Consider the following 230,686-nt stretch of genomic DNA (forward strand, 5'->3'; position numbering starts at 1 on the left):
TTAAAACAAGTTAATTTAAGGCAAGTAACTATTTCTCGAGAGTTGGAAAGTGGTTTAATCAATGATTTAATCAAAGCTGACTTATTGGAAATATTTAAAGATAAACATTATGAAAGAGCAATAGCCCAAGAAATATATAATATTACTGGTCAAGATAAGAAGGCAACTAATTCACCAAAGGTAGTTGCTTGTGCTAAAATTATTGATAAATGGCAAAATGCAGCGATAACTCGAGCTAACCGAGCTGGGGCAGATATCGAGCAGTTACCCGGTTATATCACTCGTCAGTCACATAATTCCTATGCCATTAGACAAGCTGGGTTTGCCAGCTGGCAAGAGTTTATTAGTCCGTTACTTGATTGGCAGATAATGGATAAGGATATTGATCTGCGGCAAGTCTTTAATAATCTTGCAACCGGTAAGCATTTATATCAATGTGACGAATATTTACCAAGCTCGTTTTATCTGACTAATATAGCCAAATATTTCAAGTCAGCAAGGAAGCTACATTTTAAATCAGTTGATAGCTGGCTTAAATATAATGAAATATTTGGTAAGCATAATTTATTCCATTCGATAGCGATTAATTTACAAAAACTTGGCAAAGCTACTGGGTTGTTAGAAAGTATGGGCAAAGATCCAAAAGCTACTTTAAATAAATTAAAAGAACATTATATAGAAGGACTGCAAGCAAAAGCGGCTAATAATGACAAACTTGCTTTAGCTGAATTAGAGTTTTTAGGTAGGAGGAAACTGGATGACATACTTGATTTAATGATTGGCATTACTCCTGATAATCAATTACTAGCTAGTATCGATAGAAATTTACGTAACATCAAGATATTATCTAGCCTTGGTAATATCACTTTGTCTTCAATACCCGATAGTGCCGTTTTTGTAGCAGAACAAATGTATCATGGTTTGCCAATGATTCAAGCATTTGCCAATATTGCTAAAGCTCTAACCTATAGTTTCAGTTCTAAAGAGAAGAAAGAATTTGCTAGACTGCTAGGTGTTGGTATTGAAAATCTGCTAGGTCACAGTTATTCAGAACTAAATGCTGAGCAGCCAATAGCTGGCATGCTAACTAAAGCTACTAATTTTTATTTTAAAATTAACCTAATGGATTGGTGGAATAATAGCTTTAAATCAACGCTTGGGTTAATATTATCCAATCATCTTGCTTATCACGTGCAAAGACCTTATGCCAAAGCCCCTAGACAATTAACAACAATATTAGAATGTTACGGCATCAATGAAAACAACTGGCATTTATATAGATTTTTAATACAAAAAGCAGCCGATAATAAAGAATATATTATTCCTACTAGGGAAATACCACATAATGTACTAAAAGAACATTTCATTAAATATGTTGCTAACAAAGAATTTACTACTGACGATGCATTAAAATTAGAAGATGCTATTAAAAATAATTTCCGAAGATATCTACAAGACAGAGTTGATACTGGTATTCCGGAAGCTCATGCGTCGGAAAGATACTTTACTACTCTTGGTACTAATGCTGGTACGCCGCTTGGGGCAGCTGTGAGAATGCTACTACAATTCAAGCAATATCCAATTACTTATATAGCAAGACCATTAAAAGATTATGTTGTAGGGCAACTACCATTAAATGAGCGAACTGGTAGCACCAAAGATATTATACGTGGTTTAACTAGTCCCAAAATAGTTGCTACCATGTTTAGTTTAGCTACTATTGGCGGCTATTTATCATTAGCAGCTAAAAACCTATCGCAAGGTGAAGAGCTGCCCAATCCTCTTGATCCTAAAATATTCCAAATAGCTATGTTAAAAGGAGGTGGTGGAGGATTTTTGAGTGATTTTACCCTTAGTCATTATAATCGATATGGTCATAGCTTTAGTCAAGCGATGCTTGGCCCCATTCTTGCTGACGTTAATGATGTAATGTCGATCTATAGCAATATTTGGGATGGTAATGAGGATAAGGCAAAAGACTTGGCTAAGAAATTGGTTTGTCGTAATATACCGGGACGAAATTTATTTTATTTACCAATAGCCCTAAATCTACTAACCATAAATCCCAATGCATTGAATTGTTATCAAAAAAAATAACTATAAATGTGATGTAAAAATATCACAAAATATGATGCAAAATGCAATTTTCCATGTTATAATAGACATCTTTTTTTTAACTAGCGATGGTAGAGAGATTTTGACCACAAAATTACCTATCAAAGTATCTATCAAAGCTAGTTTCTAGATAGTAGGAGGTTTATATGAGAACAATAGTCGTAACGCTTAACACGTTACAAAAGATCGAAAAGCTTAGAAAAATCATGGTTAATGTCCATACCAGCAATAGTAATGATTTGCCGGATATAGCAAAATTTAATTGGGACAAGGTTCTTATACCGAGTCAAGTAGAGAAAGCAGAATTGCATATAGGGACTCGCAGCAAAACTGACACTATAGAAATTCCAAGAAGCTCACTAAGCTTTCTCATTGGCAATCAACCTCCTTTCACCAAAGTATCCATGAATTCCGAGGATGAAGCTAAGTATATAGTTCTACCATGAAACTTAACTACCCAGGTTGGTAAAGACAATCTAAAGAACCTGATTGGCTGTATTCCTAGTAATGCTAGGACTCTAGAATATAAAATATCTGTTAAGAGTCAGAGTAATAGTCTTAATGACTCTACTAGCAACCTTGCTAGCACTAAAGATTTAAGTCAAAGTGTAACTTCCCTAGCTAGCTTGCATTTATCCGACGTTATGGCAGAAGATGAAATAGAAGTATTGCTAAATAAAATAGAGGATTTAGAACAACGTCTAAGTATGACCGCACAAACTTGGACTTTAGAGTGTCCAATTAATGTAATAGGGCGTGGTGATGGTTCGAACATCCTAAGTATGTCTAGATGTACTCTTACACTTGCTGGTAATTCTATAACTGCAACAAATGTGAAATCTTATGTCAGCGTTGATAATGTTGCAGGTAATGTTATCCTTGATATTGTTAATAAAAAATTGACTATTGGTGGTAGTCGTTGTGGTCCTATTGATATTCATTAAATGAAGGTGATAATTGTATGATAGCGATATTAAGTGCATTTCTAGGATTTTTCAGTAGTTTCATACCGGAGATTTTGAATTTCCTCAAGGATCAGAAAGATAAAAAGCATGAGTTGGCTTTAATGGATCGGCAAGCTAAATTTTCTAAGATAAATCATACTTCTCGGCTTGAAGAAATTCAAATTAAGGCTGATAGCGATGAAAGTAAGTCTTTGTATCAATATGCTGGGATGCAAATAGCAAGTAGCACAAACAACGGTAATTGGATCAATAGTTTGGCAGCTAGTGTTAGACCAGTGATTACTTATGTTTTCTTTTTGCTCTATGCGGTCTTAAAAATAGCCATCTTTCTAAAATATGGTGCATCGATTGCTACAATATGGACTAATGAGGATCAGGGAATATTTTGTGCAGTTATTGGCTTTTGGTTCGGTCATCGAGCCTTTGGTAGATACCGAGGTAATGGTTATGGTAAATTTTATGGATATTAATAATCAAGCAGAATATCTAATTAAGAGCTTTGAGGGGCTAAGGTTGCAGCCATATTACTGCCCGGCAGGATTAAAGACTATTGGTTGGGGACATGTTATCAAAGACGATAAACAACAACAGGAAGTTGAGAGTATTACTGAAGAACAAGCGGTATGCTTACTTAAGCAGGATATGGCACAAGCTAAATCTACCCTTTATCGTCATTGCCGCATACCATTAAGCTACTCACAAGAGGGAGCTTTGATATCATTTATCTTCAACTGTGGAGCTGCTGCCTTTCAAACTTCGACTTTAAGGCAAAAACTACTACGAGGTGAATATTTACTAGCGGCTGATGAATTTCCTAAATGGGTTCATGCTCGCGGTATTAGACTTCAAGGCTTGGTTAGAAGACGATTGCTAGAGAGAGAAGTATTTTTGCAAGGAATTAGTTAACAGTAATGATTGACAAAAATAACATATAACGAGGAGTAAAATGTTAACCCAAACTAATCAAGATATAGATAATAACCAACATGCTATTAGTCCAATCAAAAAGAAAGCAAATGGTACTATACAACATAGTATAGCGTTGCCCTCAGCGATGTACTCAAATAATTTGAAAAAAACGAAAAAAAATAATAAATTGCAAGATACTATTATTGATGAGCAGCTGCCAAATCCTACTATATAACAAACTCCTCTTCTTCCTTCTCTTTCACCTTCAGCAGTACCCCAAACTATTGAGCAGGCAAGAAAAGTCTATATGCTATTTCCAGTGACAATATTGCCAGCCAAAATATCATTGAAGCCAATGAGTCGATAGCCGAGAAAGTAGCAGAATTAAACAAGCTGGAAGAACTACAACAAACCCTACTTACCACGGAAAATACTTTGAAACTTGAAGTGATGAACTATATGCAACTGCACACTTACCTAAAAAAAGGTGATCATATTCTTGTTTCATGGAAAAGCACCACTCGCAAAACCTTTGAAATACCTAAGTTTAAAGAAGATTTTCCCGACCTGTATACTACATATGTCAAAGAAATCTCTACTCGAAATTTTAGGCTGTATTAAAATGAGAATACTTACCTTTGCGATACTCATTATAATATTGCTTATAGCAGTTAAGTTTATAGATTTTGTATAGTTACTGGATTAATAAAACCAGCTTGCTTCTCTAACTTTTCAAAGTGATAGATGGCAAAAGCAAACCCTAGGGTTATTGGAATCATAATAACTAATAACCCATAATTACCAAAATATTCTATTAGGTAAACAAGACCAAAAGAAGCAATAATGTGCATTAAAGTACGAGACAAAGCGAAAGACAAACTAACGTGAGTACATCGTCTAAAAATAGGAATATGTCGGAAAAAAATTGTATCAGCTGGCATGGAGTAGAAACCAAATACCACAGTAATGAATTGGATTAGCAATATGACAAAGGGGGTTTTATAATGGTCTAGTAAATAAGGACAACTAATAACAAAAATACAAAATATTACTAGTCTTATCTTAAGAATTCTTAATGGGTATATTTTATAACTTGAATAAGCAAAGATTGAATAGCCAACCAAAGATAACATCGAAAGAATAAAATTATGATGAATTACTGCCTCCGACGAATAACCAAAAGAGTTTTTTAAAATGCCACTACAATGGATATAGGCAAAATAGAAGCATATAGACCATCCACACTGTATCAAGAAGTAAGCTAACATTGTTGTCATATTAAATTTTGTAGGCTCAATAGAATTATCCACTACTGATCTTTGCCTTAGCAATTTTGGTGTTTCTTTCAGCATTGTCCTAGCCATTACTCCAACAGCAGCAATTAATGCACCTGCCCAAAAAGCCATACGCCAACTGATTCCAAATGACGTACTAAAAGATGCTATACCAAGTGCTGCCATTCCTCCGATGATCGTACAAACTGAAACTAATGCGACAACCGGATATTGAATGGGTGGCTTGGTCATTTCAGTCAGAAAAAGTTCTGTACCTACTATTTCTCCTAAGGATGATATGCCCTGCAGAATTCAACATATGATAATTATCCAAGTAGAGACAATACCTATTTGGTCATAAACAGGTAAATTAGCAATAATAATACATGAAATAGCCATTATAAAAGTTGTTGTAACAATTGTTGCTTTGTAACCAATATTATCTCCTATATAACCAAAAATCAAAGCACCAACAGGTCTGAATATATAGGTCAAACAAAAAGTTAAAGCAGCGAGGAGTGAAGCAGCCTGGGGGTCAGTCTTAGGAAAAAATAGATCATTTAACAGAATTGCTAAATGAATATACAGCATCAGATCAAAATACTCTAAAAATGTACCTATTAAAAGTAAACCTGTAGTATATTTTTGCTCTGTTGTTAGATGAGTCTGAGTAAGTAGTACTTTTGATTGAATCATTTCATCCATAGTTATACCCTTTACATACTATTTTAGTATATCTTAACATTATTAATATTAATTTAAAATGAATTTTTTACTAATAGTATGTTAATAAATAACAAATGTGTTATAAAAATAATTAGATAAAAAAATAGAACTATGCAAGTACTGCTCGAAAAAAGAATATTAAGCTGCTTTGATGTAGCTAATTACTTCCTTGTTTTAGTAGATAGAGAAGCTGGAGATACTATAACTCAACTAAAATTGCAGAAGTTAATTTATTTTGCTCAAGGGATAAGCCTTGCTTTATTAGATAGACCTTTGTTTAATGAAGAAATTGAAGCATGGGAACAGGGTGCTGTAGTTAGGGTATTGCAGAAAACATTTGGTAATTTTAAAGATGATGCTATTCCAGCCCCTAGTGAAATTGATTTTGAATTATATGATAAAGAAGAAAAAGAATTGATTTACAAAGTGTATTCTATTTATGGAGAGCATACAGCCTCTTACTTACGCCATCTAACTCACGAACATTCAATTTGGCATGATGCTATAGCCACAGATAACAAGATTATCAGTAAACAAAAGATGAGTGAATTTTCTAAAAAACTCATTAACCCTAAATTTTTCTTAATTTCAGAGGAAGATGACTTAAAAATAACAGTTGCCGAAGATCAATGGTGGATGAATTATGATAGTGGAGTTCCAGCTGAAGACGTGACTAATGAAATCTTGGAATCAATAGAAGAACTTAAAGCAGGAAAAGGCATTGAACACAAAAAAATTAACCATTATATAAAAATCTGAGATTCTACATCAAAATCACTAAATATATATATTCCTAAAATTCTGTTACTATTTAGACACATATTTCTAAACTTTTGTTTACTATTTTAATTATTGTTTAGTATTTATTAATTATAAACTGCTAAACTAACTTAAATAACCTAAATTATAAGATTATGATTATGTGTTATCCACTTTTTTCTTCTTGTTAATCTTTATTATTATGTACTGAAGGAGGTTATTATGAAATTGAAATTTATTGAAGTTATTAAATATCTACAATCAGGAAAAAATATTAAGGAAATAGATTTGAGGTATAACAAAATAGGAGCTGAAGGGGCTAAGTATCTAGCACAAGCCTTACAGCACAATAACTCTGTTACTTCAATAGATTTGGGGGATAACAACATAGGAGATGAATTACTAAAAGATATAGATGAACTGTTAGAGAAAAACAAATTACAAGCCATAGAAGCATTAAAGATCGACCAAACAATAGACTCTAGTTTTCATGATGATCTAGACAGTAAAAAAAATGAAGCATTGTCAGTAACATCCAATAAACCAACAGATTTTGGTGATACTCTGATGCATATAGCACATTCCCAAGGTAACAAAGAGGATATTAGATTATTACATAAATGTGGAGCTAAGATTAATGTTCAAAATATCCAAGGCAAAACGCCTCTACATTGTTTGTTAGAAAGCAAGGAAGTTAGCACAACAACTAAGCTAGGAATGATAAGAGAATTTCACCAGTTTATACAATGTGACACTTCAGGATCAAGACGGTAAAACAGTAAGAGATTATGCTATGGAATATTGCCAAGAATCACTGCCTTTACTTGGTATTAGTGAGTTGTAAGAGAATTATCAATACCTCTTCGCGGTAATTTAGTATATATATTATTACTCCTTTGACCTTGTTTACCTAGTTGAACACTCCCAGTAGTGGGGATATTAGTTATCATGATTACAGTAATTGTTGGGTTTTGCTTTGCTCTACTGTATGTTCTAGAGCTAGAGAGAGAAGCTGAAAACCATCCTCAAAAAAAATTTCTTTCTCTAGGGAAGATTGTTTAATATCTAAATGTTGATAGCATAGGTCAAGCATTTGTTGTGTTATTGTTGGTATTTCTAAATATACAGCTAAAGTTATAAAATAGGTCATAGTTTCTTCTATAATCTTTCTAGCTTTTTCCGGTGATTTAGCTCCTAGAGTTTGTAAGTTATGAATTCGATCAAAAATTTTAATCAATGCTACATCATATTTTTTTTGTTGAAATAATAAATCTAAAGTCTCTTTGGAGCTGATCTTGCCATAAGGCTTGACCCTTGTTAGATCTTCTACTGCAGTTGCCACTAGACTTCCAAAAATTTCAGCAATCATCTTTTCAGTAAGTTCTGTATCTTCGATGGTGTCGTGTAGTAATGCGGTTACTATCATGTCAGTTCTAAACAATATTGGCATATTTAAAGCTGTATAGTTAGCAAGCATATAAGCTACTTCAATCGGGTGTGAGTAATATGGTTCACCAGACTGTCTCATTTGGCTGCCGTGATATTTTCGAGCATAAAAAATCCCTTTTTTGACTTCGATAATATCCACTGGCTGCATTACTTTTTTGTTTAGCAGAATCACCTGATCCTCTAACTTCTTAGAATAACCGCAAGACTGGTATTCTGCCTGCCAATGGTTAATATTTTTCATAAAATGCCTATAATAATTTTTCATTATAAAACATATTAAACTAAAAATTAAGATATTTTTAACTCTGTTACATAAATGTTTATAAAAATAAAGACTAATTGAATATCTGAATTTCAATTACACCATATTACCCTTGCGTACGTTTAAGCTCTCTTAACTGTTGCTCTAATTCCTCTATCCTATTACATAGTGCTTCAGTATTATTGTTAGCTCTTTCTGTTTCTATTTAAAATAGTTACTTTATTTTCTTTTGAAGACATTAGGTTTTTCATGGCTTTCTCTCTAAATGTTCTAACTTGATCACTCTCTATAATATCATATATTTTTGTTGATTTTAGATCCTTATGACCTAACGCTTCACCTATTAACTCTCTATCAGCTCCAGCTTTACGCATCAAACAACCGTGCGTTCTTCTTAAATCATGAATCCTTAACTCATCAATATTAGCCAATTGACAAATTTTCTTCCACGCTCTCTTAGGTAATGGTATGGAACTACCCTATATACAGAATGAATAGCAGATGTTATTCTTCTAGATTTAATATTTAATGTATTAAAACAACAATAGGGAGTCCCAAAATGGAATATAACATAATAGGAATAGATTTAGCAAAAAATATTTTTCATTTGCATGCAGTAGATAAATATGGAAAAAATATTTTTAAGAAAAAATTAACAAGAGAAAAGTTTTTAGATTTTATGGCTAACCAACCAAAATCATTAGTGGGAATGGAAGCATGTGGTGGTTCTAATCATTGGGCTAGAGAGATAACAAAATTTGTTCATGATGTCAAGTTGATGACACCACAATTTGTTAAACCATATGTTAAGAGCAATAAAAATGATTTTAAAGATGCAGAAGCAATATGCAAAGCAGTAGGTCGTCCTACGATGAGATTTGTACCAATAAAGTCGGTAGAGCAACAGGATGTTTTGTCTATTCACCGGGTTCGAGAAAGATTGGTAAAAAATCGTACAGCTTTGGCAAATGAAATTAGGGGTTTATTGCATGAATTTGGCGTAACTATACGCAAGAGGAGTAAATAAAATAATTAGCCATGTAAATACAGCTATGGACGGCAATAAACTGAGTAATAAGAGTAAAGAAACATTTTGTTTATTACTGGAAGAATTTAGAGATAATAATAAGAGAATTATAGATTTAGAAAAACGATTAAATCAGATTGCTAAAAATAATGAGAACCATGCTAAATTAATGGCAATACCAGGGTTAGGTTTAATAACTGCAACGGCATTAACAGCCTCAATTGGCAATGCAGCAAATTTTGAAAATGGTAGACAATTATCAGCATGGCTTGGTTTAGTACCAAAGCAGCACTCAACTGGTGGGAAAGAAAGATTATTAGGAATTAGTAAAAGAGGCGACGTATATTTACGTAATTTATTAATCCATGGAGCCCGGTCTGTTTTTACCGTTAGGGTATTAAGAACTAAGAAACTGGATAAAGTAACAGGTGATAAGAGCAAATTCACTGATTGGATGTTTAGACTACAAGAGAGACGAGGTTATAATACTAGTGTAGTGGCGGTGGCAAATAAATTAGCAAGAGTAGTGTTTGCAGTACTAAGAAATGATCAGCCATATAGTGAAACAAAAGTATGTTACTAAAAGTTTAATATTAATTATTTTTATAAAGGTGGCTGATTTTTTAAAAATTTAAATAAATAAGGTTTAAATTTTAAAAAATCAGCGGTTGGAATAAAATAATTAAAGTAAGGAATTCCTACCAAGGAATATGCGAGAGATGATAATATTGATGATGAATAAGACAAACCTTAGCTTATGAAAAAACTGTTTAACTCACAGGCTCAAATGAAGTCGTTAAGGTGATAATGTTAAAGTTCATAAGTTAGCGAATTCCATCAGGGCTATGGCACTTTATTGAGCCTTAAGTCGAATACATGACTGCATTTGCTTTTTTTCTGTCAAGTATTATTTTTTTCTTGCATTTTTGGGTAGTTCCATACATGTTAAATGACCACAGCGACTCCTATCGCTAGGAAATATCCATATTGATCCAGTTTTATTCTCCTCTTTCCTTCTTGCCAACATTGTTATGGCATCTTCTACTAAATGAATTGGGAGTGCTTTGCGATTCTTAGTTTGAACAGCTGGTATATACCATATTCTATCTTCAAAATTAATATTATTCCATTTTATAGACAAAACATTACTTTTCCTTGCCCCAGTAAGTAATGATAGTAAAAATACATCTGCCATTTGCCTATTTGTACTTGTCTTAATTGCATCAATAAATCTTGACATTCCCTCTTTGGTGTTAATATATCTTTCCCTCGCTTGTTCTTCATGTTCTTCAATACCAATAGCCGGATTCTTCCCTAATAGCCCCAAGGCAATAGCTTTATTGAATACCGCCCTTAACAACTCAAAAAACCTGTTAGCACTATATTTGACCCTATTACTAATAACATTAAATATTTTCTGAATATCTTCCCTCGTTATAGCCGATATCTTTTTATCATACAAATCATCACCATCTCGATTCATTGTATCAATAGCATCTTCCCAATTCGTATTCTTACGCTTACAGTGTTCTTCAATATATTTATCAAAAAAACTGTTTAAAGGTTAGCTCAGTTGCCTTAGTTGGTTGATGATTTATTTCATTGTTTAAAATAGGTGACTTGTTAAAAGGGTGAATGCCTTTGTTGTTCTGACCCTTGATTTCAACTGATTTTTCTCTAGCTTCTACAAGAGAAATATCATTAGGTAACTTCTCTAATCTATCATTATGGAAGTTACCTAATCTAATAAATCTTGAAGTTTGAGTAAATGAAGAAATCTTATAAGTATTAGGGTTTTAATGACTAAAAAGGAGGTATTAAATTACAATGAAATTTGTGGTCGGAGCAGAGAGATTTGAACTCCCGACCCTTTGGTCCCAAACCAAATGCGCTACCAGGCTGCGCCATGCTCCGAAAAATAAATGATGAAGATTAACAATAAAGTGTTAGTGGATTCATATTGCCTAATTATATAAACTATAATATAAGTCAAATCAATTTTTTTATTTTAAAATTTCATCATATTTATTAAATGTCTTCATTACATGCATCAATATTAACCATATTTCCAGAAATGTTCCCTGGATTTTTGCAATATTCCCTTGCAGGGCAAGCCTTAGAAAAGGGTATATGGTCTTATAATGTGGTTAATATAAAAGATTTTGGATTAACTCGGCATAAAAATGTTGATGATGAGCCTTATGGTGGTGGTAACGGACTGATAATGCGTCCAGATGTGGTGGGTAGTTGTATAGATCATGTTTTGTCTTCAAATCCTAATGCCAAAATATATTATCCCTCACCAAGAGGAAAGCTATTTACCCAAAATATTGCTCGTGAAATTATACAAGAAAAGCAAATAATAATTTTATGTGGTCGCTTTGAAGGGGTTGACGAACGTGTAATTGAAGAGTATAATATGACGGAAATTAGTATAGGGGATTATATTTTATCTGGTGGTGAGGTGGCAGCTCTTGCTATTCTTGATTGCTTGATTAGATTACTTCCAAATGTATTACTGAATCAAGACACATTGCAATCAGAATCTTTTGAGGAAAATGGAGAGTTCGCTGGATTGCTTGAATGTCCTCTATATACGAGACCGGCAAAGTGGAAAAATAGAGAAGTTCCGAGTATTTTGTTGTCTGGTAATCATCAATTAATTAAAGATTGGAAAAGCAAGCAATCTTTAGAGATTACAAAAAAACGTAGACCGGATTTATTAAATATTTATAGGAGTTTAAGGTAATGAATATTATTGAAGAGTTTGAACAACAGCAAATTCTAAAACTAACGGAAAATAAAAAGATTCCTGACTTTAAAGCAGGGGATACTGTAAAGGTTACTGTAAAAATAATTGATCGAGCAGTTGAAAAAGATGGTAAGGAAAAATTACTGGAAAGATTTCAAATGTATGAAGGCGTAGTAATTGCTAGAAGAAATAGGGGTGTTGCATCTTCTTTTGTAGTTCGTAAGGTCAGTCATGGTGAAGGTGTGGAAAGACGATTTATGATTTGCTCACCAATTGTACATTCGATTGAAGTTGTTAAATATGGTGTAGTACGTCGTGCTAAACTATATTACTTAAGAAATCTAAGTGGTAAAGCAGCTAGAATTAAAGAAAAACTTCAAGTAAATCCTAATAAAGTAATTAAGAAAAAGGTGGTTGCTTAAGGGAAGGGCGGCTAAGGATGTAGAAGCTCTTTAGCTGCCTTCAAACTCGCATCGGTAATGGATTTACCTGAGATCATGCGAGCAAGTTCGACCTGCCTCTCTTGAAGATTTAGATTTTTTATAGTAATTTTAGTACTTTCATTCAATTGTAGCTTGTTAACGACAATATGCTGATCTGCCTTACCTGCCACTTGCGGTTGATGAGTAATTGTGATAACTTGAGCAATAGAGCTAAGCTTTTTTAGTTTTTCTCCTACTTTATCGGCTACGATACCACCAATTCCCGTATCTATTTCATCAAAAATAATAGTTTCCTTAATTAGTTTATCAAAAAGACAAATTTTTAGTGCTAACATAAATCTTGATAATTCACCACCAGAAGCAATTTTATCAATAGGAGCAAGTTGCATGCCAGGGTTAGTTGAGGCAACGAAACGCACATTATCGATACCATTATCTGATACCTTAGATAACATTACTTTAGAAGTATCCCTGCCTTCCAAAAAATGTTTATTGTCATTTTGGTTTGCAATATTATCCTTAGATACTATTTCTACTTTAAAAATCGCTTTTTCCATTTTAAGTTGTTCAAGCTCTTTTTGCATAGCTAATTCTAGGTTCTTGGCTATTTTAGAACGCTGATGCGATAAAGTTTCAGCTAGTTCAAAATATTTTTTATGACCAGCTAGCTTATTAATATCTAGGATTTTAACGTTATTAATTTTATCCTTCAGGGCATTTAGTTGTTGGTTAGAATTGTCAACAAATTCAGGTATTTTATCGCAAGAAATATTATATTTTCGTGCTATATCACGGATTTTAAACAGCCTTTCTTCTATTTCATCTAAGTTAAATTCATTTGTATCGAAGTTATTAATAATGTTTTGTAATTTTATACGTGCTTCTTCTAGACTATTATAACAATCATCTAAATTTAATGAAATAGAGGCAAATTCTTCATTTTCCTGTAAGTTACGGGCTATTAAACGTTGAACATTAGTAATGGACTTATTAATTTCAGGAGTTTCAAGATGTGATAATATATCTTGAGTTACTTGTATTTCTTTATCACGATTTTGTAAACTGCGTCTTATAGTGGTAAGTTTTTCTTCTTCTCCTACTTGATAGTCAAGAGTTTTTAATTCCTTGGTTACAAAATTTAAATAATCTATCTCTCGTTCTATAGTATCTTTATCTTTTGTGACTTTATTGATTTCTTTAGTAGTTGCTTGTAAAATATTGAAATGCTCGGATAATTCAGCTCTTAAACCTAGAAGGTTTCCATAATCGTCTAGAATATTAATATGGGAGGAGGGGGTAAGAAGGGTAGTAGGGCTATTTTGTCCATGAAGTTCAAATAAATAATCTGCTACTTGTTGTAAGGTATTTACTGTCACCGCTTGATCATTTATAAGAAATTTTTTGCGGTTACCAGATTTTTGGATACGTTTTATTAGTAATTCTTGGTCACACTCAATATTAAATTGTTCCAAAAGCTTTTTTAAATCATTATTGAGAGTAAATGTTGTAGCAACCGTACAATAATCGCATCCATGTTTTATTACATTATCAGAGAATTTGTTACCTAAAGAGAACAAAATTGCATCTAGCAAAATAGACTTACCAGCTCCAGTTTCACCGGTAATCACACATAGTCCTTTTTCAAACTCTATGTTCAATTCATCTATCAGAATAAAATTCTTTACCGAAAGACTTTGTAACATTCTGCCTCTTGTATAACTCTACTTCTGTTGGTGATTTGGGCATCTAGGTCACTCGATACCGTCTAATGCGGATTCAGGATAAGAATTAGTTAATTCTTATCCCGAATTCGCGTAAATAAGTTTTGCTTAATATATCCTTTATCTGCATACATAATTCCAGTTAAACCATTGGTTAACTCAGGTATACTCAGGTAGAACTTCAAGAATTGGCGTTCCCGCGACCAAAGATCGAAGCTGCCTAGTTACTCATGTACGCTACGCTGCTCGACTTTGCTACTGCCTAGCTCTTCTTGAAGTTCACCGAGTATATAATGAAACTGTTGCAATAAACCCATATATAGAACCTAAATAAGGTACTTATGCTAGAGAATTTGTAGAAGAGGCAAGAAAAGCAGAAAACCGTAAGCAGTATGAAAGTCTGCATTATAGATTTGAACCCAAGAGTGACATAAAATTTACCAGCAAAAGTAGAATTGTAAAAAAATTCTATTATTGCGATGGTGTTTTATTTGGTCCCTTTGGAAAGTTGTTAATAAACGGTTGACAATATTTATACCAGTTACTATCCGGATAGTTGTGACCAAGTACTGCAGCATATTTCTTTGCTTCAATGTTAAGTCCCAACATTAAATAACTTTCCACTAAACGATAAAGTGCTTCTGGTATATGTGATGTAGTTTGGTAATTATCCACAATAAGCTGAAATCTATTGATAGCAGCTATCGGGTTATTTCTACTGAGATAATAACGACCTACATCCATTTCCTTACCGGCTAAATGATCATTTACTAAATCAATTTTTAAAGATGCATCAATTGAATATTTTGTTTTAGGGAAAAGTTTTATAACATCTTCAAAACTTTCTTTAGCTAAAAGGGTTCTTGATTGATCAAGCTGTACATTTGAGATTTGCATATAATACGATAATGCCTTTAGGTAATACGCATATGCAATATCTTCATGCATTGGATGCAGCTTAATAAAAGTATCAAGTACATCTACCGCTTCCTCATACTGACATGCTAAAAATAAAGAATAGGCTTGCATTAACTCAGCTTGAGGAGTCATTTTATTACCAGGATCTTGATAGAAAATCCTAGAAAATTCTTCAGCAGCTTTCAAATATTTTTGTTTTTCCAGTAAAACAAGACCATCATTGTATAATTCAGGAGCTGGAACAATTAAATCTTCATCTATCTTCTTAGTTTTACAGCTAGATAAAGCTAAGCAGGTAGTGATGGTATAAAATAATAATTTTGTTAATTTCATATAGAGCTTACAAGTTTTTTTAAATTTAATCTCTTAATTATATAGGATTTTACTATATTATATCGAACTCATGTTACAATATTAAAAATGTGTAGAAAACTTTAGATGGAAAAGTTGCTTTTCATCATAAGGTTTCTTTTTAATTGGCCAAGCCCAATCCATTCTGATAGGGGCAAAGCGAGTAACCCATATAAAACCCACCCCAACAGAAGCACGAAGTGATTTATCATTATAAAAACTATCAGATTTATAAATACTTTTAGAATTTAATCCTACACCCCAAAGACTACCAGCATCCATAAAAACAGCTCCAGTTAAATTAAAATCTTCTGGTAAACCAGTTGGAAAGTTGAGTTCTGTTGAAAATGTATAATATTTTTCTCCGCCAAGACCTTCATTTGTTGTTTTTTCTCTAGGACCTATTCCACTAGCAGCAAATCCTCTAAGGCTATAATCACCCAAATTAAACCGATCAGAAATTCTTACAGTTTTACCTCCTACACCCATAATATCACCAACACTACTTGAAAGTTTTAAAGTGAATTTATTATTGATAAAAGATTTAAAATATTTACCTTCTAGTTCATGTTTTAAATATTTATTATTACCCCCAACACCAGCAAATTCCTGAGTGCCGCTAATAACATAACCATTTTTAGGAATAATCCTACTATCAAGCTGATCATAAGTGATAGTATGTCCGATGGCTGATGTGATGAATTTTCCCATCTGTTCAGTTAAGAATATAGAGCTTGAATTACCTGGAGAGCTTAATACATCTCTCTTAAGAGTATAGTCAATTTCATGACTTAAGTCTTCCGCAATATTATAACCAAGAGAAGGTTTGAGTCCTATAGATTTTAACGTATAATTTTGATCTCCTTGTGAAAGAAATGAAGTCCCACGACCGCTATAATTATTGAAAACATTAAAACCTAGCGATACATCTTTATCAAGAAAATGAGGTTCGGTTATGCCAGCATAGTAACTAACACTCTTTCTTCCTACTTGTACTCCAGCATGTAACACTTTTCCAGTACCAATTAAATTACGTTCCAAAAATGATATACGTCCAAATGGACCTCCCGCTGTGTTATAGCCAGCATCAAAACTAATTGAAGATGTTGATTTTTCCTCAACGTCAATATTAATATCATATTTGTCTTTTCGTGTTGTTGGTGTAACGCTAATAAGTACTTTTTCAAAATAATCCAAATTGCGTAGATTCTGATGACCTTTTTCTATATAAGAACGGTTAAATATATCTCCTTCAGAAATTTTAAATTCTCGTCTAATAACTTTATCTTCAGTTTTTAGATTATTCATAATATTAATTTGATTAATAAATACTTTTTCTGCCTTATCTATAACAAATTTAATATCAGCAGTATTATCAGGGTTTTTACTACTTATATCAGGGTAAACATTAATTCCTGGATAACCTTTACTTGCAAAATGTGAAGAGATTTTATTTGCTATTTTATTTAAACTATTAATATTAAATGTATCACCCGACTTAACATTAATATATTTTTTAATTTCATTTATATCAATATTAGGTAATTTATTGTCAATAGTAATGTTGCCAAAATTATATTTTGCCCCTTCTTCAATAGAGTAAGTGATAGTAAAATATTCTTTGGTTGTATTGAGTTCTGCTGTAACAGAAATAACACGAAAATCGGCAAATCCTACTGACTGATAGAATTCCTTTAACAATTCTTTATCATACTCTAGGCGGTCTGGATCGTAGGTATCATTTGTTTCTAAAAAGTTAAACCATTTTGACTGTTTTGTTAGGATAACAGATTGTAGTTCTGTACTACGGTAATTATTATTTCCACTGAAATAGATTTTTTTAACAGTTGTTTTAGGTCCTTCTGCAATATCAAAAGTAACTTTTACTCTGTCATTCTCAAGTCTCTCAATTTTTGGCGTTACGGTTGTAGAAAAACGACCTGAACGTTTGTATATCTCTTTAATTTTTTCCACATCTAGTTGGATTTTAGCTGGACTCATTGATTCACCAGACATGGTAAGCAATTCTTTTGATAATGAGGATGTTTTGATTTTAGAATTACCTGTAAACACTACTTTAGTAATAAACGGAGTTTCTGATACAGTAACTATCAAATTACCACCATTGCCTAGTGTAATACTTATATTGTCAAACAAAGACGTTGAGTAAAGGTTTTTGATTGCTTCATCTCCTTTGGATGTATTATATTCTTCTCCTACTTGAAGCTTTAAGTAATTTTCAATAGTCGATTTTTCGATTATTTTATTACCTTGAATAGTTATTTTTTTAATATACTCAGCCGATAAAGCTGATGTATTATATAAAACAGTTGTTGCCAAAATAGCTAGTTTAATAGTTGATTTGAAGTTTGTTTTCACAAGAACCTTCTTTTGTTTGGTTTTATAAGTCATACTAAAATTTAAAATACTAAGTTTTTTATATCATTTGACAAGGAAATTACAATAAGAAAAATAATTATCCCCATACCTAATCTTAGTATAGCATTTTTTATTGCCCCACTAAGTGTTTCTCCAAAAATTGTTTGATATATTATGAACATTAAATGTCCACCATCTAGAACTGGAATCGGTAGCAAATTAAGTAGACCTAGATTAATTGATATCATGGCAACAAATAGAGCAAAATTTGCTACCCCTTGTTCTAAAGATTTTCCTGATTCCTTGGCAATGGTAATTGGTCCACCAATTTCATTTAGCGATCTTGTTCCCATTAGCATTTGTCCAAAGTGTCTTAAAATTAAACCTGAGATATAAACAACATCTACAGAACCTTGATATATACTTTGGAAAATATTCATTTTAATGTAAATAGGTTCATTCTTAGCAATAACTCCTATATAAGGTCTTTTTATTTCAGGTTGATTATCCAGTTTTTGACTAATCTCTTTTGGAGTTATAACAATATCAATAATCTCATCATGCCTTTCAACTAAAAGATTGATGGGGTTAGTTCCGCTCATGAATATATTTCTCTGTAAATCGACAAAACTATCAATTTTATTAGTGCCAATCATAATAACTTTATCATTTTCTCTAAGCCCAGCTAATTCAGCAGGTGAATTGACCGCTACTTCACCAATTATAGGAGGTATTTCTACTTGACCATGAGAAAAATAAATAGTTGTGAATATGAGAATGGCTAACAAGTAATTAGCTATAGGTCCAGCAGCTATAATTAAGAATTGAACCCAAAGAGGCTTGCTAAGAAAAGCTATAGGTCTATTCACCTGTACATCTTTAAATATTGCAGGGTCAAATCCATAAATTTTAACGTAACCACCGAAGGGTAGGGTGCAAATTTTCCATTTTACGCCATCTTTGTCTATTTTAGAGAAGAGTTCCTTACCAAAACCTATCGAGAATTCCTCAACCTTTACTCCAAATATTTTAGCTATGTAATAATGCCCAAACTCATGAATAAAGACTAATAAGCTGATTGTTAGAATAAATCCGAATATTGATAACATACAACTCATTATTTTTTAAATAGGTTTACTAAATTATGCTTTTTTGCTATAGCTAATAGATTAAATATGTTACCAATACATCAAAGTTTTTATGACCACCAAAATTAGTACCAAAACAATAGCACGTATTGCTGCAGTACAAGCAATTTATCAGTATAAACCGGAGAGTCCTGATCAAAACATAGATCGGATCATGCAACAAATTGTTCAATTCTATCAAGATGAACGAGTAGCTAATGATTTAAACAAACCAATAAAAGTGAAGTTAAGTATAAGTTATTTTGAATTGTTAGTAAAGTCTGTAGTTCTAAATTTATCTCAAATTGATAAGATGATATCAAGGCATTTGACATCGGAATGGCAAATTACTAGCTTACCTGTTCTGCTTCTTGCTCTTTTGCGTGTGGCAATTTGTGAATTACAATTTTTTCCAAATGTTCCAAGTAAAGTGGTAATTAATGAATTCACCGATATTACAAGTGATATGTTGAATGAAAACGAAGTTGGCTTTGTTAATTCTGTATTGGATAGAATTGCTAAAAAAACTAGCGAGATCATGTGTCATGACATCTAATATATTAGGGTTTAGAGGTAAATTTGTTGCCATTAAAACTACAAAAAAGCGTAAAAATTCGTCAAAACAGTGGCTCACGCGCCAATTAAACGATCCATATGTTTCTAAAGCAAAGCTTGATGGTTATAGATCTAGATCAGCTTATAAGTTGCTGGAAATCCATGAAAAATTTAATCTGTTAAAACCAGGGATGAAATTAGTCGATTTAGGTGCTGCACCAGGTGGATGGAGTCAAGTGGCTAGCAGAATTATTAAATCTGATGAGTCACGTGGTAATAATAGCGTGATAATTGCAGTTGATTTACTTGACATCGAACCAATTATTGGTGTGCATTGTTTGCAAAAAGACTTTTATGCTGAAGATACAAAAGAGATTATTATAAAGATGCTCGATGGTAGTGCTGATGTGGTAATGAGTGATATGGCTGCGAATACGACGGGTCATGCAACAACTGACCATATTCGGACTCTTGACTTATGTGAGCATGCGATTGACTTTGCCTTAAAAATTTTAAGACCGGGTGGGCATTTTATTGCTAAAATTTTTCGAGGTGGTACGGAGAATAATGTGCTAAACAGAGTTAAACTTAATTTTCATAAGGTCAAGCATTTTAAACCATCTTCTAGTCGTAAAGAGTCAGTAGAGGTTTATTTAATTGCTTTAAATAAGAAATCTGAAGACAGTTAAGGAAAAACTTGATTATCGAGTAAAATGGATAAAATTTCATGACCATAAGTTTTTCATTTTATTAAAAAAACTAGCATCATCCTCATCTTTGTCGCTTGTAAATTCTTTATCCAGCAATTCTAGTAATTCTTTTTGTTTTTTATTAAGATTCTTTGGTATCTCAATATGTATGTGAGCAAACATATCACCTCTAATGCTTGATCTAACCTTAGACATACCTTTGCCTTTTAACCTAAGTTGTTCGCCATTTTGTGTGCCAGCGGGTATTTGTAATTTTACCTTACCGCCTTCTATATCGGGAACTTCTACTTCTCCACCTAAAACAGCTTTAATAAAGCTAATTGGTAGTCTACAATGCAAATTAATTCCATCAACTTTATAGAGGTCATGCGGTTTAATAGTAACAAAAATATACAAATCCCCGTTATTTCCTCCTCGCACTCCGGCATCTCCTTCACCGGTAAGCCTTATTCTAGTACCTTCTTCAATACCAGCTGGAATATTTACTAATAAATTTCTATGTTGTGAGTAACGCCCCTGACCATGACATTTTTTGCATGGATTTTTAATTATTTGTCCTGCACCTTGGCATTTTGCACAAGTTTGTTCTAATGTAAAGAAGCCTTGTTGTCTTCTAGTAACCCCTTGTCCTGCACAAGCGTCACATTTGGTCATTCCGGCATTACTTTCTGACCCGTTGCCGTTACATGTTTGGCATTTTACTTCACTGGTAAAACTAATATTTTTGTCGATACCACGAAATGCTTCTTGCAAAGTAACTGTGATATCATATTTTAGATCTGAACCTCTAATATTAGTTGATGGTCGTTGTCTTCTTGTCCCGCTGCCCATAAAATCATTAAAAAACTCACCAAATATATCATTTATATCAGGTCCACTATTGTTATGTCTTCCAGCTGACGATGCTCCACCTGAATTCTGAAAGGCATCATGTCCAAAACGATCATAGGCAGCTCTTTTTTGTTCATCTTTTAGGATATCATAAGCACTGCTTATTTCCTTGAACTTTTTTTCTGCTTGTTTATCCTGTGTATTACGGTCAGGATGATATTGCATCGCCAATTTATGATAAGCTTTTTTTAGCTCTTCCTGGGTAGCAGTTTTACTAACCCCAAGTATTTGGTAATAATCTTTTGTCGACATAATTAAGTATATCTTATTTTAAATTTTACTTTTAGCTAACTCGAATAGCGTTACTCGTCATTGCGAGGAGTCGCGAAAAAGCGGCTACGCGGCAATCCAGGGTACACGAAGCTTTACTCTAAAAAAACAGCTTCGCTGTTTACCTGGATCACCACGGCATCTAAAGAGCCTTGCAATGACGGAAGTATTTTCACCCATCGTCATTGCGAGGAGTCACTTTAGCGGCGACGAAGCAATCTACATTCATTAGTAATTACTTATTGCTTACATCCTCGTAATTAGCATCAACTACTTTATCGTCATTACTTGCTTCAGATTCCGCATTATTATCGTCGCCTGACGGAGATTTATACATAGCTTCTCCTATTTTCATACTACTAGCCATAAGAGCATCAGTTTTTGCTTTAATTTCTTCAAGATTATCTGACTCTAAAGCTGCTTTTAACTCTGTTATGCTATTTTCTACTTCTTGTTTATCACTAGCTGATATTTTACTATCGTGTTCTTTTAGAGTTTTTTCAGTTGAATAAATTAAGCTATCAGCACTATTTCTAGCCTCAATTAATTCACGACGCTTTTTATCATCCTCAGCGTTTTTTTCTGCATCTTTTACCATTTGTTCAATTTCTGTATCACTAAGACCTCCAGAAGCTTGAATAGTTACTTTTTGTTCCTTACCACTAGCTTTATCCTTGGCAGAAACATGAACTATACCATTAACGTCTATATCAAAAGTTACTTCAATTTGCGGTAATCCTCGTGGTGCAGGCGGAATGCCATCAAGATTAAATTGACCAAGTATCTTATTATCAGATGCCATTTCCCGTTCACCTTGGAATACCCTAATCGTTACAGCATGCTGGTTATCATCAGCAGTAGAGAATACCTGACTCTTTTTAGTCGGAATAGTAGTATTACGATCAATCAGCCTAGTAAATACCCCACCAAGAGTTTCAATACCTAAAGATAAAGGGGTGACATCTAGCAATAATATATCAGTAACTTCTTTATTTAACACTCCTCCCTGAATAGCAGCACCTAGAGCCACGACTTCATCAGGGTTAACTCCTCTATGTGGTTCACGACCAAAGAATTCCTTTACTTTCTCAATAACTTTTGGCATTCTAGTCATACCACCAACAAGTACTACTTCTTGAATATCCGAAGCTTTTAGCCCAGCATCTTTTAAAGCTTTCTTACATGGTTCTATTGTATCATCAATTAACGTTGCCACTAAGGATTCTAATTTCGCCCTAGTAAATTTTATATTTAAATGCTTAGGACCCGAGCTATCAGCCGTAATATATGGCAAATTAACATCAGTTTGAGCTACAGAGGATAATTCTTTTTTAGCTTTTTCCGCAGCTTCCTTCAGACGTTGTAAAGCTAAAGGATCTTTGCGTAAATCCATACCACTTTCTTTCTTAAACTCATCAATTAAATAATCTAGAATTCTCGAATCAAAATCTTCTCCGCCAAGGAAAGTATTACCGTTGGTAGATTTAACTTCAAATACACCATTACCTATTTCTAAAATTGATACATCGAACGTACCACCACCAAGATCATAAACTGCAATTATTTTGCTCTCAGCTTTATCAAAACCATATGCTAAAGCGGCTGCTGTTGGTTCATTGATTATCCTTAATACTTCCAAACCAGCAATTTTACCAGCATCTTTGGTTGCTTGACGTTGTGCATCATTAAAATATGCCGGTACAGTAATGACTGCTTGTGTTACCTTCTCGCCAAGATAATTCTCGGCTGTTTCTTTCATTTTTTGTAGAATATAAGCACTAATCTGACTAGGAGAATATTTTTCTCCTTTAACTTCAACCCAAGCATCGTTATTAGCAGCTTTTACTATCTTGTATGGTACAAGATCTTGGTCTTTTTTTACCATAGGATCAGAGAAACCTCTACCTATCAATCTTTTAATACCATATAAAGTATTTTGTGGATTGGTTACAGCTTGACGTTTTGCTGGATCGCCAATTAATTTTTCACCGTCATTACCAAATCCTACCATTGAAGGAGTAGTCCTAACTCCTTCAGCATTTGCTATAACTCTTGGTTCTTTTCCTTCCATTACCGCGACGCAAGAATTTGTTGTTCCTAAATCTATACCTATGATCTTTGCCATATACACTCCTAATCCCAATTTAATAAATCAACTTGATAAGTTTTGATATAATGTCTTCTCGTTTATTTTACAAGAGGTGGCGGTGAAAAAAATCATGGAAATATTCACTATATGACAACAGGGTAGGGCATTTGGACGAGTCACCTATTTCACTTTGTACATTTCTACGATTTTGAATACCCCTAATTCTCTCTTTATTAGAATTTTCTCTTACCTCGATTAATCCTTGTATAAGATATTTTAATCTAGAACTTTCAGTATAAAGGATCATATGTTTAAAAAACTTGGTATATTTACCTACTAGCTTATTACCACCATTCCAATACATATCCTCAATCATCGACATCTCGTTAGGTTTTAACTTATCCCAAGACTTGCCATAAATATTTTTTAGCTCTAGGCGATTAACAGCACTCTTACGATCATATATCATTCGAGATTGTTGTATTGTAATAGCTTTATCGCCATTATAAACTTTGTCAAATGATAAAGAACCTTGGAATATTGTCTGCCACACAATTTTTGCTCTTGGATTATCCATGTTAAAGCCTATCCCTATAGTGTTGTATCCCTTAATGTCTTTATATACTTGTAATATTTCATTTTCATTACCTTTAATAAAAATAAATACCATTTCTTGGTAAAATTGTAGATGTTTTGGGTCAGAAAGATTTAATCCATATAATTTATCCCGTAATTCAGCGGCAAATTTTATACTCACTACCATAAATTTAACTATTATTATCTTGAAAAGATTATTAATAACATGTTTTTAGCTAGCACTAAGTGTTCTAGTAAAAAAAATCATTGACGAGACAATTATATTAAAACATAATCATCTCGATGGTCGTGCAGTTGCGTAAAAATCTATACTAGAATTTACGAGGAAAGTCCGGACTCTACAGAGATATGGTGCTGGTTAACGTCCAGCGGAAGAGTAATCTTTTAGGGAAAGTGCCGCAGAAAATATACCGCCAAACTTTGTTATCAAATTTTGGTAAGGGTGAAATGGTGTGGTAAGAGCATACCGGTAGGTTGGTAACAAGCTACGCATGGTAAACCCCACCAAGAGCAAGATCAAATAGGCATTACAGAACTTACCTGTTCCTAGGCATCTCTGACTAGAAGTAATGTGGGTGGATCGCTTGAGATAAATGGTAATATTTATCCTAGATAAATAACTGCAGTAGATAATAGAAATATTATTTATACAAAATCCGGCTTATAGACCATCATATTTGAAACCTCAGTTTTGGATTAAAATTTTTAATTTTAATCCAAAACTGGCTGGAATATCAGAATAAATTGTGAACATGAATTGCTGTACAGAGTTTTTGCGTAAATATTACCCTGTCATTTTGTGTTTATTCTTAATGTCTTTACATTTTGCCTCTGCCTATCCTGGGGGTATGTCGTTTGATAGTTTTGATCAATATGGGCAGAGTATCAATAAAAACTATTTTTCACATCACCCACCGTTAATGTCAATGGTATGGTCCTTGTTTCATTATATTTACCAAGGTCCGCAGACGATGCTCTTGCTTAATTTAGGACTGTTGTGGGGTGGAGTATTGCTGCTTTTCTATGCTGATTCACAGAATAAATACAGATGGCTTTACTTATTAATACCATTTCTACCTAATATATTATCCCAATCTGGAACAATTTGGAAAGATGTAGCTTTTACCTTTGGTAGTTTCTTTGTAGTAGCTACTTGTATTTTTCATACTTACCGTCAAAACCCTGCCTCTCTTTGGGTGATTACAGGATTACTATTAATTGTTTTTTATGTTGTTGGTGTTAAATTTCAAGCACAATTTATAGCTCCAATTTTGATTTTGTTTGTATTGTCAATTTATCTTAAAACTAGCTTGTTAATAAGAATAATACTAACCTGCATAATTTCGCTATTAATAATATATGGTAATGCTAAACTTACTAAGCATTTTTCCACTGAAAGTCATGCAGAGCAATTACGTCAATTATTTGATATTGCTGGAGTAAGTGTTGCTATCAATAATGATAATTTAGTGCCAAAATATGTTAAAGAAGACCTAGATTTATATAGTTTTGAGAAGCTTAAAGTTCATTACACTCCTAGATGGGTTGATCCATTAATTTTTGGTGATACTAGGATTTATGCCTCTACAGCAGATCCTATAAAGTTACAAGAAATGGAATTTGCTTATAAACAAGCCATTACTCTCTATCCACTAGATTTTCTTAAACATCGTACAATGAATTTTGTTATGTTAATGAAAAACTGGGGATTCCATCATTACGCCTTTATTGAACTTAACGAAGCTCAAAAACATGGTATGGATATTAAAAAGAATTACTTAAAAAATTGGACAATTAAATATTTAAAATTATATCCAAAGATTTTAACAATAAATCTTATTAGTTTTATATTAATATTTGTGTATTTAATATCTATTCTAACAAATAAACAATCTAATAGTCCCGAGAAAGTTATTTTGGCATATATCGTAGCAATATCTATTGTTTTTTCAATAGTACTATTTTTTGCTACCATGGCATGTGATTACCGTTATTACTATGTTATAAGAATTTTAACATTATTTAGCCTGCCGATTTATTTGAAATTCAGGCAATCTAAAAAAAGATGTTATGTATAGCTAACCATAGTAAAATGGCGTCATTGCGAGGAGGCATGAGCCGACGAAGCAATCCAAAAGTGATTAAAAATGGATTGCTTGTCGGCTCATGCCTCCTCGCAATGACGTCTCGAGCTTTTAAACTTGTCCCTATCTATTTAATTCCTTTTTTTCCTCAACTGGGGAATCTGTTCTTCGGGTTATAGCTACACTTGGAAAAAAATAGCTTTTCCAGCTAGTCTACGCTCATTCAGCAATAGATTTTTTTCTGAATATGTAATATACTTAAACTATTCTAATATTACTTTAATAAATGTAGGTTCTAACTGTGACTAATTTAGATCGTCAAAACTTAATATCTATTAGCATTGAAGATGAGATGAAAGGCTCTTACTTAGATTATGCCATGAGTGTAATCGTCAGTAGAGCCATTCCAGATGTACGTGATGGTCTGAAGCCAGTGCATCGCAGAATCCTTTATGCAATGTATGAAGCATCTAATTACTTTAACAAACCTTATCGTAAGTCAGCAAGAACTGTCGGTGATGTGATGGGTAAATACCATCCGCATGGCGACGCTGCAATTTATGACTCATTAGTGAGAATGGCACAGGATTTCTCTTTAAGATTACCGCTCGTTGATGGGCAGGGTAATTTTGGTTCAAGAGATGGTGATGCTGCCGCTGCTATGAGGTATACAGAGTCAAGACTTGCTAAAGTTGCTCATACATTGCTTGAAGATATTGATAAAGAAACCATTGATTTTACGCCAAATTATGATGGTTCTGAAAAAGAACCATTGGTACTACCATCAATGTTTCCCAATCTCTTGGTGAACGGAACTAATGGTATTGCTGTTGGCATGGCTACCAATATTCCACCTCATAATCTTGGAGAAATAATAGATGCTTGTTGCCTATATGTTGATAATAATGATGTAGAAATATTAGAACTTATGTCAGTAGTTAAAGGCCCTGACTTTCCTACTGCTGGTATCGTACTTGGTACAAGCGGTATTAGGTCAGCTTATTTAACAGGTAGGGGTAGTATTCTAACTAGAGGACGTAGCGAAATTGAAGAGATTGCTAATAATAGACAGGCTATTATTATTACAGAAATACCATATATGGTTAATAAAGCTAAATTGGTTGAGAAAATTGCCGAACTGGTCAAGGAAAAACGTATTGAAGGTATCAGTGATCTTAGAGATGAATCAAATAAAGATGGTATTCGAGTAGTAATTGAAATAAAGAAAGATGTTGTAGCAGAAGTGGTGCTAAATCAAATATATTCCTATACTCAGCTGCAAACTAGTTTTGGTGTGATTATGTTAGCTCTAAGAGATGGGCTACCAGAAGTTATGAACTTAAAAGAAGTGATAGCTGCTTTTGTCAATTTTAGAGAAATAGTAATAACTCGCAGGACGATATATTTGTTAAATAAGGCTCGTGATAAGGCACATATTTTATTGGGACTAATGATTGCTGTTAGTAGTATTGATGAGGTTATTAGAATAATTAAATCTTCAAATGATCCGGCAAGTGCTAAAGAGCAACTAATGCAAAGAACTTGGGATGCGTCATCTATAATAGATCTAGTAAAACTTGTTGATGATAGAGCAATGATAGCAGATGATGGTAAATGTTATTTTACTGAAACACAAACAAAAGCAATTCTTGAAATGCGATTGCAACGTTTAACTGCTATGGAGAAAAATAAATTAGAAAATGATCTTGCAGAACTAGCTACGGAGATTAGGGGGTATACTGACATTCTAGCATCACGTGAGAAACTTCTAGATATCCTAAAAAATGAGTTAATTAGAATCAAAGATGAATTCGCTACTCCCCGCCTTACTAGCATTGAATTAGGTGACTTTGATCAAGATATTGAGGATCTTATCCAAAGAGAAGAAATGGTTGTGACCGTGACATTGGGCGGTTATATTAAACGTGTACCTCTTGCTACCTATAGAGCACAGAAACGAGGAGGAAAGGGGAGAGCAGGGCTGTCAATGAGGGATGAAGATATTACCACTCAAATATTTGTTGGCAGTACTCACACACCGATGTTGTTTTTCTCAAATACCGGGCAGGTATACAGCTTAAAATTATATAAACTGCCACTTGGTAATCCTCAGAGTAAAGGAAGACCAATAGTCAACATTTTACCTTTAAAAGAAGGAGAACGTATAAATAATATTATGCCATTGCCTGAAAATCAGGATGAGTGGGATAATTTGAATATTATTTTTGCTACAAGCCAAGGTAACATTAGAAGGAATGATTTATCAGACTTTAAACGTATTCAATCAAATGGTAAAATTGCTATTAGGCTTGATGATAATGACCATTTAATAGATGTTAAAGTTTGTAAGGATGAAGACCATGTTTTACTGGCAACCAAAGCTGGTAAAGCTATAAGATTCCCAGCTAGTTCAGTTAGGGTATTTAAAAGCCGTACTTCTGATGGTGTAAGAGGTATGAGGATTGCTGCTAGTGACTACGTTATTTCTATGACTATATTAAAAGGCATATCATGCACCATGGATGAAAGAGAAGCATACCGATCAATTCCTATAGAAGAAAGGTTGTTAATAGCTGATGGTAAAGAATTTACTCCGGAAGAATATGGCGTAAATTTAACTAAAGAACAGATTCTAGAAATGGCACTTTCTGAGGAATTTATTCTTACTGTTAGTGAAAATGGTTTTGGAAAAAGAAGTTCCGCATACGAATATAGGATTACTAACCGTGGTGGTAGTGGTATTGTTAATATGGATGTGTCTGATAAAACTGGATTAGTTGTTGGAGTAATGCCGGTTGATATGTCTGATGAGTTGATGTTAATTACTAATAATGGCAAACTAATTAGGTGTAAACTTGAATCTGTACGTATAACTGGTCGTAATACTAGTGGTGTAATATTATTCAAAACCGAACAAGGAGAAAAAGTAGTTTCTACCGCATTGATTGCTGATAGCCCTGAGGAAGAGGTGGATGTGGATATACTCGAATGATAATAGACTTACTGCATAAGTCAATCTAGTTGGTGATTTTGTCGTCGAAACTCGCCTCCGCTCCTCACGTACGCCTGTGTACGCTGCGGTACTCGACTTCGTTTCTCCTAAAAATCCCTCAACTATCTTTGATTTATGCAGCAAGTCTAATATACTCAGGTAGAACTTCAAGAATTGGCGTTCCCGCGACCAAAGATCGAAGCTGCCTAGTTACCTCATGTACGCTACGCTGCTCGACTTTGCTACTGCCTAGCTCTTCTTGAAGTTATACTATCGTCTACCAACTCTTCATTTACGAGCAGTATATATAATCTGAGTTTGGTTTAATAGTTGAGCCTAAAACGATAATTTTAATTTAAGTGAACCTTGATGGCTTGAATATTTATTATTAGACGCTAAATAGTTATATACTGCCATGATTTCTGTTGCTCCACGTTTTATAGTGATAGTTCCGCCAATTTTGTAGTTGTATTTAGCAGGTTTTTCAAGTAGCAATATTTCCTCTCTGCTGCTAGATGGATATGACATGACCTGCATATAAGACTTCTGCTGCTTATATATAACAAATCAAGTGATTTTTTTTAAAATTTACAAAAGGTTTATTTTCCATAATATATATTATAGAACATTTATGTATTTTAAGATAAGCAATTTACTATCACCGTATATTTTTTCTTTAATTAGCTGTAAAGAATCATTGCTAAAATCTTCATTTTTAGCAAGTTCGACTACAATAATGCTACCATCTTTTAACCATTGACCTTTTTTTAAAGCATTAACTGCCTTCGATACAAGATTATGACCGTATGGTGGATCAATAAAAATTAAATCAAAGCTGTTTTTACATTTTGGCAAAGCTATAGCATTGATATTTAAGAAAGTCATTTTATCCAGCTTACCTATTTTACTAGCAAACTCTTTTGCTGCCTGTAAATAATTAGCATTTATATCAACTAATGTAACTGCTCCAGCACCTCTAGAACAGCTCTCAAAAGCTAGACTACCAGTGCCGGCAAATAAATCGAGAACTTTAGATTCATTGTTAAATAACCTACAATCAATGAATTCTCCTGAAGTTAGTATACTAAAAATCGCCTCTCGGATTTTCCCTGTGGAAGGACGATAGTTAGAGTTTTTTAAGGTAGGTATGATCCGATTTTTATGTTTGCCTGCTATAATTCTAATCATAAAAATTTCTTAAATTTTTCGAATGGCTGTTCTTTATACTGATTTGGTTGCAAATTACCTAATAAAAAATCTCCATAGCTAATTCTAATTAACCGGTTAACAGTCAAGCCAAAATGTTCAAATATCTTCCTAATTTCACGATTTTTTCCTTCAGTCAAAACTACTTCAAACCAACAATTTGTTCTGCCTAATTTTATTAATTTAATTGATTTAGGATCATAACGTATTTGATCAATTTCTATATTTTTATAATTTTTTAGCAAAAGATTTGGGTTACCATATGCTCTGACTTTATATACACGTTCTATTTTACTTGATGGTAGCTCAAACTTTCTTGCTAAATCACCATTATTGGTTAGTAATAATAGCCCTTCACTATTGATATCCAATCGCCCTATTGAGATTACTCTAGGCAGGCTCAACTTTGCAAGACTGGCAAATACTGTTTCTCGACCACTTGTATCTTTATGCGAAGTAATGAGTCCAACAGGTTTGTAATATGCCCATAAACGCGGAATCTGTTGTTGATTTATTAGTTTTCCTGATACCTCAATAATACTAGTTTCATCAACATTGGTTGCTGGTGAATCAATAATAACACCATTTACTTTTACTTGATTATTTTTAATAAGCAGTTCTGCATCACGTCTTGAACATATCCCTGCATTACTAATCGCTTTTGCTAGTCTTTGCATACTATCCTGGGTCAAATAAACAATCCTATATTTTTTACTTACTAGACATGTCATTGCGAGGATGCCGTAAAGTGAGTCCTCGCAATGATGCTACAACTTTTAAATCACTCTGTTAATAATATGATTCTAAAAATTCTTTTATCTTATCATCAGGGATTTCAAAAATATCAATCATACCGTGTTCTTTAGGGTTAAAGTTTTCAGGAAATTTTGTAGCAGGGAATCCTCTAGAAAACATATATCGAGAACAAGAGGAGTTTAGTCTATTAATCAATTCCAGTTGTAAACCACTCATTGCCGTCAAAGGTTTAGAGTTATAATATGCCCCTTGTAAATTAAACTGATGAGTATGATGAAAAACTAACATTTTAGATAAATCAACTCCTATCAAATTTGTATTATTAAAAATTGCAGTACTATAAGAAGCATCAGTAAATTCTACTCCACACAAATTACTTCCTGAAAAATCAGCAGATTCTAATTCAGTTTCATTAGTAAATCTAGAAAGGGCAAAATCACATCCTAGCAACTTTGCTCCCCAAAAATCTACGTTAGAAAATTCACTTTTTTGGAAATTATTTAATGAAAGATTGGCGTTGAAAAATTTTATGTTATGAAAATAAGACTTACTAAAATCAGTATCATATTTATTCTTTCCTGTACCAAATAAAATAATACCACTTAGATCTAGATCTTTTAAATTTTGCTTTTTATTGGCAATCAAAAATCTTAACTCCTTGAAAATCTCAATATTCACTTGATTATATTTTGGATCAAATGATTTCCATACACTTAATGGTTGAAAGAGTATAGGTTCAACAGGAACAGTTTCTTTTTGTAAAGAAGGAATTCTTTCGAAAGCAAATTTAGGATCTTTTCCTTCAGATAAGGTAACTAGTCTAGTTACCTTATTATCTAAAGCTAGAACAGAAAATTGATATCTACCGAAAGCAACAGTATATAAAGCTAAGTATCCAGATAGTAATTTTATTATCGTATTTCTACAAAATACTACTTGTGGAAAAGAAAAAAACTTATTAAACTTATTTAAAATAATGGAACAAACTTGAATAATGCCGGAAACTGATCCTAAGAGAAGTTTATAAATTAGCCTAATGGCTATAATCCCATATAGGATAGTTTTAAGCAATATTCTCAAAGCAACTTTTACTTTTTGAGAGTAAAGTTTATATATTCGTTTCATAGCAATGTATAACTACAATAATAGTCTTAATTTTGATAATATAACATTTATGAGTATTTTGTCTAATGTAAGAATTTTAGTTGCTGTACGGGCTTTCCAATCCATAGATCGTACTTGATCGCATAATACTGCTCCCTTTATTTGTTCAAAGTTTATTATCACTTCAAAAGGATAGCCCTTAATTTGACTAGTGATAGGTACAAATAGAGCAAGACCACTCTTAAGGTTATATTTATAAGGAGTAAGAACTACCGCTGGTCGTGTTTTTTGAATCTCTTTGCCTTTTTGAGGTTCAAAATTAAGCCAAACTACATCACCTCTTTCAGGTATGAATGTTACCACGATTCATTGCCTACAGCAATGTCATCATTTAATATTTCATGATGACAGTTAGAATCTGTAATATTATCCAATAATATATCTAATTCTGATGTTTCTGTACTGATAATCAAATAGTTATCAGCTGTTTCTAAATTAACAAATGTACCTTGTTGAAAATGTAACTTATCAGCTAGATGTTTAGGAATTCTAATTCCCAAGCTATTTCCCCATTTTTGGATTTGAGTTTGCATAATATCATTAATATTGTTACTGTATAAACAAGTATATACAATAAACCTACATTATGCAAGTTAAGAATTCTTTTTAGTCATTAGACTTGCTGCATAAATCAAAGATAGTTGAGGGATTTTTAGGAGAAACGAAGCCGGCTACCTTCGCGTACACAGACGTACGTGAGGAGAGGAGGCGAGTTTCGACGACAAAATCACCAACTAGATTGACTTATGCAGTAAGTCTATTGCAAGGAGCTATATCACCCCCCTTCCCTATTTACTTCGTATTTGTAACATCCCCAAAAAGAGTAAAAAATAGGCAAACATCTGTATAAAAAATACCATGCCACTCAATTCTGGTAAAAATATAACGATAATAGGTTGTAATAAAATGGGCACTCCACTTGAAAATAATACTATCCTAGTGCATGTTTGCCAAGAGGATTTAGGACCAAAATAATTAGTTAACAGATATACTAATATGATAATAAAGCTTTTTTCGAATAAAATTGTTACAAAACGAAAGACTATCATTATCGGCATTAAAATGTAAATAAATACCTTCGGTGCTTGTGTAAGAATCCTAGAAAAATGCTTTTTAATGACTTCTTCAGTTAGAATCTTTTGATCAGAAGTAAATAATTTAGAATATCCAATACTAAATGCACTCTTTTTTTTATCAGTTATTTCAATCGTAGTAAGGGTTATATTATTGCTACTAAAGAGGATAGGAACTTTAATTTTCTCGCTATAAGGTAGTTGATTCTTTGAGTCTATAACAGCAATTTTATTACCATTTTCATCGAGTAAATATATAGCTTCATCTTGATCAACTAAAATTTTACTACCATCATAATAGATTTCCGGTAACTGTTTTAATATATATTCAATAGTTGTGGTGCTTTTTGTAGAGCGGTTTTCAGTAAAATAATCCGTCAAAGCCAACAAATAATTAAATATAAAAAGACAGAAAATCAATGATGATATAAAAGATACAGTAAATATGTATTTAATTCCATACCCTGTATATGATCTATAAACATCTTGGTAAAAATTTATTGAACTGATTGATAACCGTAATTGATGAAATAAAGTAGTAAACCACGAGAAAACGGATAATAGTTTTGTTGTCATAATATCTATTTTGATGTAGATTCATAAAAAATTTTTATCAATATATTCCAATTCTTAAAACTAGAAAAGTATATATCTTTTAACATAAAAGCGATATTTATCATAATGAAGTTTAATAAAATACCAAAATATTCAGAAGAATATTGTAAACTAAGTGACTGTATTAGAGTTTTAGCAAGTGATAGCATAGAACATGCCAAGTCAGGCCATCCAGGTATGGTACTTGGCATGGCAGATGTGATGACAGTTTTAGTGTTTGATTTTCTTAAATTCAATCCTAATGATCCAACTTGGTTTGACCGTGATCGCCTAGTTCTATCAGCTGGGCATGGATCTATGTTACTTTATAGTTTTTATTATTTAACAAATTATAAAAATTTTCACTTAGAAGATTTAAAACAATTTCGCAAATTACATTCAAAAACTCCTGGACATCCAGAATATGGAGCATATGAAGCTATTGAAGCTACTACAGGACCTTTAGGCCAGGGATTTGCCACTTCAGTGGGTATGGCTATTGGTCAAAAAAAATATCAACAAAAATTGGGCAAAAATCTTAGTGATCATAAAATTTACTGTATAATTGGAGATGGATGCCTAATGGAAGGTATCAGCTATGAGGCTGCTTCTTTAGCTGGGCATTTATGCCTTAATAACCTAATAGTTTTATTTGATGATAATAAAATTTCCATCGATGGCTCTACCAACCTTACTGTATCTGAAGACCATTTGCTTAAATTTACTGCCATGGGTTGGATTACCGAATCTATAGATGGGCATGATTTTGAGCAAATTAATGCCAGCTTAACTAGGGCAAAAAATTCTGATAAACCCTACTTCATTGCCTGTCGTACTTTAATTGCCAAAGGTTCTATTAACAAGGTAAATTCAAATGCAGCCCATGGTTCGCCCCTTGGCAAAGATGAAGTTAAATTGCTAAAAGAAAATTTAGGTTTTAAGGATGAAGAATTTGACCTACCAAAAGAATTAAAAGATATATGGGGCATCGCTTGGCTAAGAAATCAAGTGAGTTATAATAATTGGCAGGAAAACTTTGTTGATATAAGTCAAGAACAAAAAGCGTATTTTGCTAGACCTAATATCGATTGTTCTTTTCTTGATAATATACCTATCCCGGTAAAAGATGAAGCAACCCGTAGTTCATCCGGTAGAATTGTAGAAGAATTAAGCAAACTATCTGATAAAATTATTTTTGGGTCAGCTGATTTATCATTATCCAATAATATCAAAAATAATCATAGTAAAGTAATCAGTAAAGATGATTTTAGCGGCAACTACATCCATTATGGTGTTCGTGAGAATGCTATGGGTTCTATCATGAACGGACTGTCATTATCAGGATTTTTGCCTGTAGGTGCTACTTTTCTAGCCTTTTCTGATTATATGAAGCCAAGTATGCGACTTTCTGCTATTATGCAGCAACAAGTAATCTATATAATGACTCATGATTCAATCGGTGTAGGAGAAGACGGTCCTACTCACCAACCAGTTGAACATCTAGCATCCCTCCGAAGCTTACCAAATATGATGGTACTACGCCCTGCAGACTATATAGAAACAGCCGAGTCCTGGCGAATTGCACTATCTAATAAACAAGGTCCTTCTATTCTTGCTTTAACAAGACAAGCTGTCCCTCAAATTATTAAGATTCAAAATAGGGAAAATCAAATAGTTAGCCACATTAGTTCACAAGATTTATGCTCTAAAGGTGGTTATATATTGTCAGGGAATGATCAACAAACAGTAGATGTTGCTATCTTTGCTACAGGTTCTGAATTATCAATTGCCTTAGAGGTAAAAGATATACTAAGCAAAAATGGATTTAGTGTAAATGTTATTTCAATATTATGTTTTGAGTTATTTTTTAAACAGCCTCGTAGCTATACCCAAAATATCCTATCCAATGCCAAATTGAAAGTGGCTATAGAAGCTGCAAGTAGCTTTGGCTGGCATCGAATCATTGGAGAAAACGGACTGTTTTTTGGAGTCGACCAATTTGGTCTATCTAGTTGTTCTGAAGATGTATACTCATATTTTGGTCTTACTCCTTCAAATATCCTAGAAAATATTATTGCAAAAATTAAGGAGATGTAAAAAAGGCATCATTGCAAGTAGGCGAAGCAACTAAGCAATCCTTAAAAGTGATTAGAAATGGATTGCTTAGTCACTACTATAAACCTCAGTTTTGGATTAATTTCATTAGACTTACTGCATAAGTCAATCTAGTTGGTGATTTTGTCGTCGAAACTCGCCTCCGCTCCTCACGTACGTCTGTGTACGCGAAGGTAGCCGGCTTCGTTTCTCCTAAAAATCCCTCAACTATCTTTGATTTATGCAGCAAGTCTATTAATCCGAAATTGAGATTATATAAGTAGTTCCTCATAATGACGTTGAGATCGATTATTAAGAATTACATGCCTATTCAAAGTCAAAATCTATACTACTATACTCTCCCAGTAAGCTTTTGTATGCTGCCATGGGATCATCAAAATATTTAGAGCATGTCTCTGACAGTTCCAAAGCATCTAACAGATCCTCAAGTGCTACCTGAACTTGTTGTTTTTGCAATTTTGTTGCTTGTTCTTCTTGTTGATGTTTCATATCCACAATAAATTGTTTGTCTTGTTCAGTTAATTGCTCGGCACTATGCTGACTAGCATAATCTTTCGCATATTCGGTTTGTCGTAGTGCATTAATTATAATTTGGTATTCTGTCGCTAAAGGGCTACGGTCAGCATATTCAGGTAGATAGTTCCTAATATTGTCCAAAAATAACTTATTAATTTCAGCAAATACTTTTTGTTGCGCATGTGTGGTTTTACTAAAATCCATATCCATCTCACACGCTATAAATTCTAAAAGCTCCTTGGATAGACCTTTTTTTTCACATTTTACTATTAACTTATCAACAATGTGTTGAATAAAGTCTCCAATATTATTCTCAGTAATCTCCTCTTTTGTCTCAGCTTCCCGTAATGCAAAGTTATTTATAAATTGAGAGCTAACCTTTGGTAAAGTATGGATTACTTGAGTTAAGGTTCCTTGATTACAAGCAGAGTCATTAGGACCATACGTTGTCGCAGCTATATATAATTGCATAGCCAACTCCGACATTTTATTTACCTTCCATACCTCTTCTACAGAACAGTGGTTTAAATCTTGAAACAAGTCTTTTATTTGCTGCTGAGTAGCATTACAGTTAGTAAGTAAATTATGGCATGCCTCTTGACTTTTAAGTTCTTCTATTGTTAGTTCATCTTTATTAAGTAGTTGTTTAATTCTAGTTAGAATACTTAAAATTTTTGACTCATCTGTCTCTATAGTTAAATATTTAGATATAGAGCTAACATATAATTCTTGTATTTCTTGCTCATTAGGATCACTATCATCAATGAGTAGCATAACAGCTGCTATTGCTTTAGGTAACTGTAGATTCTTCCCATGCAGGTAATCATAACAATAACTATAATTAGCATAAGTTCCGTCATATTTACCATCAACATCAGTTTTTACATAAAGATTCTTTAAGACATCGACCGCTTTTGCTATTATTGCTTGCATAGCTTGCTTGTTATCTTGTAGATAATTTAGTTTATCTTCTTCTGGTATTTTATGAAAAATATCCTTTTTCCTATCTTCAGGTAAATTGGGCAACAGAAAAGGGGTATATTCTGGTTTGCTTGTAATATTTGACAAGTCTGCTATTCTTGTTATAGTTTGCTTTGCAGCTTGATCTAATTGTTCATCAGAAGCTTTCAATTGTTCTAACAAATCCTTGATGTAGGAGTTTGTTGCTCTTACTACTGTACTGTTATGTACAGATTGAGTAGCATGAATAATATCTTGTAGATCATGATAATGATTAGCAGGTAATTCGCGCGGAATATATCCATGAGCAAATAACAATTTTTGAATATCCGGTCTATTCATATAATAGTGAGTAATAGTCCGTCCTTGAATAGGTCCATTAATTGAAAACGAATAGGTCTCATCGGTATGTTTAAGTAAATATTCAACTATACTGTCATGACTATGACCTGCTACTACCATGCTTGTAAACCATTCATCTTTTGCTTTTTGGTCTAAATTAGAGGTCTTTTTAATGTTAATCTGTTTAATAAACATAAATAAGTAATTCCAGGCTTTGTTATTACATTCAACCTCAATAGGTCTTCCGTTAAGCTTAATATTTTCTGCAAAACTTTCAAATGCCTCATTGCTGATATTATTATGTTTATTTGCTAAATCAACATACCAAACTTTATCATTATACTTAAGGACTTCACCTAATTTTTTAACTTCTTCATCTTTTATATCATATTCCCTTAAGTCAAGAAGACCGCTACTAAGCGTATTATTTTTTATTTTTTCTAGTAACTCTTTAAAAGTCATAATTTTTACCTTTTTAAAACCGTTGTAAACGGATAATAGCGACTTTCTATAGCTTGTCAAGAAGATTATAAAAATTATTGCATAACACTTTCAGTTCCTGTTAAATTGACTTACCCTTACGCATGGCATCTAAAAATCATAAGGAAAATAGCCTAGAGTCTATTAGCGAGAAGCCATTTTGTGGGGATTGCCATTACACTTACGTGGTCTCGCTAATAGATGTATACTGCTCGTAAATGAAGAGTTGGTAGACGAAGTTCTACCTGAGTATATTGTACTTTTCTGCAATTTTTAAATTGCCATGGGGGTTATAAGTTGTCATTTCCACATAGGTGGGAATCTAAGATACCTGCTTTCGCAGGTTTGATAGTTTGCATATAAATCGGGAAATTATCTACTAATTTTTTAACTTGCTTGCGAGTTTCTTGCTCACAATCACTGTTATCTTGCGTAGCTTTCAACCCATCTAATACGTTGCAAATCATCTCGCCAACTTCTATAAACTCCTTTTCTTTGAAACCTCTAGTGGTGCATGCAGGAGTACCGAGCCTAATACCAGAAGTGATGAACGGTGAAGTTGTATCAAAAGGTATAGAATTTTTATTACAGGTTATCCCTGCTCTTTCAAGTGAATCTGCGGCCATCTTACCAGTTATACCATATTTTCGTAGGTCCACTAATACTATATGATTATCAGTACCATTAGTTAGAATATCATAGCCTCTTGCCATCAAACTGTTAGCGAGAGCTTTTGCATTACTCATAACCTGTTTTATATAAAGATGATAATCTGGTGTTAAGGCTTCCAAAAAGCCTACTGCTTTTGCTGCAATAATATGCATTAACGGTCCACCTTGCAGCCCAGGAAATAAAGCAGAATTTATCTTTTTACCCAATTCCTCATCATTTGACAGAATAAGACCACCACGTGGGCCACGCAGAGTTTTATGAGTAGTAGAGGTAACAGCATGAGCATAAGGTAAGGGACTTGGATGTTCGTTTGTAGCAACAAGTCCTGCAATATGAGCAATATCTGCTAGCAAATACGCCCCTACTCTATCAGCAATCTCCCTAAATTTAGCAAAATCTAATTGACGTGAATAAGCAGAATAGCCAGCTATAATCAATTTAGGTTTATGCTGCACGGCCATTTGCTCTATTTGTGAATAATCAATTAAGAAAGTTTCTTTATTCACCGAATAGGACACAGAGTTAAACCATTTACCAGACAAGTTAGGGGAAGCACCATGAGTCAAATGCCCCCCTGTATCTAGCGACATACCAAGTATGGTGTCATGTGGTTTTAATAGGGCTAAAAATACTGCCTGATTAGCCTGAGAGCCGGAATGAGGCTGAACGTTAGCATAGTTACAATTAAATAGTTTTTTTACTCGTTCTATCGCTAAAAACTCAGCTTTATCAACCTCTTCACAACCATTATAATAGCGTTTTCCCGGATATCCTTCAGCGTATTTATTGGTCAGAATTGAGCCTTGTGCTTCCAATACTGCCAGGCTTACAAAATTCTCAGAGGCAATCAATTCGATAAAATCGTGCTGACGCCTTTTTTCACCATTGATAATTTGGTGTATATCTTTATCTGTTTCAGATAATTTATTAGGACAAATAGTCATTGAGCTAACCTATAAGAAGTAACTAATTTTTATTCCGAATTGGCTTTAATATAAGGGAAATACATTCTTGAAGCGGTTTTGCGAGTGCATTTTATAAAATTATAGATATATATGTCTATTAGCGAGCGAACGTATGTGAGCGTGTCAATCCATGAAGCTTGTCATATAGATTGCTTCGTCGACCTACGGTCTTCTCGCTAATAGACGGTGTTTAGGCTAAAACTTTTTCGGTTTAGCTATAACTTAATTTATTTTAACGCTTTCAAGCCTTCCTCAAGACCTTTCGTAGAAAGTGGAAAATTTACTTGTTGACCAGCTGAATTCATTATTCCCACGCTAGGATTAGCATCTTTTGATAAAATATCTTTAAGATCTTTATCTGATATTTCAGCAACAGCCTGACAAGAATCTTTTGTACAAGTAACGTACTTACCTGGAGCAGCTAATTTTTGGGAACTAATAATTGACGTACCTGGAGCAACAGAAACATCAGCAGGAACTACTTGTATCATTTTTAAACTTCTTGCCTTACCACTACCCAAATAACCTATTTGATACACAGCTAACACTTGTTGTTTACCATCTTTATTAGTAGAGTTAATTGCTTGACTTAAAAAACAGACCTGTTTTTTTTCAGCATCTGTGGTGCAGTTAACTACCCAATCTGAAAATTTTTGCCCCTCTTTAACCGCAGCATCAACTCTACTAGGATTACCCAAAAATAGTCCCAAACCCATTACAGCAAGACCAGCTGTAACAAACAATGATTTTTTAATACAATTTGTCATAATTCTACTTATTTAATTATTTAATATTATTAGTGGACAATGACAGATTCGAACTGCCACCCTTTCGTGAGCAAGGATGTCGTAATTTTGACACCTAATTTCTCTTTTTCAGCCCTTAAAACCTAGTCCTTAATATTTCTTCGCCTACTAGAATTTAAGGACTAGAGGATATCTAAATTTAATATATTTGTCAATCTGTTAAAATCGTTTTCATGACTCAAATATTTTTAGGTTAGCTATAGCCCCTTGTATTATTATTAACCTTAATTATATAAAATACTTAGTGGGGTTAAATATTATGATATATTCTAATCATTAATTCGATAAATGTACTTTTGGAGCGGCTGACACGAGTACATTTTAACAATCAGGTTTGACCTAATTTACAATTTATAAGGTTATTGAAATGGACATGAATAAATTTACTACACATGCAAAATCTGTTATCTCTAATGCTCAAAGCTTAGCAGCAAAGAATGATCATCAGCAAATATTGCCATTACATATATTGGTAAGCTTATTAAACGATGATAGTGGTGTTATTACTAATCTCATTAATATTTTGGGTAGTAGCTTAGACGATTTAAATAGAGCTTTAACTATAGAATTAAACAAAATCCCAAAAGTACAAATTGAGGGAGGAGGACAGCTTTACCTATCATCAGAAGCACTAAAATTACTTGATAAAGCATCAGAACTTGCCAAGAATAATGCTGATAGTTTTGTGACTATTGAGCGAATTTTTGAAGGCTTATCATATGACAAAACCTCTGCTGGTAAAATTTTATCGGATAATTCAATAACTAATAAGAAAATAAATGCAGCAATTTTACAGTTAAGAAAAGGTAAAAAAGCAGATAGCGAATCTTCTGAAAGTAGTTACGATGCCCTAAAAAAATACGGTAGAGATGTAAGCGAGCTGGCAGAACTTGGTAAACTTGATCCAATAATTGGCAGAGATGAGGAAATTAGAAGAACAGTGCAAGTTTTGTCGAGAAGAATGAAGAATAATCCAGTGCTGATAGGAGAGCCAGGAGTTGGTAAAACAGCCATAATAGAAGGGTTAACCCAAAGAATATTTAGCCAAGATATTCCTGAAACTTTAGCAAATTGTCGTATCATTGAACTTGATATGGGAGCTTTAATTGCTGGGGCTAAATACCGTGGAGAATTTGAAGAACGACTAAAAGCTGTATTAAATGAGATTAAAAACTCTAGTGGAGAAATTATTTTATTTATTGATGAGCTACATCTTTTAGTAGGAACTGGTAAGACAGACGGAGCTATGGATGCATCAAACTTACTAAAGCCAATGCTTGCTAGAGGAGAACTCCATTGTATTGGTGCTACCACTTTAGATGAATATCGTAAATATATTGAGAAAGATGCAGCTCTTGCTAGAAGATTTCAACCAGTTTACGTTAGCCAGCCAACAGTAGAAGATACTATTTCAATTCTACGTGGCATTAAGGACAAATATGAATTACATCATGGTGTAAGAATTGCTGATAGTGCTATAGTTGCTGCTAGTACTTTATCTAACAGATATATTACTGATCGTTATTTACCAGATAAAGCCATTGACTTAATTGATGAAGCATGTAGTCGGTTAAAAATAGAATTATCTAGCAAACCAGAAGAATTGGATGAACTTGATCGCCGTATTATTCAAATAAAAATTGAACTAGCAGCTCTAAAAAAAGAAAATGATGAACATTCAAAAAAGAAAATTATCCTCTTAACCGATGAATTAGAAAAACTTGAATCTCTTTCTTATGATATGAGTGCTAGCTGGCAAGCTGAAAAATCCAAAATACATATTGAACAAAAATTAAAAGAAGAGCTAGAAAAAGCTAAAGCAGAACTTGAAAGAGCAGAAAGAAGTAGCGATCTTGCCCGAGCTAGTGAGCTGAAATATGGTATTATTCCTGATTTAACTAAGAAACTACAACAAGCAATGGAAGGTGGAGATAACAAACTATCAAAAGAAGTCGTATCGGAAAACGATATAGCTATAATCATATCTAGAATTACTGGTATACCGATTGATACAATGCTATCAAGCGAGCGTGAAAAGCTACTAGCGATGGAAGATAAACTACGCAGGTCGGTAATCGGTCAAGATGAAGCTATAAAAGGAGTCAGTGATGCTGTACGTCGTTCTCGTGCTGGTTTGCAAGATATTAACAGACCACTTGGGTCATTTTTATTCTTAGGTCCCACTGGTGTTGGTAAAACCGAACTAACCAAGGCTTTGGCACTTTTTTTATTTGATGATCGTAATGCCATACTCAGAATTGACATGTCTGAATATATGGAAAAACACTCTATATCACGTTTGATTGGAGCTCCTCCAGGGTATGTTGGTTATGAGCAGGGAGGTATCTTAACCGAAGCAGTACGTAGGAGACCTTATCAAGTCATTTTATTTGATGAAGTAGAAAAGGCTCATTCAGATATTTTTAACATCATGCTGCAGATTTTAGATGAAGGACGACTAACCGATAGTCAAGGGATAGTCGTTGATTTTAAAAATACCATTATTGTTCTTACTTCTAACCTTGGAGCTGAAATACTTATTAATCAACGAGAAGAAGATGACCAACATAAAATCAAAGAACAAGTAATGGAATATGTACGAGCCGTATTTAAACCTGAATTCTTAAATAGGCTAGATGAGATTATTCTATTCCATAAACTAACTCGTGCCAACATCCATGATATTGTTAAAATACAATTGGATAATCTGAAAAAAATTCTTTTGCAACAAAATATTATATTGCAATTTGATGAATCAGCTATAAATTACCTTGCTGATAAGGGCTATGACTCAATGTTTGGTGCTAGACCATTAAAAAGAGTTATTCAACGAGAACTACAGAATCATTTTGCCAAAATGATTCTTTCGAGTAGTATCATGAGCGGTGATACTGTAAACATAAAATCAATGAATAGCGAATTGGTTATTGATAAAGTGGTCTAAATAGAAAAGAATATGATAGATACTACTAAACCTAAAATTTGGGTACTGACTGATAGTAGCGTCGGTAATGCCAATCAAGCCATAGCTCTAGCAGAAAATATCAAGCTTGGTTATGAATTAAAACCTATTGAATATAATTTTTGGGGTAATTTACCAAATTTCTTACTCCGATTCAGCCCTATCCATGTAAAAAAGGAACTATTACAATCGTGGAAAATTATTACAGACAGGCAAGGATTCCCAGACTTAATAATTTCTGCCGGAAGAAGAACTGCTTCTTTAGCAAGTTATTTAAAACATAAGTCTAATGGTAGAATAAAAATTGTTCAAATTATGCACCCTAACCTGCCGTTTAAACAATTTGATCTAATTATTTTACCACACCATGATAAAGTTAGTAAGGAAGAACTAAATATGCACTCAAGTGATTTGAGTATATTGAGAATTACTGGGGCTTTAAACAATGTTCAAGAAAAAATACAGGATGGTGGCATTGAATTACGTAAAAATCATCCAAAACTTGGGAAATTTATCTCAGTAATTATCGGTGGTAATAGTAAAAATTATACTTTTACCGATGATAATGCTCACCAAATTGCAACAATATTATCTAATCTTATACAAAAAGGCAAAGAATATAACTTGTTTATTAGCTTTAGTAGACGCACCCCCAATTCAGCAAAAGAAATTATTAAAAACAATGTATCTTCCTCTGCTATTATTTACGATCCAACAGAGGAAAACACTAAACCTAACCCTTATTTTGGTATGTTATCACAGGCAGATTACATAATTTCCACTGCTGATTCGATTTCAATGTGTAGTGAGGCAGCTTCTACTGGCAAGCCTCTTTACATATTTTGCCCTAATAATTTTAAATTACCTAAACATCTATCATTTACACAAAATTTGGTAGAATTAGGAATAGCGAAAATATTAGACGAATCTGTAACTCAGCTTGAACAGTATAATTATGTCCCACTTAATGAAGTAGAAAAAATTGCTAATATAATAGTCTCAAAAAATTGGATACGCTCATGATATTAATTGACTCTCATTGCCATTTAAACATGTTGAAAGAAGATTTATCAACAATAATAACTCGGGCTAAGGATAATGGTGTTCAGTACATGCAGACTATCTGTACTACCCTTGAGGAATTACCAGCTATTTTAGAAATAACCGTAAAATACGGCAATATATTTGCCTCATGCGGCGTACATCCTAATGAAGTTAAAGAAATCACTATGTGTAAAACTATTGTGGATTATTCTAATCACCCCCAAATTATTGGTATTGGTGAAACTGGTCTTGATTATTATTACCAAACATCTGACAAAAATAAACAGATTGGCTCTTTTGAGCAACATATACAAGCATCTCAAAGTACCGGATTACCAATTATAGTACATACAAGAGAAGCAGAAGAAGACACCATTGATATTTTAAGCAGTGAAATGCAAAATGCACCATTTACCGGTCTTATTCATTGCTTTACCTCCTCAAAGCATTTGGCAAAGAAAATGCTTGACCTTGGTATGTATATCTCAATTGCTGGAATTATAACCTTTAAAAATGCAGCTAGTTTACAGGATATAGTACGTTATATTCCACTAGATAGATTATTAATTGAAACAGATTCTCCTTACTTAGCCCCCGTTCCAATGCGTGGAAAGCAAAATGAGCCAGCTTTTGTTAAATATGTAGCAGAAAAAATAGCTGAAATAAAGGAAACAAACCTAGAAACAGTAGCAAGTGGCACTTCTAAAAATTTTATGTCTTTATTTACTAAAACACATCTTATATATTCAACTACTGTTTGAAAGGAAATGGTCATATATTGCTAATAAAAATTTTAATTAATGAGTTAAATATGTTTGTCACCTTATTAAAGTTACTACCTCCTACTCTATTGGTTAATTCTGTTAAATCTTTTGCTATGGTTCTAATATTTATGTTACCAACGGTGTATGCTCAACCACAAGCTCAACCTGAAATACGAAAAATTGCTCCACTAAAACTAGAAGCTGTTAATCTTGGTCAAAAAATTATATGTTATCGCCCTACAAGGCATGGTATACCAAATATGACTGTTACTAAGCTAGGTGATAAAGTTATTGCCCATAATTATGGTCATAGTGGTAGTGGTTGGACATTAGCACCAGGAGCTATTGCTTATGTTAATGAATTATTGCAAAAATCAGAATATGCTACTGATTTAAAACCCGATACTCCCATTACTATTATCGGAGCTGGTGTTATGGGGTTATGGAGTGCTTATGATCTAATTGAAAGGGGATATAATAACATCACTATTATTGCTGACCAATTTGATGGACTACCTTCTAATAATGCTGGTGGATTGCTTAAGCCTTCTTTCATGGATTATCCACCAAATGCAAGACCTATGATGAATAAAATAGCTGTTAATGCTTATAAAGTTTATTCTGCTATTGCTAAAAAACAACAGAGTAATTTTATAGATGGAGCTGTTATAATGCCAGCTTACTTTCCAACTAGGGAAGAATCAGATTTAGAACCTTATGTAACTGCCGGGGTGATGCAACCAGCCAAAGATGTAGCACTTGATTTTGGTAATGGGACAACAAGGCTTATGGTAGCTTATGATGATGGAATTCTGATCAATGTACCAAAAATGATGATAAGTTTAACAACTTATTTAAAAAATAAGAAAGTACCTTTTATTAAAAATAAAATTCAAAATTTTGCAGAAATTAAAACTAAGTATATAGTAGATTGTACTGGTCTTGGTGCTAAAGAACTCGATAATGATAATGCAATGACTCCTGGTCAAGGACATTTAATTATGTTAAAAAACCAAGATCCTGAAGATGTGAAATATTTGATTTCAGTTAATTTAGGTAACGGTAAAACTAGTTTTGGGCAAGCAGTAAATTGGTATTTTTACATGCATCCAAAACATTTACCTAGCAGTAGTACTGATGATATAGGGGTTATTGGTGGAACATTTATTGAAGGAGCTACACCACAAACTCCCAATGAAGAACAATTTGATCTGATAGTTGAGAGAGCAAGGAGTTTTTATGGTATTGATGCTAGTAAAGCAAAAAAATAACCGAGTCTATAATATACTTTGTGTAAGTTATGAAGCCAGTTAAGAATAAAATTGGGAATGGAGCAATCATACTTACACAAAGAATCTAACAGACCCTGACAGACCCGAACTAGGATTTAAGCAGATTGTTGATCTCCTGAATAGATAAACCGGTAATACGAGAAATTTCAGGGATAGAGTAATTATTAGAGAACATATTTTTTGCTACTTCATATTTTCCCTCTTTTCTACCAATCTTCATACCTCTAAACTCACCTTCTTCGATATATTTTTGTGCAATAGTTCGCATAATATTACCTTTTTCTTCTTCAGATAAATGCTTAGACAAGACCTGCTCTAATTTTGGTTGCTGATCCTCTAGTAATTTGGTATCAGTATACCATAAAAATGATCGAAGGTAAATATATCCTTTTTCTTTATCCAGTATTATAACATGTTTAAACTTTATTAGAAACTCTTCCCAAAGCTTCAACATATCTCGTTGATGAATATGTTTTAGCATATACTCTAACATACCAATATGCTTCTTTTGGATAATTTCATCATCTGACATACTTCGCAAATCAACTAATTGATAATCTTCTGTCATTAATTGCTTAGCTATCACTGCATCGGTAAACAAATTCCACAAATTCCTAGGAGCATTATAAACCTCCTTACCATTATAGATCACTAAATTATACACTAATGGTAATTTAGCCCTCCTTTTCTTATGCCTTTCACACAATAATAATGTATATCTCCATAACCGTAGAGCTGTCCAATAATCAACACCTGATTGAGCTTCAATTAATATATAAACAAACGCCCTGCCATGCTTCTTGGTTGCAACTCCATACACTATATCACTATATTTTTTGTTTAACGATTCCTCTATATAACTTTCTTTCTCTACTGTTATTTTTGATAAATCTACTAAACTCTTAAAATCACTCGGTAAATAATATTCTAAAAATTCTTGTGCTGCTACAGGATCACTCATGATTGTTTTGGCCAATGAATCATGCTTTAACTTTTCTGTCATATAAAAATATTAATTTCTTTCTAACGAATATACTCAGGTAGAACTTCAAGAATTGGCGTTGTCGCGAGCAAAGATCGAAGCTGCCTAGTTACTAATAGACTTACTGCATAAGTCAATCTAGTTGGTGATTTTGTCGTCGAAACTCGCCTCCGCTCCTCACGTACGTCTGTGTACGCGAAGGTAGCCGGCTTCGTTTCTCCTAAAAATCCCGAAAGCTTCTTTGATTTATGCAGCAAGTCTAATGTACGCTACGCCGCTCGACTTTGCTACTGCCTAGCTCTTCTTGAAGTTATACTATCGTCTACCAACTCTTCATTTACGAGCAGTATACCAAGTGCAATAAAAAACGAAGCTAGAAAAATCTATAAAAGCTTTAACATCAAACGTTCAGACCATGCTGAAATATATTTAAAATAACAAAATAATGTTGTGCCTAAATTTTAAAAACCCCAGCACTATGAGCCTTCCAAGCTTATGCCTTATTAAAAAATGCGGTAGTCGGGAGGTCTAATATTTGAGGTTATATAGTCAATTGATGAGAATTTGGTGACGTCGTCTTCGATCGCTCGCCTATTATCTATAGTCTTTGCTCCATCATTCCTGCTATCCAATTCTCCTGACTTGACTAACTTAAAAATTGAACAACTTGTAAAGCTAGGTAATTACTGCGGTTTAGACTTGATTGCCTTGAGAGGCTACTATTGACTTAATCAGTTCAACTATTTTCTGCCTAATCTGTGGATTTTGAATCTCGGTAAATCCTTCAACAAGATAAGATACTTCTTTTTCTATATCGTATTTTAAAGGTACTAAATACTCTGCTTTATCTTCAGCAATAATATTATTTACAAGACTATTGTTGTCTTGCGTACCAAATAGGTAATCCTCTGATACCTCAGTAGGTTTAGTCATATCAAGAAAATATTCAATAGATACATTTAATATTTTTGCAAAAAAATACAATATACTGCCAGCTATTGGGGTAGTAGCATCTTCATATTTTTGTATCTGTTTTACACTAAGATTAATAGCTTCACTCAATTCTTGTTGGCTTATGCCGAGCATTATACGACGCTTTTTTAAACGCATACCTACAATTATATTTATTCTTTCTTTTGATTCATTATATTTATTCATTGTTATAATAATTTAATATTTCTCTACCTATTGCAACTAATGATAGTATAATATTCTAGCTTAATCAAGTAATTTTTTATTGATATTGATAAGATTTTTTATTAAAATATAGCTAATTAGGGTAAATATTATTGCTAATAAAGCACTTATATCCCCAAATTGGGAGTATAAAGTTTCATATTCTAGCTTATTTGGTAATAAACTATCTATATAACCTACTTCATTGAGAGCTCGTTGTTGAATAATTCTGCCTACTGGATCTATTACGGCAGATATACCATTATTAGCTGTTCTAAGCATAGGAAGACCATTCTCTATACTACGCATACGACTAATCTGTAAATGTTGGTATGGACCAGAGGAATTTCCATACCATGTATCGTTAGTGACATTAATAATCACATCTGAAAGTTTATTACTCGTTTGAACAAGGTTTGGAAAGATCGCTTCATAACAAATAAGCGGTTTTATGATTATATTAGGTTTATCAAGACTAACGAGTTGTCTGCTCCCTTCAGTATAATCTAACAACCCAGGGGTTAATTTCTTCAAGGGTAATATCCATTTAAGAGGCATATATTCACCAAATGGTACTAAATGAGACTTATGATATTCAAATAATTTATCCCCTTCTTTTGTTAAAGCGTATAAGCTCGTGTAAATCTCAAAATCATCCCCTTTTTTACCATTATTTGTTATACCACCAGTAATTAAAATTGCTTTTTTCCTTTCCAACATTTTTGATAGTTTCACTTTGATCGGTTTATAATCATACGGTACTACCATAGCGGCTTCTGACCATATAATTAGGTCTACGTCGCCCGGCTCTTTAGACAATGTGATATGAAGATTTAAATTTTTCCAAAATTCTTCAACATCCCATTTAGCAGTTTGTGGGATACTTGGCTGAATTAATCGAACTTTTACATTTGAGAAACTGGTAGGGTTGTTATGCAGCCTTAATAAACCATAGGAAGTTATCAGAGACATTATTAGCAATGAATTTGCTAATAGACTTACTGCATAAGTCAATCTAGTTGGTGATTTTGTCGTCGAAACTCGCCTCCGCTCCTCACGTACGTCTGTGTACGCTGCGGTGCTCGGCTTCGTTTCTCCTAAAAATCCCTCAACTATCTTTGATTTATGCAGCAAGTCTAATGATATTTTTAGTAGATTAGATTGTTTAGTAAATAGGTGATAAAAACTTGTTGATATATATACTACAATAAAACTTAAACCATATACTCCTATAATACTAGAAGGCTGGATAAGAGTATCAGAAAATGAAAAAGCGTATCCAAGCAAATTCCAAGGTAATCCGGTAAATATCCATGATCTTACCCATTCAAAAAATACCCAATAAAGGCAAAAGATAAACTGATACAAACCATGATTCTTTGCTAAAAACCCTAGACCGCAGGTTATAGAAATAAAACAAGCAAGAATAATTGGAAAGCCAAATAATGCCAGTGGTACTGCCCACCAAAATTCATCAATATATACAGTAACTCCTATACTAATCCAGTACATATTGACTAAAAAATGCCCAAAACCAAATATAAAGCCTAATATAGAGGCTTCTTTCCAGCTATTAGCAATTTGTACTTGATAACATAGCAGTGCCAAGGCAAATAATCCAGGTATAAAGAAAATTGGAGCAAAAACTAAACCACTAATCATACCTGAAATCAGGGTGAATATTTTGGATGAGAACATTAATGTTACTTTGATAAAAATTGTTTACAAAAATATACATCATGCTATTGTTTGGGCAAGGTTTTAATAAAAATAAGGAATATGTATGCAAGTTAAAGTCACTGCTTTGCTTGATGGTAAGAAAGGATTAATTACTGGTGTCGCTAATAATTTATCAATATCTTGGGCTATTGCTCAAATTGCCAAAGAACATGGTGCAAACTTAGCCCTTACCTATCAAGGAGAAGTGCTTGAGAAACGCGTTATACCACTTGCTGAAGAAATTAAGTGTGATTTCGTTGTTCCATGTGATGTAACAGATGAAGAATCACTTGATAATTTGTTTAAAATTATTGAGCAAAAGTGGGGCAAACTCGATTTTTTGGTTCATTCTATAGGTTTCTCTGACAGGAATGAATTAAAAGGCAGATATATAGATACCTCATTGTCTAACTTTCTTAATACCATGAATATATCATGTTATTCTCTAATTGCCTTGGCAAAACGTGCAGAACCTTTGATGAAAGACGGTGGTAGTATCCTTACCCTAACTTATTATGGCTCACAAAAAGTAGTTCCTAATTATAATGTCATGGGGCCTGCTAAAGCTGCGTTAGAATCTAGTGTAAAATATCTTGCAACTGATATGGGCTCAAATAACATCCGAGTAAATGCCATATCAGCTGGGCCTATAAAAACTCTAGCATCTAGTGGTATTAATGATTTCAAAACTATGTTAGCTCTCCATGAAGCTGCATCGCCGTTACGCAGAAACACTTCTCAGCGTGATGTTGCAGGGGCTGCATTATATTTACTGAGTAACTTAGCAGAAGGAGTTACTGGTGAAATACATTATGTAGATTGTGGCTATAACACTACAGTAGGGATGGGTACAGGTTCTAGTAATTGCCATTAACTATTAGACTTACTGCATAAGTCAATCTAGTTGGTGATTTTGTCGTCGAAACTCGCCTCCGCTCCTCACGTACGTCTGTGTACGCTGCGGTGCTCGGCTTCGTTTCTCCTAAAAATCCCTCAACTATCTTTGATTTATGCAGTAAGTCTATTGGTTGTGGGAACGGCAATTCTTGAAGTTCTACCTGAGTATATTCGGTTTCCTAAATCACTTTGATAAAGTTATCATCAGGAATCAATGGCTCTCCTCTGAAATTTACTGCATTGTTGAACTTGTTGCAACAAGTTGTAAATTTTTTATCACAACCAGCAATGAGCTGAACAGTCTTATTATGCTTCACACTATCAGGAATTAATTGATCCAATATAACCAAATTTTCAGAATTACTAAGGATTTTACTACAAAACCGTCCATTTATAAGCCCATTTAAAATAGCATCCCCGTAATTGAAATAACCATTTTCTTTATCAAGGTTTGAGATAACCATAGTTCTACCAAACATTTCCTTAATATTATATATCTGACTATAAACTGTTTTGTCTATTTTGCATTTTAAATCACCAAAATTAGCACGACAATTCTTACTAAAAGATTGCAGTAACGATTGATTATATACATCTATATTTGGCTCTAAACGTAAAGTAAAATCTAAATCTCTTTTAGTATAAGTGATGCAACGATAAGTAACAAAATGCCTACAAGAATTAGCAAAACAAACATATATCTTGACTATAGCTTGTGTTAAATCATAGTGTTGTTTTACTCCCCCATTCTCAAAAACTCCTTCTAAGATAATGTAATTTTGGGCAGAATCATTAAATCCTCCTTCCTTTAAAGTTACTCCAGAATTCGGAACAAATATTACATTATCAATTGATAAATATCTATCAGACTCGGTAAGATACAACTCAAAACCATCCTGTAACGTGATATGGAAACAATAAGTAAACCCTTGTAATTCAGCTATGGGATTATCAATATTTTCTGCTACTGTCATATAACCTCCAATAATTCTATGGGAGATAATTCTATTGACCCGTCAGAAGAATAAAAATATTCAAAACTATCACTAGCAAATCGCACAGCTACATCAAAAGTGAAATTACCTATTAAAATTTGCCCCTTATCTAATGGTCTTGGTAGGGTTATTAATCCGGTATTATAGTCAACTTCAACCTCTGTATTAATATTATTAACATAGAATTCTCCACTACCAAATACCGGTTTACTAATTGTCCTAGCATAGGGCAAAATTGGGTCTTCATATAGTTTAACCAGTTGGAATTGAGTTAATTCCCCATCACCTTTACCAATAATTTGCCTTGATACTTGATAATCGACATTATCTCTAAAGCGGAAGGCAAAATTCCCTCCTCTTCTTGCTCTAAAGAAAGAACTAAACTGTTCAAATTCGAGACTACTCAAACGACAATTTTTAATCAAATATTTTTGTTTAGCATATTCTCTATCTAAATTTCTTACTTCTCTGCCCGATAATGTCATAGCACAAGAAGTCGCAAATTCTGGTCTGCCAACAGCAAAAGTTTCAATAAATTTTGGCATACGTATATCATGAAAATTCATAATTTCTCCTATAAACCTCAATTTTGGATTAATTTTATTAATCCGAAATTGGAATGAGAATGTAAACAATCAGGCTTAAAGCGGTTTGACGCCTGATTGTTAAATATTTTATTTGCTAACGTAGAGGCTATCTAAAACCTTAACGGGTTAGCTATAGTTCTTAATTATCTCCATAATGACTCCACACGTAGTATCTTTATCCTCTTATCTACCATATCTACTTCATAAAATAATCTATGTTGCAAATTAATCCTTCTTGAATAAGCCCCCAAATACATACCTCTTAACTTTTTAAAGGGCGGAGGATTTTGAAATGGATCATTACCTACAATTTCTAATAACTTGTATATTTGCTTCTGCAAAGGTGATTTTTTAATCTTTTTAAAATCTTTACAAGCATCGCTAGTAAAATACAAACTATACATCTAGCTAATCCACCAGTTTTGTCTTACAATCTTTAAAATCAGTAGCAAGACCTTTAATTATGGATTGGCTTAATTCTTTATTTGTTGCTACAAATAATGTCTCTTGAATATCTTCCCAGTCCTGCTCTGAAATTAAAACTGCCGCATTTCTTTTACCTTTTATTATTGTTGGCTCATGATTCTCTGCTACCAAATCTATCAATTTATATAAGTTCTTTCTAGCTTCACTAGCTATTAAATATGTCATAATTGCTCCTTTTAAAATGTTAATTAATAGACTTACTGCATAAGTCAATCTAGTTGGTGATTTTGTCGTCGAAACTCGCCTCCGCTCCTCACGTACGTCTGTGTACGCGAAGGTAGCCGGCTTCGTTTCTCCTAAAAATCCCTCAACTATCTTTGATTTATGCAGCAAGTCTAATAGTACTATATACGGTACTGTTAATCAATATCTTTCATCCCTTTTACTACAGACTTCTTGCCAATTTTATTCCCCTTTAATAAGGCTTTATAATCTATCGTAAGCTTAGTAGTTATAAGGTCAGAACTACGCTGAAAATTTATATTACATGCTTTCATACTAGCAACAATATAATCTTGAAGAATACATGCATTAGCTGTTAATTTATTAGTAATTTTTTCAGCAAGTAAAGTCAATAGGCCTTGGTTTTTATCCCTAGCAAAAGCACTTATCTCAAATTCCACCTCGTAAATATTTTGATCTAATCTTGATATATTTTCAACTTTCAAAATATTTATTAGTAAGCACGGATATTTTGCATCTTGGACTACCGATATGTAAATTCGATCAACGCTAAGTCTAATATCTTGGTCATTAGATAATAATTTATATATTGTCATGTGAAAATCATGAATAAAATTAACAGACATATATCTCTAGCCCTACGATATTCAAGAATTTACTTTGTTCTGCCACGTTAATAATCCGTTTAATCTCAAATTGCCTATCTCTAAATGATATACGCATCTTGGTGGTAATTTCTTTGATAAATCTTATTTTAAACAGATAAAACCCTTCCGTCATAATATGACCAAAATTCACATGTTCTATCGATGTAAATCGATTATCACAAATAGGTTTTATTTCAGCATAAACAGATAATTTCTCTTGCCATTTTTCTTGCTCTATTTCACTTGTAGAAAAGTTTTCTAAAATTTTTACCTGATGCTGCAAACTACGTGCTACTGATTTTTTCATTTTTAACTATATTTTTAATTGTCTATATGCTAAATATAAATTTTTAACTTCCGTTGACAAAGAAGTAGCATTTTGCCTTTCCCTATCATACATTTCTGCTATATGCATTAATATTCCATGCCTTATTGAAGCTGGAATATTAATTTTATCATATCCAATAATATATTCAACTATTAATTGATAGTTTTCTAACTTTTTATTCAAACATAATAACGATCGATCATGATCTAGATAATATTGATCAGATCGCAGTTCAATCGATTCACTACTATTTGTTAGAGCAATCTTCACTATCTCTTTTATCGGTTGATATTTTAGCTGAAAATTTTGTTGATTTTTAATGTTACAAATAAACTCTACCCGCCTTGTTATTATCGTAAGTTTAGTAAAATTCTCAGCAGCCATAATTGCCGCATCTATTAAGCCACTAATTAACTCATCATCATAATTTCCTTCTATCCTCATATAGTTTTTAACTTCTACTAAAGTCCAAATAGTCTGAGGAATTAATTCAATAACTTTAAATATATTTTCTTTATGCATATACATTCTCATTCTAATTTCGGATTAATGAAATTAATCCGAAATTGAGATTAGGTTAACTAAATATCGCCAATTTAATAGCACTCTGATTTACTACATCGCCCCCTACTCTTTTGACTGCATAAAATTTTACAAATGGCTTATCGGTATAAGGGTCTCTCATGATATTAATACCACCACGATCTATAATTTTATATGCTGATTTAAAATCACCTATGGCAATTGCAATATTATCTTTCTTTATCGAGGGCATTTCAGAACAACAAACCACAGGCACTCCAAAAATTGTTTGCTTTAAAGAGTCCGAGAGCGACTGCTGCCAAATAAAACGACCATTATTATCTTGCAGTTTTTGAATGAATGACAAGGTAGTACGGTTCATTAAAAAACTAGCATTTGCCAAATATTCTTCATCAAGTAAATTGATAAAATCCAGTAATTTTTCTGCGGTAACTTGCTCACCCATATCAAAATGTTCTATTTTATCATGATATCCAGATAAAATACCCTGTGGTCTCTTCTTACCATCTCCATTAATAAACGCATCATTTTCGGCTTTTACAAAACTATCTCTTAAACGCTCTATCAGCCAGCTCTCTATCCTAATAGCTGAATCATCTATCAAAGTTTGACTGGCTTTTGGTTGAGCGTAAAGCTCATGTACAAAAATTCTCTGTTGCTTTAACTTAGGAGCCGTTGTTTCATCTCTTGCCTCTAGATCGCCAACCCAACCACTAGCAAAATTGCCATCTTCAATTACTATATCAAGGGCATTACTAGAAATCATTTCAATTGATGCTAATTGCCGCATAGGTGATCTAGCGTTAATTTCAGTGATTATACTATTATATAAAGCTGGCACTAATAATACCCCGCCTTCTTGCTCCCCACTATTTAAGGATTTTTCGATTAATTCACTTTGGCTACCTTTACGAATATAATTATTAAAAGCTGTTTTATATTCAATATCTTGCATCCCCCCTATTTCTGGACGAGATAGAAAATTTTCTAGATTATAAACTTTCTCCTGCAACTCATTGATTTTTACTTCATTACTATTTTGTTTGGTCATTAATTCTGTATCCATGTTATTCTCCATTAAAATTGTATCATTTGAGTATATATGTTTGGTTATATGCGAAATCTTGGCATGGTAATTGGCTGGGAAAGTCACTATACTAACCTCAATTAACTCAGCTTCAGTGATAACTCTTTGATTTAAGTTATTGTAATTTGATAGTTTTATATTAAAACCAACAGAAAGACTATCAACTGCCCCTTGACGGACAAGTTCTATAGCCTCTTTGCCTTTTTCAATTTTATTATTAATTACAGCTTCAATTTTTAAGCCGTAATCATCCTCTGTTAAAGACTTAATTACCCCTATTGGTTTTTGCCAATCATGTTGCCAAAGAAACTTGATATGCGAATGATTAGCTGAGGCAAAAGCTCCTTTAACAATTAGGTCATTATGCTGGTCAGAAATATTATAAACACTAGCATAACCTGAAATAACTACGCTATTATTTGTAACAGATTTTATGACTAAATTTTGAATCGTTTGACTTTGATGTAAGTTTTCAGTATACATATTACCCCATAATTGCAATAACTAATGGTAATATATATTATAAATCTCTAGCACTAAGTGTTTTGGAAAAAAAATTTATAAGAAAATAAAATGGGACAAACTACCATGTTGGCGGTACGGAGTATATACTCGATGAAAATCAAGAATTGCGTTGTCGTCTTCAGGGTTCTTAGGTGCTCACGTACTAAATGTACGCTCCGCTCCTCGACCCTTTGACTCCTAGCACTTCATGATTTTGATCTTCGTCTATCAACTCTTCATTTACGAGCAGTATATATATTAACTCATTATTTTTGGTTATAAACAAAACCGTCTTGATTTTTACGATAAAATAGTAATAATTAGTGCCAACTTAATATTTACGCTATAAAACTTGGGATGGAAAGATAAGTGAAGGTATGAGTAAGAATAATCTTAGGTTTATCGATCTGTTTGCTGGCATTGGTGGTACTAGAATTGGTTTTGAAGAAGCCTGCAACCAACAAGGATTCTCTACTTTATGTGTATTCAGTAGTGAAATTAAAGCACATGCAATACAAGCGTATAAAACAAATTTTCATGATAAAGAAATAGCAGGTGATATTCAAAAAATTGCAGAATATAATATCCCAAATTTTGATTACCTACTAGCTGGTTTTCCTTGTCAACCATTTAGCAGTGCAGGTAAAAGAAAAGGGTTTTTAGATGATAGAGGTAGTTTATTCTTTGATATAATTAGAATCTTAAAGGCAAAAAAACCAATTGGTTTTTTATTAGAAAATGTTGATGGTCTAGTTAATCATGACAATGGCAAAACATTTGACGAAATTATAAAGACACTTAAAAATTTAGGTTACAATATTAGTTGGAGTATTTTAAATGCTGCTGATTTTGGTGTGCCTCAAAACAGGAAAAGAGTATATATTGTTGGACATTTAAAGAAAAAAATACAACTTACAAACTTTGATAAAAAAACACGTTGTATACAAGACATATTAGAAGAAAATATACCTTTATATGATACTAAATTTAGCAAGCTGCTCTTAGAAAATTATACAATAGAGCAGCTTACTGGTAAATCAATTAAGGATAAAAGAGGCGGAAATGATAATATTCATAGCTGGGATATAAATCTTAAGGGGCAAATAAGTAAAGAACAAAAAGCTCTAATGAACATTCTTTTAAAGAAGCGTAGAATGAAGAAATGGGCGACATTAAAAGGTATTGTGTGGATGGATGGAATGCCTTTAACGGTCTCAGAAATTGAAACTTTTTATCAACATCCAAAACTACAAGGATTACTTGATGACCTAACAAAAAAAGGTTATTTAAAATTAGAACATCCTAAAAATATTTTTATTAAAAATGGAGGAATCAGAGTTCGTGAATACGATACCACTAAAGAAAAAGGCTATAATATAGTAGCTGGCAAACTTTCATTTCCAATCTCAAAGATTATTGATCCAAAAGGCTACGTCCCAACTATTGTTGCAACTGAAATTGGTAAGTTAGCAATTCCGGTAGGAAATGGAATTAGAGGGTTTACTGTTCGTGAAGGCTTAAGACTTTCAGGATATCCTGAAACTTACAATTTAGACAAATTAGATTATTATAAAGCATTTGATTTAATAGGAAATACTGTGATGCCACCAGTAATAAAAGAAATCGTTGTAAGAATGTTATCATGAGTGCAAAATTACTATTTGATAGCTTACAAAATATTGGAATTTGTGGAGCAAAAGGTAATGTATATTTTGAATTACATAATATTAAAACCATTGTTAGAGATAATAGTATTATTGGCAATGTAATACAAGAATGGCTAAAATACTTTATGAATGAACATAATATCACTTATCGTCTACCTGATAATAGCCAAGAGTTCCCTGATTTTTATATGGACGGGCATAGAAATGACATAAATCTATTGGAAGTTAAATGTTTTACAAAATCACCAAATTTTGATGTCGCAAACTTTGTTGCATATTGTAGATCAATAGCATTCTACCCATATAGACTTAATGCTGATTATTTGATTTTTGAATATGCAGCATTAAAGTCAGATATTATGATAAAGAATATTTGGTTAAAGAAAGTATGGGAAATTTGCTGCCCATCAGAAAGATCAGCTTTAAGAATCCAATGGAAACAAAATCAAACATTTAATATTAGACCAGCAACTTGGTATGCAAAAAATCCATCATATAAACCCTTTAATAGTCGTCTTGAATTTGTAACTGCACTAAAAAAAGTTCTTGATACTCACCCGGTAGGAGGTGAGTGGCGTAATAAATGGTTTCAGAATATTTGTAATTTGTACAAAAAGCAAACAGGGGATGATTTGTAAATATAGCCAACTAAAACCCCCGTATCCTCACTGTTGGTTTATTAGCTTGTTTCTTTATAAAATTCAAAAATTGGCTAACTGAATCAACTATATCATCATTTTTGCAATATGGAAAACTTAACAATTCGCTAAGTAATATAGTATTAAAAGCCGATTGTTTTGGTAAAACTACGGCTGCAGATTGGAATAAAGCTAAAACTGAAGAAAATCTAGTAACTTTATCAAGTTTGGGCTTTATGGCAACTATATTAACAACCCCATCTAATCTTAAATCTTGTATAACCTGCTGACCACTGGCTTTATCTTCAATTAATATATATCTAGGACAATATTTCTTGGCTAATTTCTCTACTTGCCCCTTTAACTCTGGGTAAGTAACCTTTTGCCTAAACATCGATACAAGATAATATTTCTTATCTAAAACGCCCCATGATGTACAAACACTATAATCAGCATTTTCTGAGATTTTAATGGCGGTATCCCAGCTTTGCACAAAATAATCAAATTTTTCTGGCAAGCTCTCATAAAAACTAAGATCCTCGATATTTAACAATATACAATTATTGGATATTGGTTCTTGCAAATATTGAGCAGCATAATTATGTACACCAATTTCCTGTTCTAATTTTATAAGATATTCAGGATTATCGCGAAATCCATGCAAAATATCTCCTGTAACATATTGATATTTATAGTTATTAATTGAGAATATTTGATCTCGTTTCGCCATAGCTGGAATTTTTAAATGATGCCAACAATTGGAATTAAGAAGCAAATGTCCGCTTAAATCTTCTTCATGTAATCTCTGCATAACTAATACTATTGCTCCGGTATTTTTGTTGTTAAGTCTGGTGACAAAAGTTTGTTCAAACCATTCAATTACCCTCTTTCGCATTTTGGGTGAGTTGATTTGAGTAGGGTTATGCGGGTCATCAATGATCAGTATATCACCCCCCTCGCCTGTTGCCGAACCGCCAACTGACGTAGCAAACCTGAAACCATTATTATTTGTCAGAAATTTACTTTTCTGATTATGTTTTTTACTTAAAATAGTCTTCGGAAAAATTTGGCTGTACCAGTCAGAAGTAAGTATCAAACGACAATCCAAAGAATGTTTTACACTTAATACTTGGGAATAGCTGGCAGACATAATCCTTTTTGACGGATCATGTCCTAATATCCAAGCTGGCCATGCTACCCCAATACACACCGATTTTAGAGACCTAGGCGGCATATTGATGATTAGCCTCTTAATATCCCCATTCTGTACAGCCTGCAAATATTCAGCAATTAGCTCAATATGCCAATTGGCTTGATATTCTGTGCCAGGATTAATGGTATTAAATACTTTATTGATAAAACTATTAAAATCTTGTCTCAATATTGCATGCAATAATTTCTTTGGATAAGTCATTGATATTTACTCAAAAATTCAGCTATAATCTCTTTATCCTCTTCTTTCATTATGGTGTTTTCATTTAAATACTCATCTTTACTGAGCTTATTTAGCTGGATAATTAAATTAACTAATTTATTCAGTGTTTCAGTAATATTCTTTTTAATTATTATCTCCCCCTTAGATTTTTTTGATTCTAGCTCGTCTAGTTCATTTTCAAGTAGAGAAATTATCTTAGTAACAAAACTATGTAATGTGGTAATTGTGTCATTTGTCATAATTTATCTCCACCATCTATAGGCTTAAGCCCAACAAGAGACCTTTTCTCGTTCAAAGTCATAAAACTAGCATTGGATATTTTAGCCCATAAATTCTCGCGTTTCTCGGTTAATGCTGAAATACTATCACGATCAAAATCAATAATAATCTCCTCCTGATACCAATGTGATAACCAATTACCTAAAGCATCTGATAATTTATCAAGCAACGGAATTAACGTCTCTTCCCACAGAGCTAACCTAGCTTCTTGCATATTACTATAGGTATTATCGCCATTAATACCTAGCAATTGAGGTGGAATGCCGAAAGCTAAAGCTATTTCCCTAGCTGCCGAATTTTTTGCCTCAATAAAATCCATATCTTTTGGATTAATGCTCATTTCTTGCCAATCAAGTCCTCCTTCCAAAAGAAGAGGTTTACCAGAATTATTACTACTGGTAAATTTTTCGGTAAGCTGTTCATGTAACCTGTCAAACTGTTCATCACTAAGATAACCATTACTCTCTTTGACTATCAACGCACCGCTTGGACGTACTCCATTCCTTAGTAAAGAGCTATTCCAGCTAGTAGCTTGTGAATGCAAATCAATTGACAAAGAAGCCGCATCAAGACAAGACAGCCCATAATAACAGTTGCTAGGATGATAATTTTTCAAATGTAACACCTTACTCATTCGATCAATTGGCGAAATAGGATAAATTCGTTCTCCACTGCTACTCATATATCTATAAGCTACTGGATAGTTCTTATCTAACACTAACTCAGTTGCATTGCTAGGCAGTAAGTACATTTCCCGGGGGCGATTATTCATTAACGTAGCTAAAATATAGGCATTCCCATATAACAGCTTACTTGCTATCACTTCACCGAAGAAATCTGCCCCCGCTTTTTCTGGATTAGGTTTTTTCAATAAATTATAAACAGGATGATTTGGTATTTTTTCCAAAGCTCCTCGATTATTTTTACTAACTATCCAAGGTACATGACTTGCTGACTGTGCTATTAAATTCACACATCGATAAACTATAACATTTTTACGATATGCCTCTATACCAACTTTTACATCCCTAAATTCCGAATTCCCTAAAGCAGTAAAATCAATAAATGTATGTGATTTACAGGACTTAGCTTTAAAGATTTTTTTTAAATATTTTGTTATCATATTCACCTAAAATAAATAATAATTGTCACTTATAACATATTTTGTACTTGCACTAAGTATTTTGGTGCATAAATAACTTCCAAATCTTTAAATTTTACAATAGAATATGTATAATCTTAAGTTCGATGCAAGACATTGGTTTAATAGCCTAGGGTAACACCCCTAACAGAGATGACACTGAGTCTAGTGTTAACTTGTTACATCGAATTCAGGGATATATAAGGAATTCAAACTAATAGAGTTATATTAATGTCTGCTCAAATAATAGAGTTGTTAATTTTTGCTGGAGTTGCTTTTATTATTATAAATAGGCTAATTGCTACTCTTGGCTCTACATCAGAGGACGATCCAGCTAAACGCAAATCTTCCTTTTTCGGTGAAACAGGAATCAAAGACGTTACTTATACAGCAAAAACTGCTGCTGGTAATATTTTTAAGAATAATTTGCCTCATAGCGTGGTAAAAACCCCTACTATTAACCCTATGGAGCTTGATGGGTTAATAGTTGAAGAGAATTCCACTGCTATAATAGCTGGTCTTGAAGCTGTATTGGCTAAACTTCCATCATTTAAAGCAAGAAAATTTCTACATAGTGCAAAAGCAGCCTTGGAACTGATTATTGAAGCCTCTAATGATGATGATATTGAAGATTTACTTACATTGGTGGATAAAAGATATATACAAGAATTCCATATTTTTTCTGAAACTTATGGAGAATTTGTCAATGGCAGCGTACTAGATGCTAAAATTTCTGAAGCTTATACATTCGCTAATAATATTTTCATAAAAGTATTATTCACAGGTGAAAAAATAACTAGTAGTATAAAATATATGCAAGAAGAATGGACGTTTTCTAGAAGCCTTATCTCTAAAAATACAGATTGGTTCTTAACTAAGGTTGATCGCTTGGAAGAGGAAAAACAGCCAGTTTCCTAACTTCTATTGATTCACCCCCCAATTTGTAGATCCAATGAAGTTTCAACAAGAGTCTATTATTTTAAACAATGAACAAGATTCTATATCGTTTGCACAAACTATTGCTAAAAATTTAGAATCTAGTGAAATTATAACTTTCTCCGGTGATTTAGGCTGCGGAAAAACATTTATATGTCGAGAGATCATAAAGTATTTTTGTGGCTCTGCTACTCATATTATTAGCCCTACTTTTAATTTGCTACAAATTTATACGACATCAAAATTCACGATTTATCATTTTGATCTTTATCGTTTAAACTACTTAGAAGAAATTTATGAACTAGGTATAGAAGAAGCCCTTCAGGGTAATCTTTGTCTAATTGAATGGCCAGAACTAATTGAAAAAATATTACCTAGACCTATAACCAAAATTCATTTACAAATACTCGAAGGTAACAAACGATCTTGTAGCATTGCTTGTTTCTGATATCCTTTGACAAAGTGATGTAAAGGTGTTACATTGCACTTATGCTAAACATTAATAAAGCTATACATCATGGCAACAAAAAACCCAAGAATCAATGTAACTTTTGAAGAAACAACTGCTGGTTTACTCTCACATTTAGCTCATCAGGAGCATAAGTCTGTTGCGAGTTTAGTGCGTGAATTAGCTCTTGAAGCTTTAGAAATGCGTGAGGACTTCTATCTATCTAAAGTAGCAGAGAAACTTGATAAGGACGCTGTCAAAACTTATAGCCATGATGATACATGGAAGTAAAATATCAAGTACGTTATTTAGAAGAAGTAATAAACAAACACATTCCTTCTCTCTCTACAAAAGCTAAGGCACTTATTAAAAAAGTTATTGAAGAGCGTTTGATGATCGACCCTATTGGTTTTGGAAAACCTTTACGTTATAGCCTGAAAGGTCATAGACGCCTCCGAGTTAGCGATTATCGTATTGTCTATAGAATTGAGCCGAAAATTAAAACGATTTTTATAGTCGCTATAAAACATAGAAAAGATATATATAAAGATAATTGCAGTTATTGAAAAAGTTTTTTTATATTATACTCTGCTCGTAAATGAAGAGTTGGTAGACGAAGGTCAACTTCAAGAAGAGCTAGGAGTGTCAAAGTCGAGCAGCGGAGCGTACATTAGTACGTGAGCAGCTTCGATCTTTAGACACGACAACGCCAATTCTTGAAGTTCTACCTGAGTATACTCTGTCGCTTTCAATAAAAATAATTAAATGACCCTTGATAATATTATTGTATTAGTATATTTGCTATCAATACTTATTGTTGGTACATACTACAGATCTAGACTTATAAGTTTTACAGATTATGCTACCGTTCAAGGTAAGACTAGCAATAGTAAACTATTGTTGGTTGCAACTATTTTTGCTTCATCTGTTGGTGGAGGTGCTACTTTTGGTATTGCTGAAAAAGCCTTTTCCGGTGATTTATCGTATAGCTACGGACTAATACTTACTCTACCAATCGATATACTCATAGCTATTTATCTTGTACCCCAAATAACTAAACATTATGGAGCAGAAAGTGTCGGCGATATAATGGTAAAATATTATAGTATATCAGGTCGTTTTATTGCTGGCACTGCATCTGTTATGGTATCTATAGGCTTTGTTGCTGCCCAAATTAGCGTTAGTGGTTATATTTTTCAATATATTTTAAAGATTAATTATTTAGAAGGAGTAATATTAAGCTATGGAATTGTTATCATCTACACAACTATTGGTGGATTACAATCGATTATGTTTACTAATTTATTACAATTCTTTGCAATGATAATGGCTATTCCAGTTATTGCCATATGTGGTCTCAATAAAGTTGGCATCAGTGAATTTATTCAACAACTACCTAATGAAAAAGTGTATTTTATCTATAATAATAATTTTGCCAGTGAGATATTTATTAATACGATAACTGTCATGCTAGGTTTTTGTGTAATGAATTTATATCCTAATTTTATTCAGAGGGCTCTAATTAATAATAATGCAAAAAAGACTAGTACCGCTATATATATAAAATCAGTTATATATGCTATATTCTTAATATTTATCACCTTAAATGGTCTGATTGCCTATAATCTTTATCCCAATTACTCCTCTAATCTTGCATTACCACACCTAATTGATCAAATAGTGCCCTCAGGGTTACAAGGCTTTGTGATAGTTGGCTTACTTGCAGCAGTTATGTCTACTGCTGATTCTGATTTAAATGTTACCTCAATAGCTTTAGTGAAGGACTTATTAAATCCTATTTTTAAAATACAAAATCAAAAGAAATTATTGTTAATTGCTAGAATTACTAATGTCGTAATCGGCAGCTTTGCAATAATTGTTGCCTTAAAATTTAATAATGTAATTGATTTAGTAATGTTTATTACTGGATTTTGGGGACCACTAATATTAGTCCCTCTAGTATTTGCTCTTTTCAACATTACTATAACACAAAAAATGATGGTTTTATGTGGATTAAGCGGGGTCACATCTTTTCTCATTTGGACATATTTTTTCACTCATAATTCTTGTCTAAAGGCTGTCTTTGTTGGTACTATGTGCAGTTTGTTAGTCTTCTGCATAGGATTAATTACCAAAAAGCTAGGTAATTTGAAAGTTGAGCTATAAGCCTTGATAAATAAGGAGTATACTCAGGTAGAACTTCAAGAATTGGCGTTCCCGCGACCAAAGATCGAAGCTGCCTAGTTACTCATGTACGCTACGCTGCTCGACTTTGCTACTGCCTAGCTCTTCTTGAAGTTATACTATCGTCTACCAACTCTTCATTTACGAGCAGTATACAGTCGTACGTACAGTTAATATTATGTCAAACTCAGGTTGTTTGGTAAATTATGTTACAAAAATCTAAACTTATAGGTAGTGAATTAATAAAATCTCATCTTGAGAATGCTCCTAATCTTCCTGGGGTTTATAAAATGCTGGGTGCTGATCAGCAAGTTATCTATGTGGGGAAAGCTAAGAATCTAAAAAAACGTCTTACTAACTATATTAAAACTGATCTTGACAATAAAACAATACGCATGGTATCTCTAACACATTATTTAGAGTATAATGTTACTAACTCCGAAATTGCAGCTTTATTACTTGAAGCACAATTAATAAAAAAGTTTCAGCCAAAATTTAACATATTACTTAAAGATGACAAATCTTTTCCCTATGTCAAATTACGTTTGGATACTGATTACCCACAATTAATTAAATATAGAGGAAAAAATTTATCTAGTGGTGAATTCTTTGGTCCGTTTGTTTCTTCAGAGCAAGTAGATACTACCCTAAAAGAATTACAAAAAATTTTTAAACTACGTTCTTGTAGTGATAATTATTTTAAGAACCGCAAGCGTCCTTGTTTACAATACCAAATTGGTAGATGCTCTGCCCCGTGCGTTGGCAAAATTACTAAAGAAGATTATAGTGAGCTGGTTAGCCAAGTAAGAGAGTTCTTAATTGGTAAAACTAAGGAACTACAAAAAACTCTATCTGACAAAATGGAACAATTAAGTCTACAATTACGTTTTGAAGCTGCTGCCGAAATACGAGACCGAATAAAAGCACTGAGTTATATCCAACTAAAATCAACCTTATCCAGTAGTTCTATAAAAAATGCTGATGTTATAGCTATTGTTGAAAAAAATAATTATTACTGTATCCAACTATTTGTATATAGATTCGGTCAATCTTACGGGAATATACCTTATTTCCCAATTCACACTGAAGAGAGCAACAAAGCTGAAATTCTAACACAATTTATCAATCAATTTTATCAAACTGCTCAGATTCCAGATGAGATAATTATAAATCATCCAATCATTGATCTAGAATTAGTAACTAAAGCTATTAAACAACTTAGTGCTAATAATAAATTGTCTATAATACACCCTATCCGCGGTAATAAAGTAAAATTATTAGAAAATGCTGAATTGAATGGCCAGCTAGCACTTGATCAGCATTTAAAACAATTTGCTAAAAATCAAATGATCTTTCAACAAATACAACAATTATTCAACCTACCACTACTACCAGATAGAATAGAAGTTTATGATAATAGTCACATTATGGGAACATTTGCCGTAGGTAGTATGATCGTTGCGACTAAATCCGGATTCGATAAAAAAGAATATAGGATTTTTAATATACCCGCTTCCAGTGGTGATGCCAAAGGAGGTGATGATTATGAAATGCTAAGAACAGTCCTAACAAGAAGATTTACAAGATTAAAAAAAGAACCTCTAAAGAGTATAGTTAGTTTGATGATTATTGATGGAGGAAAAGGACATCTATCAGTAGTACAAAAAACAATGGCAGAATTTGACCTTGCAATTCCATTTGTTTGTATGTCAAAAGGACCTGATAGAAATGCTGGATGCGAACAATTTCATATGCCTAGTAAAGAAGCTTTTACCATCAACAAAAACCTGCCAGTTATGAAATATTTACAGATTCTGCGTGATGAAGCCCATAATTTTGCTATAAAAAATCATAGGCTACGCCGTTCTAAAGCCATTAAAGTTTCTAGTCTAGATGACATAAATTCAGTTGGCCTTATCCGAAAAAAAGCCTTGTTACATTATTTTGGCTCATATAAAGCAATATGTGATGCTACTATTGAGGAATTATCTAAGGTAAAAGGTATAAGCAAAACTCTTGCCAAGCATATTTTCACATCATTACATAACAAATAACCTAAATTTGATTATAACTCTTCTAAATAGTTTTTATAAAATTTAGATAAAAGATAATTGCTCTTTCGAAACTCGCTTGTGCGCAAGGGTGTGAAGGAGACGCTTCACCTCGAACCGCAGCGTACTCTAATTACGTTACGGATTCGAGTACCGCATCATTGTCCAAATCACCAGCAGAAGTAGAGTTTCGAAAGAAGTCTATTATTAAGATTAGATAAGTCTAGAACTATACCACCCCGGTAAGCTACCTGTATCACGAGTAACAGGTAAAGCTTGTACTTTAACTACAAAAAAACATGTTAAAATTAAGATGATTGGTAAGATGATTCGAATAATCATTATTGTCTCATAGCATATTTTTAGCCAGTTTGTCTTTTAACTACGTTAGGTGAGGCTGGAGAATAATTTTCATCATGCTTAGTTAATAACTCACGAGCTATGAATATATTACCTGATAACTTACCTACAGCTACTATCCCTTGATTCTCACGAAATAAGGCGGGTAAAACTCCTTGGTAAAATATTTCTAGGTCTTTAATGTCATCTGTAATGACAAAATGCACTTTATCAGCAGTAATTTTTCTGATTGAACCTACTTTAACTAAGCCCCCTACTCTCAATTCTTTGCCAAGCTTTGATTCATTAATTTTTGACGGAGGGTAAAAAAATACTATACTATCTTCAAGATTGTATAATATCATATATATTCCCCCAGCACTGCATAAAAGGTAAAATAATATAAACTTTAATCTATTTTTTACCTTTTTTTGCATTACTTGATCTAACTTTAATTTTATTATAATCTAGCCAACTTGTTATTAACAATAATGCAAGAGCAGCAAAAGCAAACAGGTATGAGACTAGTAGATAATTAAACATCTTAATATCTTTTTTGATTTTGCTGCTTCACTCTAATAAAATCTATAATCTCTTGAGCAGAACTATTTAAGTAAAAATGCTTCATATATTTCCCTTGTTGATCCATTAAATAACTAAAAGAAGAATGATCAATCATATAATTTTCACCATCATTTGCTTTAGCATAATACACTTTAAACTTATCAGCAACCTCTTTAATTTGTTGTTCATTACCTGTTAAACCAATAAATTTAGAATTAAAATGCTTTAAATATTCTTTAAGCACTGCTGGAGTATCACGCTGAGGATCTACAGTAATAAAAACAAATTCAACATCAATTTTATATTTATCAAGAGTATTAATGACCTCTGTTAATTTTTGCAAAGAAGTAGGACAAATATCAGGGCAATAAGTAAAACCAAAATAAATTAAACTTAATTTTCCTTTCAAATTATCACTATTAAAAGTCTTGCCGTCTTGATCAGTTAGCTCAAAGTTTCCACCAATTTGCACGTCAATATTATCCTCTCCTCCCTTCCCAGCAAGGGGTTTTTGCGGTATATCAAAAGATAACCAAAAATACAATGACGTAATAGTTATCAATAAACCTACTACTAAGATAATTTTTATAACAATATTAGCCTGACAATTCGAATTAATATTACATTTTTTTTGCATTGTATTCTTCACCTTTGCGATACTATTTTTTTATAACAGACTGCTTATTCAATATTTGTGCTACTTCTAATGCAGCATAGCTAACAATGCCCTTTGCTCCAGCACGCTTAAAACATACCAATGATTCTATTATGCTTGCTTGCCAATTTAAGGCATTGGCATCTGCCGCAAATCTTAACATGGAATATTCACCACTTACCTGATAAGCAAATATAGTAGTATTAAAGTTATTGACCGCTTGTGCTATGATGTCTAGAAACATCATACCAGGTTTAATCATAATCATATCTGCACCTTCGGCAAGATCATGTTCTATCTCTAACATAGCTTCTCTGCTATTACGTACGTCCATTTGGTAGGTCGCTTTATTTAGATAAGCTGTCTTATTATTGTTCAATGCATCTCTGAATGGACCATAAAAACTTGAAGCATATTTTACCGCATAAGATAGTATATTAACGTTAATAAACCCTTCTGAATCTAGTATTTGACGTATGCCCATAATCCTACCATCCATCATATCAGATGGGGCTACAATATCTACCCCAGCTTTTGCTAAAACTAAAGCTTGATTGCACAAAGCTTTAACCGTTCTATCATTATCTACATCCCCATTATGTAGAATACCATCATGTGCATGGGTAGTGTAAGGATCTAGGGCAACATCACATATTATACCAATATCGATGTTGGCATTTTTTATACTTCGTATAGTTCTACACATTAAGTTGTCTAGATTATATGCTTCATCAGCATTATCGCTTTTTAATTTTGGATCTATACAAGGGAAGAGTATTATAGCATTTATGCCATTTTCATAAGCCTGCCTAGCCGTCAACACTACTTGATCAATAGATAATCTATATACGCCAGGCATAGTTTTGATCTCTTGACGCTGGTTCTCGCCCTCAACCACAAATAATGCTAGCACTAAATCATCCACGCCAAGCCTATTCTCCTCTACTAATTCTCTTAGCCACCGCGTTTTTCTATTTCTTCTTAATCTTATTGTTGGGTACATCACTTTTCCACGTTTTTTTGTTTAATAGCACTAGTCTATTATTTTTCATTCAAAGCCGCAAGTAGGCTTTTAATTAGCCTGTCTTAGTGTTTACTTCATAACTTCTAGTTACTACTTATATCACAATTAATGCACCCACTAAGCAATATTTAACATTTAATCGATAAAAATTATCATTTTCTTCACTTAACCTGATAATTCAATGATCTTTAGTCTTTAAAGACTCTCCTGTTCTTAATTACTTTGTTTTTATTAGACTTGCTGCATAAGTCAAATCACAGCACTTCTTTTCCATTAATCCTTTCCAAGCAAATTTTTTCCGTCACTGTTTTTAATTTTTTAACTCTATCAATAAGGTAAAGTAGCTGTTCTTTAGTTATTCTATAATCTTTATTATAGCGAGCCTCAACATAAGCCTGTTCAAGTAATCTAAAACATTGCCTTTGCTCAACGCTAGAATGAGGAAATATCTGGCATAATTCTTCATTGTAATTTCCGGCTATACTACCTAATTTTCTTATATCGTGTAGTTTCGGTTTATAACCGGAACAAACTAACAGGATAGCATTATAAAAACTTTCGGTAGTTTGGTGAAGGTAAAAAGCTGATAAAGCATAATCTTCCCTTTTTAATGGATATTTACAATCAATAAAAAAACCTTTGCCTCTTGCAAACCAGTATTCATAATCCTCTCTAGCTATTTGTCTTCTTTCTTCCCATGGTAAATTTTTAGCTTCTGCCAGCTGAAATTCACCGCTATCATATAAAAGAATTCCTTCTTTTTTTATATCAGAAAAGAAATAATGCCCCTTCTCTAACTGACTATTTACCGTCTTAATTGATTCTAGCACCAAAGTTACCCATAACTCAAAAGGACTTCTTAATGATTTTTTTTCCAACCTTTTTTCTATTTTATCTTCTATGGATAAACCGGCAAGACCGGCATGTTTGCCTTTCTTCATCACCAACATAAGATCGAGATCACTTTGATAACTATAAGTAATGTGTCCTTTTTTATATTCATCTTGTACCCAATCTCCTCTAGCGTAAGAGCCAAATAAAATAATCATCGCTATCTTATCTTTTCCAACTGCTAAGATTTCTTTTACAATCTCATCAAGCTTTTCTTGAATTATCATAGAACGGCTAGGCAAGGTAGTTTTCATATAGATTTATCGTTATATTTTGAGAATATATTATATAATTTTACTTATTTTGTTGGCAATTTAACTAGAAGACTCCTTAAAAATTTGCTTTATGCATAATTATCTCCAATCAGTATGTTTTAACATAAACTTGTTGATATATATCAAAGCCAGCTGGATTTAGCTTGTAATCAATTTCTGCTTGCTCTAAATGTTTCAATGTTTTAATGCAATTTTCTAAGTTAACCTTATTTAGAGCTTGCTTAAAATTTGGCACATATTTATAGAAAATTGGTGGAGATACTGATTTTATAGCCATATCTATATTAACACCCATTGCTAATTTATTCAATACAGTGTATAGATTTAGATAATACCTGATTAATGCTCTGATAATTAGCACTTCATTAATATTTTGTTGTTTTAGTTTGGTGAATTCTTGTAAAAAATTATCAAGATTTCCTGAGGAAAAATAAACGCATAAATTATCCCCATTCCCTGTAAAATCATCACTAACTACAGCTAGTGCGTCATCCAAGGTGATTTGATCTTTATCAAATGTAAAATATATTAACTTATTGATTTCATTAATTAGTGTTTGATGGTCACCTTTTAAACGATCTGTTAAATAGTTAACAGTATCTTCACTTATAACCTTACCAACACTGTTACATTTTTGTAAAATTATCTTAGTAATTTTGTGTTCATCATCGTGATAGCAAGCTAGAGAAGCTAGATAAGTTTCAGTTTCAAAAAACTTACGTATACTAGAAGCAGCTGATAATTCATCAGCAATAAAAACTAAGAAATGCAATGACTCTTTACTGAGAGCTAGTTTTAAAGATTTATCTATAGACTCACCAACTGACCTTACTATAATCAATTGTTTTTGCATAAAGAAATTTTGGGTATTAACTAAAGTCTCGAGAGATCGATTTTTAATTTCAGAATATTCTATAGAGGTTTTTAGTAAGTCAAATTTCTTCACTAAAGTCTTACAAACTTTATCAATGTACCCTTTATCTGGACCATAAAGCAACAGAGCCTTAATTTGTCCATTTTCTACCTTATCAAGTAGCTGAATGATTTGTGATAGGTAAAGCTTCATCTTTAATTCTATTTTGTTAAAACAAACTGATTCTTTTTGGTAATTTTGTCGTCAAAATTTGCTTCCGTTCCTCACGTACATTAGACTTGCTGCATAAATCAAAGATAGTTGAGGGATTTTTAGGAGAAACGAAGCCGAGCACCGCAGCGTACACAGACGTACGTGAGGAGCGGAGGCGAATTTCGACGACAAAATCACCAACTAGATTGACTTATGCAGTAAGTCTATTAAGTACGTTGCGGTACTCAGCTATATTTCTCCTAAAAATTCCTCAAAAATTATTCAGTTCGTAGGCACTCTCTTAAAATATAAAATTAATCTTGCTAGGATAGCATCTGCTCCTTGTTTTGTAAGGTCTTTCAATGCTACTTCTTCATCTATATAGCTATGATATGGTAAAGCAGCTGTACTATAAGAGGTTATATGACTAAATGTTCCTGTTGTCACTTCTCTATTAGTAACAATATCAACTAACCTATATTGAACAGTTTGACTGATTGCTTCTCTTAACACATCAGAATTCTTTTGAAGAATAAGTGGTAAACGTTTGTTGGTAAATTTTACCTTTAATAAATACTTTGTTGTGGTTGTTGTAGACCTTGGTAAAATACTCGATAAATAGTAACAAAATTCTGCACCTTCAATAGATGCTATTGGTTCAATTTCAATGCTACTTAATTGGCTTAATTCCTGCGTGCTATATTTATTACTATATACAGGTTTTAAACTACAAGAGGTAAATAAAAATAAGTAAGCAAGAGCTAATAATAAATTTAAACGTACCATATTATATTTACCATTTTCAACTATTAGCTACCTCCTGAGATTGTCCACTATCATTATTATTTACCTTACGTTTATTATAGTTACGTACTCTAGAGGGGCGAGAATAATTTGATTTTTTCTCAATATATTTACGGCTTGACTTATTGGTGTCAAGGTCATTATCTCCGTTATCCGATTCATTTACCACTACTGGCTTATTAGTTTCTTTAATAGAATCAATTACCTCTTTATCAATTTTTTCTATATCCTTATTTGATTCACTACTAGTTTCTAATTTATTAGATATTTTCCATTTTTGCTTCTTCTTGTTAGGAACAGGAGTCTCTTTAATACTCTTTTCTTCTTGATAATTAGAGGACTGATTCTGAATTAATGGCTTATTACCAGTTTCTGTATGGCTAGATTTCTTCGGCAATTTTATTTTTTCAATTGAATAATTATCAGAAGTGGCAGAAGGATCAACGTGGAATTTTAACTTTAAATTATATTTTTCTTCAATTAGAGATATTTCTGAACGTTTATTATTCAGTAAATAGATAACTGAATGAATATTAGCAAAAATATTTACTAAATCAATATTTTCATTAAAAATTTCATTTTCTACCGTACGTAGAATCAACATAGCATTTGATTCATCTGCCCTAACAAGACCCTTACCGTTACAATATGAACAAATCGATGAATTTGATTCCAAAAATGAGGGGCTTAATCTTTGACGAGACATCTCAAGCAAACCAAATTGACTAATATGAGCAGTTTGAATTCTTGCACGATCTCTACTTAGAAATTCCTTAAAAGACCTCTCGACAATCCTACGATTTCTAGCCTCATACATATCGATAAAATCAATAACCACTAAGCCTGATAAATCTCTTAATTTAATTTGCCTAGCAATTTCTCTAGCAGCTTCTAAGTTAGTCTTTAATGCCGTTTCTTCAATATTTTTTTCAGAAGTTGCTTTTCCTGAATTAACATCAATTGAAATAAGTGCTTCTGTTGGATTTATCACTATATAACCACCAGAAGGTAAAGCAAAAACTGGTTGGTATAGTTTTGCTAGTTGTTCCTCAACAGCAAATTTTGTAAAAATTGGCACCTTATTTTTGTATTCTTTGAGCTTAACCAAATCAATAGGTAATATATCCTTCATGAATTTCACAGCATTTTGATAAGCCCCACTACCTTGTATTATCAATTCTTTAACAGTAGGATCACACATATCTCTTATGACTTTTTGAATTAGACCATCTTCTTCATGTATAAAACAGGGAGCTACAGATTTAAGAGTATTCTCCCTAATTTTATTCCATAATCTTGCTAAATAATCATAATCTCTTTTTATGTCTAAAGTAGTACAGCCAGCACCAGCTGTACGAATTATGATACTTGACCCACTACTGTTATTATTTGCAGTTATTTTACTGACTATATTCTTAAGCCTTTTTCGCTCATCAGCATTGGATATCTTCCGCGATACACCATTCTGCAATGGAGTATTAGCCATCAGAACGCAATACTTTCCCGCAAGAGATATAAAGGTTGTAAATGATGCACCTTTATTAGCTCTTTCCTCTTTTGTAACTTGAACAAGCATAACTTGTCCTTTTTTTATTACTTCTTGAATTTTGTATTGCTTTTGTTTATTGTCTTCCTCTCTATCACTTTTGTCTACACTTATTGTTTCAATATCATTATCTAAGACATCCAAATTAAATTCTACCTGAATTTTTTCGTCCACTAATCTTTCTATGGCATTTAAATCAATTTCTTCACTATCTATTATCGGATTATAATCCCTCTTTGTTTCAGATTCTACAAAATCATCTTGGATAATATCTAAAAGAGAAATTTCTTGTAATTTATTTATAGAAGTCAAAGATTTAAGATCAGATACTGGTACATTATAATAATATGGATGAATTTCATTGAAAGGCAAGAATCCGCTTTTGTCCGGACCATAATCTATAAAGGCAGCCTGCAAAGCTGGTTCAACTCTTATAACTTTTGCAAGATATATATTACCTTTGATTTGTTGTTTTATGGCTGTTTCATATTCAATATCCTCGATATTGTTACTATGATTCAGTAAAACCACCCTTGTTTCATTAGGGAAGTTAGCATCAACTATAATTTTTTTACTCATTAATTTTTTACTCGTAAATTTCTAGGTATACTCTTCTGCTCCTACGAATTGTTTTTTGAAAATATCATGGATTTGCATGCGTAACTCCTAGCATACTCACCATTCATTTTCGAATCCAATTCTTCAAATCATTTGAGTATATATCTCTAAGCTCTGTAAATTTAGCAACATTAGAGAATATTATAACAAATTTAAAACTTAATATTAAGTTTTAATGAGAAAACATTTAACAAGTACATTAACCTAACAAATAACTAAAAAACTCTACTTAACCTAAATTCGATATAACATTACTATGCCATTGATCATTCCTAGCTAAAAGCAGAAATCCATGATACCTAACAGTTATTCAGGCTGTTTGGATTCTACAGTGAAGCGGGGATGACATCGAGAACTATTATACCTACTTGGTTATATAATATTTTATTAAGGTCAAAATAACAAATTAATTAGACAAATCATAATGAGTGATATAATGTACTTTTGGTTATATAAAAACCTCTGAAACGCCTCTCAACTAACAAAATTTATATACGATGTAATCTAGTTTAGCAAACAATTATTTATGACCCAAAATAATCATTTAAAAACAGTTTTGCTATTGTTTCTTAGCGTATTTCTTTTTGCATGTATCACTTACATCAATGCAATTATAATGCCAAGTTTTCTGCTAAGTAAAGGCTTATCTGGGGAGGAACTAAACCATATCGAATCAATCGAAATGTTAGGTTATATAATAGCTGGTTTATTCTTAACCCCATTAATTAACAAAATCAGTGATAACAAAACTACCATTATTAGTTTAGTTATACTTATAATAGGTATATTAAACATAATTATGATGCAGGACTACACACTCCTTAGAATCAATTTTATTGTAATGGCCTCTGCATACTACACTTATATAACCATAACTATCATAAAAATTATAGAATCTACCAATAATTACAAATATTTCTCTCTTATCATTTTTTCTTTGTTATGGATAGCTGGGTATTTTGCAGTTAATTCACTAACCGACTTTTTCGTATCAGCCATAAACGGGTTATTATTATGCATATTACTTTATAGTTTCATTATTATAACTTGCTTACAAAGAGAGAGTGTTAATAAAAATACAACTTTAGTTTCTAGGTTTTCATTCTTAATAGAAAATATAGAATTACAGATACTAACAGGCTTTATGGTATCTTACATTACTTTCGATATATTGTGGTATTATGAAGAATTTGCATTGGAAAAACATCTTCCTGTATCAAAGATAGAATCTATTACACATTCTACACTTATAAGCATATTTTTCTTGATATCACCTGTTATTCTATTATTAAAAATAATCAATAAATATCTTGCTAACTTAATATTGATAATTATCCTTTTAGTCAGCTTTATTCTTTTACCGAATTATGGGGTAACTTTAATAGGTAATATCTATCTCCTTTCTACAATTGGCGTATGTTTATGTGCTATTTTTATTTGTAACATATTAATATTATCCAATAAATTTGAGACACAAGATTTTAGAACCGCACTTGTAATATATTTAACTATGTGTGCTATTGGTGCGTATTCTGGAGCTTTATCTTCATATATATCTTATGGCCTTTCTGATGAACAAGGTTTTTTATTTTCTACATTTAGCGTTGTTGGAACTTTTGTACTTTATTATTCTTGGTATTTTTTTAAACGGAAATTGTACAGGTGGTAGGGGTATAATCTAAACAGTTTCCCAAGACTAAATTGCTACTCGGAGTACGAGTGTCAAGTACTGGAGCGTCACACTACTGGACAAAAGAGATGGTGTGGTTGCAAGAGCTAGTAAATAGAGTATTTTATAAAATGTTTATTTATAGCATATGCAATGGCAAGAAAAATAGGAGCAATTGGAGAGCAAGAGCAACCGATAAAAATGAAGAAAACGCTCGGATGTAGGAGTTATTCTGTACTACAGTTAGGTATAAGATCAATTAAACAAGCTTATAGTCGTCCTAAGCAATTTTTTGATTCCTTAATCATAAAATTGTTTAAGTTACACTTTGTGCAACCAACCTAACCTTTTTGTTCAGTAGTGTGACAACTAGTACATGAGGAGCAGAGATATTTGGTCGCGAGAACGCCAATTCTTGCAGTTCACCGAGTATACTAGTGATCCACACGGGTAAAGCCTGTACGGGGATGACATCAAACCTATTACATCGAACTCAGGTTTAAGTTGCTATGAAGATTTATGAAAAAAATAAGACTTGACCAACATTTGGTAGAATGCCAATTAGTTGATGATATTAACGTAGCACGAAGCTTAATAATACAAGGCAAAGTATATGTTAATCAGCAGCAAAATACTAAAGCAGGTACTGGCATATCAACTGATACTCGTGATATTATTATAAAACGCCCGATACATGATTATGTATCACGAGGGGCGTTAAAGTTAATTGCTGCTCTAGATCATTTCAATATTGACCCACAAGGGCTAGTTTGTCTAGATATAGGCTCTAGTACTGGTGGATTTACTGAGGTGTTGCTCCGTAGGAATGCTGAAAAGATTTTTGCAGTAGATGTAGGATATGGTGAACTACATCATAAGCTACGTAATAATCCTAGAATTTCAGTAATTGAAAGAACTAATGCCCGGTATTTAACAATTGAGCAAATTAGTTTACCACCAGACCTGATCGTTTGCGATGCTAGTTTCATTAGCCTTACCACCATATTACCCACTGCATTTAGCTTGGCAAAAGATAATTGTAGTTTAGTTGCTCTAATTAAGCCCCAATTTGAAGTGGCAAAGAACGAGGTAGGGGATGGTGGCATTGTTAGAAACCAACTCTTACACCAAAGAGTATGTGATAAAATTCAACAATGGCTAGAATCCAATTATAATTTTAACATATATGGGATAATACCCAGCCCTATTTTAGGGGCAAAAGGCAACCAGGAGTTTTTAATTTATGGACAACGTAACAAAAAACTATAATTAACCCGAGTTGCCAATTCTTGAAGTTCACCGAGTATAATCTGTGTTTATATTGCACGAGGCGGTAACTGAAATTTCTCTTGTTCATTAACAATAGTACTATTCACTCTATTATTAGTGTCGTTTTTACCAACTTTCCCATTAGGATCATTTACCTTTATATCATCATAATCTTCACTAAGAAATTTTCTTTTCATTTCTGATTTATTGAGCACACTCTTAGTTTTATTAGTTTCTAGCTTTTTAATTGTTTTATGACTATCTGTTTCTATTGGTAACATATCAGCACTTTGTGTTTTAACATTTTTCCCCGCAGGACAACTATACTTTTCTAAATCTTTTTTAGTTTCATGCAGCATAGCTTTAATTTGCTCTAGCTCTTTGTGCAACTTACTGTTTTCCTCATCACTATTTCGCTTTTTTACCCTATCACTTGCTAAGTTCAATGAAGGATAATCTTTATCTTGATTTAACTTCTGCCTTCTTTTGCGATCTGCATCCTGTTTTACCATCTTAAGATACATCTGACGATTTCTTAAAGTTGGATTAATTGTTTCCGTATCAGCTTCACTAAGTAAATCTTCCTCATCGTCATCAAAATTTTCTTCCGTGACGTTCCTTTTTGCCATTGATATATACTTCTTATTATAAAGAGGCGGTCGCTTACCACCTTCAAAACCTTTTGTATCTATAATTTTATTATTAGCAGATTTTTTAAAATATCCTCTAAAACCATCAGTACAACCTGAAAGTAGGAACAATCCCAAAACTGTAATAATAATTTTCCCTAACATAAAGCAATCCGATAATTTTTTAATAAGCCATAATTAATGACACAGAATTATTAAAGTTGCAAGAAGCAATTCCCTCAACTGAATTAAAAAGTCAGCTTATTATTTCTTCTACTGCATCAGCTAAAACCTTACTACCATCATTCTTCCTTTTTAATAACTCAATAGATGTTTTTTTTAGTATATCACGATTTTTTACCAGCACTAAGAGTTTATCGGCTAATTTTTTTGGAGTGATTTTATTTTGCTCGAAACACCACCCTGCCCCACTATCTTCTAGAGCTTTGGCATTATAGAATTGATGGTTTTCAGCTGCCGCAGGTAGCGGAATAAAAATTGCCGGCAAGCCAATATAGCTAAGCTCAGAAATAGTCGATGCCCCAGCTCTTGATATTACTAATTCTTGACTCGCATATTGCTGATCCATATCATAAAAAAAATCGGATACTTTATGCGGGATGTTTAATTCACTATAAATTTTAACAATATTATCATGATCTTCTAAGGGAGCTTGTTGGGTAATATGCAATTTAATATCAGGATTTGATTGCACTAATATCTGAATAGCTTCAGGTACTAAAGTAGAAAAAATCTTTGCTCCTTGGCTTCCTCCAAAAATAAATATTCGAAAAGTGTCATTATTAAAATTTTCCCTAACTTTCAAATTTTTAACATTTTCCCGTACTATATTTCCTATAACCAGTTTCTTACTTTTATCAAGAATATTATAATTTTTAGTTTCATCATATGTAAGAGCAACTTTCCTAGCATATTTTAAGAAAAATCTATTAGCTTTACCAATAAAGCAATTTTGTTCATAAACTATGATAGGAATACGTAAAAATACTGCAGCAAGCAATGGAGGAACAGTCGGATAGCCACCAAACCCAATTATAGCATATGGTTTAATCCTCACTAATAGCAATAACATCTTAAAAGTTACAAATAACAAAGAAATCAATAACTTAAACCTATTAATTAACCCTTTAGGTGCTAATCTAAAATTTATTATATGTGGTATAAGCTTTAAATCTTCAGTTAAATATTTTTGGCATCTAACATCGGTGATAAGGTGCAACTCATACCCACGCTTCATTAATTCTTCACCTAAAGCAATAGCGGGGAACAAATGACCAGCTGTACCACCACCAGCAACAATTATATTCTTCATATGTCAATATCTTGAATTTTATACTTACTAAGAGAGGTTTTATGTTTGGTAAAACCAAGCAGCATCCCTGTAGCAATGGCTATAGCAAGAGTTGAAGAACCACCATAACTAATAAAGGGTAACGTCATACCTTTGGTTGGTAATAAATTCAAGGTTACACCAATATTAATGATTGCTTGTAACCCTATTTGGGAAATAATACCACTTGCTGCTAATTGAATAAATTTATCTTCTTCATTAATAAGTTTAAGTAAACTACGAATAACTATAAAAGCAAATATCCCTATAATGATTAAGCAAATAATTGCCCCAAATTCTTCACCAGCAACAGCAAAGATAAAATCAGTATGCGAATCCGGCAATACTTGTTTTACCGCCCCTTCACCAGGACCACGACCGTATAAACCTCCATGCTCAAACGCCCTGATTGACTTACCAACTTGGTAATTACTACTACTATCAGGATCCAAGAAACTATTAATCCTTTTTGTTACATGAGGAAGGCAAAAGTAAGCTGCTGTAACCCCAAATACCAACATAAAAGCAGCAAGTATAATCCAAAATATCGGCATACCAGCAATAAAAAGTTGAATACCAAAAACAGCAGTCACCATCACTAACATACCAAAATCTGGCTGGATAATTAATAATAAAGCAACGATACTATAAAGACTTATGCAAATAGAAAAACTTGGAATTTCATCTTCAAATTTCAGCGATAATATCCAGCCTGCCACCACTGCAAAAAATGGTTTTACAAATTCTGAAGGTTGTACAGAGAGACCTAGAATATTAATCCAACGAGTAGCCCCCTTAACCTCATAACCATAAAATCTAACTAAAATTAATAATAATATACTACCAATAAACCCTAGAATTGAGAATCTCTTTAACCATTTTCTTGAGAAAAAAGAAAAAAAAATGATTAGTAACAAAGCACTAGCAAGGTAGAATAATTGTCTAGATGCAAAATAATACTCATTAAGTCCAATTCTATTTGCTACTGCTGATCCTGATGTAGTAACCAACATTATACTAAACACAAATAGGATTACTAAAGCAATAATCATTTGCTGGTCAATACTACGCCACCACCATTTTATATAGTTGTTAGACAATTCATTATTATGATTATCTTTGATCATGGGTAGCAATAATATTATATAATTTAATAAATAATTCTCCGCGTTCTTCAAAATTTTTAAATTGATCGTAGGAAGCACAAGCTGGGGCTAGCAGGATATTCTTTATACCCCCTATATCCTCCATTGCATCTCTAAAGGCAGAATTAAAAGCCTCCGTTAAATCTTGACAAATTTGGTAATCTACCTTGCCATTAAGGAATGATGCCAAAAGCTCTTTATCTTGACCAAAAAGATAAGCCTTATGAATTTTATTAAACCATGGCTCTAAATTTGTTATTCCTCCTTCTTTTGCTACCCCCCCAGCTAACCAATATATATTATCAAGCGATGAGATGGATTTAGAAGCAGCAATATCATTGGTAGCTTTGCTATCGTTATAAAAATTTATCTTACTCGAATGGTCTGAGTATATTGTACCAACATATTGCATTCTATGTGGTAACCCCTTAAATAGCCCGATAGCGGCAATTATTTGTTCTAGTCTTGCCCCTATAATTCGACAAGCTGCATAGCTAGCGGCGATATTTTCTTGGTTATGTATCCCTTGTAGATAGTTATTATTATGGAAATTAATAGTAATAGGTTCAAAAATATTGTCATAAATAATATTATTACAAATTGATACTCCTTTATTAAGAATTTCATAAGTAGAGATTGGTACTACATTTGTTCTATTTTCCTTTTGTAATTCTAGAGAAATATTCTTGGTAATTTCATTATCAACACTAATTATAGCAAATGAATCTTTATCTATTCGATCAAAGATCTTTTTTTTAGCAGCAATATAGCCTTGCATATTATTATGTCGGTCTAAATGATCTTGTGTGATATTAAGAAGCACCACAATTTTGGCTTTAAAACTGTTTAATAAATCTAATTGGAATGAGGATAGCTCCAATACATATCCTTTACTATCTAACCTCATAGCCAAAACAGGAAAACCTATATTTCCTCCAACTTGATAATCAAAACCACAAGATTGTAAAATATGACCGGTTAAAGCAGTGGTAGTACTCTTACCATTAGTACCAGTTATGCCAATGAAATTAGCTGCCTCAGCCTCTCTTAACCTAACTTCCTCAAATAACAGATCTATATCTGAAGTTATCGGTATATTATAAGAATTAGCCATTGTAACAATGTCATGAGACAAAGGAATACCTGGACTCAGTAGAATCTTATCAAGATTTTGCCACTGCAGATCAGATAAGCTAACAAGACTATCAGCCCCATAGATTTTGGTAAAAGCATCCCGACTGCTCTTTGCTTGATCATAGCAAATTACTTTAGCTACTTTATTCAGTACTTCCCAAGCAGCTATACCAGTCTTACCTAAACCAACTATACCTATATTCTTATGTTTTTGCGAAAGAAACGATGACATAATTTTTAGGCTTACCTTGTTTTACTTATGTTTACTATTTGCATTACCGAGCTGCATTTTGTCTAAAAATTACTTAAATAATTTAGTAAGATTGTATTTTTTCTAAACTCATCAAGGATTTTTTCTTTATCACATAATAAGAAACGAGAACTATATTAACTCCTTAAGATTTCAAGAATTTTGTTGCTGAATTTTCAGCAATCTCTGACTTATTATCAAGCTCATTACTTAAAGACCTTACATTACTTTTAAATTGTTTAAATTTTGCTAATTGCTTGCCAGCAAGTTCTATGCCTGGAGTAGATTTAACGTGCATAGGGTTTATGTTCTTACCACCTATTTTAACTTCATAATGTAAATGTGGTCCAGTAGTTCTACCAGTACTACCAACATACGCAATAACTTGACCTTGTTTAACTATACTTCCTAGCTTAAGATTTTTAGAAAAATTAGAAGCATGAGCATAAGCAGTTGATAGATTTTGACTATGTTTAATCTGTATAAATTTTCCGTAGCCAGATTTCCATCCTATTTCAGTTATCACCCCATTACCTGCAGCATAAATCGGCGTACCAGTTGGAGCAGCAAAATCAACACCTTTGTGCATTTTAGTATAGCCTAAAGTAGGATGATGTCTATTACCATAATGAGAAGAAACTCTAACTAATTTAACAGGTGTTCTAAGCAAACTTCTTTTGACACTTTTACCATCCTCAGAAAAGAAATCATGATTATTTTCTGCATTATTTGGAGAATATCGAAAAATATTATATTCCTTACCAGATAAATTAAGTGATACATATAAAACCTTACCATGATGAGAAAATTTACCATCCTCGGTAACAAATTTTTCGGTTATAACAGTTACAGTGTCACCACTCTTAATTTGACGTTGAAAATCAATTTGATAACTATATGAGTTGATCATTTCAATTATACTATTACTCGATAACCCTAACGATTTTAAAGCTGACATAAAGTTTGAATTAATAACTACCGACGATTTAGTTAATAGCTTATTGAAAACTTTGGTTACGTCTCTTGCAAGGAAATCTTCACCTTCTCTAATAATTTCTAAAGATTTGACTTTATCATACGCTATAGTCAGTTTATTTAATGTACGTGATTCAGCAGCAAGGTCTTCATCATCTTGTTCCGTAATGTTTATCTCATAATCAAAAACAAGTTGCTGTCCTATCTTCAGGGAAGATTCAATATTCTTGTCTTTTATTAGTTTTACGATTTGGTTTATTTCATTATTTGGAATTTGTTGCCGTAAAAGTATTGCCTTTAATGTATCACCTTTTTTGACTGTTATAATTTGGGAGATTTCATTTGATAGTTCTTCTGAAGATTCTAGTATCTCTGGCTCTGCTATGGTCATTGACATAGTATCACTAACGAACTTATTGATCGATAAAGATACAAAAGTGGCAAACCCCATAAAAAGGAATATAGAAAAGTATGAAAAACCAGTTCTAAATTTAGAGTTAATTTTTGGGTTTGTTAATATAAGGCGGATAATAGCTTGCATTAAGGCTTACTCTAGTGATATTGATTCATAAGAAAACAAATAACTAACCAAAAATTTAATATTTTTAGTTTTCATTTGATCTTTATGTAGTGATCCTACCAATATGGAGTATAGAAAAATAAATTACAATAGAAAAATTACTAAAATTTTACTTATTTTAAACTACTAGAGATGAATTACACTATCATAAAATTTTATATATACAATTTTGCTGCATGCTAGTATAATTCAGCACAGTCCAAATTCGATGAAATTATAGATTGCTTCGTCGACCAACTCTTCATTCACGAGCAGTATATATGTCTATTAGCGAGTGAACGTACGTGAGTGTGGCAATCCATAATATTAAAGCCCATTCGAGATAAGAATTAGTTAATTCTTATCTCGAATTGGGGCAAATTATAACTTAAAGAATTATTATTTTCGCATGTTGCAGAAATTGATGAAGCACCTTATATTTGCTAGTATAATGGGGTTTTTATGTATTCTTTCTTCTTATGGACAAGCTGAAGATACTACCCAAAATATGGAATTCCTTGATACTACAGATGAAAGTAATGAATTAAAAAATCATAATTTTACTGAGCATGTTGCTGATTCTAATAACTTACCTAATATACAAAATAATGTTGAACATTCAGAATTAAAAACTTACAGTATTGGTAAGGTTATTGCTTTAAATAAAATCACAGCAACATCAAAGGAGCTGGTATTAAAGCCTAATGAACCACAATATTTTGGTAATATTCAAATTAAACTTCATAAATGTATTAAAAATCTTGATCCTTACAATGAGGATAATTACATGCTATTAACCATTACAGAGCATAAGATTGATGAAGACCCTATGTTAATTTTTCAAGGATGGATTATCTCATCAAGCATTTCAGTTTCCACCTTTGAACATCCTATTTATGAAATCTTTGCTAAAAATTGTTTATAGGATATTTAAGAATGATACAATCCCTGTTTTACATTTTAGTAATGCTATTTCCAGTAGTTGGATTGATTTCTGGTTTTTCTGCTGCAGTAACAGTTCCTCTGTTGTTATTAACTATATTAATTGCTTTGCGAGATAAAATCTTTATTCATTTTAAATACGCCACTATTAAAGAATCTTTGTTATCCAATTGGAAACTGGAATTACTATTTTGTCTTTGGTGTCTTATAACAAATTTTTATTCACCTAATTACCCCTCCTCTTTATTTAACTATCTACAGGTTTGTTTAATTGTTCTAATAGGATTTATCGTAAATAGCAATATTGACAAATTATCCATAAATGTAACTAAAATAAAAATATATTTTATTATAGGAGTATTGGCTGCAATTGCTTTGTTTTTTATAGAATACGCATCTCATGGTATTATAACAAGAGCTTTCCGTACTGTTTTTCAGCCAAAATCTTCAAATCAATTCTTTTTATTCACTCTTGATCGTGGGTGTTCTTTATTATCAGTTCTTTCATGGGTAGCTATAGCTATAATTATATCATATCATAGATATTTATTAGCACTAATATATTACCTGATAATTTTTTATTTATTATCTATCTCTGATAGTTTGGCAAGCTTTTTAGCATTTACCGTAGGTGGGTTAGTATTTTTAACAAATAGATTGTTAGCATCCAAATCTCTACAATCTATTTTTTTGAAATTATTTACCTTGGCTATGCTTACCGGTTCAATAATGATGCCGATAATTGCCTATAAAATACAACCACATTATGCCTCAGATCACTATGCCAAGTTTCTACCAGACTCTGCTAAGCACCGTGTATTTATTTGGCACTTTGTTGCCAAGCAAATTATCAAGAAACCAATTTTAGGACATGGATTTGCTTCATCAAGAAATTTTAAAATTGATGAGAAACAAATGATTAGCTATAATCAGTGGACGTGGTCTCCCCTTCCTCTACACCCACATAATAATATAATGCAAATTTTATTTGAGACGGGCTTAATAGGTTTTATACTATTTTTATCTTTAATTTATAAATATATTCAAAAAATTAGTAATATATCCTTAGTGCAGTCTTCTAAAAGTGGTAAGATGAATCGAACGACTGAAAATAACAAAATAGATGTATTAAATTACAAGTCAGTTGCCTATGCTTGCTTTATAAATTATTACATAATAGGTATGATTTCATTTAATATTTGGCAAATATGGTGGGTTTGCAGCTCTTTTGGAGCGATGATTTTGTTTAAGTTACTTCTTTCAAAATCACAGGAGTACAATTACTAATGTTGGAAACATCTAATATTTTACAGGAATACTTGCCTATAGCTGTGTTTTTTGGTATAGCATCAGTTTTGTCATTGGTAATAGTTACATTGCCAAGGCTTTTAGCTCCTCAAAAATATAATAAGGCTAAGTTGGATAGTTATGAATGCGGATTTGAACCTTTTGGTGATGCTAGAAGTAAATTTGACGTACGTTTTTATCTAGTAGCTATTTTATTTATTATTTTTGATCTAGAAATAACTTTTTTGGTGCCATGGGCTATTACGCTTGGACAAATTGGTAAATTTGGTTTCTTCTCAATGATGTTTTTCTTATTGGTACTTACCATCGGTTTTGTATATGAATGGAAAAAAGGAGCTTTAGACTGGGAGTAATGACATGCAAGCAAAGATAGATCTATATGATCAAGATAAGCTCCTTGAAGAAGAAATTTCAAATCGAGGATTCCTTATAACTAAACTCGATGATTTGATAGGCTGGGCTAGATCTAATTCACTTTGGCCTATGAGTTTTGGTCTTGCATGTTGTGCGGTAGAAATGATGCAAGCTGCTGCTAGCCGCTATGATATGGATCGTTTTGGCATGTTGTTTAGACCAAGCCCTCGTCAATCTGATTTAATGATAGTTGCAGGGACATTAACAAATAAGATGGCTCCGGCTCTTAGAAAAGTTTATGACCAAATGACTGAACCTAAGTGGGTTCTGTCAATGGGAAGCTGTGCCAATGGCGGCGGCTATTACCATTATTCCTACTCGGTAGTGCGTGGCTGTGATCAGATTGTTCCAGTAGACGTATACGTGCCAGGCTGCCCTCCAACTGCTGAAGCTTTGATTTATGGTTTAATGCAGTTACAAAAGAAAATTAGAAGAACTACTAGATTTAGAGAAGGTGACAATGGAAAATATCATTGACGACTTAATAAAAAATCAGGAGCTTGAGATAACTGCTTTGCCTGTAAATGATTTGAATATGCATTTTATTAGCTATAAATCTACTATAGAAAGTTTGCTACCATTTTTATCGGCAATTAAGGAATCTGAGGATTTGCGTTTTACTGTGTTGACAGATTTGTTTGCTGCTGATTTCCTAAACCGCTCTAATCGGTTTGAGATAGTGTATAATTTACTGAGTCTTAAATTAAATAAACGTATATTAGTAAAAATTGAGGCTGGAGAACATGACATAATCCCCTCAGTTACCAAAATATTTAGTGCTGCTTGCTGGTATGAACGCGAAGCATATGATATGTTTGGAGTAATTTTTGCTGGGGGTCATGATAATCGTCGTATTCTAACAGATTATGATTTTGTCGGTCATCCTCTCAGAAAAGACTTCCCATTAACGGGTTACGTGCAGGTTAAATATGATGAGAATCTTGCAAAAGTAGTATATGAGCCAGTGAAACTCGACCAACCATATAGAGAATTTGATTTTTCATCAAGTTGGCAAGGACCAAGTTATGTATTACCTGGAGATGAAAAGGCTAAGTGAAATAACTGTCATATTTACCTTCTTGATTATGGTATACTGCTCGTAAATGAAGAGTTGGTAGACGATAGTATAACTTCAAGAAGAGCTAGGCAGTAGCAAAGTCGAGCGGCGTAGCGTACATGAGTAACTAGGCAGCTTCGATCTTTGGTCGCGGGAACGCCAATTCTTGAAGTTCTACCTGAGCATATATTCTAGGGAGATAATACTTGCAAAATTGCTTTTTACTAATTATGTTAATGGTGCAATTAGTTTTATAATTTTATTTTAAAAGATATCATGTTAACAATACTAGACTTAGAAAATTTTAAAACCAGTAAAAAAAATAATTCAAAGAAGTTGTTTTCAGCTGTTAGTGGTGATTTGCTGGATGCAATAAACGCAGGTAGTTTTTCTAGGTGTTACAGTCTTATCTTACGGTCTTGCGATGACTATAATTTAAAGCAAGTAAATGAAAATTTGCATGAATGTGCAGTATTTGAGTTGCTATTAAGTCTATTACAGCATAAAACATCTGATGACTGCAATAAATCCTTAAAACCCTAGGGCAAGCCATCAGTGATTCAGATGTTGACACAAGAGAGTGGTTATGTGCTTGTGCACAGGCAAATTCGTTTTCAATGTTATATGATTCTTTAAGAAATTTGAATGGTTTTGAGCTAAACTATAGTTTAGCTTGTCATGATGCTTCAAATCTCGTCAGTACTCCTGAAAATCTAAATACTAATGACAGACAAAACAGTAACGGCGATGTTGCTCTTGCAGGTGTAGAGGAGTCAATTAATCTATTGCTAGAATATAATAGTTAAATAGTCAATCCTTCAAAAGTCTAAAAACACAACATCTACTATATTTAAACGCAAGAGGTGTCATTCCTGCTTCGGTGCGGAATCTATAGTACCTCAGGGCTTTTTGGAAACCATTTTAGATTCCCGACTTTAGCTAGGAATAACAAGCATTGTTAGTGAGTAGACTTAAAAATTTTGAAAATCCATAAGGTTTTGAACAAAATAAGGTAAAAATCTTATGGATTTTGATATGATTTCTGACCACGAACATGTATTATCTCTTGTGTCTACAGCCTTTTTGACGGATCGACTATATAGGATTTTACTATAATTATCTTTTATCAAAAGGAATAAATTCTCTTTGTACATACCCAGTATATAATTGCCGAGGTCTGCTAATTTTTTGTTCAGGATCTTCATGCATCTCTTTCCATTGTCCCATCCAACCAACAGTTCTTGCTATAGCAAAAAGCACTGTAAACATCTGTGATGGTATCCCCATAGCTTGATAAATAATACCAGAATAAAAATCAACGTTTGGATAAAGCTTACGATCTATAAAATATTGGTCATTGAGAGCAATTTTTTCAAGCTCAGTAGCGATTTGGAGTAATGGGTTATTATTTTCTCCTAATTCATCTAATACTTCTTTGCAGGTCTCTCTAAGTACAACTGCTCTTGGATCATGATTTTTATAGACTCGGTGACCAAAGCCCATTAAGCGGAAAGAATCATTTTTATCTTTTGCTCTTGCAATATATTGTGGAATACGGTCTATTGTCCCAATCTCTTTCAGCATATTAATTACTGCCTCATTTGCTCCGCCATGTGCTGGTCCCCATAAAGATGCTATGCCAGTACTGATACAGGCAAACGGGTTAGCACCGGATGATCCGGCCAAACGTACTGTTGAAGTGGAGGCATTCTGCTCATGGTCAGCATGGAGAATAAATATTTTATCTAAGGCGTTCTTTACTACTTTGTTTACCTTATATTTTTCACAAGGCGTCGCAAACATCATATGGAGAAAATTTTCAGTAAAATCTAAACTATTATCAGGATATATAAAAGGCTGACCTATTGAATATTTATATGCCATTGCTGCAATAGTTGGCATTTTTGCAATCATTCTAATAGCAGCTAACTCGCGTTCATTTTCTTCTACATTTAAAAAACTTGGATAAAATGCAGATAAAGATCCTACCACAGCCAGCATAATTGCCATAGGATGAGCTGAGTGACGGAAAGCCATAAATAAGCTTCTAAGCTGTTCATTAACCAGCGAGTGATTAGTAATTTTCTGAGAAAAAGATTTATACTGATTAGTGGTTGGTAATTCACCATTTAACAGTAAATAGGCGACTTCTAAGAAATTACTTTTTTCTGCTAACGTTTTAATATCATATCCCCGATGTCTTAATATCCCTTGATCCCCATCTATGTACGTCATTGCAGATTTACAAGCTGCTGTAGACATAAAACCAGGGTCATAAGTGAAATAGCCTGTTAATGAATATATACCGCTAACATCAATAACATCTTGACCAATCGATGCTTTTTTTATTGGTAAATTAAAAGACTTATCACCTATTTTTAATTCAACATTTTCCAAAGTTTTAATTCCATTATTTGTCATATGTTCTCTTTTATCATATTTTATGTTGCCCACTAATACAAAAAATGTATTTTTTTATTAATTTTTAGCATCTTTTGATAAGCTAATATTTAGAATTACTCCTCTAATATCTTACTTAAAAATTCTTCTGTTTTCTTTTGTGTCAACATACCATTTTTCTTAGCTTGCTTAGCTTGTACTGCCCCGTAAAAATCTTCTAATTTACTAAGATACTCATATGCTTCATAAGACATCAATATCGAAAATGGCTTACCATATTTGTTAATAACTACTAGAACTTTTATTGCACTATTCATCAAATTATCAAAATTATTCTGTGCTTCTTTCGCATTAATAACTTTCATATAAACCTCATAACTAACTTAAATCAATAAATCAATATCTATATCTAACGCTTGAGATATTTTTTTATATAAATTTATATTCCCCTCGCGTTTTCTATTTTCGACCTGCGATAAGTATGCTGCACTTATATTTAACTTTTCAGCAAGTTGAGTTAGAGTATGTGTGCGGTACTCTCTAAATATTTTAATTTTTGATTCTTTACCTACAATTAATCTTTCTGCAATAGTAATAGGAAAATTTTCTTGTATATTACTTTTAACCTGCTGGTAAGCATTGATATCTTCTAATTCATCTAATCTTTCTTTAATTTCTTCATAAGCTTTTATAGACAAAATCACTGCCTTCTTCTTACCATGTGAATCTTCAATAAAACTTATATTATCCAAATTAACCATATACATTGCCTCTACTTTGAATTTTAATTATGTTAATTAATAATCTTTTATCATCTATTTCATAGATTACTCTGTAATCTCCTAAACGTAGCCTATACGCTCCTTCCACTCCTTTTAGTTTTTTTACATCTAATGTTGTATTATGCGAATTAATAGATAATTGTTTTACTTTCTTAAGTATAAGAACTGCATAACCTTGAGGAATCCTATGCAAATCTTTCATTGCTTGTTTAGTAAACTCAATATTATACATAATTACCTAAACCGAATTATATGTATCTTTATCTAGAGTACCTTCACTATTATCGATAATCAAGGTAATTGTTGCATCACCTGTAATATTAATGGTGGTACGTAACATATCTAATATCCTATCAATTCCAGCAATTATAGCAACACCTTCAATCGGTAAATGGATTGAAGATAGCACCATAGGCAGCATTATCAAAGAAGCCCCTGGAATACCAGCCCCACCTATAGAGCCAAGAGTTGAGGTGATAATAATGACTAAATAATCATGTAATGCTAAATCTACACCCATCATTTGGGCAAAAAATATGGTAGTAAGAGATAAATTTATTGCAAACCCATCCATATTTATCGATGCACCAAGTGGTAATACAAAAGAAGTGCTAGATTCAGAGATGCCTAGACGTTCACGACAAACTTGCATAGTTGTAGCAAGCGTTGCTTTACTACTAGAAGTAGAGAAGGCAAGTACTTGGTATTCCAAACTCTTTTTATAAAAAGGTAATGGTGACATTCGACAAAATACATAAATTAACGCACCAAAAATACCATATTGACATATCATGGCAATCACTACGGCAGCAACTAATTTTGATAAACTAATCATTACATCAAAACCTTGCGTACCGACTACCCAAGCCGTTAAAGCAAATGCACCATATGGAGAAAGTTGAATGATCATTGAGATCATTTTTAATACCATTTTTGATAATCTATGAAATAAATCTTTAACAGGTGCAGCACTAGTTCCCATTTTATTTAGTATAAGTCCAGAAAATATTGCAAAGAATACAATTTGTAAAACATTAGAATTGGCAAAAGCTCCTACGACATTATCAGGCACAATATTCACAAAAAAATCAATCATATTAAAGGATTTCTCTTGTGAAATATTTGAGGCAACATCAAAGTTAATATGAACACCATGACCTGGCTTTAATACAAGAGCAACTGTAAGACCAAAAACTACGGCAAAAAAAGTAGTTCCTAAAAAAGCAGTAACAGCCTTTATTCCTACTCTGCCAAGAGAAGTAGGGTCACTCATACTAGTTATGCCTGCTACTAAACTAAAAAATATTAAAGGAGCAATAATCATTTTGATCAAACGCAAAAAAATATCTCCTACCGGTTTTATATAAGATACATATTCAGGAAAATATATACCAAACATTATACCTAGGATTAATCCCAAGGTAACTTTTTTCCATAATTTCATTGTTTTACTTAATTAAATTAAAGAGTGTTTTGATCCGACATCATCCTGAAATAAATTCAAGATAATATCCACTTGTGTTCAGGATGACACCAACTTTGGAATTCTAGATATACTCAAATGATTTGAAGAATTGGATTTGAAAATGAATGGTAAGCATGCTAGGTGTACATATAGTATAATTACGCATGCGAATCCATGATATTTTCAAAAAACAATTCTTCAAAGCAGAAGAGTATAACATCGCTGACTTAAACTCAGGAAACATTGGACTATATAGTTTGAGTAAATCTTAGCTCTAATAAACACTCTCTTAAAATTAGATACTTTGAGTTACCCAATTTAAATAGCTAGACAGCCCATCTTGAATGTCGAGCTTTATTATTTGAGGAAGATCATAATTATGTATATCAGTAATCACCTTTTCTATTGTATTGTAGTTATCAGACTTAGCCTTTATCACAATACGATATTCTAGCACAGAAGATATCTTGCCTTCCCATTTAAAATAGCTGACTATATTATCTACTTGTATACAAGCAGCTAGATTTTCTTCCAATAAGCTAGTTGTTATTTTATCTACCACCTGCTGGTCATTGGTCGTAGTTAAGATCACACAACATCTTTGTACCACTTATACCTCAACAAAGCAATTAGGTGTTTCAAATAATTTGACTTTTGTAATAATAAAAGAATTATTAGTAAATAATTTTGGTAAAATATTTAATTTTAAGTGTAACGCTATATTTTCTGCAGTTGGATTTTCCTGCATATAATATATTTTTTGACCAGTCCATTCACATATTCTATCCCCCATTTCTCTATCATTTTGGTGTAATATAATATTATGATCAAAATTATCATCTATCCACTTTTGTATTATTGACTTCATGTAACCAAAATCTATAACCATACCAAGATTATCAGTAACATTTGATTCCACTGTAACTTCAAGGACATAACGATGACCATGTAGAAATTGACACTTATTCTCATGTCCAACAACTCTATGACCTGCATCAAATTCAATTTTACGAGTACACTTTATCATCATTAACCTCAAGTATAGATGTAAGACATCGGTTTAATAGCCTAGCGTATCATCCATGCATTTTTGATATCATCTCAGGCGGTAGGCGCGGCTGGTATCTAAGAAAATAGCCTAGAAGAATGTTATACTATCGTCTACCAACTCTTCATTTACGAGCAGTATATACTCGAATGCTTTGAAGAATTGTTTAATTCTTTAAATATGAGCTAGCAAAGATTCATATCTAGCAATATCCAATTTAATAATATCAATTTTTGTATCATCAATTTCTTCGTCTATTTCTTTTGTTAAAGAGTCTATTTTTCTAATTATGTCATGTAGTTGCAAACTACTAGTATCAACAGCAAACTCTGTTACTATATTTACATTTGTCCATGTGACCTCAGCTAACCCTGAGTAGATAAAATACTTAAATACAGAATTATCTACTGTAATTTTTGTCAATCCATCTTTTAAATTTGCAATCAATAACTCATGACCTGGTAAAACCTCAAATTCTCCTAATTCTCCCGGCATTGTTATCATCTGAGCTTCCATGTCAAACACAACATTCGCTGGCGTTACAATTTTAACTCTAATTGTTTTATTCATTATGCCACTTTTTCTTTAAGTGTTTCACCTTTCTCTACTGCTTCATCAATGCTACCAACCATATAAAAAGCAGCCTCTGGTAAATAGTCATATTTGCCAGAAACCAACCCATGAAACCCTTCAATAGTATCAGCTAAACTGACAAATTTTCCAGCTATACCTGTAAATACTTCGGCAACATGGAAAGGCTGAGATAAAAAGCGTTGAATTTTCCTTGCCCTAGTAACGGTTAATTTATCTGATTCCGATAACTCATCCATTCCTAGAATGGCAATTATATCTTGCAAAGACTTATATGTCTGCAAAACTTTTTGCACCTCACGAGCAACCGAATAATGTTTCTCTCCAACAATTGCCGGATTTAGTAATTGTGAACTACTATCAAGTGGATCTACTGCCGGGTAAATACCAAGCTCAGCAATTTGTCGACTAAGTACGGTAGTAGCATCCAAATGGGTAAAAGAGGCAGCAGGAGCAGGATCAGTTAGGTCATCTGCTGGCACATAAATAGCCTGCACAGAGGTAATTGATCCAAGCTTTGTTGAAGTAATACGCTCTTGTAGCTCTCCCATATCTGTTGCCAGTGTTGGTTGATAACCAACTGCTGAAGGTATTCTTCCTAAAAGGGCTGATACCTCAGAACCAGCTTGAGTAAAGCGAAAAATGTTATCGACAAAAAACAAGACATCCTGTCCTCCATCTAAATCCCTGAAACTTTCGGCTATAGTAAGACCACTTAAAGCAACTCTAGCTCTTGCACCGGGTGGTTCGTTCATTTGCCCATAAACAAGAGCTACTTTAGATTTTTTGGGATTTTTTAAATCAATTACCCCAGAGTCAATCATTTCATGATAAAGGTCGTTACCTTCTCTAGTCCGTTCCCCAACTCCTGCAAAAACCGTATATCCTCCATGTGCTTTTGCTATATTATTAATAAGTTCCATAATTAACACTGTCTTTCCTACCCCAGCACCACCAAATAACCCAATTTTTCCTCCTTTTGAATAAGGAGCTAAAAGATCAATGACCTTAATCCCTGTAACCAAAATGTTTCTTTCAGTTGATTGATCAACAAAACTTGGAGCTGGTTTGTAAATTGAAGCAAAGTCAGTTGAATCAATCTTACCTCTTTCATCAATTGGTACACCAACCACATTTATTATGCGTCCGAGTGTGCCAATACCGACAGGTATCTTAATAGTCTCTCCTGTATCTATTACTTCTTGCCCTCTTACTAACCCTTCTGTTGGTCCCATAGATATACATCTAGCAATATCGTCTCCTATATGCTGTGATACTTCTAGTATCACTTTCTCTCCATTATTATTGCACTCAAGTGCATTGAGAATTTTTGGCAATTTACCATCACTACTAAACTGCACATCAACTACAGCTGAAATAATCTGCACAATCTGGCCAATAGTTTTTGTCATATTTTACCTTAATTTATTTTTTATACGGCTTCTGCCCCTGCAATAATCTCTATCAAATCCTTAGTAATCAGATCTTGTCTAGATCTATTAAGTTTTAGTGTTAATTTATTAATAAGCTCCTTAGCATTTTTTGTTGCATTATCCATTGCTGTCATTCTAGCTCCTTCTTCGCTAGCTCTATTTTGTAGTAGAGCATAATTAATTTGAGCCGATACATAAAGATTAATCATATGCAAAATAAGTCCTTCACCTTCATATTCATAGCTCAAATATTTCTCATTTGAACATAGCTGTTTTTCAATTGGCAATATTTGCTTTTTAGTTGGAATCTGTACCATAGCATTTTTACAATTGTTAAAATATATTTGACAATTGCTAATTCTAGAATCCTCTACCATCTCCATCAGTTTTTCTTTGACCTGAAATGACAAATTATTATTATGAGCTTTTGGAAACTCATAATAATTATCAATATAATGGGAATATTGCCCCTTAAATGCATCATAACCCTTTTTGCCAATAATAATAAGCCTTACTTGTTTACCAGCATTTTCCAAATTTGCAATATCAGATTTTACCTGCTTGGACAGTAAAAAATTAAAAGCTCCGCACAAGCCTCGTTCGGAAGTGACTACTATTAGTAAATGTAACTTATTTATATTAGACCTATTGCATAATTCTACTTCTGCAAGAGATCTATTCACATCACCTTGGTCTAATAATCCTTCCGAAAAAAATTTTTTCTGTTCGAGAGGCATATCCTGTAAATTATTGCTAGATGCCACACTAGACATTATATCCTGTAGAATCCCAATATAATCCTCTGAGTCCTTAACTTGGTTTTTGGCTTTTGTAAACTTAGTAGCCGAAACTATCTGCATAGCCTTAGTAATTTTTTGCGTTGTTGTAATGCTCTTAATACGAGATCTTAACTGTTTTAAACCTGACATAGCTACCTAATTAATCTTAACCTGAAGTCGATTTAACTTACTGAACAAGCATTAAAGTTTTGCACAAAATTTTCTAAGAAAATTTTTAACTTTTGTTCCATTTCTTCAGTAACTCGTCCTTGCTCTCTAATAGATACTAAAATATCGTTTTCACTCAGTTTTATTTCTTGTAGCATTCTATGCTCAAATTCTTTTATTCGTTCAACAGGAATACTATCAAGATAATTTCTTACCCCAGCATAAAGACTAACCACTTGTTCCTCAACAGGGAAAGGGCTATATTGATCCTGCTTTAATATTTCGCTAAGCTTTGTACCATGTGAAATAAGTTGTTTAGTTGAAACGTCTAAGTCTGAACTAAACTGAGAAAAAGCTGCTAATTCCCTAAATTGTGCTAACTCAAGTTTCACACTTCCTGCCACTTGCTTCATAGATTTTACTTGTGCTGCTGATCCTACCCTACTCACGGATATACCAATATTTACCGCTGGTCTGATACCTTTATAGAACAACTCATTTTCTAAAAAAATCTGTCCATCAGTAATTGATATAATATTGGTTGGAATATATGCGGAAACATCACCTGCTTGGGTTTCAATAATTGGCAAAGCCGTAAGAGATCCACCACCAGATTCATCTGACATTTTTGCTGCTCGTTCAAGTAACCTAGAATGTAGATAAAATACATCTCCTGGATAAGCTTCACGTCCCGGCGGTCTTCTAAGTAATAGTGAGATTTGTCTATAAGCAACAGCATGTTTACTTAAATCATCGTAAATAACTAGTGCATGCATACCATTATCACGAAAATACTCACCAATACTACAACCAGTGTAAGGAGCAACATATTGTAATGCAACAGGATCAGAGGCAGTAGCTGCCACAACTGTGGTATATTCCATTGCTCCTGAGTCTTCTAATCTTTTTACTACCTGTGCAATAGTCGATCTTTTTTGACCAATAGCTACATAAATACAATAAATTTTATTTTTTTCATCACCGTCAAGATGAGCTTGTTTTTGGTTAATAATAGTATCGATAACAATAGCGGTTTTACCTATTTGCCTGTCACCAATAATTAACTCCCTCTGACCTCTACCAATAGGAATTAGGGCATCAATTACTTTAATGCCCGTTTGCACCGGCTCTGTAACACTTTTTCTAACAATTATCCCAGGAGCTTTTTCTTCTATATTCCTATATGTATCAGTTATAATCTCGCCTTTACCATCAATAGGATTTGCCATACCATCAACGACCCTACCAAGCAACGACTTACCAACTGGTACTTGTAAAATCTTTCCAGTTCTTTTTACCGCATCACCTTGTTTGACTTCTCGATCACTACCAATTAATACAATACTTACAGAGTCTGTTTCAAGATTAAGAGCTAGACCTTTTACTCCTGACGCAAACTCAACTACCTCGCCAGCTTCCACCTTATCGATACCATATACCCTAGCTATACCATCGCCAACTGTTACAACCTGCCCTACTTCTCGTAAATCGCTAAGCTGATCAATGTTAGCAATTTCTTTTTTTAATATTTCAGCAAGTTCGACAGCCTTTAATTGTTGGGTAGACCCCATAGTTATTCCTCATATAAAATTTATTTAACCTACCTTTGTAGCTTTCAAGGTTTTCGTTATTTTTTCTAACATTCCAACAATAGAATAGTCCCTAACTATGCTATCATATTGTACCACAATACCACCAATAATTGACTGATTTCGGTGGAAATTTATGACAACCTTCTGCTGAAACTCATCTGCTAAATATTTTGTTAACCATTCTTTCTCTCTAGTTTGCAAAGATTTAGAAGAAGTTACTTTTACCATTTTAATATTTCTGCTGTTATTAAGTAGTTGTTGGTATAATACTATTATGTTTGATAAAATAGGCATACGTGAATGCCTTAGTAATATTAACAAAAACCGCTTAACTATAGATTCGATATTAAAGGTTTCTGTAATTAACTCAATTATTTTACATTTGTCAATATCCTTTACTATCGGAGAAAATATAACAGCCTTGATTTGCGGATTATCCTCGATAAATTGATTAATAATGGTAATCTGCTGTAATATTTTATCTTCCAAGCTACTTGCCAATGCATTATCAAATAAAGCAGAAGTATAGTTACGTACTAATTTATTGTTAATCATTATGTTTTTATATCCATAAAATTCTATAATCTTAGCGTCTTATATACTCAAATGATTTAGAGAATGGAGACAATAGACTTACTGCATAAGTCAATCTAGTTGGTGATTTTGTCGTCGAAACTCGCCTCCGCTCCTCACGTACGTCTGTGTACGCTGCGGTGCTCGGCTTCGTTTCTCCTAAAAATCCCTCAACTATCTTTGATTTATGCAGCAAGTCTAATAAACAAGGAGTGAACGAACGCAAACAGTACATGAAGTACGTGAGCACACGAATCTCCCACAAGTATTTGCAAGAACCAATTCTTCAAAGCAGAAGAGTATATATGATCCGTTTTTATTATGCTAAAACTAAATCAAACAATAATAAACCACATACAGCCAAGAAAACAAGCCATGCACGATTGCCCATAATACAGAATGGTTTATATTAAATGAAATAGCCATAGCAAGTGCCGCACCAAATGACACGCCATGCTGCATAACAATGTTTATTCTCCTCCTTGGTGGATAAACTCCATAATCTTCACGGTTCATTTTACTCATTTTTTTTCCTCATATTAATTCTAGGACAATTTATAACATAATTTATGCTTACCACTAAGTAACAAAAAGAATTTTTTTAATTATATATGAATAGCTCTACCATAAGCCTGCAATACTGACTCACCCATCATTTCAGATAAAGTTGGATGAGGGAAAATAGTATTGATTAAATCAAGCTCTGTACCTTCCATAGTTCTAGCAATCACATAACCTTGAATTAGTTCAGTAACCTCTTCGCCTATCAAATGGGCTCCTAACAATTCACCAGTCTTCACATCAAAAATCGTTTTAATCATCCCTTCAGTACAACCATCAACCAAGGCTTTACCATTAGCGATAGATGGGAATTTACCAATTTTCACTTGGTAACCAGCTTTTTTCGCTTGTTCTTCAGTAAGTCCTACACTAGCAATCTGAGGTGAGGAATAAGTACAGCCTGGAATATTACGTTTTTCTATAGGATGAGCTTTAAGCCCCGCAATAGTTTCTACAGCAATAATACCTTCATGACTTGCTTTGTGGGCAAGCCATGGTGCTGATGTGACATCGCCTATTGCATAAATTCCCTGTTCATCAGTTTGCATAAACTGATTGGTAATAATATGACCTCTATCTATTTTGATATTAGTTTTTTCTAGATTAAGATTTTCCGTATTGCCAACTATACCAACTGCCATCAGCAAAGTTTCAGCTTGTATCTTGTGATTCTTGCCTTCTATCTCAACTTCAATCGTGATATGATCTTGTGTTTGGCTATGATTTAACAATTTGCTATTAGTATGAATTTTTATACCCTTTTTTTCAAAAGTTTTTCGTGCCATTAAAGAAATTTCTTCATCTTCAGCCTGTAATATCCTATTTTGCACTTCAATTACAGTGACATTTGTTCCTAAAGCATTATAAAATGAAGCAAATTCTATACCAATCGCTCCTGATCCAACGATAATCATAGATTTTGGTAATTTATCAAGAACCATAGCCTCTTTGGAGGTAATAACTTGCTTGCCATCCGGCTCAAATCCATCTAAGATTCTAGACCTTGCACCTGTGGCAATTATTATGTCCTTTGCTTTAATCAAAATTTTTTGACCATTATTATTGATCTCTACTACCTTGCCTGTTCCTAGGCTAGCCGTGCCATCAATTATCGTAACCTTATTTTTTTTTAGCAGAGATTTAATACCAGATGTTAACTGCGTCGATATATCTCTAGAACGCTGTACTATTTTTTTTAGGTCAAAACTTGCTTCACCTACTATAATACCATAATCTTTAGCATGTTTAATTTTTTGAAATAATTCAGCTGATTTAAGCAATGCTTTTGTTGGTATACAACCCCAATTTAAGCAAACTCCCCCTAAATGCTCCTTCTCAATCAACACAACTTTTTTATTTAGTTGTGCGGCCCTAATTGCAGCCACGTAACCACCTGGTCCACCACCAATAATCGCTAGATCATAATTTTCCATTAATATATCCACTCATTCTTTCTAGATTTCTTTTATAACTTAATTTAACGGAAGAGTCTATTATTGAAATTTATAACAAGTTTGATTTTTTATACCTTTATGGGTTAGGATACCTTCCTTAACCCCAAAGATTAGATCACGACTGGCCGACGCAGAAGAAATATCCTTATGTAACAGAATATAATCTTTCCTTGAAAACCAACTATTTGGTAATTTTATTTTAGCAAATTCTAACCTAGACTTAGGAGTTTTGATTTGCGATACTACATTATTAACATATAGTTGCAGAGCTTTTAGTATCTGTGTTGCCATAAATTCAATGAACAAGGTAGACTCCCCTACTTTATCACACTCAGCTAAAACGTCATAGTACTCACTTTGTTCGTTTTTTATTAGTACCTCTACCGAAATATATTTAAAAATTGGATTTGCTTTCATTAATAATAATTGTTGCCATAACCTACCCATTCGTCCATTACCATCTGAGAAAGGATGGATAAATTCTAGCTCATAATGAAATACACAAGCTTTAATTAGCCACGGAATATCCTTATTTTCTTTTATGAACTGAAATAATTTATTCATTAATAATGGGACACGATTAGCTTTAGGAGCTATATGAGCTATTTGATTGCCTTTAAATATGTCAACTCCGCTAGCTCGAAAATAGCCATTATCAACTATTAACTTTTGCATCAATAATCTATGTGCCTCTAATAAACAATCTATTGATAATGGATTTAATTTATGTAAATTATTGTATAATTTAATGGCATTGTTAACTTCAATAATATCATTTTTAGGACCTAGCACCGGTTTTCCGTCAATTATATCGGTTATTTGGTCTAAACTTAAACTATTGCCTTCAATTGCTAAAGAAGAATGGATAGTCTTTATTTGGTTACTTTTTCTAAGTTTTACTGCAGGCAAAGAAAGCTTAGCTCCGGATAGAATACCAAGCTCATATGCAATATCTTGCAATAATGTAAGTATTTTATTACTTACTTGAAAAGGTGGTTTTTTACTCATAAAATGATAGTATCATATGATACTATCATTGGCTATAAAATAATATTAGATTTTAAATACAGAGTAATTTGAACTTTGCAGCTATATAGGCTTAATAACGGCGTTGGGATGATAAGCGAGAGTCCTCTAGCCTCCGTAATTTCTACGATCCGTAAACAGAATACTATAAGCCATTTTCCTTTTTAATTTGATTTAATGAATAAGTTTTAAAACCATCGTTATAAAACTCATCTAAAGCTTGCCTGCCAATTGTAAGATCATTTTGATCGACTAAATATAACTCTACAGCTTTTCTTAGTATATAGGCTTTACTACGGTCATGCACTTTAGCAAAAGTTTCAATTTGTTCATTTAACTGATCATCTACGTTAAAAGATAAAGTATGCATAATTAAGTTACTCTTAATAAATTTAATTAACTAGAATTGTCAATATACTATATTAATAATAATTTTTAAATTAGATTTCAAACATGAAACATCAGCAGATTACTTTAGATAAACTAGGGTCTGATATTAACATTCCAGTAAGATATAGTACTAAAGCTAAACGAATTAGCATTAGAATAAACCACAAAGGAGCTGAATTAGTTTTACCTAATAAAAATTTTAATACAGGATATAAATTTTTGTTAGAAAAAGAATCTTGGGTTAGGCAAAAACTGCAAAAATTCTTAAACAAGCCCCCCTTTGATTATAACACAATAACAGTCTTTGACGAAGTATATTCGTTATTAAATATTGATGCAGATTATGAAAAAGTACAAATCACGGATGATGTTATTCAGATATATTCTTTACCCTCACAACACAAAAGTACTTTAGTAAGGTTTTTAAAAGATATGTTGTTACTAGAAACCACAAAACTGGCTACTCTTCTAGCGAAAGAACATAATATAAACTTTACTAAAATTAAAATTATGAATAATAAGGGCAAATGGGGAAGCTGCTCTAGTAAGGCTGTACTTGCTTTTAATTGGCGTCTTATTTTTGCTCCAAAAAAAATATTAAAATACTTAGTGACCCATGAAATATGTCATATAATTGAAATGAATCACAGTCCTCGTTTTTGGAATTTAGTAGCAAGACTTTATCCTGACTATAAGTTGGCTAGATTATGGCTTAAGGAACATGGCAATACTCTCCATCAATATTTAATGTCTTAGTAAGTCTATTTGTTTTTGATAATCTTTTGATTGGAAAATAAAATTACCTGATACTAAAATATCAGCTCCAGCTTTTATACAGTTCTTACCAGTAACATCATTTATTCCTCCATCTACAGAAAGCATTATAGGTTTACCAAAATTTTTGATTTTTTCTGAAATAATTTTGACTTTCTCTAGCTGATTCTCTATAAATTTTTGGCTAGAAAAACCGGGGTTTACGGTCATTGCTAGAATTAGATCTACTTTATCAATAATATAATCTATAGAATTTGGACTTGTAGAGGGAAGTAATGCCACACCAGCTTTTAACCCTAAATTTTGAATAGTACTTAAAGTTCTGTCAAGATGAATAGTGGTTTCAGGATGGATAGTGATAATATCTGCTCCACTACTAGCATAGTCTTTAATCGAATATTCTGGGTTATTAATCATTAAATGTACGTCAAATGGTAATGTAGTGTGAGGTCGTAAAGCTTTTATTATAGGAGGTCCAAATGTTAAGTTAGGTACAAAATGTCCATCCATAACGTCTATATGGATCATATCAGCGCCAGCTTCTTCCAAAGAACTGATTTCTTTTTGCAAATTAGCAAAATCTGCTGACAGTAACGAAGGTGCGATCTTAATTATTTTCACTTTTGTTTTTATCCTCAATATGAACTTTTTGGCTATTTTTTCTTCTTGCTATATTCTGTTTTAAAGCACTAGACAGTTTTTGAAATTTACTCTCACTATTTTGCAATTTCTGCTGCTTTTCCTTTGTTATAAAACCCTTCCTATAAACTTGTTTAAGTTTTTCACTGCATTCTATAAAATACATATCACTTATGTTATACCACCCAAAAACTATAGATATATACCCACAGTTAAAGTGTTTTTAAGCTTATAGCTATTCTATTTAAGGCATTCATAATTGAAATACAAATAGTAATATCTACAATTTCTCTCTCAGAAAAATACTGTAATATTTCATCTTTCATTGCGTCAATTTCCTCGAAGAAACCCCGCGTTATTAATTCACACCATCTTAGAGCTATAACTTCTTTTTCACTAAATACCTCTTTACTAGAGGACCAAATTGGTAATAAATCTAACTTCTTTTGAGGCACATTATTCTTTCTAGCATCTGTAAGATGTAAATTGCAACAATAAAAGCAGCTATTTATTTGTGATACCCTCAGTTCAATTAAGGATCTTAGTCCATTATCAAGAGGAGATTCATTAAGACTTTCATAAGATTTATATATACATGACATTGTGTTCTTAGAGATTTCGGCATAGTTCATTTTTTTCCTTTAGATTTAGTTATTTGTAAATATTATTCCTGAACTATGTCTATATCTAAACCATTTCATCTGTCAAGTAAAGAACTGACAAATTCAGTAGTAAGTTAAATTCTATAACTATTCAAATAAATTTCTACTATCTTTTCGACATTTTATTATTATACTACAGGTTATGATTTTATAATGAACTAGTATAGCCATAATGAATCAACATATTGTAAACTCTCCTGAATCACTTGATGAAAAACGTAATAATGCCCGTCAAGGTGGGGGAGGAGAGAGAATCGCCTTACAACATAAAAAAGGTAAGCTTACTGCAAGAGAAAGGATAGAAGTATTGCTAGATCCTGAGAGTTTTGAAGAAACAGGAATGTTTGTTGAACATAGATGCAGTAATTTTGGCATGAACGACAAAAAATTCCTTGGGGACGGTATAATAACTGGACATGGTACCATAAATGGTAGGTTGGTTTTTGTGTATAGCCAAGATTTTACCGTGTTAGGTGGATCCCTTGGTGAGTATCATGCTAAAAAAATATGTTCCCTACTCGATTCTGCTCTAGCGGTAGGAGCCCCAGTTATTGGCATAAATGATTCGGGGGGGGCAAGAATTCAGGAAGGGGTTGACGCCCTTGCTGGTTATGGTGAATTATTCCAACGCAATGTAATTGCTTCTGGTATCATTCCGCAAATCACCTTAATTATGGGACCTTGTGCTGGTGGTGCTGTTTATTCTCCTGCCTTAACAGATTTCATATTCATGGTTAAAAATACTTCTTATATGTTTGTAACAGGACCAGACGTAGTTAAAACTGTTACAGGTGAAGAAGTAAGCCAAGAACAACTTGGCGGGGCAAAAATGCATACTACAAAGAGTGGTGTTGCTGACCTTGCTTTTAAAAATGATATAGAGCTACTTCTAGAAACTAGAAGGTTTTTTAATTTTTTACCTCTATCAAATCGTAGTCCCCTACCACATCGTCGTACCGAAGACCCAGCTGATCGGGTTGATATGTCCCTAAACACCTTAGTCCCAAGCATTCCGAACAAAGCTTATGACATGAAAGAATTAATTGAGCGTATTGTTGATGAAGGAGAATTTTTTGAGCTGCAACCAGATTTTGCTAGAAACATTATAATCGGCTTTGGTTATATGGAAGGAAGACCTATAGGATTTGTTGCGAATCAACCATTACATTTAGCTGGCTGTTTGGATATTAACGCATCAAGAAAGGCAGCAAGGTTTGTTCGTTTTTGTGATGCGTTTAATATCCCAATAGTAACTTTAGTTGATGTACCAGGTTTTTTACCTGGCACTGATCAAGAGCATAACGGAATTATTAAACATGGAGCAAAATTGTTATATGCGTACGCTGAAGCAACTGTACCAAAAATTACCATAATTACTAGGAAAGCTTATGGTGGAGCTTATATAGTTATGAACTCAAAACATCTTCGTGGTGATGTGAATTACGCGTGGTTCAACTCAGAAATTGCAGTACTTGGAGCTGAAGGAGCTGCTGAAATAATATTTAAAGAAGAATGCAAAGATACAGAATCAAAAAAACGAAAAATCCAAGAGTATAAAGATACTGTTACTTCTCCTTTCACTGCAGCATCTAGAGGATACTTAGACGATATTATAAAGCCTCAAAATACTAGATGGCGTATATGTAAAGCACTAAACTTTCTTCAAAACAAAAAAATACAATTACCATGGAAGAAGCATGATAACTTACCACTTTAGTATACTTAAGCACGAGATTTTATGACTAAACCATTATTTGATAAAATTTTAATCGCCAATCGTGGTGAAATAGCTTTGAGAATAATGCAAACCCTAAAGAAGATGAGTATTAAATCAGTTGCCGTATATTCTGAAGCAGATACACATTCAATGCATGTACAATATGCTGATGAAGCTTATTATATCGGCAATTCTCCTGCCACTGAGAGCTATTTGTCAATTAAAAATATTGTAAATGCTATTAGAGCAAGTGGTGCTTCAGCAGTACATCCAGGATATGGATTTTTATCAGAAAATTCAAATTTTGCAAATATCTTAAAAAGGGAAGGAGTTACCTTAATAGGTCCCAATGCTTCTGCTATTAAGAAAATGGGTGATAAAATTGAAGCAAAAAAAATCGCTATGGAAGCAGGAGTCAGCACTGTCCCTGGCTATATTGGTACTATCAGCAACATAAATCAGGCCATAGAAATTGCAGAAAAAATAGGTTTCCCTGTTATAGTTAAGGCAACAGCTGGCGGTGGTGGTCGTGGAATGAGAGTAGTAAAAAACTCTGAAGAAATGGCTAATGCCTTTGAATCAGCTAAGCTTGAGGCAGTAAATAATTTTAGCGATGGTAGATTATTCATTGAAAAATTGATTCAGTCCCCTAGGCATATTGAAATACAATTATTAGCTGATCAGTATGGTAACAGTGTTTGTCTTGGTGAGCGAGAATGTTCAATTCAACGTTACCATCAAAAAGTAATTGAAGAAGCCCCAAGCTCCTTTATTACCGAGGAAATACGGCAAAAAATGTATAAAGAGACCATAGCTTTATCTAGCAAGGTAGGTTATTACTCAGCCGGGACAGTTGAATTTATAGTTGATTTAGATAAGAATTTTTATTTCCTTGAGATGAATACTAGGCTACAAGTTGAGCATCCAGTAACTGAATTGATCACTGGTATTGACATAGTAGAAGAGATGATAAAAATTGCTGCTGGTGAAAAATTATCATTTTCTCAAGAAGATATAAAATTAAAAGGGCATGCGTTTGAATCTAGAATTTGTGCAGAAAACCCCATGCGTGGATTTCTGTCGTCTAGCGGTAGAATTACTGAATATGTAGAACCACCAAAAAATGCTAACATACGTGTGGATACAGGTCTTGGACTTGGTGGAGAAGTCAGTATGTTTTATGATTCAATGATTGCAAAGCTTTGTACTTACGGAGAGACTAGAGAACAAGCTATTGAGGTTATGCGTTCTGCTTTAAGTGCTTACATAATACAAGGTATTTCTCATAATATTAGTTTCTTAGAAGCAGTAATATCACATCCTCGTTTTATAGCAGGTGATATAAATACCGCGTTTATAGAAGAAGAATATCCAGATGGTTTTTCTGGAGCAAGCTTAACTTCTGAAATCACTAAAATATTCCTAGCTACAGCCATTTTTGTTTATATTGCGGAGCAAAAACGTGCTTCGTTAATTTCTGGTCAAATAGTCGATCAAACTAATAAAATCGGTACTAGATGGGTTGTATCAATTGATGATAAACTATTTCCAGTTTTAATTAAATCAGTAGATTATGGTTATAATATAAGACAAGAAAATGATAGAATTTATATACGTAGTAACTGGAACTTAGGTAGTAGACTTTTTTCCTGTATTGTAAATGGTAGAAAAGCCAATGTAAAAATTGGCAATATCTTAACAGGTTATATGTTATCACATTCAGGTATTACTGTTAAAGCTTATGTCCGTTCTCCACGGATGTCTGAACTAGAAGCGTTGATGATTACAAAAAATATCCAAGAAGAGCAAACAGAGCTGCATGCCCCGCTTGCAGGACAAATTATTGCAATTAAGGTTCAAGAAGGTTGTAAGGTAGTTATTGGTCAAGAGATTATGGTTTTAACTGCTATGAAAATGGAAAATATACTTGTTGCTGAACGTAATGGGAAAATTGCTAAAATCTTAGTTAATGAGAAAGATCAGGTGGTTAGTGGGCAGGTGTTACTTGAATTTGCTTAGGTTTAAACTAGATATAATAATAGCTTGAAAATTAATTGTAACTAGCATACTCAAATGATTTTGAATAATAAAAATGTTGAATTACTTTTATCGATATCTTAAAAAATATTGTAGTAGCGGTAAATTAATATTTGTTCTAATAATTGTAGCCATTATATTGGCTTGCTCGACTTATTATGTGATTTCAATTGAGTCGAAATCTCTTGGTCCAGACCCAAGTAGAGTTATAGGGCTTATATTAGTAGATCTTGCTGTATTCTTACTTTTAGGCATTTTATTAGCTCGTAAATTTTTACGAGATTTTATTGATAAAGGTGAAAGGGAGACGTCTTCGAAATTACAAAATCGTATCATTATTGCCTTTAGTTTGATTGCTACAATCCCAACTATTATTGTTTCAGTGTTTTCAGCATATTTTTTTAATTTTGGCATTCAATCTTGGTTCGATAAAAAGATTTCTGCTGTGCTTGATCAGTCGATAATAGTCGCAGAATCTTATATAGACGAACATAAACTGCAGTTACGAGAAACAGCATTATCTGTCGCTGATGATTTAACTGAGATGTATTATAATCTAATACATAATCCCCTTTCATTTAATGAAGCATTAAATACTGAAGTTGAGATGCGTTCTCTTGATGAAGCTATAGTTTTTCATAGACCTACTAATACTGTTATTGCTAATACATTCTTAAGTTTTGCAATTTCATTTGCTACTATTCCAGCTCATTTAATGAAAAGAGCTGAGCTAGGAGAAATTGTTGAGATAAAATCTGATCCTAAAAAGATTCGAATGCTTACAAAACTTAAAGATCATAATGATATATATTTGTTGGTAGGTAGATTGATTGATGCTAAAATTATTGATCATATTGATAAAACTAACGGTGCAGCTGAAGAATATTATCGTCTTAAAAAACATATATCCAGTATGCAGATCAAATTTTCTATAGTATTTATTTTTATTGCTTTATTACTGCTATTAGCTGCAATAAGCTGGGGAATGATTTTTGCTACAAAGATAGTAAAGCCTATTCGGAAATTAGTGCTTGCTACTGAAAAGGTTAAAAATGGTGACTTAACTATTCAAGTACCAGAAGACCTTGTTAATAAAGATGAAATAAGCGTTTTATCCTCAGCTTTTAATAGGATGATTAAACAAATTGACCATCAACAAAGAGATCTAGTTATAGCTCAGCGTGCACTTGCTTGGTCTGACGTAGCAAGGAAAGTAGCTCACGAGATTAAGAATCCTTTGACACCTATTCATCTTGCCTCCGAAAGATTACTTAGGAAATTTAGTAATCAAGTTGAAGATAAGACAGAGTTCAACAAATACATACAGATGATTGTACGTCATACTGACGATATTAAAAAAATTGTCTCTGAATTTGTTAATTTTGCAAGACTACCAGCCCCAATATTTATGGATTGTGATCTAGTAATTCTTATAAAGAATATGGTTGAATCACGAAAATTAATTAATGATAAAATATCATATAAATTCATCACAACTGATGAACACATAGATTTTATCTGTGATACAACTCAAATTAATCAGATTATGGTTAATTTATTAAAAAATGCCGAAGAATCTATAGGACTTACTAGATTTCAACAAGGTGTTATTGCTGTTTCTATAACCAAGTCTAACCATCAGATTACTATTACAGTCAATGACAATGGAGTAGGATTCCAAGCAAATTTAATTGATAGGGCTACAGAAGCCTATATAACGACTAGATCCAAAGGAACTGGTTTAGGGCTAGCCATTATCAAAAAAATAGCACAAGATCATTGTGCAACACTAGAGTTAGCAAACAAGTACGAGGGGGGAGCGATTGTCAACATAACATTCAACCTTGATGAATTAAAATTAAAGATCAATAATTCGAAGTCGACAAATCACATTTTCACTTAATATTCTTTCCTTACTTTACCTCTTTCTTGGCGACTCTCTCATATTTAAAGTCATGCTTTATAACAATATACTTAATCTGTAATCGTGATTTTTATCACATATTAGTAAATCGTTCTTTAAAAATAAAATTATAAATACAGTTTTTACTTTCCCTCTCTATGACAATTGCATTAACATTAATTAATCTTTAATAAATAAATTAACTGATAGGTAATAAAATGGTTTTATTTAACAAGTTACAAAATAATTTTCTTATTAATAGATTTAATAGATATATATCTAATAGATATTTAGTAACAAGGTGCATAATTTTTCTTTTTTTGTTTATTCTGTTTTTTTTATTACAAGGGTTTGGTACATCTAATGTTTTGGCAGCAGGACTAAGAAATGAGCAAATAAATTTACATCATCCAAACCCAACTATTAATAGAGAATACTTTGAAAATGAAATAGAAACAACTTGGCAACTTATTGATGAAGCTCGTGATGAGTTGAAAAGACTAGAGCAAACACGTAATTCACAAATAATAGACAGATTTGGGGATTATGACAATGAGTTGAAAAAAGAATTTGGTTCACAAAACAATTATTATCTAGGAACACTTGAGTTACTAGAAGCAGATTATTTAACATTACTTAATTTACACAGAGATTATAGTTTAGAGAAAGAAATGATCGAAGAAAAAATATCAGATAACGAAACACGGAAAGGTATAAAGGAGAAAGGTTTAACCGCAATAAAGCAACTAATAAAGAGATATTCTAAAGAATATGATAAAGCTCAATCAGACGCTGAAAGAAAGGCTTTGGTAGAAAAGGAAGAATCTTTATCAAAAATAAAAAAAAAATTAGAAGAAACCTCATATCAAGATGCTGTATATTTGAAGAATGAGAACAACAAACAAGGAGGGAGCGAATATAACGTAGTAAACACAAACCCCGAAAGTATTTACGAAGACAATTTTTCAGATCATTCAAGTATAGTTAAAATTTTAAAAAAAATAGACATATCTCCACAAGACCTAAGGTACGATGATAACAAAAAAGAAACTCTCTATATTAATCTTAAGGAAGTAAATCAAAAGTTAGAAGATTTGGCACAGGATATGAGTAACATAGAACAGCAAGAGTCAATACTCAACCAAGAAAAAGATCATTACGACAAACTATCAAGTGCTATCAATATAAAAGAAGATAAAATCCGCAAATTAGAAGAAACAAAACAATACTTTGAATCTAAGTTAGATTGTAAAGAGGCTAATAATTCATTACCTACTTTACCAAAGAAGAAATTTAAGAATGTGGCAGCATGCATTATTTCTATTATCAAAGCACAACCTCAAGCTTCTAATAGTTTGATGTCAGTAAAATCACCTTATATACCTCTTAATGACCCACATCCAAATCCAAGCTTAAGTATGCAAACAGAGATATTACCATACCAAGTAGAGGATTCTGTTGTTATGCCTCTAATATCAGATACCACTCAGCCTAATAATGAAACGCTAACCGATAAAGCTATACCACTAGTAAACACTAAAAGTTTACACAACGAATTTCAAGAATTTGCAACAGAAAATGACGGTAATAATCAATGTAAGGAGATTATTACTCGCAGACATAGCGTTGAAACAGAACAACCTAAATATTATCAAGATAAGAAAACTATTACTCGTACGTTTAGCCTCGAACTCCCCCGACCCCAATCACTAGACAAAGGATTTTTTTCTTATAACAGCAGCATACCAGAATCTGAAGAGGAAGAGTGGAGCAACTCTGAAGATGAATCACTCATAGATACTCCCAAAAGGTTTTCACGGTCATCTTCATTAGCACCACTCGATCCACAATATTATTCAAGAAGATCATCAGATACCTCAAATCTTGATTCTAGTGATGAATCCTTAGATAGTAAACTAGATGACGAAGAATCTAAACCGCCAAGATTATATAGAAGATATTCTTCAACTCTTCCTATATTACAATCTCAAGCTCTAGAAATAGATAGAACTCAAAATGAAGCATCTGATCAAGATGTTGCATCCTCTCAAAATAGTACTGAAGTAGCAGTAGTAACATTTCCCCTACCAATAACTCAAGAACAATCTTCAACAATGCATGCAGTAGTTGAACAAGTTGTAGTATACAATGTGGACAACAAACAAGGGGTAAGCAAAAACAACTTAGAACTACATGAATATGAGAATCCACCGAAACCTTACAAAACTAAAAGGCAGAAAAGGAGTATAGCTGTACATGATAATGCAGATGTTGTTCAAAATGAAGTATTTGATAAAGATAATCTTGGGTTAGAAGAATTGTTTAAAGAAGAAGCTGTGCCAATAGTAGCTTATGAGCAACTTCTTGAGGCTGAACATGATGCAGATGAACATCTTGTAGCTGATCATCAACCTCTCGTAGCTGTACCTCAACCTCCTGCAGATGTAGTCCATGTAGAAAATCATCCTCCTGCAGTTCAACCTCTTGAGGCTGTACCTCAACCTCCTGCAAATGTAGTCCATGTAGAAAATAATCCTCCTGCAGTTCAACCTCTTGCAGCTGCACCTCAACCTCCTGCAGATGTAGTCCTCGTAGAAAATCATCCTCCTGCAGTTCAACCTCTTGCAGCTAATGAGCAGCATCTTATACCTAATGATCAACCTCAGAAGGATGAACATGATATATTTGATGAAAATAATCTTGGGTTAGAAGAATTGTTTAAAGAAAAGGATGTACCAATAGTAACTAATGATCAAGCCCAAGAGGCTGAACATGATGCAGATAAACGTCTTGTAGCTAATGAGCAACCTCAGAAGGATGAACATCTTGTAGCTAATGAGCAACTTCCTGAGCCTGAACATCCTGCAGATGAACAGCTTATATCTGATGTTCAACCTATTGCAACTGCAACTGAACCCCAAATTTCTGCAGAAACTACAATATTAGCTGAAAAAGAATCTTATATCTCACCTATTAATTTTGATATCGAACAAAATATAGCAAAATATACTACATATATAGAATTTGATTACTTGGATTTAACTTCAAACGCTTTAAGTACTCGAAATAATCTATTAAAACCTAATAGGGTAAATATGGTAGCGGCAGGGGATAATGATTATTATATTAAAAAAGGAGGGTGGATTCAAGTTATGAACTCTACTAGCAAACAAAAAGGAAATACTTTACCCTTTAAAAATAATCAGCAAGGCTTCGTTCTAGGTTTTGATGCACAGCCTCTTGATGAACTTATTATAGGAATCGCATATGCTAATGCAAATTCATATACTAAATTTCAAAGCATCTTTAATGACAAGCAAAATATTATTTTACATGTAGCTGCAGTTTACAGCAAATATACATTATCACAAAATATGTATCTGAGTTCTTATCTTAAATATGGTAAAGCCTTTATTAAAAATCTAGGGAAAAGAGATACTATATCAATTAATAGCAAGACTAACGGTTATGTAGGACGTGCGAAGCTTGAAACTCACTATAAAGTTGATTTAGATAAATTTTTGTTCAAACCAATGGTAGGAATAATATTTGATCGTTTTCTAATCAAAAATTTTACAGAATATAGGAAAGATTTTAATATTAATGTACCAACTAGGAAAGGAAAAAGAGTATCATTTGAAACTGGAATTGATTTCAGTAAACGCATTTTAGTAAGAAATATTTCAATTATTCCTAAGGTACACTTTAAACTAGATCAGACTGTTCTACTAAATAATTCAACCGACATCATTAATTTTACTAGCATAGAACACCATACTCAAACAGTAGCTATCACAAAATCTCTAAGACCATCTCCAAAGAATGTTATGTACACTTTAGGAGGTTGTATAAACATGCAATCTGTATCAGCACTTGAATTAGGTGCTGGTTACGATTATAGTTTAAAGAAAAGTTTTACTACCCACTCTTTCTATGTTAATGGATCAGTGAAATTTTAATACAAGTTGCTAATTATTACATAATTAGCAACTTTCGTTAAGGATTTCTACTACCACCTACATTTCGGTTAGTTCTTTTATTAGCAAGTCCTTTCATATCTAGAGAACCATCTAGAGCAGGGGTGGCATTAGCATCATGTAATAGCTGAGACGCATCCTTAAAAAGAGGGTCAGCTGTTACACGATCAGGTTGCAACCCGTGAACAGCAGCTGAATTTACCCTAATATTACCCTGGGCATTTTTAACTATTCCTACATATTCTCCTTTGTTTTTAAGGACTTCTTGCTCAAGTTGCTCAAGAGTGCTTTTATCTACTGGTAAAGTATAAGTTTTACCCTTACGTTTCAAATATAAAGGTGACTTATTGTCATCAGAACAAGAAAATATTTCTGTAGGTTTGGTCAGATGCACTAACTTGCCATTCTTATAGTGAGCAGTCAAATATACAGCATCTTCTTTACCAATATTACGTCCATTTGTATCTTGTACTGCAAAAGACATATGGCACGCCCCCTGCATATCTATAGATAACGGTATATTTACCATACGAGCATTTTTAATTTCTTCTCCCTCTCTAGTTTTATATTTAGCATTTTTGTCATCATGACTTACATCATAACTCAATGTTGTTTCATTTATTGTCACAACATCCTTACCGTTTTGCTTCAAGTTAAAGGTTTTACCTGATTCTGGGGATATAATATTTTCTTGCCATGCAATATCTTTATACTCAGCTGCAAATTTTTTATGAATATCTGTATAGCCTCTTTGTTCAATATTTTCTATCTCTCGTAGTACATTTGAGTCCCGAAATGCTTCGGATAATTTACCAACATTTTCTTGGGCAAATTGAGCAAAACTGCTTGTAGATTGCAAAGAAAATTTATTAACAATTGGCTGAACTTGCTCTCTTGACAATTCCTTAAAAGCTTGCAATATTTTATCATCGTCATAAACATTACCCTTAGTCTTATCCTGAACTAATACTTTATCTACAGACACGCCACTATCCATCACTGCTCTAAACTCTTTAGTAATAGTCTCTGTTTCCGTACCTATTGACTTACCAGCTATCTTATCCGTTTGAATCCCAACTTCGTATGCTTCTGGCTTAATTTGTAACTTTTCCAATTGACTTAGAAGCGCGGCATTTTGGCTTTCAAGAGCAGCTATCCTAATATCCTTATCTCTAAGCTCTGTTACCCTAGCCTGTTCATCTTCTTGGATTCTTTGGGCATGTTCCTGAGCAACCTTCAACCTCCCCCAAAGTTCATCTATATCCCCTTTTTGTTTTGTTACTAAAGCATTATACTTTAATTCTTCTGCTGCACTAAGTGTTTCTAGCTGATTTTTTGTATCTTTTTTTATTTTTTCTAACTGAAATTTTAACCCCTCATTCTCGTCGGTTACTTTATTTAGCTGAGTTTTAAAGTTTTTATTTTGGTCATCAGAAATAAGTTTATCCAACGTTAGGTCTTCTTGAACTTCGGTTAATTCTTTTTGAATTTTCTTTAGCTCTGCCTGTTGTTTTTCGTATTCTGCCTCTAAATAATTATACTCTAAATCTTTTTTTCCACTAAGTGTTTCTAACTGTTTTCTTTCATTTTCTATTTCTTCTAACTGAGTTTTTAAACTATTATTCTCATTGGTTAACCCACCTAGCTGATCTTGTAATTCTTTAGCCTGCTCACTTTCTTTTCCATGCAATTCTTCAGCTTTAATCAATCCTTCACGAGTATTGGTTAATTCTTCTTTTGTCTTTTGTAGCTCTATCTGTTTTTCTTGCTGCTCTAATCTTAGTTGAGATAATTTCTCGTTTATTGTTTGCAATTCTACTGCAGCTGCCTCTGATTGTTCTTTAAGCATTGCTTCATAGGCCAATCGTGCTGCCTGTAAGTCGAGAGTTGCTGATTCTTTTTCTTTAGTAAGTCCTGTTATTCGACTTTCTGCCCCTTCTCTTGTTTCTTGTAACTCAGTCATTAGTTGACTTTGAGCATTGCTTAATTCCTCTACCTGATCTTGTAAATTTTTAGCCTGCTCACTTTCTTTTCCATGCAATCTTTCAACTTCAAGCAATTTCTTACTAGTACCGGTTAATTTTTCTTTTGTTCTATCTAGCTCTGTCTGTTTTTCTTGCTGCTCTGATTTTAGTTTTGATAATTCCTCGTTTATTGTTTGCAATTCTACTGCAGCTGCCTCTGATTGTTCTTCAAGCATTGCTGCATATTTTTTTTCTGCTACCTGTAAATCCAAATTGGCAACTTCTTTTGCTTCAGTAAGAGCCTTTATCTGACTTTCCTTCTCCTCTCTTGTTTTTTTAAACTCAGTCGTTAATTGATGCTGAGCCTTGGTTAATTCCTCTACCTGTTCTTGTAATTCTTTAGCCTGCTTACTTTCTTGTCCATGCAATTCTTCAGCTTTAACCAATTCTTCACGAGTATTGGTTAATTCTTCTTTCGTCCTTTGTAGCTCTATCTGTTTTTCTTGCTGCTCTGATTTTAGTTTTGATAATTCCTCGTTTATTGTTTGCAATTTTGCTACAGCTGCCTCTGATTGTTCTTCAAGCATTGCTGCATATTTTTTTTCTGCTACCTGTAAATCCAAATTGGCAACTTCTTTTGCTTCAGTAAGAGCCTTTATCTGACTTTCCTTCTCCTCTCTTGTTTTTTTAAACTCAGTCGTTAATTGATGCTGAGCCTTGGTTAATTCCTCTACCTGTTCTTGTAATTCTTTAGCCTGCTTACTTTCTTGTCCATGCAATTCTTCAGCTTTAACCAATTCTTCACGAGTATTGGTTAATTCTTCTTTCGTCCTTTGTAGCTCTATCTGTTTTTCTTGCTGCTCTGATTTTAGTTTTGATAACTCCTCGTTTATTGTTTGCAATTTTACTGCAGCTGCCTCTGATTGTTCTTCAAGCATTGCTGCATATTTTTTTTCTGCTACCTGTAAATCCAAATTGGCAACTTCTTTTGCTTCAGTAAGAGCCTTTATCTGACTTTCCTTCTCCTCTCTTGTTTTTTTAAACTCAGTCGTTAATTGATGCTGAGCCTTGGTTAATTCCTCTACCTGTTCTTGTAATTCTTTAGCCTGCTTACTTTCTTGTCCATGCAATTCTTCAGCTTTAACCAATTCTTCACGAGTATTGGTTAATTCTTCTTTCGTCCTTTGTAGCTCTATCTGTTTTTCTTGCTGCTCTGATTTTAGTTTTGATAACTCCTCGTTTATTGTTTGCAATTTTACTGCAGCTGCCTCTGATTGTTCTTCAAGCATTGCTGCATATTTTTTTTCTGCTACCTGTAAATCCAAATTGGCAACTTCTTTTGCTTCAGTAAGAGCCTTTATCTGACTTTCCTTCTCCTCTCTTGTTTTTTTAAACTCAGTCGTTAATTGATGCTGAGCCTTGGTTAATTCCTCTACCTGTTCTTGTAATTCTTTAGCCTGCTTACTTTCTTGTCCATGCAATTCTTCAGCTTTAACCAATTCTTCACGAGTATTGGTTAATTCTTCTTTCGTCCTTTGTAGCTCTATCTGTTTTTCTTGCTGCTCTGATTTTAGTTTTGATAACTCCTCGTTTATTGTTTGCAATTTTACTGCAGCTGCCTCTGATTGTTCTTCAAGCATTGCTGCATATTTTTTTTCTGCTACCTGTAAATCCAAATTGGCAACTTCTTTTGCTTCAGTAAGAGCCTTTATCTGATTTTCCTTCTCCTCTTTTGTTTTTTCTAACTCAGTCGTTAATTGATGCTGAGTCTTGCTTAATTCCTCTACCTGTTCTTGTAATTCTTTAGCCTGCTTACTTTCTTGTCCATGCAATCTTTCAGCTTCAAACAATTTCTTACTAGTACCGGTTAATTCTTCTTTTGTTCTATCTAGCTCTGCCTGTTTTTCTTGCTGCTCTGATTTTAGTTTTGATACTTCCTTATTTATCTCTTGCAATTCTGCTGCATAATCTTCTTTTGCTTTATTATACTCTAATTCTTTTTCCCCACTAAGTTCTACTAGCTGTTCTTTTGCATTTTTCTCTGTCTCTTCTAACTTAGCTCTTAAATTATCATTTTCACTGGTTAACTTATCTATCTGATCTGACAAAGATCCATCTGATTCACTTAGCTCCTGTAGTTCATCTGCCCAATTTTTCTCATTAGTAGGCATACTAAATTGTTTCTGCTCTTTTTCTCCTTTCAGACCTATAATCTCGTCTTGGAGGTCATCTATTAATTTTTGATGTGCTTGTATTTCTTGCTTTGTAGACAATTGTAGCTGTATTAATTGCTGGTCTAAATTATCTGCTCTTGCTTTTTCAACACTAGTCAGTTCTTTTTGCTGTTTTATCAGTTCATTAATCTCAATTTGACGTTTCAGTGACGCTTCAACATCATTAGCTCTTTCTTGTAATATAGGATAATGACTGACGAAACCTTCTTGTTGTTTTGCACTGGATAGAGGGGGGTAAGATTTTTGTTCCAATTGCTTTAATTCTTCAAACAACTGCTCTTCTTTTTGCTTGCTTTGCTCAATGATTTGAGTTTTTTGCTCTATTTGACCTTGGATTTTCTTTATTTCTTCTTCTCGTAGTTTTACATTTTTATATTGCTCCACTATTGTAGAATTTTCTGCTAATATAACTTCTATTTCTTTTTCTATCTCCGCTTGCTGTTCCTTAAACAATTTTTGTAGTATTGCCTGAGCATCAACTGTTAAATTATCAGCTAAATCTTTCTTTTGTAACTCCTTTTTTTGCTCGATTAAATTTCTATCTCTTTTTTCTAAATTCTGCATACTGGCATTAAGCTCGGTCATAAGCTGCAAATTTTTCTCAAGTAACTCTTTTTTGTCATCTTCTTTAAGTAATTCACTTCCTTCAAGGAATTTAGCAAATGCCTCTTTGTGTTCAATGCTCCTATGAGAAGTATCTTGTCCATCTTCATGTAAAAACCGCTCAAACTCTCGGCATAGCTCAAGATTTGATACAATGTTTTCATATTGCTGCTTGATCAGTTCTAACTCTGAGTCTATAAATTCATTTTGTTCTTGAACTGCTTGTATTATTGCGTCTGCTGATTGAGCAGCTAGGTGTCCTTTTATTTTTTCCTGCTGTTTCCAAAGTTTTCCCAACAATTCTAATGCATCATTATCTTCTTGCTGCAAATTATCTTTTAGAGTATCTAATGCTTTTTGCTTGTCTTGAATATCTTTTTGTAAACCTTTAAGGTCTTTATCAGCTTCTTCAAATATACCCTGTTCAGTTTTCATCTTTTCTTGAAGTTGTTTTATTGCGGATAAAATTTCTTCTGATTCTGGTAATGACATTTTTTTACCCATAGTTTAAATTATCTAAATTAATATTATAAAATTATTTGAGTATAACTATAACTTCAAAAGTTGTTAAAAACAACTTTTAGAAGTAAAATCTTTAGATTATTGAAAATTCTCTATCAGGAGTTTCGCACTTTATATAATTAACCTAGGTTCTGAAACAGCTTTGATGTCATTCCTGCGTAGGTAGCGGAATCTAAAATGTTTAATAGTTTTTTAGACCCCCTACTTTCGCAGGGGTTGTAAGTTGTCATTCCTAGCCGCAGCGGGAATCTAGATACCTGCTTTCGCAGGTATGACACAAAGTTTGTATCACCTAATTCAATAGGTTTCACTATAGTAAGAGTAGGATGAAAGTATGGGACAGGTCTATTAGACTTACTGCATAAGTCAATCTAGTTGGTGATTTTGTCGTCGAAACTCGCCTCCGCTCCTCACGTACGTCTGTGTACGCGAAGGTAGCCGGCTTCGTTTCTCCTAAAAATCCCTCAACTATCTTTGATTTATGCAGCAAGTCTATTTAATAACCTTTGGGATAGTAACTGTACGAGTATGCCACAAAGTATATATCTCCTTAGCTATATTCTCACTAGCAGAATAATACTTAGCTCGCATATTATTAGGTAAATGAAGATGCATATTCTCATCAATAATTGACACTCTTCCTTCATTAAACTCGTTTTTTATATGTCTTTTATGGGTTTCGTTCATTGTGGAGTTATAATACACCGTAACAGTTTTAGCAGGTAACATATCTACGGTTTCCGAGACCATAGAAGTAGACTCACCTGGTACTATAATCAAACTATGCTTGTTATATAAAACGGCTCCAAGAATAGCCTTATACATACTTGGTTGTCCTTTCTTAAAGTCAAATAATTTAAAGGGTACTCGATTTTCTTGTAAAACCCTTTGGAAACTTGATGTCACCGTGTCCATTATACTATCTTTTTCATGTACACTAAGCTCTTTATTGTTTTGGCAATCATATTTTCCTGTACGCGGTCCATTGGATACTAATACGAAATAATTATTTTTTAATGCAAGATTACTAACATATTCGGCTAACTTCTCGGCTTCTTTATTTGTGTAGCAATGATATGTACCATTTTCCGGGACATCCCCTGCTAAAATCACCGCTAAATATTTATCAAAGGAAGAGAACATTGATTTAAATGCACCATATTCTGATTCAATATCAGAGACCTGCATATTATGAGCTACCCCATTAGTAGTAAGAAGTATAGTGTTCATGCCAGTAAGCTTAGTATTCTGCTTATCTAATGCATGGCTAGGCAATGCTATTATGTCTGCACCAAAAAAATTATCACGTTTTTCTTGGACAAGTTGCTTGTGTGATAAAGTGCCATTATTTAATAGTTGGTGAGAAAGATGTACTGCGATAATCTTTTTTGCCAGTTCAGGATCTGACTTTAATTTAGTTATTGATTCTATGCCGTAATAACCAACTGAAACTATAATGGCAAGATTTTTGTTACTGCTAATTTGATCCTTAACGGTTTCTAATTGAGCTTTATCATATTCCTCAACATTCAGCTTAACAGACTTGCTTTTAAAGTACTTCTCGCTTTCTCTTGCTACTCCTAGCAATTGACTACGATCCCCAACAAAAGCTTTATCGCTTATAATATATAAATTAGCACTCTTTGTTTCAGCTGCGTGAGTATGCATCATAAAAGATGATATTATTAAAACTATAAAAAAAATATAGCAAAAATATGTTCTAATAATCATAATATCTCAAATATTAGACTTGCTGCATAAATCAAAGATAGTTGAGGGATTTTTAGGAGAAACGAAGCCGGCTACCTTCGCGTACACAGACGTACGTGAGGAGCGGAGGCGAGTTTCGACGACAAAATCACCAACTAGATTGACTTATGCAGTAAGTCTATTAACATTGGACTTGCTTGCAGGAAAGAAACGATGTAACCACGGCAACACGATGTCATTCCCACGTAAATTACTAGTATACTCAGGTAGAACTTCAAGAATTGGCGTCGTCGTGTCTAAAGATCGAAGCTGCTCACGTACTAATGTACGCTCCGCTGCTCGACTTTGACACTCCTAGCTCTTCTTGAAGTTGACCTTCGTCTACCAACTCTTCATTTACGAGCAGTATACAACCCTTGCGTAGGCAGGGGGCTAAAAAATAAGAACCATCAGCCTTCCATTAGTTGTTTACGAGCAACTTTTCTTTTCCTTCTTTCTGTTTCTTGATCCTTACGGACACGTTTTACTGAAGGGGGTTCATAGAAACGCGACATTTTCATTGAACGGAACACAAGCTCTCTTTGCATTTTTCTTTTCAAATTTTTAATTGCTTGCTCACCATTCCCAGCATGAACGTTTACTAGTATCACTTTAATTACCCCCTTTTTAATATAAACTAGACTATTGAATGATAGTAACATTATCTATATACTAAGCTTATATGTCAAGATTAAAAGATGCATTTAATGACTACTTACGAAAAATATTATAGTTTGAAAGTACAATTTGTACAAGTTCTAGCAAAACTGCTAATCTTTGATGAGTGGAATAATAAATTATTGGCAGATACGGAAAAGGAATGTGGTTTTGTTAAGGGGTATTGTCATATAATTTTTCCAAATGGTCTAAGAGAAATAGTTGATTTCTTTGAAAATTGGCAAGACCAGAACATGCTTGATTTGCTATCTCAACAAGAAACTCCGATTAAAATAAGGGATAAAATTGATTTAGCTTTAAGAATTAGAATAAAAGATTGTACACCTAAACTTATACATTTGAAGAATCGCAGTTATTTTACCACACCATCAAACAGCATATTCGCAACAAAAATAGCTTTTCGTACATGTGACTCAATTTGGCGTTATGCAGGTGATAAGTCTATAGATTATAATTATTATACTAAGAGAGGTCTGTTACTCAGTGTTTATATAACTTCAATACTTTACTATATTCAAGATGAGTCAGAAAATAATGTAGATACTGATCAATATATTACTAAATCCTTATCCAATATTATAACTATGACCTCTAAATGTAAGAATATGTTAAAGTTACCAAACCCTGTCGATATACCAATTATTCGACTATTTTCATAATACTCAATATTATAAACATGACTAAAAAATACTACCCTGATATTCAATCTAATGTTGATTTTCCAGCAATTGAAAAAAAGATTCTAGCTTATTGGCAGAAGCACAATATTTTCCAAAAAACTATAGATGCTAGACCATCATTAGAAAGTAGACCTACTTCGAAACTCGCTTGTGCTGAGGGATTTGAAGGAGACGCGGAACGCAGAACCGCAGCGTACTCTAATGTACGTGAGGATTCGAGTACCGCATCGACGTACAAATCACCAGCAGAAGTAGAGTTTCGAAAGAGGTCTAATGGGCAAAATAATGAGTTTGTATTTTATGATGGCCCACCCTTTGCTAACGGATTACCACATTATGGACATTTGCTAACTGGTTTTATCAAAGATGTTTATGCACGCTATCAAACCAGTAAAGGCAAAAGAGTTGAGCGACGCTTTGGTTGGGATTGTCATGGACTACCTGCCGAGATGCAAGCAGAAAAGGAGTTGGGTATTTCTGGTAGAACTGCCATCATCAATTTTGGTATTGATAAATTTAACGAGCATTGTAGATCATCGGTCATGAAATATGCTGATCAGTGGCAGGAATATGTCAATAGGCAAGCAAGATGGGTAGATTTCAATAATTCCTATAAAACCATGGATAAAGCCTTTATGGAATCTGTTTTGTGGGCTTTTAAAGAGTTATACAAAAAAGGACTTCTCTATGAATCGATGAGGGTAATGCCTTATTCTTGGGCATGTGAGACACCTTTATCTAATTTTGAGACTAGGCTAGATAATTCATATAGGGAAAGAACTGATAAGGCGGTTACGGTAAGTTTTGTACTTAATGAGAAATTGCCAAGTTCTGTACCCTATAATGAGTATAGAATGCTGGCATGGACTACGACGCCATGGACTTTGCCGGCTAATTTAGCATTAGCCATTGGAGAAAATATTGAATATGCTTTAGTGCCAAATGGTCAGGTTTGTTATATTTTGGCTAAATTTGCTTTGGAAAAATATTCCAAAGAATTAGGGCTTAGTGCTGACACAAATTATGATATAATTGAAGGTAAGTGCCTATTAAACCTGAATCTTACTTACCGACCATTATTCGATTATTTTTCCAACCATCCTGGTAGCTTCAAAGTTCTTTCCGGAGATTTTGTAGTTGAAGGAGATGGCACCGGTATCGTACATATGGCTCCCGGCTTTGGTGAAGACGATCAGATTCTTTGTCAATCTCAAGGAATAGAACTCGTTTGTCCTGTAGATAATGCTGGAAAATACACCAAAGAAATTTATGATTTTGTTGGTTTACAAGTATTTGATGCTAATGATCAAATTATTATTAAGCTAAAAAATCAGGGTAATTGGCTTAAAACCGAGCAATATATTCATAATTATCCACATTGTTGGCGTACTGATACCCCTCTTATATACAAAGCAGTTCCTTCTTGGTATGTAAAAGTTACCGAATTTAAAGACAGGATGGTTGAATTAAACCAACAAATTAACTGGATACCCTTGCATATCAGGGATAATCTATTTGGCAAATGGTTAGAAAATGCTAGAGATTGGTCAATTAGTCGCAATAGATTTTGGGGGACGCCTCTACCAGTGTGGAAGTCGGATGATCCGGCTTATCCAAGAATTGATGTATATGGGTCAATAGAGGAGCTAGAGAAAGATTTTGGAGTGACAATCGTTGATTTACATAGACCTTTTATTGATCAGCTAACTAGAAAAAATCCAGACGATCCAACCGGTAAATCAATGATGGTTAGAGTAGAAGATGTTTTTGATTGTTGGTTTGAAAGCGGCTCTATGCCTTATGGACAAGCACATTACCCATTTGAAAATAAAGAGTGGTTTGAAGGACATTTTCCTGCTGACTTTATAGTAGAATATTCAGCACAAACACGCGGTTGGTTCTATACTTTAATGGTACTGTCAACAGCCCTTTTTGACCAACCACCTTTTTTAAATTGTATTTGCCATGGAGTTATATTAGATAGCACCGGACAAAAATTATCAAAGCGTCTTAATAATTATGCTGATCCATTAGAATTATTTGATAAATATGGTTCTGACGCTCTAAGAGTCACCATGCTCTCTACCAATATAGTTAAAGGTCAGGAATTATTGATCGATAAAGACGGAAAAATGGTTTATGAGAGCCTACGTTTATTTATCAAACCCATTTGGAATGCCTACCACTTCTTTACTTTGTATGCTAATAGCGATCAGATCAAAGCTGAGCTAGACTTTAATTCTCAAAATGTGCTAGATCGTTATATTTTATCAAAACTAAAAATATCAGTACAAAAAATTCAGCATGGGTTAGATAATTTTGACAGTCAAATAGCTTATAGTAGCATTGCCGATTTTTTTGAAGTATTAAATAATTGGTATATTAGAAGAAGTAGGAATCGTTTTTGGAAAAGTGAAAAAGATCAAGATAAGAAAAACGCTTATAATACCTTGTATAGTTGTCTTGAAATAATGTCTATTGCTCAATCCAGTTTATTGCCATTAATTTCTGAGGAAATTTATTTGGGACTCACAGGGCTAGAACAGAAAGATGATAGTAGACTTTCTGCAAAAGTCGCTTATGCTGAGGAATTTGAAGGAGACGCGGAACGCAGAACCACAGCGTACTCTAGTGTACGTGAGGATTCGAGTACCGCACCATTGTCCAAATTACCAGCAGAAGTAGAGTTTTGTAGGAAGTCTAGTATTCATTTAGCAGATTTTCCTAAACTTGATACGATAGAAGTTGATAATGATTTGGTCAGCACTATGGATCAAATATTAGATATTTGTAGTAATGCTTTATTCATTAGAAGTAGTGAAAATATTCGGACTCGACAACCACTGAGTAGTTTAACAATCATTAGCAACAATAATGAATTATTAATAAAATTTGAAGAATTGATTAAAGATGAGATCAATGTTAAAAAAGTAATTTATAGAGATGATGTAGAAAATTATGCCGATCATAAATTATCGATTAACTTTCCTAATTTAGGTAAGCGTCTACCTCATAAAGTCAAAGATATCATAATAGCCTCTAAAAAACATCAGTGGCAGCTTACCTCTGAGCATCTAATAATAGCAGGAGAGCAACTGAATAAAGACGAGTTCTCTCTAGTTTTACAACCTAAAAATGTTAAAGGTACAAAATCTTTAGCCAATAATCATGGACTAATATTGCTAGATTTAGACATAACAAAAGAATTATACGAAGAAGGTATAGCAAGAGATTTGGTACGCTTTATTCAACAAGCAAGAAAAGATGCCAATTTTGCTATAAGTGACAGAATCTTTCTAGAAATTATTGGCGAACTAGATTTTATGCTAATAGTCCAGCAGCACAGTCAATTTATTCTCGAACAAACCTTAAGTGAATTTGCTAGCGATTTCACGCCAGAATATATGACTAATATTGAATTAAATTCAGACATAATAACTATCAGGCTAGCAAGAGTGTCTAAGTAACCATAGTATACTCAGGTAGAACTTCAAGAATTGGCGTCGTCATGTCTAAAGATATCCGCTGCTCACGTACTAATTACGCCTAGCAGCTCGACTTTGCTACTGCCCTGCCTAGCTCTTCTTGAAGTTATACTATCGTCTACCAACTCTTCATTTACGAGAAGTATATTACTCATCTGTATTAAATATTTAATTGTTCATTACCAAATTTATAATGGTTTTTACAATAAGTAGCAGCCACGTATAAAAAATAATCATCCTCTATATTTACTTTTTTCAAGAGTACTTTTTTATAGAATCTTTCGTAAGTAGTAACGGTAATTAGACCGGCAGATGACAAAGTACCAAGTACAGACCAAAGTAGAGTGTTAATTGTTGTATGCCGTATATCTTCGTTAATGAGGATGGTGACAGGCTTATTATTGCAGCTCATTACTCGGCGGATTAACTTACCAAAAGTACTGTGGTCATAAGGTCCTTTAGATTCGATAATTTCAACTACTGTTAGTCCTTCTTGTTGGCTGGTAGTAGTGACATCATCTCTAAGTTTTATATCCTTAGGATGGTCATAAGCCGGATCAAAAAAGATGATTGCTTCAGAAGGTAAAGTTGTTGTATATGTCATAGCAGTATCCCCTTTATGATTAAACTTAAAGTTATTAAGTTTTAACCACCAAAGAACCTTGATAGATTACTTTGGCGATCGGGGAGTTAGAAAAACTGCCACTAAACAGCTACGATAGCCTTTAGACTTAAGGTTTGCACCTTAAGTCCTGAACATAGCTATCATCTCCCCGACCATAAAGTCGAGGATACATCATTTAATGGTTGATGCTTACCATTAGTGGATTACAGGTTTCTACACCCCAAAGTAACTTTGCAGTTACTTCATTTTTAATTCTAAACCATACTCCTATAAAGTCAATAATAGAAAAACTTATGCGAGGATAAAAAAGGTATTACACACAATTTACGCGAAACTCTTGAAATCATAGCAGTATACTTATATCTGAGATTAGGTAACTATTCTTTTATGAGCATATTTGCCGGGGGCAAGTTCGATGGATTTTAACCTATCATAATCTATCGATTTTATTAACTCACCACTATTATCTTCTAACCAAGTAAGCCAGTAAGACCACCATGATCCTTGATGCTCGTCAGCATTAATAAACCATGATTCACTAGTCAAGGTTAAGTCTTTATTAGTTTTATAATTATATTTAGACATTGCAGGAGGATTAACCACCCCTGCAACATGTCCAGAACTTGTAAGACAAAAAGTTTTGTTACCTTTTAATAGTTTTAATCCTTCATACACCGATCGCCACGGAGCTATATGATCGTCATTTGCAGCAAGGAAAAAAGAATTACAGTCAATCTTGCTCAAATCAATTGGCGTACCAAATAATGATAAGTTACTCGGTTCTTTTAATAAATTATTTAGATACATATTACGTAAGTAGTAGCTATACATATTAGTTGGTAAATTCGTTGGATCAGCATTCCAATATAATAAGTCAAATGGCATTGGAGTTTGACCAAGCAGATAGTTATTAACAAAAAACGACCATACTAAATCATTAGCTCTTAGCAAACTAAAGCTATTCGACAAATAACGACCATCAAAATATCCTTTAGAATTCATTTCTTGTTCGATCATGGCAATCGATGACTCATTGACAAAAATACTTACTTCCCCAGGATTTTTAAAGTCTAAAAGGGTAGTAATAAAGCTGACACTATTAATATAATTTAAATTATTTGCCTTCAGATAAGCAACAGCAGTTGCAAGAAAAGTTCCACCAATACAATAACCAATAGCATTAATATGGTTATATCCAAACCGCATTATATATTCACAAGCTTCTAAAACTCCTTCTTTTACATAGTCCTCAAAACTTTTATCAGATAGAGTTTCATCGGGATTAACCCAAGAGACCATATATACTTGAAAATTATGTTCGACAAGAAATGCTACCATTGAATTATGTTCAGATAGATCAAGTATATAGTATTTATTAATACAGGGTGGAATTATAAGTAATGGTATCGCCCGTGTTTTTTGCTTAGGTTCATAACATATTAACTGTATTAATTGATTCTGAAAAACAATTTTTCCTTTAGTAGTAGCTATATTTTTGCCAAGTAAAAAAGCATTATTATCGGTAGTTTTTATATTTAATATATCACTAGAATTTCTTATATCTGCAAGAAAGTTCTCTAAGCCTTGAACAAGATTCTGACCTCCTGTTTCCAAAATTTTACTAAGAACTATCGGGTTACCAAAAGCAAAATTTGACGGAGAGAAGGCATTAATAAATTGATGCGTCATAAATGCCAAATGTTGTTTAAGGTCAGGTGCTAGTTCATATTGTTCGATATTATCCTGTAACCATTCTGAAGACATTAAATAGAACTGCTTAACAAAATCAAAATACGCATTATCCTGCCAAGCTAAATCCTTAAACCTTCTATCTTTACTATTTGGTGAAAAAAGAGGAGTGGTTGATTTCCCTACAAATTTCTCTACTGAATTTATGACAAGATTCTGAAATTTCTCAACATACTGAATATTTAGTTGCCAAAATTTTTCAGGATTTTTTATAAATTGTTCACTTAAGCTTGATAATATAACTCTATTTTTATCCATATCAATAAGAGATGCAGGGATCATGTTCCCCCTGCCCTGCATAAGACAAAGTATTATCTCTTGGTATTTATCACTAACTTTTTTTATATTTTTGATTATTTCATCACTAGAAATATTATCCACTATATCCAATCCCAATTCTTCAAGTCATTTGAGTATATAATATATACTATAAATTTCTAACACTAAGTGTTTTAAGAAAAAATTATTTAATAACTCACGTTAAGATAGTATCAGAGTCCTTTTTTCAAGTAGATTATATATTAATTCTTGACTTTTGTTAAAATTTCAATAGTATTTCCTTATTTAAATTTATTTAAAATTATTATGTGTTGGTCAGGCGAGGCTTCTGCTGTTTTGGCAACTATTGGTATAATAACAACAATATATTCCGTCTATAAGAAAGAACCATTGCCTCTATGCTTTGCTTTAGGTTATTTTACACTAATGGAGGCTTTGCAAGCATTTACTTATACAGTAATTAATGAATGTAATAATCCAGCCAATCAAATTGCTACTTTATTAGGATATTTACATATTGCAATCCAACCATTTTTTGCTAATGCAGTATATTTATATTTTATAGACGAAAAAGTTAGAGATAAGATTGCTTATTTTGTATATTTTGCTTGTTCTTGTTGTAGTATCATAATGATAATACAACTATATCCTTTTGATTGGGCTGGTAGTTGTAATCCTAGTAGACCTTTATGTGGGCAAATATTGTGTTCTGTTTTTGGTAATTGGCATATTGCTTGGCTAGTGCCAACTAATGGTATTGGTAATAGTTTAGTTGATGGTCCTATGCTTTTTGGAACGCATGGATTTATCGTATATGATATGATAGTCTTTGTCATTCCAATACTTTATGGTTCGTGGAAAATGGTTATATATCATTTTCTTTTAGGTCCAACTTTAGCGAAATTAACAACTGATAATATCAATGAATGGCCAGCAGTATGGTGTCTTTTTTCTATTGGCTTATTATTAATTGTGATAAAAACTCCAATACGTAACCTATTATATGTTAAAAAATGGTTTTGGTGGAAGTTGATAAAGTAAAGTAATAGACATGTTGCGAAACAATGACGGTTTTTGGTCAAAACTTTTTCGGTTTAGCTATACCAAGCATATCCCAAATTTTGTCAATCTTTTCAACGACTTCACTAGTCATTTCTATTTTCTTACCCCAAACTCTATTAGTTTCTGGGACTATTTTATTAGTTGCATCTATTCCCATTTTACTACCAAGGCTAGACACAGGTGAGGCAAAATCAAGATAATCTATTGGTGAATTATCGATAAAAGTAGTATCCCTAGAAGGATCTACCCTAGTAGATATTGCCCAAACCACTTCCTTCCAGTCACGAATATCTATATCATCATCTACCACAATAATAAATTTTGTATACATGAATTGTCTTAAAAATGACCAAATCCCCATCATTATTCTTTTTGCATGACCTGCATAAGCCTTACGAATAGATACCACAGCAACTCTGTAAGAACAACCTTCAGGTGGTAACCAAAAATCAACGATCTCTGGAAATTGCTGTTGAATTATCGGAATAAACATTGCATTTAATGCTTCACCAAGTATAGATGGCTCATCTGGGGCTTTACCAGTATAAGTACTTAAATATATAGGTTGTCTTTTCATGGTAATAGTCTTAACATTAAATACTGGAAAATATTCAACGTCATTATAGTAACCTGTATGATCGCCAAATGGTCCTTCTGGTAGATACTCATCAAAACTTACATGCCCTTCAATAACAATTTCACTATGAGCTGGCACTTTCATATCTATACTGACGCAATTTACCAGTTCAATTGACTTACCTCTTAATAATCCAGCAAAATTATACTCAGACATATTATCGGGTAGCGGCATAACAGCAGCCATAGTCACGGCAGGACTTGCTCCAATAACCACTGCAGCAGGGAAAGGATCAATCTTTGCTGATTGCCAACGCTTATGTTGCTGAGCTCCACCTCGCATTTTAAGCCAGCGCATAATAAGTTTGTTACGCTCTACTACTTGCATTCGGTATATACCAAGGTTAAAATTATCTATTTTTTCTAAACTAGGTCCTTTTGTAACAACTATTGACCAAGTAAGTAGTGGCGAAATATCAAGAGGCCAGCAGGTTTGTATCGGCAATATATTAACATCAGGATCATTAATTATCACTTCTTGACAAGGAGCTTTTGACAAAATCTTGGGTGACATAGCCAATATTCTTTTGGCGAGTGGCCACATAGCAAAGGTTTCTTTAAAGGAAGAAGGTAGTTCTGGTGCTTTAAGAAAAGCTAGCAATTCACCAAATTTCCTCAACTCTTCTGTATTTTTTAAACCAAGTCCTAAGGCAATCCGCCGCGTGCTGGCATATAAATTAGTTAAAACTGGCATATCAGACTTAGTCCCATCATCTCTAATAACATTTTCAAACAAAAGAGCAGGACCATCTTTTTTTAAAACTCTTCTACTGATTTCTGTTATTTCAAGGTTGGATGATACGGGATAAGATATACGATTTAGGAGACCATTTTGCTCTAAAATTTTTAGGAATTGTGGTAAATCTTGAAAACTCATATAATTTTACGAAAATATAAATACAGGCTTAAAATAATAGCGATAATAATGTTAGCATAACAAGCAAAGATAAAATTTGAATCTTTAGAAGCAAGATTTTGTAATACAAAGTGTAAATATGTGATAATTATTGCAGAAAGTGCTGTAATTAGAATCTGCCTCAGACTAGATTTTTTATTATAAGGCTGTCTTAAAAAAACCGACAATGTTAGAAAAACAAGTACAAAATTATACATTGGCCAAATCAATCTTTGGTGTCCCTCAGCAACTAATTTAATCTGTCTCTGCTTTGATAAATTATTGTTGGGTTTTAATAATTCATGAATATAATATTCATTGATTTCTCGACTATACTCGTCCTTTACCAATCTTTTAGCATCATTACTGACTAACTCTACTGTTAGAACATCAAATGATAAATTAGTTAAATTACCATTATAGTCATATTCCTGCCTCGCTCCATCTTTTAGTTGGAAAAATGAAGAGTTATTATATATTTTAAATATCCCCAATCTAGAAAATAAAATTGCATGATTATCATGTTTACGATTATCAAAAAGGATTAAATCTTTCATAGTACCATCAGCCAATTTTTTATCAAAATAAACTGTGATATCTTTAGAAATTGTATTAAATGTCTTCTCATCTAGTAGGGTGGATGCATAATTATTTTTCATGAAATTAAGATCTGATTTAAGCTTTGCATAAGATAATGGCAATAAACTAATCGAAATATAATAAGCAAATAACGTAACTGTCAAAGCTACAATCAATGCTGGACTAGCTAGTTGTATATTACTTAATCCCAAATTTTGCAGAATAATTATCTGACGCCTCTCACTTAAAGCATTATAAGTATAAATAATAGTGATAATAGTTGCAAAAGGTAGCAAAATAAATAGCAAAGATGGAATAACTAAAATAATTAAATTTAAGAAATCCTGAGCTTTTATTCCTTTATCAATTAAGTACAAAAACTTTAATATCTGAGTAATCCATACAAGGCTAGTGATCGAGAAAATAATTATCACCAAGGATGGTACAATATTTCTTATTATATAACGTTTATATATTAACATTCTGTAATCATTTATAGTCTTTCAAATATGTATACTCAAATGAGTTATCACAGTACTATTATCTACCAAATCCATGTAGTATACTATAAAATTTCTATCCACTAAGTTAAAAAATACAATTATACCTTCTGCTTTAAAAAATTATTGTTTTATAACCCATTAAGGTTCTATATAACTCATTCGTTGCCACCTAAAATGCCTCCTCGCTAATAGCGGAGTAATGCTAGTCAGGGTAGCTTTGCAACTAAACCTTGACTTCTATATAAAAAAGCTATTTTATCAATTTAAATAGTTTATATTAACTATCTTGTTAAACTGAATATTAATCAATATTATTAAATAGGAAACAATTTTTTATGTCAAAAAATCATAGATATTCTAAACAAAAAAATTTACAGACAAATCCTTATCGTGACAACAACGGTGACCTTACCCCAAAGTATTTTGATGATACGAAAAATTTTGACCAATTAAATGATACAAATAAAAAGTTTCATCTGAGAGGAACTATAAAGAAATACGGTGAAGACTTACTATCAGAAAACATGAAAGACGCAGCTATAGAGCTTGGAGTCATCACTGCTCCTTCCCCTTCTTCTAATACAGGTAGTTGGCTTACTACTGCTGCTGATGTTCTTGCAACTATCCCCAAAGTGGTTGTCTTAACACTAGCCGCTAGTGAAGTATTAAAGGCTGTTGGTGCACTCCCTACTGGATATAACCATAACCACCCATCTGCAGAACCTACAGATAACTCCGATGTAGTTCATCATAGAGGTAAACGTGGTGTGGGGGATATATCAGAAGTACAATCCATTACTTTGTCAAATCAGAACTGTTTTGCAGTTGGAGTGAAAAGACATCCCGCTAACGGGCATATAGAATGGGGCGAGTTATATAAAAAGTGTTATGATGAACCTTGCCACAAAGATCAATCATTTTTTTCAAGCAATAAAGGAACCAGCATTAATTGGGGGTATGTATTAGACGATCTAGAGGTAATAAGTGTTAATAACGGACAAATGGCAGAGATAAAATTCTCACATCTAACTCCTTCTTGGATCCGCAAGGAGAGTTATCCAGTTTATCACACATGTAATTTGCCACTTTCACCACGTTATCAACATTTAAATGAGTGCAATGGATTGAGTTCTGCTGGTAAATATCAAGAAGCTCTAACAGAATGCAACAAGGCTCTTGAGGTAGATCCAGATTTTACACAAGCCCTTGAACAGAAAGCTGCTCTAGAAGAATTACTAGCAGCACTTACTACCATTGAGCCATCTCCTAGCTCTGCAGAAAATTCCACTCCTACAGCGAACTCTACCACTATAATGGAAGAAAACACACCTACCACTATAACGGAAGAAAATACATCCCACCTAAAACCTCATAATGCTCCATTTAATAGGGGTTCTGTTCCTACAGCAGCACCACACAAACAAACTACTGAAGGTCAAGGATTGTCGCTGAAAGATATATCGACAGCTGTAGTTTCAGGTGTGATTGCAGTAATTACTGTAGGTGGTATTGCTACTTATATTTACAAAAAAGGTACTGCTATTTGCCAGGAGTATTGTAGTAAAACAGAACAACCATACCCTACATTTGCTTTTTCAGTACCTAATGTAGAAGACACCGATTTAATGGGTAATGGGTCAGGAGATGCAGATTCATCAGAAGTGCCACTATAAGTTGCAAAAAGAACAGTAGAAATATTGTTAAAAAAGCAAAGCACCAATACTATAGCTAACCCGTTAAGGTTCTAGATAGCTACTCGCTAATAGACATTTAGGAGCTTATAACAATATACTCGATGAAAATCAACAATTGCGTTGTCGTTGTCCAAGACCTGCGGTACTCACGTACTAATGTACGCTGTACTCCTCGGCTTGGACACTTCTAGCACTTGTTGATTTTGATCTTAGTCTACCAACTCAGAACTAATTGATAAAATCAAAGTCTTTCCCTTGTTGAATATATTGTCTTATTCTTGACATTAATTCTTGGAAATACACCAAATTATGCCACGTCATAAGTACCGCCCCTAGAATCTCTTTTACCTTTACCAAATGATGTAAGTAAGCTTTATTATAATTTTTACATGCTGGGCATGGACAATCATATTCTAGCGGTTCATGATCGCTACTATATTTACTATTGCGAATATTTACTATACCATATTTGGTAAAAGCTTGACCATTCCGACCCGAGCGGGTTGGAATAACGCAATCAAACATATCTACTCCCCTTGCAACCGCACCAATAATATCATCTGGTTTACCAACCCCCATAAGATATCTTGGCTTATATTTAGGTAACAAATCCGGAGCATAGTCTAACACATTGAACATTAGTTCTTGCCCCTCACCTACTGCTAGACCTCCGATAGCATACCCTTCAAAATCTAATTCTACCAAATTTTGTGCTGACTGAACACGTAACTCCCGATATATACTCCCCTGTACAATACCAAATTGACCATAACCTTCTCTTTGAACAAAGGCTTTTCTTGACCTCTCTCCCCATCTAGATGTCAACTCCATAGATGATTTTGCTTGCTCAAATGTTGCAGGATATGGGGTACATTCATCAAACGCCATAGTAATAGTGCTATCAAGAAGATATTGTATCTCAGTTGCACGTTCGGGAGTTAACATATGCTTACTACCATCAATATGAGAGTTAAAAATTACACCTTCTTCGGTAATTTTACGTAATTTCGATAGGGACATGACCTGAAAACCACCTGAGTCAGTAAGTACAGGCTTTGACCAGTTCATAAATTTACGCAAGCCCCCAAGCTTAGCAATTCTTTCAGCAGCTGGTTGCAGCATTAAGTGATAAGTATTACCAAGTACTATATCAGCTCCGGTAGACTCTACGGCTTCGGGTAACATGGCTTTTACCGTACCTTTAGTACCGACTGGCATAAAAGCTGGGGTACGTATCTGACCGTGCCTAGTAGTAATAACACCAGCTCTTGCTTTTTTATGTTGAAACTTTAAGTCAAATGAAAATTTTTGCATTATTAATTTACCTTTTCAATACACATAGCTATCCCCATCCCCCCACCTATACAAAGTGTTGCTAGCCCTTTTTTCGCGTTAATTTTTTGCATTTGATGAATTAATGTTACCAAGATTCTTGCCCCACTTGCTCCTATTGGATGACCAAGAGCAATAGCCCCTCCGTTCATATTGACTTTATTAATATCCCAATTCATCTGTTGATTTACATAAATAGCTTGAGCGGCAAAAGCTTCATTAGCTTCTATTATGTCTAGATCTTCTAGCCTCCAACCAGCTTTTTCCAAAGCCTTCTTCGATGCTGGTACTGGACCTGTTCCCATAATATTTGGTTCTACCCCTACTTCAGCATATGATACAATTCTAACAAGAGGTTTTAGATTATATCTCTTTAATGCTTCTTCAGATACTACCATTAAACAAGCTGCTCCATCATTAATAGAAGAAGCATTACCAGCTGTTACAGTACCTTCTTTGTCAAAAGCTGGACGTAGTTTAGCTAGAACTTCTAATTTAATATCAGCTCTAATTCCCTCATCTTGATCAAATATTAATGTAGCTTTTTGCATCTTAACTTCTACTGGTAAGATCTCGTCTTTAAAACGACCTTCTGCTTGTGCTTCACGTGCTTTTTGGTGTGATTTTAGTGCAAACTCATCTTGCATTTCTCTAGTAATATTAAATCTTTTAGATATATTTTCGGCGGTAATTCCCATTAAATTATTAGAAAATACATCGGTCAAACCGTCATACTGCATCAAATCTACCATTTGTGTGCTACCTAACTTATGACCAGCACGAATATACGATCCATGTAAACCCAAAGACATATTTTCTTGCCCACCAGCTATCACAATATCATTATCACCTGCAATAATGCTACTTGCCGCTAAACATACCGTTTTTAACCCAGAACCACATACTTTATTAACTGTGAAGCCTGTAACTTCTTTAGGTAATCCAGCTTGGATTAGAACCTGCCTAGCAGGATTTTGTCCTACACCACCAGTGATTACCTGTCCCATTATTACTTCATTAATAATAGCTGGATCTAGTTTACTATCTTTTAAAATTGATTCTATAATGATAGCTGCAAGTTTAGTTGCTGGAATTGATCCTAAGCTTCCTAGCAGAGATCCTACTGCTGTTCTTTTTGCATGAGTTATATAAACTGCCTTTTTACTCACCGAGTATACTCCTTAAATAAGATATCTAAATTGTTATTAATCAAATAGCTAATATGACCACTTGGTACTTCGAAGATCATAGATTCTCTAAATAATTTGTGTAAGGATAACATAGATGATTTTGGTACTATTTTGTCATTACTTGCAATTATTTGATATACTGGTTTATTTATTAATGTCGGATCAATGGTGATATTGTTGACTTTCCATTGAAGTTTTGCAAGCATATTATTGCCTACTACATCATCCATAATTTGTATATATGTATTTCTAGACAAAGTAGTTCCAGACATCAACCAATTTTCTACTCTAAAAGATAAATCTCTTATTTTTGGTACAGTTATGGTAAAAAATTTATCAAGTTTTGTACTGAAATAATTTGGCATTAATAGGAAAAAAAGAATCTGAATATGTAGTTTAGGAATCATTGGCAAATTTCGTACATAATAATCTAGACCAAGATATTGGTATATATTCCTTGCTGTAGCAAAATGGGAGAAATCCCAAGGAGTTGAAAGTAATGTTAATGTTCTTATCATGTTTGGTATTATTATAGTGGCTGCCATTCCTATAATACCACCGATACAGTGTCCCACTAAGTCTATTTGATACTTTTTTTGTCTTAAATTGCTAATAATTTCAACTACCCTCTTTACGTAGTCTTCTAACAAATAATCAGCTTCATCAACTTCAAACCAATCAACTAGAAACACCTCACCACAATGTCTTAAGTTATCAACAAAGCTTTTTGATTTAGCTAAGAAGAGAATTTCCGGGGAGTTAAAGATCGAAGGAATAACTAAGAATATTCTTTTTTTACTAATAATGCAATCTTGCGATGCCAGTGTTTTATAATATAAAATTTGATAATATTTTGTTTTAGTTATTTTTTTACCCAAGGAACAATACTTATTACCCAATAAATATTTTGATGAATAATCATTATATTGATCAAAATATTTTTGATATTTATTATTATATATCAAATCTTATGCCAGCAATCACATTATGAGTTCTGTAAGAATTTTTAGTCATTTCAGCAGTGCTATATTTCTTTTCAGTATCATTATATTTATATTGCTTAGATGATACTTTTCCATAATCTCTCCAACTATATACAACATCAAAATTTACATGATCAAGCACATTGATAGATGTCCCAATAGTCAACTGATAGGCAAAATTATTAGCCTTCTTAGAAGACGCAGAAACTGCTACCATTGGGTTTGTGACTGTATCGCTGTGTTTCACAGTAGCTGTTATTGTTTCTTTTATTTGAGCCATTCCAACACCTGCTCCTATAAAGAACTTGGCAATACCTGCACCATACAAATCAATATAACTATTAAGTAACAATGACTCTACTTTGGCTTTATGTGCTACTTCTGCACGTGTTTGAGATATTTTCGGTAGTGTCTTATTGTCATTCCTAACAATATTTAGAATATTCTTATCAATCTTACTGCTTTCCAATTTTGGAACAAAATCGAGTGTTAAATCTACTCTAACATTATTCATTACATAATAGCCTACACCAAAACCAGAAATAGCCTTAATTGGATAGTGCTTCTTTCGTATATTAGAGTTAGCCTCACTTCCTTCACTTAATATTGTTGCACCAACTTCTGCTTTTACATAAAATTGATTTTCATCTGCTATTGATATGGTAGAAGTCAAAATAACAGAAGTTGCAACAGCGATTAATAACAATAGTTTTCTCATATACTCTCGTTAGATTTTCTATATAGACATAAAGAGTTATAGCATCTCCTATCTTGCTATACAAGCTAAATTAAAATATCTTGACATAGGGAGGCTAATAATATATAAGTTCCTAACTTTCTTTGGTTTTCATAATAGCCTTAAGCCATTATAGAGAAACTCTTGAACATGTCCTCAAGTTTTTTTTTTGTCTTAGGGAATCCTTATTATGACTAGTATACAGTCAAACTTATTTAAAAGCAAATTCAGAACTATATTTTGGCCTATCCATAATCATGAGCTTGGAAAATTCATACCTATGTGCGGTCTGATGTTCTGTGTCCTATTCAATCAAAACATATTAAGAATTTTAAAAGATAGTATTTTAATTTCAGAGATTAGTGCTGAAGTAGTAAGTTTTACTAAAGTTTATTGTGTAACACCTGCAGCAGCTTTATTCGTTATAATCTATGCTAAGATGCTTAATCATTTTAGTTTTGAAAAGATTTTTTGCTATTTAATCACTTTTTTTGTTGGATTCTTCATTCTTTTTGCTTTCATTATTTATCCAAATGTCAATATTTTCCATATTAGTCCAAATTCACTAGAACAAATTATGGGAACTTATCCTCATCTTAAATGGTATATAGCTTTAATTGGTAATTGGAGTTATATGGTTTTCTATACATTATCTGAACTTTGGCCAAATATCTTTTATGTTTTACTTTTTTGGCAGTTTGCTAATGAACTTACTACAACAGAAGAAGCAAAAAGGTTTTACACGCTTTTTTCATTATTTGGCAATTCTTCTTTAATATTTGTGGGCTTTTTGATGATGAACTTATCATCTGAGAACAGTATTGCTAAATATTTTTTAACCGTATCGGACAACAAAACTACACTTATAAAAATATCAACAAGTCTCGTGGTAGTTTCTGCTGTTATATCATGTTTACTTGTAAAATTTATTACCAAAAATGTTTTTACAAATCCAACATTTTATGCAAATGCTAAAAGTGGTAGATCTACTAAAGAAGGCATGGGTTTAATTGAAAGTTTTAAATATATAACAAGATCAAAATATTTATGGTTAATGCTAATTTGCTCTGCTGCCTTTGGTTTATCAATGAATTTGGTAGAAGCAGTATGGAAAGCAAAAATTAAGGAATTATACCCCACTGTTAATAGTTATGCAGAATTCAATAGTCTTTACATTCTTTGGACTGGAGTTGCTATTATGGTAATGACTATAATAGGCAATAATATAATGCGTAGCCATGGCTGGTTTGTTGCTGCAGTAATTCCGCCAATTGTCATGATGATTACTGGTATATTGTTTTTTATCTTAATCGTATTTGACCACCAAGTATTATCGATATTTGATAGTAGCATTCTCATGACACCCTTAGCTCTTGCGGTGTCAATTGGTGCTTTACAAAACATTCTAGTGAAAGGTAGTAAATATTCAATTTGGGATACCTCAAGAGAAATGTTATATATTCCTCTTGACCAAGAGCTAAAGACAAAAGGTAAGGCAGCTGTAGACGTCATTAGCTCGAAGGTTGGTAAATCTTCGAGCGGGTTAATACAGTCAATTATTTTCACATTAATACCAACAGCTACTTTTAGCTCTATATCACCATTTTTAATGGTGGTATTTACCATTGTTTGTATTGTATGGATTCACTCGGTAAGAAAAATATACTTTGAGTATAAGAAAATTGCCTAGCCCACTTCACTAGACTTACTGCATAAGTCAATCTAGTTGGTGATTTTGTCGTCGAAACTCGCCTCCGCTCCTCACGTACGTCTGTGTACGCGAAGGTAGCCGGCTTCGTTTCTCCTAAAAATCCCTCAACTATCTTTGATTTATGCAGCAAGTCTACTATGCATACTTAGGTAGGACTTCAAGAATTGGCGTTGTCGTGTCTAAAGATCTCCGCTGCTCACGTACTAATGTACGCTCCGCTGCTCGACTTTGACACTCCTAGCTCTTCTTGAAGTTATACTATCGTCTACCAACTCTTCATTTACGAGCAGTATACCTTATATAAAAGAAGATGATAACACTATTTTCCTGAAAACACTATTTCCAAGTAGAAAAGCAAGAAAGAAATTTTTAGGTTAAGGTTTATAGGTAAAATTATATTCAAACAAAATTAAATACTAAACTAATTAACCTCAAGTATCGATGTAATAAATTGATAATAAGCCCAGTACCATCCCCCTTAAAACATCGAGGACTATTACACCTACTTAAACGCACACTTGGCAATATTTATTTTTATATACTCTACCACAAAAAAATAATTGAAATTAATCACTTTTCTACTTAGTGGAAGATAATTTTAGAATATAATATTTAAAGACTTAAAGAATTACTTTATTAATTAGTGGGTTTTTTATATACTTCCATTATTCAGATTATTACGCTTACAAAAAGAATATATAAAATTAGCCTCTCAAAAATAGGAATTTATGCTCAATAACATTAACTTTATAAGTAAAGAATTATCAAATAATCAAGCAACTGTAGTTTTTATTAACGAACAACTAAAATTAGACAATGAGTTATTGCTACTTGACCAACAACATCATGGTTTAATTTCTAAAACTATTCAGAATAAATTAGTATTTGCTGGGAAATTTGGACAAATTAAAATTGTTAACTCTGTTGCTAAGGATGGGGAAATAAAATATTTAATCATAGTTGGCATTGGTGATGAAACAAAACTAAAGACCTCTTGTATTGAGGAGATCGGGGGAAGAATTTTATCCAGTAGTACTTGCTGTAAAATTAGAACTATTGGTATAAAAATCTCTCATAATATTGGACAATATGAGCCAACTGTTGTAGCGATGCTTATAGCTAGCGGCTGTTTGCTTGCTTCATATAGATTTGATAAATACAGAACTACCCAAAGTGAAGGAGAAAAATTTGTTGTAGATTCTCTGGAGATTTCTATAGATGACAAGTCTAAAGCAGAAGAATTATTTAATGATAAAAAATCATTGGCTGAGGCAGTATTCTTTGCTAGAGATATAATTAATGAACCAGCCAATATCAAAACTCCTTCATCTTACTCGGAAAAGATATTAGAGAATCTTGAACCATTAGGAGTTGAAATTACCGTTATCGGTGAAAGAGAAATGAAAAATCTTGGCATGGGGGCTTTACTTGGTGTTGGACAAGGTTCGCAAAATGAATCTAAACTTGTAGTAATGCAATATAATGGTTTGGATGATGATACCCCGCCTGTAGCTTTCGTTGGTAAAGGAGTTACTTTTGATAGTGGCGGGATTTCTCTTAAACCAGCAGCCAATATGGGAGATATGAAATATGATATGGCTGGCTCAGCCGCAGTAGTTGGAGCTATCATGGCTTTGGCTAGTCGTAACGCCCAAGTTAACGTGGTTGGGGTAGTTGGTCTTGTAGAAAATATGCCATCAGGTAATGCTCAACGACCAGGAGATGTGGTAACCACTATGTCCAAAAAAACAGTGGTGGTGGATAACACTGATGCAGAAGGTAGGTTAGTCCTGGCTGATGCAATTTGGTATACTCAAGAAAAATTTAAACCTCAATGTGTCATCGATCTTGCTACCCTTACTGGAGCTATCGTTGTTGCTCTTGGCAAAACTTATGCTGGATGCTTCGCTAATAATGATGAATTAGCTAATAAGCTAATAGAGGTTGGTAATAAAGTTAATGAAAAATTATGGCGTATGCCTCTGCATAAAGATTTTGATGAGATGATAAAGTCTGACATTGCTGATCTTGCCAATATTGGTAATGTCCCTGGAGCGGCTGGTAGTTGTACGGCAGCTCAATTTATAGGAAATTTTATTAAGGAAGGTATGGTTTGGGCTCATCTTGATATTGCTGGTGTTGCCTATAATAAAACAGGTAATCCTCTTGGTCCCAAAGGAGCAGTAGGTTATGGTGTAAGGCTTCTTAACCAATTTATCCAAGACAATTATGAAAAATAATCAACCAAATCGCATATTTGTAGTTGGTAATGAAAAAGGTGGAGCGGGTAAAACTACCTGCTCCATGCATCTAATTACTGGCTTATTGTATAATGGTCATACGGTAGCTAGTATTGATACTGATTCACGTCAGGGTTCTTTAACAAATTATTTAAAGAATAGGGATGACTATAATCTAAAGAATCCGGACAAAACGGTTGCTATTCCTCAGCATGTTCATTTGACCGAAAGTCAAGAACAAGTCATTAACCTTAAAGAAGAGGACGAGAAAACTAGGTTTGAACAAATAATTGAACAGACAAAAAATGCTGATTATGTAGTAATCGATACACCAGGAAGCTACTCTTTTTTATCAAGATTAGCTCACTCTTATGCTGATACTATAATTACCCCAATTAATGACAGTTTCCTTGATTTTGATGTACTAGGTAAAGTTAATGCTAACAATTTGTCAATTATTACTCCATCAATCTATAGCCAAATGGTTTGGGAACAAAAAATGCAGAAGGCTAACCGTAATGGCGAAACAATTAATTGGATTGTAATGCGTAATAGATTAAGCAACTTGGATGCAGTCAATAAAAGGAAGGTTGCTACTTCTCTTGAACAATTAGCAAAAAGAATTAGCTTTAAAATTGCCCCAGGCTTTAGTGAAAGAGTAATTTTTCGGGAATTATTTTTACAAGGATTAACATTACTCGACTTAACAACAGCTAATCATGGAAAAACACTTAGTATATCTCACGTAGCTGCTCGACAAGAATTACGAGATTTCTTAAACTTTCTTGAAATTATTTGAGTGTATAATCAATATAACCATTAGTTCGATATCGAACTGAAGCAAAAAAGTCCAAGAGGATAATATGACAACACCATTGATATCAAAATTTATCGGTTGGAATTATTTGGCAAAGAAGTCACTTGGAGCTAATGATGGTGGAGAATTAGGAGGAATATACAAAAGTTCTGATGACCTTCTATCCATGATTAAAAGCGAAGGGGATTCTCGAAAAAATATATCAGAGTTTCTAGGCTCACAAATTTTTCAAGCAACAAATACAAATCATGGAGCTAAAGTTTCTCTCACTGTACCTGATCATCTTACCGAAAAAGTACATCAGGAAGGAGGACTTCAAAGTGATGGCTCTGAGGTATATGTACGGTCTGAATTTTTTAAGAATTATAGTGGTGATATGTATGTAGATATGGATAAACACATGTCTACAAAAACTAAACCAAGTGGTTGGCTTCGAAAAGATGGGGGAAGACCGATTCTCATGGGAACAAGAGAATTATTATCTAATACTTTAAGCAAAGCTTTTGAAGAACTTAATTATAGTGGTTTTGATAAAATAGCTCCAACTAGCTTATTAATAGGCGACTTTGATATTCATACAGGTAACATAGGAGTTATAAGAGACCCGGAGGATTCTACCATTCCTCCTAAACTAGTTCGTATAGATTTTGCTGGAAGTCTTGACCAATTAGAGGATGACATCCATCCATATTCTTGGTCTAGACATCTACCATTACTAGGTCCAACTAACCATTTTAGGGAATTCCCAAGTAAATTAACACATAATGATTCATTTGTAAAAGGTTTACTTGATACTGCCCAAGTTGATTTAAATGATACTATTGATAATAGCTTTGCTGAATTATCAAAATATTATAGTGATAAAGCACTAGCAAATTGGGCAAAAATGGCAATGGGTCAGAAATTTAAGGATATAGCCCCAGAACACATAAAAATTGCTGATGTTAAAGATGCTCTTAAAGAGACTATGCAAAAGAGACAACAATCATTAAAAGAATATGGGTTGCAGATTAAGTTGGGTCTTTTAGTAACAAAAGGAAAAATTAACACTCCAAAATTACGAGAATTAGTCCAAGAACATCCCGATTATTTTAACAATATAATCAACCAAACCAAAAAATTAAAATTAAGAGAAGAAACTAAAATAAAGTATATTTTAGGCTATAAAGCCCGAGAAGTATTATTAATTAAAGAAATAGCAAAAATATTACAAGAAGAGAAACAGCTACTGACCAAAAAAATAAGCGATCTCGAACCATCTATGCAAATATCTAGAAAAGCTCTAGACGTTATGCTGACCCACGAAACAACAACTACTAATGTTCAATCCTCAGCCTCCAAAGTGGATTCTATAACATTAGCCTTTAGACAAGAAATTATTGCCAAACAACAAGCAATATTACAATACATCCTTGCTGAAGCAAATATTAAGACGGATAAAGGAGTTGCAATTGCAGGTCTTGCTACTAATTCTCAGGAATTTAAAGAGTTTGTAGAAAATAACAACGGATTAATACAAAAGGCTTGGGCTGCCCCCAGTGTAAAAGCAAATATAGCACAAGCCATGAATGATGAGGTGCAAAGTTATGCTAAAATCCTTCAGGCTAATCATTTTAAACCTTTAACTTGGAACGAACAAGAAACAGTAACAAACACAAGCTCTACTAGATCAAGGGCTATTAAAGTCAAAGATGAAGAATTATTTAAATTAATAGAAACTAATATAAAGACCTCTAAGAAAGTAATGTTAGAAGATGGTGTAACAGAGAGAGAGATTAGTAATTATCGAAATATTAATCTACCATTAACAATCAAGCCCTCTAGTACAGCTGTCCATCTTTCATTCCCGGTACAAAACGAGAAAGGTGAAAATATTGCAAGCTCGAAGGCACTTTATTTTACTGCTCATTATAACGAGCAAGGAAAACTAGTAGAAATAACCAACCCATTATCACTAAAGTTTGCTGGGGATGATAAAGATGCTATAGGATATATACAAAGAGGGAATAATATCTACACTATCCCTGTAACCAAAGGTCAATATGAAGCAATGGTACAAGAAGTAGCAAAAAATAAAGAATGTAATATCAATATGTCACAAGCTATTATTCCCCTTGAGGCAAGCGACTCTATAGGTGAATTAACGCAGATTCAGAGTAGCTTAAAACATCATGTGAACAACACTCCACCTGAAACAAACACAGCAGTATCAAAAGCACAAAACACATTATCCCGACAGCAACAACGTAATAGAACTCATGGTTACATTTAATATTTCATTTTTGCTTTTAATAGTGAGCTGATTTTTAGTAGCAGAAGTAGAGAAGGAATTGTGATTATAATAATAAATGTAAAAAAGCTTTTCCATCCAAATTGTACGACAATATATCCTGAAAGAGCTGGAAAAATCGATCTTGAAAATCCCATCATAGAAGAAAAAAATGAATACTGAGTGGCACGAAATTTGCCTGTGCATATTGAAGCTATAAAAGCAATGTAAGCTGTCATAGCCATCCCGCAAGTTATACCTTCACAGACTGTGGTAATAAAGAATAATGGTAGATTTTTGCCATAAATCTCATGCACAATAAGTGAGGTATGTGCGATTGCATGAATTACGCCAAATATCAGCAAGCTATCTAAGATATTCTTTTTTTTCATCACTAAGCTGGCTATTAGTCCGCCAATTATTGTAGATATTATGCCAAAGAATTTCCCTGCACTGGCTATTTCAAATTCGTTATAACCAAGATGTATTAAGAAGGGGTTCATCATCATAGTAATAAAATCATCTGGTAATCTATATAAAATAAGGAAAACTATTATTAAAAAGACCAAGGAAAAAGACCCTACAGGTCTTAAGATATTTTGTACAAAGTTTGAAATATTTATTTTATGATCTGGATAAGTTTTTGAGGCTAAGTCGTGTTCTAACCGCAAGATACTTGTAACCAAAATAGCAGAACAAACAAGTACAGAAATGGCAAAAATTTTATATATATTATTCCATCCTAAATAGCTTGACAGATAGATAGCTCCAGAACTTGAAATTAGCATACCAATGCGGTAGCCAAAAATATAAATTCCAGAAGCTGCTCCTTGAGATTCTTTTGCAATAATTTCGGTTCTGAAAGCCCCTAGGATACTATCTTTAGCTGAACTTAAAAATGATATTATCAAGCCTACTAGTGCAAACAATATTAGACTGTGGTGAGGATTCATGGTACTTAAAAGAAAAATAGTAAATGCCAACAAAATCTGGATTAGACAAATCCAAGATAATCTATGACCAAGCAGTTTACTTAATTGACCTAAATGTATAATGTCAAAAATAGGAGCCCATAAAAAGTTAATAGAATAGGGCATTATGATAAAAGCAAACATACCAATAGATTGTAAGTCAATATTTTCCTTAGCCAACCAATAGTTTAAAGTATTACCTGTAATCATTAAGGTAAACCCGCTAGTTAGTCCAAATAACCAAATAACGAATAATTTTAAAGGAGTTAACATAAAATTAATATTGGAAAAAAGTTAGAATACCGTAATAATTTTTTTATACAAGCTAGATTTCTCTACATCGCAGTACATCCCGACTTTTAAATTACTCTAAAGAAGTTTTTAGGTTGACTGAATTGATAAAAAATATTATTATTACTTTTTTAAACTTAAGCTAGTGAAAGTTTGAAGGTTGATTTATCACTTTCTAGGGTTTTGCAAGTAATACCAAGGATAGTTTTATATGAAAGTTGTAAGTTCGTTAAAATCTTTAAAGAAAAGAGATAAAGATTGTCAGGTTGTAAAAAGAAAAGGTAAAATCCTTGTAATAAACAAGAAAATCAAAAGATTTAAAGCTAAGCAAGGCTAAAATGTATATTTACAGGGAAATTTGCACAGCCAATAGTTAATATGTAGTAAGTATACTGCTCGTAAATGAAGAGTTGGTAGACGAGAGTATAACTTCAAGAAGAGCTAGGCAGTAGCAAAGTCGAGCTGCTAGGCGTACATGAGTAACGGAGCAGATTCGATCTTTAGACACGACAACGCCAATTCTTGAAGTTCTACCTGAGTATATTAACTACGAACGATGATATTAACGTTCAATAAGTTGTGTTTTTCTCTTTTCATCTCCTATTCTTTGTACAAATTTGGCAGTTGTAGTAGGAGTTTTCTTTTGTGTTTTTTCCTTAACTTCTTTAGTCTTAAGTGTAATAGGTTTGCTGTCCACGTGTTCTGAAAGGCCATATTGCCCAACATTCTTGTCGGTTAATACATAAGTCACATAATCTATCATATGTTTTATAAAATTGCTAAGCCCTCCTATAGAATGAGCTTCTAGCTGAAACCATGTTTTTCCGTCTTTCGTTTTTCCAACTAAAAATTCCCTAAATATTTCTCCAGCTTGCACTGATGCATCTGGCTCAGCTTTATTACCTCTATGATGTGAAGAGATTCGTTCTTTAACTAATCCTAAATCTTTTAAGGTATCATACATATCTCCATTGTCCTCAACCATTACATGAGCTCCTTTTAGAAAATCACCCGCATGCTGCAATACAACTTTTTCCATTATATCTATTATTACACCAGCTTTTTCAAGGCTACCCTTTGGATCTATAGATTTTTCAGGTGTTTTGATTATATTATGTATAAGTTTTTCTTTACTGTCTGCTGGATTTATGTTAAGACCCTTAACACGATCAACTAAAAGATTTTTTAAATCTTCAACATTTAATTCCGAATATCTAGTAAAAAATTCTTTTATAGTCATAAATATTCCATGTAAAAATATTAAATTGTGCTATTTAATAATATTTGGTTTTGTAGCTTGAATAGATCAGAGGAAGCAAACCTCGCCAATTTTAGCATATCATAAAATTGCTCTTCGGAAAAGGGGGTTTTTTCTGCTGTGCTTTGAATTTCTATTATATTTCCATTGCCTGAGAAAACAAAATTGGCATCTACTTCCGCGTTGCTATCCTCTAAATAATCAAGATCAACTATGGGCTGTCCTTTATATATACCACATGAAATAGCGGCTACTTGGCTAATTAAAGGATTAGTTTTAAGTATTTTTCTAGCAATTAATGATCTAATCGCTAAATGAAGTGCAATATAGCTACCAGTAATTGCCGCTGTTCTAGTTCCACCATCGGCATTAATTACATCACAATCAATGATAATTTGTTTTTCTCCTAAGGCTTTTAGATCAATTGCAGCACGCATCGATCTGCCAATTAGCCTTTGAATTTCTTGCGTCCTACCTGACTGTTTTCCTTGCGTTGATTCACGCTTCATACGTTGGTGGGTTGAGCGAGGTAACATACCATACTCAGCACTTATCCAACCTTGATTTTGCCCTCGTAGGAATGGCGGAACATTTGTTTCATATGTTGCACTACATATTACATGGGTATTGCCGAACTTAACAAGACACGAACCATCAGCGTTAAGCAGAACTGAAGGTTCAATTGAAATATTGCGTAATTGATTATTCTTTCTATTAAAAGCTCTCATGGATTATTACTTAATTAAAATTGACTTGAAAATACAAAGATTTACACTATATGTTAAGAAAATAGATTTTTGCAAGAAAAAAGGCTGTAAATATGGAAAAACAACAAGATAATAATAGTAATAATCAGGAAATTGACACTGACGCTCAACTGCTAAATGCAGTAGAAAACCAACCTTCCGATTCTCTAACATTACAAGATAATTTGGAAGAGATTGTCAGTTTGAAAAGTCAAATTGAGAATTTACAAGATAAATTGCTAAGGACAATAGCCGAATCTGATAATACTAGGAAACGTTTAGAAAAATCAATTGACGAGGCAAAAAATTATGCCATTTTTTCTTTTGCTAAAGATTTACTCAGTGTTAACGACAATCTTGCTAGAGCTTTGGAGCATAAGCCACAAAATACGGAAGGTGATCTAGCTAGTATTATTACCGGGGTAGAAATGACTAAAAGTGAATTGACTAGCATACTAAAAAAGCACGGTTTAGAATCAATAGAGCCATTATTAGGGGAAAAGTTTGATTACAATATACATCATGCAATTTCACAAGTAGTATCAGATGAATATGATCAAGATAGTATTATAGGTATTATGCAATCAGGCTACAAGATAAAAGATAGGTTAGTTAGACCTGCTATAGTGCAAGTATCGAAAAAAACATGAATAAAGAAAAGGCATAATCTTGGATAAAGTTATTTTTTGGGTTATTGTTATTGGGACTGTTATAGTAACTTTGACTTTGATCTCTGATATATTGATGCCATTTCTTATAGCTGGGATAATATCATATATATTACATCCTATAATTGATAATCTCTCATTACGATATAAACTATCTAGAACTATAATAGTTTCGGTAATTTCTTTGCTGTTTTTCAGTATTTTTACTATAGTGGTTGTGGTAGTGTTGCCTATCATATATCAACAAACAACTCTACTTATTAGTAAGATTCCTGCTTATAAAGATTACTTACAAACTGAATTAATACCGGTTATTACGGCAAAAGTTTATTCAATAGATCCAAATATTGCCGATAAGATAAAAGATTCTATTAGTAATTTTGTTAATGGCATATTTTTGCTTATCACAGGTCTTGTTAATAATATTTGGCATGTGACGAAGGTAACAATCAATTTATTTGTGTTAATTTTATTAATACCGCTTATATTGTTTTATTTTTTACGGGATTGGCTAACAATGGCAAAGAATATAGACCTCTTGCTACCTTTAAAAGGTAAAAAGAAAATTCAAGAAATATTATCAGCAATTAATTGTTCCTTATCTGCTTATATAAGAGGGCAACTAAATGTTTGTTTGTTATTATCAGTTTACTATGGAATCTCTTTATCGATTCTTGGCGTAGATCTAGGTGTATTATTAGGGATATTATCTGGTTTCTCAATAATTATACCATTCGTTGGAGTTTTTATATCCTTTTCTCTTACCATGATTGTTAGTTATTTTACTTTTGGTATGGTCAATAAATTATTTTATATAATAATTATCTATTTGATTGGTCTAATAGTTGAGGGGTATATTTTATCACCGAAAATCATAGGTGATAAAATAGGATTACATCCTCTTTGGATAATATTTGCGGTTCTAGCACTGGGTAACCTATTTGGCTTTATTGGTATATTTTTTGCTGTGCCAATTGCTAGTATAATAAAAGTTTTGTTTTTAGCCGCTATCGACTTTTATAAATCCAGTAAGTTTTATAAGACTTAAACATTAATTATGCCAAACTCCCAACAATATATATTACCATTATTTAGTAATAATCTATATGCTCTAGATAATTTTATTAATTCACTTTCTAATCAAGTTGCATACAATTCAATCAAAAACTGGTCTGTATCTTGGGGAAGTAAACCGTATGAGTTTACAGTTTTGATTTACGGACCACCATCCTCTGGTAAGACCTATCTTAGTAAAATATGGCAAAATTTGTCGAATGCATTTTTTATAAAAAAAGATTTAGATATACTTAGTGCAGAAGATATAATGCAGTATAATGCTTTTATTATGGAAGATATAGAATTTTGGGATGAAAGAAAAGTTCTCCATTGCTTTAATTTAATAAGTGAGTGTCGTAAATATTTGTTGATGACTACAGGAAGTTTAGCTAGTAATTTTGCGTTACAGGATTTATCCTCAAGAATTAATGCTGTTGTAAGATTAGAAATAAACCAGCCTGATGATGAATTAATGACCAAGTTAATCTTTAAGTATTTTTCTGATCAATCGCTTAAAGTATCTGACTGTGTAATTGAATATTTATTAATTAATTTGCCGAGACAATTTGAACAAATGATAAAATTATTAGGGGTAATAACGCATTTTGCATTAGTTCATAAACGAGCTATTACTGTTCCTCTTATAAAACAAGTTCTTAAATAGTATAGTCTTATCACGAATTCGCGTGCCTTGGTGTGGGCTTAATATGTATAATTTTGATTATGTGGTAAAAATGTTATAAAAATTAGTTGATTTCTTTTATGTAAGCTATTAACGTATAATTTCAATAATTAGTTTTAGGAAAAATCAATGTCTATAGATGTTCTTGTTGTTGATGATGAAGCAGATATTAGAGATTTAGTCTCAGATATTTTAAAAGAGGAAGGATTTACTACCAAGACCGCTGCTAATAGTATTCAAACTTTTAAAATACTCCAGGAAAGAACCCCCTCGGCAATTATTCTAGATATTTGGCTCCAGGGTAGTGAACTTGATGGACTTGGGATTTTGGAAATAGTAAAAAAACGTTATCCACTAATGCCTGTGATAGTTATTAGTGGACATGGTACTATTGAAACTGCAGTAAATGCTATCAAAATGGGTGCATATGACTATCTAGAAAAGCCATTTAGTCATGATAAGTTAGTGATTTTATTAAAAAGAGCCTGTGAAGCAGCTAAGTTAAAGCGTGAAAATCTTGATCTGAAATCAAAGGTTATTGATAAAACTGAGCTTATAGGTAACTCTCACATTACAGCTAAGCTTAAGTCTGATATTGAAAAAGCTGCTTTAGCTACTAGTAGAGTATTGATTCAAGGTAAAATTGGTAGTGGTAAAGAACTAGCTGCTCGGTTAATTCATAAAAAATCAAAAAGGGCTAATGCTCCTTTCGTAATCTTTAGTCCAGTATGCATGAATCCTGACCGAGTCCATCAAGAATTATTTGAAGGAATAGAGAACCAAGGCGTTATACGTCCTTCGATATTAGAAATAGTAAATAATGGTACTTTATACATAGATGAAATTAGTGGTTTGCCAGTTTCGGTACAAGTAAAATTGCTTAAATTTGTGCAAGATCAAATGTTTCATAAGGGGGGAAGCAAAGCAATAAAATTAGATATAAGGATTATTGCTGCAACTTCTAAGGTTATACAAGAAGAAATAAGTAAAGGTGAACTATTGGAAGATTTATATCATCGCCTAAATGTTATTTCCTTAAAAGTACCATCTTTATATGATAGAAAAGATGACATGTCTGTATTAGTCAAATATTTTGTTAAGCAACTTGCTAAGTTTTCTGGTTTAAAAGCACGTGAATTTTCTGATGAAACTATTGCAGCTCTGCAAGTTTATAATTGGCCAAGTAATATAAGGCAATTACGCAATGTGATAGAATGGACTTTAATTATGAATCCACTATCTTCAAATAATAATGAAGTAATAAAACCATCTATGATACCACCAGAAATTCTAGTTAATAGTGCTAGTTCTGCAAAGCAGGAAGATAATGTTGATATGATGACCATGCCACTTCGAGAGGCAAGAGAGATTTTTGAAAGGCAATATTTAGCCGCTCAAATGTATAGGTTTAATAATAATATTTCTAAGACCTCATCCTTTGTAGGTATGGAACGTTCGGCTTTACATCGTAAATTGAAATTGCTCAATTTACATATTCCTAATAATAAATTTAACGAAGAGGAAATTTATGACAGTTACGAATAAGAAAACTCTAGCAAATTTTATAGCTAATAAGTATGCTGTAGTTGTTATTAAAGTGATGATGGGGGTAATAACTCTCTTTGCTGGAGCTCAGATTATTATTCCTACCCAGCCAGTACCAGTATCTATGCAAACTGTGGTGGTTAGTATTATTGCTTTTACTTATAGCCCTCGACTTAGTTTTGCTACGATTTTAACTTATCTTACAGCCGGAATAGTAGGGCTGCCAATGTTTACAAAATTATCCAGTGGTTTATATTTTCTTCTTGGTACAACAGGTGGTTATCTTATAGGAATGTTATTGGCAGCTCCTGTTATGGGTATAATTAATAGTAGGTTGTCTGAAAAATTCACTAAGAGATTTTTAGCAGGGTTTTTTAGCTGTCTTATTGGTCACGTTATAATTTACTTTTTGGGAGTTAGCTGGTTGACAACAATTATAGGAATTAAACAAGCTATTTATAGTGGGTTTATAGTATTTATACCAACTGGTTTAGTGAAGATATTAATATTTTCTTCTTTATATCATTATATAACAGGTGTAAACAGAAAGAATGCTCTGTAATATCTTTAAGCAGCCTCGGTGTCATTCGAGCTACGGCGGAAATGACGTTAAAGGAAGCAAGATTAACATCTCTTTTGTTGGCGAGTATTTTAAACTAAAATTCTTTATTCTAGCTTTACTTTTATTCCTTACCGGATGTTCGGATTCTCCGAGAGATGCAGATGGTTTATTATCTAATAGTCAAAGTCTTGTTATTAGGAATTATATAATAGAGCAGAATAAAAATAAGGTACGAGTAAATATTAAAAGTAAATTTGGTTCAAATTTAAGGGGATTAAAATTATTAGGTGTTAAACTAACAGATGAAGACCTTTCTAGTGTTGATTTAAGTTTCTGTGAAATATCACGTGTGGATTTCTCAGGAGCAAATTTTGAGAATGCAGTTCTAACAAAATCTGTAATTCAAGAAAGTGATCTCTCTAATACTAGATTAAAAAATATATCAGCTTATGGCTCAGATTTTCAAGCATCTATATTTGAAAATGCCAATTTGGAAAATAGTAATTTTATTCAATCAAATTTTGAGGACACTGATTTTATCAAAGCTAATTTAGAAAATGTTAATTTTGAAAATGCCAATCTTATTAAAGTTGTATTTGATGGTAGTATTATAAGTAAATCTAATTTTCAGAAAAGCAATTTAGGAAAAAGTAGTTTCAAAAATGCAGTTATATCAAACTCTATTTTTTATGGTACAGATTTGCGGCAAATATTAGCTAATTACGCTAGTATCACTAATTGTTATTGTGAATCTGTAGATCTAACAGGGGTGGATTTTACTGGAGCGATTATTAATAATTCAGATTTTACTCATGGTATTATTAATCAGGCTCAATTAAAAAATATAAAGCTTACTAACTCGTTATTCTCTTTTTCTTCTTTTCAGTCTGTGAATTTTACCAATGCAATTATTGAAAGTTGTAATTTTGAAAATACCAATTTTAATAATGCACAATTGCAGCAAGTGCAAATTCAAAAGAGTATTATGGATAATACTCACTTTAATAACACTAGCATAAAGGATCTATCAATAAAGAATTGCAGTAGCATTTTGCTTAAGTTAAATAAAATTAACATTGTTAATAGCGATATTGAGAATAGTAATCTTACTGGTATATTACTGAATAATAGCTATGTCAAACAAGCAACTATTATTAATTCTGATTTGACTAATAGTGAGTTAATAAACTCTAATTTCTCTAGTACTCAATTTAATAAGGTGAATTTTACTAAAGTGCTTATGCAGAATACTGTTTTAAATAGTACCAAATTTGTTGATAGTAATTTTTATCAAATGGCTATCATAAATTCAGAGTTGTCAGAAGTAACCTTTGATAATTCATCAATTATAAATTCTCAACTAAATAATGTGAGATATAAAGATAGTAATTTTATTAATTCAGATTTTAATAGAAATATTGTATTAAATAGTCAAGACTTTGATAAGCTTAAGTCAACAAATATTATATATTCTGTAAAAGATTTAGAGCAGGTAAAAGACTTATCAAATATGAATTTACAAGATTTAAATTTACTAGATCTTGTATTTAATCAAACTATTTTTTCAGGTTCTGTTCTTAAAAGGGTAGATTTATCTAATTCTAAGCTTCAGAGTTGTATATTACAAAATACTGACTTAACTATGGCAAATCTAAATAACACAGATTTTAGTAAATCATCGCTTATCGGTAGCAAATTAGAATCTGCCAAACTTTATAATACAAATTTTAATGATACTGATTTAACAAATGTTAATTTCATTAAAGCCTTTGTTAGTAAAATATCTTTAGTTAATGCAAAGCTGGATGGAACTAAAGGTCTTGATGGTCAGGGCAATAAAAATATAGAATAATATAACCTGAATTCTCTTGATAACGAAATATACTTTTCTGCTCCTACGAATTGTTTTTTGAAAATATCATGGATTCGCATGCTCACCATTCATTTTCAAATCTAATTCCTCAAATCACTTGAGTATATGTATTTTATAGTGTATACAAAATTAAGTCTTAACTTTTATAAATTAATTAAATATTCTTAGGTTATTATGAAAAATGTCATGATATTCTTACTTATATTAGTAGTATTTACTGCTTGTACTCCTAGAAAACAGGTGCAATATAGCAAAAAGGACTCTCCTGTAATTTCTGCCAACTCATGTCCTTTAGTAACAAAAAATATATCTATTCTTAAAAATAAAAAGAAAGCTGTTAGAATACTATCAATAGATGGCGGTGGGGTTAAGGGTATTATACCAGCACGTATTGTTGCAGAGTTTGAAAATCGAAGTGGTAAACCTGCCTGTGAATTATTCGACCTTATGGTAGGTACTTCTACAGGTGGACTTGTGGTATTAGCTCTCGCTACACCTAATGAATCAGGACAGCCAAAATATAAAGCTTCTGACATTTTAGATCTATATATGCAAAAGTCTAAAGATATTTTTTACGCTTCCATGTTTAGAAAAATATATACTGGTTTTGGTCTTTGGGGACCAAAATACGATCGGAGTCAATATGACAAGATATTAATAGGGCTTTTTGGTAATACTAGGATGAGCCAACTAATAAACCCTACGGCTGTTACTTCCTATAATTTGGATACTAATTTACCACAGGTGTGGACTAGAAAGCAGGCACTTAAAGACCCTAATAATGATTTTTTGATAAGTAATATTGCAGCAGCTAGCAGTGCTGCCCCTATATTCTTTGCACCAAAGCTTCTAACTAATGCGTATAATAACAGCAGTTATCAAGTAGATGGGGGTATGTTTGCCAGTAATCCTGAGTTGACAGCTGCTAATTTAGCTTATGAACTAGATGATACACTAACTCAAAAAGATATCGTACTCATATCACTTGGTACAGGATTGACAAAACTAGGCATAGAGTCGAAAGATTTATGTAAATCAGGGGTTATTGGTTGGATACTAAAAGCTAATTTGATTAGCGGAATGATGCAAGCTCAAGGTTTGTATAATGCTGAATTAGGGGAAATTTATGGTAATTCCTGCCGCCTACAATTTGAACTTGATAAAAAGACAAGTGCTATGGATAATGCTTCTAAAGCCAATCTGCTTGCGTTATTAAAGTTAACTGAAGACTACATTAATGCTAACTCTGATCTTATCGACCAAATTATTAGTATATTACTAAATACATCACCAAACTATTAAATGGCAGAAAGATGCCATTCCTAGCTAAAAGCGGGAATCCAAAAAATAGCCTGCAAAGGCTATTAGATATTATGGATTTCCGCCTACGAGGGAATAACATACTAGTGATCCACACGGGAATGATATCGGTAGTGGTTAAACTGACGACCTTAATTCTTGAAGTCTAGCTAGTATAACACACTTTCTTCACAGCACTAATAACATCTTCTATAGTTGGCAGTGCTAATTTCTCTAGATTAATAGCATATGGTAGAGGAACATCCTTACCCGAGATAATCTCTATAGGAGCATCTAGATAATCAAATGCTTGGTTCATTACCATACTAGCTATAGTTGCACCAACACCTGCAAAAAACCAGCCTTCCTCTATAACAACCAACCGATTAGTTTTTTTAACCGACTCTAATATAGTTTCTATATCTAAGGGCTTGATAGTTCTTAGGTCGATTACCTCACAGTTAATACCACTATCATACAAGCTATTTGCTGCATCTAAAGCCAACTTAACTTGCAAAGAAAATGTTACTATTGTGACATCATCACCTTCAATAAGTTTCTTAGCCTGACCAAATGGAATTGGTTCTATTATTTCTGGGACTTCAAAACTATGACCATAGAGAATTTCATTTTCTAGAAAAACAACCGGGTTATCGTCACGAATAGCAGTCATTAGAAGCCCTTTGTGATCTTCTGCACTATAGGGAGCTACTACCTTAAGCCCCGGAATATGACTATAACAAGCTGTATAATTGTGACTATGTTGGGCAGCAACTCGACTTGCTGCCCCATTTGGTCCACGAAATACTATTGGACATTTAATAGTTCCACCAGACATATAATGAGTTTTAGCTGCAGAGTTAACTATTTGATCCATTGCTTGCATAGCAAAATTAAATGTCATGAATTCAACAATGGGACGAAGCCCCGCAAATGCCGCTCCAATAGCCACACCAGTAAAACCATGTTCTGTTATTGGCGTATCAATTACCCTTTTTGAACCAAACTGCTCTAATAACCCTTGGGTTATCTTATACGCTCCTTGGTACTGAGCAACTTCTTCTCCCATAATAAAGATTCTATCATCTCTTAACATTTCTTCTTGCATTGCTGCACGTAAGGCTTCCCGTACTGTCGTTTGTAACATGTTTCTACTCATTCAACGTAAATATTCGTATATAGCTCTTCTTCATCCGGTAATGCCGATCTTTCTGAGAACTCAACTGCTTCTGCAATGACCTCTTTAACCTCTTTCTCAATTTCTTTTAACTGCTCTTCACTAGCATATTTATTAGCCAGAATTATATTTTTCACTTGTGATAATGGGTCCTGTTCTTTATAGTTTTCCACTTCTTCCTTACTACGGTATTTACCTGGATCAGACATTGAATGTCCTCTGTAACGATAAGCATCCATTTCTAATATTATTGGTCCACCATCATTTCTAACAAACTCCGCAGCCTGCCGAACATAATCATAAACTGACTCTAACGACATACCATTTAGTCTAAATCCCGTAATACCACATGACTCCCCTTTCTTGTAAAGGTCAGTCATAAAGGTAGAACGAGCTACTGAAGTACCCATTGAATATTGATTATTTTCAATAATATAAACTACAGGTAAGTGCCATAATGCTGCTAGATTAAAAGCTTCATATACTTGACCTTGATTAACTGCCCCATCTCCCAAGAAAGTAAAACATATATTATTAGTATTTCGATATTTTTCAGCAAAAGCCAGACCAGTACCTATAGGTACTTGAGCCCCTACAATACCATGTCCACCGTAAAATTTGTTTTCTACGTCAAACAGATGCATTGAACCACCCTTACCTTTCGAGCAACCAGTCTCTTTACCCATCAGTTCTGCTAATACGTATTTTGCTTCAGTCCCTGCTGAAATAATATGAGCATGATCCCTGTAACTGGTAATAGTACTATCACCAAGCTGTTTTACTAAATCCACACCAGTAATTATCGCTTCTTGTCCAATATATAAGTGACAAAACCCACCTATTAGACCCATACCATAAAACTGCCCACATTTTTCTTCGAATCTTCTAAGCAACAACATCTTCCTATAAGACTCAAGATACTGAGGACTATTTAATTTATATTTCCCAAAAACAATCATGTATACTCCTATAAAAGCTTGAAGAATTGGTTTTCCAATTTGGGAATACACTATAATACAAAAATCATCAAGGGTTAACTGCCAATTTATGTTTTAGATTTACTAATTTAATATGACAATTAACGCTACATTTAGGATTGGCTACTTTCTTTTTTGCAATACAATTTTCCTTAGGCTTTAAAGCAATATTATTCAAAAATTCTTTAGTCTCCTTATGCATATATTGTACTCTAACCTTTGCTGTACCTTGTTTTTTAAATCCTAAAATTTCAGCAGATTTTTCCGAAACATCTATAATACGGTTCTTTTTAAAAGGACCGCGATCATTAACCATAAGAATAAGAGATTTATTATTACTTAAGTTAGTCACTTTAACCAAACTAGGTAATGGCAAACTAGGATGGGCTGCACTTAGCATATGTTTATTATATGTATCACCATTTGCTGTTTTTTTTCCATGAAATTTATGCTTAGAACCATACCAAGATGCTATACCTACTTGGTTGCAATTAATATCTTCCTTAGGTTTATAAGTCTTACCTTTGATAGTATATTTTTTACCTATCTTATAATGCCCCTTATAATGAACATTTTTAGGATCTTCCTGCGATAATTTACGATATAGACTAGGCTTAGTAGAGCAAGAGCTAAGCCCTATACAATAAACTAGCAACAAAAGAATATATCTAAGTTTCACTTTCATTTATATCATATTTAACCTGAATTTGATATGACAAGTTATATCGAATTGAGATTATTTATTATCATTTTCTTCAGTTTCTTTTATTTTAACATGACAGACAACCCTTGCCACACCATTAATCTGGGAAGCAATAGAAGTAACTTTTTCTAATTCTTCCTCAGACCTTGCTATACCAAATATATATACTATATCATTCACTGTAACAATGGTATAATTTACCCATTTTATATCTCGGTTAACAAAAGTTCTAGCCTTGATCTGACTAGTAATCATAGCATCTTTAGTATATTGCACTAAGTCAAAATGATCACTTTTTTTATCTATTATTAGTTCATTAATAACTTCACAAACTCCTTTTTCACCCCACACAATTTCTACAGCTTTTAATGCATCTTCTTTTTTGTCTATGATTCCAGTCAGTAGTACCCTACCCTGATTTACCTCAACCTTAATCTTAGTATATAATTCCCTGAAATTATTTTTTATAAAAGAAGCTTTGATTTTTGTAGCTATTTTTACGTCATCAATTGTCTCCGCAATTGATTGATCTTTTGCAACTGCAAGAGTAGAGGTAGTTGCTGCAGTAAAAACAGCTGGCAGACAACCTGTAAGCATGAAAGATAAGATTATAATAATAAAGTTTCTATACATAACCGTCCTTAAATCTACTAATTTAATCTCAAATATCGATGTAAGACATCGGTTTAATAGCCTAGGCCTAGGGTGTCATTCCACGTAGTCACGCGAATTCGGGATAAGAATTAGACTTACTGCATAAGTCAATCTAGTTGGTGATTTTGTCGTCGAAACTCGCCTCCGCTCCTCACGTACGTCTGTGTACGCTGCGGTGCTCGGCTTCGTTTCTCCTAAAAATCCCTCAACTATCTTTGATTTATGCAGCAAGTCTATTAGTTAATTCTTATCCCGAATTGGAGTAGGTTAATTTAAAGTCAGTAATATTCGTGCCTTAAGATAACCCCAGGTTAAAATAAAGCCTCTAAATAGTTTATTATAATACAATTCATAATAAACACAACTGATTTCCATTGTTTTAAGTTAGATTTGGGGAGTATACCCATAATGATTTGAAGAATGGAAACAACAAACAAGAGGCGGGCAAACGCAAGTATTACCATTTAATACGTGAATCCATGATATTAAAAAAATAATTATTTAAAGCAGCAGAGTATTACGAAAAAACTCACAAGACTGATCAAACTACAGCTAAAGTAACATGATTCATTCCTGTAATCACATAATTCTTCCCACATACCATTCAGAAGCTACAGTTAAGCCCATGCTTTTAAGGAAATTACGTTTGGGTTCGTCATATGCACCACAAACGACAAGAAACTGAGTAGCATTTTTAGTTTTTGCGAGTTTCTTGATTTCCTTAATCAATTTCTGACCAATAGAATTCCAATCGTGTTTACTTTCCACACAAAAATCATCGATCATAAGCGTTAGTCCACCCGGGTTATAGACTTTTGGTGCTGACATTAATCTACCGATGATGAAACCTAATATTTTTTCTTTGTAAACTGCAGCTAGCATAATGTGATCGTCTAACCTCAATAACTCTTCGAACCATTGCTTTTGAGATTTCTCAGCTTCAGGACCGGCATATTTCCAAAACTGTGGCTGAACTTTTTCATAAGCACGACGCTTTTTATATGACAGAGCGACAAATGATGAGATGTCAGTAGTTTCAGCAAGCCGGATTAAAATATTTTCCTGAAACTTTACTGTATTCTTTATTTTGGTATTAATTTGTACCATTGATTACAATCGCTTTACTAAAAAATGTGTTTTGCGTCCAGCAAATACACCATCTCCTTCCATAATAAAATCATCGATATATTTAAATCCTGCCTTTTCATAAACATGTCTAGCCCTTGGATTTGTGACATCTGGATCGATAAAAAAAGTATCAACTTGGCTATCATAACTACTTCTAATAAAATCAATAAATACTTCTAAAGTCTTTGCCCCTAATCCTTTGCCAAAATAGGCTATATTACCAATGGTATAATCCATGCTATAGGTGTGACCATGCTTTGAAAGATAAGCTTTTTTGAGTAGTGGTATAGAATATTCCTGCTTTTCTTGTAGTGTCATGACCAAGCAATAAGGTTCGTTATAGATACACCCAATCCAATATGTGTATAGACCATCTGCGTAACTTGAAGGTTTTATACGACCGTTGATGAAATTTAAAATATCATCTTTATGTTCTTGGCTATTATCCCAAAATTCCTGAACATGGGGTTCTTTTAACCAGTTAAAAATAGTGTCTTTATGACTTAAGTTAGCTTTTTCAAAATGAATATTCATAACATATCCTGTAACAAGGTTTATCTTATTTTTTCTTGGCTATAACTTCATAATAATGATCAATTTTTCTATCCTCTGAAGACCTATACCCAAGTTGTTCCATGAGAGGCAACATGCAAGAGAGGTCCTCCATTGCACAGTAACGAATTTTGATATTACTCATAAATCTCCTCCTCACAACTAACCTGAGGTTAACTTAGTTCACATATAGACCATAATTGACTTTGTCCGATTGGTGGACTGTGAAAAATAGCAGAACAATTTTTAAGATGTATAATTGGCCATCCTAAAAGTCTTTGGATAGCATAATAAACTCCACTATGTGCAACAATTAAAACGGGGTCTTGAAAGCTGAGCGTACTATTTAAAGCACACAAAACTCTCTTGTCAAAATCATTTACATATTCTGCTCCTTGGTGAGTATTGCCATCTCGCCATCTTTTCCCAATATTATCATCAACGGACTTGCCTTCATATTCACCCCAACAACATTCTGCTAACTCCGGGACAATTGTAATATCAACCTTTAGCTTTTCATTGACGATCTCAGCAGTCCTGTATGCTCTCATAAGCGGGCTTGTAACAATATGCTTTATACCCTTTTTTCCAAGAATATCAGAGGCTTCCCGTGCTTGGTTTTCTCCAGTTTGATTAAGAGGAATATCCTGCGAACCCATGTAAATATGGTGTCGATTCCAATCTGTTTCACCATGACGTAAAAAATAAAAAGGTTTTAAGGGAAGCGTCATAACTGTAATCTCTCATGCATAGTTATAAAACCTTGTGGTGCAGGATTCTCCTCTACAAAAATCAGAATTTGCTTGGCAATCTCAAAAGGTGACTTGCTCGTAGTATCAACTGTTAAATCATATTCTCGCAGGCTACCTACGTGGACTCTATCTATTTGGTCATTAGATAAACCTATAGCACGATCACAGCGTAAAATTTCTCGCTCCTGCATCACTGAAAGATCACAAAAAACTCCAACAAAATAGACAATATAGCCATTCAAGCTTTTTATATAAGATTTGAGGCAATCATCTTCAAATAAGACTTCATCAATGATAAGGTTATTGTTACGACTTGCAAGTAGATTGGCAAAATCTGGCATGATACCAAAGAGCTGTTCACCTTTTGGATTAGTTTCAACACGCATGGTTGGTCCACGATCATTTGTCCCCGGAATGAAGGAAAAGTATCTAACATTCGGTTTATCATCAGATGAGCATGGTAATGGTGTCATACTAATAAAAGTATCTATGCCAAAAGTAAGCCAAGAATCCTTACTTAAATACTGTATTGCTCTTGCGATAGATGTTTTACCAGCAGAGCCACATCCATTTAAAAATATAATCTTACTCATATGGTATCTTGCTGTTCTTTCTCATTGCTACTAATACTGTGTCCTCCTAGGGTTAACTATATATAATAAATATAACAGATTTTTATGTTCCACTAATAACAATTTTCATTATTTTTGCAAGGTTGCTTATTTTTTTTCATTCCTCAATACATTACTCTTGCCCACATTTTTTTAAAGAGTTATCATTATCTAGAGCTGAAGTTATAGTAATTAAGTTAGGTAATCAATAAATTAATAGAAATACCATGGATAAAAATATTATAACTACAGAATATAAAGAGTTTTTAGAACAGTTAAAAGTCCGTGTAGCTACAAGTCGCTATCAAGCAGCACGATCTGTTAATAAAGAGCTGATAATTTTATATCACCATATTGGTAGCGAGATTTTGACTCGTCAAGAGCAACATGCCTGGGGAACTAAAATAATTGACAAACTTAGTCGTGATTTAATATCTGCTTTTCCTGAAATGAAAGGATTTAGCACTAGAAACCTTAAATATATGCGACAATTTGCTAAAGAATATCCTGAACCTACATTTGTGCAAGAGGTACTTGCACAATTAACATGGTATCATAATATTACTTTACTAGATAAGGTAATAGATAAAGAGATTCGTCTTTTTTATATTAAGCACTCTATTACATATGGTTGGTCAAGAAATGTAATGGTTATGCAAATTGAATTAGCTCTACATAAACGTCAGAGTCAAGCTATAACAAATTTTAAAAATAAATTACCATCTCCGCAGTCAGATTTAGCCCATCATACTCTAAAAGATCCATATATTTTTGACTTCCTTAGCATAGGCAATGAAGCACATGAAAGAGAAGTTGAAAAAGCGTTAGTTTCTCATATGGAAAAATTTCTTCTTGAACTTGGAGTAGGCTTTGCCTTTGTGGGACGACAATATAAATTATCAATAGGAAATGAAGATTATTATATTGATCTGTTATTCTATCATTTGCATCTTAGAGCCTTTATAATTATTGAGCTCAAGGCAGGTAAATTTTCTCCTCGTGATGTAGGACAATTAAATTTTTACTTATCAGCTGTTGATGAACAATTAAAACATTCAACTGATAATCCATCTATAGGCTTAATTCTTTGTAAGGATAAAGGAGAACAAATCAAAGCCGAATATGCACTACGGGACATTACTAAGCCAATTGGTCTTGCTGAATATAAGTTGACTGAAAGCTTGCCAGAAAATATAAAAACTGCCCTACCAACCATTGAAGAGCTGGAAGTTGGATTGTCCGAGTATTTTGATTATGAGACTCTTGAGCGGACAACTGCTAAATTACAATCATTACCTAACTTACTAGCCCAAGAAAGAAAATCATTGCACAAACTTGCTGAGCTATATCCTGATCTAGCAAGTCAGTTTGTAGGAAAACATTATGATACCCATGCAACAGAATATCAACGAGAGAAAACAGCAGATGCAAGTAGTACAGCATTAGAAGAGTTGGAGAACATTGTGAGAATATGTGGTGGTTATGAGAAATTAGGTTTAACTCCAGTACAGCCACAATTACCTGAATTGGGCAAAACACGACAACACTCTACCATAATAATCAAAAAAGTAACCAAGTAATGACCAAGTTATAGCTAACCCGTTTAGGTTCTAGGAGTACAACTGTCAAAAGTGACTCCTCGCAATAACAAAATAGTTATCTGTAACGCCAAGGTGGAACAACCAAAGAAACGGTTAAGTTTTTTACAGTAATAACTGTGTTTTGCGATACATGATAGTCGTCCACTCTAATTAAAGCTATTGCCATGTTCTGATAAATCGAACATATTGTACCAATTTTTGTATTATTTGCCATAATTTCATTATCTTTTGAGATATCTAAACTGTCTGTAGTAGCAGATATACTCTCCTTCCCCTTCGAATTGGAACGTAAAACAAGGGGTGAGTGAGCGGAGCGTACATCTAGTACGTGAGCACGCGAATCCCCCACAGTTTTACGGAGCCAATTCGAAGGGGAAGGAGAGTATAATTTAAATATTTTTTTCCTTACTACTCCTTGGTATTTTGTTCTAGAAATAACTTCCTGTCCAATATAGCAACCCTTAGTGTAACTTACAGCGTTTAATTCCTCACAGCCATATTCGACCGGAATGGATCTGTTGAAAATTAGATCCTCATACCCATCAACTATGGCAAAATTATATTTATCTTGCAGGTATAGTCCTGCTGTTCCTGTAGTTATTGGTACATCTTTACTAACAATGGAACGAAAACCGAGTTGATCATAACGAGGGTCTTTGTATCCATTAAATTCCAACTGTTGTTTTGAGTAAATAACCTGATAGATGTTAGTTAAGTCGTTCACTTCAATTTTAGCACGTAATTTATACTGCACTAAGTGATTTTTAAATAAATCAGACTGATTAACATTTATATCAATAAAAAACCTTGTTGCTGATAGTTTTAATACAAAAAAATCAAATAAATACCTTCCTTGATTATTTAGAGCATAACTGTAACAATAATCATTATTTTTTATATCATTAGTTGTCAAATTATGCAAAAAATTCATCGCATCATCACCCACAACTTCAATAATTGCTCTATTTGTTAATATTTCATACATAATTACCAACTATGATATTTTAATTGACTTTAATAAGTTTTATAATACTATATTATACTGATGCAATAGTTGTTTGCTATAAATTATTTATTATATGAGATGTGCTTCCTACTGTACGACTTCTGAATATAAGATGAATGACTTAGTAATAAATCTCAATAAGATTGGTCTTGAACCTAAACACTTTGATGATGTACTATATATTCAAAAAGAACAAGTAAAAAACTTAGACCCTATAGATGTTTTCTTTTTCCCATTTGGCTGTGTTACTATATGGGGAGCTGAAGAAAGCCAAGAGAAAATGATTCTAGACGATATAGTAGCTCTGCAAGCTAATCAAACTGACGAGATAATGTCTGACTTTATTTATTTTGATTATGATAAAACTACAGGTAAAACCTTTATAGATGAAGAAAAAAACCAAATCATTCTAGCAGATAAATCAACTTTTATAAAATTATCTATATCGCATGCTTTAGCTCAGTCAGTTAAGCTTAGTGTACTAGAAAAATCAGTAAGTAATTTAATTGTAAAAACAACGCCAATTCAACAAGAACTAGCCAGCACTGGCAGTGTATCACTTTCAAAAAAGGAAATATCTCAACAAATTGGCATATTATTTAACGAACGATATTCCATTAATTTACACAGCGATATACTAGATACTCCTGAATTTTTTTGGCGTCGTCCTAGTTATAAACCTTTATACTTAATGACTGCAGAGTTTCAAGATATTCAAATTCGTCAGAATATTCTTAACCATCGACTGAACATGATCCATGAACTCTATAACATTTTGTCAAATGACTTAAACTATAAACACTCAACTAGACTTGAATGGATCATTATAATATTAATTACCATAGAAGTAGTACTATCCCTTATTCATGATAAACTCTTTTTCAAAATAATTGGTTATCTTCTGAATAAAATTTAATTGACTCTACTTACATTAGACCTATGACTTTACATATGGATTCTCAGTTTTAGTATAAGTAAATCTTATTGGCACACCGGGTAAATTAAAAGCTTCCCGCAAGTTGTTTACAAGGTATCTAGTATAACTATCCGTAATTTTCTCAGGATTATTAGAGAATAATTTAAAAGTTGGTGGGCGAGTTTTTGTTTGGGTCATATATTTAATTCTAACACGTCTACCACCTTTTTGTAAGGGCAGAGGATGTTGCTCGAGTGCAAAACCTAACCAATTATTCAGTTTACTAGTAGCAATTTTTTTATTCCATAAAGTATAAACTTTTATAGCCTCATCTAATACCATATTAATATTCTGCTTTTTTAAGGCTGATATGAATATTATCGATACTCCCTTAACTTGTGGTAGATTGGTTTCCATCTTATAAAGAAATTCTTCCTTAAATTTATCTCTATTTTTCCCTTCAATTAAATCCCACTTATTAACTACTATAAGCAGGCTTCTGCCTTGCTCTATAACATAACTAGCAATATTTAGATCTTGTTGCTCCAAATTCATTTGTGCATCAACCATCAGAATAACAGTATTAGCAAACTTAATACTATTAATAGTATCAGAAGCTGATAATTTTTCTAAGGACTTGTTAATAGCTCCCTTTTTTCTTAGACCAGCCGTATCAATTAATTTAAATTTATTATCATTATATAGCCAATCAATTTCTATAGATTCCCTTGTTATACCGGCTTCAGGTCCTGTTAACAATCTTTCATTATTAATAATACTATTAATAAAAGTAGATTTTCCTGCATTTGGTCTACCACTCACCACTATTTGTATATAGTCAGCCTTTATTGGGTCGATTAATTCTTCCTCTAGTTCCTCATCTCCTAATTTTTCAGTTATTGCATCGTGTAAATCTGCCATACCAACACCATGTTCTGCAGAAATTGGCACTACATTATCAAAACCAAGCTTGTAGTATTCTTTAGCAAAATCAAACCGTCCTTCACATTTATTGACAATCAACACAGATTTTTTATCATATTTTCTGATAAAATTAGCAAAAAACTTATCTTCCGGTAATACACCATTTTTGCCATCCACCATAAGGCATAGTAAATCTGCTTCTAGAATGGCTTCTACAGTCTGCTGCATCATTCTATATTCTAATTTCGCACCTTCCACTTCTTCTAAACCAGGAGTATCAATTACCGTAAAATCGAATGGTCCAATTTGAGCATCAGCATATTTTCGATCACGTGTTACCCCCGGGAGATCATGTACGATAGCCTTTTTCCTGATAGCCAAACGATTAAAGAGCGTAGACTTCCCTACATTGGGTCTACCAATAATCGCCACAATTTTTTTATGCATCACCTTTATATTATCATAATAATTCATTAGCACTAATATACTTAGGTAGAACTTCAAGAATTGGCGTTCCCGCGACCAAAGATCTCCGCTGCTCACGTACTAATGTACGCTCCGCTGCTCGACTTTGACACTCCTAGCTCTTCTTGAAGTTGACCTTCGTCTACCAACTCTTCATTTACGAGCAGTATACTCAAATACGCAAATTCGGGATAAGAATTTATCAATTCTTATCCCAAATTGGGGTAAATCATTTGAATATTGCAGTATTTGAGTATATTATTAACACTTAATTATATAAAATTAAAGCATAAACAGACTTCTAAAGGACAAATATTATGCATAATGGCAGTTCTAATAATCTTTATTATGCACTAGAAGGCTTTAAAACTATGCTTATTCCAATGCGAGCAAACATAGAAATTTTAGAGCAGTGGTTTAAAAATAGTAATAATCCTGTAAAAGATAGCGGCTATACTCACGTTATGTTAGCATATTTGACACTTGCTGAAAGGATGACTAGAACATACAAGAAGCCAGAATTTAACATTAATGAATGTATTATTGATGGTACGTCTTATGTTGTTAAAGAAAAAACAGTTGCTACTAAAACATTTTGTCAATTAAAGCATTTTAGCAAAATTGGTATTAAGCAAGAAATGCCAAAGTTATTAATAATTGCTCCAATGTCAGGACACCATGCTACCTTACTTAGGGACACTGTAACTGAAATGCTCCCCTATGCAGATGTATATATTACAGATTGGCTTGATGCAAGCACTATACCTAATCAACTTGGTAAATTTAACTTAGATGATTTTATAGACTACTTAATTGAGTTTATGACGTTTCTAGGACCAAATCTGCACACTATGGCAGTATGCCAACCAACAGTCCCCCTTCTAGCTGCCATTAGTATAATGTCTGCAAATAATGATGTAAATGTGCCGCGGTCAATGATTCTGATAGGTGGACCTATTGATGCAAGGCTTAATCCTACAGATGTTGACTTGTTTGCAATCCATAAAAGCATGCAATGGTTTTGCCAAATGATGATTACATCCGTCCCCTTTAACTATCCTGGTTACGGAAGAAATGTCTATCTAGGGTTTTTACAACTTATGGGTTTTATCAGTTTAAATATTACTCGGCATATTAATTCGCATTTGGATTTACTACAAAATTTGCTAGATGGCAACCTTGAAAAAGCTAATCATACCATAAAATTTTATGATGAATATTTAGCCACTATGGATATAACATCAGAATTCTATCTCCAAACAATACAAGAAGTATTTAAAGATTTTGCTCTTGCCAAAGATGAATTTGTCTCAAAAAATCGTAAAGTTCATTTAAAAAATATAACAAATTGTGCTTTACTAGGTATCGAAGGCGAGAATGACGATATAGCTGCGGTTGGACAAACTAAAGCTGCATTAGATTTGTGTTCCGGTATTCCTATGACAATGAAAAAATATCATTTACAAAAGGGAGTTGGGCATTACGGCTTATTTAGTGGTAGCAAATTCAAACAGTTTATTGTACCGATAATTAAGGATTTTATATATAGTTGTCAAAATTAGACTTCTAATGCAAAAAAGTTATTGCATTAATTATTAATCCGTTTATAACGGATTAATAATTAACTAATTAGATGCAAATTATATGAGCAAAAAAAAATTTCAGCTTTTACCACAAAGAGAAATTCAAATAAATCTTAATTCACTTAAATCACTTCCAACAAGACAAAGTGATAAAGAGTTTATAGAAAATATTTGTTCTAATGCTCATCCTGACGTGTTAATGGCACTAATTAAGAAAGGAATGTTGGGAACTGTGGGAACTGTGGAAACTAATATAAAAGAACTAACAACAGAAGCTTTGCTTGTTAATTTATGTTCTTATCAAGAGAAGAAGGGAGGGGGGCAGTATACATACAACAAACCATTTGCCAAATTTATTAGAGACTATGGCAATATTGAAATTGGTAAAATTCATCCAACTGATCCAAGGATCACATTTAAGAAGCCAAATGATAATATAGTAAAAGTAATCTCTACCAAAAATAGTTTAAATATAGGTCAAAGTGAAAATGTATGGACGTCTTATGCCGAAGCATTACTAAACTTACACAACTATAAATCAGAAGACAAATATAAATCAGAAGACAAAGTAACACCTAAGGATATACAGTGTATAAAAGAGTCTTTCCTATTAATTATAGGTTTTATAGATAAGAGCACAACACTATTGATTGAATTGTTTCTTGATTTTACCAAAGTTATTGGATCAATGGATCAAGATACTTTACAAGTAATTCGTAATAAGCAACTCTTTAAAGAATCAATAATACTTTCCCAAAACTTAACACAATATTTTATTAATATTCATAATATAGAAGAGGCAAAATATTTTTTAAACATTGCAGATCAACTAATACGCTCTTTTCTAATAGGCCCTTCTCAACTTCATGAGATTGATAAACAACAAGATTTTGCAGTATTACAAGCCAATCATTACTGGAATAACGGGATGATACTAATTGCTGAGAATAAACACTTAGAAGCTATAAATTATTTTGAAAAATATTGTCGACATAATCCTGATCAAGCTGCTGTCACTATTTTATATAGTCTATACATTAGAACAGGAAAGTATAAAAAAGCAGATGATCTATTTAATAAACATCCAGATGCGTTACCTTGTATAAAGATGATTAAAGATGTTTTAAATAACCAGAAATATACTGATTTGCAATTAATAAAAGATTTTTGTTATACAGATAAGCACAATATAGTTATTACCAATCTTAAATTGGCTATATCATTAAATGATGAAAAATACATAGAATATTATAGGTCAATATTAAAAAATGAGGTAATAGCGAAAAAAGCAGAGTTTAACAAAATCTCACTTGAATTTCAGGCAGAAGCTAGATTGTTATTAGATAATCGTGTTGAGAATGTCAGTGCAATTATAAAAAAGCTTGATTCTGATATAACATCAGCACTGTTTTATAAGCTATCAGTATTATATTCTAGTGGTTGCAATTATGACATTGCCTTAAAATATATAGATCTAGCTATATCCTATAAATCAAACGATCCTTTATACTTATTTCACAAACACATTTTAGAAGCTTATAAGGAACTTTTAGATAATCCTCAGGAATCGTATCCAGAAAAACAAGCGGAAATTGAAGATAAAGAACTGGATGAAATAACTCTAAGTAATGACGAAGAGTTACAGATAGAAAAAAGAGTCCCAAAAGAAAAAACTAGACCACCACAAACTTTGCCTTCGTATGATGATATAATTGATAGCTATGACCCTCAAGAAATAGACAAATATTTCAAATTAAGTAAAAAAATTCTTTTAGAACAATCGATAAATCCAGTTAATAAAGATCAAGATGCTGGGTGGGTAATCAATGCAGAGACTAAAATTAAGTTATTAGATGCAATTAATATATTTCCTAATTTATACGCTGCTATTGATCCTAGTTTAAAATTAGATGATCTTAGTAAGTGGGAGAACATTCTAGGAAAAGGTTTGACTTCAAGAAAAAATGCTGAAAATGGCATTAAGCAATTAAAACCTGGTATTTATGAAGCAAAAGATTGTAGAAATGATGTCAGATTAGTTGCTTATAAAACTTATATAAACGAAGATCTCAAAAAATTAATATTATTTGATGAACAAATGAATCATACAGGAGTAAAAAAATATATAGGGAATACTACTTGCGAAGAGATTTATTGTCCTAATTATAATGATGAACTGCCACTAATAGGAGCATTGTCAATGGAATAGAGTCAAGACTCAGTACAATGTCATTCCCCGCGTAAGCGGGAATCCATAACATCTAATAACCTTTTAAACTATTTTCTTACTAAGATTTTTGCTCTATCGGTGATAATTTCATCAACTAGTCCAAATGATTTAGCTACTTCGGGATCCATGAAATTATCACGTTCCATGCTTTTTTCAATAGAATCTAGTTCTTGTCCTGTATGTTTGACATACAAGTTATTGAGCATTCTTTTTAATTTCATGGTTTCTTTAGCATGAATTTCTATATCTGTCGCCTGCCCTTGGTAACCACCTGACGGTTGATGGATCATTATACGACTATGCGGCAGAGCATAACGCATACCTTTCTCTCCAGCAGTGAGTAACATAGAACCCATTGAACAAGCCTGTCCTATACAAAGCGTAGAAATCTTAGGTTTAATATATTGCATAGTATCGTAAATTGCCAAACCAGAAGTTACAACACCACCAGGAGAATTAATATACATGAAAATATCTTTTTCTGGATTTTCTGCCTCTAAGAACAGTAATTGTGCAACCACTACATTGGCCATATAATCTTCAATTTGACCACAAACAAAAACGATACGTTCTTTTAACAACCTAGAATATATATCATAGGATCTTTCCCCTCTAGGGGTTTGTTCAACTACTATAGGCACGTATGTCATTAAATTTTCTCCTAAATTTATTGTAACCTGAGTTCGATATAACTTGTTATCAATATAGTCCCTGTTAGGGTTGACATTCGAAAATGCTTAGAATAATAATTATTTTTATGTCGAATTCAAGTTAAATAAGTAATTACTCACTAGCACTAGTTTGTTTCTTCATAGAAGATTCCTTAGACAATTTTTTATTGCTCACTGATTTTAGCTGATCAAAAATGCTTAAAGCTTGAGTTATAAAACTTCCTGGTTCAGAAAGATTTGCCGGAAGAATTACTGTATTACTATCTTTGGCTAACTCACCAAAAGCATTTATATATTGTTCAGCAATTTTTAAAGATACTGCGTCATTACCCCCAGACTTTTGAATAGATGCGGCAATAACTTCAATACTTTTAGCAGTAGCCATTGCTACTAATCCTATTGCCTCAGCTTCACCTTTAGCTCTATTTACTTGGTCAGTATAGGAAGCTTCAGAATTTAATACAACTTGAGCCTTCTCACCTTCTGCATGGTTTATTTTTGCTTGTCTATTGCCTTCTGAATCCAAAATTTGAGCTCGTTTCTGACGTTCTGCTGCAACTTGTAATTCCATCGCTTTAAGTATTGTTTGTGGTGGCTGAATATCTTTAATTTCATAACGCATACATTGTATCCCCCAATTCATTGCAGCTTGGTTAATAGCAGACACAATAGCGATGTTTAACGTTTCCCGTTCTTCAAAAGTCCTATCTAATGGTAATTTTCCTATTTCTGAACGCATGGTGGTCTGTGCAAGCTGTGTGATAGCATAATATGGACTATTAACACCATAAGATGCAGCGACTGGATCAACAATTTTTACATATAAAACACCATCTATTAATAACGTAACATTATCATTTGAAATGGCTGTTTGAGCAGTAACATCAATAGCTTCTTCCTTCAGGGTGTGTTTATAGGCTACTCTCTGAATCACTGGAATCAAAATATTCAATCCTGGCTGCAGAACCTTATCAAATTTTCCAAACTTTTCTACAACCCATGCTTGTTGTTGTGGTACAACCTTAACCATCTGTACAATAATAAGAATTGCCACGATACTACAAACTAATAATATATATTCCATTTTAATCCTCTGTTAATTTAATCTTAGTTCGGTGACATCGTTCGCGGTTGATGCTTAACAATGTAACCTGTTATATGAATTCAGGTTAATCTAACAATTTGACGACGCTACCATCATAAATCTTAGTAATCCCTTCCAATACCACCATATCTCCTTCCTTAATTTCACTTGAGATAATCTCTGTTAAACCATTTAAACTAGTGCCAAGTTTAACATAAAGTTGTTGTACCTTATTGTCATTGACTTTATATACAAAATACTCACCTTTATTATTACTCTGTACCGATTGATTAGGCACAGCTAAATTCCTATGTTTGTTAAGAATTAGATCTATATTTACATAGCTTCCATGCACAATATTACTATTAGAATCAATAATAACTTTAGCACTTATAGTACCATTATCTGAAACATATTGTGAGATTTCAGCAATTTTTCCATTAATTAATCCACCCTTATTATCGGTTATCACTAAATTAGTGGATTCTGACACCTGATTATAAAGCCCCTCAGGTAGCTCCATTAAAATATTATCAGTAGTAGAGTTTTGAGCAATAATGCTAAAAAGATAATCTCCTTGTTTTATCTTATCCCCTATTTTGGATTTTATTATACCAATATATCCATCAAATGGAGCTATAAGAACCATATCGTTGTAACTATTCATTGCTTTAGCAAAAGCAAGCCTAGCTTCTTCTAACTCGCTATTAGATTTTTCTAGCACATCACTACTAATATATTTTTTGGCAAATAATTCCTTGTTACGGTTATAAGAAGCCATAGCTTTTCTTAAAGAGACTTCCGCTTGTGACTTAATTGACACAGCTAAATCTTGGTCAATAATAAGCAAAACATCACCTTGATGGATCTTACCTCCTTGGGAAGTAGATACTAAATCAAGTCTACCAGAAACATTTGCATAATAATCACGGCTCATACCACTCTTACATTGTCCTATAACACTGAAAACATTATATAAATCAGCCATTTGTACTTTAGTAGCTTTTACCCCAATACTCTCTTGTTCTTCAGCTATAGCATAGCAAGAAGTAATGCATATACACAAAAAAATAATTATAGTTTTAAATCTGGTATCCAACGATGTTCCTTCTCCAAAATCTCAAAACGAATTTTTTCACTTTTTTTATCTAGTTCTGCTTCCGGGATCAGAGAAGCTCCGTCAAATTCAAAACCATAAAAATTAATCTGTAATTTGCTACATATTTTTGCCACTGACTCAATATTTTCTAAAAGATCATCAACAAACATTATTGTTTTAGGATAGTAGTTTTTTCTATGTAAAATATTCTCTAATACTGCACCTTTATCAACATCGGCTGTAAAAATCACACCTTCTTTCATCGTTGGTATACCACCCCCAATATCTAATTCATCAACTAATATTTCCTCTTTTATCGGAGTAGATTTCATAAAATCTATATTTACCCCTTTAAGCTCTTTAAGACGCCAATTGATAAAATCCTCAATAACACCAAATTTCCCTGTATATAATTTGGTCAGAGCAATAGTTGGGATTTGCCTCTTCCATAATCTATCTAGTATATCAATTATATTATAGTCCACTAAGCGAATAGTACGATTTTTTAAAATAATACTGTATAAAAGATGTCTTTCTTCTCTCGTAAGACGGTTTTTGCTTTCAGCAAGCCATTGCCGTCTATAAGGATGAGTTAAGCGATATTCATCTTGATCCATGATAAGTACGTCATCTACATCAAAAATCACCAAGCTATCTTGATCTAGCGTATCTATTACTTCCGATATTTTTAAAAAATCGGAAACTTTAATTATTTTAGCAAATATATGTTTATTTATAGTTCTAATTATAAGTTTATTATTTCTTCCAAAGAATTAGCTATTATAGCTAAATCTGATTCTCGTACAAGAGTATGAACTCCGTCTTTTATCAATTTTATCACTACCATATCACTAGTAATTTTTTCTGCAAGGTTATTTGAGATGGTATAAGGTATGTCCTCATCTAGCATTCCGTGAATTAAATGTATAGCTCCCGGAAGATTAATACTATTTGAGTTTAGTAACAAGTGATTTCTAGCTTCGAGTATTAATTGATAACTTATTGGATATTCATCGTTGCAATTACGCCCACTAACCTCAAGGTATTTTTCTTGTTGCATTTGTGTTTTTTGCATTTCAGTTAAGTTCTGCCAAATAGTTTCTGTAAAATCTAGGGCAGGAGCAATACAAACAAGACCACAAACTTTACTAGGAAATTTTATAGCAGCAAGAATGGCTAACCAACCACCCATACTTGAGCCTATGATAATAGCTGGTTGCACTACAAGTTTATTTAAAACTAATTCAACCCCTGTAAGCCAAGATCCAATCGTTTCATCTAGAAATCTACCTGATGATTCTCCATGACCAAAATTATCAAATGTGATAAAATTATAATCACGTTTTTTACAGTAATTCTCAAGAAATATAGCCTTTTTACCATTCATACCCGACATCAAGCCATGCAAAAAAATTACCGATGGCATATTTTTTTTGCTACTTTTGTGATGATTGTAAGTGATAAATCTTTTCTTTTCTGTATTATATATTTTATGCATTTAAATTAATTATGTAAAAAATTAATGATTTCATCAGATTCACCCAAACGATATCATAAACCCACCATTTTGCAAGTAGTTCCAGCTTTATTCTCTGGTGGAGTAGAGAGAGGAACAATTGAAGTGGCTAAAATGTTAAAAAAAGTTGATTATAATGTTATTGTAGTCTCATCTGGTGGTTCATTGGTTGAAGAATTAGTGGCAGCAGGAGTGCCGCATATTTCTATGAATAGTGCGACTAAAAATCCTTTGACAATATGGCAAAACGCAAGAATTCTGTCAGAAATAATTAAGGAATATAATGTAGATATAGTGCATGCAAGATCTAGAGCTCCAGCTTGGAGTTGTTATATGGCGGCAAAGGCTACGGGCGCTAAATTCTTAACAACATTCCACGGAATTTATAACATCTCAAATCCTTTCAAACATTTTTATAATAGCGTCATGGTCAAAGGCGAAAAGATCATAGCTGTGTCTAATTTTGTAAAACACCATATATTAATTAATTATCAAATCCTAGAAGATCAAATTGTTGTAATATATCGAGGGGTAGATTATAGTTATTTTGATCCAAAAAATGTTACCGAAGAAAAGTTACTAAAACATAAAAAGAAATACGGTATATCTAACAATACTCCTATAATATTGTTACCATCAAGAATGACCAGTTGGAAGGGGCATCTTACCCTTGTTGAAGCACTTGGCAAATTAAAACATCTAGATTTCTACTGTCTAATGGTTGGAGATTTATCCAAACATCCCAATTTTACCAATCGAGTAAAATCTCTTATAAACTTATTGAAGCTACAAAGTAAAATTCAAATTTTTGGTAATGAAGCTGATATGCTCAGCCTTTACGGTGTTTCAGATATAGTAATATCTACTTCAATTGAGCCAGAAGCATTTGGTCGCACTATAACTGAAGGACAATCAATGGAAAAGCTAGTAATTGCTACAAATATAGGTGGAGCTATTGAAACAATATTAGATAAAAAAACTGGATTTCATGTCAAACCAAACGATGCTGTTGATTTAGCAGAAAAAATCGAACATTGCTTATCTATACTCAAAACTAATGAAGGTAACAAAATACAACAAGCAGCAAGAAAAGCAGTCATCGATAATTTTTCCCTTGATTTAATGCTTAGTAAAACCTTAGATCTATATAAAGAAATGCTCAAAAAAACATAATATTTTCCCCAATTCTTTGTAGTGTCCTTACATCTTTCCACCTGTATCTATGATTTTTAAACTACCCTAGAGAGGCAATGAAAATTCTATTCTTGAAATCTACTAATTATACTTTATACTGATCCGTTATTGTATATATATCTTATAAAATTAAAAAGAGAGTATTATGGCTAGGATAACGATTGAAGATTGTATTGGAAAAATTCACGATAGATTTAAGCTTGTAGCTTTAGCTGCTCAAAGAGCAAATGATATAAATTCTGGTAGTAAAATGACTATTAATAACGTGAAAGGCGATAAGGCAACTGTACTGGCATTACGTGAAATAGCTGCTGGCCATATAACGATTCCAGCCCTAAAGGCACAATTATTAAAACGTCTTCGAACAAAAAGCAGAATCGATCCTATTGATGAAGAAAATACTGATGCTTCCCTTGATACTGCTGTAGAAGAGTTTGATTATTTACCAAACGGCTCAGATCTTTGTGTTACTGAAGACTACTCTGATTTAGATGATCAAATATTTGATGATAATGCTAGTGATGATGAACAAAAATGATTATTGGTGTTGGTACAGATATAGTACAAATTCCAAGAATAGAAAGGATATTAAACCTATATGACCAGCGTTTTGTAAACATAATTCTTTCTAAAACGGAAATACAAAAGCTAACTTCTCTAAGTAAAGACCAATATGGTTGTTTTTTAGCAAAAAGGTTTGCTGCGAAAGAGGCAGTTAGCAAAGCCCTTGGTATCGGAATTGGGCGGGGTTTACGATTTAAAGACATCTCTATACTAAATGATGCCTTAGGAAAGCCCTTTGTCCAAATTTGTCATCCTGAAAATCCAAACAAATTTGGACAAATCAAAATTCACTTGTCCATTTCAGACGATTACCCAATTTCTGTAGCTTTTGCAGTTATTACCTCTAAGGTTTAGAGCTTCTTTAATAGTTCAAACATAGTTTTACCAATATCAGCTGGCGATCTAGTGATAGTAACACCTGCACTTTGCAATGCCTCCAACTTATCTTCAGCTGAACCCTGTCCATTAGAAATAATTGCACCAGCATGCCCCATTCTTTTACCTTCAGGAGCAGTAACACCAGCAATGAAAGTAACTATTGGTTTTTTAATCTTTGAGCTTTTTATTAATTCAGCAGCCTTTTCCTCAGCATCCCCTCCTATTTCACCAATCATAATAATCGATTCTGTTTCATCATCTTGTAAAAACATTTCAATACAATCAACAAAATCGGTTCCATTAACTGGATCTCCACCAATACCAATACAGGTAGATTGACCAAGACCAACAGCTGTAGTCTGTGCTACTGCTTCATAAGTCAAAGTACCGGACCGGGATATAATTCCTACCCTACCTCTCTTATGAATATAACCAGGCATTATGCCGATTTTGCATTCATCAGGAGTAATAATGCCAGGACAATTTGGCCCAATTAATCTAGTTTTTGATCCGATTAATGCCCTTTTGACCTTTATCATATCAAGTATCGGTATTCCCTCTGTAATACACACTACCAAACTAATTCCTGCATCTATAGCTTCCAAAATTGAATCAGCAGCAAAAGGTGGTGGAACATAAATAACGCTGGCAGTAGCCTTAGTTTTTGCAACTGCCTCATGTACTGTATTATATACAGGTAGATCTAGATGAGTATTTCCACCTTTTCCAGGAGTTACCCCTCCTACCATTTTAGTACCATAACTGATTGCCTGCTCAGAATGAAAAGTCCCTTGAGAGCCAGTAAAACCTTGGCAAATTACTTTTGTATTTTTATCAACTAATATTGACATATATGCATTTTCCGTATTTTTATATGAATTATTTTACTGCATCAACGATCTTAACAGCAGCATCACCTAAATCATTTGCAGCAATTATTTTTAAACCAGAATTTGCTAAAATATTTTTACCTAATTCAAAATTGGTCCCAGCTAAACGTACAACCAGTGGAACTGTAATGCCAATCTCTTTCACTGCAGCAATAATGCCTTCGGCTATTATATCACAACGCATTATACCACCAAAAATATTAACTAAAACCCCTTGTACATGTGAATCTGATAAAATTATTTTTAGTGCTTCCGTTACTTTCTCACGATCAGCCCCACCACCAACATCTAAAAAGTTTGCCGGTTCAGCACCATAAAGCTTGATAATATCCATTGTAGCCATAGCTAGCCCAGCCCCATTCACCATACAACCAATAGTACCATCCATCTTAACATAACTAAGACCAAGGCTAGCTGCTTTTATTTCAAGAGCATCTTCTTCATCATCATCCCGCATATTTAAAATATCAGGATGTTTAAATAATCCATTATCATCAAAGTTAATCTTGGCATCAAGTGCCAATAAACTACCATCAGCTTTTGTTATTAATGGATTAATTTCAATTTGGTTAGCATCAGTTGCTATAAAAGCTCGATAGGTTGATTCAACAATTTTCATCATTTGTTTTGCCTGCTCATTCTTAAAACCAAGCTTGTATGCCATTCTACGACAATGAAATGGCTGTATGCCTGTTGCAGGATCAACTGATACTTTAATAATTTTCTCTGGAGTATTATGAGCAACTTCTTCTATATCTACCCCACCTTCAGTAGAAGCTATAAAAGTTACCTTGCTATTACTACGATCAAAAACGACACTAAAATAATATTCTTTTAAAATATCACACCCAGATTCAACATAGAGATAGCGAACCTTTTGCCCAATAGCTGACGTCTGATGAGTTACTAAGTTAATGCCAAACATTGCGTGTGCTGCTTTCTTTGCCTCTTCTTTAGTTCTTACAACTTTTACACCCCCAGCTTTTCCCCTACCACCTGCGTGGATTTGGGCTTTAACCACATATATTTCTGCTTCTAAACCATCAATTAGCCTATCGATATCTTCTTTTTGCAATATTACAACTCCTGTAGAAGTAGGTATACCATATTGCCTCAAAATCATCTTTGCTTGGTATTCATGAATATTCATTTTTATAATTCTTTAAATAATTTAATCCTAGGCTCTTATACTACAAATGTTGCCAATTTGTAAAGCTTCATTTACTACTTGTTAGACGTTAGTAGTCTTGAGGATATCTAAAATTCACCAATGTTATCCCTGCAAAAGCATAAACTAATAGATATATTCATCTTACTCTACTTTTTGTTTACGATTTTTGTCTCCTAGATATATATACTCCACTTAAGATTATTATTATTGCCCCAATAATCGAAAAATTATCTGGTATTTCCTGCCATATAACTACACTTAAAATTAAAGAAAATACAACGCTACTATAAGCTAGTATACTCATTTCAGTAGCTAAACCAATTTCTAATCCCTTATTTAATAATATTTGGTGTAAAAGCATCAACAGAGCGTTGATTAATAGCAATATCCAATCCTTTGAAGAAACTTGTGTTATATTAAAATCCACTAAAAATGGTAACATAATAAGAGAGGAAATCCAAAAATAATATACTAATACTCTATCTGAGGTCTCTGTTTTTAGTAAGTTGTGTAATGATATAATAGTTAATGCCATAAATATTCCGCTAAGTAATCCAAAAATGATTCCTGAAGTTATAATTTCTACTGATGGCTTCAGTATTAATAAACAGCCAATAAAGCCAATTATTGCTAAAAATAATAGATCATTTTTGATAGATTTATTAGTAAAAATACCCGTTATTAGCAGTACCCAAATTGGAGACAGATTCGTAAGTGTACTAACATTGAAAAGAGACAAGTAATTTACTGCTGAAAACATGCAATACCAATATGCTGTCCCCAATAATCCCCTTGTAATTAACGCACAATATCGCTGTGATACTATTAATTGACCACGAGACCTAATAACTTTTGGTAAAAAAAAGATAGCACAAAGAAAGAATTGTAAAAATACAACTAGAGAAATAGGTATACTACTATTAAGAGATTTTACTATACTAGCTTTCATTGCTCCAAGTCCAAATGAACTTAAGATATATAATGTTGCTTTCATAGTGGTTCTACTTCATCACTCCTATTTAATTGACAACTGGGGTTATACAAATAATCCTACTTCAATTGGAGCATAAAACAATCCATAATGGGTAACTCGCAATCAATAACTTAATCAATAAATTGTCCTGCCACTACCTTTAAAATTCTGATGAGCCTTATCTAATTTTTTGATAAATTCTGGAGAATAAGATTTAAGATCATTTTTCGATCCACCCTCATATTTTTTAGCTAGATATATCCCCCCTCTAATCATATTATAAGCAAAATTTTCTTCCTTTGTTTCTCCAGCTATTCTTTTAGGGTTCATGAACTTATAAACTTGGTATAAAGCAAAATTTTTCACTAAACGTTTTGCTTCCAATCTAGATTGATTACTTATGCCTTGTAGCTTATCTTTTGATTTTATCAAACCTCGGTTAGCTTCTTTTACCAATTGTAAATGTTGTTGCATTAAGTAACTACTTACTTCAGCAACATTCTTACTAACAAGGTTCTCATCAATTTTAACACCTAATTTTCCTAATTTCTTGTGTGCAATTTTACCTAAATATTTTTTTATTAATAGGATGATCTGTGTCTGTAATTTTGTTAGATCCATTGTTTGCTCGTTAAGACAAGCCAATATTTGTTCTATTTCCTGTTCGAAAGCATCGTTTTTACTTAACTCATTGAAAATTTCCATCGCCTCATCAGATCCAAGTTCATTATCAGTGATGCCTACTAATGCATCTTTAATTTGGTCTGCCAATTTTCTAGAGTCCCTTGGTTTTTTGTCATCTGTTTCCATTTATTAGTCCTCTGTTTACAAAGTCTATTCTTGAGTAGTAAAATGTCCTCTATAAGTTCGGTGCAACGTGACTCCCCGATGTTTTTCAATTATACTTCGGCACAGTAAGGCTGAGTCAATAGATTTTTGTTTTTTAGTAAATTTATGTTCTTTTTCAAGACATAACTCACTTATATTAATATTTTGCCAAACAAGTCCATCAAAAATTTTTGCTTTAATATAACCACTTGACTTTAAGTTATCATAATCTCCTTTGTTAAGACTCAATGCATCATCATTTAATAAAAGCTTAACATCCCCAACATTTGGGACTGGTATAGGATCAACATATTTAATATAGACTTTACCAGTTAATTCTATCTTGCTAGGTATCATAATTCTCTATCTATATTAAATTAAGCTTCTGTTATACTGCTCGTAAATGAAGAGTTGATAGACGATAGAATCAAAATCATACTCCTTTATTTTATATCACGACTCTTTGTTATCTTCTACCTCTGATTCTAGAGAAGGTTCAATAACTTCTCCTTGAAAATGATGCAATAGTGATTCTTGTTCATCATATTCTTTCAACATATAGCCACGCCCCCATACTGTATCAATATAATTTGTACCACCAGCAGCATCAGCTAATTTCTTACGTAATTTGCATACAAATACGTCTATAATTTTAATTTCCGGCTCATCAACACTACTATAAAGATGGTCTAAGAACATCTCCTTATTCAGTACTGTTCCCCTACGTAAGACTAATAATTCTAAAATAGCATATTCCTTATTCGTTAAATGAACCCTTGTTCCATCAACTTCTACAATTCTAGTATCAAGATGAATACTTACCTTGTCAAATCTAACAACTGACTCAGAATGTCCTTTAGAACGACGAACAATTGCATAAATACGAGCAATTAACTCTTCGCGGTTAAATGGTTTTGTGATATAATCATCTGCCCCACACGTAAGTCCTTTAATTTTTTGATCAACTGTAGTAATACCTGATAAAATCAGTATAGGTGTTTTTACTTTAGCAGAACGTAATCTCAGTAGGACTTCGAACCCACTAATATCTGGCAGCATCAGGTCTAAAATAATTAAATCATAATTATAAATTTTAGCTATTTCTATTCCTTCTATACCAAACTCCACCACCTCACAAATAATTCCTTCTGAAGCTAACGTTAATTCAATAGAACTAACTATATCACTATTATCTTCTACTAACAGTACCCTCATGATATTTCTCCCATTAACTTTTTTATAATTATTAATTTATTATTCTTTATTACACATCTATGTTCTCACTTTATCTCTATAAGAGCAAGTAATTTTATCAAAATAATATCCAAGTAACGCGAATTTGGGATAAGAATTTGTCAATTCTTATCCCAAATTCAGTGAAATTATCGAAACAATCAGATGAAGAACTGTCTCAAATCTGATTGTTTCTATATATTTTATAGTTAACTTACCTTACACATAACCCCCATGGCAATTTAAAAGTCATAGGAAAAACAGCCTAGCACCTATTAGCGAAGAGCTGCTTTGCGACGACGAAGCAATTGTAAGTAAAAAGTATGATATAATAGATATTAAAGTCAATATAAATCATTATTTATATTGACTTATAAGGGGGTGTTACAGCGATAGTCTAATGAATGTGGATTGCCACGACACTCATGTGGTCTTGCTAATAGACGTCTTGTACTTTTCTACAATTTTTAAATGCTATATGTAAGGTGAATGGTTAATTATCATTTTCTTGCATTTTTTTATGATATAAAGCACCAAAATCAATCGGGTCAATCATCAATGGTTGGAAACCACCATCCTGAGTGACATCAGCAATAATTTTTCTAGCAAATGGGAAAATCATTGCTGGACAATGAATTGCTAGTATTATTTGGTGTTGATCTTCCTCTATATTAATTAAATTAAAAACCCCTGCATATTTTAAGTCCACTATAAATAGTCTATGATTTTCACTCATTGCTTTAGCTTCTATACTTAATTCTACCTCATAAAAATTCTCTTCAGGTAAATTAGAAATATTGAGGTCTAGGAATAAGTCAATTTGTGGATTACGTTCCAAAGATACTAAAGATCTCGGAGCGTCTGGATTTTCAAAAGATAAATCCTTTATGTATTGTGCATTAACAGCGATATGAGGCATTTCTTTTTGGTTAGTATCTTTCATAATAATATAGTCCTTTACATTTTAAATTTTAAGTTATTGGAAGGGTAACACCTTTTTGTTTCATATATTTCCCATAACGATCGGCATAAGATATATTACAAGTTTGATCACCTTTTAAAAACAAAAATTGACATGCTCCTTCATTAGCATAAATTCTTGCTGGCAGTGGGGTAGTATTGGAAAACTCTAATGTTACATGCCCTTCCCATTCCGGTTCTAACGGCGTTACGTTAACAATTATACCACATCTTGCATAGGTTGATTTACCAACACAGATAACTAGCACATCTCTTGGAATTTTAAAATACTCAATTGTTCTTGCTAAGGCAAAACTGTTTGGCGGAATAATACAAACATCAACCTCTCTGTCTACTAAACTATATTCATCAAAATTTTTTGGATCAACTATTGCCGAATTAATATTAGTAAATATTTTAAATTCCTTCGAGACTCTTGCATCATAACCGTATGAAGATAAACCATAAGAAATAATTCTCTCTGAATTATTCAATCTAACCTGCGTATCAGTAAAAGGTGCAATCATATCGTGTTCTATACACATTTTTCTTATCCAATTATCAGACATAATGGTCATATATAATTACACATACTATGTTTAAATTACCGAATATAAATGATATAGTTAAAAATTAAAAGTACTAAAACTTTAATTAGCAGGGCAGCCTCATTAAAATATTTATATATTCTTCTACTTTAACCTCAGTGCGATATAAGAATTATTAATTCTTATATCGATACTTGCTTTGTTATAAGGAAAAATGCACTCTTGAAGCGGTTCTACACCTGATTGTTTCTATATATAATACTGAATTCGATGTAACTTGTTACATCGAATTCAGGTTAATTTAAATAATTAGTTTCGCAAAACTGTAGGAGTTCACGTATATACTCAAATGATTTGAAGAATTGGATTTGAAAATGAATGATGAGCATGCGAATCCATGATATTTTCAAAAAACAATTCGTAGGAGCAAAAGAGTATACTCGGATGATCTAAAGAATGGGAACAACAAACAAGGAAAGCTTTGCCAGCATAGGATGACATCTAGACTACCGATACTAGAGTTAACAATAGCTGGCATATAAGGCAAATATCCATTCATTATAAGAACGACTAACTACTTTGTTTTTACTTCTACTTGAACAACTTTCTGAAGACCATTATCGAAATATAAGGATAAATCAAAATTATCACCAACTTTTAATATAGTTCTTAGATCCAAGAGCATAATATGCATACCACCCGGTTGTAAAATAGCACTACTTTTAGCTGGGATGACTAGCTTATCGAGTTTTACCATTTTACTAACCCCTTTTTCATCAACAAAACTTTTATGTAATTCAACCTTGTTAGCTATATCTGAAGAAACATTTACCAAATTGTAATCGAGGTCAGAGTCATTAAAAATCTCAAAATATATTGCAGAATTATTATTTTTGCTAACAGTAGCAGAAGGTCTTGCCCAAGCATTTAGTATTGTAACAGATGCAGTTAATGCAGTAGGAGCTGATGCTTCTAATGATGCTGCTGGATTGTTATTACTTGGCATGGTAGTTGCAAAACATATTGATAGACTAAAATATAAAGTAACAGCAATGAAGGTTACTATGTTCTTAAGTAGCATATTATTACCATAAATTAATTACACAATCGATTCACTTAATTATATAACATATTATACATACACTAAGTATATTTTGCAAAAAAATAATATATTTATAGTGTATAATGCTAACTTTGGCTTACTTTAACAAATTTTTGTTTAAAAGAATCCCAATGATAGTGAACATTTACTGTTTTAATTTCTGTAACTGTAATATCTCCATTAGGTAACTGTGCAACATCAAAGCCTTTTTGTATAGATTCAGTAATTAGAGTCGTTGATTGACAAATATACCTAACATTAAAAAAGGGATTATTATCAGTATCTAATGAGTTTGTAGTTTTCTTAGTTGGGGTATTCAAAATAGGTGCGTTTTTTTCTTTCATTCTAAACAACTTCAGATATTCTGTACGTTTTTATAACAGTTTAGTAATAAGGTGGCAAGAGTTTGTTGTTAGATTAATTTAGGTTATTTAGTCTAATTAGTTTTTTTTGTAATGAGGTGTGTGCTGTGTTAGAAGGTTTTGATTTTTCAAAGTCTGCAATAAGGTTATTTTTCTATTTTTTAAAGAAAAGAAGAATTAAACTAACTATTTTAGGGGTGTTATGCATAATACGGGGAATGGTACCAGCTATTGATAGTGTGTTGCTACAAAAAGTTATAAATTTGATTGAGTCTTTTTCTAATGAAACAGTTAAAGACCTACCTTCCTCCATGTTGTTTTGGGCAATAATATATGCATTTTGGTGGGTATGTGTAAATACTATGTGGCGAATTTATGATTATATTTATCTAAAAACCATGCCATATATCAAAGCTCAGATATTAGACGAAATGTATAATTACACTCAGTACCATAATCATAGATTTTTTCAAGAAAACCTTGCTGGTCATATTACCAATCGTATTACTGAAGGGGCTAGATCTTTTGAAATTGTTTTGTCTTTATTTGGAGAGAAAATTCTATACAAACTAGCTATAATTGTTTTTGCTCTTGGAACAATGTACTGGATACATCAAATATTTGCTACTATATTCCTTATACATATTTGTGTTTTTGTAGGGACTAGTGTTATCTGTTCAAGTACAATAAACAAATATTCAGTAAATTATGCACGAAGCAAATCAATAGTTGCCGGCAGTATTGTTGATGCAATTGCAAATATTGGTGCAATACGGATGTTTACTTCTCATAAATTTGAACGTCAGAATCTAGAAGTAAGGATAGATGATGCTGTAGTTAATGAACAAATTATGCAACTCTTTATGTTTAAGCTACGTATTGTACTAGGCATAGCTTGTTCTATAATGATTTTTATAATGGTTTATTATCTAGCTCAACTTCGTAGTCAAATGCAAATAACTATAGGAGATTGCGTGTTGATACTTACTTTATCTATAACGGTTAGTAGTGAAATTTGGGATCTAACTCAGGAAATAGGAGATATGTTTGAAGAATTTGGTTCTTTTAACCAAAGTGTATCATTAATGAAACCTCATATTATAGAAGATATTGAGAATGCCCATCTTCTAAAGGTTACAAAAGGTGAGATAATATTTAAAAATGTTAGTTTTAAATATTACCATAATAATAATTTATTTGAGAATAAATCCGTTACAATTTTGAGTCAACAAAGGGTTGGATTAGTAGGATTTTCTGGTTCAGGAAAAACAACTTTTATTAATCTTATTACACGGTTGCACGATATAGACCAAGGAGAAATTCTAATTGATGGGCAAAATATTAGATATGTAACTCAAGACTCTTTACGAGAAAATATTAGTATAATACCGCAAGAACCAATCCTATTTCATAGGACAGTCATGGATAATATTAGATATGGAAAAAAAGATGCTAGCTTAGAAGAGATAATAGAGGCAGCAAAACTAGCTCATATACATGAATTTATTGAGAGCCTAACAGAAGGATACCAAAGCTTATGTGGTGAAAGGGGTAATAACTTGTCAGGTGGTCAGAGGCAGAGAATAATAATAGCACGGGCAATATTAAAGAATGCTCCAATATTAATTCTTGATGAAGCAACAAGTAGTCTAGATAGTGAGACTGAGGAGTTGATACAAGATTCTCTATATTACTTAATGCAAAATAAAACTGTATTAGTTATAGCTCATAGATTATCAACTTTGTTGAATATGGATAGAATTTTGGTTTTTAATGAAGGTAGCATAGTTGAAGATGGACAACATGAGGAATTACTAAAAAACAGTAAATTGTACAAAAAACTATGGAAATCACAAGTAAAAGGCTTAATAATTTAAAGAAATTGCTGATTATTTCACCTTATATACTCAGGTAGAACTTCAAGAATTGGCGTTCCCGCGACCAAAGATCGAAGCTGCCTAGTTACTCATGTACGCTACGCCGCTCGACTTTGCTACTGCCTAGCTCTTCTTGAAGTTATACTATCGTCTACCAACTCTTCATTTACGAGCAATATACGTAAGGTGAGTGATTATTTATTACATGACTTATAGTTCTCGTACCATTTCCGATTATGACATACACTCAACTATTGATTACAATTTTTAAATTACTCTGCTAATTCATTTAAGATTTGGTATTGTAATACATTATTATTTTGTGTATCATAACTTGAGTTCGATGTAAGACATCGGTTTAATAGCCTAGGGTGACATCACCCCTAATGAGGATAATTACTTGAGCCTAGTATTAATTTGCTACATCGATACTTAAGGTTATCATAAGAAATATTTTTAATCACTTGAAACTGAAGGAATTTAAAATGCAAGTATTCGTTGGAAAAGCTGCACCGGATTTTACAGCTAAAGCTATTATGCCTGATAATAGTATAGAATCTGAATTTAATCTTAAAAATTATGCTAAGGGTCATAAAGTTGTATTGTTTTTTTATCCCCTAGATTTTACTTTTGTTTGTCCATCAGAAATTATAGCCTTTAATAATAGATTAGGAGAATTTACTGAAAGAAATACAAAGTTAATAGCAATAAGCGTTGACTCGCATTTTTCTCATTTGGCTTGGAAGAATACTCCTTACAATAAAGGTGGTGTTGGCAATATCCAAATTCCTATGGTGGCAGATCTTAATAAAAATGCCTCACATAGTTATAATGTACTTCATGATGATGGAATATCACTGCGTGGTACTTTTGTTATTGATGAAGAATTCATAGTACGCCATTTGTCAGTTAATGATTTGCCAATTGGTAGAAATATTGATGAAGTAATAAGACTGATAGATGCCCTAGACTATAATGCAAAGCATGGTGAAGTATGTCCAGCTGGGTGGCATAAAGGTGATGAAGGTATTACCCCATCACATAAAGGAGTAGCAGATTACTTAGCTTCCAATGCAGAAAAATTATAGTATATAGAGTAGGTTTGCCGGATCAGTAGATGTCATTGCTAGCTACGAACACCAATGTACCGTATACCGTAGCTAGAGATGACATCGAGATTACCATATATGACACGCATAGGTTTATGCAGGTTTTTACCGCTAGTTGTAGCTTTTAAACTTCTCTAGTTAGAAATTAATTGTTTTTTTACTTAGTGGGGGAAAATTTTGTTATATACTGCAAATATCATCTAAGAGACTCCAATTTGGGATAAGAATTGACAAATTCTTATCTCGAATTCGCGTAAGGGATAATTTATGTCAAAGTAAGCTTAAAGCCAAAGAAAGAGATTTGATGCTTAAGGAGCTATTTTTGGATACTAACCGAGTATCTTATACAAAAGAAACAATTGATATTCTAAGACTAATTAGGAGTGAAAATGTTGGTCCAAGGACTTTTTGGAGTTTAATAAAGATATTTGGTAGTAGTAGTACTGCAATTGAAAATATACAAGAATTCTCACTGCGAGGTGGACGCTCTAAACCAGTAAAGGTATTTTCACAAAGTGAGGCAAGTAAAGAACTTGAGCTTTTGGAAAAGAATAACGCCAAAATTATTACCTATAAGTCTTTAGAATATTCAAGGTTATTGTTAGAGATTTTTGATTGCCCGCCTATACTAAGTTATAAGGGCAATATCGGGTTATTATCACACGAAAGATGTTTAGCAATTGTTGGAGCAAGAAATGCTTCAGTAAATGGTCGTGCTTTTGCAGCTAGAATCGCTAAGGAATTGACAGACGCAGATTATATAATGGTTTCTGGACTTGCAAGAGGTATTGATACGGCAGTGCATCAAGTTAATATCTCTAAAACAATAGGAGTTATCGCTGGAGGAATTGATCATGTCTATCCCCTAGAAAATGTTAAATTATTCGAGCAAATTCAGCAAGAGGGGTTAATAATTGCTGAATTACCAATAGGTTCAAAACCTCTTGGACAACATTTCCCACAACGTAATCGATTGATTTCTGGTATATCTCTTGGAACGGTAGTAATTGAGGCAAGCCTAAAATCTGGATCATTAATAACAGCAAGGTTTGCTTTAGAACAGAATAGAGAAGTATTCGCAGTGCCGGGATTTCCGTTAGATCCTAGGTGTCAGGGTACTAATAAACTTATCAAGGAAGGAGCATATATGGTGGAATCTACCCAAGATATAGTAACTAATCTACCACATTTTTCTAAGGTTGTCAGCAAATCTAAGGATGTGGCGAATGATTCAGCTGAGAATAACCAGTTTAAAGCGTTAGATATAAAATATGCTAATCCAATTACCAACGATATGCGTATGAAAGTTAAGGAGCTTTTATCTTCAACTCCTATAGATTTTGATTGTTTGCATCAAACGCAGCTACCTTTGCAGGTTATATATATGATAATACTGGAGCTAGAACTGGCTGGAAAAATAACTAGATATCCTGGCAACAAGATATCTTTAATTTATAAATAAATATGAAATTAGTAATAGTAGAATCGCCAGCAAAGGCGAAAACGATAAATAAATATCTAGATAATGGTTTTAAAGTTATTGCTTCGTTTGGGCATATTAGAGATTTACCATCTAAAAATGGTTCAGTTCTGCCAGATGAAGATTTTGCTATGAAATATATTATATCAGATAAAGCAGAAAAATATGTTGAAGCAATAACTAAAGATGCTGCCAAGGCTGAAATGGTTTATCTAGCAACAGATCGAGACCGAGAAGGAGAATCAATTGCTTGGCATGTTGCAGAAATAATAAAAGAAAGAAACTTGGTTAAATCTAGTGATTTCTTTAAAAGAGTAGCATTTGATGAAGTTACAAAAAAAGCTATTTTACATGCAATTGAAAACCCAAGAAAGATTGATATTGATTTGGTTAATGCTCAGCAAGCAAGGAGGGCTTTAGACTATTTGGTAGGATTTACTTTATCGCCGATATTATGGCGTAAATTGCCAGGATGTAGATCAGCCGGAAGAGTCCAGTCTGTAGCACTGAGACTTATTTGCGAACGAGAAGACGAAATTGAACGTTTTAAATCGCAAGAATATTGGGATATTAGTCTTAATATTCTTAATAGTAATAATGAACCGTTTTTAGCAAGATTAACTCATGTTAATGGTAAAAAATTAGAGAAATTCTCAATTACTAATGCACTAGCTGCCAATGATCTAGTCGAGAAAATAAAACTAAAGAATTTTCATGTTGCTTCTATAGAAAAAAAACAGCAAAAACGTCAACCGCAACCACCTTTTATTACCTCTTCGCTGCAGCAAGAAGCTGCAAGAAAATTAGGGTTTACTGCTAAGAAGACTATGCAAATTGCCCAAAAACTTTACGAAGGTATGGATATAGGTAATGAAACTATAGGTTTGATCACTTATATGAGAACGGACGGGACAACTCTTGCTAGTGAAGCTGTTGAGCAAATACGTCAGTTGATAGATAAGAATTTTGGGGGTAAATATCTGCCAGCTAGCCAGCGAGTTTATAAATCTAAAGCTAAAAATGCCCAAGAAGCTCACGAAGCGATTAGACCAACTGATATTACCCTGCTACCAGAAAAGTTAAAGGATAAACTAGATAAAGATTTTTACAAGCTTTATGACCTAATTTGGAAGAGGACGGTAGCTTGCCAAATGGAAAATGTTATTATTGATTTGGTAGTAGCTCAGCTTGATACAGAAGATAAAGAATTTACATGCAGAGCAAATGGCTCAATTATTGCGTTTGATGGTTTTTATAAAATTTATCAAGAAGGTCTAGATGATGAAACAGAAGAAGAAAACAGGCTTCTACCACCGCTAAAAGAAGGAGAGAAATTAATTACAGATTCAGTGAATCCAGCACAACATTTCACTGATCCGCCACCAAGATATTCTGAAGCTAGTTTAGTAAAGAGGCTTGAGGAACTTGGTATTGGTCGCCCGTCTACTTATGCTTCGATTATATCAGTGTTGCAAGATAGAAAATATGTAGTTGTTGAGAAAAAACGATTCTTTCCAGAGGAATTAGGGCGTTTAGTTACAACATTTTTAACAGGTTTTTTTAAGAAATATGTGGAATATGATTTCACAGCTGATCTTGAAAATGATTTAGATGAGGTGGCAGAAGGTAAAATAGAATGGAAGTCTTTACTAAAAAAATTCTGGGATGGGTTTAATAACAATGTAGAAGTAGTTAGTGGAAAGAAAATATCTGATATAATTATTTATGTTGAAGAAGCCTTAGATTATCACTTATTTGGAGAAAAGTCAGAAAGTAACAAGTCAAGAATTTGCCCATCCTGCTCTACAGGTCAATTAGATCTGAAGCTTGGTAAGTTTGGAGCATTCTTAGCTTGTAGTAATTACCCAGAATGTACTTTCAAAAAACAAATTACCTCTAAAAATAGTGATGATGTTGCTACTACTATGGAAGAGAACAAACTATTAGGAGTAAATAAGGATGGTTTTGATGTTTTTCTAAAGAAAGGCCCATATGGTTTATATGTACAGACTAGTGAGCAAGTTGCCAAGGGTGAAAAGCCAAAGCGTGCATCATTGCCACCTTCTATTGCCCAAAATGATGTCACTCTTGCTTTAGCTATGAGGTTGCTTGAGTTACCGGCTAAATTATGTTTGCATCCTGAATCTCAACAAGAGATTATACTTGGTATAGGTAGATATGGCCCGTATCTTAAATATCTTGATAGGTTTATTTCAATACCAAAAAGATACGATCCTTTTACCATAACAACAGAGATCGCTGTAGAAATAATTGAAGCTAGTAATAATAAGTTAAAGAATAAACAAGAGAAAGATAATGGCAAGCAGGTAATAGTTGCAAAAAAAACTTCTAAAAAGAATGCTACAGCAAAAAAAACAACAAAAAAGAAAAAAGTACAATAAGCGGTTAAGATAAAATTATGGGAAGGGTTATCACAAGATTCGCACCATCACCAACAGGTATGCTGCATATAGGTAATAGTAGAACAGCTCTTATAAATTGGTTATATACTAGAAAGCATAATGGCATATTCATTTTAAGGTTTGATGACACCGATCTTGAACGTAGCAAGCAACAATATAAAAATGCTATTGAACAGGATTTGAAATTTCTAGGACTTAACTGGGATCAAACTTTTTGTCAATCTAATAGGCTTGATAGGTATGAGGCGATAAAAACATTATTATTACAAAAAAATAAATTATATCCTTGTTTTGAGACTCAGGAAGAGCTTGAATTAAAGCGTAAATTACAATTATCTAGAGGACTCCCTCCTATATATGATCGTGCAGCTTTGAATTTAACTCAACAACAAATAAATGATTATATTAGTCAAGGAAGAAAGCCACATTATCGATTTTTGGTATCGCATACTCCAATTATATGGCAAGATATGATTAAGGGTGAAGTTAAATATGATGGGAAAAATCTTGGTGATCCGATAGTTATCAGAGAAGATAATAGTATGACTTATATGCTTTGTTCAGTTATTGATGATATTGATTATTCGATTACCCATATTATTAGGGGCGAGGATCATGTAACTAATACGGCGATTCAGCTACAAATGTTTGAAGCCCTACAGGAAGAACTATACTCAAATCAAAAGAGTATACCGAATTTTGCTCATCTTGGTCTAATTATTAGCCGAGATGACAAAATATCTAAAAGAATAGGAGGATTTGAGATCGCTGCTCTAAGGGATGAAATTGGATTAGAACCAATGGCAATTAACAGTTTTTTTAGTTTAATTGGTTCGTCATCAAGTATTGTATCGTTTAAGAATTTAGATCAGCTAATAAAAGAGTTTGACATTAATAATTTTTCTAAAAGTCCAACAACTTATTTGCCGGAAGAATTAGAACGTCTGAATCATAAATTACTAATCAACCTTAGCTTTGATGAAGTAAAGGATCGCTTAAAAGAGATTAAGGCTGAACAAGTAACTGAACCGTTTTGGTTGGCAGTGAGAGCTAATTTACAAAAATTATATGAAATAAAAGACTGGTGGAATATTTGTTACTCACCATCCAAAGTTGAAGGATTAGATAAAGATTTTTTAAAACAGGCAGCTATATTGTTACCAGACGAACCAATAACCCTCGATAGCTGGAGCATATGGACTAAAAAAATTATGGTCGTTACTGATAAAAAAGGCAAGGAGGTATTTCTGCCTTTAAGACTTGCTATAACGGGAATGGCATCCGGACCGGAAATGTCAGTAATATTACCATTACTTCGCAGAGAGGAAATTATAAAAAGATTAAGTTGATTTTTTTGTTGATCTAAAAAAATAACCTGAAAGGCTATTAATCCCCATTCGCGTCTCACCCTCGAGATAAATATGAGCAAAAATTATGCTTCAAAGTAGTATTATTATGCGATGTGTGGGATGAAAATTTACATTAGACTTCTTTCGAAACTCTACTTCTACTGGTGATTTGTACGTCAAGCCGGTACTCGAATCCTCATGTACATTCAAGTACGCTGCGGTTCAAGGTGAAGTGTCTCCTTCAAATCTTTCAGTATAAGCGAGTTCCGAAAGAAGTCTATTTTAGTTACTGGCTACATATTGTCATTTTGCAGATTTTGTCATTTGGGGCATAGTTAAATCAAATAAATTGAACAAACTTTACCCTAGACTATCAAACCGATGTCTTCTAACAAACTGTTATAATAGTTTGTTTATATTTTTACATAATGCATAGCATTTTGTTTGCTGCTTACATAAAACTGAAATTAAAGTAAATTAGGATAAACCATGACTCCTTGCATTCCGAGGTTTAAAAACAGGAGCTGGCTTTTGGGATTCTTGATTAATTTCAACAATTCTATTCTTTAGGAATGTTTGTAAATTTACATCATCTTTAACATTAACATGTTCTCCTTTCCGTTGGTATCCCATTTGAGGAGATCCATTTATACTTGTTATTCTCTCTTCTGTTCTCAATCTAACCTGGCCTACATTTGCTTCTCTCTCTCCTCCAAAACCAATTTCTTTAACTCTTCCTCCCCTTCCATCTGCTTCAACCTTTGCTAATTCCGTTAATAGTTTTATCTGTTCTTGAGGAGTTGATAATTTTTTTAATTCTTCATTGATATATTGTTTCTGCTTTTCAAGTTCACTTTTTTGCAAATTTTTATATATCTCTTCTGCTTGTGCAGTAATCTCAACATTGGTTTCTCGAGATGGAATCATCCGTGTTGTTAAGTTCTTCCTAAGGGATTGTGCTACCTCTTTTGCACTTTCCTCAACAGGCTTTGACTCTACTAATTTGCTAGCTGTACGAACATTATCAACTACTTTTGGTGTTAGAACGGGGGCGTTTCTAAGAGTGGGGTTAGGTTCATCTAGAATATTACCCCTTGGATTTACTTTCACATTTGTTTTTTCTGGTGTTAGAACGGGGGCATTTTTAAGAGTGGGGTTAGGTTCATCTAGAATATTGCCCCTTGGATTTACTTTCACATTTGTTTTTTCTGGTGTTAGAACGGGGGCATTTTTAAGAGTGGGATTAGGTTCATCTAGAATATTACCCCTTACATTTACTCCTTCCTCTTGAGTCGTGTCAGTAAGAGAAACCACAGCTTCTTTTGTTCTACCCAACTCTTCAGTCTTCTGATGAGAAGTCATAATACGATCCACAGATGGTGTATCGATAGATTGTGAAATATCCACGCCATGTCCCTTGTTTTTGGCTACTTCTTGCATCATTGCTTTATATTTTTCTTGCGTTACTGGCAAGGTATAGATCTGTCCAGCATGTTCTACATACCCAAAACCTTCATTAAACTTGACTGGCTTTGGTGAGCTGACCTCGATTAGCTTACCATCATCATCATAGTGAGCAGTAAAATATACAGCCTTACTTGCAGCAATATTTCTGCCATGCTGATCCTTTACCGCTAGCGATAAATGCATTGGACCGCCATCATTAAGTTCTATCGGAAAATCTATCGTCCTATAACTTTTAATTTCTACTGTAGTACCATCACTTTTTTGTACTGTTTGAGGAGGATTTATTTGATGTGTTGCTTCTGTTAATGTAGCAATCTCGTTACCACTTGCATCTCGTACTATCTGCGTTTTAATAGTAATACCATTGCCACTTTCTCCAACTCCATCCTTCCATTCCATAGTACTAAATCTATCTGCAAACTGGGTATGAACATTTTTGTAGCCGGCAATTTCTACTTGTTCTAAAGCTCTTTTTAACTCAGATTCTTTAAGAACTTCACTGATTTTCTCTTTGTTTTCTTCATTTTCACAGTACGCACGAAATTTAGTTATATCTCTAATTTCTTCTAGGTTTGCTATATTATTCTTTACTAGAGCTTCAACTATTAGCTCCCTCTGCTTGCTTAAGATTTGCTCTCTAATTGCTTTGGTTACAGGGTCAACATCTCGATCGGCAGCAGAAAAAGAAGAGGAACGGATAGTGTCAAAAGAATAGTCTTCTTCTAATGCTCTAAGATTTTCCTTAGCAGGATCTTGTAACACAAAGACGTCCTGAGCAAGTTCTTCTTGAGCAGGTTCTGCTATTTTAGCAAAAGCAATGATTGTCTGCAACTTATCTTTATATCCTTGCCAATTATCAGGCATTTCCCCGTTCTGTATGGATTGTGCCAATTTGTCAGCTAGTTTCTCAAACACTATAGCTTTCTTAAATGTTAACTCATCTTGTTCAGTATTTTTCCCTATCTTTTCACATTCATCAACATTAGTCTTGATTGTTTCAGCCAAGCCGTCTAATACATCATTTATTACAGCAACCTTGCTTTTTTGTGAAATCGAATGATCTAGCAAAACTCTATTTGGAATTTTAAGTAGATAGTCAAATAGAGAATTAATGACCTGATTTTCAACTAGACTATCTTCTCCTTTACTGTCTACTTTCTTTCCAGCTTCATCTATTTCAATCATCAAGTCTGTATAATAATCAAAAGACTCTCTAAAATTTTCTCCTTCACTCATTTTTACCACCCTATATCTTAAATTCTAGCTATATTTGATGCTAGATAATATTCTTCTTTAAAGCAACTAATTTGTTTTATTTTTAAGGCAACTTACTTAAAAAGTAGAGTCCATCATTTTAATTATATCATAAATAATATTAGCACTAAGCATATACGTAATTATATCTTGACATTTTCTTTGCCTAGAGGCAAACTAAGCTTTAACAGGCGAAAGTAATGGTAATTATGATCTTGATATTTATTTTAATGTTTTATGTTTTTACAATTAATAGGCATAGAGATAGTCAAAAGAGCTATAATTTCATCATACCATTATTTTATATTAATTTTTTAATAGCTAGTATCTATTTTTACTTACATGCTACTGACCACTTAAATATCTCTTTTTAATCTGTTATGAACCCAGTTTCAAGCCAACCTACAATTATATATATTGCTATTGCTATTTTATGTATAGTAACAAATGTCGTAGCCTTTATTTTCCAATTTTTTTATTATGAACTACCCTGCCCTTTATGTTTATTACAAAGATTCGGTTTTATTGCTATCGGACTTGGAGCACTACTTAGCATAATATATAATCCTTCTTGGAAATATGATATGATTATATTCACCTCTAGTATTTATACGTTGATGGTAGGGCTTAGGCAGGTTTTGCTGCATATTTTACCCCATGATTTAGGATATGGTAATACTTTCCTTGGGTTACATTTTTATACATGGTCAGCAATAATTTCTTTTTCTTTAATCCTATTAATGTCTATAATTCCTATAATTAGCCTTATTCTAAGTAAATTTAGTATACTACAATTTTATCCTAGTTTTGTACCTACATTAATTGAGATTAGTTTGATAATTATCACTCTTGTTAATGTGTTTGCAACTTATTTTGAATGTGGTTTTGGCATGTGTCCTAGCGATCCTACAACTTACTTAGAATGGAAAAATTTACAGCAATTATTTGGTAGTAGTTAAGTAATTTTAACTTATTAGATCTATGTTTAAAAAAGATAACTATTCAAGCAGTTTAATTATATTATTATAACAGAACATCATGAAAATTTTTAATAATAACCAATAAATGGAGGATAAAATGCCAAAAAGTTTTGTAGAACAATTAAAAAAAGGGGCAGCAAAATTAGCAGATAAGGCAGAGAAAAAAGTGGAGCAATTTGTTAATGCTGTACCAAATGATGATGAGATAATAGACAAACTCCGAGATGGATTAAAAAAAGTTAACTCTAAAGTTGCTCAAGTAAGCCCAGAAAGTGCAAAAATCTTGCGGAAGATAGAAGGAAAAATAGGGGTTAAGCCAAATCCACAAAATCTTGCTGAAATAGTTGATGACTTAAATAATATCAAAGATAATTTTATGAAAGATATGAAAACCCCAAAAGTTATCACTCAATTCGGTGATTTTTTAAAATCTACTATTGCTTTAATAGGATCTATTGGTAAATCTGCAACAGAACGTGGAAAAGCATATGATAACTTTACAAAATCAGCAGAAGCTCTAGGTAAAGCGATTAGTAAAACATTCGAGGGGTCAAGAACACGTTGAGGATAAAATAATATTACCCAGGCAGATATTGATTCCCTGCGTGGGTTCATTAGTGTTAGGAGCTATCTTTATAGTTAACCAAAGAAGATTTTTGCTATAATAAGAGAAGGGCTGTCACCCCTGCTTCAGTGCGGGGTCTAAAAAAGTCTAACAAACCATCTTGGTTTATTTTTTTAGATTCCCGCTTACGCGGGAATGACAGCTCTGTGTAGTAACTACAACTGTAGTAGCCTGAATTCAACGTAACAAGTTACATCAAATTCAGGTTATTAGGTCAGACTAGATTATTTTTTAGTCTCATTTGTTATTTGTGACTTCGGTAACATTATTTTGATATCAGCTTTACTTTCAAGATCAGCAACATACTTTAATATAGCATCTCTACTAAGTTGATTGGTTATACTAGCAATAGCTTCCTCCTTAGAAGGTATTTGTGCAGGTCTTTTATCAAGTACAGTAATTATATGCCAACCAAATTGGGTTTTAACTGGAGAAGAGATTTCATTTACTTTCATTGATAATGCTTTATCTTCAAATTCAGGCACTAGCTGTCCAGAAGTAATATAGCCTATTTCTCCACCATTTGCTTTAGACCCTTCATCTTTTGAGAAATCCTTAGCAAGCTTAGCAAATTTTTCCCCTTTTTTAAGTCTATTTTGTACATTTATTGCGTCTTTTTCATTTGCAACTAAAATATGACTTACTTTTACTTCCTCTTTTCCTTTTAGGCTAGCAACTAATTTATCATATTCAGCATTAATCATTTTCTCATCAACATGAGATTTTACATAACGCTCCATCAATTCTTGCTGAACCAATTGGTTTTTTACTATATTCAACTTAGATTGGAATTCTTTTGAAGATTCAATATTAGAATTCTTGGCTTCTTGCTCAAGCAATTTTGCATCGATATAGCCCTTTACTAACATTTCCTGTATATTCGCGTCAAAATCAGTAAACTTTTTTCCTTTAGCACTTGGTTGGGTATCTAAAGAAGGTTGGAATTGTTGCATAACCTGTGATTCTTTTACTTCACCACCTTTATAAGTAGCAACAATTTTATCTTCATCAGCAAAAGCACTACTCGCAAGTAAACTAGCAGCTAAAAAAATTATAGTTGTTCTTTTCATTTGTTATCCATTATTATATATTGTTTATGACAGCTGGATTTTATAAGGATAACCCTTCTACGTCAACAGCTATTTACAATTTGTTTGATAAATATCATAAAATATCATATTTTACAGGATATTTACTAACCTCAATTCGATATAAGAATTGTTAATTCTTATATCGAATTGGCTTGTTATAAGGAAAAATGCATTCTTGAAGCGATTCTACGAATGCATTTTAAACCTTTCTAAAGCTAAAAACATGATTTTAATCTTTTAAAATCATGTTTTTAGCAAAATATTAATTTAACAATCAGATGCAGAGCCGTCTCAAATCTGATTGTTTCGATAATTTCACCGAATTTGGGATAAGAATTGACAAATTCTTATCCCAAATTCGCGTTATTTAAATCTAGGATATAAATGCTTTCTTTACTTAAAAAATTATTCGGCACAGCAAATGATAGAAGTATAAAAAAACTATCTTTAGAAATTGAAAAAATTAATTTGCTCGAGCCTTCAATACAAAAATTTTCTGATGATGATTTGAGAAATAAAACAGAGCAATTTAGGCAAAGATTAAAAGATGGTGAGTCATTAGATGACTTAACTTATGAAGCTTTTGCTGTTGTACGGGAAGCTTCAAAAAGAGTCTATGGGATGAGGCATTTTGATGTTCAGCTAATTGGTGGATTGATATTGCACCGTGGTATGATTACTGAAATGCGTACAGGAGAAGGAAAAACTTTAGTTGCCACATTACCCACATATTTGAATGCTCTTACTGGTGAAGGGGTGCATGTTGTTACGGTAAATGATTATTTAGTAACACGTGATTCTGAGTGGGTGGGAAGAATTCATAATTTCCTAGGGTTATCTGTTGGTTGTATAGTTGCTAATATCAGTGATGATGATAGACGTAACGCTTATAGAGCAGATATTACTTATGCAACTAATAACGAGCTTGGATTTGACTTCCTCAGAGATAACATGAAATATAGTGAAGATTCTAAGGTACTTCGCCCTTTTAAATTCGCTATTATTGATGAAGTTGACTCAATTTTAATTGATGAAGCAAGAACTCCGCTAATTATATCAGGTCCAGTAGACGATCGCTCGGATTTATACAGCACAATTGATAAATTAGTTCGTCAGTTTAAAGATGAAGATTACGAAAAAGATGAGAAATTACGGACAGTTAATCTTACTGAGAATGGTATAACTCATGTAGAATCAATGCTTGTAGCTAATAGTCTTATTGAAAAAGATTCAAGCCTTTACGATTTTGAAAATTTAAGTTTAGTTCATTATATCAATCAATCATTAAGGGCTCATATCCTCTTCAATCGTGATGTTGATTATTTAGTACGCGATGGAAAAGTTATGATTATTGATGAATTTACTGGACGCGTTATGGAAGGTAGACGGTATTCTGAAGGGTTACACCAGTCACTAGAGGCAAAAGAGCATGTACAAATTCAAAATGAGAATCAAACCTTAGCTTCTATTACTTTCCAAAACTATTTTAGGAATTATCCCAAATTATCAGGTATGACTGGTACAGCAATGACCGAAGCTGCAGAGCTAAAAGACATATACAATCTTGATGTTCTTGCTGTTCCTACCCATAATCCAATTACTAGAGTTGATTATGATGACGAGATTTATGGCAGTAAACAAGATAAATATGAAGCTATCCTAAAATTAATAAAAGAATGTCATGATCGTGGTCAACCTGTTTTGGTTGGAACGGTTAGTATAGAGAAGTCTGAAGAAATTTCTAACTTACTTACCAAAAATAAAATAACTCATAATGTTTTAAATGCAAAATTTCATCAGCAGGAAGCATTTATTATAGCTCAAGCTGGACGATTTAAGGCTGTGACTATTGCCACAAATATGGCAGGTCGTGGTACAGATATTATGCTTGGCGGTAACCCAGAAATGCTAATAGAACAACTATCTCTAAAGAACCTAGCAAAAGAGCAATATGAATTAGAAATAGTAAAAATAAAAGAGCAGATAGCTGAAGAGAAGCAGCGTGTAATAGAGGCTGGAGGATTATTTGTTATAGGTACTGAAAGGCATGAGAGTCGTAGGATAGATAACCAGTTACGAGGAAGAGCTGGTAGACAAGGTGATCCAGGCAATACAAAATTTTTCTTATCTTTAGAAGATGATCTGATGCGTATTTTTGCCTCAGACCGTATCTCCGGAGTTTTAAGAACGTTAGGTTTAAAAGATGGTGAAGCAATCCATCACCCTATGATTAGTCGTTCACTTGAAAAAGCTCAACAGAAAGTTGAAGGACATAATTACGAAATACGTAAAAATTTATTACGTTTTGATGATGTTATGAATGATCAACGTAAGATAGTTTATGAACAGCGCAGTGACATCATTAAGTCAAAAGATGCACATGATTTTTTAACTAACATGACAAAAGAACTAGTGGGAAAAGTGGTATTAACTTTTATTCCACCTAGTTCTTATAGAGAAGACTGGGATATAAATGCTCTAACAGGAGAGTTGCAGCGTATTTTTGCTATAAAACTACAGCATGAATCTATAACAAAAGCTGATGTTACCGAAGTACAGGTGGTATCTAACGTTGTACAAATGGTAAATGATTTGTACCAAGCAAAAGAGGAAGCATATAGCGTTAACTTGATGAATGACGCAATTAAGTATATTTTACTAACAACTTTAGATCAAGTATGGAAAGATCACCTACATAATTTAGATCATTTACGACAAGGTATATCACTAAGGGCTTATGCCCAAAAAGATCCTCTTAACGAGTATAAAAGAGAAGCTTTCAATTTATTTGAACAAATGCTCGATAATTTGAAGGAATTATTTATCCAAAGAGTTTGTCATCTCCATATGGATACTAGCCATATTAAAAAAGAGTCAATGTCTTTGGAAAATAAAAAACTTCAAAAGACAATGCGAGAAACTAGGGAGGACCCAGCTTTTCATAAATATAATGCTGGTGTTAGTATTGAAACTCAACTTAAAACCATCAAAACTCAAGTCAATCCACAGGATAGAGTACAATCAGACCCATCAAGTTGGGGAAAAGTGGCTAGAAATGAGTTATGTCCCTGTGGTTCTAGCAAGAAATATAAATATTGTCACGGAAGTAATGAATAAGCAGTGCAATTTAATGATAGACAGTCAACTTGTGAGTTGCTTAGTAGCCACCCAGTTTCCACAATTTAGAGATTTGCCTGTTCAGCCGGTCGAACTCAGTGGTTGGGACAACAGAACATTTCGCTTGGGTAAGCACATGCTTGTACGCATGCCTAGTAGCGAGAGGTATGCAATACAGGTAGAAAAAGAGCAAAAGTGGTTGCCTAGATTGGCATCTTTGCTGCCACTTCCAATTCCACTGCCTGTAGCAATGGGAGAAGCTGGTGAGGGCTATCCATGGCGATGGTCCATTTACCGCTGGATTGAGGGCGAAACTGCTACATCTGCACACATAGCCGACCTAGGTGACTTCGCAACCAATCTCGCACAATTTCTTATCGCTCTGCAAAGCATTGATCCCACGGACGGACCTCTACCAGGCTTACATAACTTCTATCGTGGTGGACCTCTAACGATCTACGACACTGAGACACGACAAGCAATCTCTGCATTAAGTAACAAGATCGATATCAGCACTGCTACTAAAATTTGGGAAGAAGCTCTGACTACTACTTGGCAAGCTTCGCCAATATGGATTCATGGTGACATCAGCACCGGCAACCTGCTAGTACAAGAAGGAAAGTTGAGTGCTGTCATTGATTTTGGAGGGCTAGGGATCGGCGACCCAGCCTGTGATTTGGCGATTACTTGGACGTTATTTCAAGGAAGAAGTCGGGAAATCTTTCGGACAATGCTTCCATTAGACGCCGGCACTTGGACTCGCGGTCGTGCATGGACATTATGGAAGGCCTTAATTATCGCAGCAGACCTCCCGGGTACAAATACTGCAGAAGTCACACAATCATGGCGTGTTATTGATGAAGTACTTACAGATTACAGGCATAACTAAACAATGTTATGAATAGCAAAAATTAGGACATAGAAGTAATTTCTATATTAGCCCTCTTATGTAACCTAAAATAAATGATCATGATGATAAAAATAACCTTTATCAATAGAATATATGTAATTACAAGATTTTGGAGATAATGAGTTTTGTAGATTAACAGTAATAAAAAGATCTGCATTTGAGAAAATAGCTAGGTTCTATGAAGAAAGTAATAAAAATAGGTACAAGAAGAAGTCCTTTGGCTTTAATACAGACAAATTTAGTAGTAGACCAAATTAAAATTCATTATCCAAACATAATTTATGAAATAGTTCCAATAATTACCTCTGGTGATTTGATTAAGGATAAAAATCTGTATGATATAGGTGGCAAAGCTTTATTTTTAAAAGAAATAGAAAATGCTCTTATAAATGGCGAAATTGACTTAGCTGTACATTCCTTAAAAGACGTACCTTGCAAACTACCGTCAGAATTGATGATATGTGCTGTACTTGAGAGAGAAGATGCACGAGATGTATTTGTCTGCTTAGATTATAAATCAATAGAAGAACTGCCTTTTGCTAGTAAGGTAGGTACATCTTCAGTGCGGAGAAAAGTCCTAATACAAAGAAAAAGACCTGATTTAAAAATTGTTACTTTTAGAGGAAATGTTGATTCAAGAATAAAAAAATTAATGCAAGGTGATGTTGATGCAACCATTTTAGCTTATAGTGGTTTAAAAAGATTAGGACTATTTAATACACAATATTGCCACTTAATAGAGACAAAAGAGATGTTACCATCTGTAGGTCAGGGTGTTATAGCGATAGAGATAAGAAGAAATGATAATAAAATGCAAGAAATATGTAATAAAATTAACCATCTTGAAACATGGGAGCTAATGCAAGCTGGAAGGGCATTTTTGGAACATTTAGATGCAGATTGTAAAACTCCTATAGCTGCTTATTCAACATATATAGGTAATGATATTCATACAGAGTTTATGCTTTCTGATTTTGACGGTAGTAAAATAGTTTTTCATAGTGACATTTCTAATTCAAAAGATTGCAAAAATTCTGGCATACAGGCTGCAAAAACTTTGATGTTAGCTATAGTGAATTGAGGAGAATTTGGTAACGTCGTCTTCGATCCTTCGCCTATTACATATAGGTGTCGCTCCATCGCTCCTACTATACTAGACTTACTGCATAAGTCAATCTAGTTGGTGATTTTGTCGTCGAAACTCGCCTCCGCTCCTCACGTACGTCTTTGTACGCTGCGGTGCTCGGCTTCGTTTCTCCTAAAAATCCCTCAACTATCTTTGATTTATGCAGCAAGTCTAATGCTCGTAAATGAAGAGTTGGTAGACGATAGTATAACTTCAAGAAGAGCTAGGCAGTAGCAAAGTCGAGCAGCGTAGCGTACATGAGTAACGGAGCAGCGGAGATCTTTAGTCGCGGGAACGCCAATTCTTGAAGTTCACCGAGTATACTCAATTCTCTTCAATTGACTATAGGCAAAACCTTCTTGGGTTCACTTAGAATTATTCTTAATAGCATTTCATTATTAATTCGAACTGGTTATCATTAGAAGGAATAATTTTTGTACTAGTATTGTAAATAATTGGATCATTAATTTGCTCGTGACCAAACCTATTAGTCTTAAATACTGGAATTTTTAAGGTTGCTGCAAAATCAGTAAGAACAGTAATGATACTCTTACCATCACCTCCACAAGTCCCAAATATTATAGCATTTACATGATCTAGCAGCCTTGCTTGTTTTAAATGATATAAAATGCGATCTAGCTGATATGGTTTTATGTCAACATCTTCCAAAAAAAGAATCTTATCTGCTGTTTTTATTTGCCATGATGTACCTATAGATGTTTGTACAATGGTTAGATTACCGCCAGTAAGATTACCTGTAACAATTTTGCTAGATTTTGCAGCATGGTTGATTGCTGATAACCCTTTAATTTTAGCTAGAGTTTCTTTACCAGAAATTATTTTTGCTATTTTTATAAAATTCTGATGATCTCTTGTTGGATTAAATATTTCAATGATTCCGTTACCATGAATTGTCTTCCATCCCCATTCTTGAGAAAAGAAAATATGTAAAGCAGTCATATCACTAAACCCTATAAAAAACTTTTCCTTTATAGGTTTTTTCATGCGTTGTAAGTCAGGAATCAATTTTGCTGAACCATATCCCCCGCGAAGTGTCCATATTACGTCATTTGATTGATCCAGTAACGCGTTTTCTAAACACGATAACCTTGTTTTATCGTCGGTAGAATGGAATAAGCTTTTTCCTCCAAAGCAACTATTTGGAATATCTAGTTTCAATGAAGTAATATTTTTTAAATTAGATAATAATTCACTGCTTACCCCTGAGGCAGGAGCAACAACAGTAATTTTTGTATCTTTCAATAAGCTAATAAATTCCTTATTATTTTTGTTAAAGTCTAGATTCGAAAATGCTGATAATAACATAAAAACAACTGGTAGGAGTATTATACAAATATTACTTCTCATCGAGCATAGCCTATTTATGATATGGATGGTTTTCTATTATAGTCTGAATTTTATCATTGATTAATTAATTTGATTATACACGATAAAAGTTATGCACTAAGTAAAAATTAGTCAATGGCATTAATATTTTTTCTATTTACAATTAAGATATTAATAAGATTTAATCTATACTTTAAGCAATTATAGCAATATATTTGCTTGTTAATAAGATGTAAAATTAAGTTGAACATGGATTTTACAAAATGATCATTCATTTTTTATTCACAAACTTATCCACAATGCTTTTATATTATAGAGGACTATACATAGTTATATGCAGCAATTCCAAAAGTTGCCTAATTCTTTATATTTTCAATTATTTCTGTTATTGAACCACATTCTCTTCAATACATCATCTTTTCTTACAAAATGGTGATAAAAGGCAGCTAAAGTATGCAGAGCAATTAAAACACAGAGAATAAATGCTGAAAATTCATGCATTTTGTAAAATATTTTGGCAAATGATGCATTCTGAATGAATGAAGTGATAGTAAACAGTCCATATATATCAATGTTACGACCTGACAGAATGGTCATTAATACACCACTGATTGGCATTATAAACATTAAAAGATAGAGTATATTGATATTTAAGGTAGCAACATTTTTTTGCCATCTTGGTAAATCACTTGGTAAGATTACTCTGATATTAATTAAACGCCATAGCAATCTTATGGATACTAGTAATAATACCATCACGCCTGTAGCCTTGTGATAGGCGTAAATTTGCTGTTTTATAACAGGATATTCTATGTTTTGCATAGAAAAACCAACTATAATCATTGACACTATCATAACTCCAACTATCCAATGTAGAAGTTTTGTAACTAAACCATAGGAATTTTCAGTGTTTTTAATAGTCATATTCAAACCTACAACATAGCTAAATAATTTTAAGTATATTCAAGTTTCTATCGTAATGTTAATATTTTTTTAGTTAGCAACTGTAAAATTATTATTCACTAAAGCTAATTTTAGTACTTGATCTATATTTGACACTGATAAAATTTCCAAGCTATTCTTTATATTCGGTGGAATATCTTTTAAGTCCTTGATATTCTCTTCAGGTATTAATACTGTTTGTATACCACCTCGGCTAGCAGCCAATAATTTTTCTTTTAGTCCTCCAATTGGTAACACTGTACCCCTTAGGGTAATTTCTCCAGTCATTGCCACAGTTCTTTTGACTGGTATTTTGGTCATAAGTGAAACAATAGTGGTAAATATTGCACATCCAGCAGATGGTCCATCTTTTGGAATTGCACCAGCCGGTACATGCAAATGGATATCAAGGTCTTTGTAATCTTCGTACTTCAGTCCAAAATTATTAGCTCTAGAGCGGAAACAACTATAAGCTGCTTGAGCGGATTCTTTCATTACATCCCCAAGCTTGCCTGTAGTTTTAATATCTCCCTTTCCAGGGAATGACAATGCTTCAATGGTTAATAGTTCTCCGCCAACTTCTGTATAAGCAAGCCCTGTGGTACTGCCTATTTGGTCTTCTTTCTCAGCTAAACCAAAATTATGTTTTCTAGCACCTAAATATTCTTCAAGATTTTCAGATGATATTGATATGCTTTTTACTTCTTTGTTACTCAGAATCCTTTGCAATACTTTTCTTGTAACAGAGCTAATTTCTCTTTCAAGCGATCTTACCCCTGATTCTTTGGTATAATATCTGATTAACTCTAAGATTGCTCCATCATCAATAATTAGCTCATTTTTCTTCATTTGATGTAGTTTCAATTGCTTTGGTATTAAATAGTTTTTAGCAATTTGTGATTTTTCTTCTTCAACATAACCAGAAACATTAATGATCTCCATACGATCTAGTAAAGCTCTTGGCAAATTATAAGAATTGGCTGTTGCAATAAACATTACTTCTGATAAATCATATTCTACTTCTAAATAATGATCAACGAAATGGCTGTTTTGTTCAGGATCCAAAACTTCAAGTAAAGCAGATGCTGGATCGCCTCGGAAATCAGAACCCATTTTATCAATTTCATCTAATAACATAACAGGGTTATTAGTTTTAACTTTTTTAATTAAGTTTATGATTTTTCCTGGCATAGAACCAAGATATGTTTTTCTATGACCTCTAATTTCCGATTCATCTCTAATGCCGCCAAGAGCAAATTTAGTATATTTCCTACCCATTGCTTCAGCAATTGACTTGACCAGTGATGTTTTCCCCACTCCTGGAGGACCAATTAAGCATAGTATAGGTCCTTTAATTTTTTTAGAGCGTTGTAATACTGCTAAATATTCAATTATACGATCCTTGACTTTCTCAAGACCGAAATGATCCCGATCCAAAATTTCTCTAGTTTTGTTTATGTCAGTTTTACTATTATCAAATTTTCCCCATGGCATAGCTAATATTGTATCAAGATAGTTACGAACAACTGAGGATTCACCTGACATTTGATTCATAAGCTTTAGCTTTTTCAGTTCTGATTCAACTTTTTCTTTTGCTTCTTTTGAAAGTTTTAAGGTCTTAATCTTTTTTTCTATATCAGAAAAGTCAGATTTATCCTGCTCGAGTTCTTTTTGTATAGCTTTCATTTGTTCGTGCAAGTAATAATCACGCTGAGTTTTTTCAATTTGTTTTTTTACTCGTAGTTGTAAAGCTTGTTCTGCTTCCATTTGAGCCATACTAGATGTCAATGTATCTATTATAGTTTTAATTCGTGTTTGAGGTTTTGTTTCTTCTAATAAGGTTTGTTTTATTAGTAATGGTGCAGTCAGATAAGAGGCTAGCACATTAGTAATATAACTAAAATTAGTCGGATCTTTGGTTATTTCATCAGCTATTGTTTCTATTATTTCTGGATTAATTTTTTTATGATTCTTGGTATATTTCATAAATAACTCAATGACAATTGACGTAGAAACTTTTAAAGCTTCCACATCAATTACCTCTTCATCTTGTAGTATGCTATATTCAGCTTCAAACATTTCTTTATTAGTTATGTTATGAAGTTTAACCTTCTGCATTGCTTCAACAAGAATTTTTGCATTATTTTGTAATCTTACTGTTTGTATAATTTTAGCAATTACTCCTGTAGAATGAAGATCTTGAATATCTGGAGTGTCTTGATCTTGTTGTTTTTGTAACACCAATAATATATATCTATTAGTATCTGTAGATTTAGTATTCAGTAAGGCTTTTAGAGACTTTGTCCTACCGACAAATATGGGAGCAACCATGCCGGGAAATATCACCATGTCTTTTAATGCGAGTAGGGGTAATTTTTCTTTATTTGTCATACTAAAACCTTGAAAAATTTATATACTAAAGGGATTGTTAACTATATAATGTTGCCGTGCTGGGATTTCAAGCTACATTTATTTTGTATATGCATTTATCACCTCAATCTCCAAATATAATATCAATAGCAAGTAATAGGGTAAAACAATATCTTCATTTGACTCCAATAGTCCAGTCTGAAACTTTAAATGAAATGCTGGGGCATAAAATTTTCTTTAAAATAGAATCGTTGCAAAAAACTGGAGCATTCAAGGTTAGAGGGGTATTAAACCATTTATTAGAGTTACAAGAACGAAATCGTTTACTAGATAAAATTGTTGCATATAGTACAGGTAATCATGGAATTGGTCTTGCTTGGGTAGCAAAAATTCTTAATCTAAATGCAAGAATTTATTTGCCCAAAGATACTTCTCCAATTAAGCAACAAGCAGCAAGATATTACGGAGCAGAGGTTATACTGACCGATACTAGGCAAGTGGCAGAAGATAGGGCAAAAGGTGATATAGAAAATGGTTTCTACTATTTGCATCCTTCTGATAGCGATTCGAGTATAGCTGGGGCTGGTACTATGTGTTATGAAGCCTTGCAACAGCTAGGGTTTAGCCCAGATGCTATTTTTGCTTCTTGTGGAGGAGGTGGATTACTTTCTGGATCATATTTAGCAAAAAAATTACTGTCTCCATCCAGCTTGCTTATAGGTTCAGAGCCGGTTAATGCGAATGATGCTTTTTTATCTATTAAACAAGGTTCAATATATAGATTTACTGATTCACCAAATACTGTAGCCGATGGTTTACGTACTTTAGCAGTTTCACCACGTACATTTAATTATCTAAATAAACTTGATGATTTCTTTCTTGCTGATGAATATTCTATATATTACTGGACCGCTTGGTTAACGCATTTACTAAAAATTGCTTGTGAACCATCATGTGCTTTAAATATGGTTGGAGTAGTTGATTGGTTAAAGAGAGAATCAAAACCTAAGAGAGTTTTAGTACTTATATCAGGTGGAAACATTGATCCTGCTCTTTATCAGGAGCTTTGGAAGGGGAATTATCTATCTAATTTACCAAGCCCATTAATGTAACCTACCCCTATTCAGGATAAGAATTAGTTAATCCTTATCCCGAATTCGGTGAAATTTAGGACATTTTTACTTAATTGCAGTCCTCGTTAATGGTTGGATTTTCACCCGTTAAAGCACAGCTAGAGGCATTATAGCCAGCTGCTACATCAATAGGGGGATTGTCGTTTGTGCGAGAATCATTAATTGTTAGGTGGCTATCTAGCACTGCTGTTAGATAGTTTTCAAGCTCTTCAGGGTTAGATAAAGCTTCCCCTAGGTCTCGTGAAATTTCCTTTAAAACTTCATTTTCAGACTTTTCTGATAGTGTAGCTACGTGTTTTAAGTGCATTTGATTCATTTTATCCCAATTCTGATAGCTAACAGCACTAGACATTTCCTCCTGTTGTTGAGAAGAGTTTTCTTGTGTTTTATTAAGAAAATCTAGGACTCCAGCCCCAACTTTTAGGACTCCACCACCAACTTTATCGTCGGCTATTTGCTTCTCTAATACTGCTGCTTGAGACATATCTGGTTGCATTCTCTTTAGAAAACCTCCAAGGGCTTTGTCGTTGAATGTAGCCATTAATAATATTCCGTTTGGAACTTTACTGAGAACTTCATCTTCAGAAATCCCTAATCTCTGAGCTGCACCTTGTAAGAGTTCTTTATTACGTCCCGTAATTCTATCTTTACTCATTTTAATTTCTCCTTAAATAATTATTACTTTTTTTTAAGTTATTATACTTAATGCAAAAAGTCTATTTAACATCAAAATTAAAATACTGATCCTTATAAGGTTCGTCTTGCAAGGTATAATGCCACCACTCAACCGAATATTCCTTAAAATTATGTTTTTTCATTTTCTTACGTAGATAATTACGATTTTGTAAGTAAAGTTCATCAATTAGTTTACTATCATGGGAGGATACTATATCCATAAGATCTACAGAGCTATACATGTCAACCGTATTATCATCAAAATAAGGAATTAGACGACCATCTTTTAGAGGTCTTTTTATCATTTTAGGGTTTGGATTTAATTGTTTTCCAAGTTCGATAATAGTTAAATCTACAGTACTTCCACGACTATGAGGTGATCGTTTAGCAACATAACCTAATTGAAAAATTTCAGCCTTATTAATGTATGGATAATAAGAGTCTTTCATTTTTTGATCAGCAACATCTTCTCCCCATCTAACGAAATGTTGTACAGCTTTATTAGGTCTATAAGCATCATAAATTACCAAAGAGTAGTTATCATTTTTTATATCTTGCTGAAGATTTTTTAAGGCAGTAGCCGCTTCTTTAGTTAGTATAGCTCTATTAGCTTTATAGCCATCGATCTGCTTTCCTACAAAATTTCTAGTATCATAATACATCATCTGTTGAATTATAGTAGGATCTATTTGATCCAAATACACAAAACCTTCCGGTAAATTGACTGTTTCATTCAACATAATATATATCTCTCTCAATTAAACTAATATTCAATATTTAGTAACAAAATTATTGTTAATAAAAAATAATAATTTATTATACTTTTTTCTACAATACAATATCTTAATTTATTGAATTGTCCTTGTGATAATATAGCTAACCCGACTAACATTTATCCATTTGTTTCAACGAAAAGGATGTCATTCCCATGAAGGCGGGAATCTATAATATTTCAAGGTTCTTTGAACACTATTTTAGATCACCGCCTACGCGGGGATGACAACATTGCCCTAGATCAACTGTGGATAAATACTAATCGAGTTAGCTATATTGTATGTTATTTTAAGATTTTATAAAGAAACTTACAGAAAAAATTTAGCAGATAATTATGAATGAAATTCTAGAAGTACCAAATGGTGAAAGTAAAGTATTACTCCACTCCTGTTGTGCTCCATGTTCAGGAGAGCTGATGGAAAAAATGTTAATGTCTGGTATTAATTTAACTATTTTTTTCTATAACCCTAATATTCATCCTAAAAAAGAGTATGAAATTCGTAAAAATGAAAATATCCGTTTTGCTGAAAAAATGGGTATTAGCTTTATTGACGCAGATTATGACGTGCAGAATTGGTTTGCAAGAAGCAAAGGTATGGAATATGAACCAGAAAGAGGTAAACGCTGTTCTATGTGTTTTGATATGCGTTTTGAACGGACAGCTCTTTATGCCTATGAGAATGATTTTAAAGTTATTACCAGTTCTCTTGGTATTTCCCGCTGGAAAGATATGAATCAAATTAATGAATCGGGTATCAAAGCTGCTTCTCATTACGATGGAATAACTTACTGGACTTATAATTGGCGTAAAGATGGAGGTAGTAGTAGAATGTACGAAATAGCTAAACGTGAGAATTTTTATAAGCAAGAATATTGTGGCTGCATCTATTCACTTAGGGACACCAATAATTGGCGTAAGTTAAATAACCGCAGTGAAATTGAAATTGGAGAAGAATATTATAAGGGATAAGGATTTTTTTACACATGAATTGTAATAATTATCTTGATTATCAATAATAGTAAAGGTACTTTGGATAGGGAAAATGATTTATTAAATTTTAAGTCTTTAAGTATTAGTGGTCAATTATTTTTAGTGTATAGTGTTATTTATGAATAATTTCAGAGTTATATTGGTAGTTTTTTGCCTGTTTTTTACTAGTAATTGTGTTTTTGCTTCGCAAAGAACCGTGAAAATTGGGTCTGGTTCTATTTTAAAGGGGTATTACTCTATTGGGTTGGATTTGTGTAAAACCTTTACTTTAGCTGATAAAAGTGTGAATTGTGAAGTAGTACCTACCAGTGGAGGTGTTGAAAATTTAGCTTTGCTAAAAGAAGGTAAGATAGATTTAGCTTTAGTTCAATCTAATGTAGCACTTGAGGCATTTGAAGGTACTGGATATTACTCTAATACAGAAAAAATGCAAGAAATGCGTCAGGTACTTAATCTATATGATGAATTTTTTACTGTTGTTGTAAAAAATCAGGATGAGATAAAGACTTTTTCAGATATTGAGGGTAAGAGAATATCAAATGGCTTGCCATTCTCTAGTAATACTATTACCTATAATGCTATAAGGAAGTTATATAATTTTACTAAAGAACCAATAGATGGTGATGAAATTAATTATGAAGAGTCAATAAAAGAATTTTGCAGTGGTAAAATTGATGTGATAATGATGACGGTAGGTCATCCTAATGCCTTGATGGGATTTACTGCTAATAGCTGTAAAGTTGATTTTGTACCTATTGAAGATAATAAAATTGCACAATTAATTGCCACTAATAAAGCTTTTCATAAGGCATTACTGGATAAAAGATTATATCCTGGGATCACTCTCGATCAGAATACAGTAGCAGTAACAGCAATTTTAGTTACTAATAGTAATATGGATTCTAAACTATTGGATAAATTTATCGGGATGTTTCACAAAAACGTAAAACATTTTAAACATTCTAATTATATGTTATATAATATAGATATTGAGCATTTTGCTGATACTAATAATTTTGTTTTGCCAAAACATTCAGTAGTAAGAAATAGATAATAATATAAATGCACCGGAGTAGTGTTAATTGTGTTTAAAAATATAATAATACCAATAGATTTGTCGGATAAACAATCAGTTAAGGTGATATTACCAAAGGCTTTAAGTTTTGCTACTATCTTTAGTGCCAAATTACATTTTCTTTATATCATTTCAGATTTCGGTATGAAAATGGTTGAGGATTATTTGCCTAAAAGTTGGGCAAAAGATCAAAAAGAAAAATATCGGGTACAAGTAACAGAATTAATTAGACAATATGTGCCGGAGGAGATCGAAGTTGAATTGCATATTGGTCGAGGGGCAGTATATGATGAAATAATACAATATACTAATGAAGTGAAAGCTGACTTAATCATTATTTCAGCAGTCAGACCACAACTCAGAGATTATATGTTAGGTCCTAATGCTTCCAAGATTGTGCGGCACTCGGGTGTGTCTGTTTTGGTTGTCAGAGAATAAAACATTGGCTAGATATGAGAGAGGAATTTTTAGGAAGAACTATAAATTGATGACTACTGGAGGTTATCTTGATAAAATTTCTTGAAGACTTAATTAGTTTTCAATCAGTAACTCCTGAGAGTAGTGGTTGTATTGAATATATTAATGATTTATTAGAAGAAAATGGTTTTAAGACTGAAATCAAAATATTTGGAGAGGATAATTATAAAGTAACCAATCTTTATGCTGTTTATGGTAATGCAAGACCTAATATTTGTTTTGCTGGACATGTTGATGTCGTGCCAACAGGTGATAAGGCATTATGGCTTAACGACCCTTTTATAGCAACTACCGTAGGTGATAAAATTTATGGTAGGGGAGTTGTTGACATGAAGGGAGCGATAGCATGTTTCCTAGCTGCTAGCTTAGATTTTATTAAGTTAAATCCAACTCCGCATGGTTCAATTAGTTTTCTAATTACTAGCGATGAAGAAGGAAACGCCAAATATGGCACTGTGGAAATGTTAAAATATTTGCATAAGGGTGGTAATAATTTGATCGATCTTGCTATTGTAGGTGAACCAACAAATGAGCATCAAATAGGCGATACCATAAAAATTGGTCGGCGAGGAAGTATTAACTTTAACTTAGTTCTATATGGTACAATGGGGCATGTGGCATATCCATTACAAGCCAGTAATCCGATTACTCCTTTAGTTCAGATACTCAATGAGTTGGTTAATTACCGACTGGATGAAGGAAGTGAATTTTTTCAACAGTCAAATCTAGAAGTTACGTCTATTGATGTAGGTAATGATGTTACTAATGTAATTCCTTCAAAAATTACAACAAAGTTTAATATTCGTTTTAATGATCTTCATTCATCATCGAGCATAACAGATTTGATAGATCAGATAATTAATAAATATTGTGCGAAATATAACTTTAAATATGAATTAAGTAGTGTAACTTCAGCTAATTGTTTTATCCAAGAACCAGTAGGGTTAATTGCCGATTTTGTTCGGGTAGTATCTAATACAACAGAAGTATATACAAAATTATCTACTAGTGGTGGTACTTCTGATGCGAGGTTTATCCAAAATTATTGTCCTGTTGTGGAATTTGGTTTACAATCTAATACAGCTCATAAAATTAATGAATACACAGAAATTAACGATTTACAAAGTCTGTATCATGTGTATTATAATTCTCTGATAAAATTCCTAACTGAACCTATTTAATTCAAGTTGTTAAAACAATCTATGTTAAGGTTAGGGATGCAGCTATGCGGGTGTGACGAAATTGGGAGACGTACTAGATTTAGGTTCTAGCGCCGCAAGGCTTGGGGGTTCAAGTCCCTCCATCCGCACCACAAAATAATAATACAAAAACTGAAGAGCTTGATTTAATTTAGTAGCTCTTCAAGTTTTCGTAAGGTTTTAATATTGCTAATGAGTTTTTTAGTATGCAAGTCACAGAACTTAAAAATGAAGGTCTAGATTTTGAAGTTAAAGTAGTCCTTCCTTCTTCTAAAATTGCCAATGAAGTACAAAAAGAATTATCTAGTTTAGCAAAAAAAGTTAAGCTTGATGGATTTCGTGTTGGTAAAGTGCCAATCAGCATTGTTAATAAAAAATATAAGCAATCTGTTAGGTCTGATGTGGTAAACCATGAAATTAATCATGCAGTACAGCATGTTATTAAAGATCATAAACTAAAAACAATAGGTGATCCGCAGTTAGAAAATTTACGTAATGAAGAGAATGAGGATATAGAATTTACTCTAAAATTTGAATTATTACCTGATATTGAATTGCCAGATTTTAAAAAAATGAAAATTACTCATCCAAAGTTAGTAATTAAAGAAGATGATATTAATAAGCAAATAGATAAGCTTGCATCTATATCAAAAATTTATAATAAAGAAAGTAAAGGGAAAGTAAAAAAAGGGCAGGAAGTTACTATTGATGCGATTGGTTATGTCAATAATGAGGCTTTTGAAGGTGGTAAGGTTACAGATTATAAGCTAGTAATTGGTAGTGGAACTTTTATTGAGGGATTTGAAGATCAGCTTATTGGAACTAAGACTGGAGATGAGGTAGAAGTCAACGTTAAATTTCCTGAAGATTATAATATGGAGCAAGTCGCAGGTCAACCGGCTAAGTTTATTGTACAAGTAAAGGCAGTACATTCTGCTGATGAGGTAGTTATTGATGATGAGTTTGCTAAGAAATTTAATTGTGAAACACTAGAAGAGTTACGTGATAATATTTCTAAAAGCATAGAAAATGAATATAGTGAGCCTATACGCACTTTAATGAAAATGAGCTTATTTGATCAATTAGAAAAGCTATTAATGTTTAATGTTCCTAAATCTTTAATAGACCAAGAGATAAGTATTCTGAAATCTCAAATGGAGGGCAATAGTGACTCAAATTCGATATTTAAGGATAAATCAGAAGCAGAAATTAGTGAGTATTATAATAAGATAGTCTTACGTCGTGTTAGAATAGGTTTAATGTTATCCGAATATATGAAAATTAAGAATTTACATATCGAGCAGAAAGATCTTATAAGTGCTATTATGGCTCAAGCAAAGAAGTTTCCAGGTCAAGAAACAGCAATATTTGATTTTTATAAAAAAAATCCTAATGCTCTTGAACGCTTAAAAGGTCCGTTATTAGAAGAAAAAACAGTACAACATATTTTTGACAATGAAGTGATCTTAGAGGAAAAAAATTATACGAAAGAAAAGCTTGAAGAATTTTTAGCACAAGAAGAAGATCGTGTGGTATAGAGTCAAGTAGCAGGGCATTATCAGTAAGATATATTTGGAGGGTTTTATGCAAAATACTAATTTGATAATCGCTGTAGTAGGTTTATTTCTAGTGTTTGTCGCATTCTTTATTTATAAAAAGAGCAAGAAAACATCGGTTAGAACGCTTGTTGATGATCCTAATAATGCAGAACCATTTAATAAAGAAAATAATAAAAAGAACCTCTCACTCAATGATAGAGTCGAGCTATCTTGGAAGTTTTTATATGAAATTACAGAATTAATTATTAGTAAATTCTCTAAAAAGGATGTAGAGTTAGTAAATAAACTTGGTCATATCCTGCTAGATAATGGAATGAGATATGAGCATGTAGTAGATCTTGGTATCAAACAACAGGCTATATCAAGGGTTGCAAGCATTGAACAACAAGCATATTCCCAATCTCAGAAAACTTTGGGTAAATAAGTATATACTCAAATGATTTGAAGAATTGGAACGGAAAACAAGGGGTGAGCGAACGGAGCGTAGATGAGCTACGTGAGTACGCGAATTCCCCGCAGTTTTACGGAGACAATTCTTCAAAGCAGAAGAATATACTCCGGTAGAACTTCAAGAATTGGCATTCCCGCGACCCAAGATCGAAGCTGCCTAGTTACTCATGTACGCCTAGCAGCTCGACTTTGCTACTGCCTAGCTCTTCTTGAAGTTATACTATCGTCTACCCAACTCTTCATATACTCAAATGATTTAAAAAATTGGTTTCGATAGTTGAGAGCTATTAACCATAGTACCCTACATTTTTTATATAACCACTAGACCTCCTTCGAAACTCACTTATGCTGAGGGATTTGAAGGAGACGCTTCACCTCGAACCGCAGCGTACTCTAATTCCGTTACGGATTCGAGTACCGCATCATTGTCCAAATCACCAGCAGAAGTAGAGTTTCGAAGGAGGTCTACTATTAAAATAGCTGCTGATCGTCTATTAGTGAGGAGCCGCTGGAAGCGGCGACACGGCAATCCAGGATACGCGAAGCATTACTCTAAAAAAACAGCTTCGCTGTTTACCTAGATCGCCACGACATCTAAAGAGCCTTGCTATAACGATTATAGAAAAATGTAGGGTACTATTGTTTAAGCCTTACAACAGCACTTCGCTAATAGACGGTTTTTTAACTTTCAATGTAGTTGTGCTTTAGACACGACGACCTTAATTCTTGAAGTTCTACCTGAGTATATTAGAATGCTTTATTATTTCTAGCAGGACCAGCATAAGGTTTCCTATCATTATTATTACGAGGAAAATAACTTTTTTTGCCATTATGACCATTAAATGGTTTCCTGCGATTCTTACTTTCCCTCATATCTGCTCTTGAAGTAGTTTCACCTTGATTTATTAGGCGGTCAATAGCTTTCCATCTGATATTATCTTCTGGCGAAATGAATGATAATGCACAACCTGAGAGACCAGCTCTACCAGTTCTACCTATTCTATGCAAATAATCTTCTGGAGCCATTGGTAAGTCATAATTGATAACATGCTGTGTATGAGGTATATCTAAGCCACGAGCTGCAACATCTGTTGCCACCATGATCCTATGACGAGAAGAGCGAAATGATGAAATTACACGATCACGTCTACCTTGTGTTAAATCACCATGTATAGCTTCAGCTTTGTGATCTTCAAATTTCAACATTTTTGCAAGCTGATCAGCACCACGCTTAGTTTTTACAAAAATAATTATAGAACCATCACGTTCATTTAATTGCTTTATAAGCTCAGGAAATTTCTCTTTATCAGAAACACGCAAAGTTTCTTGTTTTATTTGAGATGCAGCCTTAGTAGTTGATCCAACAGTAATACGATGAGGATTAACCACGTATTTTTGCGATAATGCAATAATATGTTTTGGCATAGTAGCTGAAAACATTAAAACCTGGCGTTTTTCAGGTATATATTTATTTATCTCTTCTAATTGTTCTTTCATACCCATATCAAGCATTCTGTCCATTTCATCAAGTACTACCAGTTGGATAGTATTTAATTTTAAAGTACCACGAAGTAAATGATCTATGATACGACCTGGTGTGCCAATTATAACTTTAGGATTTACTTTTAGTTGTGTAAATTGTTTATGCATTGGTTCACCGCCTATCAAAACCGCACTAGGAAGTTTTATTTGAGTAGTTACCTTAGTTAAAGTATCACGCACTTGAGTAGCTAATTCCCGAGTTGGAACAAGTACCAAAGACATTGATTTAGTCTGTATAAAAGAATTGATTATTGGTAGCAAATAGGCAAGGGTCTTACCCGAACCAGTTTGACTAGAAGCTAGAACATCATTACCTTGCATAGCAACCGGTATGGCCTTTCTTTGAATTTCCGTTGGAGAGGTTATGTTCATGCGTTCAAGTGATATAATCACTTCATTTGGTAAATTAAAACTTTTCATTATATAAGTCCAATATTATTTATCTTAAATTAAAAATGCTCAAATGCTTTACCCCAATTCGGGATTTTAACCGTCTATTAGCGAGAAACCGCTGCAAGCAGCGACACGCAAATTCAGGATAAGAATTAACTAATTCTTATCCCGAATTGGGGTGCGATGTGGCAATCTTGTGAAGGAGACCTTATACTTCATGAAGATTGCCACAGTGCCTAACGGCACTTCGCTAATAGACGATTTTTTAATAAGAATTAGTTAATTCTTATCCAAAATTGAGACACCCTAGGCTATTAAACCAATGTCTTACATCGAATTCAGGTTAGTCAAAGCATTTGAGTAAACATATATTCTATACTTTAAAAGAATAAGTGTATGATTAAGTTCTTACGTTATAATGTGAGTTGTCAGTTAATTGTGTAGTAAAAAACTATTATATTATGATGTAACAAAATATACTCACATGACCCAACAAAATTATAACTTTAACTTACAGTGAAACACTGAATTACAAAAAATAATCCATGAAGTGTATAAAAAGATGATACTACCCAAAATTCACTAGTTTAATAACCACTCATAAATTTTGAGTAGTTGCTTGTAGTTTTAAATAAATATTATTTTATTTGTAGATTAACAGCAGAAATTTTCCCCTTATTATCTTCTAGATCAAAGCCAACACTTTGACCTTCATTAAGATTACGGATACCGGCACGCTCTACAGCCGAGATGTGAACAAAAACGTCACTACCCCCATCGTCTGGCTGGATGAAACCGAAACCTTTGGTTGTATTAAACCATTTAACCTTACCTACTTTAGTAGCCATAAAAACCTTTTAGTATAGAGTTACTTATTCGAACTTAATTCACAACTCTTCCGTAGAAATTAAACCAAATAAATTGACAGATACAAGGTTTTCATGCTATTAAAGAGTTAATTATTAAACTCAAGCAAGCATGTTACTCTTTTTCTTAATAATTGTCAACAAGGGATAAGACAATTATGTGTAGATTCTATATTTTTCTTTGAAACATAGATATTTTAGCACAGTTTATTAACTGATTTATCAATTCTGTAAGTAGAATTTGAAAAATAAAAATTGTAAAATTGCTAAATGTATAGCATAGATATATAAAGCATTATGGCTTATAATTCGCAAATTTATAGCAATTTTTTGCTCAAAATTTCTTGCAACCATAAATATATATTGCAAAACTCCAAATATAACTACTATAAGTACATAGATATACGACAAGGGAAAAACAGCAATGGTATGCAGTACAGTCAAAATCATAGATATTGCAAGGGCAAGCCTAAGATTACCTAGATCATGTTTAGCTATATAGCCAAGTAACATGATAGCTAAACCTATGGTACCATAATCAACCAAAAACCAAGTGCAGAACCAAAGAGTCCCAAGGAAGACAACGTGACAATAACCCTTATAGAAAAAATTATTTAGGCTATTTTGAAAACAATAAAGATAGCATTGACCTAGAAAAATAGGAATAAGTATGTTAGTTGTGGTGAACTTCTTAAATAATATGGTAGTAAAAATATGTAGTAGAACCCCGACTACAAGGATTTTAATTTTTGGTTTTTTATGAAAATTATAGCCAACAAAAAAGCAGAAAATCGGCATACTAATACGACCGATAACCCGCATTATTTCATATTCAGGGAAAAAGTATAACCCTAAATGATCTATCACCATGGTTATTATGGCTATAGTTTTCAAAAAATCTTGATAATTAGATTCAGTTTTCATCATTAATAAATTAACCTCAAATATCGATGTAACGAGTTAGTAGATTGAGCATAATTCTTGTATAGTTGGTGTTTTTGATCCACGTTTGCAAAGCCCCCCACTTTCGTAGGAATAACACCGAAGCGATTTAACCTATGTCTTACATAGAACTAAGGTTAAATTATTTTGGATAAAGTTTAAAATAATAAACCATTAGAAAAAACGTTATCGCTCCAGCTAAAATTGTGGCTGCAAGCATAAAAGTTTTTACTAATAATAATTCGGAATAATAATATTCAGAACAATAGTGCTTAATCACCAAAATTACTAGTACCATTATTACGCAGCTGAATAAAATCTTGCCACAAAAAGAGTATAATTTTGAATCAATGAAAGAATGACCATATTTCTTTGTATATATGTATAACAACCAAACATTATACCAAGCGGTAATAGAACAGCCAAGAGCGATACCAAGATGACCAAATGGTTTCATCAGAACGATATTTAATATAGTATTCACAGTAAGAGAATATAATGTTATTTTTAAAGGAGTTTTCGTATCACTATTAGCATAAAATATAGGCATCAAAATTTTGGCAAGTATAAAAGCTGGTAAACCAAGGGCAAAACCGGAAATAGCTTCAGCAGTTTTAATTGTATCAGCATAAGTAAAAGCTCCACGCTCATATATTACATGAATGATTGATTCTGATAAAGCGATAATACCGAACGCAGCTGGCAAAGATAATAAAAGTCCAACTTTAATAGCATTATTTTGAATCCTTGCCGCTTTTTCTAAATCATTCATTTGGTATGTTTTTGATAATTCTGGTAATAATATCGTACCAAAAGTTACCCCTATTATAGATAAAGGAAATTGGTATATTCTATCTGCATAGGATAATATTGAAATTGTCCCTTCGATGAAGCTAGCTATTGATTGCGAGATAAATAAGTTAAGTTGCTGAAATCCAGAGCTAATAGTCGCTGGACCCATACCAAACAAAAACTTTTTTACATCTTTATTACATGGGTCAAAAACTAGTGGGAATGATAAACCAACCCTAATTACACAAAAAAACATAAAGATAATTTGTAATAACCCAGCAATCAACAAAGATAAACTAATCGATATAGGAGTAGATATATGTTCTTGTAATATTACTGTTGTAATTATAACAGTAATACTTAAAATGATCGGAGAAAAAGCAAAAGCTGCAAATCTTTTTACTGAATTTAAAATTCCCCCTAGTAAAGCACTTACCGAGATAAAAATTAAATATGGCATGGTAATGCGACACAAAATAACTGTCAAATTAAACTTGTCTATATCTTCATGAAAACCAGGAGCAATGATGAACATTAATGATGGCATGAAAACCTGCATTAACACTACTACACTTACTAAAGTAATAAGTAAAATAGTAAAGATAATTCCAGTGAAATGGCGTGCTGCTTCTCGAGATTCTATGAGTTTTGTATTAAAAATAGGTACAAAAACGACTGAAAGCGCCCCTTCCCCAAAAATACGCCTAAATAGGTTGGGTAATTTAAAAGCAACATTAACACTATCAGCAATATTACCAGCACCAAATAATGAAGCAATGAATAATTCGCGAGCCAAACCAAATATACGGGAGATTAAAGTAAAGACAGATACTATAATTCCAGAACGAAATAATGTATATCCTTCGCCTTTCATTTAAGCTGCCTCGATATCATGTAAGCACTGTTCTTCACCTTATCGTTTTCGGTCATAAAGCAAATGCCAATTATTGATTTTCTATCTTAGTAGATACCCTTAATATACCTTCATTAATCAACTCCTTAGCTTTTTGAGCATTTTCCCAGCCAGTTACCTTCACCCACTTACCTTTTTCTAGATTTTTATAATGTTCAAAAAAATGTACTATACGTTGTTTCAACATCGGGCAAAGATCATCTAAATCTTTTATTGAATCAAAAGTAATATCTAGCTTAGAGCTAGGCACAGCGATAATTTTTTCATCCAATCCAGATTCATCTTCCATCATTAAAACACCAATAGGGCGTGACCTAATCACAGAGCTAGGTATGACAGGATAATGTGATACAACCAATACATCTACCGGGTCTCCATCCTCTGATAAGGTGTGCGGAATAAACCCATAATTACATGGGTAAAACATAGCGGTTTGCATAAACCTATCAACAAATATTGCTCCTGATTCCTTATCCATCTCATATTTTATAGGACTATCTTGCATTGGAATCTCGATAATCACATTTATCTCTTCATGACCGACTTTGGTCTTAATTTTTTCAACTAACATCACTTTACCCAATTAATAAATAATTCATTTTGCATTTTTGCAAGCAAATATCTACATAGTGACTAATAAATGGCTTTAAAAGGTTTTCGTCGCTTATCTTACCATTTTCATTAGATGCCACTAATACTCCAGCAGCAAATTTTTCAAATATTTTTTCTTCAATCTGTTGTATAGAGTTGTGTCCATCTAATAGTTCAATAATATGTTTTTCATGTAATTGCAATGGAACAACAGCATTAACTCGATTTGTCACAAACAAATTAGTTGAGTCTAATTTTTGGGCTTGATATCTTGCTAAATCGCTTACTTTTGGTTTGGACGAAATGTCATATATTGACTGAGGTCTTGTTGCAAATATTTGTACGTACCCTTGTAACACTAGTTTTATAATTACAGAATCTAATTCTTCTCTAATATCTTTAAGCTGTAATTTTTCTAATTTTTTCATAGCCAATTCACAAATTTGATCCAAAGTCAAAGGATTACCAATATTATCAGCATAAACATAGAAAACTGCCTTTATTATAGGAGAGGACGTCGAAATATTAGGGGATTCTGAATTATTATAATGAAATCCCAAACTTTCTACTGTATTATTCATATCCACTTCGTTTTCAGACATGACTGGTATAATATTAAAAGTAGTATAAAAATCACTTAACTTACTTGGTTCAATTGTCCTATTTATAGTGACATTATTGTGGCATAATAAAGTAGTCCTAAATTTACGATTAGTGATAAAATCCATATATTGTTCGGTTCTAACAATATCATTTATCGCTTGTAATTGCTCTGCAGCCTTGGCAGGTAAATTACCGACAAACATCGCAGAGAGTGTAGAATCCCCAAGGTAATTTAAATTATGTTTTCTAGCTGTACTTATAAATTCATTGAAATAAAAAGCTGTATTTTCTTCTCCAAGATATTCATGTAGTAAATATGAATCATTTGTAGTTTTAAGAAGTTTAGTTTCGTGTTGTAAGAATTTAGAATAAGAATTATCTGAACCTTCTAAAGAATCAGTAACAAAATCTAATAATAATTTAGCTTGTTGTATTTTACTATGGTTGTCAGTAAAGGTGCTACTGTGAAACATCATCATATCTCTGATAGTTTTTTGCATATTCCAGCCTGGTAGAGTATTATAACTAATAAAGACAATACCGTTAGGGTTTAATAATTTATTGCAAATTTCAAAAATCTTGTCCTTAACTATAGTAGACACCCACGAGATTACTCCATGGCAAATTATATAATCAAACTTACCAACTGACTCATCAAGATTTAGTATAGATAAGTGTTTTAGTTCAATATTTTTAAGACCTAAACTCTTAATTGTTTCCATGCCATTAACAATTTGGACCTTTGACAAATCAATTCCTAAAGAATAAGATTTTGGGTAACTTTCAGCAAAATCAATCATATTGCCACCTTCAGCACAACCAATATCAAGTATCCTAGCAGTATCTATAGCAGGAGGTTTCATGTTAAATAATAGACCAATAGTTCTTAAATGTTCCGGTCTTGTATAAATAAAAGGAAAACTTTCATAAGGGAAATCATCATAATTAATATTATTTATTTGCTTTTCTAGTAAAGTGTTATTAGGATTATTTTTTTGCCCCATATATTTGCTCCATGATAAAAGTAATAATTTCTAGTGGATTTAGTTATTTTAAGCAAGGATTTTCTACATTTCTATAGGATACCTAATTAAAAGTATCTACGATTAAAATTAAATTTCTTTTGATGTTATTTCTTCTTGATCTTTTTACAGTATTTCCTTATATTCATGAGTTGTTTTTATATAAGTGAGCCTTTTAAAAGCGGGTGTAGCTCAGGGGTAGAGCGCTACCTTGCCAAGGTCGAAGTCGAGGGTTCGAATCCCTTCACCCGCTCCAATATAAAAATGGTTCTAAGATAATACATATTCTCTCTACGGAGACGACCTAAATATGTCTGGAATAGAGTTAAATAAAATTGCCGCTTCTATTTTGTTAGCCAGTTTAATTGCAATGATGGTAGGGTTTATAACAAATATTTTGTATAAGCCTGTTTTACATCCTGAATCTCGAGGTTATAGTGTAGAAGTAACAGAAGATTCTCATAGTGACCTTGACTCTAAAGCTACTGTAGAAGCACCAGTGAATATAGAAGAATTGATGAAAACTGCTAATGCTGAAGCAGGAAGGGAGATAGCAAAAAAATGCCTAATGTGCCATTCTCTTGATAAGAATAAAGCTAATAAGGTTGGACCACATCTATGGAATATCGTTGGGGCAGAAAAAGCTAAAGCAGAGAATTATAAATATTCAAGTGCTTTATCCAGCAAAGGGGGAATTTGGGATGAAGAAAGTTTATTTCATTTTTTGCATAAACCTAGTCAATATATACCTGGTACAAAGATGACTTTTGCTGGTTTAAATAAACCTCAAGATATAGCTAATGTTATAATGTTTTTAAAGACATTTGTTCATGACTAAATTCTCCCTTGATACCTCAATTTCGGATTAATTTCATTAATCCGAAATTGGAATGAGAAAGTAAACAATCAGGCTTAAAGAGGTTTGACGCCTGATTGTTAAATATTTCATTTGCTAATAATCTTATTTTTATACCAATAAAAATAAGATTATTAGCGATAATAGATTAAAATGCATTCGTAGAAGCACTTCAAGAATGCATTTCTCTGATATTATAGCCAGTTTTGGATTAAAATTAAAAATTTTAATCCAAAATTGAGGTTTGATGTACGCGAATTCGGGATAAGAATTTGTCAATTCTTATTCCAAATTCGGTGAAATCATTTATCTATAGAAGGTATCCTATGATCCTATCTGAAATTTCAATAGTAGAATGGTGGCTGATCGCTGGCGTTATTTGTATAATTATAGAATTTGCTAACATTCCAAATGTTGGTTTTTTATTTTTAGGTCTAGGTGGAGTATCTACTGCAATAATATTAAACAATTACCCGGGTCTTTTAAAATACCAGTATATAATTTTTGGCTTTGCTTCTTTTATGTGGCTGATTACCTTATGGTATCCGCTAAAATTTTATGTTTACAAGAAATATGATAAGTACGAATATTCTGATATGGTTGGTAAGGAAGTAGTGGTATACAGCAATGAACTTCTAGTAGGGGAAACAGGACAGGTATTGTGGTCAGGAACTATTATGAATGCTAAACTCAGCAAAGATACTATAAAATCAGTACATAAAGGAGATATACTCCGCATAGTGCAAGTTGATGGTAATGTGCTTATATGTACTGCAAGAAATGGGAGTGTTACGAACTGATTTTTTTTGGTAATTTTGTTGTCAAAATTTGCTTTTGCTCTATAACAATTGTCTGTGTATGCGAAGCACAACTGTTGAAAGTTTACAAATACCTATACCACAGCGTCATATATGGACTTCGTCCATATATGACGTGTAGAGAAGGTGTATACTGCTCGTAAATGAAGAGTTGGTAGACGATATACTCGATGAAAATCAAGAATTGCGTCGTCATTATCCAATATCTGCAGTGCTCACGTACTATACTCAAATGATTTGAAGAATTGGATTTGAAAACAAAAGACAAGCAAGCGGAGCGTATATGTAGTCACACTACTGGACAAAAAGGTTAGGTTGGTTGCACAAAGTGTAACTTAAACAATTTTATGATTAAGGAATCAAAAAATTGCTTAGAACGACTATAAGCTTGTTTAATTGATCTTATACCTAACTGTAGTACAGAATAACTCCTACATCCTAGAGTTTTCTTCATTTTTATCGGTTGCTCTTGCTCTCCAATTGCCCCTATTTTTATTGCCATTGCATATATTATAAATAAACATTTTATAATATTCCCTATCTCCTAATATTTCCTCTATCTTTTCCTTACCAAATTCCTCTATAAATTTCGATATTACTGCAATTTGATCGTCTGCCGTACATGCTCCTTTATAAGGAATTATTTTATATATTAATGGCATAGCAATTTTATTATATGATACCGACAATACTAATATATTTCTTATCTCCTGTCCTAATTCCCAAGTGGTTCTATCTAAGTATTATTAATCACTTGAATTCTTGATTTTATTAACTATAGAATATATTTCTTTTTTGCTGTAGCTTCTTCCAAAATTTTCATTAGCTATATCTGTGACACTTTTTGCACTCCATCCTTTAGATAAGTATAAATCTATAAATTTTTTTAAGTCATCTGCAAGAAGAGCTTTATGAGGTTCAGAAGCACTAGAAATTAGCAGTACTATTTCGCCCTTGATAATATTCGAGTTATAGAAATTTAGCACATCTTCTATTAACCCAGACTTTACTTCTTGATAAAATTTAGTAAGTTCTCGTGCTACACATACCTCCCTATTACCAAAAACAGTAAAAGCTGTATGTAGCGATTGTTCTATTCTGCTAGCAGTTTCAAAAAAAATCAAAGTTGCTTTTATATTAGATAATTCTGTAAAAATCTTCTTTTTACCTTCTGTAGTTTTTGGTAAGAATCCAGCAAATAAAAAGCGATCTGATGGTAATCCAGAAATGGTTATAGAGGTAGTTAATGCCGAAACGCCCGGCACTACATCTATGTGATAATTCAGTTTCCTTAAATCTCTTACTAGTTTATAACCAGGATCAGCAATTAACGGTGTTCCAGCATCGGATATTAGGCTAACTATTGCTCCATTATCAATTAATGTGCGGATAAATTCTCTTTCTTGATAATCACTATGATCATTATATACTTGTAACTTAGTCTTTATATTATGTTTTGCTAGTAATTTTCTTGATATTCTAGTATCCTCACACAGTATAATTGTGGAATTTTTTAACGTTTCTAAAGCCCGGAGTGTTATATCATCTAGGTTACCAATAGGTGTTGAGACAATGTATAGCCCTGGTTTAAAGATCATAATTTAATCCTATAAGTAAGCATTATGAGCAGTATAAAAGACTTCCTGCATAAGTCAAAGAAGCTTTCGAGATTTCTAGGAGAAACGAAGCCAAGTCGAGCTGTGTACTCCAATGTATGTGAGGAACGAAGGCAAATTCCGACGACAACATCACCAACTAGATTGACTTATGCACAAAAATTTTTAAAGGCTACCTTATCATTCATATGTCTTGTCTCTTTATTTTCTTGCCAATCTAATAAGGAAGTTGTTGTTTCTAGACCAAAAGAAGTTGTTCAGGAAACTCTAGAAGTGGCTATTTTAATGCCCCTAACAGGAGAACATTCTACATTAGGTAAGCAATACAACCAATTAATTAAAATGGGTCTAGAAGATGGCTTAAAAACTTATGTTCATGTTACTTCTTATGATGGTTCTAATGAAAAGCAGGTACTTGCTGCAATGGATAAAATACTACTACGTAAAACAAAAATTATTCTCGGACCATTATATTCAAATCTTACTTCTATAATTGCCAATAAAGCTAAAGCACATGATATTATTATCATTACCATGTCTAATAATCCTGTATTGGCAGACAAAAAACTTTTTGTATTTGGTCATGCTCCGTCAAAGCAGCTCACAAAAATAATTAATTACTTTGCCGATAATGATTATAAAAATTTCATTGCACTTTTACCTTCAGGCAGTCATGCACAAGCTATAAACCAACTTATCCAAAATATACTAATTCAAAAAAATTCTACCTTAGTGCGGAGTGAATTTTATGCTAATATACCGGAATCAATAGAAAAGGCGGTTTTAACTGTCTCAAATAGTGTTGATAATTTAAATGAAATGGAGGATACGGCAACTAAACCTGTAATTTATCTGTCAGATGATGGTAAAAATTTAGATTTGCTTTTTGATAGTATTCATAAGCATAATTTAGATAAAAAAGCAATTATAATAGGTGATAACAGAATTGATATTGATCGTTCTGAACCGGTAGATATTATCTACACTGGTTCATTGAATATTGTTAATAATAATATAATAGAAAGGGCTAAGAATATAGGTATTAATCATTTGTCTTTCATGCATACTGTAGCTTATGATCTAGGAAGGATAACATCAAAATATATAGGTAGCAACTTTAGCGAAGAACGATTTTTAGCAGCTATTAATGGCAAAACTCCGTATACTGGTATATCAGGTAATGTCTACTTCATCGATTCAATAGCTCAAAGAGAGTATGACATAATTAAGAAAGAAGATGGCTTGTATAGTACCATGGCAAAAAGTGATAACAAATTCTGATTTAGATATAGTTAACTCAAAAATGTTTAATTCGATAATCAAGTTTTTTTCTGAAGGCTATACTGCTCGTAAATGAAGAGTTGGTAGACGATAGTATAACTTCAAGAAGAGCTAGGCAGTAGCAAAGTCGAGCTGCTAGGCGTACATTAGTACGTGAGCAGCTTCGATCTTTAGACACGACAACGCCAA

The 230,686-nt window shown here is 33.0% G+C and carries 219 protein-coding genes, 3 tRNA genes, 1 other RNA gene and 3 pseudogenes (1 of these 226 only partly in view); 93 read left to right on the forward strand and 133 right to left on the reverse strand.

Annotated elements, in window-relative coordinates; translation table 11 throughout:
- The 6 genes from AAGD36_RS02340 to AAGD36_RS02365 all read left to right on the forward strand — a co-directional run.
- Nucleotides 1-2,097, forward strand: partial view of a hypothetical protein gene (locus AAGD36_RS02340; protein ID WP_341755780.1) — the 3' portion only. 477 nt of this gene lie to the left of the window's left edge; 2,097 of the gene's 2,574 nt are visible here — the last part of the coding sequence; its start codon lies beyond the left edge, outside the window; the stop codon is at nt 2,095-2,097.
- 164 nt (nt 2,098-2,261) lie between these two features.
- On the forward strand, nt 2,262-2,561 hold the full coding sequence (locus tag AAGD36_RS02345) for a hypothetical protein (RefSeq protein ID WP_341755781.1): 300 nt from the start codon (nt 2,262-2,264) through the stop codon (nt 2,559-2,561).
- Nucleotides 2,562-2,759: 198 nt separating this feature from the next.
- A complete protein-coding gene (locus AAGD36_RS02350; RefSeq protein ID WP_341755782.1) occupies nt 2,760-3,059 on the forward strand; it encodes a hypothetical protein in 300 nt (99 codons plus the stop codon).
- Nucleotides 3,060-3,076: 17 nt separating this feature from the next.
- Nucleotides 3,077-3,550: a hypothetical protein gene (locus AAGD36_RS02355; RefSeq protein WP_341755783.1), complete on the forward strand. Its 474-nt coding sequence runs from the start codon at nt 3,077-3,079 to the stop codon at nt 3,548-3,550.
- Nucleotides 3,528-3,986 (forward strand): lysozyme, encoded by a 459-nt coding sequence (locus AAGD36_RS02360; RefSeq protein WP_341755784.1) that lies wholly within the window; start codon nt 3,528-3,530, stop codon nt 3,984-3,986. The genes AAGD36_RS02355 and AAGD36_RS02360 overlap by 23 nt, the downstream gene beginning before the upstream one ends.
- A gap of 40 nt (nt 3,987-4,026) precedes the next feature.
- Nucleotides 4,027-4,224, forward strand: a complete 198-nt coding sequence (locus AAGD36_RS02365; protein WP_341755785.1) for a hypothetical protein — start codon at nt 4,027-4,029, stop codon at nt 4,222-4,224.
- Between the two features lie 442 nt (nt 4,225-4,666).
- Here AAGD36_RS02365 and AAGD36_RS02370 read toward each other — a convergent pair whose 3' ends face one another.
- Together AAGD36_RS02370 and AAGD36_RS02375 are read right to left on the reverse strand one after the other, a co-directional pair.
- Nucleotides 4,667-5,515 (reverse strand): hypothetical protein, encoded by an 849-nt coding sequence (locus AAGD36_RS02370; protein WP_341755786.1) that lies wholly within the window; start codon nt 5,513-5,515, stop codon nt 4,667-4,669.
- Between the two features lie 60 nt (nt 5,516-5,575).
- On the reverse strand, nt 5,576-5,968 hold the full coding sequence (locus AAGD36_RS02375; protein WP_341755787.1) for an MFS transporter: 393 nt from the start codon (nt 5,966-5,968) through the stop codon (nt 5,576-5,578).
- A 132-nt stretch (nt 5,969-6,100) separates the two neighbouring features.
- Between AAGD36_RS02375 and AAGD36_RS02380 the strand changes: the two genes are divergently transcribed.
- Nucleotides 6,101-6,748: a Panacea domain-containing protein gene (locus AAGD36_RS02380; protein ID WP_341755788.1), complete on the forward strand. Its 648-nt coding sequence runs from the start codon at nt 6,101-6,103 to the stop codon at nt 6,746-6,748.
- 222 nt (nt 6,749-6,970) lie between these two features.
- Nucleotides 6,971-7,522: an ankyrin repeat domain-containing protein gene (locus AAGD36_RS02385; RefSeq protein ID WP_341755789.1), complete on the forward strand. Its 552-nt coding sequence runs from the start codon at nt 6,971-6,973 to the stop codon at nt 7,520-7,522.
- A 178-nt stretch (nt 7,523-7,700) separates the two neighbouring features.
- Here AAGD36_RS02385 and AAGD36_RS02390 read toward each other — a convergent pair whose 3' ends face one another.
- Nucleotides 7,701-8,438, reverse strand: a complete 738-nt coding sequence (locus AAGD36_RS02390) for an HD domain-containing protein (RefSeq protein ID WP_341755790.1) — start codon at nt 8,436-8,438, stop codon at nt 7,701-7,703.
- Between the two features lie 206 nt (nt 8,439-8,644).
- A complete protein-coding gene (locus AAGD36_RS02395) occupies nt 8,645-8,890 on the reverse strand; it encodes a tyrosine-type recombinase/integrase (RefSeq protein ID WP_341755791.1) in 246 nt (81 codons plus the stop codon).
- Between the two features lie 128 nt (nt 8,891-9,018).
- Here AAGD36_RS02395 and AAGD36_RS02400 point away from each other — a divergent pair.
- Nucleotides 9,019-10,069: pseudogene (locus AAGD36_RS02400) on the forward strand (IS110 family transposase).
- A gap of 324 nt (nt 10,070-10,393) precedes the next feature.
- Here AAGD36_RS02400 and AAGD36_RS02405 read toward each other — a convergent pair.
- Nucleotides 10,394-10,969 carry a tyrosine-type recombinase/integrase gene (locus tag AAGD36_RS02405; protein WP_341755792.1) on the reverse strand — a complete coding sequence of 192 codons (576 nt, stop codon included), beginning with the start codon at nt 10,967-10,969 and terminating at the stop codon, nt 10,394-10,396.
- A 354-nt stretch (nt 10,970-11,323) separates the two neighbouring features.
- Nucleotides 11,324-11,400, reverse strand: a tRNA-Pro gene (locus AAGD36_RS02410).
- Between the two features lie 118 nt (nt 11,401-11,518).
- Here AAGD36_RS02410 and trmD point away from each other — a divergent pair.
- Together trmD and rplS are read left to right on the forward strand one after the other, a co-directional pair.
- Nucleotides 11,519-12,235 carry a tRNA (guanosine(37)-N1)-methyltransferase TrmD gene (gene trmD, locus AAGD36_RS02415; protein WP_341755793.1) on the forward strand — a complete coding sequence of 239 codons (717 nt, stop codon included), beginning with the start codon at nt 11,519-11,521 and terminating at the stop codon, nt 12,233-12,235.
- Nucleotides 12,235-12,660 (forward strand): 50S ribosomal protein L19, encoded by a 426-nt coding sequence (gene rplS / locus AAGD36_RS02420; RefSeq protein ID WP_341755794.1) that lies wholly within the window; start codon nt 12,235-12,237, stop codon nt 12,658-12,660. Before trmD ends, rplS begins: the two co-directional genes overlap by 1 nt.
- Before the next feature lie 11 nt (nt 12,661-12,671).
- On the opposite strand, the gene recN is transcribed toward rplS, so the two are convergent.
- From recN to rseP, 4 genes are all read right to left on the reverse strand, one after another.
- Nucleotides 12,672-14,384 carry a DNA repair protein RecN gene (recN, locus tag AAGD36_RS02425; RefSeq protein WP_341755795.1) on the reverse strand — a complete coding sequence of 571 codons (1,713 nt, stop codon included), beginning with the start codon at nt 14,382-14,384 and terminating at the stop codon, nt 12,672-12,674.
- Nucleotides 14,385-14,873: 489 nt separating this feature from the next.
- Nucleotides 14,874-15,653, reverse strand: a complete 780-nt coding sequence (locus AAGD36_RS02430; RefSeq protein WP_341755796.1) for an outer membrane protein assembly factor BamD — start codon at nt 15,651-15,653, stop codon at nt 14,874-14,876.
- Nucleotides 15,654-15,734: 81 nt separating this feature from the next.
- Nucleotides 15,735-18,050 (reverse strand): outer membrane protein assembly factor BamA, encoded by a 2,316-nt coding sequence (bamA, locus tag AAGD36_RS02435; RefSeq protein ID WP_410521241.1) that lies wholly within the window; start codon nt 18,048-18,050, stop codon nt 15,735-15,737.
- A 41-nt stretch (nt 18,051-18,091) separates the two neighbouring features.
- The gene (rseP, locus tag AAGD36_RS02440; protein ID WP_341755797.1) at nt 18,092-19,159 is read right to left on the reverse strand and encodes an RIP metalloprotease RseP; all 1,068 of its coding nucleotides are present in this window, start codon (nt 19,157-19,159) and stop codon (nt 18,092-18,094) included.
- A 91-nt stretch (nt 19,160-19,250) separates the two neighbouring features.
- Here rseP and nusB point away from each other — a divergent pair, with 91 nt between their 5' ends.
- Nucleotides 19,251-19,733 carry a transcription antitermination factor NusB gene (gene nusB / locus AAGD36_RS02445; protein WP_341755798.1) on the forward strand — a complete coding sequence of 161 codons (483 nt, stop codon included), beginning with the start codon at nt 19,251-19,253 and terminating at the stop codon, nt 19,731-19,733.
- The gene (locus AAGD36_RS02450) at nt 19,723-20,421 is read left to right on the forward strand and encodes an RlmE family RNA methyltransferase (protein ID WP_341755799.1); all 699 of its coding nucleotides are present in this window, start codon (nt 19,723-19,725) and stop codon (nt 20,419-20,421) included. Before nusB ends, AAGD36_RS02450 begins: the two co-directional genes overlap by 11 nt.
- 36 nt (nt 20,422-20,457) lie before the next feature.
- Here the strand turns inward: AAGD36_RS02450 and dnaJ are convergent, their stop codons facing one another.
- The 3 genes from dnaJ to AAGD36_RS02465 all read right to left on the reverse strand — a co-directional run bounded on the left by dnaJ (nt 20,458) and on the right by AAGD36_RS02465 (nt 24,455).
- Complete coding sequence (gene dnaJ, locus AAGD36_RS02455; protein WP_341751849.1) at nt 20,458-21,585, reverse strand: molecular chaperone DnaJ; 1,128 nt, start codon at nt 21,583-21,585, stop codon at nt 20,458-20,460.
- 253 nt (nt 21,586-21,838) lie between these two features.
- A complete protein-coding gene (gene dnaK / locus AAGD36_RS02460) occupies nt 21,839-23,728 on the reverse strand; it encodes a molecular chaperone DnaK (protein ID WP_341755800.1) in 1,890 nt (629 codons plus the stop codon).
- Between the two features lie 67 nt (nt 23,729-23,795).
- Nucleotides 23,796-24,455, reverse strand: coding sequence for a hypothetical protein (locus tag AAGD36_RS02465; protein ID WP_341755801.1), 660 nt, complete (start codon nt 24,453-24,455; stop codon nt 23,796-23,798).
- Nucleotides 24,456-24,567: 112 nt separating this feature from the next.
- Between AAGD36_RS02465 and rnpB the strand changes: the two genes are divergently transcribed.
- The 3 genes from rnpB to gyrA all read left to right on the forward strand — a co-directional run bounded on the left by rnpB (nt 24,568) and on the right by gyrA (nt 29,365).
- Nucleotides 24,568-24,969, forward strand: an RNA gene (gene rnpB, locus AAGD36_RS02470) — RNase P RNA component class A.
- 132 nt (nt 24,970-25,101) lie between these two features.
- Nucleotides 25,102-26,367, forward strand: a complete 1,266-nt coding sequence (locus tag AAGD36_RS02475; RefSeq protein ID WP_341755802.1) for a hypothetical protein — start codon at nt 25,102-25,104, stop codon at nt 26,365-26,367.
- 358 nt (nt 26,368-26,725) lie between these two features.
- Nucleotides 26,726-29,365, forward strand: a complete 2,640-nt coding sequence (gyrA, locus tag AAGD36_RS02480) for a DNA topoisomerase (ATP-hydrolyzing) subunit A (RefSeq protein WP_410521248.1) — start codon at nt 26,726-26,728, stop codon at nt 29,363-29,365.
- Here gyrA and AAGD36_RS02485 read toward each other — a convergent pair.
- The 7 genes from AAGD36_RS02485 to AAGD36_RS02515 form a co-directional block, all read right to left on the reverse strand.
- Nucleotides 29,273-29,509, reverse strand: coding sequence for a hypothetical protein (locus AAGD36_RS02485; protein WP_341755804.1), 237 nt, complete (start codon nt 29,507-29,509; stop codon nt 29,273-29,275). The two genes, gyrA and AAGD36_RS02485, sit on opposite strands and share 93 nt — an antisense overlap.
- A gap of 192 nt (nt 29,510-29,701) precedes the next feature.
- Nucleotides 29,702-29,893: a hypothetical protein gene (locus tag AAGD36_RS02490; RefSeq protein ID WP_341755805.1), complete on the reverse strand. Its 192-nt coding sequence runs from the start codon at nt 29,891-29,893 to the stop codon at nt 29,702-29,704.
- Nucleotides 29,894-29,983: 90 nt separating this feature from the next.
- Complete coding sequence (rsmD, locus tag AAGD36_RS02495; RefSeq protein ID WP_341755806.1) at nt 29,984-30,553, reverse strand: 16S rRNA (guanine(966)-N(2))-methyltransferase RsmD; 570 nt, start codon at nt 30,551-30,553, stop codon at nt 29,984-29,986.
- A complete protein-coding gene (locus AAGD36_RS02500; protein WP_341755807.1) occupies nt 30,550-31,248 on the reverse strand; it encodes a pseudouridine synthase in 699 nt (232 codons plus the stop codon). Before AAGD36_RS02500 ends, rsmD begins: the two co-directional genes overlap by 4 nt.
- A 112-nt stretch (nt 31,249-31,360) precedes the next feature.
- A complete protein-coding gene (locus tag AAGD36_RS02505; RefSeq protein WP_341755808.1) occupies nt 31,361-32,452 on the reverse strand; it encodes a pentapeptide repeat-containing protein in 1,092 nt (363 codons plus the stop codon).
- Between the two features lie 12 nt (nt 32,453-32,464).
- Nucleotides 32,465-32,794, reverse strand: coding sequence for an endoribonuclease MazF (gene mazF / locus AAGD36_RS02510; RefSeq protein WP_341755809.1), 330 nt, complete (start codon nt 32,792-32,794; stop codon nt 32,465-32,467).
- Nucleotides 32,788-33,024: an AbrB/MazE/SpoVT family DNA-binding domain-containing protein gene (locus AAGD36_RS02515; protein WP_341747556.1), complete on the reverse strand. Its 237-nt coding sequence runs from the start codon at nt 33,022-33,024 to the stop codon at nt 32,788-32,790. The genes mazF and AAGD36_RS02515 overlap by 7 nt, the downstream gene beginning before the upstream one ends.
- Nucleotides 33,025-33,110: 86 nt before the next feature.
- Here AAGD36_RS02515 and AAGD36_RS02520 point away from each other — a divergent pair, with 86 nt between their 5' ends.
- Nucleotides 33,111-33,341 carry a hypothetical protein gene (locus AAGD36_RS02520; RefSeq protein WP_341755810.1) on the forward strand — a complete coding sequence of 77 codons (231 nt, stop codon included), beginning with the start codon at nt 33,111-33,113 and terminating at the stop codon, nt 33,339-33,341.
- Here AAGD36_RS02520 and AAGD36_RS02525 read toward each other — a convergent pair.
- The gene (locus AAGD36_RS02525; protein WP_341755811.1) at nt 33,280-34,140 is read right to left on the reverse strand and encodes a DUF1189 family protein; all 861 of its coding nucleotides are present in this window, start codon (nt 34,138-34,140) and stop codon (nt 33,280-33,282) included. The genes AAGD36_RS02520 and AAGD36_RS02525 overlap by 62 nt on opposite strands.
- A gap of 105 nt (nt 34,141-34,245) precedes the next feature.
- On the opposite strand from AAGD36_RS02525, the gene tkt reads away from it, so the two are divergent.
- The gene (gene tkt / locus AAGD36_RS02530) at nt 34,246-36,255 is read left to right on the forward strand and encodes a transketolase (RefSeq protein ID WP_341755812.1); all 2,010 of its coding nucleotides are present in this window, start codon (nt 34,246-34,248) and stop codon (nt 36,253-36,255) included.
- 85 nt (nt 36,256-36,340) lie between these two features.
- On the opposite strand, the gene AAGD36_RS02535 is transcribed toward tkt, so the two are convergent.
- From AAGD36_RS02535 to AAGD36_RS02550, 4 genes are all read right to left on the reverse strand, one after another.
- Entirely contained in the window at nt 36,341-36,502 is a 162-nt protein-coding gene (locus AAGD36_RS02535) for a hypothetical protein (protein ID WP_341755813.1), read from the reverse strand.
- A gap of 77 nt (nt 36,503-36,579) precedes the next feature.
- Nucleotides 36,580-38,553 (reverse strand): hypothetical protein, encoded by a 1,974-nt coding sequence (locus AAGD36_RS02540; RefSeq protein WP_341755814.1) that lies wholly within the window; start codon nt 38,551-38,553, stop codon nt 36,580-36,582.
- Between the two features lie 308 nt (nt 38,554-38,861).
- A complete protein-coding gene (glyA, locus tag AAGD36_RS02545) occupies nt 38,862-40,187 on the reverse strand; it encodes a serine hydroxymethyltransferase (RefSeq protein WP_341755815.1) in 1,326 nt (441 codons plus the stop codon).
- 248 nt (nt 40,188-40,435) lie between these two features.
- Nucleotides 40,436-40,975, reverse strand: a complete 540-nt coding sequence (locus tag AAGD36_RS02550; RefSeq protein WP_341755816.1) for an invasion associated locus B family protein — start codon at nt 40,973-40,975, stop codon at nt 40,436-40,438.
- Nucleotides 40,976-41,381: 406 nt separating this feature from the next.
- Between AAGD36_RS02550 and clpB the strand changes: the two genes are divergently transcribed.
- From clpB to AAGD36_RS02570, 4 genes are read left to right on the forward strand one after another with little or no spacing between them, the layout of a single operon-like run.
- Nucleotides 41,382-43,958 (forward strand): ATP-dependent chaperone ClpB, encoded by a 2,577-nt coding sequence (gene clpB, locus AAGD36_RS02555; RefSeq protein ID WP_341755817.1) that lies wholly within the window; start codon nt 41,382-41,384, stop codon nt 43,956-43,958.
- 12 nt (nt 43,959-43,970) lie between these two features.
- Complete coding sequence (locus AAGD36_RS02560) at nt 43,971-44,999, forward strand: mitochondrial fission ELM1 family protein (RefSeq protein ID WP_341755818.1); 1,029 nt, start codon at nt 43,971-43,973, stop codon at nt 44,997-44,999.
- Nucleotides 44,996-45,781: a TatD family hydrolase gene (locus AAGD36_RS02565; RefSeq protein ID WP_410521242.1), complete on the forward strand. Its 786-nt coding sequence runs from the start codon at nt 44,996-44,998 to the stop codon at nt 45,779-45,781. Before AAGD36_RS02560 ends, AAGD36_RS02565 begins: the two co-directional genes overlap by 4 nt.
- Nucleotides 45,782-45,831: 50 nt before the next feature.
- Complete coding sequence (locus tag AAGD36_RS02570) at nt 45,832-47,055, forward strand: FAD-dependent oxidoreductase (RefSeq protein ID WP_341755819.1); 1,224 nt, start codon at nt 45,832-45,834, stop codon at nt 47,053-47,055.
- Nucleotides 47,056-47,164: 109 nt separating this feature from the next.
- Here AAGD36_RS02570 and AAGD36_RS02575 read toward each other — a convergent pair whose 3' ends face one another.
- The 4 genes from AAGD36_RS02575 to lnt form a co-directional block, all read right to left on the reverse strand.
- On the reverse strand, nt 47,165-48,079 hold the full coding sequence (locus tag AAGD36_RS02575; RefSeq protein WP_341755820.1) for an Rpn family recombination-promoting nuclease/putative transposase: 915 nt from the start codon (nt 48,077-48,079) through the stop codon (nt 47,165-47,167).
- Between the two features lie 20 nt (nt 48,080-48,099).
- Nucleotides 48,100-48,315 carry a hypothetical protein gene (locus AAGD36_RS02580; protein ID WP_341755821.1) on the reverse strand — a complete coding sequence of 72 codons (216 nt, stop codon included), beginning with the start codon at nt 48,313-48,315 and terminating at the stop codon, nt 48,100-48,102.
- A gap of 436 nt (nt 48,316-48,751) precedes the next feature.
- Nucleotides 48,752-49,216 (reverse strand): helix-turn-helix transcriptional regulator, encoded by a 465-nt coding sequence (locus AAGD36_RS02585; protein WP_341755822.1) that lies wholly within the window; start codon nt 49,214-49,216, stop codon nt 48,752-48,754.
- Nucleotides 49,217-49,276: 60 nt separating this feature from the next.
- Nucleotides 49,277-50,932, reverse strand: coding sequence for an apolipoprotein N-acyltransferase (gene lnt, locus AAGD36_RS02590; RefSeq protein ID WP_341755823.1), 1,656 nt, complete (start codon nt 50,930-50,932; stop codon nt 49,277-49,279).
- Nucleotides 50,933-51,017: 85 nt separating this feature from the next.
- Here lnt and AAGD36_RS02595 point away from each other — a divergent pair, with 85 nt between their 5' ends.
- The gene (locus AAGD36_RS02595; protein WP_341755824.1) at nt 51,018-51,827 is read left to right on the forward strand and encodes an enoyl-ACP reductase; all 810 of its coding nucleotides are present in this window, start codon (nt 51,018-51,020) and stop codon (nt 51,825-51,827) included.
- Here AAGD36_RS02595 and AAGD36_RS02600 read toward each other — a convergent pair.
- From AAGD36_RS02600 to AAGD36_RS02640, 9 genes are all read right to left on the reverse strand, one after another.
- Nucleotides 51,811-51,996: a hypothetical protein gene (locus AAGD36_RS02600; protein ID WP_341755825.1), complete on the reverse strand. Its 186-nt coding sequence runs from the start codon at nt 51,994-51,996 to the stop codon at nt 51,811-51,813. The two genes, AAGD36_RS02595 and AAGD36_RS02600, sit on opposite strands and share 17 nt — an antisense overlap.
- Nucleotides 51,997-52,029: 33 nt before the next feature.
- Nucleotides 52,030-52,824 (reverse strand): DUF2163 domain-containing protein, encoded by a 795-nt coding sequence (locus AAGD36_RS02605; RefSeq protein ID WP_341755826.1) that lies wholly within the window; start codon nt 52,822-52,824, stop codon nt 52,030-52,032.
- Nucleotides 52,821-53,411: a TIGR02217 family protein gene (locus AAGD36_RS02610; RefSeq protein ID WP_341751827.1), complete on the reverse strand. Its 591-nt coding sequence runs from the start codon at nt 53,409-53,411 to the stop codon at nt 52,821-52,823. The genes AAGD36_RS02605 and AAGD36_RS02610 overlap by 4 nt, the downstream gene beginning before the upstream one ends.
- 164 nt (nt 53,412-53,575) lie before the next feature.
- Complete coding sequence (locus AAGD36_RS02615; RefSeq protein ID WP_341755827.1) at nt 53,576-53,836, reverse strand: Txe/YoeB family addiction module toxin; 261 nt, start codon at nt 53,834-53,836, stop codon at nt 53,576-53,578.
- Nucleotides 53,837-53,840: 4 nt separating this feature from the next.
- The gene (locus tag AAGD36_RS02620) at nt 53,841-54,251 is read right to left on the reverse strand and encodes a type II toxin-antitoxin system Phd/YefM family antitoxin (protein ID WP_341755828.1); all 411 of its coding nucleotides are present in this window, start codon (nt 54,249-54,251) and stop codon (nt 53,841-53,843) included.
- Nucleotides 54,252-54,277: 26 nt separating this feature from the next.
- The gene (locus AAGD36_RS02625; protein ID WP_341755829.1) at nt 54,278-54,697 is read right to left on the reverse strand and encodes a hypothetical protein; all 420 of its coding nucleotides are present in this window, start codon (nt 54,695-54,697) and stop codon (nt 54,278-54,280) included.
- 19 nt (nt 54,698-54,716) lie between these two features.
- Entirely contained in the window at nt 54,717-55,055 is a 339-nt protein-coding gene (locus tag AAGD36_RS02630) for a phage head closure protein (RefSeq protein ID WP_341751821.1), read from the reverse strand.
- A gap of 6 nt (nt 55,056-55,061) precedes the next feature.
- Entirely contained in the window at nt 55,062-55,598 is a 537-nt protein-coding gene (locus tag AAGD36_RS02635; protein WP_341755830.1) for a head-tail connector protein, read from the reverse strand.
- A 55-nt stretch (nt 55,599-55,653) separates the two neighbouring features.
- Nucleotides 55,654-57,189: a phage major capsid protein gene (locus AAGD36_RS02640; protein WP_341755831.1), complete on the reverse strand. Its 1,536-nt coding sequence runs from the start codon at nt 57,187-57,189 to the stop codon at nt 55,654-55,656.
- 398 nt (nt 57,190-57,587) lie between these two features.
- On the opposite strand from AAGD36_RS02640, the gene dcm reads away from it, so the two are divergent.
- Both dcm and AAGD36_RS02650 read left to right on the forward strand, forming a co-directional pair.
- Nucleotides 57,588-58,856 (forward strand): DNA (cytosine-5-)-methyltransferase, encoded by a 1,269-nt coding sequence (dcm, locus tag AAGD36_RS02645; protein ID WP_341755832.1) that lies wholly within the window; start codon nt 57,588-57,590, stop codon nt 58,854-58,856.
- Nucleotides 58,853-59,515, forward strand: coding sequence for an NgoBV family restriction endonuclease (locus tag AAGD36_RS02650; RefSeq protein WP_341755833.1), 663 nt, complete (start codon nt 58,853-58,855; stop codon nt 59,513-59,515). Before dcm ends, AAGD36_RS02650 begins: the two co-directional genes overlap by 4 nt.
- Nucleotides 59,516-59,525: 10 nt before the next feature.
- Here AAGD36_RS02650 and terL read toward each other — a convergent pair whose 3' ends face one another.
- The 3 genes from terL to AAGD36_RS02665 are packed head-to-tail and all read right to left on the reverse strand — an operon-like array spanning nt 59,526 to nt 62,352.
- The gene (terL, locus tag AAGD36_RS02655) at nt 59,526-60,929 is read right to left on the reverse strand and encodes a phage terminase large subunit (protein WP_341755834.1); all 1,404 of its coding nucleotides are present in this window, start codon (nt 60,927-60,929) and stop codon (nt 59,526-59,528) included.
- Nucleotides 60,926-61,189 (reverse strand): hypothetical protein, encoded by a 264-nt coding sequence (locus tag AAGD36_RS02660; protein ID WP_341755835.1) that lies wholly within the window; start codon nt 61,187-61,189, stop codon nt 60,926-60,928. The genes terL and AAGD36_RS02660 overlap by 4 nt, the downstream gene beginning before the upstream one ends.
- A complete protein-coding gene (locus tag AAGD36_RS02665; RefSeq protein WP_341755836.1) occupies nt 61,186-62,352 on the reverse strand; it encodes a phage portal protein in 1,167 nt (388 codons plus the stop codon). Before AAGD36_RS02665 ends, AAGD36_RS02660 begins: the two co-directional genes overlap by 4 nt.
- A gap of 249 nt (nt 62,353-62,601) precedes the next feature.
- Between AAGD36_RS02665 and AAGD36_RS02670 the strand changes: the two genes are divergently transcribed.
- The 6 genes from AAGD36_RS02670 to uvrC all read left to right on the forward strand — a co-directional run bounded on the left by AAGD36_RS02670 (nt 62,602) and on the right by uvrC (nt 67,992).
- Nucleotides 62,602-63,288, forward strand: a complete 687-nt coding sequence (locus AAGD36_RS02670; protein WP_341755837.1) for a hypothetical protein — start codon at nt 62,602-62,604, stop codon at nt 63,286-63,288.
- A 34-nt stretch (nt 63,289-63,322) separates the two neighbouring features.
- A complete protein-coding gene (gene tsaE / locus AAGD36_RS02675; protein WP_341751814.1) occupies nt 63,323-63,754 on the forward strand; it encodes a tRNA (adenosine(37)-N6)-threonylcarbamoyltransferase complex ATPase subunit type 1 TsaE in 432 nt (143 codons plus the stop codon).
- A gap of 69 nt (nt 63,755-63,823) precedes the next feature.
- A complete protein-coding gene (locus tag AAGD36_RS02680) occupies nt 63,824-64,045 on the forward strand; it encodes a DUF6290 family protein (protein ID WP_341751813.1) in 222 nt (73 codons plus the stop codon).
- The gene (locus AAGD36_RS02685; protein ID WP_341747784.1) at nt 64,036-64,320 is read left to right on the forward strand and encodes a type II toxin-antitoxin system RelE/ParE family toxin; all 285 of its coding nucleotides are present in this window, start codon (nt 64,036-64,038) and stop codon (nt 64,318-64,320) included. Before AAGD36_RS02680 ends, AAGD36_RS02685 begins: the two co-directional genes overlap by 10 nt.
- Before the next feature lie 199 nt (nt 64,321-64,519).
- Nucleotides 64,520-65,920: a sodium:solute symporter gene (locus AAGD36_RS02690; protein ID WP_341755838.1), complete on the forward strand. Its 1,401-nt coding sequence runs from the start codon at nt 64,520-64,522 to the stop codon at nt 65,918-65,920.
- A 224-nt stretch (nt 65,921-66,144) separates the two neighbouring features.
- Nucleotides 66,145-67,992, forward strand: a complete 1,848-nt coding sequence (uvrC, locus tag AAGD36_RS02695) for an excinuclease ABC subunit UvrC (RefSeq protein ID WP_341755839.1) — start codon at nt 66,145-66,147, stop codon at nt 67,990-67,992.
- Nucleotides 67,993-68,351: 359 nt separating this feature from the next.
- Here the strand turns inward: uvrC and ccmE are convergent, their stop codons facing one another.
- From ccmE to holA, 6 genes are all read right to left on the reverse strand, one after another.
- Entirely contained in the window at nt 68,352-68,765 is a 414-nt protein-coding gene (gene ccmE, locus AAGD36_RS02705; RefSeq protein ID WP_341755840.1) for a cytochrome c maturation protein CcmE, read from the reverse strand.
- Complete coding sequence (locus tag AAGD36_RS02710) at nt 68,743-68,871, reverse strand: hypothetical protein (protein WP_341751808.1); 129 nt, start codon at nt 68,869-68,871, stop codon at nt 68,743-68,745. Before AAGD36_RS02710 ends, ccmE begins: the two co-directional genes overlap by 23 nt.
- Before the next feature lies 1 nt (nt 68,872).
- Complete coding sequence (locus tag AAGD36_RS02715) at nt 68,873-69,529, reverse strand: SCO family protein (RefSeq protein ID WP_341755841.1); 657 nt, start codon at nt 69,527-69,529, stop codon at nt 68,873-68,875.
- A gap of 22 nt (nt 69,530-69,551) precedes the next feature.
- Nucleotides 69,552-70,550 (reverse strand): porphobilinogen synthase, encoded by a 999-nt coding sequence (hemB, locus tag AAGD36_RS02720; RefSeq protein WP_341755842.1) that lies wholly within the window; start codon nt 70,548-70,550, stop codon nt 69,552-69,554.
- 275 nt (nt 70,551-70,825) lie between these two features.
- The gene (locus AAGD36_RS02725; protein ID WP_341755843.1) at nt 70,826-71,716 is read right to left on the reverse strand and encodes a HEPN domain-containing protein; all 891 of its coding nucleotides are present in this window, start codon (nt 71,714-71,716) and stop codon (nt 70,826-70,828) included.
- A 109-nt stretch (nt 71,717-71,825) separates the two neighbouring features.
- Nucleotides 71,826-72,803: a DNA polymerase III subunit delta gene (gene holA / locus AAGD36_RS02730; protein ID WP_341755844.1), complete on the reverse strand. Its 978-nt coding sequence runs from the start codon at nt 72,801-72,803 to the stop codon at nt 71,826-71,828.
- An 86-nt stretch (nt 72,804-72,889) separates the two neighbouring features.
- On the opposite strand from holA, the gene AAGD36_RS02735 reads away from it, so the two are divergent.
- Complete coding sequence (locus AAGD36_RS02735; protein WP_341755845.1) at nt 72,890-73,096, forward strand: hypothetical protein; 207 nt, start codon at nt 72,890-72,892, stop codon at nt 73,094-73,096.
- Here the strand turns inward: AAGD36_RS02735 and AAGD36_RS02740 are convergent.
- Together AAGD36_RS02740 and AAGD36_RS02745 are read right to left on the reverse strand one after the other, a co-directional pair.
- Entirely contained in the window at nt 73,086-73,589 is a 504-nt protein-coding gene (locus AAGD36_RS02740; protein ID WP_341755846.1) for a hypothetical protein, read from the reverse strand. The two genes, AAGD36_RS02735 and AAGD36_RS02740, sit on opposite strands and share 11 nt — an antisense overlap.
- A gap of 16 nt (nt 73,590-73,605) precedes the next feature.
- Complete coding sequence (locus tag AAGD36_RS02745) at nt 73,606-75,732, reverse strand: Rne/Rng family ribonuclease (protein ID WP_341755847.1); 2,127 nt, start codon at nt 75,730-75,732, stop codon at nt 73,606-73,608.
- A 565-nt stretch (nt 75,733-76,297) separates the two neighbouring features.
- Here AAGD36_RS02745 and AAGD36_RS02750 point away from each other — a divergent pair.
- From AAGD36_RS02750 to AAGD36_RS02760, 3 genes are all read left to right on the forward strand, one after another.
- On the forward strand, nt 76,298-77,440 hold the full coding sequence (locus AAGD36_RS02750) for an MFS transporter (RefSeq protein WP_341751801.1): 1,143 nt from the start codon (nt 76,298-76,300) through the stop codon (nt 77,438-77,440).
- Between the two features lie 153 nt (nt 77,441-77,593).
- On the forward strand, nt 77,594-77,785 hold the full coding sequence (locus tag AAGD36_RS02755) for a hypothetical protein (protein WP_341755848.1): 192 nt from the start codon (nt 77,594-77,596) through the stop codon (nt 77,783-77,785).
- A gap of 174 nt (nt 77,786-77,959) precedes the next feature.
- A complete protein-coding gene (locus AAGD36_RS02760) occupies nt 77,960-78,709 on the forward strand; it encodes a TlyA family RNA methyltransferase (RefSeq protein ID WP_341755849.1) in 750 nt (249 codons plus the stop codon).
- A 47-nt stretch (nt 78,710-78,756) separates the two neighbouring features.
- Here AAGD36_RS02760 and AAGD36_RS02765 read toward each other — a convergent pair whose 3' ends face one another.
- The 5 genes from AAGD36_RS02765 to AAGD36_RS02785 all read right to left on the reverse strand — a co-directional run bounded on the left by AAGD36_RS02765 (nt 78,757) and on the right by AAGD36_RS02785 (nt 84,734).
- Nucleotides 78,757-79,503: a hypothetical protein gene (locus AAGD36_RS02765; RefSeq protein ID WP_341755850.1), complete on the reverse strand. Its 747-nt coding sequence runs from the start codon at nt 79,501-79,503 to the stop codon at nt 78,757-78,759.
- A gap of 91 nt (nt 79,504-79,594) precedes the next feature.
- Nucleotides 79,595-80,671 (reverse strand): undecaprenyldiphospho-muramoylpentapeptide beta-N-acetylglucosaminyltransferase, encoded by a 1,077-nt coding sequence (gene murG, locus AAGD36_RS02770; protein WP_341755851.1) that lies wholly within the window; start codon nt 80,669-80,671, stop codon nt 79,595-79,597.
- The gene (gene ftsW / locus AAGD36_RS02775) at nt 80,668-81,816 is read right to left on the reverse strand and encodes a putative lipid II flippase FtsW (RefSeq protein WP_341755852.1); all 1,149 of its coding nucleotides are present in this window, start codon (nt 81,814-81,816) and stop codon (nt 80,668-80,670) included. Before ftsW ends, murG begins: the two co-directional genes overlap by 4 nt.
- Nucleotides 81,803-83,200: a UDP-N-acetylmuramoyl-L-alanine--D-glutamate ligase gene (gene murD, locus AAGD36_RS02780; protein ID WP_341755853.1), complete on the reverse strand. Its 1,398-nt coding sequence runs from the start codon at nt 83,198-83,200 to the stop codon at nt 81,803-81,805. The genes ftsW and murD overlap by 14 nt, the downstream gene beginning before the upstream one ends.
- A 163-nt stretch (nt 83,201-83,363) precedes the next feature.
- Complete coding sequence (locus AAGD36_RS02785) at nt 83,364-84,734, reverse strand: M23 family metallopeptidase (RefSeq protein WP_341755854.1); 1,371 nt, start codon at nt 84,732-84,734, stop codon at nt 83,364-83,366.
- A gap of 442 nt (nt 84,735-85,176) precedes the next feature.
- Here AAGD36_RS02785 and AAGD36_RS02790 point away from each other — a divergent pair, with 442 nt between their 5' ends.
- The 7 genes from AAGD36_RS02790 to AAGD36_RS02820 all read left to right on the forward strand — a co-directional run bounded on the left by AAGD36_RS02790 (nt 85,177) and on the right by AAGD36_RS02820 (nt 89,279).
- Nucleotides 85,177-85,677: a DUF2155 domain-containing protein gene (locus AAGD36_RS02790; RefSeq protein ID WP_341755855.1), complete on the forward strand. Its 501-nt coding sequence runs from the start codon at nt 85,177-85,179 to the stop codon at nt 85,675-85,677.
- Nucleotides 85,678-85,688: 11 nt separating this feature from the next.
- The gene (locus AAGD36_RS02795) at nt 85,689-86,981 is read left to right on the forward strand and encodes an O-antigen ligase family protein (RefSeq protein WP_341755856.1); all 1,293 of its coding nucleotides are present in this window, start codon (nt 85,689-85,691) and stop codon (nt 86,979-86,981) included.
- Nucleotides 86,981-87,355 carry an NADH-quinone oxidoreductase subunit A gene (locus AAGD36_RS02800; RefSeq protein ID WP_341747807.1) on the forward strand — a complete coding sequence of 125 codons (375 nt, stop codon included), beginning with the start codon at nt 86,981-86,983 and terminating at the stop codon, nt 87,353-87,355. Before AAGD36_RS02795 ends, AAGD36_RS02800 begins: the two co-directional genes overlap by 1 nt.
- 4 nt (nt 87,356-87,359) lie before the next feature.
- A complete protein-coding gene (locus AAGD36_RS02805; protein ID WP_341747808.1) occupies nt 87,360-87,893 on the forward strand; it encodes an NADH-quinone oxidoreductase subunit B family protein in 534 nt (177 codons plus the stop codon).
- A complete protein-coding gene (locus tag AAGD36_RS02810; RefSeq protein ID WP_410521243.1) occupies nt 87,871-88,473 on the forward strand; it encodes an NADH-quinone oxidoreductase subunit C in 603 nt (200 codons plus the stop codon). Before AAGD36_RS02805 ends, AAGD36_RS02810 begins: the two co-directional genes overlap by 23 nt.
- Nucleotides 88,474-88,749: 276 nt before the next feature.
- The gene (locus AAGD36_RS02815) at nt 88,750-89,016 is read left to right on the forward strand and encodes a hypothetical protein (protein WP_341755857.1); all 267 of its coding nucleotides are present in this window, start codon (nt 88,750-88,752) and stop codon (nt 89,014-89,016) included.
- 74 nt (nt 89,017-89,090) lie between these two features.
- A complete protein-coding gene (locus tag AAGD36_RS02820) occupies nt 89,091-89,279 on the forward strand; it encodes a hypothetical protein (RefSeq protein ID WP_341755858.1) in 189 nt (62 codons plus the stop codon).
- Between the two features lie 310 nt (nt 89,280-89,589).
- On the opposite strand, the gene AAGD36_RS02825 is transcribed toward AAGD36_RS02820, so the two are convergent.
- The 17 genes from AAGD36_RS02825 to AAGD36_RS02905 form a co-directional block, all read right to left on the reverse strand.
- Nucleotides 89,590-90,894: a citrate synthase gene (locus AAGD36_RS02825; protein ID WP_341755859.1), complete on the reverse strand. Its 1,305-nt coding sequence runs from the start codon at nt 90,892-90,894 to the stop codon at nt 89,590-89,592.
- A gap of 95 nt (nt 90,895-90,989) precedes the next feature.
- Nucleotides 90,990-91,238 carry a type II toxin-antitoxin system prevent-host-death family antitoxin gene (locus tag AAGD36_RS02830; protein WP_341755860.1) on the reverse strand — a complete coding sequence of 83 codons (249 nt, stop codon included), beginning with the start codon at nt 91,236-91,238 and terminating at the stop codon, nt 90,990-90,992.
- 18 nt (nt 91,239-91,256) lie between these two features.
- Entirely contained in the window at nt 91,257-91,634 is a 378-nt protein-coding gene (locus AAGD36_RS02835; RefSeq protein WP_341755861.1) for a helix-turn-helix transcriptional regulator, read from the reverse strand.
- Nucleotides 91,627-91,887, reverse strand: a complete 261-nt coding sequence (locus tag AAGD36_RS02840) for a type II toxin-antitoxin system RelE/ParE family toxin (protein ID WP_341755862.1) — start codon at nt 91,885-91,887, stop codon at nt 91,627-91,629. Before AAGD36_RS02840 ends, AAGD36_RS02835 begins: the two co-directional genes overlap by 8 nt.
- A 6-nt stretch (nt 91,888-91,893) precedes the next feature.
- Nucleotides 91,894-93,099, reverse strand: coding sequence for a dicarboxylate/amino acid:cation symporter (locus AAGD36_RS02845; protein ID WP_341755863.1), 1,206 nt, complete (start codon nt 93,097-93,099; stop codon nt 91,894-91,896).
- A gap of 316 nt (nt 93,100-93,415) precedes the next feature.
- Nucleotides 93,416-93,712: a divalent-cation tolerance protein CutA gene (gene cutA / locus AAGD36_RS02850; protein WP_341755864.1), complete on the reverse strand. Its 297-nt coding sequence runs from the start codon at nt 93,710-93,712 to the stop codon at nt 93,416-93,418.
- An 18-nt stretch (nt 93,713-93,730) separates the two neighbouring features.
- Nucleotides 93,731-94,147 (reverse strand): 6-pyruvoyl tetrahydropterin synthase family protein, encoded by a 417-nt coding sequence (locus tag AAGD36_RS02855; RefSeq protein WP_341755865.1) that lies wholly within the window; start codon nt 94,145-94,147, stop codon nt 93,731-93,733.
- Between the two features lie 195 nt (nt 94,148-94,342).
- Complete coding sequence (atpC, locus tag AAGD36_RS02860; protein ID WP_341755866.1) at nt 94,343-94,738, reverse strand: ATP synthase F1 subunit epsilon; 396 nt, start codon at nt 94,736-94,738, stop codon at nt 94,343-94,345.
- Nucleotides 94,738-96,171, reverse strand: coding sequence for a F0F1 ATP synthase subunit beta (gene atpD, locus AAGD36_RS02865; protein ID WP_341755867.1), 1,434 nt, complete (start codon nt 96,169-96,171; stop codon nt 94,738-94,740). The genes atpC and atpD overlap by 1 nt, the downstream gene beginning before the upstream one ends.
- A 20-nt stretch (nt 96,172-96,191) precedes the next feature.
- Nucleotides 96,192-97,121 carry an ATP synthase F1 subunit gamma gene (gene atpG, locus AAGD36_RS02870; RefSeq protein WP_341755868.1) on the reverse strand — a complete coding sequence of 310 codons (930 nt, stop codon included), beginning with the start codon at nt 97,119-97,121 and terminating at the stop codon, nt 96,192-96,194.
- A 32-nt stretch (nt 97,122-97,153) separates the two neighbouring features.
- Entirely contained in the window at nt 97,154-98,710 is a 1,557-nt protein-coding gene (atpA, locus tag AAGD36_RS02875; protein ID WP_341755869.1) for a F0F1 ATP synthase subunit alpha, read from the reverse strand.
- Nucleotides 98,711-98,734: 24 nt separating this feature from the next.
- Nucleotides 98,735-99,286, reverse strand: a complete 552-nt coding sequence (gene atpH / locus AAGD36_RS02880; protein ID WP_341755870.1) for an ATP synthase F1 subunit delta — start codon at nt 99,284-99,286, stop codon at nt 98,735-98,737.
- A gap of 31 nt (nt 99,287-99,317) precedes the next feature.
- Entirely contained in the window at nt 99,318-99,500 is a 183-nt protein-coding gene (locus AAGD36_RS02885; RefSeq protein ID WP_341755871.1) for a hypothetical protein, read from the reverse strand.
- 134 nt (nt 99,501-99,634) lie between these two features.
- Nucleotides 99,635-99,829: a hypothetical protein gene (locus AAGD36_RS02890; RefSeq protein WP_341751782.1), complete on the reverse strand. Its 195-nt coding sequence runs from the start codon at nt 99,827-99,829 to the stop codon at nt 99,635-99,637.
- Between the two features lie 80 nt (nt 99,830-99,909).
- Nucleotides 99,910-101,298 carry a dihydrolipoyl dehydrogenase gene (lpdA, locus tag AAGD36_RS02895; protein ID WP_341755872.1) on the reverse strand — a complete coding sequence of 463 codons (1,389 nt, stop codon included), beginning with the start codon at nt 101,296-101,298 and terminating at the stop codon, nt 99,910-99,912.
- A 60-nt stretch (nt 101,299-101,358) separates the two neighbouring features.
- On the reverse strand, nt 101,359-102,327 hold the full coding sequence (locus AAGD36_RS02900) for a Fic family protein (RefSeq protein ID WP_341755873.1): 969 nt from the start codon (nt 102,325-102,327) through the stop codon (nt 101,359-101,361).
- Nucleotides 102,328-102,490: 163 nt separating this feature from the next.
- Entirely contained in the window at nt 102,491-102,715 is a 225-nt protein-coding gene (locus AAGD36_RS02905; RefSeq protein WP_341747822.1) for a DUF6290 family protein, read from the reverse strand.
- An 83-nt stretch (nt 102,716-102,798) separates the two neighbouring features.
- On the opposite strand from AAGD36_RS02905, the gene AAGD36_RS02910 reads away from it, so the two are divergent.
- Entirely contained in the window at nt 102,799-103,491 is a 693-nt protein-coding gene (locus AAGD36_RS02910; RefSeq protein WP_341755874.1) for a SprT family zinc-dependent metalloprotease, read from the forward strand.
- Here AAGD36_RS02910 and rpe read toward each other — a convergent pair.
- From rpe to AAGD36_RS02925, 3 genes are read right to left on the reverse strand one after another with little or no spacing between them, the layout of a single operon-like run.
- Nucleotides 103,480-104,130: a ribulose-phosphate 3-epimerase gene (gene rpe, locus AAGD36_RS02915; protein WP_341755875.1), complete on the reverse strand. Its 651-nt coding sequence runs from the start codon at nt 104,128-104,130 to the stop codon at nt 103,480-103,482. The two genes, AAGD36_RS02910 and rpe, sit on opposite strands and share 12 nt — an antisense overlap.
- Complete coding sequence (locus AAGD36_RS02920) at nt 104,117-104,314, reverse strand: hypothetical protein (RefSeq protein WP_341755876.1); 198 nt, start codon at nt 104,312-104,314, stop codon at nt 104,117-104,119. The genes rpe and AAGD36_RS02920 overlap by 14 nt, the downstream gene beginning before the upstream one ends.
- A gap of 46 nt (nt 104,315-104,360) precedes the next feature.
- A complete protein-coding gene (locus AAGD36_RS02925) occupies nt 104,361-104,750 on the reverse strand; it encodes a carboxymuconolactone decarboxylase family protein (protein ID WP_341755877.1) in 390 nt (129 codons plus the stop codon).
- Between the two features lie 232 nt (nt 104,751-104,982).
- Between AAGD36_RS02925 and AAGD36_RS02930 the strand changes: the two genes are divergently transcribed.
- The 4 genes from AAGD36_RS02930 (at nt 104,983) to AAGD36_RS02945 (ending at nt 114,426) form a co-directional block, all read left to right on the forward strand.
- On the forward strand, nt 104,983-106,527 hold the full coding sequence (locus tag AAGD36_RS02930) for an acyl-CoA carboxylase subunit beta (RefSeq protein WP_341755878.1): 1,545 nt from the start codon (nt 104,983-104,985) through the stop codon (nt 106,525-106,527).
- Nucleotides 106,528-106,548: 21 nt separating this feature from the next.
- Nucleotides 106,549-108,546: an acetyl/propionyl/methylcrotonyl-CoA carboxylase subunit alpha gene (locus AAGD36_RS02935; protein ID WP_341755879.1), complete on the forward strand. Its 1,998-nt coding sequence runs from the start codon at nt 106,549-106,551 to the stop codon at nt 108,544-108,546.
- A 73-nt stretch (nt 108,547-108,619) separates the two neighbouring features.
- Nucleotides 108,620-110,467 carry a PAS domain-containing sensor histidine kinase gene (locus AAGD36_RS02940; RefSeq protein ID WP_341755880.1) on the forward strand — a complete coding sequence of 616 codons (1,848 nt, stop codon included), beginning with the start codon at nt 108,620-108,622 and terminating at the stop codon, nt 110,465-110,467.
- Nucleotides 110,468-110,685: 218 nt separating this feature from the next.
- Nucleotides 110,686-114,426: an autotransporter domain-containing protein gene (locus AAGD36_RS02945; RefSeq protein ID WP_341755881.1), complete on the forward strand. Its 3,741-nt coding sequence runs from the start codon at nt 110,686-110,688 to the stop codon at nt 114,424-114,426.
- Nucleotides 114,427-114,463: 37 nt separating this feature from the next.
- Here AAGD36_RS02945 and AAGD36_RS02950 read toward each other — a convergent pair whose 3' ends face one another.
- From AAGD36_RS02950 to AAGD36_RS02960, 3 genes are all read right to left on the reverse strand, one after another.
- A complete protein-coding gene (locus tag AAGD36_RS02950; protein WP_341755882.1) occupies nt 114,464-119,749 on the reverse strand; it encodes a hypothetical protein in 5,286 nt (1,761 codons plus the stop codon).
- A gap of 328 nt (nt 119,750-120,077) precedes the next feature.
- The gene (locus tag AAGD36_RS02955; protein WP_341755883.1) at nt 120,078-120,257 is read right to left on the reverse strand and encodes a hypothetical protein; all 180 of its coding nucleotides are present in this window, start codon (nt 120,255-120,257) and stop codon (nt 120,078-120,080) included.
- A gap of 2 nt (nt 120,258-120,259) precedes the next feature.
- Complete coding sequence (locus AAGD36_RS02960) at nt 120,260-121,438, reverse strand: hypothetical protein (RefSeq protein ID WP_341755884.1); 1,179 nt, start codon at nt 121,436-121,438, stop codon at nt 120,260-120,262.
- A gap of 79 nt (nt 121,439-121,517) precedes the next feature.
- Between AAGD36_RS02960 and AAGD36_RS02965 the strand changes: the two genes are divergently transcribed.
- A complete protein-coding gene (locus AAGD36_RS02965) occupies nt 121,518-121,826 on the forward strand; it encodes a hypothetical protein (protein WP_341755885.1) in 309 nt (102 codons plus the stop codon).
- A gap of 100 nt (nt 121,827-121,926) precedes the next feature.
- Here AAGD36_RS02965 and rpsU read toward each other — a convergent pair whose 3' ends face one another.
- Nucleotides 121,927-122,127 (reverse strand): 30S ribosomal protein S21, encoded by a 201-nt coding sequence (gene rpsU, locus AAGD36_RS02970; protein WP_341748434.1) that lies wholly within the window; start codon nt 122,125-122,127, stop codon nt 121,927-121,929.
- A gap of 96 nt (nt 122,128-122,223) precedes the next feature.
- Here rpsU and AAGD36_RS02975 point away from each other — a divergent pair, with 96 nt between their 5' ends.
- Nucleotides 122,224-122,853 carry a COQ9 family protein gene (locus AAGD36_RS02975; protein WP_341755886.1) on the forward strand — a complete coding sequence of 210 codons (630 nt, stop codon included), beginning with the start codon at nt 122,224-122,226 and terminating at the stop codon, nt 122,851-122,853.
- Between the two features lie 17 nt (nt 122,854-122,870).
- The gene (ileS, locus tag AAGD36_RS02980; RefSeq protein ID WP_341755887.1) at nt 122,871-126,341 is read left to right on the forward strand and encodes an isoleucine--tRNA ligase; all 3,471 of its coding nucleotides are present in this window, start codon (nt 122,871-122,873) and stop codon (nt 126,339-126,341) included.
- A gap of 178 nt (nt 126,342-126,519) precedes the next feature.
- On the opposite strand, the gene AAGD36_RS02985 is transcribed toward ileS, so the two are convergent.
- Entirely contained in the window at nt 126,520-126,963 is a 444-nt protein-coding gene (locus AAGD36_RS02985) for a hypothetical protein (RefSeq protein WP_341755888.1), read from the reverse strand.
- Nucleotides 126,964-127,353: 390 nt separating this feature from the next.
- Nucleotides 127,354-129,114 carry a class I poly(R)-hydroxyalkanoic acid synthase gene (locus AAGD36_RS02990; RefSeq protein WP_341755889.1) on the reverse strand — a complete coding sequence of 587 codons (1,761 nt, stop codon included), beginning with the start codon at nt 129,112-129,114 and terminating at the stop codon, nt 127,354-127,356.
- A gap of 204 nt (nt 129,115-129,318) precedes the next feature.
- Between AAGD36_RS02990 and AAGD36_RS02995 the strand changes: the two genes are divergently transcribed.
- Complete coding sequence (locus tag AAGD36_RS02995) at nt 129,319-130,053, forward strand: DUF5765 domain-containing protein (RefSeq protein WP_341755890.1); 735 nt, start codon at nt 129,319-129,321, stop codon at nt 130,051-130,053.
- Nucleotides 130,054-130,090: 37 nt separating this feature from the next.
- On the opposite strand, the gene AAGD36_RS03000 is transcribed toward AAGD36_RS02995, so the two are convergent.
- Both AAGD36_RS03000 and AAGD36_RS03005 read right to left on the reverse strand, forming a co-directional pair.
- On the reverse strand, nt 130,091-131,587 hold the full coding sequence (locus AAGD36_RS03000) for a UbiD family decarboxylase (RefSeq protein WP_341755891.1): 1,497 nt from the start codon (nt 131,585-131,587) through the stop codon (nt 130,091-130,093).
- Nucleotides 131,584-132,666, reverse strand: a complete 1,083-nt coding sequence (locus tag AAGD36_RS03005; protein WP_341755892.1) for an LptF/LptG family permease — start codon at nt 132,664-132,666, stop codon at nt 131,584-131,586. The genes AAGD36_RS03000 and AAGD36_RS03005 overlap by 4 nt, the downstream gene beginning before the upstream one ends.
- Nucleotides 132,667-133,022: 356 nt before the next feature.
- On the opposite strand from AAGD36_RS03005, the gene AAGD36_RS03010 reads away from it, so the two are divergent.
- Entirely contained in the window at nt 133,023-134,360 is a 1,338-nt protein-coding gene (locus AAGD36_RS03010) for a hypothetical protein (protein ID WP_341755893.1), read from the forward strand.
- A 249-nt stretch (nt 134,361-134,609) separates the two neighbouring features.
- Here AAGD36_RS03010 and tgt read toward each other — a convergent pair whose 3' ends face one another.
- Genes tgt through AAGD36_RS03030 form a run of 4 tightly spaced genes read right to left on the reverse strand, consistent with a single transcriptional unit; the run spans nt 134,610 to nt 138,604 of the window.
- Nucleotides 134,610-135,695: a tRNA guanosine(34) transglycosylase Tgt gene (gene tgt / locus AAGD36_RS03015; protein ID WP_341755894.1), complete on the reverse strand. Its 1,086-nt coding sequence runs from the start codon at nt 135,693-135,695 to the stop codon at nt 134,610-134,612.
- Nucleotides 135,696-135,697: 2 nt separating this feature from the next.
- A complete protein-coding gene (locus tag AAGD36_RS03020) occupies nt 135,698-136,882 on the reverse strand; it encodes an acetyl-CoA C-acetyltransferase (RefSeq protein WP_341755895.1) in 1,185 nt (394 codons plus the stop codon).
- Nucleotides 136,879-137,868, reverse strand: a complete 990-nt coding sequence (locus tag AAGD36_RS03025) for an alpha/beta fold hydrolase (protein WP_341755896.1) — start codon at nt 137,866-137,868, stop codon at nt 136,879-136,881. Before AAGD36_RS03025 ends, AAGD36_RS03020 begins: the two co-directional genes overlap by 4 nt.
- The gene (locus AAGD36_RS03030) at nt 137,858-138,604 is read right to left on the reverse strand and encodes a hypothetical protein (RefSeq protein ID WP_341755897.1); all 747 of its coding nucleotides are present in this window, start codon (nt 138,602-138,604) and stop codon (nt 137,858-137,860) included. Before AAGD36_RS03030 ends, AAGD36_RS03025 begins: the two co-directional genes overlap by 11 nt.
- A 208-nt stretch (nt 138,605-138,812) precedes the next feature.
- Between AAGD36_RS03030 and AAGD36_RS03035 the strand changes: the two genes are divergently transcribed.
- Nucleotides 138,813-140,312, forward strand: coding sequence for an Npt1/Npt2 family nucleotide transporter (locus AAGD36_RS03035; RefSeq protein ID WP_410521244.1), 1,500 nt, complete (start codon nt 138,813-138,815; stop codon nt 140,310-140,312).
- Here AAGD36_RS03035 and AAGD36_RS03040 read toward each other — a convergent pair.
- The gene (locus AAGD36_RS03040; RefSeq protein WP_341755898.1) at nt 140,242-140,463 is read right to left on the reverse strand and encodes a hypothetical protein; all 222 of its coding nucleotides are present in this window, start codon (nt 140,461-140,463) and stop codon (nt 140,242-140,244) included. The two genes, AAGD36_RS03035 and AAGD36_RS03040, sit on opposite strands and share 71 nt — an antisense overlap.
- Before the next feature lie 598 nt (nt 140,464-141,061).
- On the opposite strand from AAGD36_RS03040, the gene AAGD36_RS03045 reads away from it, so the two are divergent.
- The 3 genes from AAGD36_RS03045 (at nt 141,062) to AAGD36_RS03055 (ending at nt 145,662) form a co-directional block, all read left to right on the forward strand.
- Complete coding sequence (locus AAGD36_RS03045; protein WP_341755899.1) at nt 141,062-142,573, forward strand: leucyl aminopeptidase; 1,512 nt, start codon at nt 141,062-141,064, stop codon at nt 142,571-142,573.
- Nucleotides 142,563-143,372: a division plane positioning ATPase MipZ gene (locus AAGD36_RS03050; protein ID WP_341755900.1), complete on the forward strand. Its 810-nt coding sequence runs from the start codon at nt 142,563-142,565 to the stop codon at nt 143,370-143,372. The genes AAGD36_RS03045 and AAGD36_RS03050 overlap by 11 nt, the downstream gene beginning before the upstream one ends.
- A gap of 64 nt (nt 143,373-143,436) precedes the next feature.
- Entirely contained in the window at nt 143,437-145,662 is a 2,226-nt protein-coding gene (locus AAGD36_RS03055; RefSeq protein WP_341755901.1) for a Sca4 family protein, read from the forward strand.
- Here the strand turns inward: AAGD36_RS03055 and AAGD36_RS03060 are convergent.
- A complete protein-coding gene (locus AAGD36_RS03060) occupies nt 145,659-146,903 on the reverse strand; it encodes an AmpG family muropeptide MFS transporter (RefSeq protein ID WP_341755902.1) in 1,245 nt (414 codons plus the stop codon). The genes AAGD36_RS03055 and AAGD36_RS03060 overlap by 4 nt on opposite strands.
- 229 nt (nt 146,904-147,132) lie before the next feature.
- On the opposite strand from AAGD36_RS03060, the gene ykgO reads away from it, so the two are divergent.
- Nucleotides 147,133-147,258, forward strand: a complete 126-nt coding sequence (ykgO, locus tag AAGD36_RS03065) for a type B 50S ribosomal protein L36 (protein ID WP_094648811.1) — start codon at nt 147,133-147,135, stop codon at nt 147,256-147,258.
- Nucleotides 147,259-147,483: 225 nt separating this feature from the next.
- Here ykgO and AAGD36_RS03070 read toward each other — a convergent pair whose 3' ends face one another.
- Together AAGD36_RS03070 and rph are read right to left on the reverse strand one after the other, a co-directional pair.
- Nucleotides 147,484-148,161, reverse strand: coding sequence for a hypothetical protein (locus AAGD36_RS03070; RefSeq protein ID WP_341755903.1), 678 nt, complete (start codon nt 148,159-148,161; stop codon nt 147,484-147,486).
- Between the two features lie 20 nt (nt 148,162-148,181).
- Nucleotides 148,182-148,907, reverse strand: coding sequence for a ribonuclease PH (gene rph / locus AAGD36_RS03075; protein WP_341755904.1), 726 nt, complete (start codon nt 148,905-148,907; stop codon nt 148,182-148,184).
- Between the two features lie 92 nt (nt 148,908-148,999).
- On the opposite strand from rph, the gene grpE reads away from it, so the two are divergent.
- The 7 genes from grpE to AAGD36_RS03110 all read left to right on the forward strand — a co-directional run bounded on the left by grpE (nt 149,000) and on the right by AAGD36_RS03110 (nt 156,613).
- Nucleotides 149,000-149,575 (forward strand): nucleotide exchange factor GrpE, encoded by a 576-nt coding sequence (gene grpE / locus AAGD36_RS03080; RefSeq protein ID WP_341755905.1) that lies wholly within the window; start codon nt 149,000-149,002, stop codon nt 149,573-149,575.
- Nucleotides 149,576-149,594: 19 nt separating this feature from the next.
- Nucleotides 149,595-150,641: an AI-2E family transporter gene (locus tag AAGD36_RS03085; protein ID WP_410521245.1), complete on the forward strand. Its 1,047-nt coding sequence runs from the start codon at nt 149,595-149,597 to the stop codon at nt 150,639-150,641.
- Between the two features lie 9 nt (nt 150,642-150,650).
- Nucleotides 150,651-151,313, forward strand: coding sequence for an HdaA/DnaA family protein (locus tag AAGD36_RS03090; protein WP_341755906.1), 663 nt, complete (start codon nt 150,651-150,653; stop codon nt 151,311-151,313).
- A gap of 147 nt (nt 151,314-151,460) precedes the next feature.
- Nucleotides 151,461-152,876: a sigma-54-dependent transcriptional regulator gene (locus AAGD36_RS03095; RefSeq protein ID WP_341748227.1), complete on the forward strand. Its 1,416-nt coding sequence runs from the start codon at nt 151,461-151,463 to the stop codon at nt 152,874-152,876.
- Nucleotides 152,860-153,438 carry a biotin transporter BioY gene (locus AAGD36_RS03100; protein ID WP_341755907.1) on the forward strand — a complete coding sequence of 193 codons (579 nt, stop codon included), beginning with the start codon at nt 152,860-152,862 and terminating at the stop codon, nt 153,436-153,438. The genes AAGD36_RS03095 and AAGD36_RS03100 overlap by 17 nt, the downstream gene beginning before the upstream one ends.
- Nucleotides 153,428-155,290, forward strand: coding sequence for a pentapeptide repeat-containing protein (locus AAGD36_RS03105; protein WP_341755908.1), 1,863 nt, complete (start codon nt 153,428-153,430; stop codon nt 155,288-155,290). Before AAGD36_RS03100 ends, AAGD36_RS03105 begins: the two co-directional genes overlap by 11 nt.
- A gap of 195 nt (nt 155,291-155,485) precedes the next feature.
- The gene (locus AAGD36_RS03110; RefSeq protein WP_341755909.1) at nt 155,486-156,613 is read left to right on the forward strand and encodes a patatin-like phospholipase family protein; all 1,128 of its coding nucleotides are present in this window, start codon (nt 155,486-155,488) and stop codon (nt 156,611-156,613) included.
- 163 nt (nt 156,614-156,776) lie between these two features.
- Here AAGD36_RS03110 and AAGD36_RS03115 read toward each other — a convergent pair whose 3' ends face one another.
- From AAGD36_RS03115 to AAGD36_RS03160, 10 genes and pseudogenes are all read right to left on the reverse strand, one after another.
- Nucleotides 156,777-157,757: a pyruvate dehydrogenase complex E1 component subunit beta gene (locus tag AAGD36_RS03115; RefSeq protein ID WP_341755910.1), complete on the reverse strand. Its 981-nt coding sequence runs from the start codon at nt 157,755-157,757 to the stop codon at nt 156,777-156,779.
- 8 nt (nt 157,758-157,765) lie between these two features.
- Nucleotides 157,766-158,746, reverse strand: coding sequence for a pyruvate dehydrogenase (acetyl-transferring) E1 component subunit alpha (gene pdhA, locus AAGD36_RS03120; protein ID WP_341755911.1), 981 nt, complete (start codon nt 158,744-158,746; stop codon nt 157,766-157,768).
- Nucleotides 158,747-158,813: 67 nt separating this feature from the next.
- Nucleotides 158,814-159,428: pseudogene (locus tag AAGD36_RS03125) on the reverse strand (septal ring lytic transglycosylase RlpA family protein); the annotation flags it as partial.
- A 72-nt stretch (nt 159,429-159,500) separates the two neighbouring features.
- Nucleotides 159,501-160,100: a BON domain-containing protein gene (locus AAGD36_RS03130; RefSeq protein WP_341755912.1), complete on the reverse strand. Its 600-nt coding sequence runs from the start codon at nt 160,098-160,100 to the stop codon at nt 159,501-159,503.
- Between the two features lie 75 nt (nt 160,101-160,175).
- Nucleotides 160,176-160,352, reverse strand: a complete 177-nt coding sequence (locus tag AAGD36_RS03135) for a hypothetical protein (protein WP_341755913.1) — start codon at nt 160,350-160,352, stop codon at nt 160,176-160,178.
- A gap of 348 nt (nt 160,353-160,700) precedes the next feature.
- Complete coding sequence (locus AAGD36_RS03140; RefSeq protein WP_341755914.1) at nt 160,701-161,228, reverse strand: GNAT family N-acetyltransferase; 528 nt, start codon at nt 161,226-161,228, stop codon at nt 160,701-160,703.
- Between the two features lie 3 nt (nt 161,229-161,231).
- Nucleotides 161,232-161,783: a GNAT family N-acetyltransferase gene (locus AAGD36_RS03145; RefSeq protein ID WP_341751740.1), complete on the reverse strand. Its 552-nt coding sequence runs from the start codon at nt 161,781-161,783 to the stop codon at nt 161,232-161,234.
- A gap of 25 nt (nt 161,784-161,808) precedes the next feature.
- Nucleotides 161,809-161,946: a hypothetical protein gene (locus AAGD36_RS03150; protein ID WP_341755915.1), complete on the reverse strand. Its 138-nt coding sequence runs from the start codon at nt 161,944-161,946 to the stop codon at nt 161,809-161,811.
- A 28-nt stretch (nt 161,947-161,974) separates the two neighbouring features.
- Nucleotides 161,975-162,532: a histidine phosphatase family protein gene (locus AAGD36_RS03155; protein WP_341755916.1), complete on the reverse strand. Its 558-nt coding sequence runs from the start codon at nt 162,530-162,532 to the stop codon at nt 161,975-161,977.
- Nucleotides 162,529-163,146, reverse strand: coding sequence for a phosphotransferase-like protein (locus AAGD36_RS03160; RefSeq protein ID WP_341755917.1), 618 nt, complete (start codon nt 163,144-163,146; stop codon nt 162,529-162,531). The genes AAGD36_RS03155 and AAGD36_RS03160 overlap by 4 nt, the downstream gene beginning before the upstream one ends.
- 245 nt (nt 163,147-163,391) lie before the next feature.
- Here AAGD36_RS03160 and AAGD36_RS03165 point away from each other — a divergent pair.
- Nucleotides 163,392-164,423, forward strand: a pseudogene (locus tag AAGD36_RS03165) (PDDEXK nuclease domain-containing protein); the annotation flags it as partial.
- 397 nt (nt 164,424-164,820) lie between these two features.
- Here the strand turns inward: AAGD36_RS03165 and AAGD36_RS03170 are convergent.
- Nucleotides 164,821-165,750: a folate-binding protein gene (locus AAGD36_RS03170; RefSeq protein WP_341755919.1), complete on the reverse strand. Its 930-nt coding sequence runs from the start codon at nt 165,748-165,750 to the stop codon at nt 164,821-164,823.
- A gap of 133 nt (nt 165,751-165,883) precedes the next feature.
- Here AAGD36_RS03170 and AAGD36_RS03175 point away from each other — a divergent pair, with 133 nt between their 5' ends.
- On the forward strand, nt 165,884-166,687 hold the full coding sequence (locus AAGD36_RS03175) for an RMD1 family protein (RefSeq protein ID WP_341755920.1): 804 nt from the start codon (nt 165,884-165,886) through the stop codon (nt 166,685-166,687).
- A gap of 21 nt (nt 166,688-166,708) precedes the next feature.
- On the opposite strand, the gene der is transcribed toward AAGD36_RS03175, so the two are convergent.
- Nucleotides 166,709-168,058, reverse strand: a complete 1,350-nt coding sequence (gene der / locus AAGD36_RS03180; protein ID WP_341755921.1) for a ribosome biogenesis GTPase Der — start codon at nt 168,056-168,058, stop codon at nt 166,709-166,711.
- 335 nt (nt 168,059-168,393) lie between these two features.
- Here der and phaZ point away from each other — a divergent pair, with 335 nt between their 5' ends.
- Complete coding sequence (phaZ, locus tag AAGD36_RS03185; protein WP_341755922.1) at nt 168,394-169,638, forward strand: polyhydroxyalkanoate depolymerase; 1,245 nt, start codon at nt 168,394-168,396, stop codon at nt 169,636-169,638.
- Between the two features lie 82 nt (nt 169,639-169,720).
- Nucleotides 169,721-171,868, forward strand: coding sequence for a hypothetical protein (locus tag AAGD36_RS03190; protein WP_341755923.1), 2,148 nt, complete (start codon nt 169,721-169,723; stop codon nt 171,866-171,868).
- Between the two features lie 68 nt (nt 171,869-171,936).
- Here AAGD36_RS03190 and clpP read toward each other — a convergent pair whose 3' ends face one another.
- From clpP to AAGD36_RS03215, 5 genes are all read right to left on the reverse strand, one after another.
- On the reverse strand, nt 171,937-172,539 hold the full coding sequence (gene clpP / locus AAGD36_RS03195) for an ATP-dependent Clp endopeptidase proteolytic subunit ClpP (RefSeq protein ID WP_341755924.1): 603 nt from the start codon (nt 172,537-172,539) through the stop codon (nt 171,937-171,939).
- Between the two features lie 133 nt (nt 172,540-172,672).
- A complete protein-coding gene (locus AAGD36_RS03200) occupies nt 172,673-173,644 on the reverse strand; it encodes a stomatin-like protein (RefSeq protein WP_341755925.1) in 972 nt (323 codons plus the stop codon).
- 85 nt (nt 173,645-173,729) lie between these two features.
- Nucleotides 173,730-174,743, reverse strand: a complete 1,014-nt coding sequence (locus tag AAGD36_RS03205; protein WP_341755926.1) for an efflux RND transporter periplasmic adaptor subunit — start codon at nt 174,741-174,743, stop codon at nt 173,730-173,732.
- A complete protein-coding gene (locus tag AAGD36_RS03210) occupies nt 174,719-175,390 on the reverse strand; it encodes a DUF2608 domain-containing protein (protein ID WP_341755927.1) in 672 nt (223 codons plus the stop codon). Before AAGD36_RS03210 ends, AAGD36_RS03205 begins: the two co-directional genes overlap by 25 nt.
- A gap of 98 nt (nt 175,391-175,488) precedes the next feature.
- Nucleotides 175,489-176,241 carry an alpha/beta hydrolase gene (locus tag AAGD36_RS03215; RefSeq protein WP_341755928.1) on the reverse strand — a complete coding sequence of 251 codons (753 nt, stop codon included), beginning with the start codon at nt 176,239-176,241 and terminating at the stop codon, nt 175,489-175,491.
- Nucleotides 176,242-176,265: 24 nt separating this feature from the next.
- Here AAGD36_RS03215 and AAGD36_RS03220 point away from each other — a divergent pair, with 24 nt between their 5' ends.
- The 3 genes from AAGD36_RS03220 to acpS all read left to right on the forward strand — a co-directional run bounded on the left by AAGD36_RS03220 (nt 176,266) and on the right by acpS (nt 178,371).
- Nucleotides 176,266-177,432 (forward strand): glycosyltransferase family 4 protein, encoded by a 1,167-nt coding sequence (locus AAGD36_RS03220; protein ID WP_341755929.1) that lies wholly within the window; start codon nt 176,266-176,268, stop codon nt 177,430-177,432.
- 166 nt (nt 177,433-177,598) lie between these two features.
- Nucleotides 177,599-177,991, forward strand: coding sequence for a DNA-directed RNA polymerase subunit omega (rpoZ, locus tag AAGD36_RS03225; protein ID WP_341755930.1), 393 nt, complete (start codon nt 177,599-177,601; stop codon nt 177,989-177,991).
- Nucleotides 177,988-178,371: a holo-ACP synthase gene (gene acpS / locus AAGD36_RS03230; protein ID WP_341751721.1), complete on the forward strand. Its 384-nt coding sequence runs from the start codon at nt 177,988-177,990 to the stop codon at nt 178,369-178,371. Before rpoZ ends, acpS begins: the two co-directional genes overlap by 4 nt.
- Here acpS and sucD read toward each other — a convergent pair.
- From sucD to AAGD36_RS03280, 10 genes are all read right to left on the reverse strand, one after another.
- Nucleotides 178,368-179,246: a succinate--CoA ligase subunit alpha gene (gene sucD / locus AAGD36_RS03235; protein ID WP_341755931.1), complete on the reverse strand. Its 879-nt coding sequence runs from the start codon at nt 179,244-179,246 to the stop codon at nt 178,368-178,370. The two genes, acpS and sucD, sit on opposite strands and share 4 nt — an antisense overlap.
- A 28-nt stretch (nt 179,247-179,274) precedes the next feature.
- A complete protein-coding gene (gene sucC, locus AAGD36_RS03240; RefSeq protein WP_341751719.1) occupies nt 179,275-180,435 on the reverse strand; it encodes an ADP-forming succinate--CoA ligase subunit beta in 1,161 nt (386 codons plus the stop codon).
- 178 nt (nt 180,436-180,613) lie between these two features.
- Complete coding sequence (locus tag AAGD36_RS03245; RefSeq protein ID WP_341755932.1) at nt 180,614-181,450, reverse strand: DMT family transporter; 837 nt, start codon at nt 181,448-181,450, stop codon at nt 180,614-180,616.
- A gap of 114 nt (nt 181,451-181,564) precedes the next feature.
- Nucleotides 181,565-182,239 (reverse strand): DUF5394 family protein, encoded by a 675-nt coding sequence (locus AAGD36_RS03250; protein WP_341755933.1) that lies wholly within the window; start codon nt 182,237-182,239, stop codon nt 181,565-181,567.
- A gap of 24 nt (nt 182,240-182,263) precedes the next feature.
- Nucleotides 182,264-182,614 (reverse strand): hypothetical protein, encoded by a 351-nt coding sequence (locus tag AAGD36_RS03255; RefSeq protein ID WP_341755934.1) that lies wholly within the window; start codon nt 182,612-182,614, stop codon nt 182,264-182,266.
- A 96-nt stretch (nt 182,615-182,710) separates the two neighbouring features.
- Nucleotides 182,711-183,472, reverse strand: a complete 762-nt coding sequence (gene ctrA, locus AAGD36_RS03260; protein ID WP_341755935.1) for a response regulator transcription factor CtrA — start codon at nt 183,470-183,472, stop codon at nt 182,711-182,713.
- 511 nt (nt 183,473-183,983) lie between these two features.
- Nucleotides 183,984-184,433, reverse strand: a complete 450-nt coding sequence (secB, locus tag AAGD36_RS03265; protein WP_341755936.1) for a protein-export chaperone SecB — start codon at nt 184,431-184,433, stop codon at nt 183,984-183,986.
- A 28-nt stretch (nt 184,434-184,461) separates the two neighbouring features.
- A complete protein-coding gene (dcd, locus tag AAGD36_RS03270) occupies nt 184,462-185,028 on the reverse strand; it encodes a dCTP deaminase (RefSeq protein WP_341747229.1) in 567 nt (188 codons plus the stop codon).
- A gap of 544 nt (nt 185,029-185,572) precedes the next feature.
- Nucleotides 185,573-186,079, reverse strand: a complete 507-nt coding sequence (locus AAGD36_RS03275; RefSeq protein ID WP_341755937.1) for a copper chaperone PCu(A)C — start codon at nt 186,077-186,079, stop codon at nt 185,573-185,575.
- A gap of 107 nt (nt 186,080-186,186) precedes the next feature.
- The gene (locus tag AAGD36_RS03280) at nt 186,187-186,444 is read right to left on the reverse strand and encodes a DUF2671 domain-containing protein (protein WP_341755938.1); all 258 of its coding nucleotides are present in this window, start codon (nt 186,442-186,444) and stop codon (nt 186,187-186,189) included.
- Between the two features lie 125 nt (nt 186,445-186,569).
- Between AAGD36_RS03280 and AAGD36_RS03285 the strand changes: the two genes are divergently transcribed.
- The 5 genes from AAGD36_RS03285 (at nt 186,570) to gltX (ending at nt 194,700) form a co-directional block, all read left to right on the forward strand.
- On the forward strand, nt 186,570-188,339 hold the full coding sequence (locus tag AAGD36_RS03285; RefSeq protein WP_410521246.1) for an ABC transporter ATP-binding protein: 1,770 nt from the start codon (nt 186,570-186,572) through the stop codon (nt 188,337-188,339).
- A gap of 485 nt (nt 188,340-188,824) precedes the next feature.
- Nucleotides 188,825-189,427 carry a peroxiredoxin gene (locus tag AAGD36_RS03290; protein ID WP_341747226.1) on the forward strand — a complete coding sequence of 201 codons (603 nt, stop codon included), beginning with the start codon at nt 188,825-188,827 and terminating at the stop codon, nt 189,425-189,427.
- 343 nt (nt 189,428-189,770) lie between these two features.
- On the forward strand, nt 189,771-190,910 hold the full coding sequence (dprA, locus tag AAGD36_RS03295) for a DNA-processing protein DprA (RefSeq protein ID WP_341755939.1): 1,140 nt from the start codon (nt 189,771-189,773) through the stop codon (nt 190,908-190,910).
- Nucleotides 190,911-190,912: 2 nt separating this feature from the next.
- Nucleotides 190,913-193,330: a type I DNA topoisomerase gene (topA, locus tag AAGD36_RS03300; protein ID WP_341755940.1), complete on the forward strand. Its 2,418-nt coding sequence runs from the start codon at nt 190,913-190,915 to the stop codon at nt 193,328-193,330.
- Nucleotides 193,331-193,347: 17 nt separating this feature from the next.
- Nucleotides 193,348-194,700 carry a glutamate--tRNA ligase gene (gene gltX / locus AAGD36_RS03305; protein ID WP_341755941.1) on the forward strand — a complete coding sequence of 451 codons (1,353 nt, stop codon included), beginning with the start codon at nt 193,348-193,350 and terminating at the stop codon, nt 194,698-194,700.
- A 477-nt stretch (nt 194,701-195,177) separates the two neighbouring features.
- Here the strand turns inward: gltX and AAGD36_RS03310 are convergent, their stop codons facing one another.
- Complete coding sequence (locus AAGD36_RS03310) at nt 195,178-197,403, reverse strand: Sca4 family protein (RefSeq protein ID WP_341755942.1); 2,226 nt, start codon at nt 197,401-197,403, stop codon at nt 195,178-195,180.
- 398 nt (nt 197,404-197,801) lie between these two features.
- On the opposite strand from AAGD36_RS03310, the gene AAGD36_RS03315 reads away from it, so the two are divergent.
- Together AAGD36_RS03315 and AAGD36_RS03320 are read left to right on the forward strand one after the other, a co-directional pair.
- Nucleotides 197,802-198,380, forward strand: coding sequence for a disulfide bond formation protein B (locus tag AAGD36_RS03315; protein WP_341755943.1), 579 nt, complete (start codon nt 197,802-197,804; stop codon nt 198,378-198,380).
- 118 nt (nt 198,381-198,498) lie between these two features.
- A complete protein-coding gene (locus AAGD36_RS03320; RefSeq protein ID WP_341755944.1) occupies nt 198,499-198,966 on the forward strand; it encodes a hypothetical protein in 468 nt (155 codons plus the stop codon).
- A gap of 284 nt (nt 198,967-199,250) precedes the next feature.
- On the opposite strand, the gene AAGD36_RS03325 is transcribed toward AAGD36_RS03320, so the two are convergent.
- On the reverse strand, nt 199,251-200,096 hold the full coding sequence (locus tag AAGD36_RS03325) for a peptidylprolyl isomerase (RefSeq protein ID WP_341755945.1): 846 nt from the start codon (nt 200,094-200,096) through the stop codon (nt 199,251-199,253).
- Between the two features lie 405 nt (nt 200,097-200,501).
- On the opposite strand from AAGD36_RS03325, the gene secA reads away from it, so the two are divergent.
- The 3 genes from secA (at nt 200,502) to hemC (ending at nt 205,225) form a co-directional block, all read left to right on the forward strand.
- Nucleotides 200,502-203,234 carry a preprotein translocase subunit SecA gene (gene secA / locus AAGD36_RS03330; protein ID WP_341755946.1) on the forward strand — a complete coding sequence of 911 codons (2,733 nt, stop codon included), beginning with the start codon at nt 200,502-200,504 and terminating at the stop codon, nt 203,232-203,234.
- Nucleotides 203,173-204,123: an aminoglycoside phosphotransferase family protein gene (locus AAGD36_RS03335; protein WP_341755947.1), complete on the forward strand. Its 951-nt coding sequence runs from the start codon at nt 203,173-203,175 to the stop codon at nt 204,121-204,123. Before secA ends, AAGD36_RS03335 begins: the two co-directional genes overlap by 62 nt.
- A gap of 199 nt (nt 204,124-204,322) precedes the next feature.
- The gene (gene hemC, locus AAGD36_RS03340) at nt 204,323-205,225 is read left to right on the forward strand and encodes a hydroxymethylbilane synthase (protein ID WP_341755948.1); all 903 of its coding nucleotides are present in this window, start codon (nt 204,323-204,325) and stop codon (nt 205,223-205,225) included.
- 67 nt (nt 205,226-205,292) lie between these two features.
- Here the strand turns inward: hemC and AAGD36_RS03345 are convergent, their stop codons facing one another.
- The 4 genes from AAGD36_RS03345 to lon all read right to left on the reverse strand — a co-directional run bounded on the left by AAGD36_RS03345 (nt 205,293) and on the right by lon (nt 209,950).
- Nucleotides 205,293-205,439, reverse strand: coding sequence for a hypothetical protein (locus tag AAGD36_RS03345; RefSeq protein WP_341755949.1), 147 nt, complete (start codon nt 205,437-205,439; stop codon nt 205,293-205,295).
- A gap of 212 nt (nt 205,440-205,651) precedes the next feature.
- Nucleotides 205,652-206,620 (reverse strand): LD-carboxypeptidase, encoded by a 969-nt coding sequence (locus tag AAGD36_RS03350; protein ID WP_410521249.1) that lies wholly within the window; start codon nt 206,618-206,620, stop codon nt 205,652-205,654.
- Nucleotides 206,621-206,989: 369 nt separating this feature from the next.
- Nucleotides 206,990-207,541 carry a cytochrome b gene (locus AAGD36_RS03355; protein ID WP_341755951.1) on the reverse strand — a complete coding sequence of 184 codons (552 nt, stop codon included), beginning with the start codon at nt 207,539-207,541 and terminating at the stop codon, nt 206,990-206,992.
- 69 nt (nt 207,542-207,610) lie between these two features.
- The gene (gene lon / locus AAGD36_RS03360) at nt 207,611-209,950 is read right to left on the reverse strand and encodes an endopeptidase La (RefSeq protein WP_341755952.1); all 2,340 of its coding nucleotides are present in this window, start codon (nt 209,948-209,950) and stop codon (nt 207,611-207,613) included.
- Nucleotides 209,951-210,039: 89 nt separating this feature from the next.
- On the opposite strand from lon, the gene AAGD36_RS03365 reads away from it, so the two are divergent.
- Nucleotides 210,040-211,041 (forward strand): serine/threonine dehydratase, encoded by a 1,002-nt coding sequence (locus AAGD36_RS03365; protein WP_341755990.1) that lies wholly within the window; start codon nt 210,040-210,042, stop codon nt 211,039-211,041.
- Between the two features lie 70 nt (nt 211,042-211,111).
- Here the strand turns inward: AAGD36_RS03365 and AAGD36_RS03370 are convergent, their stop codons facing one another.
- Together AAGD36_RS03370 and AAGD36_RS03375 are read right to left on the reverse strand one after the other, a co-directional pair.
- Nucleotides 211,112-211,717, reverse strand: coding sequence for a hypothetical protein (locus tag AAGD36_RS03370; RefSeq protein WP_341755953.1), 606 nt, complete (start codon nt 211,715-211,717; stop codon nt 211,112-211,114).
- A gap of 61 nt (nt 211,718-211,778) precedes the next feature.
- Nucleotides 211,779-212,477, reverse strand: coding sequence for a M15 family metallopeptidase (locus AAGD36_RS03375; protein ID WP_341755954.1), 699 nt, complete (start codon nt 212,475-212,477; stop codon nt 211,779-211,781).
- 368 nt (nt 212,478-212,845) lie between these two features.
- Here AAGD36_RS03375 and AAGD36_RS03380 point away from each other — a divergent pair, with 368 nt between their 5' ends.
- From AAGD36_RS03380 to AAGD36_RS03410, 7 genes are all read left to right on the forward strand, one after another.
- Nucleotides 212,846-213,481: an epoxyqueuosine reductase QueH gene (locus AAGD36_RS03380; RefSeq protein WP_341755955.1), complete on the forward strand. Its 636-nt coding sequence runs from the start codon at nt 212,846-212,848 to the stop codon at nt 213,479-213,481.
- A 139-nt stretch (nt 213,482-213,620) separates the two neighbouring features.
- A complete protein-coding gene (locus tag AAGD36_RS03385; RefSeq protein WP_341755956.1) occupies nt 213,621-214,556 on the forward strand; it encodes a TAXI family TRAP transporter solute-binding subunit in 936 nt (311 codons plus the stop codon).
- 30 nt (nt 214,557-214,586) lie between these two features.
- Nucleotides 214,587-215,015, forward strand: a complete 429-nt coding sequence (locus AAGD36_RS03390) for a universal stress protein (RefSeq protein WP_341755957.1) — start codon at nt 214,587-214,589, stop codon at nt 215,013-215,015.
- A gap of 65 nt (nt 215,016-215,080) precedes the next feature.
- Nucleotides 215,081-216,235 carry a succinyl-diaminopimelate desuccinylase gene (gene dapE / locus AAGD36_RS03395; protein ID WP_341755991.1) on the forward strand — a complete coding sequence of 385 codons (1,155 nt, stop codon included), beginning with the start codon at nt 215,081-215,083 and terminating at the stop codon, nt 216,233-216,235.
- Nucleotides 216,236-216,281: 46 nt separating this feature from the next.
- A tRNA-Leu gene (locus AAGD36_RS03400) sits at nt 216,282-216,366 on the forward strand.
- Nucleotides 216,367-216,459: 93 nt separating this feature from the next.
- A complete protein-coding gene (tig, locus tag AAGD36_RS03405; protein WP_341755958.1) occupies nt 216,460-217,791 on the forward strand; it encodes a trigger factor in 1,332 nt (443 codons plus the stop codon).
- Between the two features lie 46 nt (nt 217,792-217,837).
- A complete protein-coding gene (locus AAGD36_RS03410) occupies nt 217,838-218,236 on the forward strand; it encodes a DUF2660 domain-containing protein (protein WP_341755959.1) in 399 nt (132 codons plus the stop codon).
- 773 nt (nt 218,237-219,009) lie between these two features.
- On the opposite strand, the gene AAGD36_RS03415 is transcribed toward AAGD36_RS03410, so the two are convergent.
- The 6 genes from AAGD36_RS03415 to AAGD36_RS03440 all read right to left on the reverse strand — a co-directional run bounded on the left by AAGD36_RS03415 (nt 219,010) and on the right by AAGD36_RS03440 (nt 225,908).
- Nucleotides 219,010-220,224, reverse strand: a complete 1,215-nt coding sequence (locus AAGD36_RS03415) for a DEAD/DEAH box helicase (protein ID WP_341755960.1) — start codon at nt 220,222-220,224, stop codon at nt 219,010-219,012.
- Between the two features lie 611 nt (nt 220,225-220,835).
- Nucleotides 220,836-221,045: a cold-shock protein gene (locus tag AAGD36_RS03420; RefSeq protein WP_341751689.1), complete on the reverse strand. Its 210-nt coding sequence runs from the start codon at nt 221,043-221,045 to the stop codon at nt 220,836-220,838.
- Between the two features lie 240 nt (nt 221,046-221,285).
- Nucleotides 221,286-221,987, reverse strand: a complete 702-nt coding sequence (locus AAGD36_RS03425; protein WP_341755961.1) for a TraX family protein — start codon at nt 221,985-221,987, stop codon at nt 221,286-221,288.
- A gap of 160 nt (nt 221,988-222,147) precedes the next feature.
- The gene (gene murJ / locus AAGD36_RS03430) at nt 222,148-223,671 is read right to left on the reverse strand and encodes a murein biosynthesis integral membrane protein MurJ (RefSeq protein WP_341755962.1); all 1,524 of its coding nucleotides are present in this window, start codon (nt 223,669-223,671) and stop codon (nt 222,148-222,150) included.
- Nucleotides 223,672-223,741: 70 nt separating this feature from the next.
- Nucleotides 223,742-224,281 carry an inorganic diphosphatase gene (gene ppa / locus AAGD36_RS03435; protein ID WP_341748398.1) on the reverse strand — a complete coding sequence of 180 codons (540 nt, stop codon included), beginning with the start codon at nt 224,279-224,281 and terminating at the stop codon, nt 223,742-223,744.
- 4 nt (nt 224,282-224,285) lie between these two features.
- Nucleotides 224,286-225,908, reverse strand: coding sequence for a class I SAM-dependent methyltransferase (locus tag AAGD36_RS03440; RefSeq protein WP_341755963.1), 1,623 nt, complete (start codon nt 225,906-225,908; stop codon nt 224,286-224,288).
- Nucleotides 225,909-226,107: 199 nt separating this feature from the next.
- Between AAGD36_RS03440 and AAGD36_RS03445 the strand changes: the two genes are divergently transcribed.
- The 3 genes from AAGD36_RS03445 (at nt 226,108) to AAGD36_RS03455 (ending at nt 227,582) form a co-directional block, all read left to right on the forward strand.
- Nucleotides 226,108-226,182 (forward strand) — tRNA-Gly (locus tag AAGD36_RS03445).
- Nucleotides 226,183-226,236: 54 nt separating this feature from the next.
- A complete protein-coding gene (locus tag AAGD36_RS03450; protein ID WP_341751685.1) occupies nt 226,237-226,764 on the forward strand; it encodes a c-type cytochrome in 528 nt (175 codons plus the stop codon).
- 344 nt (nt 226,765-227,108) lie between these two features.
- Nucleotides 227,109-227,582 carry an NfeD family protein gene (locus AAGD36_RS03455; protein ID WP_341751684.1) on the forward strand — a complete coding sequence of 158 codons (474 nt, stop codon included), beginning with the start codon at nt 227,109-227,111 and terminating at the stop codon, nt 227,580-227,582.
- A gap of 449 nt (nt 227,583-228,031) precedes the next feature.
- On the opposite strand, the gene AAGD36_RS03460 is transcribed toward AAGD36_RS03455, so the two are convergent.
- Entirely contained in the window at nt 228,032-228,289 is a 258-nt protein-coding gene (locus AAGD36_RS03460) for a hypothetical protein (RefSeq protein WP_341755964.1), read from the reverse strand.
- A gap of 57 nt (nt 228,290-228,346) precedes the next feature.
- Nucleotides 228,347-229,198 carry a 16S rRNA (cytidine(1402)-2'-O)-methyltransferase gene (gene rsmI / locus AAGD36_RS03465; RefSeq protein WP_341748393.1) on the reverse strand — a complete coding sequence of 284 codons (852 nt, stop codon included), beginning with the start codon at nt 229,196-229,198 and terminating at the stop codon, nt 228,347-228,349.
- A 24-nt stretch (nt 229,199-229,222) separates the two neighbouring features.
- Between rsmI and AAGD36_RS03470 the strand changes: the two genes are divergently transcribed.
- Nucleotides 229,223-230,497 (forward strand): penicillin-binding protein activator, encoded by a 1,275-nt coding sequence (locus AAGD36_RS03470; protein WP_341755965.1) that lies wholly within the window; start codon nt 229,223-229,225, stop codon nt 230,495-230,497.
- The last annotated feature ends 189 nt before the right edge of the window (nt 230,498-230,686 follow it).

The organism is Candidatus Tisiphia endosymbiont of Ptychoptera albimana (genome assembly GCF_964026605.1).
Classification (GTDB): Bacteria; Pseudomonadota; Alphaproteobacteria; order Rickettsiales; family Rickettsiaceae; genus Tisiphia.

What these genes read in the sequence shown, in the direction of transcription:
- AAGD36_RS03245 (WP_341755932.1), bottom strand. Translation starts at nt 181,450, where the DNA reads ATGAAAGCAACATTATATATCTTAAGTTCATTTGGACTTGGAGCAATG.
- AAGD36_RS02725 (WP_341755843.1), bottom strand. Translation starts at nt 71,716, where the DNA reads ATGAAAACTACCTTGCCTAGCCGTTCTATGATAATTCAAGAAAAGCTT.
- AAGD36_RS02830 (WP_341755860.1), bottom strand. Translation starts at nt 91,238, where the DNA reads ATGAAAGTTATTAATGCGAAAGAAGCACAGAATAATTTTGATAATTTG.
- AAGD36_RS03280 (WP_341755938.1), bottom strand. Translation starts at nt 186,444, where the DNA reads ATGAAAGAAAAAAACGCACCTATTTTGAATACCCCAACTAAGAAAACT.
- AAGD36_RS03095 (WP_341748227.1), top strand. Translation starts at nt 151,461, where the DNA reads ATGTCTATAGATGTTCTTGTTGTTGATGATGAAGCAGATATTAGAGAT.
- AAGD36_RS03415 (WP_341755960.1), bottom strand. Translation starts at nt 220,224, where the DNA reads ATGAAAAGTTTTAATTTACCAAATGAAGTGATTATATCACTTGAACGC.
- AAGD36_RS02450 (WP_341755799.1), top strand. Translation starts at nt 19,723, where the DNA reads ATGACATCTAATATATTAGGGTTTAGAGGTAAATTTGTTGCCATTAAA.
- AAGD36_RS02385 (WP_341755789.1), top strand. Translation starts at nt 6,971, where the DNA reads ATGAAATTGAAATTTATTGAAGTTATTAAATATCTACAATCAGGAAAA.
- gltX (WP_341755941.1), top strand. Translation starts at nt 193,348, where the DNA reads ATGGGAAGGGTTATCACAAGATTCGCACCATCACCAACAGGTATGCTG.
- AAGD36_RS02575 (WP_341755820.1), bottom strand. Translation starts at nt 48,079, where the DNA reads ATGACAGAAAAGTTAAAGCATGATTCATTGGCCAAAACAATCATGAGT.
- tkt (WP_341755812.1), top strand. Translation starts at nt 34,246, where the DNA reads ATGAAGTTTAATAAAATACCAAAATATTCAGAAGAATATTGTAAACTA.
- AAGD36_RS03115 (WP_341755910.1), bottom strand. Translation starts at nt 157,757, where the DNA reads ATGTTACAAACGACAGTACGGGAAGCCTTACGTGCAGCAATGCAAGAA.
- AAGD36_RS02635 (WP_341755830.1), bottom strand. Translation starts at nt 55,598, where the DNA reads ATGCATAAAGAAAATATATTTAAAGTTATTGAATTAATTCCTCAGACT.
- murJ (WP_341755962.1), bottom strand. Translation starts at nt 223,671, where the DNA reads ATGAAAGGCGAAGGATATACATTATTTCGTTCTGGAATTATAGTATCT.
- AAGD36_RS02515 (WP_341747556.1), bottom strand. Translation starts at nt 33,024, where the DNA reads ATGCAAACTCAAATCCAAAAATGGGGAAATAGCTTGGGAATTAGAATT.
- uvrC (WP_341755839.1), top strand. Translation starts at nt 66,145, where the DNA reads ATGTTACAAAAATCTAAACTTATAGGTAGTGAATTAATAAAATCTCAT.
- AAGD36_RS02765 (WP_341755850.1), bottom strand. Translation starts at nt 79,503, where the DNA reads ATGTTAGGGAAAATTATTATTACAGTTTTGGGATTGTTCCTACTTTCA.
- AAGD36_RS03410 (WP_341755959.1), top strand. Translation starts at nt 217,838, where the DNA reads ATGCAAAATACTAATTTGATAATCGCTGTAGTAGGTTTATTTCTAGTG.
- trmD (WP_341755793.1), top strand. Translation starts at nt 11,519, where the DNA reads ATGTCTTCATTACATGCATCAATATTAACCATATTTCCAGAAATGTTC.
- ileS (WP_341755887.1), top strand. Translation starts at nt 122,871, where the DNA reads ATGACTAAAAAATACTACCCTGATATTCAATCTAATGTTGATTTTCCA.
- AAGD36_RS02570 (WP_341755819.1), top strand. Translation starts at nt 45,832, where the DNA reads ATGTTTGTCACCTTATTAAAGTTACTACCTCCTACTCTATTGGTTAAT.
- AAGD36_RS03175 (WP_341755920.1), top strand. Translation starts at nt 165,884, where the DNA reads ATGAATGACTTAGTAATAAATCTCAATAAGATTGGTCTTGAACCTAAA.
- atpH (WP_341755870.1), bottom strand. Translation starts at nt 99,286, where the DNA reads ATGATTAACAATAAATTAGTACGTAACTATACTTCTGCTTTATTTGAT.
- rsmD (WP_341755806.1), bottom strand. Translation starts at nt 30,553, where the DNA reads ATGATTAGAATTATAGCAGGCAAACATAAAAATCGGATCATACCTACC.
- AAGD36_RS03045 (WP_341755899.1), top strand. Translation starts at nt 141,062, where the DNA reads ATGCTCAATAACATTAACTTTATAAGTAAAGAATTATCAAATAATCAA.
- rpoZ (WP_341755930.1), top strand. Translation starts at nt 177,599, where the DNA reads ATGGCTAGGATAACGATTGAAGATTGTATTGGAAAAATTCACGATAGA.
- lpdA (WP_341755872.1), bottom strand. Translation starts at nt 101,298, where the DNA reads ATGGAAAATTATGATCTAGCGATTATTGGTGGTGGACCAGGTGGTTAC.
- AAGD36_RS02835 (WP_341755861.1), bottom strand. Translation starts at nt 91,634, where the DNA reads ATGGTTAATTTGGATAATATAAGTTTTATTGAAGATTCACATGGTAAG.
- AAGD36_RS02715 (WP_341755841.1), bottom strand. Translation starts at nt 69,529, where the DNA reads ATGCAAAAAAAATGTAATATTAATTCGAATTGTCAGGCTAATATTGTT.
- AAGD36_RS02375 (WP_341755787.1), bottom strand. Translation starts at nt 5,968, where the DNA reads ATGGATGAAATGATTCAATCAAAAGTACTACTTACTCAGACTCATCTA.
- atpD (WP_341755867.1), bottom strand. Translation starts at nt 96,171, where the DNA reads ATGACAAAAACTATTGGCCAGATTGTGCAGATTATTTCAGCTGTAGTT.
- AAGD36_RS03070 (WP_341755903.1), bottom strand. Translation starts at nt 148,161, where the DNA reads ATGACTATAAAAGAATTTTTTACTAGATATTCGGAATTAAATGTTGAA.
- AAGD36_RS02790 (WP_341755855.1), top strand. Translation starts at nt 85,177, where the DNA reads ATGAAGCACCTTATATTTGCTAGTATAATGGGGTTTTTATGTATTCTT.
- AAGD36_RS02665 (WP_341755836.1), bottom strand. Translation starts at nt 62,352, where the DNA reads ATGATAACAAAATATTTAAAAAAAATCTTTAAAGCTAAGTCCTGTAAA.
- acpS (WP_341751721.1), top strand. Translation starts at nt 177,988, where the DNA reads ATGATTATTGGTGTTGGTACAGATATAGTACAAATTCCAAGAATAGAA.
- AAGD36_RS02995 (WP_341755890.1), top strand. Translation starts at nt 129,319, where the DNA reads ATGTGTTGGTCAGGCGAGGCTTCTGCTGTTTTGGCAACTATTGGTATA.
- AAGD36_RS03385 (WP_341755956.1), top strand. Translation starts at nt 213,621, where the DNA reads ATGAATAATTTCAGAGTTATATTGGTAGTTTTTTGCCTGTTTTTTACT.
- AAGD36_RS02505 (WP_341755808.1), bottom strand. Translation starts at nt 32,452, where the DNA reads ATGAAACGAATATATAAACTTTACTCTCAAAAAGTAAAAGTTGCTTTG.
- atpG (WP_341755868.1), bottom strand. Translation starts at nt 97,121, where the DNA reads ATGTCAGGTTTAAAACAGTTAAGATCTCGTATTAAGAGCATTACAACA.
- AAGD36_RS03030 (WP_341755897.1), bottom strand. Translation starts at nt 138,604, where the DNA reads ATGAGAAAACTATTGTTATTAATCGCTGTTGCAACTTCTGTTATTTTG.
- hemB (WP_341755842.1), bottom strand. Translation starts at nt 70,550, where the DNA reads ATGTACCCAACAATAAGATTAAGAAGAAATAGAAAAACGCGGTGGCTA.
- AAGD36_RS03100 (WP_341755907.1), top strand. Translation starts at nt 152,860, where the DNA reads ATGACAGTTACGAATAAGAAAACTCTAGCAAATTTTATAGCTAATAAG.
- AAGD36_RS03200 (WP_341755925.1), bottom strand. Translation starts at nt 173,644, where the DNA reads ATGGAATATATATTATTAGTTTGTAGTATCGTGGCAATTCTTATTATT.
- AAGD36_RS03450 (WP_341751685.1), top strand. Translation starts at nt 226,237, where the DNA reads ATGTCTGGAATAGAGTTAAATAAAATTGCCGCTTCTATTTTGTTAGCC.
- AAGD36_RS02475 (WP_341755802.1), top strand. Translation starts at nt 25,102, where the DNA reads ATGTCTTTACATTTTGCCTCTGCCTATCCTGGGGGTATGTCGTTTGAT.
- tig (WP_341755958.1), top strand. Translation starts at nt 216,460, where the DNA reads ATGCAAGTCACAGAACTTAAAAATGAAGGTCTAGATTTTGAAGTTAAA.
- nusB (WP_341755798.1), top strand. Translation starts at nt 19,251, where the DNA reads ATGACCACCAAAATTAGTACCAAAACAATAGCACGTATTGCTGCAGTA.
- lon (WP_341755952.1), bottom strand. Translation starts at nt 209,950, where the DNA reads ATGACAAATAAAGAAAAATTACCCCTACTCGCATTAAAAGACATGGTG.
- AAGD36_RS02760 (WP_341755849.1), top strand. Translation starts at nt 77,960, where the DNA reads ATGAAAAAAATAAGACTTGACCAACATTTGGTAGAATGCCAATTAGTT.
- AAGD36_RS03315 (WP_341755943.1), top strand. Translation starts at nt 197,802, where the DNA reads ATGAACCCAGTTTCAAGCCAACCTACAATTATATATATTGCTATTGCT.
- AAGD36_RS02945 (WP_341755881.1), top strand. Translation starts at nt 110,686, where the DNA reads ATGGTTTTATTTAACAAGTTACAAAATAATTTTCTTATTAATAGATTT.
- AAGD36_RS02950 (WP_341755882.1), bottom strand. Translation starts at nt 119,749, where the DNA reads ATGGGTAAAAAAATGTCATTACCAGAATCAGAAGAAATTTTATCCGCA.
- clpB (WP_341755817.1), top strand. Translation starts at nt 41,382, where the DNA reads ATGGACATGAATAAATTTACTACACATGCAAAATCTGTTATCTCTAAT.
- AAGD36_RS03140 (WP_341755914.1), bottom strand. Translation starts at nt 161,228, where the DNA reads ATGGTACAAATTAATACCAAAATAAAGAATACAGTAAAGTTTCAGGAA.
- AAGD36_RS03090 (WP_341755906.1), top strand. Translation starts at nt 150,651, where the DNA reads ATGCCAAACTCCCAACAATATATATTACCATTATTTAGTAATAATCTA.
- AAGD36_RS02680 (WP_341751813.1), top strand. Translation starts at nt 63,824, where the DNA reads ATGGCAACAAAAAACCCAAGAATCAATGTAACTTTTGAAGAAACAACT.
- AAGD36_RS02490 (WP_341755805.1), bottom strand. Translation starts at nt 29,893, where the DNA reads ATGTCATATCCATCTAGCAGCAGAGAGGAAATATTGCTACTTGAAAAA.
- AAGD36_RS02750 (WP_341751801.1), top strand. Translation starts at nt 76,298, where the DNA reads ATGACCCAAAATAATCATTTAAAAACAGTTTTGCTATTGTTTCTTAGC.
- atpA (WP_341755869.1), bottom strand. Translation starts at nt 98,710, where the DNA reads ATGGGGTCTACCCAACAATTAAAGGCTGTCGAACTTGCTGAAATATTA.
- AAGD36_RS03275 (WP_341755937.1), bottom strand. Translation starts at nt 186,079, where the DNA reads ATGCTACTTAAGAACATAGTAACCTTCATTGCTGTTACTTTATATTTT.
- dcm (WP_341755832.1), top strand. Translation starts at nt 57,588, where the DNA reads ATGAGTAAGAATAATCTTAGGTTTATCGATCTGTTTGCTGGCATTGGT.
- AAGD36_RS03170 (WP_341755919.1), bottom strand. Translation starts at nt 165,750, where the DNA reads ATGTATGAAATATTAACAAATAGAGCAATTATTGAAGTTGTGGGTGAT.
- AAGD36_RS02615 (WP_341755827.1), bottom strand. Translation starts at nt 53,836, where the DNA reads ATGTATAGTTTGTATTTTACTAGCGATGCTTGTAAAGATTTTAAAAAG.
- AAGD36_RS02585 (WP_341755822.1), bottom strand. Translation starts at nt 49,216, where the DNA reads ATGAATAAATATAATGAATCAAAAGAAAGAATAAATATAATTGTAGGT.
- AAGD36_RS02930 (WP_341755878.1), top strand. Translation starts at nt 104,983, where the DNA reads ATGAATCAACATATTGTAAACTCTCCTGAATCACTTGATGAAAAACGT.
- AAGD36_RS03380 (WP_341755955.1), top strand. Translation starts at nt 212,846, where the DNA reads ATGAATGAAATTCTAGAAGTACCAAATGGTGAAAGTAAAGTATTACTC.
- recN (WP_341755795.1), bottom strand. Translation starts at nt 14,384, where the DNA reads ATGTTACAAAGTCTTTCGGTAAAGAATTTTATTCTGATAGATGAATTG.
- AAGD36_RS02390 (WP_341755790.1), bottom strand. Translation starts at nt 8,438, where the DNA reads ATGAAAAATATTAACCATTGGCAGGCAGAATACCAGTCTTGCGGTTAT.
- AAGD36_RS02985 (WP_341755888.1), bottom strand. Translation starts at nt 126,963, where the DNA reads ATGACATATACAACAACTTTACCTTCTGAAGCAATCATCTTTTTTGAT.
- ppa (WP_341748398.1), bottom strand. Translation starts at nt 224,281, where the DNA reads ATGTTAGTTGAAAAAATTAAGACCAAAGTCGGTCATGAAGAGATAAAT.
- lnt (WP_341755823.1), bottom strand. Translation starts at nt 50,932, where the DNA reads ATGTTCTCATCCAAAATATTCACCCTGATTTCAGGTATGATTAGTGGT.
- AAGD36_RS02355 (WP_341755783.1), top strand. Translation starts at nt 3,077, where the DNA reads ATGATAGCGATATTAAGTGCATTTCTAGGATTTTTCAGTAGTTTCATA.
- AAGD36_RS03190 (WP_341755923.1), top strand. Translation starts at nt 169,721, where the DNA reads ATGAGCAAAAAAAAATTTCAGCTTTTACCACAAAGAGAAATTCAAATA.
- murD (WP_341755853.1), bottom strand. Translation starts at nt 83,200, where the DNA reads ATGTCATCGTTTCTTTCGCAAAAACATAAGAATATAGGTATAGTTGGT.
- AAGD36_RS03310 (WP_341755942.1), bottom strand. Translation starts at nt 197,403, where the DNA reads ATGAGTGAAGGAGAAAATTTTAGAGAGTCTTTTGATTATTATACAGAC.
- AAGD36_RS02560 (WP_341755818.1), top strand. Translation starts at nt 43,971, where the DNA reads ATGATAGATACTACTAAACCTAAAATTTGGGTACTGACTGATAGTAGC.
- AAGD36_RS02595 (WP_341755824.1), top strand. Translation starts at nt 51,018, where the DNA reads ATGCAAGTTAAAGTCACTGCTTTGCTTGATGGTAAGAAAGGATTAATT.
- rsmI (WP_341748393.1), bottom strand. Translation starts at nt 229,198, where the DNA reads ATGATCTTTAAACCAGGGCTATACATTGTCTCAACACCTATTGGTAAC.
- sucD (WP_341755931.1), bottom strand. Translation starts at nt 179,246, where the DNA reads ATGTCAATATTAGTTGATAAAAATACAAAAGTAATTTGCCAAGGTTTT.
- AAGD36_RS02380 (WP_341755788.1), top strand. Translation starts at nt 6,101, where the DNA reads ATGCAAGTACTGCTCGAAAAAAGAATATTAAGCTGCTTTGATGTAGCT.
- topA (WP_341755940.1), top strand. Translation starts at nt 190,913, where the DNA reads ATGAAATTAGTAATAGTAGAATCGCCAGCAAAGGCGAAAACGATAAAT.
- AAGD36_RS02550 (WP_341755816.1), bottom strand. Translation starts at nt 40,975, where the DNA reads ATGACAAATTGTATTAAAAAATCATTGTTTGTTACAGCTGGTCTTGCT.
- AAGD36_RS02365 (WP_341755785.1), top strand. Translation starts at nt 4,027, where the DNA reads ATGTTAACCCAAACTAATCAAGATATAGATAATAACCAACATGCTATT.
- AAGD36_RS02625 (WP_341755829.1), bottom strand. Translation starts at nt 54,697, where the DNA reads ATGACAATATATAAATTATTATCTAATGACCAAGATATTAGACTTAGC.
- AAGD36_RS02640 (WP_341755831.1), bottom strand. Translation starts at nt 57,189, where the DNA reads ATGTATACTGAAAACTTACATCAAAGTCAAACGATTCAAAATTTAGTC.
- rseP (WP_341755797.1), bottom strand. Translation starts at nt 19,159, where the DNA reads ATGTTATCAATATTCGGATTTATTCTAACAATCAGCTTATTAGTCTTT.
- AAGD36_RS03105 (WP_341755908.1), top strand. Translation starts at nt 153,428, where the DNA reads ATGCTCTGTAATATCTTTAAGCAGCCTCGGTGTCATTCGAGCTACGGC.
- AAGD36_RS02740 (WP_341755846.1), bottom strand. Translation starts at nt 73,589, where the DNA reads ATGGTACGTTTAAATTTATTATTAGCTCTTGCTTACTTATTTTTATTT.
- AAGD36_RS03060 (WP_341755902.1), bottom strand. Translation starts at nt 146,903, where the DNA reads ATGTTAACTCCTTTAAAATTATTCGTTATTTGGTTATTTGGACTAACT.
- AAGD36_RS03325 (WP_341755945.1), bottom strand. Translation starts at nt 200,096, where the DNA reads ATGAAAAGAACAACTATAATTTTTTTAGCTGCTAGTTTACTTGCGAGT.
- rplS (WP_341755794.1), top strand. Translation starts at nt 12,235, where the DNA reads ATGAATATTATTGAAGAGTTTGAACAACAGCAAATTCTAAAACTAACG.
- AAGD36_RS02890 (WP_341751782.1), bottom strand. Translation starts at nt 99,829, where the DNA reads ATGAGTAAAATGAACCGTGAAGATTATGGAGTTTATCCACCAAGGAGG.
- AAGD36_RS02610 (WP_341751827.1), bottom strand. Translation starts at nt 53,411, where the DNA reads ATGAATTTTCATGATATACGTATGCCAAAATTTATTGAAACTTTTGCT.
- AAGD36_RS03130 (WP_341755912.1), bottom strand. Translation starts at nt 160,100, where the DNA reads ATGTATAGAAACTTTATTATTATAATCTTATCTTTCATGCTTACAGGT.
- AAGD36_RS02685 (WP_341747784.1), top strand. Translation starts at nt 64,036, where the DNA reads ATGGAAGTAAAATATCAAGTACGTTATTTAGAAGAAGTAATAAACAAA.
- AAGD36_RS02540 (WP_341755814.1), bottom strand. Translation starts at nt 38,553, where the DNA reads ATGACTTTTAAAGAGTTACTAGAAAAAATAAAAAATAATACGCTTAGT.
- AAGD36_RS02710 (WP_341751808.1), bottom strand. Translation starts at nt 68,871, where the DNA reads ATGTTTAATTATCTACTAGTCTCATACCTGTTTGCTTTTGCTGCTCTT.
- AAGD36_RS03050 (WP_341755900.1), top strand. Translation starts at nt 142,563, where the DNA reads ATGAAAAATAATCAACCAAATCGCATATTTGTAGTTGGTAATGAAAAA.
- hemC (WP_341755948.1), top strand. Translation starts at nt 204,323, where the DNA reads ATGAAGAAAGTAATAAAAATAGGTACAAGAAGAAGTCCTTTGGCTTTA.
- AAGD36_RS02465 (WP_341755801.1), bottom strand. Translation starts at nt 24,455, where the DNA reads ATGGTAGTGAGTATAAAATTTGCCGCTGAATTACGGGATAAATTATAT.
- pdhA (WP_341755911.1), bottom strand. Translation starts at nt 158,746, where the DNA reads ATGATTGTTTTTGGGAAATATAAATTAAATAGTCCTCAGTATCTTGAG.
- AAGD36_RS02745 (WP_341755847.1), bottom strand. Translation starts at nt 75,732, where the DNA reads ATGAGTAAAAAAATTATAGTTGATGCTAACTTCCCTAATGAAACAAGG.
- AAGD36_RS02805 (WP_341747808.1), top strand. Translation starts at nt 87,360, where the DNA reads ATGCAAGCAAAGATAGATCTATATGATCAAGATAAGCTCCTTGAAGAA.
- AAGD36_RS03145 (WP_341751740.1), bottom strand. Translation starts at nt 161,783, where the DNA reads ATGAATATTCATTTTGAAAAAGCTAACTTAAGTCATAAAGACACTATT.
- AAGD36_RS02650 (WP_341755833.1), top strand. Translation starts at nt 58,853, where the DNA reads ATGAGTGCAAAATTACTATTTGATAGCTTACAAAATATTGGAATTTGT.
- AAGD36_RS03425 (WP_341755961.1), bottom strand. Translation starts at nt 221,987, where the DNA reads ATGAAAACTGAATCTAATTATCAAGATTTTTTGAAAACTATAGCCATA.
- AAGD36_RS02630 (WP_341751821.1), bottom strand. Translation starts at nt 55,055, where the DNA reads ATGAAAAAATCAGTAGCACGTAGTTTGCAGCATCAGGTAAAAATTTTA.
- AAGD36_RS03150 (WP_341755915.1), bottom strand. Translation starts at nt 161,946, where the DNA reads ATGAGTAATATCAAAATTCGTTACTGTGCAATGGAGGACCTCTCTTGC.
- AAGD36_RS02925 (WP_341755877.1), bottom strand. Translation starts at nt 104,750, where the DNA reads ATGTCATGTATATATAAATCTTATGAAAGTCTTAATGAATCTCCTCTT.
- AAGD36_RS02855 (WP_341755865.1), bottom strand. Translation starts at nt 94,147, where the DNA reads ATGATAAAGTGTACTCGTAAAATTGAATTTGATGCAGGTCATAGAGTT.
- AAGD36_RS02910 (WP_341755874.1), top strand. Translation starts at nt 102,799, where the DNA reads ATGAAACATCAGCAGATTACTTTAGATAAACTAGGGTCTGATATTAAC.
- AAGD36_RS02755 (WP_341755848.1), top strand. Translation starts at nt 77,594, where the DNA reads ATGGCAAGAAAAATAGGAGCAATTGGAGAGCAAGAGCAACCGATAAAA.
- secA (WP_341755946.1), top strand. Translation starts at nt 200,502, where the DNA reads ATGCTTTCTTTACTTAAAAAATTATTCGGCACAGCAAATGATAGAAGT.
- AAGD36_RS02935 (WP_341755879.1), top strand. Translation starts at nt 106,549, where the DNA reads ATGACTAAACCATTATTTGATAAAATTTTAATCGCCAATCGTGGTGAA.
- secB (WP_341755936.1), bottom strand. Translation starts at nt 184,433, where the DNA reads ATGAAAGATACTAACCAAAAAGAAATGCCTCATATCGCTGTTAATGCA.
- AAGD36_RS03355 (WP_341755951.1), bottom strand. Translation starts at nt 207,541, where the DNA reads ATGACTATTAAAAACACTGAAAATTCCTATGGTTTAGTTACAAAACTT.
- AAGD36_RS03250 (WP_341755933.1), bottom strand. Translation starts at nt 182,239, where the DNA reads ATGGAAACAGATGACAAAAAACCAAGGGACTCTAGAAAATTGGCAGAC.
- AAGD36_RS02360 (WP_341755784.1), top strand. Translation starts at nt 3,528, where the DNA reads ATGGTAAATTTTATGGATATTAATAATCAAGCAGAATATCTAATTAAG.
- AAGD36_RS02405 (WP_341755792.1), bottom strand. Translation starts at nt 10,969, where the DNA reads ATGAATCGAGATGGTGATGATTTGTATGATAAAAAGATATCGGCTATA.
- AAGD36_RS02940 (WP_341755880.1), top strand. Translation starts at nt 108,620, where the DNA reads ATGTTGAATTACTTTTATCGATATCTTAAAAAATATTGTAGTAGCGGT.
- dcd (WP_341747229.1), bottom strand. Translation starts at nt 185,028, where the DNA reads ATGACCATTATGTCTGATAATTGGATAAGAAAAATGTGTATAGAACAC.
- atpC (WP_341755866.1), bottom strand. Translation starts at nt 94,738, where the DNA reads ATGAATAAAACAATTAGAGTTAAAATTGTAACGCCAGCGAATGTTGTG.
- AAGD36_RS02815 (WP_341755857.1), top strand. Translation starts at nt 88,750, where the DNA reads ATGTTAACAATACTAGACTTAGAAAATTTTAAAACCAGTAAAAAAAAT.
- dnaK (WP_341755800.1), bottom strand. Translation starts at nt 23,728, where the DNA reads ATGGCAAAGATCATAGGTATAGATTTAGGAACAACAAATTCTTGCGTC.
- gyrA (WP_410521248.1), top strand. Translation starts at nt 26,726, where the DNA reads ATGAAAGGCTCTTACTTAGATTATGCCATGAGTGTAATCGTCAGTAGA.
- AAGD36_RS02975 (WP_341755886.1), top strand. Translation starts at nt 122,224, where the DNA reads ATGACTACTTACGAAAAATATTATAGTTTGAAAGTACAATTTGTACAA.
- AAGD36_RS03375 (WP_341755954.1), bottom strand. Translation starts at nt 212,477, where the DNA reads ATGTTGAATGAAACAGTCAATTTACCGGAAGGTTTTGTGTATTTGGAT.
- ctrA (WP_341755935.1), bottom strand. Translation starts at nt 183,472, where the DNA reads ATGAGGGTACTGTTAGTAGAAGATAATAGTGATATAGTTAGTTCTATT.
- terL (WP_341755834.1), bottom strand. Translation starts at nt 60,929, where the DNA reads ATGACTTATCCAAAGAAATTATTGCATGCAATATTGAGACAAGATTTT.
- AAGD36_RS03290 (WP_341747226.1), top strand. Translation starts at nt 188,825, where the DNA reads ATGCAAGTATTCGTTGGAAAAGCTGCACCGGATTTTACAGCTAAAGCT.
- AAGD36_RS03335 (WP_341755947.1), top strand. Translation starts at nt 203,173, where the DNA reads ATGAGTTATGTCCCTGTGGTTCTAGCAAGAAATATAAATATTGTCACG.
- AAGD36_RS03215 (WP_341755928.1), bottom strand. Translation starts at nt 176,241, where the DNA reads ATGCATAAAATATATAATACAGAAAAGAAAAGATTTATCACTTACAAT.
- AAGD36_RS02900 (WP_341755873.1), bottom strand. Translation starts at nt 102,327, where the DNA reads ATGAGTAAAAAACCACCTTTTCAAGTAAGTAATAAAATACTTACATTA.
- AAGD36_RS02825 (WP_341755859.1), bottom strand. Translation starts at nt 90,894, where the DNA reads ATGACAAATAATGGAATTAAAACTTTGGAAAATGTTGAATTAAAAATA.
- tsaE (WP_341751814.1), top strand. Translation starts at nt 63,323, where the DNA reads ATGAAGTTTCAACAAGAGTCTATTATTTTAAACAATGAACAAGATTCT.
- phaZ (WP_341755922.1), top strand. Translation starts at nt 168,394, where the DNA reads ATGCATAATGGCAGTTCTAATAATCTTTATTATGCACTAGAAGGCTTT.
- AAGD36_RS02800 (WP_341747807.1), top strand. Translation starts at nt 86,981, where the DNA reads ATGTTGGAAACATCTAATATTTTACAGGAATACTTGCCTATAGCTGTG.
- tgt (WP_341755894.1), bottom strand. Translation starts at nt 135,695, where the DNA reads ATGCAAAAATTTTCATTTGACTTAAAGTTTCAACATAAAAAAGCAAGA.
- AAGD36_RS02350 (WP_341755782.1), top strand. Translation starts at nt 2,760, where the DNA reads ATGGCAGAAGATGAAATAGAAGTATTGCTAAATAAAATAGAGGATTTA.
- dnaJ (WP_341751849.1), bottom strand. Translation starts at nt 21,585, where the DNA reads ATGTCGACAAAAGATTATTACCAAATACTTGGGGTTAGTAAAACTGCT.
- AAGD36_RS02370 (WP_341755786.1), bottom strand. Translation starts at nt 5,515, where the DNA reads ATGACCAAGCCACCCATTCAATATCCGGTTGTCGCATTAGTTTCAGTT.
- AAGD36_RS03370 (WP_341755953.1), bottom strand. Translation starts at nt 211,717, where the DNA reads ATGAGTAAAGATAGAATTACGGGACGTAATAAAGAACTCTTACAAGGT.
- AAGD36_RS02840 (WP_341755862.1), bottom strand. Translation starts at nt 91,887, where the DNA reads ATGTATAATATTGAGTTTACTAAACAAGCAATGAAAGATTTGCATAGG.
- ftsW (WP_341755852.1), bottom strand. Translation starts at nt 81,816, where the DNA reads ATGATCAAAGATAATCATAATAATGAATTGTCTAACAACTATATAAAA.
- AAGD36_RS02690 (WP_341755838.1), top strand. Translation starts at nt 64,520, where the DNA reads ATGACCCTTGATAATATTATTGTATTAGTATATTTGCTATCAATACTT.
- AAGD36_RS03255 (WP_341755934.1), bottom strand. Translation starts at nt 182,614, where the DNA reads ATGATACCTAGCAAGATAGAATTAACTGGTAAAGTCTATATTAAATAT.
- AAGD36_RS02960 (WP_341755884.1), bottom strand. Translation starts at nt 121,438, where the DNA reads ATGATGCATACTCACGCAGCTGAAACAAAGAGTGCTAATTTATATATT.
- ccmE (WP_341755840.1), bottom strand. Translation starts at nt 68,765, where the DNA reads ATGCAAAAAAAGGTAAAAAATAGATTAAAGTTTATATTATTTTACCTT.
- der (WP_341755921.1), bottom strand. Translation starts at nt 168,058, where the DNA reads ATGCATAAAAAAATTGTGGCGATTATTGGTAGACCCAATGTAGGGAAG.
- AAGD36_RS03420 (WP_341751689.1), bottom strand. Translation starts at nt 221,045, where the DNA reads ATGGCTACTAAAGTAGGTAAGGTTAAATGGTTTAATACAACCAAAGGT.
- AAGD36_RS03110 (WP_341755909.1), top strand. Translation starts at nt 155,486, where the DNA reads ATGAAAAATGTCATGATATTCTTACTTATATTAGTAGTATTTACTGCT.
- AAGD36_RS02670 (WP_341755837.1), top strand. Translation starts at nt 62,602, where the DNA reads ATGTCTGCTCAAATAATAGAGTTGTTAATTTTTGCTGGAGTTGCTTTT.
- AAGD36_RS03470 (WP_341755965.1), top strand. Translation starts at nt 229,223, where the DNA reads ATGAGCAGTATAAAAGACTTCCTGCATAAGTCAAAGAAGCTTTCGAGA.
- AAGD36_RS03160 (WP_341755917.1), bottom strand. Translation starts at nt 163,146, where the DNA reads ATGAGTAAGATTATATTTTTAAATGGATGTGGCTCTGCTGGTAAAACA.
- sucC (WP_341751719.1), bottom strand. Translation starts at nt 180,435, where the DNA reads ATGAATATTCATGAATACCAAGCAAAGATGATTTTGAGGCAATATGGT.
- ykgO (WP_094648811.1), top strand. Translation starts at nt 147,133, where the DNA reads ATGAAAGTTGTAAGTTCGTTAAAATCTTTAAAGAAAAGAGATAAAGAT.
- glyA (WP_341755815.1), bottom strand. Translation starts at nt 40,187, where the DNA reads ATGACTATTTGTCCTAATAAATTATCTGAAACAGATAAAGATATACAC.
- AAGD36_RS02905 (WP_341747822.1), bottom strand. Translation starts at nt 102,715, where the DNA reads ATGCATACTTTATCTTTTAACGTAGATGATCAGTTAAATGAACAAATT.
- AAGD36_RS02345 (WP_341755781.1), top strand. Translation starts at nt 2,262, where the DNA reads ATGAGAACAATAGTCGTAACGCTTAACACGTTACAAAAGATCGAAAAG.
- AAGD36_RS02920 (WP_341755876.1), bottom strand. Translation starts at nt 104,314, where the DNA reads ATGTATTTTATAGAATGCAGTGAAAAACTTAAACAAGTTTATAGGAAG.
- rph (WP_341755904.1), bottom strand. Translation starts at nt 148,907, where the DNA reads ATGAGAGCTTTTAATAGAAAGAATAATCAATTACGCAATATTTCAATT.
- grpE (WP_341755905.1), top strand. Translation starts at nt 149,000, where the DNA reads ATGGAAAAACAACAAGATAATAATAGTAATAATCAGGAAATTGACACT.
- AAGD36_RS03005 (WP_341755892.1), bottom strand. Translation starts at nt 132,666, where the DNA reads ATGTTAATATATAAACGTTATATAATAAGAAATATTGTACCATCCTTG.
- clpP (WP_341755924.1), bottom strand. Translation starts at nt 172,539, where the DNA reads ATGACATACGTGCCTATAGTAGTTGAACAAACCCCTAGAGGGGAAAGA.
- AAGD36_RS02500 (WP_341755807.1), bottom strand. Translation starts at nt 31,248, where the DNA reads ATGCAAAGACTAGCAAAAGCGATTAGTAATGCAGGGATATGTTCAAGA.
- AAGD36_RS02660 (WP_341755835.1), bottom strand. Translation starts at nt 61,189, where the DNA reads ATGACAAATGACACAATTACCACATTACATAGTTTTGTTACTAAGATA.
- AAGD36_RS03455 (WP_341751684.1), top strand. Translation starts at nt 227,109, where the DNA reads ATGATCCTATCTGAAATTTCAATAGTAGAATGGTGGCTGATCGCTGGC.
- AAGD36_RS02795 (WP_341755856.1), top strand. Translation starts at nt 85,689, where the DNA reads ATGATACAATCCCTGTTTTACATTTTAGTAATGCTATTTCCAGTAGTT.
- AAGD36_RS02785 (WP_341755854.1), bottom strand. Translation starts at nt 84,734, where the DNA reads ATGCAAGCTATTATCCGCCTTATATTAACAAACCCAAAAATTAACTCT.
- AAGD36_RS02605 (WP_341755826.1), bottom strand. Translation starts at nt 52,824, where the DNA reads ATGACAGTAGCAGAAAATATTGATAATCCCATAGCTGAATTACAAGGG.
- AAGD36_RS03155 (WP_341755916.1), bottom strand. Translation starts at nt 162,532, where the DNA reads ATGACGCTTCCCTTAAAACCTTTTTATTTTTTACGTCATGGTGAAACA.
- AAGD36_RS02430 (WP_341755796.1), bottom strand. Translation starts at nt 15,653, where the DNA reads ATGAAATTAACAAAATTATTATTTTATACCATCACTACCTGCTTAGCT.
- holA (WP_341755844.1), bottom strand. Translation starts at nt 72,803, where the DNA reads ATGAAGCTTTACCTATCACAAATCATTCAGCTACTTGATAAGGTAGAA.
- AAGD36_RS02525 (WP_341755811.1), bottom strand. Translation starts at nt 34,140, where the DNA reads ATGACAACAAAACTATTATCCGTTTTCTCGTGGTTTACTACTTTATTT.
- AAGD36_RS03440 (WP_341755963.1), bottom strand. Translation starts at nt 225,908, where the DNA reads ATGGGGCAAAAAAATAATCCTAATAACACTTTACTAGAAAAGCAAATA.
- AAGD36_RS03010 (WP_341755893.1), top strand. Translation starts at nt 133,023, where the DNA reads ATGTCAAAAAATCATAGATATTCTAAACAAAAAAATTTACAGACAAAT.
- AAGD36_RS03055 (WP_341755901.1), top strand. Translation starts at nt 143,437, where the DNA reads ATGACAACACCATTGATATCAAAATTTATCGGTTGGAATTATTTGGCA.
- AAGD36_RS03320 (WP_341755944.1), top strand. Translation starts at nt 198,499, where the DNA reads ATGCCAAAAAGTTTTGTAGAACAATTAAAAAAAGGGGCAGCAAAATTA.
- AAGD36_RS03365 (WP_341755990.1), top strand. Translation starts at nt 210,040, where the DNA reads ATGCATTTATCACCTCAATCTCCAAATATAATATCAATAGCAAGTAAT.
- AAGD36_RS02845 (WP_341755863.1), bottom strand. Translation starts at nt 93,099, where the DNA reads ATGAAATTATGGAAAAAAGTTACCTTGGGATTAATCCTAGGTATAATG.
- AAGD36_RS03035 (WP_410521244.1), top strand. Translation starts at nt 138,813, where the DNA reads ATGACTAGTATACAGTCAAACTTATTTAAAAGCAAATTCAGAACTATA.
- AAGD36_RS02565 (WP_410521242.1), top strand. Translation starts at nt 44,996, where the DNA reads ATGATATTAATTGACTCTCATTGCCATTTAAACATGTTGAAAGAAGAT.
- murG (WP_341755851.1), bottom strand. Translation starts at nt 80,671, where the DNA reads ATGAAGAATATAATTGTTGCTGGTGGTGGTACAGCTGGTCATTTGTTC.
- AAGD36_RS03000 (WP_341755891.1), bottom strand. Translation starts at nt 131,587, where the DNA reads ATGAGTTTTCAAGATTTACCACAATTCCTAAAAATTTTAGAGCAAAAT.
- AAGD36_RS03220 (WP_341755929.1), top strand. Translation starts at nt 176,266, where the DNA reads ATGATTTCATCAGATTCACCCAAACGATATCATAAACCCACCATTTTG.
- AAGD36_RS02820 (WP_341755858.1), top strand. Translation starts at nt 89,091, where the DNA reads ATGTTATATGATTCTTTAAGAAATTTGAATGGTTTTGAGCTAAACTAT.